Genomic DNA, 230,686 nt, shown 5'->3' on the forward strand with positions numbered 1-230,686 from the left:
TCTCACTTCTAAGCGCTCCACATGTCCTTGCGATCATGCTTCAACGCCCTTAGAACGCTCTCCTACCATTGTCCTACGGACAATCCACAGCTTCGGTAATATGTTTAGCCCCGGTACATTTTCGGCGCAGTATCACTCGACTAGTGAGCTATTACGCACTCTTTAAATGATGGCTGCTTCTAAGCCAACATACTAGTTGTCTGGGCAACGCCACATCCTTTTCCACTTAACATATATTTTGGGACCTTAGCTGGTGGTCTGGGCTGTTTCCCTTTCGAACACGGACCTTATCACCCGCGTTCTGACTCCCAAGTTAAATTGATTGGCATTCGGAGTTTGTCTGAATTCGGTAACCCGAGAAGGGCCCCTCGTCCAAACAGTGCTCTACCTCCAATAATCATCACTTGAGGCTAGCCCTAAAGCTATTTCGGAGAGAACCAGCTATCTCCAGGTTCGATTGGAATTTCTCCGCTACCCTCAACTCATCCGCTCACTTTTCAACGTAAGTCGGTTCGGTCCTCCATTCAGTGTTACCTGAACTTCAACCTGGTCAAGGGTAGATCACCTGGTTTCGGGTCTACGACCAAATACTCAACGCCCTATTCAGACTCGCTTTCGCTACGGCTCCACATTCACTGCTTAACCTTGCATCAAATCGTAACTCGCCGGTTCATTCTACAAAAGGCACGCCATCACCCATTAACGGGCTCTGACTACTTGTAAGCACACGGTTTCAAGTTCTCTTTCACTCCCCTTCCGGGGTACTTTTCACCTTTCCCTCACGGTACTGGTTCACTATCGGTCACTAGAGAGTATTTAGCCTTGGGAGATGGTCCTCCCAGATTCCGACGGAATTTCTCGTGTTCCGTCGTACTCAGGATCCACTTAAGAGAGAACAGATTTTCGACTACAGGATTATTACCTTCTTTGATGCATCTTTCCAGATGCTTCGTCTAATCTATTCCTTTGTAACTCCGTATAGAGTGTCCTACAACCCCAACAAGCAAGCTCGTTGGTTTGGGCTCTTCCCGTTTCGCTCGCCGCTACTCAGGGAATCGATTTTTCTTTCTCTTCCTGCGGGTACTAAGATGTTTCAGTTCTCCGCGTCTACCTTCGATACGCTATGTATTTACGTATCGATAATACGACATAACTCGTATTGGGTTCCCCCATTCGGAAATCTCTGGATCACAGCTTACTTACAGCTCCCCAAAGCATATCGTCGTTAGTAACGTCCTTCATCGGCTTCTAGTGCCAAGGCATCCACCGTGCGCCCTTAATAACTTAATCTATTTGCTTTCCAACTCGACAACCGTCGGTTGAAAACCCAAAATGTTATTAATCTGTGAGTGTTCTTTCGAACACTAGCGATTATTTCTTTTTGAATTCAAGCTTATTTAAAACTCTTATTCACTCGGTTTTGCTTGGTAAAATCATAAATTTTACTTACTTATCTAGTTTTCAATGTACAAATCATTAAAGAATACTCGAATGAGCATTCAAAACTGAATACAATATGTCAATGTTATTCCTTTGTCATCTTCTAAAGAAGATGTTCCGAATATATCCTTAGAAAGGAGGTGATCCAGCCGCACCTTCCGATACGGCTACCTTGTTACGACTTCACCCCAATCATTTGTCCCACCTTCGACGGCTAGCTCCATAAATGGTTACTCCACCGGCTTCGGGTGTTACAAACTCTCGTGGTGTGACGGGCGGTGTGTACAAGACCCGGGAACGTATTCACCGTAGCATGCTGATCTACGATTACTAGCGATTCCAGCTTCATGTAGTCGAGTTGCAGACTACAATCCGAACTGAGAACAACTTTATGGGATTTGCATGACCTCGCGGTTTAGCTGCCCTTTGTATTGTCCATTGTAGCACGTGTGTAGCCCAAATCATAAGGGGCATGATGATTTGACGTCATCCCCACCTTCCTCCGGTTTGTCACCGGCAGTCAACTTAGAGTGCCCAACTTAATGCTGGCAACTAAGCTTAAGGGTTGCGCTCGTTGCGGGACTTAACCCAACATCTCACGACACGAGCTGACGACAACCATGCACCACCTGTCACTTTGTCCCCCGAAGGGAAGGCTCTATCTCTAGAGTTGTCAAAGGATGTCAAGATTTGGTAAGGTTCTTCGCGTTGCTTCGAATTAAACCACATGCTCCACCGCTTGTGCGGGTCCCCGTCAATTCCTTTGAGTTTCAACCTTGCGGTCGTACTCCCCAGGCGGAGTGCTTAATGCGTTAGCTGCAGCACTAAGGGGCGGAAACCCCTAACACTTAGCACTCATCGTTTACGGCGTGGACTACCAGGGTATCTAATCCTGTTTGATCCCCACGCTTTCGCACATCAGCGTCAGTTACAGACCAGAAAGTCGCCTTCGCCACTGGTGTTCCTCCATATCTCTGCGCATTTCACCGCTACACATGGAATTCCACTTTCCTCTTCTGCACTCAAGTTTCCCAGTTTCCAATGACCCTCCACGGTTGAGCCGTGGGCTTTCACATCAGACTTAAGAAACCGCCTACGCGCGCTTTACGCCCAATAATTCCGGATAACGCTTGCCACCTACGTATTACCGCGGCTGCTGGCACGTAGTTAGCCGTGGCTTTCTGATTAGGTACCGTCAAGACGTGCACAGTTACTTACACATTTGTTCTTCCCTAATAACAGAGTTTTACGATCCGAAGACCTTCATCACTCACGCGGCGTTGCTCCGTCAGGCTTTCGCCCATTGCGGAAGATTCCCTACTGCTGCCTCCCGTAGGAGTCTGGACCGTGTCTCAGTTCCAGTGTGGCCGATCACCCTCTCAGGTCGGCTACGTATCGTTGCCTTGGTAAGCCGTTACCTTACCAACTAGCTAATACGGCGCGGGTCCATCTATAAGTGATAGCAAAACCATCTTTCACTTTAGAACCATGCGGTTCTAAATGTTATCCGGCATTAGCCCCGGTTTCCCGGAGTTATTCCAGTCTTATAGGTAGGTTACCCACGTGTTACTCACCCGTCCGCCGCTAACGTCAAAGGAGCAAGCTCCTTATCTGTTCGCTCGACTTGCATGTATTAGGCACGCCGCCAGCGTTCATCCTGAGCCAGGATCAAACTCTCCATAAAAAATTATGATGTTTGATTAGCTCATAAAATACTAATTTGTGTTATCAATAACACGTTGTTTTGATTCAACATTTAATGTTGAAATCGGAATTAACGTTGACATATTGCAATTCAGTTTTCAATGTTCATTTGTTTCAATCACAAGAATTAATTCTATAGGTTTTGACTTTGAAAGTCAAATACTTTTTAAAATTAATCTATGATAATCATTATTCCATAAAAAAACGACCCAAAGGTCAAAATGGAATTGCCTGGCAACGTCCTACTCTTGCGGAACGTAAGTCCGACTACCATCGGCGCTAAGGAGCTTAACTTCTGTGTTCGGCATGGGAACAGGTGTGACCTCCTTGCTATAGTCACCAGACAATGTCATGTATAAAATTTATACACTCAAAACTAGATTGTAAGTAAAATTTAGTTTAACCAACAAAACTTTTAAATTTGATTAAGTCTTCGATCGATTAGTATTCGTCAGCTCCACATATCGCTATGCTTCCACCTCGAACCTATTAACCTCATCATCTTTGAGGGATCTTATAACCGAAGTTGGGAAATCTCATCTTGAGGGGGGCTTCATGCTTAGATGCTTTCAGCACTTATCCCGTCCATACATAGCTACCCAGCGATGCCGTTGGCACGACAACTGGTACACCAGAGGTATGTCCATCCCGGTCCTCTCGTACTAAGGACAGCTCCTCTCAAATTTCCTACGCCCACGACGGATAGGGACCGAACTGTCTCACGACGTTCTGAACCCAGCTCGCGTACCGCTTTAATGGGCGAACAGCCCAACCCTTGGGACCGACTACAGCCCCAGGATGCGATGAGCCGACATCGAGGTGCCAAACCTCCCCGTCGATGTGAACTCTTGGGGAGATAAGCCTGTTATCCCCGGGGTAGCTTTTATCCGTTGAGCGATGGCCCTTCCATGCGGAACCACCGGATCACTAAGTCCGTCTTTCGACCCTGCTCGACTTGTAAGTCTCGCAGTCAAGCTTCCTTGTGCCTTTACACTCTATGAATGATTTCCAACCATTCTGAGGAAACCTTTGAGCGCCTCCGTTACTCTTTAGGAGGCGACCGCCCCAGTCAAACTGTCCATCTGACACTGTCTCCCACCATGATTAATGGTGCGGGTTAGAAATCCAATACAGCGAGGGTAGTATCCCACCAACGCCTCCACGTAAGCTAGCGCTCACGTATCTAAGGCTCCTACCTATCCTGTACAAGCTGTACCGAATTTCAATATCAGACTACAGTAAAGCTCCACGGGGTCTTTCCGTCCTGTCGCGGGTAACCTGCATCTTCACAGGTACTATGATTTCACCGAGTCTCTCGTTGAGACAGTGCCCAAATCGTTACGCCTTTCGTGCGGGTCGGAACTTACCCGACAAGGAATTTCGCTACCTTAGGACCGTTATAGTTACGGCCGCCGTTTACTGGGGCTTCGATTCGTAGCTTCGCAGAAGCTAACCACTCCTCTTAACCTTCCAGCACCGGGCAGGCGTCAGCCCCTATACATCACCTTACGGTTTAGCAGAGACCTGTGTTTTTGATAAACAGTCGCTTGGGCCTATTCACTGCGGCTCTCCTGGGCGTGAACCCTAAAGAGCACCCCTTCTCCCGAAGTTACGGGGTCATTTTGCCGAGTTCCTTAACGAGAGTTCGCTCGCTCACCTTAGAATTCTCATCTTGACTACCTGTGTCGGTTTGCGGTACGGGCACCATAAATCTAGCTAGAGGCTTTTCTCGGCAGTGTGAAATCAACGACTCGAGGAAACAATTTCCTCTCCCCATCACAGCTTGACCTTATGAGTGCCGGATTTGCCTAACACTCAGTCTTACTGCTTGGACGTACAATCCAATCGTACGCTTCGCCTATCCTACTGCGTCCCCCATCGCTTAAAACGATTCATGGTGGTACAGGAATATCAACCTGTTATCCATCGCCTACGCCTATCGGCCTCAGCTTAGGACCCGACTAACCCAGAGCGGACGAGCCTTCCTCTGGAAACCTTAGTCAATCGGTGGACGGGATTCTCACCCGTCTTTCGCTACTCACACCGGCATTCTCACTTCTAAGCGCTCCACATGTCCTTGCGATCATGCTTCAACGCCCTTAGAACGCTCTCCTACCATTGTCCTACGGACAATCCACAGCTTCGGTAATATGTTTAGCCCCGGTACATTTTCGGCGCAGTATCACTCGACTAGTGAGCTATTACGCACTCTTTAAATGATGGCTGCTTCTAAGCCAACATACTAGTTGTCTGGGCAACGCCACATCCTTTTCCACTTAACATATATTTTGGGACCTTAGCTGGTGGTCTGGGCTGTTTCCCTTTCGAACACGGACCTTATCACCCGCGTTCTGACTCCCAAGTTAAATTGATTGGCATTCGGAGTTTGTCTGAATTCGGTAACCCGAGAAGGGCCCCTCGTCCAAACAGTGCTCTACCTCCAATAATCATCACTTGAGGCTAGCCCTAAAGCTATTTCGGAGAGAACCAGCTATCTCCAGGTTCGATTGGAATTTCTCCGCTACCCTCAACTCATCCGCTCACTTTTCAACGTAAGTCGGTTCGGTCCTCCATTCAGTGTTACCTGAACTTCAACCTGGTCAAGGGTAGATCACCTGGTTTCGGGTCTACGACCAAATACTCAACGCCCTATTCAGACTCGCTTTCGCTACGGCTCCACATTCACTGCTTAACCTTGCATCAAATCGTAACTCGCCGGTTCATTCTACAAAAGGCACGCCATCACCCATTAACGGGCTCTGACTACTTGTAAGCACACGGTTTCAAGTTCTCTTTCACTCCCCTTCCGGGGTACTTTTCACCTTTCCCTCACGGTACTGGTTCACTATCGGTCACTAGAGAGTATTTAGCCTTGGGAGATGGTCCTCCCAGATTCCGACGGAATTTCTCGTGTTCCGTCGTACTCAGGATCCACTTAAGAGAGAACAGATTTTCGACTACAGGATTATTACCTTCTTTGATGCATCTTTCCAGATGCTTCGTCTAATCTATTCCTTTGTAACTCCGTATAGAGTGTCCTACAACCCCAACAAGCAAGCTCGTTGGTTTGGGCTCTTCCCGTTTCGCTCGCCGCTACTCAGGGAATCGATTTTTCTTTCTCTTCCTGCGGGTACTAAGATGTTTCAGTTCTCCGCGTCTACCTTCGATACGCTATGTATTTACGTATCGATAATACGACATAACTCGTATTGGGTTCCCCCATTCGGAAATCTCTGGATCACAGCTTACTTACAGCTCCCCAAAGCATATCGTCGTTAGTAACGTCCTTCATCGGCTTCTAGTGCCAAGGCATCCACCGTGCGCCCTTAATAACTTAATCTATTTGCTTTCCAACTCGACAACCGTCGGTTGAAAACCCAAAATGTTATTAATCTGTGAGTGTTCTTTCGAACACTAGCGATTATTTCTTTTTGAATTCAAGCTTATTTAAAACTCTTATTCACTCGGTTTTGCTTGGTAAAATCATAAATTTTACTTACTTATCTAGTTTTCAATGTACAAAAAATGGTGGGCCTAAGTGGACTCGAACCACCGACCTCACGCTTATCAGGCGTGCGCTCTAACCAGCTGAGCTATAGGCCCCTCATAAATAGAATACTCTGATGAGCATTCAAAACTGAATACAATATGTCAATGTTATTCCTTTGTCATCTTCTATAGAAGATGTTCCGAATATATCCTTAGAAAGGAGGTGATCCAGCCGCACCTTCCGATACGGCTACCTTGTTACGACTTCACCCCAATCATTTGTCCCACCTTCGACGGCTAGCTCCATAAATGGTTACTCCACCGGCTTCGGGTGTTACAAACTCTCGTGGTGTGACGGGCGGTGTGTACAAGACCCGGGAACGTATTCACCGTAGCATGCTGATCTACGATTACTAGCGATTCCAGCTTCATGTAGTCGAGTTGCAGACTACAATCCGAACTGAGAACAACTTTATGGGATTTGCATGACCTCGCGGTTTAGCTGCCCTTTGTATTGTCCATTGTAGCACGTGTGTAGCCCAAATCATAAGGGGCATGATGATTTGACGTCATCCCCACCTTCCTCCGGTTTGTCACCGGCAGTCAACTTAGAGTGCCCAACTTAATGCTGGCAACTAAGCTTAAGGGTTGCGCTCGTTGCGGGACTTAACCCAACATCTCACGACACGAGCTGACGACAACCATGCACCACCTGTCACTTTGTCCCCCGAAGGGAAGGCTCTATCTCTAGAGTTGTCAAAGGATGTCAAGATTTGGTAAGGTTCTTCGCGTTGCTTCGAATTAAACCACATGCTCCACCGCTTGTGCGGGTCCCCGTCAATTCCTTTGAGTTTCAACCTTGCGGTCGTACTCCCCAGGCGGAGTGCTTAATGCGTTAGCTGCAGCACTAAGGGGCGGAAACCCCTAACACTTAGCACTCATCGTTTACGGCGTGGACTACCAGGGTATCTAATCCTGTTTGATCCCCACGCTTTCGCACATCAGCGTCAGTTACAGACCAGAAAGTCGCCTTCGCCACTGGTGTTCCTCCATATCTCTGCGCATTTCACCGCTACACATGGAATTCCACTTTCCTCTTCTGCACTCAAGTTTCCCAGTTTCCAATGACCCTCCACGGTTGAGCCGTGGGCTTTCACATCAGACTTAAGAAACCGCCTACGCGCGCTTTACGCCCAATAATTCCGGATAACGCTTGCCACCTACGTATTACCGCGGCTGCTGGCACGTAGTTAGCCGTGGCTTTCTGATTAGGTACCGTCAAGACGTGCACAGTTACTTACACATTTGTTCTTCCCTAATAACAGAGTTTTACGATCCGAAGACCTTCATCACTCACGCGGCGTTGCTCCGTCAGGCTTTCGCCCATTGCGGAAGATTCCCTACTGCTGCCTCCCGTAGGAGTCTGGACCGTGTCTCAGTTCCAGTGTGGCCGATCACCCTCTCAGGTCGGCTACGTATCGTTGCCTTGGTAAGCCGTTACCTTACCAACTAGCTAATACGGCGCGGGTCCATCTATAAGTGATAGCAAAACCATCTTTCACTTTAGAACCATGCGGTTCTAAATGTTATCCGGCATTAGCCCCGGTTTCCCGGAGTTATTCCAGTCTTATAGGTAGGTTACCCACGTGTTACTCACCCGTCCGCCGCTAACGTCAAAGGAGCAAGCTCCTTATCTGTTCGCTCGACTTGCATGTATTAGGCACGCCGCCAGCGTTCATCCTGAGCCAGGATCAAACTCTCCATAAAAAATTATGATGTTTGATTAGCTCATAAAATACTAATTTGTGTTATCAATAACACGTTGTTTTGATTCAACATTTAATGTTGAAATCGGAATTAACGTTGACATATTGCAATTCAGTTTTCAATGTTCATTTAAATATATATGGTGGAGACTAGCGGGATCGAACCGCTGACCTCCTGCGTGCAAAGCAGGCGCTCTCCCATCTGAGCTAAGCCCCCATATCCTTTTAATAAGAGTCGGGAAGACAGGATTCGAACCTGCGACCCCTTGGTCCCAAACCAAGTGCTCTACCAAGCTGAGCTACTTCCCGTATTCATTATAATATTCATTCTAAAAATGGTGCGCCCAATAGGAGTCGAACCTATAACCGCTTGATTCGTAGTCAAGTACTCTATCCAATTGAGCTATGGGCGCTCTATTAAAATGATGGTGCCGAGGACCGGAATCGAACCGGTACGATGATCTCTCATCGCAGGATTTTAAGTCCTGTGCGTCTGCCAGTTCCGCCACCCCGGCAAAATAATGGAGCAGAAGACGGGATTCGAACCCGCGACCCCGACCTTGGCAAGGTCGTATTCTACCGCTGAACTACTTCTGCAAAATGAAACTGGATGAGCCATAGAGGATTCGAACCTCTGACCCTCTGATTAAAAGTCAGATGCTCTACCAACTGAGCTAATGGCTCATGAAATGGTGCCGGCCAGAGGACTTGAACCCCCAACCTACTGATTACAAGTCAGTTGCTCTACCAGTTGAGCTAGGCCGGCTATTCATTTTTTAAATGGTGGAGGATGACGGGTTCGAACCGCCGACCCCCTGCTTGTAAGGCAGATGCTCTCCCAGCTGAGCTAATCCTCCACATGATTATTATAAAGCCTGGCAACGTCCTACTCTTGCTGAACGTAAGTCCGACTACCATCGGCGCTAAGGAGCTTAACTTCTGTGTTCGGCATGGGAACAGGTGTGACCTCCTTGCTATAGCCACCAGACAAAATAACTTACTCAATGTATGATACATTGTTTGTTATTCAATTACAATAGTTAATTTTACACTATCTTAAAGAATTTCACAAGTTCTTTACTTAGTATTTAATATGTAAATGCTCGTTTTCGACGACTTTTATATAATACTATGTTTTTTTGCTGAAGTCAATAGTTTTCGTAACTTTTATTTAAACATAAATTTATTTCGTATGTATTTGCGTTTACTTAACTCGACTTGAATTATCTTACCATAAGAAATCGAGGTTTACCATACCTTTTTTAGTATATTTTTATATTTAAATAGCATAAATATGCATAATTGTATCTTATTACTTTTATTATTTTCTATTTTAATTCTAAGCCTTTTGTATTTCCTTGTTTCTTGCATAGTTTATATTTGTAAATAAAAAGGATTAAACATCCCAGCTTTTATTTGTAAGCCACAATATTTAATCCTTTATTATTAAGTTGAGCTATATTACTTTTGTCTCATATATGGGAAAAGTAATACGTCTCTAATTGAAGCTGAATCAGTAAGTAGCATGACAAGTCTATCAATACCTATACCTAGACCACCTGTTGGAGGCATACCATATTCTAATGCTTCAATGAAATCTTCATCCATTTCATGGGCTTCGTCATTGCCTTGCTCTTTTTCAACTAATTGTGCTTCAAATCTTTCTCTTTGATCTATCGGATCATTTAATTCTGTAAATGCATTACCATGTTCTCTGCCTACAATAAATAATTCAAAACGATCCGTAAATCTAGGGTCTTCTGGATTTTTCTTTGCTAATGGTGATATTTCAATTGGGTGTCCATATACAAAAGTAGGTTGTATTAATGTTTCTTCAACTTTTTGTTCAAAGAATTCGTTTAAAATATGACCGTATTTCATATTTTCAGTAATTTCAACACCATGCGCTTTAGCCAGTGTTTTTGCCTCTTCATCATTTTGAACATTAAAGAAATCAACGCCTGTAGCTTCTTTGACAGCATCTGCCATATGAACTCGTTTCCAGTTTGATTCTAAGTCAATAACTTCTTCACCATAATTAATTTTTGCAGTACCAAGTACTTTATTAGATATATGTCTAATCATATCTTCTGTTAAGTCCATAATATCGTGATAGTTTGCATATGCTTCGTAGAGTTCGATCATTGTGAACTCTGGATTATGACGTGTAGATACGCCTTCGTTTCTAAACACGCGACCAATTTCATATACTTTTTCTAAGCCACCAACAATTAATCGTTTCAAGTGTAATTCTATTGCTATTCTCATATATAATGTAGCATCCAAAGCATTGTGATGTGTTACAAACGGTCTCGCTGCAGCTCCACCAGCAATTTGGTGCATCATTGGAGTTTCTACTTCTAAGAATCCTTGATTGTTTAAGTAATTACGCATTTCTTGTAAGATTTTACTTCTATTAATAAAAGTTTGCGTACTATCTTGGTTTGTTATTAAATCTAAATAACGTTGACGATAGCGTTGTTCAATATCTTGTAAACCATGAAATTTATCTGGTAATGGTCGTAATGCTTTTGTTAGGAGCGTGAATGATTTTGCTTTGACCGACAATTCACCTGTGTTTGTTTTAAACATAACGCCTTCAATACCTACGATATCTCCTAGGTCTGCTGATTTCCATAGTTCAAATTGTTCTTCTCCAACTTGGTCTTTTCTCACATAAATTTGAATTTGGCCTGATAAATCTTGTACGTGTGCAAAACCTGCTTTACCTTTACCACGTTTCGTCATTAGACGTCCTGCAATGCTAACATGACTTTCTTCTTCTTTTTCTTGTAATTCTTCTTTGGAGAATTGATCCCAATCATCATGCAATGGTGTAGCCATTGAAGTTCGTACAAATTTTCCGCCGAATGGATCGATACCTAAATCGTATAGTTCTTGCATTTTTTGACGACGCACTTGCATTTGGTCGTTCATTTCTTCTGACATAACTTTCTCTCCTTTATACTTCTTATCCAATTTTAATTTTAGCATTAACCTTTTTGTTAGAATTCGAGGAATATCTATCATTGATGATTACCGTATTTTGATTTGTTCCAATCATTTCTAACTTTACCATGACCACCCCATCTTTTAAATACAAAGATGGTATTTGCTTATGTGCTTAGTACCAATTTTTCAACTTTTAATTTTACTAGAGGTCATGAATGTAATAAAGTAATTTAAACTTTAAAATGTTATATCAGTATTATTAATCAATTGTAGATAAAATAATGCTATTGTATTCCCTTTGACATCTACTTAAATATTTTATTAGAGTTAACGATAATACGAAAGGTATTGTTACTCATTTATTATTTGGTAAGTTACTATCCTGTCAATATGATTGAAGAAACAACATGAATTTTACAGTTTTTATATAATAAAACTGAAAGTATACGCATTCAAGTATAGCGCTTTGCTATTCCGCTTCATCATGAAATTTACACACATTTGTTTCCTTACCCCTTATATTGTTTCACTGAATTATCTAACATTACTAAATCTCTAATTTTTTTATTTGTATGAGGTTCAGTAAAATCTGGTGCAATATCATTTAATGGTATGAGCACAAAAGAACGCTCTAACATACGTGGATGCGGTATGATCAAATCATCTTCATCTATGATTTGTTCCTCAAATAATAAAATATCAACATCTAATGTTCTAGGCCCCCAGCTTATATCTCTCACTCTATGCAACTGTTGTTCTGTTCCTAAACATGCCTTTAATAAATCATGAGGTGTCAGTGATGTTTCTATTTCAATACATTGATTTAAAAATTGCGGTTGCTCAACATATCCAACAGGTTCAGTTTCATAAATTGGTGATGTTTGTGTTACATTGATACCTTCTGTTTCATTTAAAATACGAATTGATTGATCGAGCTGTGCTTTTCTATCTCCAACGTTACTTCCCAAACCTAAGTACGCATATGACATTATAAATTCTCCCTCACTATTTCTACACCTACACCTTCATAATGACCTGGTATAGGGGGATTTTCTTTAGTGATTCTAACTTGCGTTTCCATTACACGATTATAGTGTGAATTTATACGTTTTGCAATACGTTCAGCTAGATGCTCTAATAAATTCACTGGTTCACTTTCCATGATTGATTTCACATCTGCATAAACTTCACCATAGTGAACTGTATCAGTTACTTGATCTGTTTCACCTGCAAGGCTTAAATCGACTTTCATAGTCAAATCAACGATGAATATTTGACCAATTTCATTTTCGGCTGGTAATGCACCGTGATAGCCATAAAACTTCATACCGTTAAGAAATATTGTGTCTTTCATCCTCATTCTCCTTTAAATAATCCATGCTTTGAGCCAAACGGACATTGAGCGCAACGTTATGAACCCTTACACCTTTAACGCCTTTCATTATACCGTATGCAGTAGTAGCTGCAGTTGCTTCATCTCTTTCAATTGCTTGCGTGTCTCGATCTATCATTTCTTTAATAAATCTTTTTCTACTTGTCGCTAGTAGCACAGGATAATCTGTAGCTACTAATTCATCCAAGCGTGCCATTACTTCTTTTTCTTCATCTCTTGTTTTTGCAAAACCAATGCCAGGATCTATCCAAACTTTTTCTTGTGGGATACCTGCCATTTCTGCTTTATTAGCTTGTTTCAATAAATGCACAAGCATTTCATCCACAACAGGCATTGATCTATGACCATCACCATTGTGCATCAATATAATCTCACCTTCATATTTAGATACAACGTCAAAGATTTTTTCATCATATAATCCAGCCCACTGATCATTAATCATTGTAGCGCCTAATTTCATTGCTGCTTCTGCTACTTCACTTCTATATGTATCAATAGACAATTGAACATCTAATTGGCTAAGTGCTTTTACAACAGGGACCACGCGCTGTAATTCTTCAGTAACACTTATTTCCTCATAACCAGCAGGACGTGTTGATATACCACCTACGTCAATCATATCTACACCCTCTTCAATCATTTCTTGCGCTCTTTTGACAGCCTTTTCTACTGAATTATATTTACCGCCATCAGAAAATGAATCAGGTGTTACGTTTAATATGCCCATAATTTTTGTATGTGCCATCGTTACTTTCTTCCTTTCACTATGAAATGACTCATCGTTAGCTTAGTAATCACTATTCTATAATAACGCTAATTTATAAATTTTTCAGTAACCAACGTTCATATCGTCGGAAAATGTAAACTCGTTTATTTCACCCATTTCCACATTTTGTAATTAATAGCTGGTATTCAGACATTTTAATCATTTCGTATTGTACTTTTTCAATTGCTTTAGTTGTCTTTAAAAACTCTACAAACAAAGCATTCACAGAAGTCATAAAAAAATGTCGACAAAGTCAGAAACCTTGTCGACATTTGAAACTGATCACTTACACATAATCGGTTTTATAAATATATTTTTAATCTTCAAATGAATATAGAGGTGTTGAAAGGTAACGTTCACCATTACTTGGTAATACAGTAACTACTTTTTTACCTTTACCTAAAGATTTGGCTTTTTCTATAGCTGCATAAATTGCTGCACCTGAAGAAATCCCACCTAATATACCTTCTTCTTTAGCAACCTTACGAGACATATCCATCGCTGTTTCATTACCAACTTTTATAACTTCATCATAGATATTCGTATCTAAAGTATCTGGTACAAATCCTGCACCTAAACCTTGAAGTTTATGTGGTCCTGGTTCTCCACCACTTAATACTGGAGAATCTTCAGGTTCAATAGCTACAAGATTAATGTCAGGGTATTTCTCTTTCAATACTTTACCTGCACCAGTTAATGTACCACCAGTGCCAACACCAGCTAAGAATGAATCAATGGTTTTACCTTCAAATTGTTCAACGAGTTCTGGACCAGTTGTCAATTCATGCACACGTGGATTAGCCGGGTTTTCAAATTGTTGTGGTTCATAATAACCAAATTCTTCTTTTAATTCTTTGGCTTTTTTAATTGCACCTTTCATCGCTTCTGATCCTGGTGTTAAAACAACTTCTGCGCCATAAGCTTTTAATAAATTACGACGTTCTTGACTCATTGTTTCTGGCATTGTGAATACTGCTTTATAACCTTTCGCAGCACATACAAAAGCTAAACCAATACCTGTATTACCACTCGTAGGTTCTACAATTGTATCTCCTGGTTTGATTTTTCCTTCTTTCTCTGCCGCTTCAATCATTGCTAACGCGATACGGTCTTTAACAGAACCACCTGGATTTTGATATTCTAATTTCACATAAACATCTGCAGCATTTTCATCCACCACATTGTTCAACTTAACTACTGGCGTATTGCCAATCACTTCAACGACATTATTTACTGGTTTGTTTGTCATAAGTATTGCTCCTTTTCATTAAAAAGTTTAAAACCTACTTTTTCTATCGGATATACTTTATATTTTATCAGATTTTGATTTGAATACAACTAAGAAGATTAAAAATTACAATATTTTTATACTTTATAGTGACTTAAACTTCATTTTAAAGGATTTTTTACATCTTTTCTAATAATTCCTGTAATTCATTTTCTGTATATTGATATTTATTTCTACAGAAGTGGCATTCTGCTTCTGCACCATGATCTTCACTAATCATACTTTCGATTTCAGCTTGGCCTAGTCCTTTAATTGCATTTAAAAACTTTTCGTGACCGCAATTACATTCAAAACTTGCAGGCATTTCTTCTAAAATTTGAACTTCATCTTCACCAAGTATTTCATATAATATTTCTTCTGGAGTTAAACCTTGATCAATTAATTTCGAAACGGGTGTCATGTTGTTGATTGCTGTTTCTAATTTATTGATTGTTTTTTCTTCTGCACCTGGCATCACTTGTATGATAAAACCACCTGCAGCTTTTATAGAGTTATCAGGATTCACTAGTACGCCTAACCCTACAGATGAGGGTACTTGTTCACTTTTTGCAAAGTAGTAAGTAAAATCATCGCCTAATTCACCAGAGACTAGTTCACTTGAACCAGAGAAATAATCTTTCATTCCAACGTCTTTTACTACAGTTAATGCACCATTTGTTCCAACAGCTCTACTAACATCTAATTTTCCTACGTTATTTAGAGGGAAGTGCGTTTGTGGATGCGTCACGTATCCTCTGACATGACCGCTGGCATCTGCATCAGCTATAATTTTTCCGATTGGCCCTTGTCCATCAACTGTAACTGTCAGTTTTTGATCGCCTTTTAACATTGCACCCATCATCAACGTTGCAGTCATTGTTCTGCCAAGTGCTGCGGATGCTGTCGGCCAAGTATAATGTCTTGTTTGTGCTTCTTGAACACTTTCTGTAGTTAATGCACTATATGCTCTTATCTGTCCTTCATAAGCCAATGCTTTAACAATGTAATCATTTGTCATTTCTTTAATTTCTCCTTTTATTCATTGTAAGTGTTTAAATTGTTTTCTAACTTCTATATAGAATTTTATAATACTTTTTATCAATGCAATTTATTGTACGTGTTCAATCAAAAAATTGCTACATATCTGTTTGTGATTTTATTGATTGATGAATAATAAAAAAGCTTCTTTCCACATCAATATGATAGCAGAAAGAAGCTTTTTGTTCAGTTATTAATTTCTATTGCTTGGATCATTAGGATCACTTGGGTTGCTAGGTTTATCGATATTTGGTGCTTGTTCATGACCTGTCTCTTCTGAGTCGTCATTGCCATGTTCACTTTCTTTGCTTTCTTTATCCATATCTTTTTCCTCTTGTTGGTCTTCTTCTTGTTGTTTTTTACCAACTTCTAGTTGTTCTTTTCGTACATCTTCATATGATTTACCATATTTACCTTCTTTAAATTCACTTTCTTGATCACTTACAACTTCTGCTGCATCGTAATCAACTTCTGGCAATACGCCATCATAGAATAATGAACGAATTTGTTCAGCAACTAATGTCTCTTCTTTTAATAAAGATTCAGCAATTAAAAGTAATTGTGATTTATGTTCTAAAAGAATGTCTTTACAACGTTCGTATTGTTCTTTAATAATACGTTGAACTTCTTTATCAATTTCATACGCAATTTGACCAGAATATTCTGGTTCGCCTTGCATGTCTTTACCTAAGAATACTTGTCCATTGCTGCTACTTGAGAATTGAACAGTACCAAGTTTCTTACTCATACCATATTCAGTAACCATTTGACGTGCGATTTGTGTTGCACGTTCAAAGTCATTTGAAGCACCTGTTGATACTTCGTTGAAATTAATATCTTCAGAAACTCGACCACCTAACAAGCCACAGATCTTATCAAGTAATTCTGGTTCAGTCATTAAGAAGCGATCTTGTTTTGGTAACATCATTGCATAACCACCGGCTTGACCACGTGGTACGATAGTAACCTTATGGACAACCTCTGCTTCATCAAGCACCATACCAATAATAGTATGACCGGCTTCATGGTGTGCAACAATATTACGTTCTTTTTCAGAAATGACACGTGATTTTTTAGCAGGACCAGCAATCACACGGTCAGTCGCTTCTTCAATATCACGCATATCTATTTTCTTCTTGCCTTCACGTACTGCAACTAATGATGCTTCGTTCAGCAAGTTTTCTAAATCTGCACCAGAGAAACCAGGTGTTCTTTGAGAAACTGCTTTTAAGTCTACTGTTTCATCAAGTGGTTTATTTCGAGCATGAACGTGCAGAATTGCTTCACGTCCTTTTACATCTGGACGTCCAACTTGAATTTGTCTATCAAAACGACCAGGACGTAATAATGCTGGGTCTAAAATATCAGGACGGTTTGTAGCAGCAATCATAATGATACCTTCGTTTTCACCGAAACCATCCATTTCAACTAGTAATTGGTTTAGCGTTTGTTCACGTTCATCGTGACCGCCACCAACACCTGCACCACGTTGACGACCAACTGCATCGATTTCGTCAATAAAGATAATACAAGGTGCATTTTTCTTAGCATTTTCAAATAAGTCACGTACACGGCTTGCACCGACACCTACAAACATCTCAACGAAGTCTGAACCACTGATTGAGAAGAATGGTGTACCAGCTTCACCAGCTACTGCACGAGCTAATAACGTTTTACCTGTACCTGGAGGTCCTACAAGTAAAACACCTTTAGGTATTCTAGAACCCATTTGCTTAAATTGTTTATTATCTTTTAAGAAGTCAACAATTTCTATTAATTCTTGTTTTTCTTCATCTGCGCCAGCTACGTCTGAGAAGCGTACACGTTTTTTCTGACTGTCGTACATTTTCGCTTTGGATTTACCAAAGTTCATCATACGACCGCCGCCACCGCCGCCTCCTTGTGCTTGACTAAGGAAGAAAATAAATAATAAGGCTATGATTAAAACTGGTATTAACGTCGTTAAAATACTTACAAATACGCTTTGCTTTTCTTCTTCTTTAACTGTAAATTTCAATCCATCTTGACTTTGTGCTTTATCTGTTATTTTTTCAAGCTCTTTATCATTATTATATAAAATAGTTGAAGAATAATCTTCATCTTTTTTAGTTTTACCGCTTACCATATATACATTTTGTTCTGGTTGAATTTCTAAGGATTTTAATTCACCTTTATCTAATTGCTTAACAAATTGGTTATATGTAAGCTGTTTTGGCATATTTCCGTTACCATTTAGCCACGAAAACAAGCCAAATATAATAACGCCAATGATTGCGATAACTAGCACGTTACGAAAGGCTTTCTGCATGCGTCGTTTCCTCCTACTTCAATAATAAAACTAACAAAAATTGTAACACAATACACAAGTTTTGGGCTAGTAATTCTACTTTTGTATGTACGTTACAGTTCTTGTTGTTTTTATACTTTTATATTTTTGATATACAAACATTTTACATATACTTTATGATTAATCCCTTAAATGATTTACGTATATGTTCGCGTATTTTATCAATATATTATGTATATCGACTCATTTAATATGATTACGTTTTACAGTATATAACAATATTTCATACGATTAAATTGTACTGCTTACTTTGAATAAATTTCTGGTTTAAGCGTTCCAATATATGGTAAATTTCTATAATTTTCAGCATAATCTAATCCGTAGCCAACTACAAATTCATCTGGAATTTTTTTACCTACATATTTTGCTTCGATATCTGCTTTACGGCGATTCGGTTTGTCTAACAATGTCACAATTTCTAGTGAATTGACTTTTCTTGATTCCAATAATTCAGTTATTGATTTTAATGTTGTCCCAGTTTCTAAAATATCTTCAATAATCAAGATGTCTTTCCCTTCTATTGAAGCGCTTAAATCTTTAAGTATTTGCACTTCTCCTGTTGATTCAGTACCGCCATGATAACTAGAAACATCCATGAAATCGATAGCTAAATGCGTTCCAATATGTTTAATAAGGTCTGTCATAAACATTACTGAACCTTTCAAAATACCTATACAAACAAGTGGTTTACCGGCATATGCTTCAGTAATCTTTGCACCCAAGTCTTTACAAATTTGTTCTATTTCTTCTTCATCTATTAATATTTCCTTTAAATCATCTCGCATAATTTCATTCCTCTCCCGTATTTCGTATGAAAATAGTATCTTTATATTCATTATTTAAATATAACGTACCTACAGCAATAATTGCTTCATCTGCATTAACTAAAATTGGTAATTGGTTACGTTCAGTTTGTATCACTTTATGATCAATCAGTAATCGACTTACTTTTTTGTGTCCTTTTATCCCATTTAGTTTGAATTTATCACCATTATTTCTAGTTCTAATAACTAACGGATAACCATCTTCCGGAAAATCATCTGTTATACTAATACTATAATGACCATAATGATATAAACCTGGCTGCAAAATTTTAGTTGGCATAAGAAATTTATCATAATTTGCCATTATTATAAATTTATCATAAGCGATATAAATATTCCATTTATCCGTTGTATATATTGTGCATTGAGTAACTTTGCTTTCGAGTTGCTGAAACCAAGATTCATACATTTTTTCAGTCATTGGTGCTGTTATCTGTAATTTTGAAAATATTTTATCTAATATTATGATTTTAATATTATGGTTCAAATTTGAAAATGCAACCCTTGGAATGACTATTTCATCTTTATCAGCATTTTCGTGAACATGCGTTTCTATAAAATGTAACGCATGGTCATGTAATTCTTGCAGTTGTATATCATGCCAATCTTTCAATTTTAGTAGCTGTTTTGTCGATAAATGTCGGTTGTCGTCAATAGCAGGTAAAATACGATTACGAATATCGTTTCTAACATAAAGATTTTCAGCATTGGTCTCGTCTTCATAATAAGGTACTTCATAACTTTGCTGATAGTTTCGAATGTCTGCTTTTGTTGTTTCTAACAATGGTTTACACAACATATAGGCACTTCGTGAAGTCAGATATGACATACCTAAACTACTTCGAGTTGAACGACCAGTCATCAATCGATAAAAGATAGTTTCAATTTGATCGTCTTGATGGTGAGCGGTTAATAAAACGTCTGCATCCAACTCCACCATCATAGTATCAAACCACTGATATCGTTCATTTCTCGCAATATTTTCAATGCTATTCCCCTGTTCAATAACTTCTGATAAATCTAAATGATGCACGAACAACGGAATCTGATAAAACTCACAATATTTTCTTATAAATGTTTCTTCTTCTTGTGCAATATCACGAATATTATGATTCACATGTAAGCAAGTTAATTTTCTATACGATTGGGATAATGGATGAATTAAGTTGTGTAATAATACCATGCTATCAATCCCGGTTGAAACGGCTAACACAATGTGTTGTTCTTTATTCCAACCATCAGCATTAACTTCTATCATAGCTTACCTCCTATGTCACAATACGAAATTTTTTTACATGCACCTTGTAATGTCTGTGAACAACAAAAAATAGACTGTTTCCTTAAGTAAGAAAACAGTCATTTATTGTCAAAGTCACACGTCGTTAAAATGATATTAAATGTTGTATTTGAGCAATTAATTTAAGTTCTCTTGGGAACAGTCTTATTTTATATATTTTAGCGTCTAGCGCCTTTTCCACCACGTCTAGATTCCGTTTGACGCTTAATAGAAGTCAATTTATCTTCACTATCTTTTAAGAAGTTTGTTAATTTCTTTTCAAAGTCCTCACCTTTAGGTTGAGTTTGTTTATGATTTGGTTTGTTTTGAGGTCTACGTGGACGATCTTTTGCTTTTTTGATTGACAAACTAATTTTTCCATCATCAGCAATTGATAGTACTTTAACTTCAACTTCATCACCAACAGATAAGTGATCTTCTACGTTTTCAACGTAGTTATCTGCAACTTCACTTATGTGAACTAAGCCACTCTTTCCTTCTGGAAGTTCGACGAAAGCGCCAAACTTTTTGATTCCAGTGACTTTACCTTTAAGCTTGTTTCCTACTTCGATTGACATATTATAAATAAATCCTCCCGATTCGTTTCGATTTTAACCCTATTATATGCCTGTTTGCATAAATTAACAATGGTATAATGATGCAAAAAATTAAATTCACTTATTTATCATCATTTTGCGCCTTAGATTTGGTGTCAGATTTATTTTCTCCGGGCAATTTGAAAATAACTTCCCCATCATTACTTAGATAGTAATCATCACGTGCAACTTTTTCAATATAATCTTTATCATTTAGATTATTTAATTGTTCTTTTAGTGCTAATTCTTCATCTTGTTGCTTTTGATACTTTTGTTCTTTTTGTTGGCGCTCGACTGCATCGTCATTGTTACTTTGTTTTTGAGTGACAAGCATGATGGATAAAATGATAATAATCAGTAGTAAAAGACCACCGAATAAAGTGATACGTTTACGAACAACACGCTTCCTCATTTGTTTGTGTTGCTTTTTTTTGTTTTCTGCTGAAGTATACGTATTGCCTATATTTTCAACTTTTTTATTCATTTGCTTGTCACCTCCCGTTCCTATATTTCACTTACTTTTTCTTCTTTAATGAGTTCATACATGCCCTTTGCATTTTCTTTTGTTGCATGTTCACTCAATCCCGTAACTTTGATTGTTACAACTTTTTGACCAAATCGGATAACAAGCTCATCCGATTCTTTTACATCGGTACCTGCTTTAGCAACTACACCGTTTACAGTAATACGTCCTTGATCACTGATCTCTTTAGCTAAAGTGCGACGTTTTACTAATCTTGACACTTTGAGATATTTGTCTAATCTCATCATTATTTTCCTCCTTGCTCTAAAATTCGTTTTAAAGCATTTTCATCTAACGACTTATTTTTTGTTTTATCATACAATGCTAAGAAGTGGTCTGCAAATACTTTCTCAAATTTCACTCGCTGTTCTTTACCTTCTTTAGACTTAGCATCGGACCAAATATTTTTCAAATCTTCTTCAGTTTCTGCTTTTGTGTCACCAAAAACATGTGGATGTCTGCGTATCATTTTTTCTGAAAGGCTTTGTATCACTTCATTTATATCCATGTAACCTTCTTTTTTGCCAATACTTGCGTGTAATAATACTTGTAACAGGATGTCTCCTAGTTCTTCTATCATATGCCAATCGTCTTCGTTATCTATAGCTTCAAACAATTCGAATGTCTCTTCCAGTAAATAGCGTTTTAACGTATGATGTGTTTGAACCTTATCCCATGGGCAACCTTTTTCATCGTCTACAAGATGATTTATGATACCAACTGCATAGTCAAAATCACCAAAGTATGCTTCTTCGGTTTCCACTTTTGGAATAAATACACTTGTTATATTGTTAAAAACATCATCGTAATGATCTATTTCATATAACGGTGTTTTGATTACATTGGCGTGATTATTGCTCGCACCATCTACGATATAAACAAGTTGGTCATCACTATAGCGTTCCATCAATGTCACTTTTAAATCACCTGCGACCATTGCACTATAGACTTGTGTGATAAGTGTGTGCGTACGCATATTCAACTTTTCTTTTTGAAGATCTGTTGCATCTAACATCGTAAAACCATCATTAGGGTCAACTTTTACCGCTTCAAAAATATCGTCTATAAAGCTCTTGCCGCCCAATATTTCAATTTCAATATCAGAATGTTGTTGAGCATACTGCTCTAAATACACAGTTGTCGTTTCAGCTACACGTGGATGCCCTGGTACAGTATATACAATATCATTGTCTCTTGCAGCATCAATCAACTTTGTCACAATAGCTTCATATACATTTTGAAAAGCGTCATGGCGTTTATATTCTTGATCAAAACTTTCCATGTCGATACCTTCCGAAGTTAAATCTTGGATAACTGGATGGTCAAAGGTACGTGTGTAAACGAGTGTTTGTTTTTTTAAAAATTTATAAATTCCTAAGGGTAAATCTTCTATACCATAATTCCCTAATCCAACAATTGTTATTTTATTTGTCATTAATGTTTCCCTCTTTTCATATGGAATAGTTTATCTCCAAAAGGCAGGTGTTTAAGTTCTCTAAAACTTAATAAATGCATGCGTACGATAGAAAAAATCACTACAATAACGCCGATAGTTGCTGCTACAGCTAATTCGACTAAGCCTTGCATTCTACCTTCTCCCGGAATAAGAAACATAACTATTTGTACTGTAATTGATAACAGCATCATTGTAATTACTAACTTAACAATGAACTTTTTCATTGTTTGAAAATGATACAGCTTTAAGACTTGATACTGTAAAATCCACACAAAGATGAACAGTGAAATCACAGTACTTACACTGGCACCGAAAATTGAAAATTGCGGTATTAAAACCATATTCAATATCGCTTTGACCACTACCCCAATACCAAATGCACACAAAATAATTTTAACGTGATTTTTCACTTGTAATAAGGCGATATCCATCATTATAAGAGAAACGCATATGACGGTAAGCATATAAACGGATAACGTACCGTTCAAACTATCGTTTTTAAAGAATACGCTATTCATTACAGGTAGCAAATTGATTAAACCTATTGCTGCTGCAACACTAAATAAAACTGTAATCTTTATAGATGCGTTAGCATAACGATTTACCAGTATATGTTGTTTTGTTTTTAATGCATCTGTTAGTAATGGGATAAGTACAAAACAGAACGTTGTCGTTACAATTAATCCCATCTGTATAAAAGACGCACCTCGATCATAAATACCTTTAAAAATAGTTGCTTCGTCAAAATCTAAACCAGTCATTTGAAGCGCATGTATTACTGTAAAGCTATCCACGACTTGCCATACAATAACAATTAATTGGCTTACCGCGAACACAACGATACCTAACGTTAACTTTTTCCAAGCCACTTCCACATTGGCATGTGCTTTAGATAACTTAAAAGGTTTCCGCTGCATCAGAAACAAACTAGATGCGAAAAAGCCAATACCTGAACCAACAATCGCCAATGTACCTGCACGGTATATACTCCATGATTGACTCGTAAACATCACAATAGCAATCATAATAATGGCGACACGAATAAATTGTTCTATAACCTGGGAAATAGCGGGTATATTCATCTCATGATGCGCTTGATAATAGCCCCTATAAACACCAAGTATGCCAACAAATAAAAAGCTAACACTTGCCGCCCTTAACATAGGTGCTAAATTGACATCTCCCATAAGAAAGGCAACCCAGTGTGCACACATAAATAAAAGTAAGAAAAAGATAACACCAACAAATTGTAACCTTAATAACACGCGCGTATATTGACTGGGGTGCCCGTTTGCGTTGAAAGTTTGAGTGACCGCACTAGGAATAGCATTCATCGATAAAATAACGCCTAAAGCTACTATGGGGTACACTTGTTGATAGGCATATAATCCGCCATCGCCCAGTAAATTTTGATAGGGGACACGGTATAATGCACTGAGTATTTTAACGATAATAAGCGCTATTGTTAGTACAACAACACCATTAAAAACACTTTTCGTATCAGATTTAACGTTCATCTGGTATAACCATACTTTCCTCTAAACATTTCACTAAGAATTTCAAACTGTCCAACCATACTTTATCTTTATTTAGCGTCACTTTCATTTTACCTTCTTGAACACCAACTTTCATTGCGCGTCCAAGTGGTTGTGTTTGTTTAAAGAGTGCTTCGCCATTGATGTCAGTAGTACCTTTTTCGGATAAATAAACCTCTATTTTTTTACCTATATCTTTAATAAGTGTTACACCTGCATTCAATGCATGCACTTTAATTTCCATCATTTCAAGCAATCTTTCAACCTCAACAGGATAGTCATTAAAACGGTCAATGAGTTCATCTTTAACATCCATCAATTGTGATTCCGTCTCAATTTTACGTAATTTTTTATAAATTTCTATCTTAGCCTGTTCATTTGGAATATATTCAGCTGGTAAATAAGCATCAATATTTAGTTCAATTTCAACTTCAGGTGCGTCATGCTGTTCTTCTTTAATGCCTCGTTTTTCATTTACCGCTTCTTCTAACATTTGTGAGTATAAATCGAAACCTACAGAATCAATAAATCCATGTTGCTGTTTGCCTAAAAGGTTACCTGCACCTCGAATATTTAAATCTCGCATTGCAATCTTAAATCCAGAACCTAATTCAGTAAATTCTTTAATTGCTTGCAATCTTTCTTCTGCAGTCTCTGATAATACTTTGTTAGATGGATGTAAGAAATAAGCATAACCTATACGACTTGAACGTCCCACGCGCCCTCGTAATTGATATAATTGACTCAGTCCAAACTTATCAGCATCTTCGATAATTAAAGTATTGGCATTGGGAACGTCTACGCCAGTTTCAATAATCGTAGTCGTTACAAGAATATCAAATTCATGATTGATAAAGCTTAACATCGTTTCTTCCAAATCACGTTCATTCATTTGACCGTGGGCCACACCTATATTCGCTTCCGGCATTAACATTTGTAGCTGTTCTCTTTTTTCATAAATCGATTGCACTTTATTGTACAAGTAGAAAACTTGGCCCTCACGTGATAATTCTCTTTCTAACGCTTCTTTAATAAAATTCATATTTTGCTCTAATACATAGGTTTGCACAGGAAAACGATTTTCTGGTGGTGTTTCTATGACAGATAAATCACGCACGCCTAACATACTCATATGTAGCGTTCTCGGAATAGGTGTTGCAGTTAATGTTAACACATCAACATTTGTCTTAAGTGATTTAATCTTTTCTTTGTGTCTTACACCAAAACGTTGTTCCTCATCTACAATGAGTAGGCCCAAATCTTTATAATGAATATCCTTGCCTAATAATTTATGTGTACCCACAACGATATCAACATAGCCTGATTTTAGTCCTTCTTTCACTTCTTTCACTTCTTTAGTCGTTCTAAACCGACTAATAAGTTGAATTTCTATTGGAAAATCTTGCATACGTTCAATCAAAGTTTCATAGTGTTGTTGCGCTAAGATTGTGGTAGGCACGAGAAAAGCTACCTGCTTACCTTCCATTACAGCTTTAAATGCCGCTCGTACCGCTACTTCTGTTTTTCCGTAACCTACATCACCACATAATAACCTGTCCATTGGACGTTCTACTTCCATATCTTGTTTAATCTCTTCAATGGATTTGCCTTGGTCTGGCGTTAACTCATAAGGGAAATCAATTTCAAAATCATTTTGTTGTGGGGTGTCTGGACCATATTTATAACCAACTGACATTTCTCTTTCTTTATATAATTCTATTAATTCATCGGCCATATCTTCAACATTTTGTTGAACTTTGGCTTTCGTTTTCTTCCATTCTGTGCCACCAAGTTTATTTAATCTAGGTGATTTATCTTCGGAAGCAACATACTTTTGTACTTGATCCATTTGATCTACGGGTACAAATAATTGATCAGTACCTTTGTATTGTAATTTTATATAATCTTTGTGTACGCCTCCAACTTCAAGCGTTTCGACACCTAAATATTTCCCTACACCATGGTGAACATGAACAACAAAATCTCCAACTTTCAAATCTTGATAGGATTTGATTTTTTCTGCATTTGTTAATTTCTTATGTTGCTTTACCTTTTTCTTTTGTTTAGATTTAAACAGTTCACGTTCTGTTACAACAACAAGATGCATATATGGCAATTCAAAACCTTCTGACAAACTGCCTTCAGTGATAATCGCACTACCACCATCGCTTTGTGTGCTTGGTGTATCTATAAATGTTGGTATATGCATTTCATTTAACATTGATTGAATACGCTCTTTTTTCGCTTCAGTTTCTGCTAATACGACAATCGTATAGTCATTTTGAATAAATCGTTGAAATTCAGAACGCATGATATCATATTGTCCATAAAATTGTTGTACCGGCTTACATGAAAATTTAATGATTTCATTGAGTTCTACCGGCATCGTTGCCGTAAATAAAGTAAAATACGTAACTGGATATCGATTTAATAGTGACTCAAATCCGTCATATTGTAAGAAATTCTGTCCGATAAATCCTTTACCGCTTTCAATTAAACTTTGCATAAATTCTTCAGCTTCAGAAATCAGTGTTGTTTCAGTTTCTTTAATTCTATTATATTCATCCACTGCTACAATCGCATCAGACTTGAAGTAATCAATAATGGTTGCAGGTGCTTCATACATAAAAGCAGCGAGTCTGCGTAATACTTGATGATCAAATAAAGAAGATTCAAAAAGTTGAAAACTTTCATATGTTTCTTTCAAGTCATTACGTACAGATTTATCTATTTTGGGACGTGTATACTCATATGCTTCTTTTAATTTTAATTTAGTATGCTTCAATACATCATCTGTAATAATATAATCACTAGCCGTCGTAATATCTACTTGGTCTAAATTTTCTTCTGAACGTTGGGTTTCAACATCAAAGTTTCGGATTGAATCTACTTCTGTATCAAATAGTTCAATTCTTACAGGCATACCTATTAAAGGATATATGTCAATAATCCCACCACGCAATGAGAATTCACCAATATGCGATACTACACTCTCTCTACGATATCCCATGTTTACAAGTTTGTTTAAAAATTCATCAATATCAATGTCGTCACCAATGGTAAGTGTGAGTTGATGCTCCTTCCACATTTCAACGGGTGTTAACCATTTTTTAAAACCATTTAACGGTACGATAAATAACCCTCTCTTTTCTTGAGCAAGTGCCGTCAAAGTACGTACACGTTCACTCATGAATTGGGGGCTTTGTGTGGAAAATTCTTCTGTCATAATATCTTGCATTGGATACTTGTATATATCGTCAGTATCAACATATTGTTGTAAGTCGCTCTCTAGTTTGTCAGCTTGATACAAGTTGTTCGTTACTACAAGGAGTTGCTTTGAACTATGAATAAATTTTTCAGCTATAATTGTTGCCTTTGCCGAACTAGATAACCCAGTAACCAATACGTTGGCTTCACCAAATACTTCATTCAACTCTTGATAGCGTTTATCTTCTTTAATGTATTCTGTAATTATTGATTTCACTTGACCTCACCATTAAACTCATTCATCACACGGTCAAAACGAGAACTTTCAATATAAGCTTCTACTGCACGTGCTGAATGTTCTATTACGTTATTCATTGTTTCCATTTCTTGTTTTGAAAATTTTTGCAATACATAATCAACAATCGACATGCCGTTGGACGGACGATCAACACCAATACGAATACGTTTAAATTCGTCTGTACCTAAGGCTTGAATAATCGATTTCATACCATTATGACCGCCGGCACTGCCTTTTTGTCGTAATCGAATTTCCCCTTGAGGTAAATCCAAATCATCATATAGTACAAGTAAATCGTCTACATCAATATTATAATACTTCATCAGTGGACCTACAGCATCCCCAGACAAGTTCATCATCGTCATTGGTTCTATAAACATCACTTTCTCACCAGCCAAATGTTCGATTGTATAGGCACCTTTATACTTTTGTTTATCTAATTTAAATTGATTCTGTTCTAACATATAGTCAATCACTTCAAAACCAATATTATGTTTTGTCAGCTCAAAGCGTTTGCCGATATTGCCTAAACCTACAATACATTTCATTATGTTACCTCCAATTGTTGTATTCACTCAGAAACATTTATTATTTCGCAACACTCTATAGTTTCTTTTTATATTTTCATATCATTCACTATATTAACATAAAAAAACACCAGCTTAACGAATTAAGCATGGTGCTTTTTAAAATCATTTTTCTTATTGAAATCGCGTGTTTGAAAAAGGAATCGAAGAAATTACTCTTCTTCTTTTTCTTCTTCGTCGTCTTCTTTATCTTCACCAACAACTTCAGGCTCTTCAGTTTCTGATTCGCCTTCCATAGCTTCGATTTCTTCTTCAGTAGGTTCTTCAGTTGGAGGAACTACTGTTACTACAGACTCTTCAGGGTCATTTTCAATTGTGAAATCACCTGAAACTTTAATGTCTGCCACTGAATAGCTATCGTTAACATCTAATTCGCTGATGTCAATTTCGATAGATTCAGGGATATTATCCGGTGTTGCAGTTACTTCAAGGTCGAATAATGGTTGTTCAACAACGCCACCTTCTTTAGCTCCTACTGCTTCACCAGTAAGTTGAACTGGTACTTCAACTGTACGTTCTTCACTCATATTGATCGCTAAGAAGTCAATGTGAGTAATTTGGTTTTTAAGTGGATCGAATTGATAGTCTGAAACCATTACTTTAATTGTTTTAGAACCTACGCCTAATTCGATAACACCGTTACGTCCAACTTCACGAATCACTTTGATAAATTCTACTTCATCAACTTTTACTGAAGTATTTTTTGTACCATAACCATAGACGATTGCAGGTACTTTACCAATTTTTCTTAGTGTTTTAAGGTCTGAACGTGTTTGTTTACCTTGACGAATAATTGACTTTAATGAAGCCATATTATTTCCACCTTTCATTTTTTGTTCTTATTATCATAATAAGAACCCCTCACTTGCCCATCAACATAATGTTGCTTGCAAGTGTTTATTTAATCGTGAATTGAAATCACGAACGGAATAATTATACAACTATTGCATTAATTAGTCAAATAGTACACTAACAGATTCTCTTTCATATACGCGCACAATAGCTTGTGCTAATAAACCTGCAACTGACAGTTCTTTAGTATTGGCTGGTTTACGATTTTCATCTAATTGAATTGAATTTGTAACGACTAGCTCTTTAATCGCTGAATTTTCAATACGTTCTTTAGCTGGGCCTGATAAGACAGGGTGTGTACAACATGCATAAACATCTTTTGCTCCTTTATCTTTGAGCGCTTGAGCTGCTAATGTAATCGTACCGGCTGTATCGATGATATCGTCGATAATTATCGCTGTGCGACCTTCAATTTCACCAACAATATTCATTACTTCAGCCACATTAGGTTTAGGACGTCGTTTATCTATGATTGCAATTGGTGTTTTAAGAATATCTGCAAGTTTGCGTGCTCTCGTTACACCACCGTGGTCTGGAGAAACTACAACACATTCCTCTGGGTCAATGTCTGTATCATTTTGGAAGTATTCTGCTAAAATCGGAACACCCATCAAGTGATCTATTGGCATATTGAAGAACCCTTGGATTTGTGGTGCATGCAAATCTAAGGCAATCATGCGATCTGCGCCAGCAGTTTCGATTAAGTTTGCAACTAATTTTGCTGTGATTGGTTCACGGCTGCGCGCTTTTCTATCTTGACGTGCGTACCCATAGTATGGCACTACGATATTAATATTGGCTGCTGAAGCACGTTTGCAAGCATCAATCATAATTAATAATTCCATTAAATGTAAGTTTACTGGATTAGAAGTAGGTTGAATAATAAATACGTCACAACCACGAATACTTTCTTCAATATTAATTTGAATTTCTCCATCGCTAAAACGTTTTACAGAACATTTTCCTAGCTCGATTCCAACATTATCTGCTACTTCTTGGGCTAAGGGCTCATTACCTTTTAAAGAGAATATTTTCAAAGCAGAATTCTTATACTCATTGTTTAACATTTATAGTCCTCCAATTAATTCATTCAATTAGTTTCGTTCATAGACAAAGTTATATTTATTTCATTAATCTACAAAATGTCGATTGAGGTCTTACTTAGATCTACATTATATTTATGTGATTAGAATCATAATCTAATCGTGTCTATTTTTTCAAATAACCTTCTTTAGTTGTTTGTCTCGCTCTTGCTAATGCTAAACTATCATGTGGCACGTTATCAGTAATGGTAGAACCTGCAGCTATAAATGATCTATCACCTAAAGTAACTGGTGCTACTAAGTTGGTGTTACAACCTATAAATGAATCATTGCCGATGATTGTTTTTGATTTATGCTTACCATCATAGTTTACTGTGATAGAACCACAACCTACATTCGTACGTTCACCAATTTCTGCATCACCAATATAACTTAAATGCGGTAATTTAGCACCTGTTTTCACGACTGATTTCTTAACTTCTACAAAGTTTCCAACTTTAACATTTTCACCTAAGTCTGCCCCAGGACGTAATTGAGCAAACGGTCCAATTGTAGTATTGTCACCTACAACTGATTCGTTAATCACCGATTGCTTAATTGTAACGTTTGAACCTATTTTACTATTAAGAATTTCTGTGTTTTGGCCAACAATGGTATCTTCGCCAATTTCACAACTACCAGCTAATTTCACATTTGCTTCAATTGTAACATCCATGGCGATTTTTACATCTGCACCTATATATGTAGTAGCAGGATCGATAAGTGTTACACCGTTTCTCATATGGAAGTCATTGATACGTTTTCTATAAGCTGCCTCTGCCTCACTTAACATTAGACGATCGTTGACACCCATAATTTCTTCAAAATTATCTGTACGATATATTTCAACCGTTCCTTGTGCTTGTAAAATAAGAGATAAAACGTCAGGTAAATAATATTCAGCTTGGACATTATCATTTTTTACCAATTTCAATTTTTCAAAAAGTAATTTATTATCAAATGCAAAAATACCTGAGCTAATTTCATTGATTTGTTGTTCATCTGCTGTTGCATCTTTCTGCTCTACAATCTTAACTAAATGATCATTGCCATCTCTCACAATACGACCATAACCATATGGATTACTCGTCGTCGCTGATAAAACTGTTGCATCAGCTTGATTGCGCTCATGATGTTCTAATAATGATTTAAGTGTCTCTCCAGTTATTAATGGCGTATCACCACAAACCACTAATGTTGTACCTTGTTCGTCTTTCAAGTGCTCACTTGCCATTTCAACAGCATGTGCAGTACCGAGTTGTTCGTCTTGGAAACTATATAATGATGTATCTCCTAACGTTTCTTTCACGCTTTCTGCACCGTGGCCAACAATGGTCACAAGATTTTCTACTCCAGATTGTTTAACGTTATCAACGACATGTTCAATCATTGATTTGCCCGCAACCTCATGTAGTACTTTGTATTTCTTAGATTTCATACGTGTACCTTTTCCAGCTGCAAGTACTATTGCATGTCTTTGCATGTGTGTAACCCTCCATTAAATTATACACTTCTATATTATTATAATTTAACGCTAGTACCACTTTCAAGGCTCAAAACCCTAATGTTATACAATGGAAACAATTCAAGTTATTTTCTATCAACTTCACATATTCATAATTGTCATCTTTGACTGACACAAATCATCACAAAATGTTTTTCACAAACTGATTTCATACTTTGTGAAAAATTATATATTTTAGATGTCACACCGTTACTAATTTAAATGTCAGTTTTTCAATTATTAAAATAACTTGTAATTATTTAGAATAGTTTTTGATTTATTTGAAAACAAAAAAATATATTTTTGTCACCTTTTCATTATAATAATTTATTTCAATTCTTTATATTCTTATTTTTGAGTAAGACACAAAAAGACCAATCCGTTAGCATACGAATTGGTCTTTTTTATATTAAGATTGAGATCTATGTCCCAAGCCCTTTTTAATTTGATTCATCTTTTATATTAAGCTTCATCATTTGTTTCTTCTGATGATTGAGCATTCTTATCAGGGATAACTTCATCCGTTTCGTCATAAACTTTCATAACCGCATCTTGAATTTCTTGTCTCATTTCTGAATTAATTGGATGCGCGATATCACGAAATTCACCATCTGGTGTTCTTTTACTTGGCATTGCGACGAATAGACCTGAGTTGCCTTCAATCACTCTTAAATCATGTACTACAAATGATTCATCTAGAGTTATTGAAACTAAAGCTTTCATTCTTCCATCTGTTTGTATTTTTCTAAGTCTTACATCTGTCACTTTCATGTAGTGAGCCCCCCTAGTATCTCTTTGTTAGAAGCTTAACAATTTCATCAAAAATTATAAATCCCTTAAATTACTTCACTTCTGCGATTACTTCAATTTCAACTTTTACATCTTTAGGTAATCTTGCGACTTCGACACAACTTCTTGTCGGTTGATGTTTCGCAAAATATTCACCATAAACTTCATTTATATTTTGAAATTCATTCATATCAGCAATGAATATTGTTGCTTTGATTACTGAATCTATATCCGATCCAGCTTCATCTAATACAACTTTTACATTTTCTAAGACTTGTTTCGTTTGTGCTTTCACATCATCACTAACAATTTCACCATCTAAATTTAATGGGATTTGTCCTGATGTAAACACAAGTCCGTTAATGACCGTTGCATGTGAGTATGGCCCCAATGCTTCCGGTGCTTTTGATGTGTTGACTACTTTCATGATGTTGATCCGCTCCTTTAAGTAAATTTAGTTAAACTGTTGCCATTTTCCACTTTAAATTCCTGATTGTATTCATCTACATCAGACAATCTAACTAAGGAAGTATAATCTTCAATTAATCTTTGCTTAACTTCTTTTGATTCTACTAATACGGATACCCCTTTAACATGTGCTTTAAACTCATTCATTAAATTCATTACACCGTTAATAGAACCACCTGCACGCATAAAATCATCCACAACGAGGACATTAGAGTTTTCTGGTAATGTACGCTTAGATAATACCATCGTTTCTATCTTTCTAGTAGAACCTGATACATAATTTATCGAAACCGTAGAGCCTTCGGTTACTTTATTATCTTTCCTTATCACTACCACTGGTAAATTCAATACATTAGCTACTGCATTGGCTAATGAGATACCTTTTGTAGCAATAGTTACAACCGCATCTAACTCTTGATCCATATAAAGCGTTGCAATTAATTTCCCCACCTTATTCAATAAAGTTGGGTTCCCCATTAAATCTGATAAGAATAAATAACCACCTGGTAACAGTCTATCTTTTTCTTGCAGAAGTTCGATAACTTCATCTACGACTTCACTTGCTTCTGCTTTACTCATCTGTGGCTTATATGTAACGCCACCACTAGCTCCAGCGGTCGTTATTACTGTGCCCAACTTTTCTTTTTGAAAAGTAGACTTAATAATTTGTACATCTTCACTGATGGATGATTTTGCTTGCTTAAATTTTTGTACAAAAAACGTTAAAGGTATTAATTTATTGGGGTTATTCATCAAGTATTGTGTCATAAAAACAATACGTTCACTTCTTTTATAGCGCATTTTCTTCATCCCTTCTCACTAACCTAATAATCTTGCAATATAGACTTCATTACAACAACCATTGACTGCATTATATACATGCCTGGCTTGTCGTTCTTTTTGCGTTAATCCATATACGGTTGGACCACTCCCACTCATTACAGCACCATCTGCTCCATTTTCAAGCATATTTTCTTTAATTTTATAGATTTCTGAATACATTTCTCCAGAGATAGGTTCCAATCTGTTTGAAAGACTATTACATAATAATTCATAATTCCCTGTATCCAATGCTTCTTTACAAGTTTCAGTATAAACCTCATGTTCTTGAGTTAAATCTAGCTTTTTAAAAATATCTGGGGAGGAAATGCCTATATCTGGCTTGGCAACAATAACCCATGCCGACGGTGGTTTGTTCATAAACCCAATTAACTCACCTTTTCCTCTACAAAAAGCAGTTTTCCCATATATACAAAAAGGAATATCAGTGCCTATTTGTATTCCTAACTCACATAGTTCTTCTAAAGGTCTATTTAACTTATATAGTCGATTCATTCCTCTCAATGTTGCAGCGGCGTCTGTCGATCCACCTGCAAGGCCAGCTGAAACTGGGATATCTTTATCTATCGTAATCGTCACACCTTGCTGTAAATTATAAGTTTCTTTCATTAACGCTGCTGCTTTGTAGGCCAAATTTTTATTATCGGAGGGAACATAACTTTGCTCTACGTCTACAACTATTTTTTTATCTTTTCGCAGTTCAAAAGATAAACGATCATTAAGATCAATCGTTGTCATAATCATTTCAACTTCATGAAAACCATCATCTCGTTTGAAGAGTGTGTCCAACGTTAAATTTATTTTTGCTGGCGCAGTCTCATAAATCATATTCCCACCCTCTTTCAATTCGATATGGTAATAAAATGATTTTAACATATTGTTATACTTGCGTTATTCTTTTTTTAAAATTTATAAGTTATTTATCCAATTTACCTTACTTATGACTTAAATTAATCTGACATATAAAATAAGCGGTTAATTCCTTATTTTACATTAATATTTTGACGTAACAAAACTATATCTCCTTAATTCTGATGCGCTTTATATTATTTCAAAAAGAAAAAGGTATATTGATGATTATTCACCAACATACCTTTTACTAATCAATCTCATTATTAATGTCTTAAATAAAAATATGGTTGCTTTAACCAAAATTTCAATTTATATTACTGCTATTTAGTGTGCAATTGCTTCTTGATGATTATCATCTTCAAAAGAAACTTGTACGTTTTCTGTTAAAACGTCAGTGTATGTATATGATACACGCTCAAAATTATGAATATCTTGGTCTAGTTCAACAATAAAAACGGATGGGTACGTTTCTTTTAAAACACCGCTACGCTCAATTGTTTTTTTACGACCACCATTCGCTTTCAGTACAATACGGTTTCCTAATTGACAATCAAGTGAATTTTTGATGTCTCCAATAGATTTTGGCATATTGCTCCACCTCGCTACAAGTTGTATAATAACACATTTAGCGCGATTTTGTCAAACAAACATCAATTTTAGCAAGGTGAAACGCAGTTGTCAATCATTTAAAATGCTAATTCTGGGAAATTTTTCAATTCATTATATAATTTTGCAAATTCTTTTATAGAAAGTGTTTCTCCCCGTCTTTTAGGGTTAATGCCACTGGCTTCCAACCAATTCACAATGATTTCTTTATTTGCTTTTCCATCCACAAACAAACTTTGATAATTATTGTTAATGGTTTTTCTTCTTTGTCCGAATGCGGCTTTTGACATTTTGAAAAACTTATCTTCATCGTCTACATCGACAAGTGGTTGATCACGTTTCATTAATTTCACAACGATTGAATCTACGTTTGGTGGTGGTAAAAATACCGTTTTGGGCACAGTCAGCACTTTGCTCGTTTCTGTATAAAACTGTGCGACTATAGAAAGGGAGCCATAAGCTTTCGTGCCTACTTCGGCGTTTAATCGCTCACCAACTTCTTTTTGCATCATAACCACATAACCATCAATCGGTAATTTTTGTTGCATTAAGTTTAATAAAATAGGTGTAGTTATATAATATGGTAAGTTAGCAACAACTAAAATTTGGTCACAATCTGCTAGTTCATGTGTCACATAATGCGCAATATCCGCTTTCAATATATCTTCATTGATTACTGTAACATTGTTATATGGTGCCATTGTTTCATTCAATACTGGTATTAAGCGTTGATCAATTTCAAATGCAATCACTTTTTTTGCACTTTTAGCTAATTGTTCTGTCAATGATCCCATGCCCGGTCCTACTTCAATAACACCTGTTCGTTCATCTATGTGACTGGCATCAATAATATTATGAATAATGTTGACATCGATTAAAAAGTTTTGTCCTAAACTTTTTTTGAAACTAAAACCATAATGATTTAAAAGTGCCTTTGTTCGCGATGGTGTGGCAATATCTTTCATATCCAATTATTTTTCACTTCCTTTATTATCTTTCAAGGCATTTCTAACATCTTCTTCTGTATAACCAAAAGCATTTAACTTGTTAAGTAGTTGTTTGCCGTTAGAATGACCGATATGAAGTTTTCTTCCTAAAATTTCTCTTTTTCTACGCGCGTCTTTACCAATTATTAATCCAAGATCAATCAGAACTTCCTTACTGATACTTTCATGACCCTCTTCGAATGGTGTACTTACATAAATCAAAGCTTCTTTTATGTCTTCAATTTTCGCATGTTCGACACCTATTTTACCACGTTTACTTTTAGCTTTTTCTCGATCAATATAAGCGTGTTTAACCCCTGGAATATATTTTTTTATCGTATTACGAATTTTATCACCTGGGAAATCAGGGTCTGTTAGAACAATGACACCTCGAGTTTCATATGCTTGTGCAATCACATTTAAAGTTTTTTCGTCAATTGCACTTCCATTTGTTTCAATTGTGTCGCAATCCACAGCGCTTTTGACCCGCTCTGTATCATCTCTGCCCTCTACTACAATAAATTCATTTATCTTCATTTATTGTGACACCTTTCGTTTTTACTTCATTTTAGAAAAATTAAAAAGGTATCGGCATAAATTATGGTTACTCTTAGTATTCACTAGACCAACTAAGCCATATTTCAGACCGATACCTTTAAAATAATATCTTTATGCTTTTAATTTAAACAAACGTTCAGCGTTCTCAGTCGTTTGACGACAAACGTCTTCATAGCTAACTTCACGTAACTCAGCAATTTGCTCAGCTACTAAAGTTACACGTGCTGGTTCATTTCGCTTCCCTCTATAAGGATGTGGCGATAGGAACGGTGCATCTGTTTCAACTAATAATCTATCGAATGGTACATGTTTAGCAACTTCTTTAGGCTGTTTTGCATTTTTAAATGTAACAGGGCCTCCTAATGATACATAGAAATTCAATTTATTAATGACATCGTCAGCAATCTCAGGAGAAGCACTAAAACTATGCATAATACCGCCGATTTCTTCTGCATGCTCTTCTTTTAAAATATCCACACAGTCTTGTGTCGCCTCTCTATTATGAATAATAATTGGTAGATTCACACGCTTAGCTAGTGCAATTTGCTTTCTAAAAAGGGCTTGTTGGACATCTTTTGGAGACTTATCCCAATGATAATCTAAGCCAGTTTCACCAATTCCAATAACTTTAGGATGTGCTGCCAACTTTTCTATCCATGCCAATCTTTCTTCTGTGCAATCAATAGCATCTACAGGGTGCCATCCAATAATACCGTATATAAAGTCATATTGATCTATTAACTCCATCGTACGTTCAACGGTTGGTGTATCAAAGCCTACTACAAACATACGATCTACGCCATTATCTCTTGCACGCTCAATAACCGCTTCTAAATCTTCATCGTATTGTTCTGCATTTAAATGAACATGTGTATCGATTAGCATATTAAATCGCTCCCTTTATCTATGATTACTTAATTACTGCACCATTTGGAATTGCATTCGGAAGACTTACCAGTGTAAGTACACCATCTTTTTCAGCAGATAAAATCATACCTTCTGATTTTCGTCCCATTAATTTAGCTGGCTTCAAGTTGGTAACTACCGCAACTTTTTTGCCGATAATATCTTCGGGTTGATAGAACTTGGCAATACCTGAAACAATTTGACGTTGTTCATTATCTAAATCAACTTGGATTTTTAATAATTTGTCAGATTTTTTTACATTCTCAGCATCAATAATCGTTGCTGCTTTGATTTCTACTTTATCAAAATCTTTGATATCAATTTGTGATTTACTAGGTATTTCTGCTTTCGCTTCTTCCACCTTATCTGATTGCATAGATTGCTTAATATATTCTATTTCAGCATCACTTTCTAAGCGTGGGAAAATAGGTTTTGGCTTACTACTTACCATAATTGGCTCGGTTAATGCACCATATTGTTTAATACTGCTAAATTCATATAATTCAGGTGAATTGATATTTAGCTGTTCAAAAATTTGTCTTGGTGCATTTGTTAAGAATGGTCTTAATAACACTGCAATGATACGAATATTTTCTACTAAATGAGCCATAACATTGCCGAGCATTTCTTTCTGGTTCTCATCTTTCGCTAGAATCCAAGGCGTCGTTTCATCAATATATTTATTCGTTCTACTTATAAATTTCCATATTGTTGAAAGCGCTACTGAGAATTGCAAATTATCCATATTTTCATGGAATGTTTTCACAGTATCAAGCGCCAATTGTTCCATTTCTTCATCGAGTTCGTGCTTAGGACCTTCATAAGCTGGTAGTTCGCCATTAAAGTATTTATTAACCATTGAAATGGTACGGTTAACTAGGTTACCTAAATCATTCGCCAAATCATAATTTGTGCGTTCTACGAATCCTTCTGGCGTAAATACACCATCAGAACCAAATGGTAACTCACGCATTAAATAATAGCGTGTTGCATCTAAGCCATAACGATCAATCAACACATTAGGATCTACTACGTTTCCTTTTGATTTACTCATCTTGCCATCTTTCATTAAAATCCATCCATGAGCAAAGACCTTTTTAGGTAATGGAATGTCTAAAGCCATCAATAAAATCGGCCAAATGATAGAATGGAATCTAACAATTTCTTTCGCCATAATATGAATGTCTGCAGGCCAATATTTTTTAAACAAGCTATCATCATCTGATAAGTAGCCAAGTGATGAAATATAGTTTACTAGTGCATCAATCCATACATAAACCACATGTTTCGGATTCGATTGAACATGGATTCCCCAATCGAACGATGTACGAGATACTGCTAAATCTTCTAATCCTGGTTTGATGAAATTATTAATCATCTCATTTTTACGAGATGGTGGTTGAATAAAATCAGGATTTTCATCATAAAATTCTAATAAGCGATCAGTATATTTAGATAAATTAAAGAAATAGCTTTCTTCTTTTACCAATTCTACTTCGTGTCCAGAATCAGGGCTTTTACCTCCGACAATTGCACCGTTCTCATATACAGGATCAACAAGTTGTGTTTCAGTATAATACGTTTCATCCGGTACAGAATACCAACCCTCGTATTCACCAAGATATATGTCACCTTGCGCCAATAAGCGTTCAAATATTTGTTGTACAACTTCTTTGTGACGTGCTTCTGTTGTACGAATAAAGTCATCATTGGATATCTCTAATTTTTTCCATAACGCTTTGATGCCTGAAATCATTTCATCTAAATAATCCAATTCTGATTTCCCTGCTTTTTGCGCTTTTTCTTGTATTTTTTGACCATGTTCATCCGTTCCTGTTAAATATCGAACATCATAGCCTTGCATTCTTTTATAACGTGCGATGACATCACCAGCTGTAGTTGTATATGCATGACCGATATGTAAATTCCCACTCGGATAATATATAGGTGTAGTGATATAAAATGTTTCTTTCGCCATCAATGTTCCTCCTCGTTTCTCTCACTTTAAATATATCTAAATTTATTTTTATTTTCAATGAAGCAGATAAGTGTTCATTTTATATTTATTAATCATTTTAATACGTTTGATGTAGTATAAAATTAAGTATTTGTCCCTCGTCTATTTCCACTCATTTTACAACACGATAAATACTCTCTATCTTATCTACATTACCATAAATCAAGCTTGTTATGGGAATTTTTCACTTGATTTTATTGATAAAATTTCAAAAAATCTATTCTTCTATTTTCTTTTTAACGCTGAGATTTGTTAGTCTAATTTTATACATTGTGATATATATCATATACTTCACTTGTCTTCATTTGTCTTTCTTCAGCAACTTGTTTAATCGCTGCTTTAGGTTTCATATTTTTATTAATGTAGTGCTCAACGTGTTCATGTATCGACATATCTTCAAACCAAGAGGTATCTTCTATTGCAATGTCCCCTTCAATAATGATGACAAATTCACCTTTTGTAAGTATGTCGCCTTCATCTAGTTTCATTAGTAATTTTTCAACTTTGTCCGTGATAATTTCTTCGAATTTTTTTGTTAATTCCCTACCTATTGACACATTTCGTTGCGCATCTATTTTATAAATTGCCTTTAATGTATCTTTAACACGGTGCGGTGATTCATAAATAATCAATGTACTATCTTGAAACATGCGTTGTTCTAACAAATCATATTTTGCCTTTTCTTTCCTTGGTAAAAATCCAAGAAATGTGTATGTAAAAGAAGGTAATCCACTTGCCATTAATGCAGTCAAGCCAGCATTTGGTCCCGGTACAGTCTCAACTCTGATTCCATTATTTCTTGCAGCTACAACAAGTTCGTATCCAGGATCACTTATCAAAGGTAGGCCAGCATCTGACACTAACGCAATATCAATCCCTTCCTGTAATTGTTGGATTAAATATTCTGTCTGCTGCGCTTTATTATGGTCGTGATAGGATTTCAACGGTGCATGTATATCATAATGTGCACAAAGCTTTTTTGTCACTCGTGTATCTTCACATGCAATCAAGTCTACTGTACGTAATATATCAACTGCTCTATATGTAATATCAGATAAATTTCCAATCGGTGTGCCTACTAAATACAATATCGCCATACTTCTACCCCTCACTTATCAACTGTAATTTTTTCTCTCTGGTAAATGTTTTGATTTCATATTCCCGCTTCAAAGCTTCTGATTTAGTATTAAACATTTCTTGATAAACTAACTCTACCGGCCGTCTTATTTTAGTATATTTAGCACCTTGACCGCTATTATGTTTTGCTATTCTTTGTTCTATATCTTTTGCATAACCTGTATATAAACTTCCATCTTTACATCTAACGATATATATATAATGCTTATCCATAATAGATTTCTCTCATTTCTTCTGAATATGTTCCATCTTCATTATAAATATAGAATGGTTGCTGTATGTCTAACCCTTGGTTACCACCTTTTCGTCCTTCAACTACAATTGTTTGTGCTACTTTACCCGGCTTACTATAAATAAAATAAAGCTTTTTAGGTTCTATGCGATAATGTCTCATACTGCTTAAGACATCCATAAGACGGTCAGCACGATGCACAATTAAAAATCTTCCGCCTTCTTTCAATAAGTGTCGTGCTTCAAAACAACAATCATCCAATGTACACATTATCTCATGTCTAGCTATTTTATGTGCATCTTTTTGATGTTGAAATTGTTGATTGACTTTAAAATAAGGCGGATTGCATGTAACAAGACTATACTGTGCTGGTTTAAACGTATGATGTGCTTGCTTCAAATCCATATGATACATATGAATTCTATCGGTTAGATGATTATGAACAATACTTCTTTTCGCCATGTGCACTAATTGTTCTTGTATTTCGATACCTTCAATAAACTGATTACCTTTATGAGATAACAGTAAAGGAATAACGCCATTACCGGAACATAAATCCATAATAACGTCCTTTTTCTTTATTTTTGTAAAATGTGCGAGTAACAAAGCATCCGTTGAAAATGAAAAGACATCATCATTTTGTATAATTTCTAATTTCTCTTTTAGTAAAAAATCATACCTTTCATTTTGCAATAACATTTTTGTAACCTCCAAAAAAGAGGATGAGCCTACGATGCTTCGCTAATGAAGCCTATCGCTTTTCTCATCCTCAACTCCATATTTTTTATTTGTATGAAAAACATTGATACTATTCACTTAGTACTTCAAGACAAAACAAACAGTCGTCGCCTTTTCTATGTTTCCCAAATAGCTCTCCGTTGCATATATGAAAACCTTCTTTATATAACATTGCTAAATTATCTTTGCTACGTAATGGGCGTTTAGGTTGATCTTTTTTACCGTTTTCTATTTTCTTAGTTTTTTCTTCTTTATCTATTAATGTTTTTAAATTCTCATTTTCGATTTGTAAGGCGACATTTTCTTCAATTAATTCTACTGTAAGATTTTTTAAATTTAACATGTCACGATTAATTTGATTAATGTTTTCCTCTAAATGAGCTAGATTTTCAAATATGTCGCTTCGATTCAATGTTGTCACGGCCTCCTACTTTAATGTTTCTAATTCTTCCATTTTATATTCTAATGGTTGCTCAAGACCCTCTACTTTAACTTGCATAGAGATATCTAAAATATTCAAGCCCACAACTTTACCATTACCTTCTGGTGTTTCAATGACATCTCCAACATCTGGTAACTGAGCTCTCGCTTCTTCATAATAATCATTTTCATATTTTAAACAGCACATAAGACGGCCACAAGCACCAGAAATCTTTGAAGGATTTAGCGATAAATTCTGATCTTTAGCCATCTTTATCGAAACTGGTTCAAAATCCCCTAAAAAAGTAGAGCAACATAACGAGCGACCACAAGGTCCAATGCCCCCTAATAATTTCGCTTCATCTCTAACGCCAATTTGTCTTAATTCTATTCTTGTTCTCAGCTTTTGAGCTAAAACCTTCACTAACTTTCTAAAATCTACACGCTCATCTGATGTGAAATTAAAAATAACTTTCGATTTATCTAAAGTAAATTCACAATTCACTAGGCGCATATCTAAATCCTGTTGTTGAATGATATCTTTGCACAAATTCAAAGCATCTTTAGCATCATATTCATTTTGTTCATATTGCATAATATCTTTTTCAGTAGCCTTACGAACAATCTGTTTTAATGGCAACGCTACATCTTCATCAGCTACATTTAATGGTTCATACTTCACTCGTCCAACTTCTAATCCTCGCTTTGATTCGACGACAACCCAGTCGCCCAAGCCTAAGTCAAAATTTTGCGGTGCATAATATTCCATTTTGCCTGAGTGTTGAAAGTGTATGCCTACTACATTTTGCATAATTATTTCACCCCTTTTATGACGATTTGTTCAAATACTAATGTTGGATTTACATTTTGATTTAATTTTTTATGTGCTTCTGTTAACTGATCAAACATTAAAACAATCTGATTATATGATAAATCTTGTGCGTATTGTTTAATTTCAACCTGTAAATCTTGGAATATCATTGCTTCTTCTAATCCTACTTTAGCATGCATAATATCTTCAAAGAAACTGTTAACTGCTGCCAACGACAATAACTGTAAACGTCTGTTTTTAGCTTGTTTTAATAAATCGACAACTGCTATTAATGCCATTGAACGGTTTTTTAATATTAACTGACACCATTTGATGATACTTTTGCGCAAAGCCATTAAATCTGAGTCTTCGTTTAACGCAACTGCAGTCTCTATCTGTGTTGTATAGGCACTTAACAATTCCGCAACAGGTCGAGTGATTTCTCGCTCAACTAATCTATCTATAAAATTCAATTTATTAATTGGTTTAAAATAAACATGTTGGCATCTTGAGTGTATCGTATCTAAAATTTGCTCTGGTTTTGTAGTTAATAAAATGGCAATGGTATTATCTGGAGGCTCTTCAAGAAATTTTAGTATACTATTTTCACCTTGAATGGTTAATTTTTCAAAGGATTCTATAATATAGACTTTATAATTTCCTTCAATAGGTAATTGATTCATATGATGCACTAATTGCTCTATTTGATCTTTTTTAATTGTTGTTTCCTCAGAAGACACATACATAAAATCTGGATGATTAAATGTTTCTACTTTTAACTGACATTGATCCTCTCCACCACATAAAATCATTTTAGAAAAATCAATCGCAACTTGTTGCATTGTCTGTCCATCGTCACCTTCAAATAAATATGCATGCGATAATTTATTAGATTGATATGCTTTTGTCAGTCTTTCTAGTTCATCCATGTTAATGTTGCTCCTTTATATAAAAAGGCTGCTAATACATAGTGCCTTTACGAATTACATTTAGCATTAACTAATCAAATAGCAACATGTAAGTCGAAAAGTTACCATATACAGCAACCATGTTTTTAGAATTGATGGAAAGCTTCTACTGGCATAACAAATACCGTTGCTCCGCCAACTTCCACTTCAACTGGATAAGGTATATATGAATCAGCACTTCCACCCATCGGGGTAATCGGCGATACAAGTTGTTCTCTATTTCCACAAGTATCATTAATAACCTGTAGCATTTCATCGACACGATTATCTTCTACACCTGATAAGAAAGTTGTATTGCCCGCTCTTAAAAATCCACCTGTTGTTGCAAGTTTTGTCGCTCTAAAATTATGTTTAACAAGTTTGTCTGAAAGTTCCTGACTATCCTGATCTTGTACGATTGCTATAATCATTTTCATACTAAACACCTCTTTTGAATATTATATCATAATTTTTCTAAATAATTGGTGATAGATTCATACGTAGCATCCACTACTTTATCTATACTTTGATCCGCATTAATTACAATAAAGCGCTCAGACTCATTATGAATAATCTTTTTATAACCTTCAACTACTTTTTCATGAAATTTTACATCTTCTTGATCTAATCGATTTTGATTTCTTTGATTTTTTAGTATTCGCTCTCTACCAACTTCGACACTAACATCTAGATAGATTGTTAAGTCTGGATATAATCCATTAATAGCAAATTCATTAATAGATTTAACTTCTTCTATACCTATACCCCTTGCATACCCTTGATATGCTAATGAACTATCAATATAACGATCACATAGAACAATATGATCATTATCTAATGCTGGAATAACTTTACCTACGAGGTGTTCCCGTCTTGATGCAGCAAATAATAATGCTTCAGTACGGTCATCCATATCTTCTCCCTCTAACAATACTTCTCTTATTTGCTCTCCTGTCTTCACGCCTCCTGGCTCTCTTGTAAGTACGATATTATACTCATGTTTGAGTTTTTCTGCAACTTGTTGTATTACAGTTGTTTTTCCAGAACCTTCTGGCCCCTCAAAAGTTATAAAAGCTGACATCTTATTCATCCTTAATTTCTATTTTAAAATTTTTTATTCCTTCTACTCTTTGTTGCTGTTCACACCAATAATTCATTAATTTTACCATATCTTCTGTGATTTTTTCTCCTTTAAACATTATTGGAATACCAGGAGGATACGGCACAATGTGATTAGCTAATATTTTATTTTCTGCATATTTAATGTCTATTTTCCGCACATTATGTATTTCGCCACCATAATACATACTACTCCCCGTTCTATACGGTACGCTGACATTTATATCGTGCTGTCTTTCTACTAATTGAACCTTTTCAATCCTTGATAGTAATTCATCAAACGGGAATTGATCACCTTCATGCCACAACGGCAAGACCATTAACACTTGAAAGTCATCAGCCAATTCAACATAAATATGGTGTGCTTCAAAGTATGATTGTAATTCGTAACCATGATACCCTCTACATCTTACATTTAGTTTTAGTGGGTCATCAACCTCAACAATTTCGAACCCTTTGTTTTCCAATTGTTGAACCAATTGTTCTCTCTTTTGAAAAAAGTATTCGCTATGATAGTCGTCATAAAATTTTTGTGCCAGTTCTAGGCTACTCATTAATAAATATGATGGACTAGAAGATTGAAAATAGGATAAATATCTTATGACTGCTTCTCGACAAGGTGCCTTTTTATGAATAAATATCACTGAACTCATCGTTAGCGATGGCAGTGTTTTATGATATGACTGCACAACATAATCCGCGCCCATGTTCAATGCCGTTTCTGGAAAATGTTCAAATCCTAGATGTGCACCATGAGCTTCATCGATTAGCATTGGTATTTTCAAAGTTTTTAAAAGTTCTGTAACAGTTTTTATATCAAAACATTCACCATAATAATTAGGATAAGTAAACACTGCTAGTTTACTATCTTTCACTTGATCATATAATGACGTTTTGTCAGGCCCTAGATATTGATTCGTAGCGTCACTGATATCCATTTTTAATAATTGTGCCTTTGCCTTTATTAAATCTAATGCATGAAATACAGACTTATGTACATTGCGCGCTATCGCATATTCACCATTTTTTGAAGAAAACGCTTGAATCACTGACAATATTCCTGAAGTAGTACCATTCACTAAATAATAAGCATCATAATCAGGGTGTTTGTCAACATTCTTCATGCTTTCAGCTATTACTGACTCAGGAGAATGTAAGTCATCAAGTCCTGTAATTTCTGTCATATCCATTTTAAAATCCAATTGATTCAAGTACCCAATAGTCATATTTTTATGTCCAGGTACATGTAATGAAATAGGTTCTTCAGCTAATAGTCCTTTCAATTTATGTAACAACGATTTGCTCATGCTTATCCTCGCTTTTCAATTCAATATTTCTTGTTTCATTACAATTCCACTATATAAATAATAAAATTAACATTACCTTATAAAACAGTATAACGTTGTAATCTTCTACATTTTAACATAATAATATAAAAAAATGCGTGCACTTAAAAACCATAGTTTTAAAGTATCACGCCTTTATGAATTAATGATATTGATACATGAACTTAACTCATTCTGTTAAAATTCTTTTTATGCAAAAAAGACCCTTTCGGGTCTTGATTGCCTGTAAAGTCACACTTCTTAATTTTAATTTTTACCTTTCACACTTATATATCTTATGAATTTACATGTTATTAGAATAGTGTGACTTATACATGAGCTTTAGCTCATGTATTCCTCTTTACCTACTCTTGTGGAACGTAAGTCAGCTACCTTCGGCGCTAAGCAGCTTTCCTGACTTCAGACAAGCGCTCGTAAAGTACCACTCTCAATTTATTGAGATAGCGGTACTTATGCATGAGTTTTTGCTCATGCATTCCTTTTACTATTTCACGCTTTCCTCACTCACTTACCGCTTGTAAGCTCGTTTCGTCTCTCGTTTACTTCGTCAGCTTCAAACGCTTTCTTTTGTCAGTTTGCAGTTCTTCGAACTGGGAAGTTAAGCTCCTTTTATGTAAAAAAAAGAGACCTCTCGGTCTCGGCTCATCGCATCCTATTTACTTGCCTGTAAAGTCACACTTCTTAATTTTAATTTTTACCTTTGACACTTATATATCTTATGAATTTATATGTTATTGGAATAGTGTGACTTATGCATGAGCTTTAGCTCATGTATTCCTCTTTACCTACTCTTGCGGAACGTAAGTCAGCTACCATCGGCGCTAAGAAGCATCCCTGACTTCAGGCAAGCGCTCGCATCTTTCCTCAGTTTCACGCTTTCCTCACTCACTTACCGCTTGTAAGCTCATTTCGTCTCTCGTTTACTTCGTCAGCTTCAAACGCTTTCTTTTGTCAGTTTACAGTTCTTCGAACTGGAAGTTAAGCTCCTTTTATGTAAAAAAAGAGACCTCTCGGTCTCGGCTCATCGCATCCTATTTACTTGCCTGTAAAGTCACACTTCTTAATTTTAATTTTTACCTTTGACACTTATATATCTTATGAATTTATATGTTATTGGAATAGTGTGACTTATGCATGAGCTTTAGCTCATGTATTCCTCTTTACCTACTCTTGCGGAACGTAAGTCAGCTACCATCGGCGCTAAGCAGCTTTTCTGACTTCAGACAAGCGCTCGCATCTTTCCTCAGTTTCACGCTTTCCTCACTCACTTACCGCTTGTAAGCTCGTTTCGTCTCTCGTTTACTTCGTCAGCTTCAAACGCTTTCTTTTGTCAGTTTGCAGTTCTTCGAACTGGGAAGTTAAGCTCCTTTTATGTAAAAAAAAGAGACCTCTCGGTCTTGGCTCATCGCATCCTATTTACTTGCCTGGCAACGTCCTACTCTTGCGGAACGTAAGTCCGACTACCATCGGCGCTAAGGAGCTTAACTTCTGTGTTCGGCATGGGAACAGGTGTGACCTCCTTGCTATAGTCACCAGACAATGTCATGTATAAAATTTATACACTCAAAACTAGATTGTAAGTAAAATTTAGTTCAACCAACAAAACTTTTAAATTTGATTAAGTCTTCGATCGATTAGTATTCGTCAGCTCCACATATCGCTATGCTTCCACCTCGAACCTATTAACCTCATCATCTTTGAGGGATCTTATAACCGAAGTTGGGAAATCTCATCTTGAGGGGGGCTTCATGCTTAGATGCTTTCAGCACTTATCCCGTCCATACATAGCTACCCAGCGATGCCGTTGGCACGACAACTGGTACACCAGAGGTATGTCCATCCCGGTCCTCTCGTACTAAGGACAGCTCCTCTCAAATTTCCTACGCCCACGACGGATAGGGACCGAACTGTCTCACGACGTTCTGAACCCAGCTCGCGTACCGCTTTAATGGGCGAACAGCCCAACCCTTGGGACCGACTACAGCCCCAGGATGCGATGAGCCGACATCGAGGTGCCAAACCTCCCCGTCGATGTGAACTCTTGGGGAGATAAGCCTGTTATCCCCGGGGTAGCTTTTATCCGTTGAGCGATGGCCCTTCCATGCGGAACCACCGGATCACTAAGTCCGTCTTTCGACCCTGCTCGACTTGTAAGTCTCGCAGTCAAGCTTCCTTGTGCCTTTACACTCTATGAATGATTTCCAACCATTCTGAGGAAACCTTTGAGCGCCTCCGTTACTCTTTAGGAGGCGACCGCCCCAGTCAAACTGTCCATCTGACACTGTCTCCCACCATGATTAATGGTGCGGGTTAGAAATCCAATACAGCGAGGGTAGTATCCCACCAACGCCTCCACGTAAGCTAGCGCTCACGTATCTAAGGCTCCTACCTATCCTGTACAAGCTGTACCGAATTTCAATATCAGACTACAGTAAAGCTCCACGGGGTCTTTCCGTCCTGTCGCGGGTAACCTGCATCTTCACAGGTACTATGATTTCACCGAGTCTCTCGTTGAGACAGTGCCCAAATCGTTACGCCTTTCGTGCGGGTCGGAACTTACCCGACAAGGAATTTCGCTACCTTAGGACCGTTATAGTTACGGCCGCCGTTTACTGGGGCTTCGATTCGTAGCTTCGCAGAAGCTAACCACTCCTCTTAACCTTCCAGCACCGGGCAGGCGTCAGCCCCTATACATCACCTTACGGTTTAGCAGAGACCTGTGTTTTTGATAAACAGTCGCTTGGGCCTATTCACTGCGGCTCTCCTGGGCGTGAACCCTAAAGAGCACCCCTTCTCCCGAAGTTACGGGGTCATTTTGCCGAGTTCCTTAACGAGAGTTCGCTCGCTCACCTTAGAATTCTCATCTTGACTACCTGTGTCGGTTTGCGGTACGGGCACCATAAATCTAGCTAGAGGCTTTTCTCGGCAGTGTGAAATCAACGACTCGAGGAAACAATTTCCTCTCCCCATCACAGCTTGACCTTATGAGTGCCGGATTTGCCTAACACTCAGTCTTACTGCTTGGACGTACAATCCAATCGTACGCTTCGCCTATCCTACTGCGTCCCCCATCGCTTAAAACGATTCATGGTGGTACAGGAATATCAACCTGTTATCCATCGCCTACGCCTATCGGCCTCAGCTTAGGACCCGACTAACCCAGAGCGGACGAGCCTTCCTCTGGAAACCTTAGTCAATCGGTGGACGGGATTCTCACCCGTCTTTCGCTACTCACACCGGCATTCTCACTTCTAAGCGCTCCACATGTCCTTGCGATCATGCTTCAACGCCCTTAGAACGCTCTCCTACCATTGTCCTACGGACAATCCACAGCTTCGGTAATATGTTTAGCCCCGGTACATTTTCGGCGCAGTATCACTCGACTAGTGAGCTATTACGCACTCTTTAAATGATGGCTGCTTCTAAGCCAACATACTAGTTGTCTGGGCAACGCCACATCCTTTTCCACTTAACATATATTTTGGGACCTTAGCTGGTGGTCTGGGCTGTTTCCCTTTCGAACACGGACCTTATCACCCGCGTTCTGACTCCCAAGTTAAATTGATTGGCATTCGGAGTTTGTCTGAATTCGGTAACCCGAGAAGGGCCCCTCGTCCAAACAGTGCTCTACCTCCAATAATCATCACTTGAGGCTAGCCCTAAAGCTATTTCGGAGAGAACCAGCTATCTCCAGGTTCGATTGGAATTTCTCCGCTACCCTCAACTCATCCGCTCACTTTTCAACGTAAGTCGGTTCGGTCCTCCATTCAGTGTTACCTGAACTTCAACCTGGTCAAGGGTAGATCACCTGGTTTCGGGTCTACGACCAAATACTCAACGCCCTATTCAGACTCGCTTTCGCTACGGCTCCACATTCACTGCTTAACCTTGCATCAAATCGTAACTCGCCGGTTCATTCTACAAAAGGCACGCCATCACCCATTAACGGGCTCTGACTACTTGTAAGCACACGGTTTCAAGTTCTCTTTCACTCCCTTCCGGGGTACTTTTCACCTTTCCCTCACGGTACTGGTTCACTATCGGTCACTAGAGAGTATTTAGCCTTGGGAGATGGTCCTCCCAGATTCCGACGGAATTTCTCGTGTTCCGTCGTACTCAGGATCCACTTAAGAGAGAACAGATTTTCGACTACAGGATTATTACCTTCTTTGATGCATCTTTCCAGATGCTTCGTCTAATCTATTCCTTTGTAACTCCGTATAGAGTGTCCTACAACCCCAACAAGCAAGCTCGTTGGTTTGGGCTCTTCCCGTTTCGCTCGCCGCTACTCAGGGAATCGATTTTTCTTTCTCTTCCTGCGGGTACTAAGATGTTTCAGTTCTCCGCGTCTACCTTCGATACGCTATGTATTTACGTATCGATAATACGACATAACTCGTATTGGGTTCCCCCATTCGGAAATCTCTGGATCACAGCTTACTTACAGCTCCCCAAAGCATATCGTCGTTAGTAACGTCCTTCATCGGCTTCTAGTGCCAAGGCATCCACCGTGCGCCCTTAATAACTTAATCTATTTGCTTTCCAACTCGACAACCGTCGGTTGAAAACCCAAAATGTTATTAATCTGTGAGTGTTCTTTCGAACACTAGCGATTATTTCTTTTTGAATTCAAGCTTATTTAAAACTCTTATTCACTCGGTTTTGCTTGGTAAAATCATAAATTTTACTTACTTATCTAGTTTTCAATGTACAAATCATTAAAGAATACTCGAATGAGCATTCAAAACTGAATACAATATGTCAATGTTATTCCTTTGTCATCTTCTAAAGAAGATGTTCCGAATATATCCTTAGAAAGGAGGTGATCCAGCCGCACCTTCCGATACGGCTACCTTGTTACGACTTCACCCCAATCATTTGTCCCACCTTCGACGGCTAGCTCCATAAATGGTTACTCCACCGGCTTCGGGTGTTACAAACTCTCGTGGTGTGACGGGCGGTGTGTACAAGACCCGGGAACGTATTCACCGTAGCATGCTGATCTACGATTACTAGCGATTCCAGCTTCATGTAGTCGAGTTGCAGACTACAATCCGAACTGAGAACAACTTTATGGGATTTGCATGACCTCGCGGTTTAGCTGCCCTTTGTATTGTCCATTGTAGCACGTGTGTAGCCCAAATCATAAGGGGCATGATGATTTGACGTCATCCCCACCTTCCTCCGGTTTGTCACCGGCAGTCAACTTAGAGTGCCCAACTTAATGCTGGCAACTAAGCTTAAGGGTTGCGCTCGTTGCGGGACTTAACCCAACATCTCACGACACGAGCTGACGACAACCATGCACCACCTGTCACTTTGTCCCCCGAAGGGAAGGCTCTATCTCTAGAGTTGTCAAAGGATGTCAAGATTTGGTAAGGTTCTTCGCGTTGCTTCGAATTAAACCACATGCTCCACCGCTTGTGCGGGTCCCCGTCAATTCCTTTGAGTTTCAACCTTGCGGTCGTACTCCCCAGGCGGAGTGCTTAATGCGTTAGCTGCAGCACTAAGGGGCGGAAACCCCTAACACTTAGCACTCATCGTTTACGGCGTGGACTACCAGGGTATCTAATCCTGTTTGATCCCCACGCTTTCGCACATCAGCGTCAGTTACAGACCAGAAAGTCGCCTTCGCCACTGGTGTTCCTCCATATCTCTGCGCATTTCACCGCTACACATGGAATTCCACTTTCCTCTTCTGCACTCAAGTTTCCCAGTTTCCAATGACCCTCCACGGTTGAGCCGTGGGCTTTCACATCAGACTTAAGAAACCGCCTACGCGCGCTTTACGCCCAATAATTCCGGATAACGCTTGCCACCTACGTATTACCGCGGCTGCTGGCACGTAGTTAGCCGTGGCTTTCTGATTAGGTACCGTCAAGACGTGCACAGTTACTTACACATTTGTTCTTCCCTAATAACAGAGTTTTACGATCCGAAGACCTTCATCACTCACGCGGCGTTGCTCCGTCAGGCTTTCGCCCATTGCGGAAGATTCCCTACTGCTGCCTCCCGTAGGAGTCTGGACCGTGTCTCAGTTCCAGTGTGGCCGATCACCCTCTCAGGTCGGCTACGTATCGTTGCCTTGGTAAGCCGTTACCTTACCAACTAGCTAATACGGCGCGGGTCCATCTATAAGTGATAGCAAAACCATCTTTCACTTTAGAACCATGCGGTTCTAAATGTTATCCGGCATTAGCCCCGGTTTCCCGGAGTTATTCCAGTCTTATAGGTAGGTTACCCACGTGTTACTCACCCGTCCGCCGCTAACGTCAAAGGAGCAAGCTCCTTATCTGTTCGCTCGACTTGCATGTATTAGGCACGCCGCCAGCGTTCATCCTGAGCCAGGATCAAACTCTCCATAAAAAATTATGATGTTTGATTAGCTCATAAAATACTAATTGTGTTATCAATAACACGTTGTTTTGATTCAACATTTAATGTTGAAATCGGAATTAACGTTGACATATTGCAATTCAGTTTTCAATGTTCATTTGTTTCAATCACAAGAATTAATTCTACAGGTTTTGACTTTGAAAGTCAAGAACTTTTTAAAATTAATTTTAAAGCTTGTTTTGAAATATTGTTTTGTGTGTCGTTTTGTTTCGTCCGACAAGTAAATACTATACACGCTTAAAACGCTTTGAACAACAGTAAAATTTACACTTTTATGTAAAACCAAAAGCATAACTTCTTCAATTCACATACTTTAAAATATCGAAAAATACATAAAGTTCGTTTTTATTAATTCGTCACGAGGTTTGTTATCGAAAAACAGCTGATAAACCTCTATAAAACAAACTTTACTATTTATTAAAATTCTTTTCGAAAAATTAAAGCTACCTTAAAAAAGGTAGCTTCGGTTTCATTTGAATTTACAATTGAGCATTTACTACATCTCTGTTCTGCCCATAATCGCTTTTGATAGGGTTACTTCATCCGCGTATTCTAAATCTCCGCCGACAGAAAGTCCTTGCGCTAATCGAGTTACTGTTAGACCAATTGGTTTGACCAGTCTTGATATATACATTGCTGTTGACTCACCTTCCAAATTGGGGTTCATCGCTAAGATTAACTCTTTTACTTCGTCATTTTTCAAACGATTAATCAGACTTGGAATATTAATATCTTCCGGTCCTATGCCATCCATCGGAGAAATAGAACCATGTAACACATGGTACAAGCCTTTATATTCACGCATTTTTTCCATAGCGATTACATCTTTATCGTCCTCAACTACACAAATAATTGAGCGATCTCTCTGTTTATCCTGGCAAATATAACATGGATCTTGCTCAGTAATATGCCCGCATTCACTACAATAGGTAAGTTCTCGTTTAACATCGACTAAAGCTTTAGCAAATTGAACGACATCGTCTTCTTTCATATCTAATACATGAAACGCCAGACGTTGGGCTGTTTTAGGCCCAATGCCTGGCAGTTTCATGAAACTGTCGATAAGTTTGGATATTGGTTCTGGATAGTGCATACAATCACATTCCAGGAATATTTAAGCCTTGTGTATGCTTACCTAAGCGTTCTTGAGTAAGTTCATCAGCTTTATTCATCGCTTCATTAGTAGCAGCAATAACTAAATCTTGTAACATTTCAATGTCATCTGGATCAACTGCTTCTTCTTTAATTTCTACATCGAGAACTTCTTTGTGACCTGATACTGTGACAGTCACCATGCCACCGCCAGCCGTACCTTGTACTTTTTCTTCTTTTAATTTTTCTTGCTCTTCATTCATTTTCTTTTGCATTTTCTGCATTTGTTTCATCATTTGTTGCATATTTCCGCCACCGCGCATATATTTATCCTCCTTAAAAACTTCAATCTCAACTGATTGTATTTCATCTTTTGTCTCATTATACATGCCTTTTAATTCATTGTCATGTATCACTCTTCATCTATGACATTTACTGTATTTTCTCCAAATAAGTCCTTCGCCTTTTGAACGACATCAACATCTTCAGGTGACGTTGTTGTCGCTGTTCTGTTTTCCTCGGCACTTGTACCTTGTTTACGATTTTGAAGATATTCTGTCCTTACCCTCATCCACTGGTCTGCTGGGACACCGACTACTTTCACTGTTTTATCTATAATGTTACATACTACGTTCTCAATATTCTCTCTTTTTTCATCATCTTTATTTACAATCTCACAATGTATTTCTTCTTCGAATTTAATCAGTACATGGGTTTCACTTGCTGCCACTGGTTCTGAATTTTGAAGAAGACTTACTAATGACTTCATATCATTACTCTTAGCGTGATCTATAACTTCTTGCCAGTGGTCTTTAAGTTGCTTAATATCTTCTTTGTTAGCTTTGTCTAACACTTTGGCTATTTGTTGCATTGAAAATGCATTTTTCGATTGTGGACCTTTACTAGCTGTTTTTTTAGCTTGTGGTTTGGCACTGTTAGCTACGACGCCCTGTGATTTTAAAGTTTTTAATTCATTTTCTAATTGTTCCATTCGCTGTAACAATACTTCATTATTAGGCTCACTGGCTACACTCGTTGTAGCAACAGTTTGCACATTTTCAGGTTCTCCTTTAATCATTTCTGCTATTTTAACTAATAATACTTCAAAATGAACGCTTTGATTGACACTAAATCTGATTGAAACAAGCGTATCATTAATCACGTCAATCATTTTATATAAAGTATCCAAGTCAAAATGCATCAATGCATCATATTCAGAATCCATATTAGATGTCTTATCCATAATGGTATCTCTTACAAAATAAATCATATCGTTAATCAAGCGATTTACTTCTTTACCTTGTGCAATAAATTGATGGTAAGTTGAAAATGCAGTTTTTACATCTCCTTCAACTACCTCTTTCAGTAAATCATTCAACGCTTGAGCATCTACACTACCAGTTACATTCAACGCGTCTTGTAATGTAAGGTGTTCATCGCCAAAAGCGATTGCTTGGTCCATAATGCTTAGCGCGTCTCGCATACCGCCTTCAGAAGCTTTAGCGATAAAATCTAAGGCTCCATGATCATATTCTATCTCTTGATTGTCTGCTACGAATTGCAAACGTTCTACAATTTCATCATGGCTAATTGCTTTAAAATCAAATCTTTGCGCTCTTGAAATAATTGTCGGAGGTATTTTATGTGGTTCAGTAGTCGCCAAAATAAAGATTGCATGGGCTGGTGGTTCTTCTAAAGTTTTCAACAACGCATTGAAAGCGCCTGTTGTTAACATATGAACTTCATCTATAATGTATACTTTGAATTTTGATTCACTTGGTGCGTATTTAACTTTATCTCTGATATTTCTAATTTCATCCACACCATTATTACTAGCAGCATCTATTTCAATCACATCTGAATTCGTTCCGCGCGTAATACCTGTACAAATAGCGCATTCATTACAAGGTTCTCCATCAGAACGTTCTAGACAGTTGATAGCTTTCGCGAATACTTTTGCGATACTTGTTTTACCTGTTCCTCTAGGTCCACTAAAAATATACGCATGTGATTGTTTTCCTTTTGAAATTGCGTTGCGCAATGTTTTAGTTACATGTTCTTGGCCAACTACATCTTCAAAACTTTGGGGCCTGAACATTCTATATAAAGCTTGATAATTCACCTTTGCACCTCCAATAACATTCAACAACTATTATATCACTGTGCTTTATATTTTGAATATTAATTAAATGCCTCTGGATAAACTACATTACCATTTGGTTGCTCAACAAGTTGTTCCCACAAGAATTTAACCATAAAATATTTCGATGGCACATCAAATGGACTATAAATTTGATAACGGCTCGCCTCTTCATAACCTAACATACCATAATATCCAGGATCTCCAAGTACAATGATTGTCGTATAATCTTGCGCTTTTGCACGTTCCTCCACTGCTTGGACAAGGGCTTTACCTATACCTTTACCTCTGTATTTCGACAATACGGATAAAGGGGCTAACGCTAAGGCGGTAAAGCGTGTTTCATCGTTAATAATCTCTATTTCCGAAAGCATCACATGACCAACGACATCACCTTCATCTGTCTTAGCAACAACTTCCAATTCGTAATTATACTCTGTCGACGCTCTAATTTTCAAAACTAAATCTTGTTCATCATGGTTAGACTCTACGACGTTTTCAAAAGCGGTTTTTATTTCCTCTAAACTTGCGTCATAGTCATTTTCAGTTAATGTACTTAAATAAATTTGCATATGTCGTTCCTCCAAATTCACTAAATTCAATTTTCAGCAGTTACAATCAGAATGATATCGTTGCAGTTCGATCAATTAAATTAATGTATCGCTCTTATTTTAATATAAAAAAAGAGTGACTGCTATCAAAAGATAAGTCACTCATAATATATGGTTAATTGTATTTATTTAAAAATTAAAACCGTGCACCTTCGCTTCGAATACGTATCATAAACGTAACCAAAGTCGACAGCTAAATCTCGGCAACCCTACGGCACATATGATGATCCACTTAATGCTGCTTCCGTCAGGACCTGACATGGTTCATGGGTTCATATTGCATAGGACCGAAATCTTCAAACACTACGTGCTTTGGGCAGACTTCACAAAAACGTAGCCTCAGCGAAGGAATTAAGTCTCGCATAAAGCGGATTTCGAGTACAGGGAACCGCTACCTCCCCACCTAGCACGGCAAGATATATCATACTATAAGGTAATGACTGATTGCAAGTCATACAATTCATTATTTTATAACTTATTTCATTAAATTTTATGACGTCTCGAAAAATCGTTAAACTTAAATTCTGTAGCTAAATGTTTGGAAATATTATATTGAAATTTTGTCGTATCCTTTAAATGGACGATTCCTCGGACCGTAGCAGTATACGACGGCGTTACATCTCCAAATATTTCATATTCTAAATCACCAAATGATTCGAAGGTGATAGATTTATTAGAGTAACTAATTTCTAGTTTCAATGTTTGTTCTATATAATGGTACAACGAATCTTTAGCAATATGCATCGTTATATTAGGAACGATTTTTTCTACTAAATAATCTTCATCGATAATTTTCACACGATGATCAATCTTTCGCGTTCGAATAATATGCCACAATGTCTCACTCTGACGCAAGCCCAAAGCGCTTTTTACTTCTGGCGCTTCACTAGCAGGTATGCGTTCTAATAATCTAACTTCAGTCTCGTGACTCAGACCTAACCCTTGTTGAACTTCCCTGAAACTGGTTAAATTCGCAAATGGGAATTCTGTAATACCTTGATAGATGACAACTGAACCTTTACCTTTTATTTTCTGAATCATGCCATCTCTAACAAGTAGATTAAGCGCTTTGCGCACAGTTTCGCGAGAAGCATTATAGTCGAATACCAATTCATTTTCTGAGGGCAATTGAGCGCCATAGGGTAACTTTGATTCGATGATATCTGTGCGTAAATTTTCATAAATCGAAATAAATTTTTTCTGTTTCATGTGATTTCACTCACTGCCTTTTACTTTAAATTATTGTCTAACTACTATGGCACCAAATCCATCTATTAAGCCATTCTCAATCGACCCATTTTGTAACATGACTTGCCCATCAACGTTTAACGCTTTTGGTATTTCAACTTTTGCTTTTGAAAAGTTAGCAATCACCAACCATGTTTCATCTTCATGATGACGCTTATAAATAAACAATTCATCGTGATCCATGTAAAGTGGCTCAATATTTCCATAAGTTATAATATCATATTCGTGACGTAACTTTATTAATTTTCTATATGTTTGTAAAATAGATTGGTCGTCTTCTATAGCTGCTTCAACGTTAATTTCCTTATAATTATCAGGAATATCAATCCAAGGTGTACCGGAAGTAAAACCTGCATTTTCACCATTTGTCCACTGTACGGGTGTACGAGAATTATCACGAGATTTTTGTCCTAAAATCGTTAGAATCTCTGCTACTGGATAACCTTCACCTTTTAACTTATGATATGCATTTAAAGATTCTATATCTCTATACTGGTCGATATCATTAAAATGAGGATCTGTCATGCCAATTTCTTCACCTTGATAAATATACGGCGTACCTTGGAGCATGTGCAAGACGATGGCTAACATTTTAGCACTACTTTGACGTAAGGCTTCAGTCGAATCATCACCGAACCGCGTTACCACACGTGGTTGATCATGATTGCACCAAAAAATGGCATTCCATCCGCCACCGTTATAAATACCTATTTGCCATTCCATTAATATTTCTTTTAATTTATGGAAATCTAATTTAGCGTTTGTCCATTTTTCGCCATCAATATAGTCTACTTTTAAATGATGGAAATTAAACACACTACTTAGCTCTTGACGTGCAGGATCCGTATACTGGATACAATTTTCAATCGTTGTTGAAGACATCTCACCCACCGTCATCATATCTTTACTACCAAATGTCTGCTGATTCATTTCATGTAAATATTCATGCACACGTGGCCCATCAGTGTAAAATTCCTTTCCTACCTTTTCTGAATTTTTAAATTCACCTTTTGATATTAAGTTAATGACATCGAATCTAAAACCGTCTACGCCAAAGTCAATCCAATAATTAATTACTTTATAAAGTTCCCGACGTACTTCTGGATTATCCCAATTTAAATCTGCTTGTGTTACATCGAATAAATGTAGGTAATATTCATCCGTTTTTTCATCGTATTTCCAAGCATTACCACCAAACTTCGATTCCCAATTAGTTGGTGGTTGATTATCCGCTGACCGCTTAAAGAAATAGTAGTCTCTGTACGGGTTACTTTTATCTGAATATGCTTGTTTAAACCATTCATGTTCTGTAGAAGTATGGTTAATGACGATATCCATCATTATTTTTAAATCGCGTCGATGCGCTTCAGCAATCAACCTTTTTAAGTCTTCAATCGTGCCAAATTGTTCGTTCACTTTATAATAATCACTAATATCATAACCATTATCATTCATAGGTGATTCATAAATAGGCGTTAACCAAATATAATCCACACCCAGATATTGTAGATAATCTAACTTTTCAATTATGCCGTTTAAATCTCCCTCACCATTACCTGTCGTATCATTAAATGATTTGGGATAAATTTGATAAACTACCGATTTTCTCCAATCATTGACTACCATTTAATTACCACCTTATCTTTGTATTTTAAATTAAGAAACTCGCTAAACAAACTTAGCGAGTTTAGTTGTACTTATCTATTTGCATTAACTATTCTTCTACTATTTCTTTCGCTTCTTCTTTGCTAAATTTCGAGAAGATCACAGTTAATATTGCTGGTACTACCATTGCCAGAACAGTACTTATGCCATAAATGAGCCAAAAATCTTTTTTAATAGAAATGATAGCTGGTACACCACCAACGCCAACATTACCTAAGACACCGATTGCACCTATGATAGCACCTATCACACCCGAAGTTAAAATCGCTGCAACAAAAGGATATTTCAACGGTAAGTTCACACCAAACAACGCTGGTTCAGTAACACCTAAGAAACCTGATATGCCAGAAGTCATTGCCAAGCCTTGTTCTTTTGCCATTTTACGTCTTTTATAGACGAACCATGCACCGAATGCAGCCGAACCTTGACAAATATTTGAAATCGCTAAGATAGGCCACAAATATGTTCCTTTAAGACTGCTTCCCATCAGTTGGAAATCAACCGCTAAGAACATATGGTGTAAACCTGTAATCACTAGAGGTGCGTAGAAGAATCCATAAATTGCGCCACCTAACCAGCCTATATGTTCAAACACAAATGTCACACCGTTTGTAATCCCTGTTCCTAGCCATAAAGCAATTGGTCCTATAACGATAAAGGCTAAGAAACCAGTGATTAATAAGGCGACGGGACCAACAACTAACATCTTGATTGAATCATGCACATATTTACTTAAGAATTTTTCAATTTGCGCTAATACATAAGATGCTAATAAAATTGGTAAGACCTGACCTTGATAATTCAGTTGTTTAATTTCTAAACCAAAGATATGCCACGCCGGAATGTTACCTTTACCTATGTCATATTGTGAAGCGAGTTGCGGATTCATTAAAATCAGACCTAATACCAAACCGAGTATTTGACTCCCGCCAAACACACGCATACTACTCCAACCAATTAAAGCCGGTAAGAATATGAAGGCAGTATTCGCGATAACATTAATGATATCTGCAAAGTCCCCTAGCTGTGGATATTGTGCCACCAATGCCTGCTTCCCAAACAAGTCTTCCATCGTTAATACATTATAAATCCCTAATAATAAACCAGCAGTTACGATAGCTGGTAAAATCGGAATAAAGATATCTCCCAATAACTTAACCAATCTTTGTATAGGATTGCCTTTTTGAGCTGCCGCTGCTTTAGCATCATCTTTAGAGGCACTTTCTGCCCCAGTTTCTTCAATAAATTGTTTATAAACTTCATCAACAGTACCTGGTCCAATTACAATTTGATATTGATTGTCAGCTTTGAATTGTCCTTTAACCAAATCATTGTTACTCAGACTCTCTTTATCTACCTTATCATCATCTTTCAAAACAAGTCGCAAACGCGTCACACAGTGTGTTGCTGTGTCCAAGTTTTCTTTGCCCCCAATAGCCTTGACGATATCTTGAACATCTTTCTTTTTAACAGCCATGATGATTCCCTCCCTTAAACTTTAATATTATCCAGAGTATAACTTGTATAGACAAGTTTTGCAAAGGCTTTCACTCAACTCACAAAAAAGGTCTATACAGAAATTGATTTTTAATTTCCGTATAGACCTATTTCAAAAAATATATTGTTTTGCATTTGATGTAATCATTGCATTATGTTTAATAACCTGTGACACAAGCAATAGTAAGACGATATTCACTATTCGTCTATTTTTCTTCATCATTGACTTTAAAAACAAAAAAGACAAACACTTTATATTAAATAAACGTTTGCCTACTATATTTATTAGTCTTGGTATTTAATAATAATGGCGGAGGAAGAGGGATTCGAACCCCCGCAGGCCGTTAAGCCCCTGTCGGTTTTCAAGACCGATCCCTTCAGCCGGACTTGGGTATTCCTCCAAATGAACACAATAATTATAATATTATAGCCCATTAAAAAAGTCAATTATAATTAAAGTATTACACCAATGTTTTTTCATTTAGGAATTCATCCACTGCACGAGCGACTGCTCTTCCTTCTTGAATAGCCCAAACAACAAGACTTTGACCTCTTCTTGCATCACCTGCCGCGAAAATATTTGATTGATTCGTTTTAAAATCTTTATTATCTGCGACAATTTTATTTCTTTCAGTTTGTATATCAAAAGCATGTGGCACAGTAGTTTCTGTACCAATAAATCCAATGGATATCAATACCAAATCAGCTGGCCAATGACGTTCTGTACCATCGACAACCACCATACCATCCTCTGTTTCTTCAAGTATTTGTGTATAAACACCTGTTACATTACCAATACGATCCACTTCGTAACGCATCGTTTGCACACCATACGCTCGTGGTTCAAAACCAAAACGCGCTTCATATTCGTTATGCGCATAATCCATTTTAAACACAGGCATTGCCAACGGCCAATACGTATTTTCATCAAATTCAATGGCTTCTGGTTGCTTCGTGTATTTGTTAAATTGAACGATAGATTTACAATTTTCTCTCAATGCAGTTGCCACACAATCTGCACCTGTGTCACCTGCACCAATGACAATCACATTTTTTCCTTCTGCGGAAATGGACGGCGTTTCAATTTCACCATTTAAATATTCGCCTTGTTCTGTTAAGTAATCCATAGCAAAGTGAATACCCATACCCATTCGGCCTTCTAATGGTAAATCGCGAGCATTTTGTGAGCCTGTACAAATAATAATGGCATCAAATTGTTCCTCTAAACTTTCTTTGCTGATGTCTACCCCTATTTCAGTATCAGTGATAAAGGTGATACCAGATTGTTCCATTAATTTAATTCTACGTCGCACGACCGCTTTATCTAGTTTCATATTGGGGATCCCGTACATTAACAACCCGCCTGCTTCACGCGCACGTTCATATACAGTTACCCAATAACCTAATTTATTCAATTCATCTGCAGCTGTTAAGCCAGCCGGACCGCTTCCTACTATCGCTACTGATGCTGCTTTGCGCTCACTTGGTATCGTAGGTTCGACCCAACCATTTTCAAAAGCTTCATCTATAACGGTACGTTCAATCCCTTTTATCGCAACAGATGCTCTATTTATCTTCATTACGCACGATTGTTCACATGGTGCCGGACATACGCGTCCAGTAAATTCTGGGAAGTTATTTGTCTCGTTCAACCGTTCATATGCTGTCTTGAAGTCTTTTTGGTACACTAAGTCATTCCATTCAGGAATGTAATTCCCAATAGGACAACCAATTGTTTCTCTACCATGTGGCTCACCTGTCTGACAAAATGGTGTGCCACAATCCATGCATCTCGCACCTTGTTCTGATGCTTCTTCTTTGGTAAACCTCTGCTGAAAGGGTGCGTGTCCTTTCAAACGTTCTACTAAAGACAATTCAGGCAAGGGTTGTTTGTCATAACTCATAAATCCTTTAAATTCCCCCATACTCAGTCCCCCTTCAATTTAATACACAGCCGTTAATTGTTGTGCTGGTTCTAAATGTGTTCTCTTGTCATTAAAAGCATTCAATAACGCTTCATCTTGCTGGTTAGATTCGCGCTTTTGCAATTCAATTTTTTGCATCATTAATTTATAATCTTTTGGTATGACTTTTACTACTTGATCAACTACAGATTCAAAATGCTCTAATATATTTTTAGCTTTAGTACTATTTGTATAAAGTAAATGGTCTTCTAACATTTCTTTTACAACATTTTTTTCTGCTTCAACAGTGATTTCGTCGAAGTCTAAACTGTCTAATTGATGCGCTTCTTTAAATTTTTCAACATCAGATGGGAAGATATAAGCGACGCCCCCACTCATACCTTGACCAAAGTTCTTCCCGACATCTCCAAGCACAATGACACGTCCACCTGTCATATATTCAAGACCATGATCACCAATACCTTCAACAACTACTTGTACACCACTATTTCTAATACAGAATCGTTCACCAGCTTTACCATTAATAAAGGCTTTGCCATATGATGCACCATAGAAACAAACATTGCCAATTATAATTTCTGATTCTCGTTGTTGCGTCGGTGCCTTAACAATCACTTTACCGCCAGAAAGTCCTTTACCTACATAATCGTTAGCATCACCCGTGTGATGTATTGTTAATCCTTGAGGTATATAGGCACCTAAACTTTGACCAGCATGCCCTACCGTATTGACATAAATACGATCCTCAGGCAAACCGTCGGCACCGTGGATATCAGTAATCATACTGCCAGTAATGACACCCACGTCTCGTTGTTCATTTTTTACAACATAATTGCCAGTAAATGACTTATGTTGCTCAATTGCTGATTGAGCATCAGGTAATAGTTGCGTTAAATCGAAACCTTCATCAAGATGATGATTTTGCACTATATTTTTATATCTTTCACCGTCGTGCTGATATAATAATGCTTCTACATTCATAGAAGCAGCTTTAGGTCTTTGTTGAGATAAATTATCTTTTCGTTTTAATAAGTCTGTGCGACCCACCAATTCATCTACCGTGCGTAATCCAAGTTCGGCTAATATCTCCCTTAATTCCTCAGCAACAAAATGCATAAAATTAACCACGTGATCTGCTCTACCATTAAATAACGCGCGTAAATCTTGGTTTTGAGTAGCAATACCTACTGGACATGTATCTTTATGACATACACGCATCATGACACAGCCAAGTACGACTAAAGGTGCTGTTGCAAAACCAAATTCTTCAGCTCCCAACGCACACGCATATGCCACGTCTTTACCTGTAAGTAATTTGCCGTCTGTTTCTACAATCACTCTCGACCTTAAATTATTCATCATCAGAGTTTGATGTGTCTCTGCTAAGCCAATTTCCCAAGGGACACCTGCGTGTTGGATACTTGTTTTAGGAGAAGCACCCGTCCCACCATCATATCCACTAATCACAATTTTATCTGCATAAGCTTTAGCTACACCTGCTGCAATTGTTCCGACACCAGTTTTAGATACGAGCTTCACTGTGATATTTGCGTTTTTATTAGCATTTTTCAAATCATGAATTAATTGTGCTAAGTCTTCAATTGAATAAATATCATGATGAGGCGGCGGGGAAATCAAGCCAATACCCGGCGTAGACCCTCTGACTTCAGCAATCCACGGATAAACTTTAGAACCAGGCAACTGCCCGCCTTCCCCTGGTTTAGCTCCCTGAGCTACCTTGATTAGTATTTCTTTGGCATGTTGTAAGTAGTGACTCGTCACTCCAAATCTTCCGGAAGCAACTTGTTTGATTGCACTAGATCGATTTCGACCCTCATCATCCACCACAAATCGTTCTGGGTTTTCTCCGCCTTCACCACTATTACTTTTACCACCCATTTGATTCATTGCTTCAGCAAGTGTTTGATGTGCTTCTTCAGAAATAGAGCCATAACTCATCGCACCTGTATTAAAACGTTTAACGATTTCAGTCGTTGCTTCTACTTCATTGATATCAATCGGGTCTTGTTTTTTAAATTCCATTAAATGACGAATATGATCTGTACGTTGATGATTGACTTCATTTGAAAATGTTTTGAACTGTTTATAATCATTCAAACGACACGCATGTTGTAGTAAGTGAATTGTCGTCGGGTTAAATGCGTGATGTTGACCTTGTTTACGCCATTGAAACGTACTGCCAGATTCCAAGTACTCGCTCTCAGATGATTGTCTTGCTTTATTTTCTTTATCTATCAAGTTTATATCGATACCAGATAACTTGGTTTGTGTACCTGTAAAATACTGGTCAACCACATCTTGCGACAAACCTATCGCTTCAAAAATTTGTGCTCCTTGGTAACTTTGAACGGTAGAAATGCCCATTTTAGCCATTACTTTTATGACACCTTCTGACAAAGTATCTGTATATGTTTGGACATTTTCAGTAACCTCTCCGTTTAAGCGTCCTTTATCTACTAAATTTTCTATTGTACGTTGCGCTAGATATGGTACGACTGCATTCGCCCCATACCCTAATAAACACGCTACATGATGCACCTCTCTCGTTTCACCAGAAAGTGCGATGATGCTTGTGCGCATGCGTAAACCTTTTCTGATTAATAACTGATGCACATGACTGACCGCAAGCAATATTGGCATTGCATAACCTTGCTCTTCTACTAATACACGGTCATCTAAGACAATGATTTCATAGCCATCTTTTACTGATTGAATTGCTTGTTCCCCTAAATGGTCTAACGCCGATTCTAAATTTTCTTGATACAATGTTGATAAATGCTTAACTTTAAACCTACTGTCGTCAATCGTTTTTAATTGCGCCTCAGTTAGCACCGGTTTTTTCAATTGAATTCTGTTCAACACATCTTCATTAGGATTTAGTAAATTACCTTCTGAACCTAGATAAGACAATTCACTTGTCACTATTTTTTCTCTATATGCATCAATTGGCGGATTGGTAACTTGTGCAAAAAGTTGTTTAAAATAATTAAATAACGATTCATCTTTTTCATTTAAAACAGCAATTGGAACATCATACCCCATAGCACCAATTGGATCTTTCTTACTTTCAATTAATTCTGTCATATATTTGTCGATTTCTTCTTTCGTATAAACAAATTGCTTTTGTAACCTTGTTAAAGTTGTTTCATCCCAATCCGATGGTGTCACTTTTACATGATTTAAATCTAAGTCTATTTTAAATTGATTTAGCCAATTCTCATATGGCAGTTCATCAGCGATACGTGCTTTTAATTCATTATTATCAACTACTTTTTGTTGTTGAAAATCAACTAATAATAATTTACCTGGATTGAGTTGGCCTTTAAAAGCAACTTGTTCTTCCGGTACATCTACAACACCCACTTCTGACGAAAAAACAATGTAATTATCTTTAGTGATTGTATAACGTCCTGGACGCAAGCCATTTCTATCTGTTAGCGCACCAATTTTCTCCCCATTACAAAAAGAAATCATTGTCGGGCCATCCCACGGTTCCATTAGGTAACTATAATATTCATAAAAAGCACGGACATTATTGTCATTCGCCGTATTATAAAGCCAAGGCTCCGGTATCATTAACATCGCTGCTCTTTCTGGTTCCATTGCTAAAGATAAAAATTCTAATGCGTTGTCTACAATAGCAGAGTCACTACCGTCTTCATCAATGATTTCCTCTACTTTATGTTTGTTTTCACCAAAAATACTTTCAATGAGATCATTTTGTCTTGCGCGCATCCAATTTACGTTACCTTTAATGGTATTAATCTCCCCATTATGCATTAATAATCGGTTGGGGTGTGCACGTTTCCAACTCGGAAAGGTATTTGTACTAAAACGGGAATGTACAAGTCCAAGTTTTGATATATAATGCTCATCATTTAAATCTTGAAAGAGTTTCTTAATTTGATCAGAACGCAACCACCCTTTATAGACGATTGTTTTATGAGACAAACTTGTAAAATATAAATCTATTTGTTGTTTTTTAGCATATAATTCAATTTGCTTACGTGCTAAAAACAATGCTTTTTCTATATGTGTTTGATTATTTAAGGCGATGAATACCTGTTGTATATATGGCATTGTTTGAGCTACATGTTCGGCAATGGCATTGACATCAACTGGTACGTCTCTATAACCAATAACATTCAATCCTTCGCTTTCAAAGTAACGATTAAACGTTGCTTCATGCTTTGAATTTTTTATCTTCTCATTTGAAAAAAACATGCCTACTGCATAATGACCTTCTTCCGGTAATTCAAAATCTGTTTGTTCAGAAAAATACCCAAAAGGAATCTCTGTCATGATACCGGCACCATCACCAGTTATACCATCTGCACCAATTCCTCCACGATGATCTAATCTACGTAGCATTTCCAATGACTTTTCAACGATATCGTGTGACCTTTCATTATTCATATTGGCATAGAATCCAATACCACATGCATCGTGCTCTTCACGACTATCATATAATCCCAATTGCTTACCATATTCGATCATAACCCTCACCTCTTTTTCGAAAATTCTGAATATTAAATAAGTATAGTAAACTATATAGTAATACATTAATCTATTCAATATATAAAATAGATGATATTATTCTAATAATTCGAATAATATTAATATGTTGGGAATGGTTATATGGAAATTAAACAATTGAAATATTTTATAGAAGTTGCAAAAAGAGAACATTTATCAGATGCTGCATTAGAACTTAACATTGCTCAATCTGCCATAAGCAGGCAAATTACATTATTAGAAAAAGAGTTACAAGTAACATTGTTTAATAGAGAAGGACGTAACATACACATTACCGAAGAAGGACAACAATTGTTTTCTGAAGCAACCAAGATTATCGAACAACTTGATAACACAGTACGTTTATTTCATAACCAATCTGAAACAGAGCATTATATTATACGTATTGGTTACGTTGAAAGCTATATAACGCAGGTATTAACCTTATTAATGCAATCCTTTGAAAACGAAAGTACATCTATCATTCAGCCTATTTTAATGGAAGAGGACGATATATTTGCAGCTTTGCTCACAGATAAAATTGATATTGCTTTTACTGCTATGTCAGATGAACTCAAACAACACCGTTCTTTAAAAGTAAGCCCTTTATTTGAAGAAACATTTCATGTCTATGTACCTAAAGATGACCCCATCACTATGGCTACAAATCCACCTTTAGTACAATTTTCGAATAAATCTATTTACGAATTATATCCATTACCAACGAAAATCAGACAAGCATTAGTAAAAACAACCAAAACACCTATACAAACGATCACACATCCTCAACTAGCAGAATATATCCTAAGCAAATCGCGTGGTTACATCGTCACAGCTTCTTATCATTTGCTAACAAAAAATCTACAAAAATGGGAAAAAATATCTTTAGAACATACTGCATTGAAAAGAACCATTTGCCAAGTTGTTCGACTAGACAATCGAAAACACGATTTACAATTTTTATTAGAACTCATTGATAAATTATTAAGTAGAAGCACAACTTATCATTAATCGTATGCATAAAACTTTTGAATTTAAATCGTTGTGAGCGTATAATCGCATTGTCTATATAGAGAGGACTGAAACAAAACAATGCCTTTTAAAACGTTATTTAAACGGCCTTTTGATTGGGTCGTCTTGATATTCATGATCTTATTTTTAGCTGTATTTATTTTCACATTTTTCAATGACAGATTTTACGATACACCAATTGGTCAAATCACAAAAATCGAAAATAAATCCACATCACACATTACGGATGATAATCACAATAAAGATACTAAATATAACCAAACCCTAACACTTAAAATTTTAAACGGGAAGTTCAAGGGGCAAACGACGAAGATACCACACCATTACATCGCATCACAAGCTGATAGTGAAGCATTCTCCAAACACAACAAAGTTTTGTTACACATTGGCAAGCATCTAGGTGATATTTATATCATAGAAAAGAAACGAGATAGCCTCGTCGTTATGATAACTGGAATATTTTTATTAACCGTTTTACTGGTAGGTCGAAAAATCGGTTTACAATCGATACTGTCTTTAGTTTTCAATACTATTGTTGTGCTCTTGGCTATCTACTTACACAGTAAATTCCCGAATTTAAACTTATTTGCACTTATGAGTATCGGTGTCATTTTCAGCACGATATTCACTTTACTCTTAGTTACTGGTTGGCGATGGCGAACGTCAATTACGATAGCAAGCACTTTATTAGGGACTTTTATTTGTGTTGGTGCTACCCAATTAGTTATTGAATTAACAGGCGGTGCTGGCTTAAAGTTTGAAACTATGAGTTTCTTAACTTTGCCTCCTAAGGACGTTTTCCTCGCTTCTGTTATGATTGGCACACTCGGTGCTGTCATGGATGTTGCTATCACAATAGCAAGTGGCATGGCTGAAATATTACGCAGAACGCCTAACATCAACATGACTCGTTGGGCGCTCGCAGGACGTAATATTGGCCAAGATATTATGGGGACAATGACAAATATCTTATTATTTTCATATTTATCTGGTAGTCTTCCAATGTTTCTGATATATCTTAAAAATGCCAATACAGTTACTTATACAATTTCCATGAATTGGTCATTAGAAATTTCCCGGGCAATTACTGGTGGTATTGGCATTGTTTTAACTATTCCAATCACTATTTTATTAATGCAATTATGGTTTAAAATGCGAGGTGCTAATCAGTGAGCGTCATAACAATCTTAGGTTTTATACTTTTCTTATTAATGGCAATCTTTGGAGGAAAAAAAGGAATCATCTCTTATTTAACACTCTTTTTAAATTTTGTCATATTATTAATCACTGTTATTATCATTATGCTCGGTGCACCTATTTATCTTGTAACACTGATATTCTGTATCGTTATCGCAGCATGTAATTTATTCGTTTTAAATAGTTACAATACAAAAACCAAAGCAGCATTTTGCGCGACGATTATTACTACTTTATGCTTGATAATCGGCATTTATTTATCAGTATCTATCGGACATTTACAAGGATTTACGACCGAGCAACAAGATGAAACGTATATTTTTTCTATGAATATTGGCATTGATATGGTGAAATTCATGGTGTTCACAGTAGTGCTTGCCGTCATAGCTGCGGTGATTGATTTAGCAATAACAATCAGTTCACCCATGTATGAGCTATACGAAACCAACCCAACTTTATCAAGCAAAGCATTGTTTCAATCTGGTATGCGGGTAGGACGTGAAATTTTAGCTACATCTGCAAACACAATTTATCTAGCCTATTTTGGTGGGCAATTAACGTTATTCTTTTGGTTTTTTAGATTGAACTATTCTTTTGGACATATCATCAATTCTAAAATCTTCGCACAAGAATTTATATCCATTCTTCTAGGTGGTATCGCTGTTGCAATCAGCATCCCTATTACTGCTTGGATAACTGCACTTTTAATTAAATATCAAAAAAAGCGTCATCCAGAACACACACATCAATCGTCACATTAAAAAGTGAAAAGGAAGTGGGACATCTTTAAATGCTTCCCACTTCCTTCTTAAATTTGTATAATTATATAATGATAAAGTCCGTATAATTGTGTAAAAGTAAAAAGGCCATATAACAGTCCTTTTACGGTACAATGTTTTTAACGACAAAAACATACCCAGGAGGACTTTTACATGACCCAAGTACATTTTACACTGAAAAGCGAAGAGATTCAAAGCATTATTGAATATTCTGTAAAGGATGACGTTTCTAAAAATATTTTAACAACGGTATTTAATCAACTAATGGAAAATCAACGAACAGAATATATTCAAGCAAAAGAATATGAACGAACAGAAAACCGACAAAGTCAACGAAATGGCTATTATGAGCGCAGCTTTACGACACGTGTAGGCACGCTAGAATTAAAAGTACCCAGAACACGTGATGGCCATTTTTCACCCACAGTGTTTGAACGTTATCAACGAAACGAAAAAGCCCTCATGGCTTCAATGTTGGAAATGTATGTATCAGGCGTTTCAACTCGTAAAGTATCAAAAATTGTGGAAGAACTTTGTGGTAAATCCGTCTCTAAGTCCTTCGTTTCTAGCTTAACAGAACAGCTAGAACCTATGGTTAACGAGTGGCAGAATCGTTTATTATCAGAAAAAAATTATCCTTACTTAATGACCGATGTACTCTATATAAAAGTACGAGAAGAAAATCGAGTACTCTCAAAAAGCTGTCATATAGCGATTGGAATAACCAAAGATGGCGACCGTGAAATTATCGGCTTCATGATTCAAAGTGGCGAAAGCGAAGAGACCTGGACAACATTTTTTGAATACCTAAAAGAACGCGGTTTACAAGGTACGGAACTCGTTATTTCTGATGCGCACAAAGGATTAGTCTCTGCCATTAGAAAATCCTTCACCAACGTAAGTTGGCAAAGATGCCAAGTTCACTTCCTAAGAAATATCTTTACCACCATTCCTAAAAAAAATTCAAAATCTTTCAGAGAAGCTGTTAAAGGAATTTTTAAGTTCACAGATATTAACTTAGCGCGTGAGGCTAAAAATCGATTGATTCATGATTATATCGATCAACCAAAATATTCAAAAGCTTGCGCATCATTGGATGATGGATTCGAAGACGCCTTTCAATATACCGTACAAGGAAATTCCCACAATCGACTAAAGAGTACCAATCTAATTGAACGACTGAATCAAGAAGTACGCAGAAGAGAAAAGATTATTCGCATCTTCCCCAATCAAACATCAGCCAATCGCTTAATTGGAGCCGTTCTTATGGACCTACATGATGAATGGATTTATTCTTCAAGAAAATACATCAATTTTGATAAGTAGAAATGGTAAAAACATTGTATAGCATTTTACACAGGAGTCTGGACTTGACTTATATAATGCATACATACTAATTTTTATAATTAAAGCTTTTTTCCATCCTACAATGGCACAAATTTTTCAGCTTTTATTTGTGAATTTAACTTTCCAAGCGTTTTTTCAACACAATGATATCATTTAAAGTTCTTGCAATTTTTCATTTAATAACCGTATTTTACGTTCTCGTAACTTTGTGTAATATGAGATATCCTCTTCTCTTGTTTGCAGTGGGAATATATAATAAATATCTTGATAAAAATCAATATTAAATTTAGTACGTCTACCTTCCAATACAATTCTCGAACTACTAGGTTGTGCCAAGGATAATTCATATTTGGGCATCACACTATGGTACACATTGACTATCTTCCCATCTTTGATTAAATCTGAAGTATTGATAAATTTAATCTCTATATGGTTTTCATTCGCTAAACTTCTCGTTAATAATGCTAACATAATGTCACAAAACATAATTGTCATAATCCCTTTGTTTTCAAAAGGAGGTGCCACCTCTAATTTTTCAATGTATACCTTTTCAGTTTCATCAAAATGATCAAATCTAGAACTAAATGTATCGTAAGCTTCATTTTCATATCTAGTAATAACGCTTGTCGCAATATAATCAAATGAAGTACCTGTCAAATAATAGTAACATTCCCCAAAATCTACGAACCTTTGATATGTAAAAGGTTTTATTTCTTCATTAAAATTTTTACACATAATATTAAATGGACTCACATTTTGGCTCACATTGTTACGTTTTATAAGCATAAAATAACCTCCTATTACATTGTTTTTCATCATAATAGTTGGCTATCGCAATACTCGCTGTCGACACACATAGAAAAACACCCCACATCAAATGTGAAGTGTCAAAGCTCATGTTTACTTTTCAACTTAAGAACAATGATTATTAATCAATAAAATAATCTACTATTTATGTCATGCTAAACTTTTAAAAATCAAACTTCTACAAAGTATCATCTAAACTTATGACAGCAGACAACATTAATAAATGACTTTCAACCATAATATCTATTAAGCTCTACGTACAATCTCATATGCGAAGCACTTGCAAAAGCCAATCTTAACGGTTTAAAAATGATTTTTCATAAACCAAACTGCACATCAAGAAGTTCAAATAAAAATCTTCGATTCATATTGTCTATTCAATCTAATCATGCTTGAGCAATTCAGTTTAACAGCTTATACATTCAAAATAATCATATCCTTATTTTATATTATTTATATATTTAACATTTAATAACCAACCATAGCAGATTTTCATATTTAAATAAACATAATTGATTCATCTAAATTTAAATAATTATAATATATTTTTAATTCTGCGTTTAAAATCTTCAAATTTAATTATAGTTATCAATTTTTTACTCTTATTTATTTTCCATTTGTAACTCTATTACGCAACCACATTTATCAAGTTTTTCACGTAAAAAAACGTCGCAAAGTCTAACAAACTCTGTTAGCTTTTACGACGCAACTTTTAATTTCAACAACTTTGTTTCATTATGTAGACAGGTTTGTTTTCTAATAACGTTTCCCCTACGATTTCATAATGATTTTGAATATAAAGTTTTCTAGCCAAATGGTTATCTGTATTAACCGCTAAATAAATTTCATTGATCGTCGGATAATACCGCTTGATATATTGAGGCAATGCTTGCATAACCTTTTTACCGTACCCGAATCCTCGATATTGACTATCCACACTAAAAGATCTAAAAAATATTGCATTTGGGTTTGTAGAATAAGGTTTGATCCCTTCTCCTTCATGTAACGTAAAAAAGCCAACACATCGGTCTTTGTCATCATACACTAACGTAGGGTGACGTTCTTGATCTCGATTTGCTAAATCAATATTTTCCAAAGGGGTTTTAGTGAATTTACGATCTTCTTCCAACAACGTAAATTTCTCTAAATCAGAAAATAACAATGTATGATACGGTCTTAATTTCACCATTTTAGATACCGCTTCTTTAGCATATTCAATCCATGTAAGCACGGCAGGTGCAATTTTTTCTGTTTCATCTTTTTTCATCCACTTTATATCAGTAATTTCTTGTGCTGGTTTTACTGATGACCAATCAATTTCAAAAGATGTTGAAAAACAATTTAACTCCGTCTTTTTATCTTTTTGGGGATAAGCATCTCCTACAATTTTCCCCATATATGTAAAGGTTTCTTCCGAAATATCCAACTGTAATTCCTCTTGTAATTCTCTTCGTAAAGCTTGTTTTAGAGATTCTCCTGAATCTATTTTTCCACCTGGAAAATAATATTTATTTCTGTTTCTAGCTTGTACTAATAACAACTTGTCATCTGATTCAACTACTAAGCATACACATTTAATCATAACTAACGTCTCCACTCCCCCTCATGAATAAACATCATAATCAAACTATTTTTGTACTTTCAGCACTTATGTTATCATATTTTCTTCCTTGAAAACATTTGGTATCTCTCTCTCACCATAGAGTTTAATTTATTTAATGTTATAATAATAAAACGGATTTTATAAAATGGAGGATTTCATTCATGGCTAAAAAAACAAAAATTAACCGCATTTCAAATACAATTAATTTCATAGGTATTGCCGTAGAAGGCTTTAATTGGTATGCATATCAATCAAAAAATAAAAAATTACTATACACGAGCATGGCTATTACAAGTGTGGGTGCAGTCTTAGATTTCTACACTGCCTTAAAATCACCTAAGAAATTTGCTAAAATATTTTCAACATTCACTTTGGCAAGTACGTTGTTCTCAACTGCCAAGCGTATAAAATCATTACGTCAAGAACCATAAATATAAACCGCACATCAATGTGTTGTAAAATTTCATAAAAGCAAAACAAACGTCAATTTCTATATAATTAATAGAAATTGACGTTTATGCGTGAGTGTCAAAAATATTTATTTCTTCGACAGCTTTAATGAATATATTTATATGAACTTACTTGAGATGCTGGAATTGTTCTATAAGTGACGATGCCAGGCGAAGCACTGTAGTTCATTTCAGAAACCGTAATACTACCATTTGAATTTACAGATTCTACAAATGCTACATGTCCATAATATCCAAGGTCACTTTGTAAGATTGACCCTACAGTTGCTCTATGATCTACTGTGTAGCCATCTCCTGGTGCAGCGTTGTCCCAATTATTAGCATTCCACCAATAAGTACTAATCCCTTTACCGATTTGAGCACGTTTATTAAATACATGCCATGTACACTGACCCCAGTCATATAAATTTGAATGATTGAATACCGGCGTTTTATAGCCAGTTGAGCCAGTTGAGCCTGTTGAGCCACTAGATGACGATGCAGTACCAGATACTTTTAATTTTTGTCCTGGATAGATATTAAAGTTTTTAAGACCATTCAAACTCATGATTTTTTGATAAGTCGTACCGTATTTAGCTGCAATCGCCGATAATGAATCGCCTGATTTCACTGTGTATGTCGTTGTGCTACCTGATGCAGTTGAACCACTTGTTGACGTAGATGTTGATCCAGATACTTTTAATTTCTGGCCTGGATAGATTGTAAAATTCGAGAGCCCATTTAAACTCATGATTTTTTGGTATGTCGTCCCATGTTTTGCAGCAATCGATGACAATGAATCACCTGATTTCACTGTATATGTTGTCGCACTTGAGCTACTTGTTGAAGTGCTTGAAGTTGTAGTCCCTGACACTTTCAATGTTTGATTTGGAAAAATCACATTCGATGTCAAATTATTCAATGATTTCAATTTTGCTATTGAAATATTATATTTATTCGCTATTGACCAAAGAGAATCGCCACTTTTGACTTTGTATGTTGTAGCTGCATCTGCATTTGCAGAGTTAATAGCTGCAAGCGCACTTGTCCCAATTACAGTTGCTATTATTTTTTTATGCACTTATGTTAACCTCCCAAATATAAATCCGATACTTTTCGTTTCCATCACGCTTACTATTATACAATTTAATTTAACACTTTTGTATATAATTTATATGACATTATTATTACAAAGTAAACCTTTTGTTATTTCTAATGAAACATGGCTTTGAAAACTGTATATTTCAGTCAAATGTTTTTATATCTATATCTTTAATATTAAAATAACGATGTAAAAAGTATTTATAATTTTCAGATGTTATATTTTTCTTTTCCTTTTGACCATGATGTGTAATTGTTATATGATCATTCGACATTGTCACCCTACCATATGGCATTGCTTTACTAATTAACAGTTTCTGTACAAAAATAGATGATTCATTATTTTGATTAAACGCTATACCTGGTTCAAAATCTGCCAGTTCTCTAGGTTCATCTTTAAATTGATATTGCGTCTGCCATTTATAATCAACTTCTTTCTTCATTTCAAATGTATGGTCACTTACTTTACTTACCTTAAACTCACCGTTCACATCATAAACAGGTTGCTCATCATGTGCAATAGGTATGGCTGCTTTAGGTATATCCGCGTAACCGACATCAACTAAATATTTTTTCTGATTCAATATAACGATTAATGCCATATGTGAACCTTCCATGGCCCAGTCTGAACCATTATAAATTGTCGCAGAAACCATATAAACGTTATAGCCTTTACTTGTTAAATATTCACAAAACAATCTGTTTTGTTCATAACAATAACCACCTCTATGTTGGTTCACAATTTTATCTATCATTGATGCATTATCTAAAGCAATAGGTTGTCCATTCTGCACATTAATATTTTCAAATGGCACATTCAATACATATCTTTCAATATAATAGTTCAATGTTTCTAAGTGATTGCCATGATCTGTATGTGTGTCTATCTCTAAATAATTTTCTAATACGTTAAAATTAGTCATACAACTCCTCCATTTCTTAATAGCTTAAAAATAAGCTCGATACTCACGATGCATGAATTCAATTAGAAGTAACAAGCAAACCAGGAATTTTAAGTACATCAAAAAGCATCTTCAACTTAAACTCGATCAACCCCACTCATTCACTCGAAACAACAAAAATATAGTTATTCTAAGTTATGTATAATTTTCTTCAATATATTCTATAATTTTATATGATAAGGGGTAATAATGATTATAGGCAATCTTTTGATATTGACATCAATTAAATAAATAGATATTGTGTATGTCTATACATTTGTATAGCTAATCTAATAATTTTTACACATTTTGGCACCTCACGGTTTAGTGATATGTATGAACGTTTAAGCGTCACACTGCTTGGTGTTTATTATTAATTTTCAGACTATTCTTAATATATTATGTTTTTTATTTTGGAGGGGATTATTTGAGCAAGGAACAATCGCAAAATCAACAACCAAACGATTTACGAATTCGCAGCAAAGTGATTAGTGAAGGTGTAAGTCGCACACCAAATCGATCTTATTTACGTGCACTTGGTTTTGAAGATGAAGATTTTGAAAAGCCTATGATAGGTGTCGCTAGTACATGGAGTGAAGTCACACCATGTAATATGCACATCGACGGTCTCGCTCGTGCAACTAAACGCGGTATAAGCGAATCCGGAGGTTCACCATTGATTTTTAATACGATAACAGTTTCAGATGGTATCTCCATGGGCACAGATGGTATGCGTTTCTCATTGCCAAGTCGTGAAATCATTGCTGATTCAATTGAGTCTGTAGTCAACGCAGAAAATTTAGATGGCGTAGTAGCAATCGGTGGCTGTGATAAAAACATGCCAGGATGTATGATTGGTATCGCTCGTCTTAATTTACCCGCTGTCTTTGTATATGGCGGTACTATATTACCCGGAAAATTAAATGGTAAAGATTTGGATGCCGTATCTGCTTTTGAAGGTGTGGGACAATACAATAATGGAGAAATAGATAAGGCAGCATTACATAAAGTAGAGTGCGCTGCTTGCCCTGGTGCTGGTGCTTGTGGCGGGATGTTTACTGCGAATACAATGTCCTCTGCCATTGAAGCTATGGGAATGAGCTTACCTGGAAGTGCGTCTCACCCAGCTGTATCAACTAATAAATCTAAAGATAGTCGTGCAGCAGGCAAAGCTGTTTATCATTTATTGGAACAAGGTATATATCCTAAAGATATCATGACCAAAGAAGCATTTGAAAATGCAATTACTGTTGTCATGGCATTAGGTGGGTCTACAAATGCGATTTTACATTTACTAGCTATTGCACATACTATTGACGTAGATTTGACACTTGATGATTTTGAAAAAATACGTAAACGCGTACCGCATATTGCTGATTTAAGACCTAGCGGCAAATACGTCATGGCACATCTTGATGAAGTAGGTGGCGTGCCAGGTGTAATGAAATTATTACATGAAAAAGGGTTAATTCATGGAGATTGTTTAACAGTTACTGGGAAAACCGTTGCTGAAAACTTAGCTCAACAACCTAGCCTTTCTGACGATAAAGCAATCATTAATTTTGATCAGCCTAAACATCCTACGGGTCCACTTGTTATTTTAAAAGGTAATCTAGCACCTGAGGGCGCAGTAGCCAAAATTTCAGGTTTAAGTGTGACTTATATTAAAGGACCTGCTAAGGTTTTTGATTCAGAACCTGCAGCAACAAAAGCCATACTCAATGACGATATACAACCTGGAGATGTTGTGGTGATTCGCTATGCTGGACCAAAAGGGGCGCCTGGTATGCCAGAAATGCTATCAGCTTCTTCTATTTTAGTAGGAAAAGGATTAGGTGAATCTGTAGCATTGCTAACAGATGGACGTTTTTCAGGCGGTTCACATGGTCTAGTAGTTGGTCACGCTGCTCCAGAATCCCAAGCAGGGGGCCCAATGGCATTACTTCAAGAAGACGACATCATTACCATTGACGCTAAAAATTTAGAAATTAGTTTTGATATTTCAGATGAAGAGCTAGAACGTCGCCGCAATGCATGGCAAGCACCACCACTAAAAGAAACACGTGGTACTTTAGCAAAATATGCCAAACTCGTATCATCTGCTTCAAAAGGTGCAATTACTGACTAATGCATCACATTTGTTTAATTTGTTTAATACCATTCTATAATTAATGTTAAAAGTATAATTTGAACTCTTAAATAAAAACCAATGTACATCAAAAATGTACGTTGGTTTTTTATGTTAATGTCATTAATTTATTTAGCTATGCAACGCAAATCCTTTAAATAATTTATCTACATGATTTTTCTTACCGCGTATACCAATGCCAACAAGGTTTAAGTCCTCTGTTTTATATTTAGCAATTACCGCGCGATTATCTGCATCGTTATATGTGGAGAATAACTCTTCAGTATATACTGTGATAACAACATCTTTACTCAAAGATTTTTGTAACAACTCTACCATGGATTCTTGTGTCGATGAATGTATCATCACAGGTTGCTGAGACATCGGTAAATATTGTACGTTATCCTTATCTATATAGTATTCCCCAATAATATTTTGGGTTCCAGCAATTCCGCTCATTAAGAAGGCAGTTACATTTAATTTTTGCCATACTTCTAAGTCTTCTCTCAAAACAATTTTAATTTTAGTATCAAAAACCATATATAATTTACTCCTTTAGGGTGATAACAAATATTTTTCTATATCTTATATAGAATCAAGTGTTATATATAGGATAAAATTGCAGTATTTATATTTTTGGAAAATTATCAATGCAATAATATCCTATATAAAATATTCATTTACGTATACTCTATTAAAACGATTAAATTTTAAGGAGTATATTATGAATATGATTACTTTGATTGTTTATTGTTTTATTGTTACTGCAACACCTGGCCCCACCAACATCATAATTTTATCTAATGTTCAGAACTATGGAATAAAATCTGGTATGCGATTCATATATGGCTCAATCATTGGGTTTGTAGTATTGCTTGTAATTTCTGCTATATTGAACTCTTTTTTAAATAAAGTCCTTCCAAATATCATCATTTATTTACAAATTTTAGGTACCATTTATATGATTCACTTGGCTTATCAAATATTCAATATGGATGTTTCAAAAAAAGATGAGTCAAAAGTGAAAGGTTCATTTTTTTCTGGTTTATTGTTGCAATTTATAAACCCTAAAGTAATTTTATTCACTTTAACCGTTTTTCCTAGCTTTATATCACCCTATTCAAGTGAAAATTATATATTACTGACAAATATATTTATCATAGGTACCATTGGGTTTATTGCTTTTATGATTTGGGTGGGTTTTGGCGCTATATTTAATAAAATATTTCAAAAATATAATAAAATTTTAAACATTGTATTAGGTATACTTTTGATTTATGCTGCAATTATGTTATGGGTTTAAAGAACTTAAAAGAAGGTGAAAAGATGGAAGAATTCATATATAAAAAAAATGGAGGAATTACTGCTTTATCTGCAAGTATTAATGACTTCTCATATAAAAATCATACACATAGCGAATATGCTATTGGCGTTACTAAAAGAGGAATACAACATTATCATTTGGATGGTAAGCTTCAACTTTCATACCAAGATGGCATCATGTTATTTAATCCAGAACAAGTCCATGATGGAATGGCTCACGATCGTTCAGGCCTTGAATATTTTATGTTATATATTGAACCATCTGTATTATTAGATGCAGCTGAACGTAAAGAACCTATTCAATTTACAACACCAATAATTTATAATAGTAAAATTGAATCTGATGTATATCATCTAGCGAATGCTATATTTCATGAATACGAGGGAGAAATTATAGATGAGCAATTAATCAAACTTGTAGATGATTTAGTAAATCAATCTACAATTAAGAAACATGTTGAAAGTAACGCCTATATAAGTAAGATTAAGGGAAGAATACTTTATGGATTAAAAGAAAATTTGAAAATTACAGATTTAGCACATGAATTCGGCATGTCAAAATTCCAATTTATACGATATTTTAAAGAGCAAACTGGGATAACACCTTATCAATTTTTATTAAACAGCAAAATTAAAGAAGCAAAAAATATCATAGAAATAGATAAAGATATACATTTAGCAGTTAGTGAATTAGGATTTTCTGATTTAACACACTTAAATAGACAATTCAAAAAAATATACGGTATCACTGCAAACAATTACGCTCAGTCTTTTTAAACTTTATTACATATAGTTAATTTCACAAAATTTGATAATAGTATGATGTTAAGACATCAATGTTTTTGATTTACGAATTGACATTTACTTTGTTTCTATGGAAATTTTATATTTAAAAAATGTTGCTTTTTGAAAATAAGCTTCTATTAAGTATAAATGATAATGTAATCATCTTTCATACACTTTTGAATACTTTATTGTTATATTTTTTTATTAAATTCCATTTTGGAATAATTTATTACTATTTAGGGAATTTCAAACAAAATTTAGCACAAGTCTTTTATAGTGAAGTTAACAAATAAAAGTGAGGTGAAAGACATGGACTTTATCATTGATATCATCAAAAAAATCGTTGGTTTATTCACAGGTAAATAATTTCTAACCTCTATAAAGAGACTGGTACGGTATGTATCAGTCTTTTTTTTGATACATACTATAACCAATAGTTGCACTGAAACCATTCACTGATGTTGTTCTTTTTTTTATTTCTCTCCTCCTTCTTTAACGTCTTGTTTCACTTCTTTTACCCGTTCAATAAGCTTATTCACCTATCATACTTCATTATTATACAAAAATTGTATTCAAGAAAATATGACTCAAATCATAGTACGCTTAATAAAAAATAAACGAGGATAAAATCAAAACCATAAATTTTGATTATTTATCCTCGCTCAATTTTTCATATCAAATCGTCTTAAACCATTCTCTTTATATAATAATATTTAATTTCCTTCATTATATTTATTTCTACTTTCTTACGAAAATAAAGTTTTCAATATATTGAATAATGAACCTACTAAATCAAAAAAGTCTCCACTCATCATTTACCCTCACCTTCATAAAATGTATTTGCATCGCTTGATCTATGCTTCAGCGTTTTCAGTTTTTACTAAGTCTGAAGCAATACCTTCATAAAATTGTCTTAATTCTGCTTGTGAACGCTTTGTATCATTACTATCTTGTCCAACAAAGTCCGCATGATCCCAATCATGCATAATTGGTGTCACCTGCCAAACACCTTTTTGAACCTGGTTCGATGCTTCTACATGTGCTTGATTAAATGGATGTAATGCTGAAATTGTTGAAACCAGGCCATCATTGACACGCCATTCTTTTTCAGGTGCTTTTCCAATCACATTACCTGTTAATCCCATAGGTAAATACATGTTAATATCTGATTTTTGTTTACCAAATAATCCATCTCTTGTAGATTCTCCAGTATATGTCTTATAAACGATGTTCGGATTTAGTGAAGTTTTTTTATTTAATTCAGTCGCTCCTGCTCTGGTTAAATCATAAAAGCCATTATCGTTTGTCGTCCATAATTTACTGTCTTTCAATCGTTTAACATATTGATTATATGTCTCATCATCTTTTTGTTTTAAACCCCATTGCTCAAGACCAAAGCTAACTTTAGAATTTTTATTACCTTTTAGTTTCGCGTAATCAAACGCAACTTGTCTGATAAGCGTTTCATTACCTAATTGATCAGCTGCGTGTGTACCATTATGGGGTGTTGCTAAGGTAGTAATTGAACTAATCATGTTATCGTTATTACCTTGAAATACTGGTGCTATATCGCCACCATGTTGTTTTTGATATTCTATTTCTTCTGGATCACCATTACGTAAATATTCTTCTAGTTGTCTAATCGTTTGTCCACCCATGCTATGACCAACTAAATGAACTTTTTGACCTGGTTGCCAGTCTTTATATACACCTTCATATGTCTTGCCATAACGGTCGTGACCATATTTTTCAGCATGTGCAGCCCCATAATCTACTGTACCGCCTTTAATGTAATAGTATAATTCAACTGCTCTGTCATGGTTACTACTTAACGCACCAATACTTGCTTCATATGCATTGTAACCCTTTTGTTCTAAGTCTTGTTGAATATTTAATTTGTCGCCTCCCCAATAATGAGGTAAAACAGATGGTTTAATATCGTCTGTAAAACCATTAAAACCGTGTACTAATATAATGGGATCTTGGTTTTTATATTGGCCTTGTTTCGCTTTTTTTGTTGGTTGTTCTTGCGTTTTTTCAGCGTTCTGTTGGTTCACTTGATTATTTGTTGTAGCAACCGCATTTTTCTTAAGTAAAGCTAAATTTTTATCTGGATCGTTTTTCTGTTGATTGCTTTGGCTATCTTCGTTAGCTAAATTGTCATTTTTTAATTGCCCAAATTTAATATCATTTTGAGATTTTGATTGGGATGCACTTTCATTTACTTTCATCTCTTTTACTTTATCTTGTTCATTGTAGTCTGGATCTACTTCTTCTGTTGTCTGTGCTTCGGTTTTATCTTGCTTGTTGTAGTCCGGGTCTACTTCTTCTGTTGTCTCTGTTTTAGTTTTATCTTGCTTGTTGTAGTCCGGGTCTACTTCTTCTGTTGCCTCTGTTTTAGTTTTATCTTGTTTGTTGTAGTCCGGGTCTACTTCTTCTGTTGCCTCTGCTTTGGCTTTATCTTGCTTGTTGTAGTCTGGATCTACTTCTTCTGTTGTCTCTACTTTGCCTTTATCTTGTTTATTGTAGTCCGGGTCTACTTCTTCTGTTGCCTCTGCTTTGGCTTTATCTTGCTTGTTGTAGTCTGGATCTACTTCTTCTGTTGTCTTTACTTTGGCTTTATCTTGCTTATTGTAGTCTGGATCTACTTCTTCTGTTGTCTCTACTTTGGCTTTATCTTGCTTATTGTAGTCTGGATCTACTTCTTCTGTTGTCTCTACTTTGGCTTTATCTTGCTTATTGTAGTCTGGATCTACTTCTTCTGTTGCCTCTGCTTTGCCTTTATCTTGTTTATTGTAGTCTGGATCTACTTCTTCTGTTGTGTTATTTTTATTATTTTCTAAGTCTACCTTTTCATTATTTACGTTTTCTGCATCAGTCGTTAATTTATCATTATGTAAGCTTTGATTTTCTGAAGTTTGTTTATCATACTCTAAATTATTATTCTTATTAACCGGTACACTACTTTCCCCAGTAGTGTTATCACTATTTGTTTCCCCAACATGTTCCCCAATGTCCTGATAACTCATTTCGCTTGCTTGTTTTTCTGTTTCAGCAGCTTGCGCATTGTCTACGCCTATAAAGAGTAAAGCTCCAATTAATATAGATGATGCGCCAAAAGTGAATTTGCGAATACTATATTTGTTTTTTTTCTGTTCCATACTAGACACCTCTTGGTTAATAGAATTTAATAAATAACAAACTTCCTTTTGCTAAATGAATAGATTTAAAATAAAACGCGGTACTAATTCGAAAATTTTACCAATAATCTCTTTCATAAATTACTCCTTTCAGAAAACGTTTTCAAATAATAGTAAAAATTAAATTATCTATTTAAAACAATTAATGCACTACAACAAATTTTTTAAATAAATAATTTAATTTGACCTTACTAAACAAATAAAAAATAGTCAACAATATAAATAAAAATATAATAACTTAATTCATACTTTACAAATTATTCAAAAAAGCCCTTTATCAATACTCAATTTTCACATTGATATGATAAAGGGCTAATAATTAATGTTATTTAATTGCTATAAAAATTGTACGACAAATATTAATATAATAACGACTGGTAAAATAAATTTAATGAGATAATACCAAGGCATAAATAACCTAAATTTATCTTTTCCAAAGTGTTCTTTTAAAGCGTGTTTATCAAGTAATTGTCCTACAACAAGTGTTGTTCCCAACGCACCTATAGGCATTAAAATGTTGGAAACTAAGAAATCCATGTTGTCAAAAATAGTACCTGCTGCAAATTTTACATGACTCAGACTTCCAAAAGATAATGTTGCAGGAATACTTATCATAAAAACAAGTACACTTATATAAAACGATACAGATTTACGTTTCGAATTATCATTTTTAGTAAAGTTTGACACATTGAGTTCTAGTAACGAAATTGAAGAAGTAAGTGCTGCAAATAAAAATAATATCAAAAAAATAAAATAAAAACCTGAACCATATGCCATCTGATCAAATACTTTTGGTAACACTTTAAATAGTAATCCAGGTCCTTCAGTTGGACTATAACCGAAAGCTGAAATCGCAGGGAAAATTGCTAAACCTGCTAACACAGATACTAGAATGTTCATCGCTACAATAGAAACAGCCGAAGTTTTAATAGTCATTTCTTTAGATGCATAACTAGCATATGTAATCATGCCTGTTGTTCCTAATGACAGTGTAAAAAACGATTGGCCTAGCGCAAATAAAATCCCCTCTATTGAAATATCTTCTAATCGTGGTTGCAACATATATTTCAATCCTTCGAACGAGCCATCGAGAGTTAGCGATTTAACAACAATAATAATAAGGAAGATAAATAATAATGGCATCATAAATTTAGATGCTTTTTCTAATCCTTTTTCAACTCCCATCATTACAATGAACATCGTCAACAAAATAAATATCCCTTGGCCTGTAACCGTCAACCATGGATTACTTATAATAGATTCAAATTCTATTTGGCTTAATTTACCACCATTAAACGAGCATATTTGAAGTAATACATTAAATATATAAATGATAATCCAACCACCGATGACACTATAAAAACCAAATAAGATAAATACAGCTAAATTACCATTCCATCCTATAATATTTAACCATTTTCTATTTGTTAATTTTTCATATATTTTAGTAGTATATGTTTTGCCCATTTTTCCCACTGTAAATTCCATCATTAATAATGGCAGTCCTACAAACAGTGTAAATATTAAAAACATTAATAAGAAAGCCCCACCACCATAAATACCTGCCATATATGGAAATTTCCACATTGCGCCTAGCCCTATCGCAGACCCCGCACTTGCCAATATGAAACCGAGCGATGACTTCCATTGAGATTCATTATGCATCTTTCATACATCCTTTACACCCTATTATTCTTTACTGCGTTAAAGCGTTTATGTAACATAGGAAACTACTATAACATTTTTTTGAATTGAGCTCAATAGTTAATTACTTAAAACACTCGATATCATCACATTTACAAACATGACATTAAAAACTACTTCATTTAACATTTTAGACATTCTAATTTTCTGAAATTTCATTGAATTCATATAACTTTTATGTTATATTAATGTATGTTTTGCAACAAATAATTTTAAAAAAATAGAGGTATTAAAATGAATAGACTCATACTGATTTCTGGTCTAATGTTATTCTCATTTTTCTTTGGAGCCGGAAATCTAATATTTCCACCTATGTTAGGATATACAGCTCAAGAAAATATGTGGGTTTCAATGATAGGATTTTCAATCACTGGTATTTTATTACCATATTTAACAGTCATCGTCGTAGCTTATATGAACGGTGGCGTTGAAAGTATTGGTAACAAAGTCCATCCGTTATTTGGTACGATTTTTGCAATCTGTATTTATGCATCTATTGGTGCATTATATGGTATACCACGTGCTGCAAATGTCGCTTACGAAATTGGCACGAAAAACGTATTACCTGTACATAATCAATTAACTTTAATTATATTTTCAGCAGTCTTCTTCTTAGTTGTTTACTTGATTGCACTTTATCCAAATCGAATCATAGATAATTTAGGTAAATACCTAACACCTATTTTAATATGCATTATCGCTATTTTATGTATTTTAGTTATTATTAAACCAGAAGGTTCAATTGGTAAAGCTGGTGGCGACTTTGCGCAAACACCACTTGTGTCTGGTGTCTTAGAAGGTTATTTCACAATGGACCTCGTTGCTGCACTCGCTTTTTCAGTAGTCATTGTTCAAAGTTTTAAATTAAATGGTATTAATGAACCAAAGTTATTAGTTAAAAATGTTGTGAAAGCAGGTTTTATTTCTGCCGTGCTGTTATTTATCATTTATTTTGCTTTAGCTTATGTTGGCGCGACAACTGATCAAACAGGCTTAAAAGATGGCACAGATATTTTAACTTTTAACTCATTACGTGTATTTGGGTCTTTAGGAAACTTAATTTTTGGGATAATTGTGATACTAGCTTGTTTAACAACTTGTATTGGACTTGTAAATGCTTGTTCAGCGTTTGCAATGAAAAAATTACCAAAGATTTCTTATAAATTATTTGTACTTATCTTTTCAATATTAGGTTTTACTGTTTCTACTTTAGGATTAGAACTTATTTTGGAAATTGCTGTACCATTACTTACATTTATTTATCCAACATCTATCGTATTAGTGCTTATTTCGTTATTGAGTATCTTCATCTCATTTGAAATGAAATATAGCTTTATCATACCAACAATTGCAACATTGATTATTTCTTTATTACAAATATTAAATGACTTTAATTTAATTAAAATACTTAATGTTGTATATGCGCATTTCCCATTAGCAAATATCCAATTAGCATGGTTGATACCATTTATAGTGTGTCTGCTAATCGGTATTATTATCGATTTCTGCTATGCTAAATCGCAAGCTAAAATGACTTAAGTTAGTGCGCACTATTAACCAGACGGTATGTCAACACATATCCATTCTCATCAATACATCCCTTCAACTATGGGATGTATTTTTTATGTAAAATAGTAAAATTTCAAAAAGGTTTTCGGATTTTTAAAGTTGTTTATACGCATAATTTAGAATTTTCCATTATATTCACTCACCTATAAAATGATATATTTGTATGTAATTGGTATAATACATGTTAGCTATATAATAAAATTTGCTATTTAAGGATTGTGATTGGGTATGACTGAATTTAATGAATTTTTGGAGTCATTAGAAAATGACAAACAAACAGCCACAATGGAAGCTATCTTTAATTGGATTTCTGAGACTTTTCCTGAACTCGAAACAACAGTAAAATGGAATCAACCGATGTTTACGCATCACGGTACGTTTATTATTGCTTTTAGTAAATCTAAACAGCATTTCTCAGTAGCACCTGAAGCAAAAGGAATGGCTGAATTTACTGAACAGATTGCAGAATCTGGATATTCACAAACCAATAATTTATTTCGTATTAAATGGACACAAGACGTTAACTATGAACTATTGCAGTCCATGATTCAATTCAATATCGAAGACAAAGCGAATTGTACTACATTTTGGAGAACTTAATTTTAAACATATTGAAACATAAAAGGATGGCTCTACTCATATTGGGTAGAAACCATCCTTTTTAGTATTTAAATTGTTTATGTATAATCTTCAAAAAACGCTATCACATCTTGCTCTACATCCAAATGACCTTCACCATACGTCATTAAATGTTTACACGTAGGATAACCTTGAATTTCTTTATCCTCATGCTCAATTTGATTATAAATATAATTTGCACTAGCTTCATAAGCCTTTTCATCTTGTTCGCCAAACTTTATAGCAATAGGGACAGAAATTTGATTTAAGTGTGCCATCGCATCATCAACAAGTTTTTTAAATTTATCAAAACCAACGGCATAGTTTTCAATTTGATTCATCTGTTGTTGTATTGCTTCTTGTGACAAACCTACTAAGTTTCCCATGCGTTCTCCATAAAATTCCAGCCTTTTTGCAAGTCCAGCATCGTCTTTACTAAACGGTGTCGACATCACTGCAACAGAAGCAACCTGCTTTTCTTCCGCCAATTTTAAAGACAAAATACCGCCTAATGAGATGCCGCATACACTTATATTTGAATAACCTTGATCTTGCAAATATTGATATCCTTCTAGCGCATCTTGCCACCAATCCTCTGCGTCATAAGCCATCAATGATTCGAGCAATAAGCCATGCCCTTTATAGGAAGGCGCATAACATGTAAAACCAGCTTTATTTAATTTTGTAGCTAATAATTTTACATCTCTAATCGTACCTGTAAATGAATGTAATAACAATATAGCACGTTCAGAAGATTTATTTTCCAAAAATATCGGATTAGGTTCTTTTACATTTATCATCTATTGTCACTCCAACTTTTAACATCCATACACATTGTAATAGAAAATCGTTTACGATACAACGCGTTATGATTAATGAAAATCAAGATTGCTCAAACGACTATCTCTCAAAAAAATACAAGCCACTTCCTTAATGGAAGTAGCTTGCTTCTATGAGGAAGTCTGGAAACATGCCTAAGGCATGCTCACAGCGACCCATAGTGTGTGCATGCCCTTGGCATGCTTATATAGTGTACAATTTTATGTAAGTTCTTTCAAACATTTATAAATACTGAAACTATTGAAATTCATTTTATCTACATGCAAGTATATAGGATAATTTCTATTTATCTTCTTTATTTTTGTAATATTCAGATAAATGATTGTTAAATAATTATCGATTTTGACGAATATAACTCAGCTTTAATAAAGTATAATATATAATGACGGAATTTAAAGGAAAACGAGGTAATAAATATGGATGATTTAAAAATCAACAAAAGATTAATTATGACACCTGGCCCTGTTAGCGTAGACCCCCGCGTTTCACAAGCAATGTCAAACTCTATTTTAGGTCAATTTGACTATGAATTTGTAGACATTATGAATCAAACAATGGAACTAATTCGTAAATCTTTTTTAACAAAAAATCAATGGTCATTTCCTATTGATGGCACAAGTCGTGCTGGCTTAGAAGCTGTGATTTCCAGTATTGTTAAACCTGGTGATGATGTCCTAGTTCCAGTCATCGGACGTTTTGGCTATTTATTCGCTGAACTGGTTACGCGTGCTGGTGGTATCGTTCACAGCATTTATAAACCAATGGGAGAGGTGTTTGAACAATCAGAAATCATTGAAGCATTAGATCAATATCAACCAAAAGTACTTGCTATTGTACACGGTGAAACATCGACTGGTAGATTGCAACCAATTGATCAACTTGGTCGAGCATGTAAAGAAAGAGGGATATTTTCTGTTGTTGATGCTGTGGCTACATACCAAGGTATGGTTATTCCAGTAGATGAGTGGGAATTAGATGCAGTCATCGGTGGCGCTCAAAAATGTTTATCTATTCCTTCAGGTATTACCCCAATTACTTTCAACGATAGATTTAGTGATGCCATCAATGCGCGCAAACGTGTAGAACTTGGCATTCGCTCTACTGAAACCACAGAACCAGATCATTTTATCAGAAGTAATTATTTAGATTTAGCACAATTACAAGATTATTGGAGCCCAAAACGTTTAAATCACCATACTGAAGCAACGACTGCAATATATGCACTTCATACTGGTCTAAGATTAGCACTATCTGAAGGACTGGAAGCACGTGCGCAACGGCATGCCTTTCACCAAGAAGGTTTAAAAGCAGCCTTGAAGGCATTAGGACTCGAAATATACGGCAATGAATCGAACGAAATGAAAATGGTTATATGCGTTAATATTCCTGATGGTATAGATGATATAGCATTCAGAGACAGTTTATTAAAAAATTATGGCATAGAAATTGCAGGATCCTTTGGAGAGTTAAAAGGTAAAATATGGAGAATCGGTATCATGGGTTATGCTATCCAAAAACAGAATATCTTAACATTTTTAGCTGCATTTGCAACTCACCTTCTTGCTCAAGGTCATATCAAAAATCTTGATATAGAAAACGCAATTAAAACACTTATCAATCACTATGATAATAATGCGATATCATAAGATTTCAACACATCATTTGACTATATAAATCAAAAAAGGTACAACTCCAATCCTAAAATGATGCACATCTCAGAAGTTAGATTTTTAGTCCAACTTTAGAGGTGCCCATCAAAAACCATTGGTGTCGTACCTTTTTAATTTTTTCATTATAAATTTAAGTCTTTGCTATTATTCATCTTCTACAACTCTATTTTTAGCTGCAGGATAACCAAAAATAAAAAATAGTAATGACATGAGTAATAATGCAACAATGCCTGATATCCAATTTCCTGTGAAATCATGCAAGTATCCAATTAAAAATGGTCCAATCGCTGCAATTAAGTATCCTACAGATTGACCAAAACCGGATAATGAAATACTACCATCACTCGTCCGTGCACGGATTGAGAAGAATGTCATACATAAACTGAAACATGCTCCCATTGCTAAACCAGCAATAACCATACCAATAACAAGTAACACTAATGATTGTGTAAAGAATAAGCCAAAACCAGTTAAGAATAAAATTGTGATAATAACGACCAATATACGTTGGTCTTTCAATTTAGATGCTATAATTGGAAATGAAAATGTCATAGGTACTTGAGAAAATTGATTGAGCATTAATAAATAACCTGCTGTGGATGGATCTACCCCTCTATCAACTAATATAGATGGCACCCATGCGACAACGGTATAGAATACCATAGATTGGAAGCCCATCGTCAAAGCAACCATCCAAGCTAATTTAGATTTGACAATATTGACTTTCTTACGATGTTTGACTTGTGTTTGATCAATTGTATGTTGTTCTAATTGCGCACCTTGACGTGCTTTAGGAATCCACAAAATAATCGCGATAATACCTAGAATAATCCAAAATGACAGTGACAACCTAAAACCGAGTGATGTTTGTGATAATGGGAAGCTTAACCCGCCACCTAAGCCTGCTGTAAAGTTCATAGTTCCACTATAAATGCCCGTAGCAATGCCGATTTGCATTGGGAAATACCATTTTACATAGCTAGGTAGTACAACGTTACCAAATGCAATTGCTATCCCTAATACTAATGTACCAATAATAAATAAAGTAAAATCACCAGCTACACGTAAATACAATCCAATTATTAGTAATATAGTAGAGTACAGAATTGTACGAGACATTGTGATACGCGACGTTACTCTCGATACTAATGGAGAAACAATCGCAAAAATAATGAGCGGTATAGTAGTTAAGATGCCAGCAACACTGTTATTAATTTCCATTACATGCTTGATCTCATCAACTACAGGCCCTACTGATGTGAGTGGCGCACGTAAAGTAGAAGCAATAAACACAATTGCCAAAATTACGCCCCAATTTTCTTTAATTCTATGTATACGATAGGGTTCAGTCATCTTATACCACCTTTCTTCCAAACCTTTTAATATAATAATACAACGAATCGATCAAATGAAAACCATTTGAACGATTCGCAAGTAATTGTTTCTAAAGAACTCATCCATTATTGTTCAACATTTAATATAATACGTGTACCTGCTTTACCTTCTAATGCTTCAACTGCATCATCTAATGAACAGATAATCGCTTCTTTACCCATTTCAGCAAATTGAATCGCAGCTTCAATCTTAGGTAACATACTTCCTTCAGGGAATTGCCCTTCGGCAACATAAGTTTTTGCTTGTTCAACTGAAATTGTTGCTAATTTCTTTTCGTTCGGTTTACCAAAGTTCACACAAACATTTGATACATCTGTTAACATCATAAATGTGTCTGCTTCAACTTGCTGCGCAAGTTTTAAACCAGAGCGGTCTTTATCGATAACCGCTTCCACACCTTGAATATTCCCGTTTTCATCACGGTAAACTGGTATACCACCGCCACCAGATGAAATAACGATCGCTTGGTCAATCAATGCTTTGATTTGATTGACACCGTGAATCACGAGTGGCTCTGGTGAAGGAACAACACGACGGTAACCTCTACCAGCATCTTCTACCATCACAAAACCATGCGTTTCTTCTAGGCGTTTTGCTTCAATTTCGTCAAAAAATACGCCAATTGGTTTTGTTGGATTATCAAATGCCTTATCATCTTTATCCACTTCTACCATTGTTAATAATGTTACCACATCGCTTTGAATATTTAATGCATGTAAATGATTTTTTAAAGATTCTTCCATCATATAACCAATAAATCCTTGTGATTCAGCGTTACATGCATTGATTGGAAGTGGATCTACAACGTCTTTTGCCGCTTCATTTTGTGCAATAATATTACCGACTTGTGGTCCATTACCATGTGTAATGACAACGTTATGTCCAATTTTTTTCAACTCTGCCATTTTTCGTGTAGCAGCAAACACGTTTTTATATTGATTGTCGTATGACGCTTCTTGTTTAGGTTGTAAAATAGCGTTACCGCCTAAAGCAAGTACAACACGCTTACTCATACGTTTCACTCCTTCAAGTTAATGCTACAAACATGCCATATACTGTGTCTCTTCCTGATGACGAACCTACTTTAAGCAGTCGCTCAATATTTGCCAGTGACGGCTCATGTTGTAACTCTGATATTTTCGAACTAAACAACCCTTGCTGTGCGCATTTTAAAAATGTTTCTCCTACTAGTGTTGTTAATGGTTCATCAAGTAGTTGTTTTAACTTTTCTAAATTTGGTTTTCTAATATAAGGATCAGTAAAATGAATGAACAACATACCAGTTAGAATGTCATCACCAGAGGGCGTGAGCCCTTTTCCTCTACCAATTAAGTAGCGATAATAATGTTCTACGGTTTCAACATCTTCATCTTTAAGCGCATGTATGATTCGGCTCATTGTTTGGCGGTCAAAGTCACCTTCTTCATACATCGTAAAATCATATGTCGATATATTCTGCTTGAGTTCATCATTATTTACCTTTTCAGCGAAGTCTTTAAATGGCAATGATGGGACATGCCACACAAGTTGGCACGTTTTACTAATATATATCGTGTTAGGACCTATAGAGATTTGTTGGTTTAAAGCAATCTCTTTTAACAAACTTTGTTTCGTTTGTTGATCTATTAATATGCCGAACGGAAACATGCCATTTTCATCTGTACCTATAAATACCAGTTCTTGCGCATCATTGACAATATTGAATCCTTTGTTAAATATACTATGCACATAAAAGGTTTGATGATTTGCCAATATTTCCTGGGCAATATTGCCTATAGCTGTTGCGCGGAAAATCACGCTTTAAAACCTAATTTCTCAGCATATGCCGTAATTGCTTTTTCGAAACATTCAATCGGTGGGTGAACGGTACCTGCTCCGATTTGACCATAACCTGCAATTTTATGAGCAATACCTGTATTAATAACTGGCGTAATACCAGTTTCAACGACTTTACGTGCATCAATACCTAAGCAAGCACCTTTAAAGTTCCATGTAGGGATGGCAAAGTTTGGATTCTCACCGATACAAATTTCAGTCATTTCATTACTGATATCTAATGCGTCATCAAAGCCCCCAGTACCAACGAATCTAGTTACAGCTGGTGCAGCGATCATTGCCATACCACCAACACCAATCGTTTCAGTAATCGCTGAGTCACCAATATCAGTATTAGCATCTTCAGCAGAGTAACCTGTGAAGAATAGCCCATGTGGTGTATTGACTGGTGCAGTAAACCATTCATCGCCCATACCAGCGATACGAATACCAAAGTTTTCACCGTTACGACACATCGCTGTTACAACTGTACCGTGCTCAATTGTACGTGCTGCATCCATCATAGCTTTACCTGTAGCCATCGCTATGTTCAAGAAGAATTGGTCTGTATCAGCTAAGAATTGTAATACCTCAGTACGTTTTTCTGCTTCAACATCATCTAATGATGAGATGATAGGCGTAACTTCTTTTAAGAAAGCTAATGAAGCTGCAATGTTACGTTGGTGGAATTCATCACCCATTGCAATTGCTTTAGCGATTAATACGTTCACATTTAAACCATCGTTCATTTTGTGTAATGCCTTACTTAATACCGGTCCTAAAACATCTTTCATCCAGTGAAGACGATTGACTACTGTATCATTATAAGCACCGAAACGTAATACTGCGCCGATACCTTCGTTCATTTGGCAATATGCTTCGTTACCTGTTTCTCTGTTTTCCACAACAAGTACAGGCATATTAGCTGATGTAATACCACCCATTGGACCCACTGCATTGACGTGGTGACAAGGGATGAAAGTGATTTGACCTTCTTCTAACAATTTACGTGCGTCTTGTTCATTGTCTGCCCATCCTTCAAAAAGAATTGCACCGACACAAGAACCTTGCATAGGATCAGTCATATTTTCATATTTAATTGGTGGGCCAGCATGTAATAATACGTTTTCTTTGAGTTCAGGAATTTTAGATTTAGCTGGCACGACATCCACTAAAAATGGTGCTGCTGCAATCATCTTATCAATGACTGCTTGGTTAGCTTCATCTATTGTTTTATATGCCATTTTATACCGTCTCTCCTTCATAATTGTTTAAGAATTGCAGTACTTTCATTAATTTTTCGTCTCCTCCTGCAATTGGACGCCAGTTGAATTGAACGACTGGTGCATCGCTTGCTTGGATTGCTTCAGTAAAGCTCTTCAATCCAATGTTAATCACGCTTGGTTTCATGTTTATTAAATTCATCACTTTTTCATCGACAGTTAAATCTACAGGTTCTGAATCAAATGATTTCGTTGATAATTTTGGTTGTGCTACGCTGCTGCCAACTAAGTTAAGCGCAGTACGAACCATTTGGTCGTTTGTTTCACAAACAATCGCACCAGCTTCTTTTAAAGTTTTAACTTGATTATCATACCCTTGATGATCATGTTGCGTACCAACAACTGTAGCAAGCACTGCTAATGAACGACCATTAGCTTTAACTTTGTCTAAAATCGTTTTGATTGTCGGTGCAAGTTCGCTAGCCATATCATCATGACTACCATAACCAATAACATTATCTAACATAATTACAGCAGTTGATGGATCATCAGATGATGTTTCTAACATTTCAATGCGTTTCGATGGATCAATCATTGGATGTGGTCTACCTTGTGTATAAATGTCATCGCCTAAGTCGATAATTTCATGGTTTCCACCTTTATATGAGAATCCTTCTGGTGTTACTTCACCTGAAGCGTCGCCTAAAGTATCCTTCACTAACATTGCTGCTTCTGAAGCTAAAGTACCACCTGAATAATATCCTTTGATGCCGTCTTGATTGTCAGCAAATTTAATACCAAGATTTTCCTTAAAAGTTGGGTTAAATTGCGGCGTTTCATCATTAGATAGTTGGACAGATACGCGTGCCGCTTCTTCTAAAGTATATGCATGATAGATATTTTCTTCTGTGTAAGTTGGTTTAGAACCTAAGAATAAGGTAACCACAGGTTTTTCAATATTACGTAGAAGATTTAATACTTTTTCTTCGACTTCTTTAGCTGGTGGTTTAGATATAACAGTAATGACTTTAACTTTAGGATCGGCATTTAATGCTTTTATACTATCTAACATCGTAATCGCACCAACCTCAGTTGATAAGTCACGACCGCCAGTACCGATTGCATTTGTCACACCTTTGCCTTCACGGTCAATGATAGTAGTCACTTCTTGGATACCTGTACCAGAAGCACCGATAACGCCAATGTCACCTTCGTTCACTGTGTTAGTAAATGCAAGTGGTAGGCTATGGATTATCCCTGTACCACAGTCAGGCCCCATCACTAATAATCCTTTTTCATGCGCCATTTGTTTTAAGCGCACTTCGTCAGCTTTTGCAACGTTATCACTAAACATAAATACATTTAAATTGTTTTTCAAAGCAGTTTCAGCTTCCATCGCTGCATATTGACCAGGAATTGAAATTAATGCCAAGTTTGGATTGTTTGCTAATTCTAAAGCACGGTTCCAGTTTGAAGCTTCGTCTTGCTTTTTAGACTTGTCATCCTCTTCACCTTTACCTTTGAGTTCTGCATCAACTTGTTCATTAACTTCATCAACTTTAGATTCATCATCAGTATCTACGATAACAACGATGTCATTAGGTTTCGCATTATCTAATGCTTCAGTGTCAAATCCTGATGATTTGAAAATATCCTTATTGGCAGGCGTGCCCATCATAATTGAAACTTGGTTCACACCATCAATAGCAGACAATTTATTCGATAACAACATTAATACAATCGAATCTTGGTACGTGTTTTCTTTAATTATTGTGTATAACATACTATTCCTCCGTTATTATTCTGCAAATCTATTTTTTCCATGATAACGATCAAAGTGTACATCCTCTGACACTAAGTAATCGTAAATTTCATCAACTATTTCAATGCCTTTTTCATCGTATTTTTCACTACGTAAGCGTCCACGTTCACCTGGATAGAATATTTCTCCATATCCTTCAGCAGCTGGTTGCGCTTTTAGTTCATCTAACATCGTTGAAATACGTGATTTAAATTGATCTAAGTCAGTAAAAAATGCAGGGTTAATGACGATGTGTAATTGTCCTAGGTCACGACCTTTAGTTAAGTCTTTGTACATAGATGAAACATGAACACCATGTGGCACACCTAACAGGCTTCCAGACAAGATATCTACCATCATCATCAAACCGTAACCTTTTGGACCTGCCACTGGAACTAGTGCATGAACATCTCTTGCATTTGTTGTTGGCTCGCCGTTAGCATCTACTGCCCAAGTATCTGGAATAGATTGATGTTTGGCTCTAGCATCGAGCACTTTGCCCCATGCTTGTACTGTTGTCGCCATATCAAATGTAATAATTCTCTCATCATTAGACGGCGCACTAAATGCAATTGGATTTGTACCAAAATAAGGTTCTGTACCACCAAACGGTACGACCATTGGATCAGATTGACACATACTTAAACCAACCATGTTTGCTTTAGATGCCATTTCCACAAAGTAACCTAAGGCACCACTATGAGAGATATGTTTCACCCCAACAACTGCGACACCATTTTCTTTTGCCATTGCAATTGCTTTTTCCATCGCTTGTTTCGCAGCTTGATGTCCAGGGCCATTATCCCCTTCAAAAACACCTGTCGAAGGACCTGTTTGCTCAAATTGATACTCAGGGTTAGCAGTAATACCTCCCTTAGCAATACGTTCCGCATAATATTCCACTCTGACTGCACCATGAGAATGAATACCTCTATGGTCTGCAAAAGTCAAAACATCAGCGACATCCTTTGCAGCATCTTCATTTAATCCTGCTTTAACTAGTTTATTTTTCATTAAATCAAATAAATCATTTTTAGAAACACGCATATTACAACCTCCTTATTACTATTATTGTGTTATATTTCATTAAAATTTGTGTTTTCAAGCAGTAAAAAAAGAAGTTACTAAAGACGCACCATGCTAAATGTCATAAGTCACCATTTATTACATTAAATTATCTCGTTCACTTCTTTTTATTACTTCCTAATATATGTCATCAGATATTAAATAATCATAAATTTCTTGCGGAACTGGAATACCTCGCTCTGCATATTGTTTTTTAACTTCTTCTTGAATCTCACCTGGATAATACACTTGATCAAAACCTTTAGCAGGTTTAACGTCATGCAACTCATCTACCATGTCAGAAACCTGTGTTAAAAACTGTGTTTCATCACCAAAATATGCTGGATTAATTACGATATGAAATTGTCCTAATCTACGATATTGACTTAAATCTTCATACATTGAAGTGACATGCTTACCAAACGGTAAACCTAACAAGCTACCTGCTAATATGTCTACCATCATCATCAAACCGTAACCTTTTGGTCCGGCAACAGGTAATAACGCAGCTACTTCAAAAGGATCTGCAGTAGGTTCACCATGTTTGTCCACTGCCCATGTATTAGGTATTGATTTGTTTTTTGAGCGTGCATCTAATATTTTCCCCCACGCTTGTACCGTTGTTGCCATATCAAACAATATAGGATTACCACTTTTTCGTGGTGACGCAAAAGCGATTGGATTCGTACCAAAATAAGATTCTGTACCACCAAATGGTACGACCATTGGGTCAGATTGGCATACGGTTAATGCAACCATACCTTGTTTTGCAGCTTGTTCTGCAAAATAGCCAATGGCACCACTATGCCCCATCTCTTGAATACCTACCATGCCGATACCACTGGATTTTGCTAAATTGATCGCTTCTTCCATCGCTTGATATGCAACATAATGGCCAACAGCATTATCGCCGAAGTATGTGCCTGCTGAAGGACCCGTCTTCGTAAATTTCAAATCTGGTTCCAAATTAAAACCTTTTTTAGCAATTCGTTCTGCATAATACTGCATTCGAACTGAGCCATGTGAATGAATGCCTCGTTCGTCAGCAAATATCATCAGATCTGCTGTTTTTTCAGCTTGCGCGTCAGGTAAACCTGCGTGTGTTAATTTCTCTTTAAATAATTGGCGTAGTTTACCACGTTCGACGTATATTAATGCTCCCTCTTCCATGACTAACAACCTTCCTTAAATTTCTATATCTCTATTTGCATCCTTGGAATAGATGTAAGCGAATGGTTCGTCTAAACCAACAGCATAAGTTGCTTGTGGTGCATAAGCACCCATAAAGATATAATCACCTTTATCAACTGGTTGCCATTCGTTGTCTAAGTTGTACATACCACGCCCACTTAATACATAAGCCCCATGTTCTTGAACGTGTGTTTCAATATAACCGTGTGAAGCACCTGGTTTAAATGACAAGATGTGAATATTCATATCATATGCTAATTCTTTTGGTAGCAAATCAAGAATTTTAACTTCTTCCATGCCTTCATATGGCTCTTGAACCATATCATTAACGTTTCCAGTTACAACTTCTGGCGTATAACCTTCTAAAGGTTGATAACGTTTTTTATATAAGAATACTCGGCTGTCATTATTTTGATTGCTATTTTCAAATGTCATTACTTGATGAGATGGTACATATAAATAACCACCTGCACTCAATTCATATTTTTTATCATCTGCATACGCGTTGATGTTTCCATATTCAACATAGATGAATGTTTGAACACCATTTCCACCAAATCCTTGTCTATTTCCACCTTGATTTTTCAATGTTACGAGGTAGTCTACGAAACGCGCACCAAGTCTTGGTGAACCTAAAATCGTTACGTCACAATCTTCAAAACCAGGTACAACATTATTTACTAAACCATCTGGTGTGATGACTGCATAGTTATCTTTTTTAATTACTGAACGTGTTTCTAATAAACCTTCTCTATATCCTTGATTATGATTAATATAACCCATAAATAAAATGCTCCTTTTCTTTATCTGTATTTAAAATCTTTTTTGCTTTTCTCTATAAAAAGTTTGTTGAACCATGTTTATTTATATAGCCCAATGATGTTGTTCTAGTTGTCTATGACTAAGTATTATTCTTTATAAGCAAGTTTATATAATACTTGTTTTAACACTTCGATACCTTTAACTAAATCTTCTACATTTGTCTCTTCTTCAACGTTGTGACTCACACCATTAATAGATGGTACAAACAACATTGATGTCGGCACATATTTAGCAAAAATTTGAGAATCGTGACCTGCACCAGAAGGCATTAATTTCCACTTTGATTCACCCACTACTGTTTCAGCAGCATTTTGAACTTCTTTAACCAAGCGTTCATCCATCAAAGTCGGTGCTTCATCCATCCATAAATCGATGTCGCATTGCACGCCTTCTTCTTCAGATACACGTTTAATACATGCATCAATTTCTTCTGCAAATTGATTTAACTCATCTTGATTAATATGACGACAATCAATAGAGAACGTAACTTCTCCTGGAACCACATTAACTGTATTTGGCACTGGGTCTACACGACCAAATGTAATGACTAATGGATCACCTATTTCTCGCGCACGATCTGTTAATTGATTAGCAATTTTGCTGAAAGCTACAACTGCGTCATTTCTCAAGCCCATCGGTGTCGTACCTGCATGGTTTGCTTCACCTTTTAAGTTAATCGTATAACGTTTTTGACCAACGATGCCGTTAACGACACCAATTGATTTATTTTCCGTCTCTAATACTTTACCTTGTTCAATATGCACTTCGATAAATGATTTTATGTAACTATAATCATTATCTGCTGTTCGATAATCAAAGCCACATTCACGCATCGCTTCTTTAAAAGCAACACCTTCACCATCAGCAATTGAATCTACATCAGCTTTATCAGCTAAGTTGAAGAAGTTTTTACTTCCCCAGAAAGCAAATGGGAAACGACTACCTTCCTCTTCCGCTAAAGCTAAAATTTCTAATGAACGTAATGGTTGGCCATATTCGGCTTTAAGTGACTGCATCGCAACAACAGCAGCTAACACACCAAATTGACCATCTAAATGGCCACCTTCAACAACTGTGTCAATGTGAGAGCCGGACATAATTGTTTGTTCAGGGTATTTACTACCTTCAATACGTCCTTTTAAGTTGCCGATGCTATCGAATTCTGTTTCAAATCCATCTTTTTCTAGTGTTTCTTTCAATGCTTGTACAGCATTTGACCATTCTTTAGAATAAAGTAGACGCGTGATGCCTCCACCAGTCAAACCGCCAAACGCAGTGAATTTTTTGTCTAGAGCCTCAAAAGAAGATCGGATGTCCATGTAATTCAACTCCTTTTTCATTTCACATACAATTATAAGCGTTTACATATGACTTATCATTCACAATTCTAACAATAATGTTCTTTACTTTTATTCGATTTATACAAATACGTCGTGTTTTTTATTTGAGATAATATATTTAGCAAAATATATCTAATAGGAGGCTAGGTCAATTTGACTCAACAAAAAGCTACTTGTCTATCAAAGGATGGTTTTCCATTACCTTATTCCATCATAGCAGCTAAAAACCAAAGCCCTAAAGGCGTCATTATGTACTTTCATGGTGGCGGACTCATTTTTGGACAACCAAACGATTTACCGCAAGCGTATATAGATATTTTATCCGAATCCTATCACTTAATAATGGTTTCCTATCGACTTGCCCCAGAAAGTCATATTGATACGATTATTGAAGATGCACTGAGTAACTACGATCATTTAAAATCACTTTATCCTTCGTTACCACTGATTACCTTCGGACGTTCAGCCGGTGCATTTTTAGCTATGCTTGTCGCACGTCATCGTAAAGTTGATAGTATCATTGATTTCTATGGTTACTCACGTGTACATGTGCCTGCCTTTTTGAAGCCAAATAAACAATATCAAGCGCTATCTACACAAATTACACCGAAAATATTAAATCAATTGATTCAATCTAAACCATTAACATCTGCGCCGTTGCAAACAAGATATCCAATTTACTTATATGTTCGTGGTCAAGCACGTTGGATGTCCTATTTAGGGATTCAATCATCTACACAAAGCACTTATAATATCACACCACAAGAAATGAAAAACTTCCCTCCTATGTTCATTGTACACTGTACAGGAGATCCTGATGTACCTTATAGTGAAAGTGAATATATAGCTAGATTAATTGAAACGAGTCACTTTGAACGTTTAGACCTAGACAGCCATGATTTTGATCGTGAAGTTAACTCAACGAGTAAAGCAGTATATGAACGAGTTATTCAATTTTTGAATCAAATTAAACTGAATATCGAAGGGGATTAATGATGAACTTACAAAATGTAATAGAAAATTTTCAAACATTTAATAATTTTGCTCGCAACCCCAAAAACGGGGGGATTAACCGCATTGCTTTTAGTCATCCAGAACGTGTCGCAGCCTTAAAATTTTCAATGTTATGTCAAAAGGCAGGTTTAGATGTTTACTTTGATTTCTTTGGTAATGTTATTGCACGTAGAGAAGGAAAGCATCCTTCTTTAAAACCAATTGTACTAGGCTCACATATCGACACTGTAAAGGATGGCGGCCAATATGACGGTCTATTAGGTGTGCTTGGTGCACTGGAAGTAGTCGAACATTTAAACGCGCATCATATAGAAACGGATCATCCAATTATAATTATTGCATTTGCTTGCGAAGAATCTACACGTTTCAACGAAGCAACTTTAGGAAGTAAATACCTTACTGGTAAAATGACAAAAGATGATATGAAATTTATCAAAGATAACGATGGCAACGTACTTTACGATATTGTTGCACCTTTAGCACAAGATATGAACGGTAAAGCAGCATTATTTGAAAGAAACAAAATCAAAGCATTTTTAGAATTACATATTGAACAAGGTCCAATTCTTGAAAATAATCAAAAAGATATTGGCATCGTCACACACATTGCTGCACCACACCGCTTCAAGTTACAAATAGCTGGTATTACTAGCCACTCAGGATCAACACCTATGCCGATGCGTACAGACGCATTGACTACTGCTGCTGAAGTCATTTTAAAAATCGAAGCCTTAGGTCAGGCTTATCATGATAAGGGGATAGTAACGACTGTGGGGTATGCCAACGTTTATCCTAATACAATGAATGCAATTCCTGGTGAAGTCACACTACTCATCGATATTCGAGGAAAAGATGAAGATATTCGAGAAAAAGTTGTCGAAGAGATGAAAACGCACATCGAAACCATTACCACAAAACGTCAAGCAGATTATGAATTAGAAGATTTAGGTCAGGATCAACCTCGACAATTTAATCAAGCGATTGCTAAGATTTCTGAAGACGGTTGTAAGGCACTAGCATATCAATATCGCTATATGTATAGTGGTGCCGGTCATGATGCGATGAATTTCGCACCCATTTGTCCTACAAGTATGATTTTTATTCCATGTAAAAATGGCATTAGTCATTCGCCAAAAGAGTCTGTAACCGATAGCCAAATCGAAAAAGGTATTAATGTGATGATTGCAACAACGATCGAATTAGCAAAAGTTGACACAGTACTGGAAACTTAATGCATATTAGTCTTTTGACCTATCAATCGCAATATGATATACAATCTTTCAGCATAATCACACCAATCATGATCATGCATCATTTCATAAACACAGGGTTCTTGAAACCAACGCCTGTTGATATGTGTTTCACCATCTAACACAAGCAAACGTGTTATGATTATTTATAATATGTGGAAATTTAATTCGTGTTATACCATAATAAATAGAAAAATCGTTAATAATATCAAAGAGATACTGCTTAAAACACATCAAGGTAAAGGTTGATTTATAATGACAAAAATATGTTTTATTAGACATGGAGAAACAGATTGGAATATTGCTGGTAAATTACAGGGCAGAACAGACATCCCATTGAATGAATCAGGCATAAAACAAGCGCAAGCTTGTGGCACTTCCTTACTTCAAAATGAATGGGACCTCATGATTACGAGCCCATTACTAAGAGCTAAAGAAACTGGACAAATTATTCAACAAAAGTTAAACATACCGCTTTATGAAAAGGAATCATTTATTGAAGTTGCATTTGGAGATGCAGAAGGCCTTACTTATTACGAACGAGATGCGCGTTTTCCGAATCGTGAATATCCAAACAAAGAAACTGAAGCAATGATTACCGAACGTTTTTTAAAGGGGATTCAGACCGTACATCAAGATCACACAAATAAAAATATTTTAATTATCTCTCACGGCGCCTTTATTAATGCTATATTCTATTATTTTTCTAATGGAGCAATCGGCACTGGTATTACTAGACTTGCTAATGGTAGTTTCAGTACATTAGAAATTAACGACAATAACACGCACATCCTAGACTATAATACGACACATCATTTACCAGTTCAGAGCCCGAAATCATAAATATCATCAACAATTAAAAGTACCATAACACTCATTCATGATGCATCGTACTAAAAGTTAAAGCCAATATTTCCTTTTAGTAATGACAAGTATGAGGTTTGGTACTTTTTATATTAATAAGGTTTATTTATAATTTTTAAAGAAATCTGTGGTTAACGATTTCACTTTTGGCGATAACATTATCACTGCGATAACGTTTGGAATCAATACGGCTGCAAGTGCCAAATCAAGCAAGTCCCACAATTGTTGTGCAGCACCTAACGCACCTACGATCATCGAAAGCACATATATTGTTTTCATCACCCAACCTGCCGTAAGTCCAAATAAAAATTCTGCCATTCTTGATCCATAAAAAATAACTACTACAACGGTTGAAAATACGAAGAACATCATCGAAATAGATACCATCATACTTCCAAATTGACCAAAAGTATTTTCAAATGCTCTGGCAGTTAACGCTGCAGACTGTGCTTTCGCATCACTCGCTTTCCAAACACCTGAAACTAAAACAACAAAACCAGTGGTACTACAAATGATTAACGTGTCTACCACAATTTCACTGATACCCCAGAAAGCTTGTCGAACTGGGTGGTCCGTTTTTGCAGCTGCATGCGCAATTGACGATGTACCAAGACCAGCTTCATTAGAATAAATCCCTCTCGCAAAGCCCCAACGAATTGTAGTAGCTAATGCTGCACCAAATGTACCTCCTATAGCTGCCGTAGGATTAAATGCCTGTTCTATCACTAACCAAATAACATTAGGGACATGACTAATATTCATTAAAATGATTAAAAAGCCAAAAAAACAGTAAAGCCCAACCATGATTGGTACAATTTTTTCAGCAAACGAAGCAATACGTTTCACACCGCCAAAAACGACAAGTGCAGCAAGAACTGCTAATATAACACCAGAAACCGCCATAGGCACATTAAATGTATCCTTCATCGTGCTCGCTGCAGAATGACCTTGAACCATAATACTTGGAACAATTTCAATCATCAGCGCAAAGGCAAATATCAACGAAAAAATTGTGCCTAACTTCTTGTTTTTAAAGCCTTTTTTCATGTAATAAGTCGGACCGCCCACAAACTCACCTTTTTTATTTTGCTCACGATAGTGGACACCTAAGACATTCTCACTAAATTTTAAAGCCATGCCTAAAAAAGCGATAACCATCATCCAAAATACCGCACCAGGCCCACCCATCATTATCGCAGTAGGTACACCCACAATATTAGCTGCACCTACAGTTGAAGATAAGGCGGAAGTTAAAGCCTGACGTGGTGTAATTGTTCCTTCCCCTCTAGGTTTTTTATTAACACTCCCAAATGTTTGTTTGAGCATATAGAAAAAATGCCTAAATTGAATAAAATTTAAATAGACTGTCAAAAATACACTTGCAAACAAAAGCAGGAGTACAAGTGGATAACCCCATAACCAATCCGAAAAAGAAATTAATTTTTCCAAATATTACAACCCCTTTGCTTTAAAGCATCTCACCATATGTTTTGATCAAAGTAATATGACTTTAAGCTCCAATCACTTTAAAAGCGATATATGTAGATACTTAAAAATGTAATATGTAATATTATTCCCTAGAGTCGTTCACTCAAACCGAGTTCAGAGCTTGTGAAAACAAAAAATAGTCCCGTTAATAAATGGATCAGTTTTTGTTTCTTTACAGTATTAATAAATTTCAAATCTTCAGCTCTATCCTAAATATCAATGGTCTGCTACATTTACTTCTATTTCTTTGAATCACTTGTCTCACTGATTTGATTGATATATTGTAATCATTTTGAGTGATGTTGGCAGTGGTTTATACCTACTCCTGTGGTAAGCACACTAGCGAAAGACTACAGCTAAGGCAATGGCCCTAGAAAGCGCGCATAAAAAAACTGCCAACAAAGTCAGAGACTTTGTAGACAGTATGGACCAATCCATTTAGTAAACGGATTAATCCTTGTTGCGCTTGTTTTTAATATTCCAACATCCTTAACTTCAAGCTTTTCAAGAAACTTTTAGATAAAACGTCCAATACGTTTGTCTGAAATACCTGCTTCATCACTATAAATTTCTTGTCCTCTTAAAATTGTACGTGTGACTTGAGCACCAATTTCACGACCGATATATGGACTCATTTTGTTACGATAAGCTAAATCTTCAGCTTGTAATGTATAAGGTGCGTCTGGTTTAATAAATACGAAGTCAGCATCTTTACCGATTGCAATACTACCTTTTGTATCTAAACCAAAGCGTTTTGCTGGTGCTGTCGCAATAATATCAGCAAATTTTGTTAATGGCATTTGACGTTTTTGAACACCTTCGTCGAATAAAATGTCTACGTTGTTTTGTAATCCAGCAATACCACCCCATGCTTCAAATGCATTGTCAGTATCTTTTAAGTCTGGCGTACAAGGTGAATGGTCAGATGTTACAAAACTAATATCACCGTTTAATACGCGGTTCCACATTCCCTCTAAACGAGATTGCTCACGGATTGGTGGAGAACACTTAACAACTGGTCCAATGTCATCTAATTCTTCTTTATAGAAGTACAAGTAGTGTGTACATGTCTCACAAGTAATGTCTACACCTTCTTGCTGTGCTTTGATGACTTCATCAACGCCTTCTTCACAAGCAACGTGTACAATGTGCACACGACAGCCCGTTTCCTTAGCAAATAAAATAATTTTACGAATTGGTTCAACTTCTGTAAATACCGGACGACTATCCACGTAAGCACTTAATGTCGTTTCACCATTTTCTTTTGCGATCTCACCTAATCGATCAGTGATTGCCGCATTTTCAGAATGAATTGATAAAATTTTGCCAGTCTTAGCAATTTGCTTCATACCTTCATATAATGAATAATCATCAACATTTTCAAAGTCACCCTCAATAGAACGGTCACCACATGTTGCTAAGAAAGCTTTATAAGCCACAACACCTGCTTCATCTAATTCTTGAATACCACCGTTTAAGTTATATGGTACTAAACCACCATAACTTGCAACATCCACTGATAATTCATCTTTTCCAGCATCAAATTTTGCTTGGATAGACGTTTTGTCAGTTGTAGCTGGAACTTGGTTTAATGGCATTTCCACAAATGAAGTCACGCCACCTTTAGCAGCAGCATTTGTCCCTGTAACATATCCTTCCCAACCATCACGATAGCCACCGCCTGGCTCAGTTATATGCACATGCGCATCCACCATACCAGGTGAAACAATTTGATTTTGTGCGTCAATAACTTGTTCAGCTTCTCCCAATGCTTGACCAATAGCGACAATTTTACCGTCTTTAACACCGACTTCAACTTGTTGCTCTCCGTCTTCTAAAATGACTAAACCATTCTTAATAATCAAATCATACTTCATTATAATCTGCTCCTCCTTTTTTTCTACTTTCTGCATGGAATACATAATGTAAAATTAAGTAAACACCACCGGCAATGACAAAGCCTATAAACCAAGAAAAGTCTGATATCACTGTAAATGCTGGTAAAAATCCTAATAGTGAAATGATGACACCAGCAACCGTTCCGACGTATGCAGAAATATTAATACGTGGTATTTTGTGCTCTTTTTCTTTCAAATCAAAATACAACTTATCTATATCAATGTGACATTTAGACACAATATAGAAATGAACAATCATAACACCTGCTACCGGACCAAGAATAGCACCTATCGCGTTTAGGAATAAGAAAATACTATCTTCCTCTTCCATCATCTTCCACGGCATAATGACTATACTCAGTACCGAGGCAATAATTACACCACGACGATAGTTAATCCATTTTGGTAAAAGTGCAGTGAGTTGATATGCTGCTGGGATGATATTACTCGTCGCATTTGTTGAAATCGTCGTCATCAATAGCACACCAGTAGATATCAGAATCGCCCAGAAGTTGCTCCATTCATTAATAATTGTTAGGATATTCCATTCTTGATGTCCAAGATAAATCGAGCCACCAATAATGATGAACACACTAGCAATCGCGAATAAAATGTGGGCAACTACAATACCTGAAATTTGACCAACCACTTGTGTTTTAGTAGATTTTGCATTTTGCGTAAAATCAGAAACACTTGCACCAGGTCCTGCCCACACACCTAATAGCGAGTTGATAATTAAAATAAAGGATAAAATCGCTGGGTAAATGATACCGCTAGATTTTGTAGAAATTTCATAATCTAAAATATTTCCAACGCCACCAGCAGCCATAACGCCCCAGATAGCCATACCACCAAAGACAATATAAATAAGTGGATTTAATATAGCTGTGAATTTATTTAAAATATCTCCTCCACCAAATCCAATTGCAAAACTAATAGCCCAAAATATTAAAAATGCAATGAGACCTGGAACAGAAATACCAAGTATCGATATGCCTTGTCCAATATCCGCAAAACCAGGGAATATTTTATTTAATAGTATTAATAGTGCTTGTGACCCCGCAAACGTTTGTAGACCAAACCAAGCGATACCTGCGACAACGCCACGTAGGATACCGGGTAACTTCGCGCCTACATCACCATATGTATGACGTAAATGCATAGCAAATGGAATACCGTATTTAGAACCAGCATAACCATTACTAACTAATAATAAAGCGATTACAAAAGAACTTAATATTAATGCAAATATGACTTGTAATGGCGATAGTCCTAATAATAAGAATCCCCCAACTGCAGTATAGTTAGGTATATTATGGACAGCACCCATCCATAGTGTGAAAAAGTTAAATGCGGAGTTATTTCTTTGTGTCGGTGTCTTAGGCATTATATCTTTATTATAACCGCGCTTCTCGAAAACCGCTTGTGATAATGCCGCATTGTTCTCCTGTCTTCCCATTCTATTTTTATCTCCTTTACTTTAACAAGCTAATAACTAGTTGTATAATCTTCAGTTATAAGTGTAGTACGAGTGTAAGCGTTTTTCTTTGTTATTAATGACATTTCTAAACAATAAAATTATAGGAATCGAACAAAATAAGTGTATAATTAATGATATACATTAAATTTTTTGAACATTTTGAACAATCGTTATCACAAATTGACAAAAACCCTGTTTTTTTAAGATAAATACAGACAAATAGAATTTATCATTATATATATTTTCATGCATTTTCATTACTAGTGATTGTGTAAATCAGAAGCGGAGGACATAATTATGACTACTCTAAACGAAATTTTATCCGTTCCCCAATTTAAAGGCTTAAAATTGTTAAATAGCAACGGAGATTTATCAGCAGAAGTGACAAATTTAGACATTACTGAAAATAATGATATTAAGCATTTTACTTCAAATAATTCTTTTATTTTAACAACCGGTGTCTTGTTTCAAGATAATCAAGATAACTTAAAAAAGTTAATTAAAGATTTAAATGATATACACACTGCTGGACTTGGAATCAAAGTTTCAAGATTTTTACACGAAATCGAGCAAGATGTCATTGATTTTGCGGATGCTATCGAATTCCCATTAATTGAAATACCAGAAAGTTGGAACTTAGGTGAAATTACACACGAGATTTCTTCATTTATTTCTGACTCTGAAACTGGAAAGTTAAATTATGCATTACAAGTACAACAAGAATTAAACCAATTATTAATCAAAGGCTTCAGTATTGATACTATGATTGAGCGCATGAGCAAACTCTTAGGTGTACCTATCATTCTATTCGATCCTTTCAAAGCACCTGAAGCATACAGTCGTCATTATAGACAAGGTAACGCTTTAATGGCTGAACATACCAAGTATTTCATGAACCATTATCAAGATGCGCTAACATATGATAAAAATAACCTCGTCTTTGAAAATAAAGACCATGTAATTTTCAAAGTATTAGGTTACACATACTTTCCATACTATTTAATGGTTTCTCAAGTTAATAAGCTTTCCTACCCCTTTAGTTTATTAACACTCGAACAAGTAGTCAGCGTGTTAAGTTTCGCCTTATACAAAAACACCAAAATACAAGAAGCCGAGGAAAATGATATTAATCGATTTTTCGAATCGTTAGTCAATAATCAAAACGATCAAACCCTTTCGATCAAAAAGCATGCTGATTTATTAAGACAATATTATATTTATCCCTCTGACTATTATCAAATTATCATTTGCGGCATTGACACCAAAAATAATCTAGAAAATAGTTACTACTTAAATGAGCGGCACCATCTCACATTCCTTTGGTTAAAGCATAAATTAACTGATATTGATTCTTATATCAGCGTTTATAAATTACCGAGTAACGATCGTTTTGCGATATTAATCCAAAATCGACATGAATATTACTTTGAATACCTAAAAAAAATACAACAAAGTTATAGTGAGTACTTTGATGATACGATTTCATTTGGTATCGGAAATGAAGTAACAGAATTCACACAGTTACCTTCTTCATTTTTTGAAGCAAATGAAGCCTTTGAAAATGAACTGCTAAATCATGCAAAAACTTTTATCTCACAATATCATTCCAAAGATATTCAGGAGCTATTACAACTTATCCCTCAAGAAAAGCTATTACCTTTCGTAAAACATACTTTGGGCCCACTGAGTTATCCAAAACAAAAAAAAGATTTAGAATTAAAACAAACTTTAAAAGTGTACATGGATAATCAATGCGATATAACAAAAACGGCAGATAAAATATTTATACACAGAAATACTGTAAAATATAGAATCAATAAATGCAGTAATATGATTGGCACAAATATAGAAGACCCTGTTCATTCCTTAAACATACGTATCGCTTTATATGTATCTGAAATGATTCGTTTCGATTAATCGCTCCATCTATTTAAAAAAGCTACGCTGTTTGCGCAATCATGCAAACAACGTAGCTTTTTCCATTAATAAAACAACAGTGATCTATGTTACCTCTAAAACAAGCGATTCCAACCTATATTATCTATGCATTCATTTTCTCTAAAAATTCTTTGCAAAAAATATTAATTTTTTAAACCGAATGGTTTGCTTTGCTAACTTAAAATAATTAAAATTTATCGATGGGATGTTATAAAAAGGAGATGCATTTATAATGTCGGAGAATGTTATATCTAATAAAAAAAGAAATACGATTATATTAGTTATGCTAAGTAGTGCTTTTGTAGCGATGCTAAATCAAACATTGCTCAATACCGCACTACCAGCAATTATTACGGGATTAGAAATAACTGACACAACTGCTCAATGGTTGATTACAGGCTTTATGTTAGTGAATGGTATCATGATTCCACTAACAGCCTTTCTTATGGATCGATTTCACACAAGACCGCTCTATATTTTTTCTATGAGCGCGTTCTTAATTGGTTCAATCATTGCAGCACTTTCACCTACATTTGGCTTACTCATGTTTGCACGTGTGATTCAAGCGATTGGTGCAGGGATACTTTTACCGCTTATGCAATTCACTGTATTTACACTGTTCCCTTCTGAGAAACGTGGATTTGCAATGGGACTTACCGGTATAGTAGCACAATCAGCCCCAGCAATCGGACCAACCTTAACCGGATTTTTAATTGATACATTTAGCTGGAGAGCACCATTTATTGTGGTAGCTTTTATTGCGATTATCGCATTTATTGTAGGTGCGATATTTGTAGAAAGTAATAACGAAACCAAACATACACAATTAGACAAAACTTCTGTTATATATTCAACATTAGGTTTTGGTTTAATGCTTTACGGCTTTAGCAGCGCAGGCAACTTAGGTTTCACATCACCAATCGTTATTATTTCACTTATTGTGGGAATCTTAATTGTTACCATTTTCGTAACAAGACAAATTAGAATCGATAATCCACTATTAAATATGCGCGTATTTACAAATCGTACATTTTCACTATCTGCATTTGCGTCTATGGTATTATTTATCGGAATTGTAGGCCCAGCATTATTGATTCCAATTTATGTCCAATCAGGCTTAGGTCTATCTGCAATTCTGTCAGGTCTTGTTATCTTACCAGGTGCAGTAGTCAACGCATTCATGTCCGTCTATACAGGGAAAATATATGACAAATATGGCTTGAAAGTATTGGCGATTCCTGGATTTGTCCTTTTAATTTTTATGACAATACTACATTGTTTCTTAACTTCAGACACACCTTATTGGTATATTGTCGTCATTTACGCTATAAGAATGTTTGCTGTAGCATTGATTATAATGCCACTGAATACAATTGGTATTAACGCATTAGAAAGTAAAAATATTTCACACGGTACTGCGATTATTAATTCTTTAAGAATTATTGCAGGTGCGATTGGTACTGCCATTATGATTACAATTATGGCAATTGTTCGTACAAACTATGTTCCAAGTAAGCATCAGTCCAAAGCAGATATTGCACAACAAGCGACTGTACAAGGTGTCGACGCAGCATTTGCATTCACTACGCTATTATTAATTATTGGTTTTATATTAACACTACTGATAAAAACAAAAAATAAAGCGGATAATACGCGTGAAGTATAATATTAAATCTATTTAAGTGAAAGTAGCAACGCTTCAACAACTTGAACGGTGTAAAAAACATACTAAGATTAGCTATGAAGAAATCTATGACAATAGATTTTTTCATAGCTATTTTATTATTCAATATTTCGTATTGTTGGCTCACTTTCTTAGGGGACAACTTCAGCTTGTAGTCTTCAACTTGTCCTGTTCCCTCAAGCGTCTCGTCAAAATACAACGTATTTATATGTAGTTTCTCATTGAAGTACTTAAAAAAGGCTCTATTTCAACCCAAAATGATGTTAAAAATTATTCTACATGCATACACCCAAAAATTAATTTTTATGCTGCTGTTTGTGGCTATTACCATTCTTTTATAAAATTGGCTTCAAATGATGTATTAATGCTAAGCAATCTTGCAAGAGTCATTAATATTTTATTGGTAGTAAAAAATAGGTGCAAATCCGAGTCATAACTAACAAGTTGACTTTGAATTAACACCTTTTAAAGTAAATACATGTATATAACTTCAGAGATCGATTTTAAGACAAATAAAAAAAGACGAGCGTTACTCGTCTTTTTTTATGCGTTATTATAATTTAATAACGTTAGCTGCTTGAGGTCCACGGTCGCCTTCAACGATTTCGAATTCAACAGCTTGTCCTTCTTCTAATGATTTGTAGCCGTCTTGGTTAATTGCTGAGAAGTGTACGAATACATCGTTTCCGCCTTCTACTTCGATAAAACCAAAACCTTTTTCTGAGTTAAACCATTTAACTGTACCGTTATTCATAATAAAAATCCTCCAAGTGCTTTTGCACAAAAATTTGTAATCTGTCTAAAAAATCAAAAGGAGTAAATTCAAAAGAATAAAACTACAAATCAATTTCACGAACTAAATTACTTAATACCTAGTATAACGAATAATCAGACCTTTGTATACCCCTATTTTCAAATAAATATATTTTGCACTTTATTTTTAGTAATATAATCCATTTGAAATATATAATTTAATTGAATATGAAAAATGACAAAATCGTTATATTAAAATGCATTTTTGTAACTTAAAAATATAGCGAACAAATCAAATAACTTTTACATTATAGATAGTTACTTTAAGGAGGTAATAAGTATGAACAGGTTTGTAAAAGTACTTCTAAATATCTTTGTTATCATTATCATTGTTTTTATCGGTCTTTTTGGCTGGAAAGTTTATGCAGAAAAACATTCGGACAATCCTGATGTTGTTAGTTTTGCCAAATTAAATCCGCTCATTACTAATGAAGCATATTATGTAAAAACTCAAAAGCCAACAAAAGTTGAGCACAACAAAAGTGATGATGGAGAAACTCTTGTCACATATAATTATAAGCAAAATGGATATAACAAAAAAGGTGAAAAAAGACATTTAGATTTTAATGGTTTTGGTGAAAAACCCTTAAAAACAAATCATTACTTAAAATTAGACACCGAACTTGGGCATGTCCAAAGTTATAAAGAAGTGCCTAAAAATAAAGTACCTAAAAAAGCATTCAATCACCTTTAAACATCACATTATGAATCAAAACAATACACTTAATAAAAATATTATTTTGATGAGCTAATAATATAATAATGCGCACAAGCTAGAATTATTTATTTGCAAAATATGTTTTCTAACTTGTGCGCTTTGATTGTAATTTTTTAGTGACTACACCCTAGTTATTCATTCTTTTGACTATTTCATGCTTAATAATCATTAATGCTTGGCTATACTTAGAACTTGTATTTTCTTGAGTGTTAATAATCAAAATGTCTACTAAATCATCATTATCCATTTGAACTAATTCTTGCCGAAATTGATCGATATTTTCTACTAATCTCTTATGGTTAGGCTGATACTTATCTATAACATAATATTGATCAGCACCAAGTCCACCCTCTTCAATCATTTTAGAAATTTCATCCGTGCGCATCTCATTAGTTCTATCAATTTTGATATCTTTATTGTAATAATTAACCATACATATCCCCCACTTCATTCACAAAATCCATCTCATATTAAGGTTACATGCTATCTTTTTGACACTAAACGTAAAACAATAAATCATGCCGTACCACTTACAATAAAATAAAATTACTCCAAAAGTTATATATTACAACTATACCCTGAAATGATATTTTAAACTTTAATTTAGACCATTCTTTTTTATACTTATAATTCAAGGAAGTAATTTAATAAATTTATAAAATATTATCGATTCTCTATATCGTTTCTAAAAACACCGAAACCATATACATCATCTCCTTATAATGAACCTATTTTATATCTATCCTTTTTAAAAATTTTTAAAACATTTCATTATTTTATACTATCAAAATACATTATATTCTATGAGTATAAGATGATATCGTCTAACAGTTCATTATTCCTTATTGGATTGATGATGCATAAAACAGATTCCTAAGTTTTGATAGTAATACCACCATAATAACATTCATAAATACAAAAATTGCTGAATGATAAAATAAAGACTGAGACAACATTTGCCTCAGTCTTTAATACTTCTAATATTTTCTACCATTTTAATGCTCATAATCGCTTTTTTGCTTCGATGCCAATCCATATATTTGTTACTAAACCGACAATCCCCATAACTAATGATGGTATAACAGAATGATTGCTAGTATAAAACGTCACTAAAAACATAAGTAAACCAGTTATCATACTGATTAATATAGATGAAAATTTCATTGGATTACTCCCTTTTTTCGCTATGTTAATTTACATTATTCCTATACTGAAATTCATTTAAAATGAAATAAAGACAGTCTGTTGTATAGTTTTAAAAAATTGGGCATCACAAATACAATAACTTTTTATTTATAAAATATAGAAAATCCCACTAAACCACATCTTTGCGTTTTTCAACTCAATATGTATGCAATCACAAATAATATAATCGAAATAATGAGTGACATTAACCAAAACGGAGAACTCACTAAATCTTTATACGCTTGATCTGGTGCATTACGCATTTTCAACCGAATAAATTTGATTCCTAAATACAACGCTTCAACAAAATTAACGATTAAAACAATGCTTAACAGTATCATTGACATGACTGAACCCCCAAGATATCGTCTCATTTAATCCACATAGTACCATAAGATTTTTAATAATTAAATATATATAAAAATATTAATTCAAATTTTTATTACAACCTAAAAACATATGTGTTATTTTATAATTAACATTGTACGTAGTTATTTTTAAAATTATATGGGCTAAATATCATAAAGTTGGAGGGGTATTGTGCAACTATTTTTACTTACACTTTTAGGTATTATTTTCGTTTTTGTATATGCTTCAAATTCAACAATACTTTTACATATCAAACTTATTAGACGAGCTAAAAAAGAAGGTACGGCAGCAATGAATGGTAAACAATGTCGCTTTATGTGGTGTTTGTTTGCAGTTATGGCAACAGGATTTTACCTATTATTACTCACTTCAAATTTGTTTTAATAAATTTGAAGTGAGTAATAATCAAAATAATACGAAAGATTTAATTATTATGTAAATAAAACAGTAAGTAGCCTAACCATCCTGATTCTTTTGATACCACTTCAATGCTTGATGCTCTATGTATTTGATAAAAGGTGATTTGCCATTTGAATATGCACTTCTATTATTTGAATACTTGTTAGCGAGTGTGATTTTTAAATTTTCATATTCTTTCGCAATAGCTTTATTAGCATTTAAATAATCTCTAAACGCTAAATGTCTATCAATTTTTCATAGTTATCAAATTGAAACATATGGACATGATAAGTTCTAGTATCCGCGCCTTTTATATAAAACCTTCTACCACTGATACCATTTTCTCCTTGATGTTCATAGCCTAATTGTCGCATTGCATTATTGTAACTATCTATATGCATTATATTTTTTACTATTACCATGATATCAATAACAGGCTTAGCATAAATATCTTTTATAGCTGTACTGCCAATGTGATGCATTTCTATGATTTCTTTACCAACTACTTTTAACAGTAGATCTTTTTCTTTAACAAATTGCGCTTTCCATTTTTCATAATCTTTTTTTAATATAATTTCCATCGTTCAATTTCCTACTTTCTTTTATCCTCATTACTATTAAAAAATGTCATAAAATTCATCTTAACTAAAACATTTTAAAATAAGGTAACTGTCTACCATAAATGAGAAATGATATAATTGAATTAAAACTCGAACTGTAAAAAGTATGTTTCTAAAATACTGTATAATATAATAAAAACAAAAATAGTAAAGGAGTCAGCGTATGAAATTTGTAAATTTAACAGCTATGACAGAAAAAGGCCTAAACAAGAAAGTTAATGAATTCTTAGAGGAAAATCCCTATATCGAAATCATTAAATTCGATTACCAATTAGGATACAGCAGCTGTGGCGTAGGTATTCTTTATAATAAAGTTAAGTCTCAGTCTTAAGTTTAAAATCAAATAAAATATGTTGAGGCTACTATATAACATTACTTATTTGTTCATTTACAAACTTAATTCACGAATGACTAATAAAATAATTGTAAAACGGTCATAATTATAGTTAACAAACAAGCTAATAACATAACATTTTGAGCTCTATGAGTGCCCTGATTTCCATTTTTGTATTCTTTCATTACAAATAGCCAAGAAAGAATAACTAAGATCCCTAAAATAATGCTAATCGTTTTCATTTTACCTCTCCTAAAATGTACTGTATAACTTACTATTATTCGCTCAAGTTCAAAAAGATACTTCGAATTATATTTTTATAATATCATACATTTTAAAACGTGAATTGTTTGTAAATAATCTAACTTATTGTAATTGAAAATATCCCAATTTAAACTATACTTGTAATAAAAACAAAAGCTGAAACATAATAATGTTTCAGCTATGAATATCTTATGGAAAGTAGACGATTGTGTATACATCCACATCATAATATTTAAATTTTTGTTAATGCTATTCAAAATGATATCACTGTAAGATTATCACAATAGTAATACCTAAATTGTCTTATTTTTGAAAAACTTTAAAATTAACACGTTTACATAATAATAAACTACCCGCAATCAATGAGATACTCGCTAAAAAAATGGTTAATATTCTATTATCTGAAATCATGCCTGTATCAGGTAATTCTTTTATTGCATTGTGCTTCACGCTATTTTTTGAATTTTTTACTTCAGAGTTAACTTTTGAGAAATCATTATTTTTTGAAGCGTCTAACTGCTGATTTTTATTAAATCGATCACTTTCTATTCCTGGATTTTTAGGGTTTAAACCACCTTCATCTTTTAATTTTTCATTTACTGCATTATTGTGCAAGGATGTCTCACTATTAGATTTATGATTAAATTCATTCGTAGCATCTTCTAATTCTTTTGGCTCTTCAACCTCTGCTATATCTTTATGCGGAAATACATTTGGTTCTGTAAAACTTCCATCCTTATGCAAGATACCATGAGGTATTTTCTTCGTACCATCCTTTAATTCTATCGGTTTTTCAACCTCTGCTATATCTTTATGCGGAAACACATTTGGTTCTGTAAAACTTCCATCCTTATGCAAGATACCATGAGGTATTTTCTTCGTACCATCCTTTAATTCTATCGGTTTTTCAACCTCTGCTATATCTTTATGCGGAAACACATTTGGTTCTGTAAAGCTTCCATCCTTATGCAAAATACCATGAGGAATCTCTTCACCATTTGCCCCTTGACTGCTAAATTGTACAACTGTCATTAATAAAGCTGTAGATAATAGTACCTTTTTCATTTTAAAACTTCCTTTCTAATAGAGTTATTTAGAGTTATTGTAATATGAATATCTCACTCATTTTTACTGTTAAAGTGAATATTCGTAATATAAAATTTTCCTTAACTACCAAGAAGTTATCTGTTGTATGTATACAATATATTTTATACATTAATAACAAATATTTATGGAATTATTACTAATTACCATAATATTGCAAGGAGTCGTTTATTAGGGTAATATTTTTATTTAAGTAAAAATATAGATAGAAAATAGTAATAATATGTAAGTTTTAAATTTAAATATTGGTAATATCAAGTCTGTCAAAATGTTTAAGTCAAAATAAAAAGAGCTGGAAACTGTACCTTAGTAATGTTCCCAACTCTTTTTATATGATTAAATATGATTCAATCTTATTTTAAAATGGTATTTTAGGTGTTTATAATTTCCCATAACACTGATCTTCAAATTTTATTAGTCTATTCTGATTGTACTTTTATATAAAAGATACACTCTTCGTTTTATCAATAGTAGGTAAACCTATAATTAAGCGTATTATTCACTTGATTTTGCTTTATGAACTTTCAAAATTATAAATATAATAACAATTGTTATGGTAATGAAATCAAAAGAATGTGTAAAAGCTTGCCCAAATTCTTTATCTTGCCAGAAATAACGAATGACGAATAAAAGCGTTGAATGCACAAACAATGCAATAAACATGTATATCACTGGTTTATCAAGTAATAGACCAAAAACAAATACAAATAACAGCATTATTATAGTAAGTATCAGCATGACTATGTTTGGCATAGACATATTAAAACTCCAATCATATAGTATTTTAGTCTTACTCTTCTAGAAACCTTTACGTTTAATTTGTCTATATGTAAAAATACCAAAAATAATGACAAAGGCGAATTGTACAGTTTTAATTAGAGGTGAGCTAAATTCTAATATTTTAATATGCAGCATTGTTCCAATAATAGGGGCTATAAAATTAAAACTAAATAATATTAGACATATACCAACTAATACTTGTTGTGATTTAGGCATATTTACCACTCCAAATTATAAAATTATTGTTAAGAATGTTGATGCTTCCACTGAGGGTGACCCATTATTTAATGATGTAACAATATCATCATCACTAAAAATACAGTGCTAAATTCCAAAAAATATTTTCTGATTTATTCTAATATGCTTATGACCCAATTGATACTTTTTCTTAATAAAAGTACATAAACATTTAGTTGGATTATATTATTTCATAAAAAATAACCGCACCAATTAAGATACGGTTATATAAATATATGACTGCTTGATAAAATTCCAAAAAAATCTTATCTAGCTTTTTGCATCACTTTACTTAATTAACGCTTACAGTAATTTCAATATCAATCGTGTGTTTTAGTGCTTTCGAATACGGACAATAATTATGCGCTTTTTCAACGAACATCTCCGCTTCTTCTTGGCTGAGATCTTTAAGTAATACATCTAATTCAGCTGCCAATTTCACACCGCCATCAGATTTATCTGGCAATAAATAAGCAGTCGCACGTACTTCTGGCTCAATTGTACCTTTGCCTGCACCTTTCAAAATATGCATTAGCGCATTGTTAAAACAAGAGCTGTAACCTGCTGCAAATAACTGTTCAGGGTTTGACTCTGTAACGCCGTTGCCACCCATTTCTTTTGGAACAGCTAAGTCTTGATAAAATGTATTATCTTCACTAAAAACTTTTCCATCTCTTCCTCCATTACTTATGACAGTTGTTTCAAATAATGGTTTTGCCATGAAAATCACTCCAATAATTTTTGAAATTCAATAATAATGATTAATTAATCGTTTTACATATCGAATTAAGCTTAATCTAATTGTATTCTATCATTAATTTTTAGATATTTAAAATCATAAGTGTTAAATTGTCATTTGTCTCTACTCATTAAAAAATAGGACAAGTACATAAGTAAAAGTCCTATTGGGCTAAAACACTTTCAATTGTTCGCTATGTATTACAAAACTCGCCAACACTTCTGCTAATAGGTAGTTATATTATGTATAAAGACAAGAAGAACTCGTTTCTAAAACCTAAAACACTAAGTTCAAAACTATAGCTATTAAAGCTAAAATAATCGCTATATAACCTAGTTTAAATTTAGCTAATACTCCATAAACACCAACAAATAAAATTCCTAAAGTTGTACATAAAGAAGCCACATCTGAATTTATTTGAAAGGCAAAAACAACAAGACTAATGAAGAAAAATATAGAAGAAATAATCAAAGAAATCATAGAAAAAATACCACGATTTTTTTCATTCATAATAAAAAGCTCCTTTCACTTTTTAAAATATAAAACAATATTGCATTATTGACGTTGAGCTGCTGAACTCTTAACTTTTATAATAATGTTTAGAATACCAAGCCACAAAAATTGCAAACAATATAAAATAAACTCCAAACCATGTGTCTAAATGGTCTTGATTCATTTGTTTATATGCAAAAAATACTAAAAACATCCCTAAAATCACTTGTACAATAAGTAAAAACCATTTCAAATAACCCACTCCTTTACATTTTTCATTATTTCACAATATAATTAATCAAAATATTTTTATTTATAAAATAAAATAGGGCAAGCACATTATGGTACTGATCTTAGTATCAATACAAGAGAAAACTCCTTTCTAAAAGAACAAAATCTCTATTAAACCTAAAATAAACAAAACTGCACCTACTGATAAGTAAAGAACTTCAGTTTTTCCTTCTTTTTAGTTTCAATCCAATAATTTAAGATAAGTATTAAACCTACAACGGATAAAGAAAAAGGAAAATTTATAAGACCTGTTAAATCCAATATTGTTAATATGGAAGTTACTATAATTAATAAAATCAATATATTAGATATAACATTTAAACTCTTCATTACAACACCTCATTTTTCAAACATTTACATTGTTATTTTTTCCAATTCCTTTATTAACGTTGATCTTCAGAACTGTTTACAATTAATAATTTTTTCGTATAAACATATATTCTATTTTTTATCTTTAAACTTTTTAAGCACAAAGGAAAATGGTGTCATAACGAATGCAAAAAATGATGAAGAAATTAGATTTGCATACATATCAAATTCAATTGGTAATACTAAATCCAATAGGGATTTCAAAACAAAAAATGAAACCAAAAAATATATAAAGGACAAAAATATCTTCAAAATACAACCCCTTTTTAGCAAACTTTATTTCAGTCTAATTAATCTAAATTCTAATATAAATATAACAAAAATAGGTGAGCAGATAAGTGTTTGCCCATTGCATGTCCACTCCTCAAATCAAAGGTAACGGGTTAAATATTAAAATAATGATAATAAAAAACCATACCAAAGAGGTGAAACATAAGTTTCCATTATTGCTGCTAGTAATACAATTGGTAAATAATAAAGAATATAGCTTTTAATACTGTCAATTAATATTATGTAAATTGGTTTCATTTTAATAGGTTTTTTTCTGAATAAATTCATTAACTTACTAATAATAACTTTGTTAATAACATAAAGTATTGAAAGCATTAAGCTTGAACTATAAATTTCAATTAATAGATGCGGCAAAAATCCAAGAAACAGCCTTATTCCATCCGTGAAATTATATGCAAAGTGTATGCCAATTAACATACCTAATGAAAAAACAGTTGATAGCATATTCAAATAATATAAAAATGGTATTGGTATAATAGCAAGTATCAGCATTATGAAAGGTAAAATGAACCCATTATTAAAAAAATATGTAAATAAACCTACTAGTTTAAATTTGTGCTCGTCATTTATACTAGCTTTTGAAAAATCGCTAAAATCATCTATCTTCAAGCCAAGAATGTAAAATATGAAAATAATTGCTACAGTTATACCTACAGTAAATATGAAAAATTTATTAGCCCTTTTCATAAAACTTTTTTCAATGGATAACATAATCTTCTCCTTATATTTTATGTAGTTCATAACAAACCGTATACTAACATACTATTAATAAAACAAACCTTTTATAATCTTCGGTCATTTCTAAATTTCATAGACTTAACAACTAAATAAACTACATTTACTCCCATTACAAGAACATAAGGTATTAATATAAATAAATTTTCTAATTGTGAGATGAAAATAAGTCCAAGTAAGAAAATACATTTAACATAGTTGGCATAATAAATCCTTGATCTAGTTCACCCTTCCTTTTCAAATCAATAACACTCCTTTGTGATATTAAAATCAATTTATTACTGATTGTATAATATTTGATATTAACACATAAAAATAGGGCGAGCACATAAGTGCCTGCCCGAGCAGTTTTGAATTAACTATAAAAATAGTTAGAGTGATTTCATAAAATAACACAATTATAAATAAGAAGGTGATATTTTAATTTGTGAAGCGTCCCAGAAGGAACCCTAAGGGATAAAGTTCTGGAGGAACTTCATGCACAATTATATTATACGCAATTAAATAGTACAATGAGATTTACAGTATCTTAACACTACTCACTTGATTTAGTCTTATTGAATTTCAAAATAGTAAAGATAACTACGATAGCTATCGTAACGAGGTCAAATGATCTTGTAAAAGCTTCTCCAAATTCTTTATTTTGCCAGAAATAGCGAATGATGAATAAAAGTGTTGAGTGAATGAAAAGTATTATAAACATATATATCATGGATTTATCCAAAACCATACATATAATAATCATCATTGTAACTGCAATTATAGTGAGTAGTAACATTACTACATAAGGTGCAGACATATTTATTTCTCCTTATTTAAATAAATAGCTAAGAATGCCGTTCCTATACAAAACCACATACTAAATATTGCTATCCACATAACTAATCCACCTTTTCTATATATTCCAATAATACATTCCCAATTAAAACAACTATAGCAATATCTGCTAGTATAACTGGTATGTTAAATGGTACTGAGAAATTTAATAATAAAGTCCCTATGTAAAAAATAGCTATAGCAATAAAAAACTGTATTACAACATGAAAGAATTTATGACCTCTCATTTTCATGAAAAATAGTCCTACAAACAATACAAAAAGTAATGATAAATATAATGTAATACCAGTTAAACCCATTAACTCTTCTGATTGGGAGTTAATATGAAAGAATGGTATAAAAGTTAACATCCTATTTATGAATAACAGAATACCGCAAAAGACTATAATACCAACGAAATGAATACCTAAACTCTTAATGAATAATAATAATTTATTTTCTGATTTCTTAGAACCAATCGATATAAACAAATCTATTATAGCAGCTAACACAATTATTAATATAAATACTATTAAATAAAATTGGGAATACTTTCCCATAAAAAGGTCAATAAAAAAGCCTAGAACATCGTACAATCCACTTAACATAGCTTCCTCCTTATACTTTTCTTTTTTAATAATATTGAGTGTAACTCACAGGTATATTAACATAATCAAAAAACAACTTATATTGTCCATACATATAAATTGAGTTAATAAATGTAACAATAACAAAACCACCTAACAGAACTGATACTGATGGGTGGAAGTTATAGCACTTCATTTAAACAACCTATAAATTTCAATAAATATTTGATAGTGTGATATTAGTTATATAAACAATCTTTATTAATGGAGGAAACATGCTTAAAATTTATGATGCTACTTATATCAAAAGAACATTAAGCTTTTTAGCTATAACATTATTGATTTTTATCATCACTTTTATTCTGGCTATTATATTTAGTCCTTCTACTGAAACCATTAAAAACATATTTAATGGTATACCTAAAAATGTGGCCAATGCAGAAGGTTTACAAAAAGTTTGGGAATATATATTAAACAATGGCTTTAGAGTTCCTTTTCAAATGCTGATACTAGCTATCATTCCAATTCCTTTTTTATATTATTTAAATATAATCAGTACAACAATTTCTCCTGCTATAGCTTTAGGATTTGCAGTTAACTTTGATAATTATAAAGGAATTATGCTAACCATATCTACAATCCCTCACTTCTTGATAGAAATATTAGCATTTTGCTTTGTTGCTAGTAGCCTATTTAAATTAAATCAATCTATTATCAGAAAGATTTGCAATCTTTTAAGAAAAAACAAGAAACAGAATTTTTCTATCAAACTAGCAATAACTAATTTAATAAAAATTTACATTTTTATTGCTTTACCTTTATTTATAGTAGCAGCATTCGTCGAAAACTATTTATCAAAATTAATACTTGATTTACTCACTTAAAATAACAAGCCCACTATCATTGATAATGGGCTTATTTCTAATCTTCCAAAGGAATATCATCTATAATTTTAGTTCTATTGGGGTACTTCTTATCCATTTTCTCTTCTACTTCAGTCATCCTACTCACCAATATTAATGATTACTGGTGTACCTCCTATTAGTTCATGCTTATCTGTAAAAAGTGTATTGTATTTGCCAAGTAGATCACGCGCTTTTAATCGGTCACTTATCTTAATAGGTACTTCAACCATCTCAACACTTTCGTTGTAAATGATATTGTACTTGCCTGTATCTGGGTTCTTAACGTATTCGCCACGTTTAGTGACTACCTCTTTCATTTCTGTTTCTTCCCCAACGGCTGCATTAGATAGTAGATGTAGTATCTCATTCGCAGAAAGCACTTTATCATCAATAACCTTATTTTTATCTTCATAGATATAGTTTCTTAAATAGGTTATAACGTTGTTTATGAGCACTTTGCTACCTGAATCATTCCTTTGATGATAATTGTATTACAGTTTTTAGATAAGTATACATAAACTACGCTTCTATTCACTCCCCACAATTCCTAAATCACAAAAAACCCCTCAAGCCTATGCTTAAGGGGGTTCATCATTCTATTCTGTTATTCCCACTCGATGGTACTTGGGGGCTTAGATGTAATATCATAGACAACACGGTTCACGTGGTCTACTTCATTAACGATTCTGCTTGAAATTTTTTGTAAGACTTCCCAATCAATACGCGCAAAGTCACTTGTCATTCCATCAATGGATGTCACTGCGCGAATACCAACAGTATGATCATACGTCCGGTAGTCTCCCATGACACCTACAGATTGAATACCAGGTAACACTGTGAAGTATTGCCATATATCGCGTTCAAGACCTTCTTCACGAATGACTTGTCTTAAAATCGCATCTGATTCGCGTACGATTTCAAGTTTATCTTCTGTAATTTCACCCAGCACACGAATACCTAAACCTGGACCTGGGAAAGGCTGTCTCCATACTAAGTGTTCTGGAATACCTAATTCGATACCTAATTCACGTACCTCATCTTTGAATAATGTATTAATAGGCTCAATTAATTGGAATTCCATATCTTCAGGTAATCCGCCTACATTATGATGTGATTTAATCGTTTGTGCTGTTTTTGTACCTGATTCAATAACGTCTGTATACAATGTACCTTGCGCTAAGAAATCAACACCTTTTAGCTTAGATGCTTCATCATCAAAGACATAAACGAATTCATTACCAATGATTTTACGTTTTTGTTCCGGATCTGACACACCTTGCAATTTGTTCATAAAACGTTCTTGAGCATCGACACGAATGATGTTCATGTTGAAGCCCTCACCAAATTGTTCCATGACCATGTCGCCTTCACCTTTACGTAATAAACCATGGTCTACGAAAATACATGTTAATTGGTCACCAATCGCTTTGTGTAATAATACAGCAACAACAGATGAGTCTACACCACCACTCATTGCACATAGCACCTTGCGATCACCAACAAGTTCGCGGATTTTTTCAACTTCAATATCAATAAAGTTTTCCATTGACCATTCACCAGTACATTCACACACACGACGTACGAAGTTACGTAATAAATCGTTACCAAATTCAGTATGACGTACTTCAGGATGGAATTGAACACCATAAATACGGCGTGATTTATCTTCAATTGCTGCATAGTTTGTGCTTGGACTATCTGCAATCACTTCAAAACCTTCTGGGATTTCGATCACTTTATCTGAATGACTCATCCAAACATTTTGTTCTTCAGGAAGTCCGAAGAATAATTCATCCGTTTTCGCATTAATCACTGCTTTACCGTATTCTCTTTCATTGGCACGTTCAACTTTGCCACCTAACAATTTAGTTGTTAATTGCATGCCATAACAAATACCTAGAATAGGAATACCTAAATTGTAAATTTCTGGGTCAATCGTAAAAGAGTTCTCTTCATATACTGAATTTGGTCCTCCTGAAAGGATAATCCCTTTCGGATTCATGCGTTTAATTTCTTCAATGCTGATTTCATGGTCGTGCAGTTCACTATACACACCCATTTCACGTATACGACGTGTAATTAATTGGTTATATTGGCTACCAAAATCTAAAACAAGTATGAGCTCTTGCTCTTTCGCCATTTCCATAACTTTAAATCTCCTTTTAACTTAGAATGAATAATTTGGTGATTCTTTAGTAATTTGCACATCATGTGGGTGACTTTCTGCTAATCCAGCAGGTCCCATACGTGTGAATTGTGCTTCTTCTCTTAATGCTTCTAAGTTTCTTGAACCAGTGTAACCCATACCTGATCTCACACCGCCCATAAGTTGGTAAATCGTATCTTGTAATGGACCTTTATAAGCAATACGACCTTCAATACCTTCAGGCACGAATTTTTTAGGGGCTTTATCTTCTTGGAAGTAACGATCGTTAGAACCACTTTCCATTGCGCCTAATGAACCCATACCTCTATATACTTTATATTGTCTACCTTGGAATACTTCTGTTGCGCCAGGGCTTTCTTCAGTACCTGCAAGTAAGCTTCCTAACATCACAGCGTGTCCACCAGCTGCCAATGCTTTGATGATGTCTCCTGAGAATTTAATACCACCATCAGCAATAATAGCTTTTCCATGTTTACGTGCTTCTGTTGCACAGTCATACACGGCTGTAATTTGTGGCACACCTACACCAGCAACAACACGAGTCGTACAAATTGAGCCAGGTCCAATACCTACTTTGACAACATCTGCACCAGCTTCGTATAAAGCTTTAGTACCTGCAGCAGTCGCAACGTTTCCGGCAACTAATGTCACTTGTGGGAATTTTTCTTTAATGTGTTTAACCTGTTCTAAAACACCTTTAGAATGTCCATGAGCTGTATCAATAACTAAGGCATCTACACCCGCTTCAACTAATTTTTCAGCGCGAATATCTGTATCTTTTGCAATACCAATCGCTGCACCAACTAGCAATCTGCCAAGTTTGTCTTTAGCAGAATTTGGGAATTCAAGTACTTTTTCAATGTCTTTGATTGTGATTAAACCTTCTAATTTACCATCTTTAACTAACGGTAATTTTTCTATTTTATGTTGCTGTAATAGTTCTTCAGCTTCATCCAAAGTAGTGCCTACAGGTGCTGTAATTAAGTTTTCTTTAGTCATAACATCTGAAATCTTAATAGAGAAATCTTCAATAAAACGTAAATCACGGTTTGTTAAAATACCGACTAATGTTCTGTCTTCTTCATTGTTAACAATAGGTACACCTGAAATACGATATTTGCCCATTAATGCCTCTGCTTCATACACACTTTCTTCTGGCGTTAAGAAGAATGGATTTGAAATAACACCATTTTCTGAGCGTTTAACTTTTTGAACTTCATCTGCTTGATCTTCAATATTCATATTTTTATGAATGACACCTAGGCCACCTTGTCTAGCCATTGAGATTGCCATTTTAGATTCAGTTACAGTATCCATACCTGCTGAAATAACAGGGATATTTAATTTAATACCTTCTGATAATTGAACGCTCAAGTCTACTTCTTTCGGCAATACATCTGATTCTGCTGGTAACAATAACACATCATCAAAAGTTAAAGATTCTTTTTCAAACTTATTTTCCCACATATGAATACAGCCTCCTAATATTTGTTTTATAGCTCCATTATTCCATAGTTTCTATGTTTTGTTGATTCTTAATGCCGTTAAAAAAGAAATTCAAAACAATTGCTGAAATCGCACCGAGTACAATACCATTTTGAGTTAACCATGCGAATTGGTCTCCTAAAGCTTGAAACGCTTGTGGTACTGCACTTATACCCGTTCCTAGTCCAACTGATACCGCGATTATCAATAAATTATTTTGATTTTTGAAATTAATATTACCTAATATACTAACACCATATGCCATTACCATGCCAAACATTGCTATCATTGCGCCACCTAATACTGGTAGTGGAATCATATTGGCTAAAGCACCTAATTTAGGAATACAACCACAAATAATGAGCAAGATAACCATGCCATAGATAACTTTGTTCTTTTTAGCACCAGATAATGATACTAAGCCTACATTTTGAGAATAAGCAGTATACGGGAATGCATTAAAAATAGATCCTAAGATAATCGCAAGACCTTCAGCTGTATAACCTTTACGAAAATCTTTTCTTTCCAATTTCTTACCTGTAATTTCACTTAATGCATGGTAAACACCTGTTGATTCTATCAGACTGACTAACGCAACAATAAAGAATACTAAAGTTGCGCCAAAATCAAAGCTGAATGTTGAAAATCTAAATGGTTGTGGTAACGAAAACCAATGTGCTTCACCAACTTGTTTCACATCAACAATGCCAAATATTGACGCTAATACTGTACCTACAATTAAGCCAATCAATATGGCAATAGATTTTAAGAAACCTGTTGTAAAACGTTGCACAATTAATATGACTATTAATGTAATTACACCAAGTAAGATGTTTTTGGCATCACCAAAATTTTTAGCACCTTCTCCACCTGCTAAATAATTCATCGCTACTGGCATCAAATTGATACCTATAATTGTAACGACACTACCTGTTACAACTGGTGGAAAGAATTTAACTAAATATGAAAAGAATGGAGCAATGATGACAACCAATATACCTGATAAGAAAAGGGAACCATATAAATCACCTATGCCTTTGGTTTGCCCGATTAAAATCATCGGCGCAACGGCAGTAAATGTACAACCTAAGACGATAGGCAATCCGGTGCCTGTGCCTTTCCAAACTTGTAAAAATGTGGCTACACCACACATAAAAATATCAACAGTGACTAAGAAGGCAATTTGTTCTGGAGTAAAATCTAAGCTTGTCCCTACAATAATTGGTACGAGTATGGCGCCTGCATACATCGCCAATAGATGTTGTAAACTTAAGATAAATGTCTTCATGATTGTTCCTCAACAAATGTCACTTTATTTCCACTTAGAGAAGCAACTTTACATAAAGACGATACTTTCAACCCTGCGGTTTCTAAACGTTCTCTGCCTGGTTGGAAGCTCTTTTCAACTACAATGCCTACGCCAACAGTTTCAGCATTGGCTTGTTGAACAATTTCATTTAAGCCTAATGATGCATCACCATTAGCTAAAAAATCATCAACAATTAATACGCGATCATTTTCATCTAAAAATTCATCTGAAACCACTACAGTACTCGTCGTATTTTTAGTGAATGAATGGATATCAGCTTGATATGTATTTTTCGTTAACGTGCTAGGCTTTGCCTTTTTAGCAAATAAGCATGGTACATCAAAATGCATTGCTGCCATGATTGCTGGTGCAATACCAGATGCTTCAATCGTTAATACTTTAGTAATCCCTTCATTTTTAAATTGATTATAAAACGTTAGTCCTACATCGTGCATCAGCTTTGCGTCTATTTGATGATTTAAAAACCCATCTACCTTCAAAATCTTCTCATCAATGACGACACCGTCTGCCTCAACTTTCCGTTTTAACAAATCCACTCAAAAAACCTCCTCATTTTTTATACAAAAAAAATCCTAAACTAACTTAGTTTCAGGATCTATGAGTGAACGTGCAATACTATAAAGAACTGATAGCCTTCAACATTCATTTCCCTAATTATGTAGAAATTGAAAACACGACAATTGTTTTAGAAGAATATATTAATCACTTCATTTCCCAAATCAAACTTTAAAACGATTGAAGTTGAATGCTTTGTATTGTATTGGTTACCCATAGTCATGTCGTTAATGGCAACATGGTAGAAACTTCTAGAGCCATATTCTCTAGATTATATGAGTTAGATAAATTATTAACTGATGATAGCAAATTTCGGCATGATTTTCAACACGAATATTATAAGTAAGCGCTTTAAAGAAGGAGATTTATTAATAATCAATTATGTTAGTAACCGCTTTCTTTACTTTTAAATCAAGATTGTCAGATACGCCACTTCATTATATAATAAATATATATTCGTTTTACCTAGTAGTTAATAGGGAAAGTATTAGATAAACAATAGAAAAGTGGACGGAGGGACAGTTAATGGCTGATTTTACAATCGTACAAAGTAAAGACGAAATACTACCAACTATCCAGCAAAAATTGTCAGAAGGATATGTTGAATCTGAAATTTCAGTAATTAGTAAGACAAAACTTCATTTTGACGAATTACATGATTCTGAAGTAAACCTAACAGCAACGAGTGGCTCATTCAGTGATAAAATGGCTAAAATTTTAACTGGCGAAGACGGTGAAGAAACTGTTTTAGCTTATTATGATATTAGCGATGATGATAAAGAGCGTTATAAAAAAGAGATCCTTGATAATAACTATCTCGTGATTGCAACTAAAGATAACTCTTCTCATGAAGAAGTACAAGAAGCAAATGCTGCATATACAAATAGTGCTATTAAAGATAAGCATTACGCAGAAGAAACAGAAGGACCAAAATCCTAATCTACGCTCAAGTAAAGTGTGATTTATACTATTATTTTAATAAGATCACAAAATACTTTCATATAGCTACTTAACATTATAGACTACCTTTATAAGGAGCGAACGCAGGAAATCACTTTGTATTTTGTGGTTTCTGTCTCGCTCCTATTTTATTCCTTTTATAAATGACCCATAGAATATTTTTATAAATTATTTCCACTGATTTCCATTTATTTACTATGTTATAATAAACGCATTATTATTGGGGGGCATCTATTCATGGATTTTAAGACTATCAAATCAATTGATGATCCATTATTTAAAGCAGCATTAAAACTTTATGATGGACAATTCGACATTGATTTATCTGAAGATGAACAAATATTTAAACAATCTTTAAAAAATGAACATACCAAAGATGACTATATCTTTTTAGTAGGCATACAGTCAGATAAAGTTGTTAGCTTAGCAACTGCACATTATGAAGCGACAACAAATTCTGCCTTTTTAATCTATTTAATTGCAAATGACCAACCGGACCACGATGAATTAATTACAAATACTTTGGCACGTATAGAAAAGGAAATTAATTATTTATCCAATCAATTACATGAACACGATGTAAACTTTATTATGCTAGAAGTACCTAAAGAACCAGAACTTGTTTCAGAAGATGAGCAACAAGTGCTCAGTAACAGACGCGAGTTTTTATTTAGCCATGGTTTTGAAAGACAATATGATTTAGATTATCTAGCCCCAAATTTAGACGGATATTCAGAAGGATTGCCTAAAGATTTGTTTATCAAATCTAATATAGAACTGACAAAAGACATATATGGGCCAAGTATTAAATCAAACTATATATTAAAGTATGTATTTGCGAACAGAATTTCTAGAAGTATTATTTACCCATTATTAGAAGAAATGGATTTACGTAAATCATAGTGTACACCACTTGAAATCACTGTTAAAACAGTTTAGACTAACATAGAGGTAAGACTGACGTTTCACTAACCGAAGACAAACGTCCGTATACATAAAATCACTTATGAAAGGACTCATTTCTATGTTAACTAAAGAATTTGCACAACGTGTTGAACTAAGTGAAAAGCAAGTCCGTAAAATCGTTCAACATTTAGAAGAACGCGGTTATCAACTTAGTAAAACCGAATACCGTGGCCGCGAAGCCACAGATTTCCAAGAAGAGGATATTGAACTCTTCCAAGATATTGCTGAAAAAGTGAAGCAGACAAATAGCTATGATTTAGCCTTCGAAGAACTTGAAAAGGAAAAAGATTTTCTACAGGTATTAGTCAAAGAGGATGACAACAACCTACCTTCAGATCAAAATGTGTCTTTACTCGTAGAAGATTTACGTACCGAAATTCAAAATATGCGTGACGAACGCCAAATGCTCGGACAAATGATTAATCAAGTGCACCAACAACAGCAAGAATTGCATAAAATGCAAGATCAAATTACATCTAAACTAGAAGAAAATACAGAATCACTGAAAGCAATTCAATCATCTACAGATGAAATTAAATCTACACAAAGTGTCATTCAGGATTCCCAAAAAGAACAAACAGAACTTGTGAAGTCTAATGTCGAATCTGAACGCGTGCATACAAATCAAAGTTCAATTAATAATGAAGCGAATGCATTCACTGAAAATACAACTGAGCAAGCAAATACGAAAGCAACACCTGAAAAAGCGACTGACACAGCAGATGCTCATACAAATACAGTTTCTGAAAATGTATCAACACAAACTGCCGATGAAGAAATCACACAAATTAGCGAACAACCTTCGACACAATCAGCAAATTCAGAAACTAAAAAGCAAGCTGCCGAAGTAAATTCAGCCGATAAAACAGATGACCAAATTGAACAAGATACACATAAAGAAACGTCTGAAGCTGAACAACAAACAGATCATAACAAAGAAACCGCATCAGCTTCGTCTACTACAAATGAGTCAGACGCACAACAAGCAAACACGTCTCAAGAAACAACGTCATACGCTTCACCACTTGCTAAAGAAGAGCGCAAAGAAGAACGTAAAGGATTTTTCGCACGCCTCTTTAATTTATAAGTTAAAGATGATACCAAAGCCAAAAAGTCTTTGGTTAAAAAAACGTCAATTTCTATTGAAATCGTATAGAAATTGACGTTTTTTGTTTTGCATAAAATTTCACAGTTTGTGATATAGCTATTATTCAAAAATTACAGCGCTATTTTGACTTTACTAAGGTCACTTTAAACTATAATATTACTCGAATCGAAATTCGTATTAAAATATCTACCAGCTTTTCTAAATCAAAAATTTTCCTTAATTTCATCCTAATTGAATTTCTATCTGATTTAGCCACAAACGCCTTGACACCATATTCTACCTAGATTTATAGCCCTTCCGATTCTGCTTCAAAAATAAAGTCATATAAATTTTATAATTTTTTTGAGTAATTGACTTGAATATTATTCGTTTTGCTACTATCCTTAGTATGCGTATCGGATTTAACAAAATAAATTAAATAAAAGAAAGTGTAGGTCTTGTTTTTATGTTATTAACAATTTTAAACATCATTATTTTTGCGGCCTTCCTTATCGGATTATATGTAATGGCAAGAAGACATGTTTCGTTTCCTAAACGTGTCTTTACAGCTTTAGGCATCGGGATTGTCTTTGGGATTGCTATTCATTTAATTTACGGTGTGGATTCAAAGGTCACTAAACAAACCACAGATTGGTTTAGTATAGTTGGAGATGGCTATATTTCATTCTTACAAATGATTGTTATACCTTTAATATTTATTTCAATCGTTTCCGCATTTACTAAAATTAATATTGGAGAAAAATTTGCTAAAATTGGCATCTATATCTTCATTTTCTTAATTGGGACTGTAGCAATTGCGGCAATTATCGGTATTATCTCAGCACTTGTCTTTGGCTTAGACGCATCTACGATTGATTTAGGTAGTGCCGAAAGCTCAAGAGGCAGTGAAATCGCAAGTCAAGCTAAGGATATGACAGCTAACACGCTACCACAACAAATCTTAGAATTATTACCAAGTAACCCATTCTTAGATTTCACTGGTCAGCGTACAACATCAACGATCGCTGTAGTGATCTTCGCTGCATTTGTTGGCTTTGCCTTCTTACGTGTAATGCGTAAACAACCTGAAAGTGGTCACTTACTTAAACGTGGTATCGATGCCGTTTATAATATCGTAATGGCAATTGTAACGTTTGTATTACGTCTAACTCCATACGGTATTTTAGCTATCATGGCGAATACAATCGCTACAAGTGATTTTGGTGCAATATGGACATTAGGAAAATTTGTAATCGCATCTTACGCGGCATTAATTGTAATGTATATCATTCACTTACTCATTGTAACTGGTATGGGACTGAACCCTGTTACATTTGTTAAGAAAACGTCTGAAGTATTGCTATTTGCATTTACTTCTCGTTCAAGTGCTGGTGCTTTACCACTCAATGTTCAAACTCAAAAAAATCGTTTAGGAGTGCCAGATGGTATTGCAAACTTCTCAGCTTCATTTGGTCTTTCTATTGGTCAAAACGGCTGTGCCGGCATTTATCCAGCAATGTTAGCAATCATGGTAGCACCGGCAGCTGGTGTCGAAGTTAATTTACAATTTATCTTATCTGTCATAGGCATTGTTGTGATTAGTTCATTTGGTGTAGCAGGTGTCGGTGGTGGCGCAACATTCGCATCTATCATTGTATTATCTACATTAAATTTACCTGTTGCATTGGCGGGTGTACTGATTTCAGTAGAACCACTTATCGATATGGGTCGTACTGCATTAAACGTTAACGACTCTATGCTTGCTGGTACAGGTACAGCTAAATTGACAAACAACTTAGATACTGACACTTATCATTCGAAAGAATACGGGGAAATCACAAGTTCATAATAAAAGACATCACTCACTATGAACTTCAGATATTTTTATAAATATAATTAAAGGTTGGAACGCTAGTCGTTCCAACCTTTTTCATTTCTATACTTTTACTATATTATCAATTCAATTTTAATCATATTACTATTTTTGTCGTTTTATTGTTATCATCAGTTTTACGTAATTATAAATAAAGACAATAATCAAACTTAGCGATAATGATTTCAACAATAGGTTGACCCATGTACCGTTCGTAGTTAAATAATACGTCACGATACTATTTATAACAAACACAATAAAAATAATCCCTAACTTCAGTAACATGTCTCCCACCTCTTTTAATTTAGTTTAGTGGGAAACATGCATTTTTTCAATTTAATTTTTCAATACCTTCAATAGATATATCTTTACTTTTTAAGATTCAACACTTGTTTGTCCAAATATTTTTTTCTTTATTGCTTCTCCAGTTGGCGTTCCAGCTAGACCTCCCAGTCCAGTTTCTCTCAACGATGCCGGCAAGTTGCGTCCTACTCTATCCATCGCCTCTATCACTTCGTCTACTGGAATTCTACTTTTTATTCCAGCTAATGCTAAATCAGCTGAGATTAAACCATTGCCTGAACCAATAGCATTACGCATAACACAAGGTATTTCAACTAACCCTGCCACAGGGTCACAAACTAACCCTAATAAATTACTGATAGCTAATGCCATCGCATGACCACTTTCTTCAGGTGTTCCACCAAATATCTCAACTGCTGCAGCTGCTGCAATTGCTGAGGCTGATCCCACCTCTGCCTGACATCCACCAATAGCACCTGCCACACTTGCATTGTTTGCGATAATTTTGCCACATAGTGCTGCAGCAAATAAAAAATCAATCATCTGCGCTTCTGTTAAACCGTGTGTTTTTTCTAACTTGAATAATATGCCTGGTATTGTACCTGATGACCCAGCAGTTGGTGTTGCACAAATGATACCCATCGCAGCATTCACTTCATTTGTCGATATTGCACCTTTTAAAGCTTCTACCATATCATGTCCAGATAAAGCATGGTAATCTTCATTATATCGATCTAGTTTCACTGCATCATGTCCAGTATAACCTGTTACACTTTTCACACCATCTCCAGAAAGTCCCTTTTCTAACGCTTCTCTCATAACATCAAGATTTTGTTTCATTAATGCACGAACTTCATCCCTTGAAATCCCTTTTAATTCCATCTCCTCATGAATCATCATTTCAGCAAATGTTGTGTTCTGTGCCACTGCATAATCTATAATTTCTCGCATTGAATGATACATATTGCCACTCCTCTAACAAATATATGAAAAATTTAATTCTTTATATTTCTCACGTAATTTACTTAAACTATCTACATCTAAAGCTTTATTTAGATGTAATGCCAATAAACATTTGTCATTATTAATTGTTTTAATTTCTTCATTAATATCTACTTCATACTCAATCAAGTCATTAATCAAATGGTTAATTAAAGAAATATTAGCTTCTCCATCTACAACCAAAATAGGCAATGCATGATGCATGAGGATACAAAGCCCATCCACGTGGATACTTTTAATTTTAATTGTACCTCCACCAATTGAAATACCATTAATTTCTACATGTCTTCCATTACCATCTAATTTAATTAATGCGCAGTTCGGATGTTCACCCAAGCTAGCACTTGTTTCTTCTATAATTTCTATATCAATATTTTGTGCTTCCGCAAATGTGATAGCGTCTTTAATTCGCTCATCAAATGTGCTGAAACCCATTGACCCACCAATAATTGCTAAATCTGTTCCGTGACCCTTGTGCGTGGAGGCAAATGATTCATAATAATGAATCACAATCTTTTGAGGTTCAGACTGTAATACTGTTCGCGCAGCATTGCCTATTTTCACTGCACCTGCAGTGTGAGAACTAGATGGGCCCATCATAATAGGACCAATAACATCAAAAGCACTTTGATAATCTTGTTTTCTTGCCATTCTTCTCTCTCCTTAATTGGTCTGTTTTTTCATTCTAGGTAGATTGAAATTCAAGCTAGTCATATTAAATTTATTAATCATTTTTCCTATAACTAGACTTAATAAAATACTAGTAATTGATACCGTAATAATCGTAATCACAGATTTAATCGGGTCATTAAATCCAAACAATACAATAGCACCGGCAATTGGCGTCGCCATACCTGTCACATTGATTACTAATCCACTAAATGTGACGATACATGCGTTTACAACACCAATAAGTGCATTAGTACCATAGAGTTGCAAAGGATACTTCGCAATAATATCTATTTGGGTTAATGGTTCAACTGCAACAGCGAAAGCTTTGGAAGCGTTACCTATTTTTAATTGTTTAAACATAATGAAATTGACAAATGAGCTACCTGTACATGTCAGTGCACCAATCGCCATAGGCAAACCAGTTAGTCCTAATAAGCTTGTTAATACCATGGAACTAAGTGGTGTCATACCTGTAACAGGAATAATAAGACCTAAAATAATTGCTAATACATAAGGATTGTTGTCACCAACAGCTGTCACGGCACTACCAATTTGTTTTAATAAAGCGATAACACCTGGGCTCATAATACTTGCAAGAAGGAAAGAAACAGCAGGAGCAAATAAAATTACAGTTATTAAATCTAAGCCCTCTGGGACTTTTTTTTCTAAAAATTTAATAGCAAATGAAACCAAATAAGCAGCTAAAAAAGCGGGTAATAATTTAAAATCGTGAAGTACTAAACCAACGATTACAGCAAAAACTGGCGAGACACCTAATTTTAAACAAGTAAGAAAACCGACTGCTACACCACTTAAACTACCGGCTAAGTCACCAATTTCCTGCAAAAACTTAATGTCAAAGACGCCACCAATGGCATAACTTAAAAATGCTTGTGGTAAGAATGTTGCACAGGCAGCACCCGACAATGCTTGTAGCCCTTTCTTACCATAAGGTGCAAAATTTAAAAATAACGTCATAGCTAACAATACAATGAGTAGCGTTCCTACACCTAAAATAATATCCATTTCCTCAAACCTCTTTCTATTTTTCATTGATATCTATCATTTTTTATTTCCAACCACATCATAAAACTTTGTGAAAACACTTACAATGGCAAAAAACAGACTTTTATGAAATATTTGTGAATAAATTCACAAAATAATGAATTTTATATAATATAATAATCCATTTGTTATATTGTTTGTTATATTAAGTTAATGAATTTGAGAAAGATAATAAGTTTTCACTAAAATAACCGTTCAATAGCTGCAATAATTTGAACAAATGACTGAATTGGTACTAATATCGTAACTAAGCACTATCATTGTGTAACGAACTCCTAAATGACATAAAACAAAAACCGTCAATTTCTATTATTATTGCAATAGAAATTGACGGTTCTTTTTTAGACCAAAGTATTTATTTTACAAGTACTTAACATATGGACAGTTAAATTTAATGAAACAGTCGATTTAATTTTAAACTTTTCATTTTGATTGTTTTCCTTAACACTGACTGTCTTTGCTTCTATTTTGTTAACAGAAAATTGATCCTCACTTTTAAATATTTATTATCTTGGTTTAAATGGACCCCAAGTAATTTTTTGTTTACTATCTAACGGAATGTTATCAATTGTATTCGAAACATCATCAAACCATTTTAAAAATGCAGGATTTTTGTCTAAATGCGCTTCAGCACTATCTTCGCTAATATCATGTAAATACCACGCCTTACTTTCAAATTCATATTGAATCTGTGAATATGCGAGCCGAGTTAAATTAACACTATCATATAAGCAGTTCACATGCTTCACGAGATTAGGTGCTTGTGAAATTAAACTATTTGATATGGTTCTTTTATGGGTTTGATTATCTAAATCATTCCACATTCTTAACTGGCCATCCATTTGAAAGAATATATCTATCGTAGAATCGTTTTCGTTAAATGAAATAAGAATAAATATACGTTCTGCTGTGTGATCAACGGAATTAATAGCTCCAACAACTAACTTTTGGGCCAATTTCACCCAATAGGCTTGGGCTTCTTGAGGGGTTAGTTTACTGCTAGAAGAATAAATATATTGCTCTTTAGCTTTATGATTTCCATGCGTTTTCTTACCAAAAAATTTGTCAAACATGCTCAACATAACCAACCCCTTTCTATGATATGACCTTTTCATCATAAGTGACACGCAACAGAAGTTGTCAGTGAATTATTTTTTAATAAAACCTGATTTATTCAATTGTTCTAACATATCTAGTCTCTGCTTAGCACTCATAAAATTAGAAATTTGTTCTGACCACGTTTCAGTACGTTCACCATTTGTACGGGATTCATAATATTTACTTACAGTTTCATCGTAATCTGCTAATGTTTTACGTTGCGTTTCTTTATCACTGTCATATTTATTGTGATGGAAGATATTTTCAAGTGGTAAACGTGGTTTAGGATCTCCATTTTCGTCATCTGCTGGTAAGCCTAATGCCATACCAAATAATGGGAAAGTATGCTTAGGTAAGTCTAAAATTTCACGCACACGTTCAACATCGTTTCTCAATGACCCTAAATAAACCATGCCATAACCCATGACCTCAGCTGCAGCAGCAATATTTTGTGCAACTAATGTCGCATCTATCGTACCGACCAACAAACCTTCTGCTGATTCAAATGATGTTGCCATATCTTTTTTAGTATTTTCATTAACGATTGCATGTCTGTAATAATCCATAACAAAGACAAATAAATAACCGTTTTCTACTACATAAGGTTGACCTGACACTTCTTTCAAGTCTTCTTTAACTTCAGGATCATCTATACCAATAATTGAATAAGCCTGTAAATAGCTTGACGTTGAAGCGCTTTGACCCGCTTCAATTAATTTTTTAATATGCTCCTCTGGAATAGGCTCTTGCTTAAAGTTTCTGACTGAATGGTGTTTTTTCAATAAGTTGTATACATAATCAGACATGTATTATCCGCTCCTCTTTTGTGTATGTGTTTATAGTATTTAGATGTTAACAAAGCTCACAGTGAATTGCTTGTTATTTGTTTACCCTTTTTTCACTCTTATTAAATGTTATCATCCTATTTAAATGTTGAATATTCCTAAAATATATAAACAAAATAAAACACGAATGTGATGCTTGTGTGCTTCAATTAAATAAATCATCTTGGCACATTATATATGTCAGAAATGGACACAAAAATACTTCTTAAATTTTTTCATATATTGCTATATAACCACAAGTATATTTTCCTTTTGTAATATCTCCTGTTTTAAAAATAATAATATTCAAAATTGAAATGTTTTCCAAAACATAAATGTGAAACAATAATAACAAGGGGGTAATTCATTTGAGTAACAAAAAACAGGAACAATTAAAAAAAGTAGAAAAAAACAATGACGATAAAGCAATGACGACGAATAATGGCGTTAAAGTAAGTGAAGATGAAAACACATTAACCGTTGGTGAACGTGGTCCTAGTTTATTAGAAGATTTCCATTTTAGAGAGAAAATTATGCACTTTGACCACGAGCGAATTCCTGAAAGAATCGTACATGCTCGCGGTTTTGGCGCTCACGGTGAATTTCAAGTTTACAAAGATTTATCTGAATACACTTCTGCAGACTTTTTAACACATCCTGAAAAGACTACCCCAGTGTTTGTCAGATTTTCAACTGTCCAGGGATCAAAAGGTTCTCCAGATACAGTAAGAGACGTGCGTGGTTTTGCTACAAAATTCTATACAGATGAAGGTATTTTTGATTTAGTAGGTAACGATATACCTGTTTTCTTTATACAGGACGCTATTAAATTTCCAGATTTAATTCACGCTGTTAAACCTGAACCACACAATGAAATGCCTCAAGGTGGGACTGCTCACGATACATTCTGGGACTTTTTCGCACAAAACCCAGAATCAACGCACACAACGGTTTGGGCTATGAGTGACAGAGGTATCCCTAAAAACTTTAGACAGATTGAAGGATTCGGCATCCATACCTTCCGCTTGGTTAATCGTGATGGTCAATCCTATTTCGTAAAATTTCATTGGAAGCCAGTTCACGGTTTAGAATCATTGGTATGGGATGAGGCACAAATCTTATCCGGTAAAGATATTGACTTCCATCGCAAAGATTTATATGAAGCAATTGAAAAAGGAGACTACCCTGAGTGGGAATTAGGCCTTCAAGTGATTCGACCAGAACAAGAATTTGATTTTGATTTTGATATTTTAGATCCAACAAAAATATGGCCAGAAGATGAAGTTCCAGTTGAAATTGTTGGTAAAATGACGTTAAATCAAAACGTATCTAATGTTTTTGATGAAACGGAACAAGCAGCGTTCCATCCTGGTCATATCGTGCCTGGCATTGATTTCTCTAACGATCCTCTATTACAAGGACGTTTATTCTCATATACGGATACTCAAATATCAAGATTAGGTGGACCAAACTTTAATCAAATACCAATTAATCGACCAGTTAATGAAGTACACAATAACCAAAGAGATGCTATGCATCAAATGAATGTCCATAAAGGACAAACGGCATATCACAACAATGCATTAAACAACAACGATCCCCACACAACACCTAAAGAAGAAGGCGGCTACGAACATTATCAAGAAAAAGTTGAAGGACGTAAAATACAAAAACGTAGTGAAAGCTTTAAAGATTATTACAGCCAAGCTAAACTTTATTTGAATAGTTTAACAAAGCCTGAGTTCGACCATACCGTAGATGGATTTTCATTTGAAATTGGTAAATGTAAATCAGCTATGGTTAAACAAAATGCAGTGAATCAACTAAACAAAGTTGATCGCGCATTGGCAGAGCGCGTCGCAGCAAACGTAGGTGTTGAAGTGCCAGAAGAAAATGAAGAAGTACAAACTGATGCCAAAGATAGTAAGTTAACAATGGAAAAATTCGATATACCATTACCTGGACATTCTGTAGCAGTACTTGTGAACGGTGAGATAAATGAGAAAACATTAAAAGCATATGCCAAAACATTTGCCGACAACAAACTCAACTATGCTTTTGTAGGCAAACAACCTAAAGATATCACTAAAGATTTCGGCATAACTGAAACGTATGATACTGCACACCCTACATTATTTGATAGTGTGTTTGTAATTTCAGATGGTGCAGAATTATCACCGGATGCAGAGGCATTTGCAGAACTCACATACAAACACAACAAACCGCTAGTTGTTAATCAAGCCGCATCAGAAAAATTATCAAATGCAAAACTAGACTTGAACGCACCCGGTGTATATATTTCAGATGATGCTCAAACGATTATTCAAGCATTTGAACGCGCAAGATATTGGGACAGATAAGCATATAAAATTAAAATAATATATCCCTACAACGATATATTTAATGATACAAGCAGACGAGATAGAAATTTTTCATTGTAATTTAATTTCTATCTCGTCTTTTTTATGTGAATATGGGTAAATACTTACTAAACATTTAAAGATTCAATTTACATCAAATTGATCTGATTTCATGCTATATTTATTTCAAAAACACCTTCAAATAGGTGTTTGCAACCTCGAGTTGCACACGAGTAAACGATTAAGTGCGTGACATTACATGGTGATACCGTTAATTTCAAATAAAAGGAGTGATAACTATGGAAATTGGACCACGTATCAAAGAACAACGCGAACTCAAAAATTGGTCGCAAGACGAACTTGCTGAAATATTAAATATTTCACGTCAAAGTATTTCAAAATGGGAACTGAACAAAGTCTATCCTAGTATTGATATGTTAATAAAAATGAGCGACCTATTCGACGTCTCATTAGATGAACTCATTAAAGGAGATAAAGCATTAAAAAAGACAATTATTGAAACCTATCAACAACCAGTTTCTAATCAGAAAGATCGTCCTATGAATGTTTGGGAATTTCTATCTAACTTTTGGTGGTTATTCTTCCCTGTAGCGTTTATTATTTGGTGGATGGTACAGTCGTTTGTTTGACTGTAAAATTGTTTATTAATATGATTATTTCACTTTTTTCAATGAACAACTCATAAGCTATTTTAAAAACTTAGGAATAGAAATGTAGCTAATAAATTATTTGTTATGCTTCTATTCTTAAGTTTTGAGTAGCATAAACAATTCACTTTTTAAATTCTCCTAAATTCCACAACCTAAAATAATCTCTTTATGTGATTCAATCATTTTATATACACCTATTGTTAACATGGAACAATTTAGCAAATATCAAAATGCGGCGCTAATGTTTTCCAATAAATCAATTTACTTTCTTTAATATTTACTTATCATTACAAGTTCCAAAAGCGGTAAATAAGTTCACAAATTTGTGATAATTTTTCATAAGCCTATCATATCAAACTTTCAATGCCTTCCTTCTCAATTCTTATGTTTAGTTGAGAATAGGAAGGCTATTTATATAGTGTGAAAGAAAATACAAATAATGTATATGCTTTCATTTTCTTATGTAGCTTAACTAGTTTTATTGTCTTCTAACACAAATAGCGAGCACGATTTAAATCTATTGTGCTTTAAAGGTACTAATGTTGACGAAACAATAGCTACATGCAATAATAGTAATTGAAAGATTAGAATTATTATAATTAAGAAATTATGATAATCTGATTAATAATATTTAAATTAACACTAAGTTATTAAATAGGAGGATGTTTTACATGTCTTTAATCAACAAGGAAATTTTACCATTTACAGCTAATGCTTATGATCCAAAGAAAGATGAGTTTTTCGAAGTTTCTGATGAAAACTTAAAAGGTTCTTGGAGTGTAGTTTGCTTCTACCCAGCAGACTTCTCATTCGTATGTCCTACTGAATTAGAAGATTTACAAAATCAGTATGATAAATTACAAGAATTAGGTGTAAACGTATATTCAGTTTCAACGGATACACACTTTGTACACAAAGCTTGGCATGATCATTCTGAAGCAATTAATAAAATTCAATATACAATGATTGGCGATCCTTCACAAACAATCACTCGTAATTTTGATGTATTAGATGAAGAGGTGGGCCTAGCTCAACGTGGTACATTTATCGTTGATCCTGATGGTGTTGTTCAAGCAGCTGAAATTAATGCGGACGGTATTGGCCGTGATGCAAGTACATTAGTACACAAAATTAAAGCAGCACAATATGTACGTCAACACCCAGGTGAAGTTTGCCCAGCTAAATGGGAAGAAGGTTCAGAAACATTACAACCTGGTCTTGACTTAGTAGGTAAAATCTAAGGAGGCATTGATTTGAATGCTTAATGATCAGCTAAAATCACAATTACAACAATTACTTCAATTAATGGAAGGTGATGTTGTACTACGCGCAAGTCTTGGTTCAGATGATAAATCGAAAGAACTAAAAGAGTTGCTAGACGAAGTTGCAGCAGCATCATCTCATATCACAATTGAAGAGAAAGACCTAAAACGTACACCAAGCTTTACAGTAGATAAACCTGACGCAGACACAGGGATTACATTTGCTGGTTTACCTATGGGTCACGAATTTAATTCACTTGTATTAGCTTTATTACAAGTCAGTGGTCGCGCACCTAAAGAAGAGCAATCTGTCATAGATCAAATTAAAGCTTTAGATCGCCCACTCAATTTTGAAACTTATATCAGTTTAACGTGTCAAAAATGCCCGGATGTCGTTCAAGCATTGAACTTAATGAGTTTATTAAATCCAAATATCACTCATACAATGATTGACGGTGCTATTTTCAGAGAGGAATCTGAAGATATTATGGCAGTGCCAGCTATCTATTTAGATGGTGAAGAATTTGGCAATGGACGCATGACTGTACAAGATATATTATCTGAACTAGGTAGTAAAGCAGACCCTTCGGAATTCAATGATAAAGATCCTTACGACGTGTTAATCGTTGGTGGTGGACCCGCAAGTGGTAGTGCCGCTATCTATACTGCACGTAAAGGATTACGCACTGGTATTGTTGCAGATCGCATTGGTGGTCAAGTCAACGATACTGCAACAATTGAAAACTTTATTACAGTTAAAGAAACGGATGGTCCTAAGTTCTCCTCTGCACTTGAAGATCATGTAAAGCAATATAATGTAGATACCATGACAGGTGTCAGAGCAAGTGATATTGAAAAAACAGACAATGGTATTATTGTCACTTTAGATAATGACGCTAAATTACAAAGTAAAACCGTGATTATTGCTACAGGTGCACGTTGGCGTAAGCTAGAAGTACCTGGTGAAGAAGCCCTTATCAATAAAGGGGTGGCATTCTGCCCGCACTGTGACGGACCTCTATTTGAAAATAAAAACGTTGCTGTTGTTGGTGGCGGTAACTCAGGTGTAGAAGCTGCAATAGACTTAGCAGGTATTGTAGAACATGTTACACTACTTGAGCGTAACGCTACCCTTAAAGCAGACGACGTATTACAAGAACGTTTAAGCTCTTTACCAAACGTTACAATTATCAAGAACGCACAAACAACTGAAGTTTTAGGTGAAGCTTCAGTGACGGGTCTTAAATATCAAGACAAATCAACTGGTGAAGACCACACTATAGAATTGGAAGGTATATTCGTACAAATCGGATTACTTCCAAATACAGAATGGTTAGATAACTATGTTGAGTTAAACCAAGCAAATGAAATAATCATTGATCGTACAAACGCTACAAGCATCCCAGGTATATTTGCTGCAGGCGATGTTACAGACGATCGTAATAAACAAATCATTATTTCAATGGGCGCTGGTGCAAATGCTGCATTAAATGCATTTGATTATATCATTCGACACTAATCACTTCCCTATTCAAATAGATGATAAAGGAGAACCAAATTTGGTTCTCCTTTTTTTGTTGTTTTCATTTCTAAGGAAAAGCAGTCGAATCTTGTTACACAAATATGAAACGTTTTCGCTCAAAGTTTCAAACTTTGTTCAAAAGATTGTGCGTTTAAGTTTACGACATCTATATCAATCAATAGCTTGAAATGATAGTCTTAGGTTATAATTTCAAAAGCACATCAATTAATATAAATTGGACTATTTTTAAAGGAGCAATACGTTTTATGAAAAAAAGTATACTTATAACATTCGTTCTCATGCTAACTGTCATACTCACAGCATGTGCTAATGAAAATTCAAATGATGATAAACAACACAGTGAAAGACATGCCCCTTCAAATGTCAAAAAAGTTACAGAAAGTAATATCTTTGCTTCTCATAAAAAAGGCGAAAATATAAGCGAAGATGAAATGAACAAAGCGATAAAAAAATATCTAGATGTTAATGCAGATATTCTCGACAATAAATATCTAATACAGTATAAATTAGATAAGCAAACCGGTACGGATACTAAAATCACAGACGCACAAGCCAAAAGATTATCTGATTTATCACACAATGCGATTAAAAACGATGTGCGATTTAAAAACTTTGTCAAGGACAATCATCTGCCTAAAGGTTATAAAGATGACGTGGATCGAATCATTAACTATTTCACTGCGTTAAACACCACGATTAAAGATGCTGATAAACAAATCGAAGAAGTAAATTATCAACCGCAAAACACGCTAAACGTTGTAGACGTATCAGCAGAACATGCAGGAAATGTAAACGGTAAACAACAAGAAAAAATCAAAAAGTTCCTTAAAGATAAAGGTATTAAAAGTGATGCAATAGATAAATAATGTATCATTCATGGTTATTCAACTACTTGAATTTGTGAACATTCTTTGAATAACTATCAAATTCATTTTTATTGATATCAAATAAAGTGCTATGCATTACAAAATGATGACAATACCAATTCCCAGCATTATAAAGCCTTTTAAGCGCTTACTTAAAGTTAAATGATTCATCTTGACTTATATTTGTAAAAAACCTTACATGATTGTAAGGTTTTTTAATATAAAATGACTTTTTTTCTCGGAGATGTATTTGTTATCCTATGTTATAAGATTGAACACAGTAAACGTAGGAGCACAGCCGAAAACTTTATAGGGAGGTTGCACTATGGTAATTACGATTTTACTAGGTGCCATGGCTGCTGTCTTCATAGCTTTTAATCTCTTTGAGAAAAAAGAAACTTATGGCGTAATTTCATATAAATCTATTGCTTTAAGCATTACTTACGTCATACTCGCAGTTATTGTTGGTAGTTTCTTAGACAATATCAACACTATATTCCAAGGATTTCACGATAGCTTAACAGCAGCAAAAAGATATTAACCTGAACTGAGCAAATAAACAGTTCAGGTTTTTTAATACGTCATTTTATCAAAGCTAAAGCTCAATTTCATAAGGTACACAATTATCAATTTGCTTATCTATCACAGATGCTTTATTTTCATAACCTAAGTATACGAAACAACATCTAATTACAACTTGATGAGCAATGATTACAACTGTATCTAAAGATGTATCTAGCTCTTGTTTAAAGAAAGTTTCTACACGTTTTAAAACATCTTCATAACTTTCTCCTTCTGGTGCTTTTTGAGTAAAGCTGTGCCTAAATGAACTGTTTGGACCGCCATTAAAATAAGTTTCAAATTGAGCATTTTGTTCAATTTCACTCACTTTTTCACCCTCAAACTGACCTAAAGAACGTTCTCTCAGTAATGTCGTTACACTAGCTGGAATATCTTTATCAAAAATTGCATTATATGTTTGTCTCGTTCTTGTTAAATCAGACAAATAAATATGATCAATTTTGACTTGATTAAAATGATGTTGTAATAATTGCGCGTCTCGAGCGCCTTTTTCAGTTAATGGAACGTCTAATTGGCCACAAAAATAGTGATTTCCTTCTTTTTTATCGTAATTGGATTTTGATTCACCATGGCGAATTAAGTATAGTTTCATATGTTTGTACTCCTTTGTATTTTTAAATAAGGTAACATTTTTGTTAGATGAAGTATAACTTCTATAATAAAATATTTATTTTTGTTACTTTAAATGTGAGGTGATAAAAATGAATGAACAACCTTTAAATTCAGATACGCAAGGTGGACGTGTCTTAGCTTCTGTAAGTTATTTCAGCATATTTTTTGCTCCAATCATATTACCTATCATCATTTGGATTTTTGCTGATAAACCAGCATCCACGCATGCTGCTAAATCGCTATTCTATCATGTCATCACATATTTAGGACCGATATTTATTATTATCGTTGCAAGTTTAGGTGGCATGATCGTCAATCAACAACATCATACAATTATGGTCATAATGATAATTTTAGGAATTATTTTAATCTTATTCACGATTTGGTATACAATTAAAAATATTTATCGTGGCGTCAAAGTAATAATTTCTGAAAGTGCTTATTTTAACCCCTAAGATAAATCATTTACTTTTGAATATTCGATAGACACAAAAACACACTAAAAAAACAGCTTGGGAAAATATTGTTTCCTCAAGCTGCTTTTTTTGTTAAATCTAGATTAACTACTTTTGCTAAATAATAAATTAAGCGACAGACCAATTAACACTGCACCTACCGTATAGTCAAAAATAGCTTTAATCTTTCTGTTTGCAAAAAGTAATTTAATGTATTGAAAAATATATACACAGAAAATAAACCATAATAAAATAACTGTCGTTACAATCGCGGATAACACCGCTATTTGTGTGGTAACGCCTTCGCCCGCACTTAAAAATTGCGGTAAGATACTTATGTAATAGAGTAATGCTTTTGGATTTAAAATGGTACTAAAGAAACCTTGCCTATATGAACTTAAATAGCTGATTTGTTGTGCTTTCATTTGTGTGATTGAAAAATTCATACTTTGACGTGCACTAATAATACTTTTGATACCTAAATATATAAGGTAACAAGCACCCAGTATTTTAATCACTAAAAACACGTAATACATATTTGCCAAAATAAAAATAATACCAAAGACCGCTAGTAGAGAATAAACAACATGGCCTGTCGTTATACCCAATGCTGCCATTGCACCATTACCTTTACCAGAAGTGATTGAATTTTTCATCACGACGAAAAAATCAGGTCCTGGGACGATAATAATCATTAAAGTAATTGTTATAAATGCGGCTAATCCTTCCATTTTCTGCACCTCCACCTTAATTATGTTATCAAGATGCACACGGTATCGCAACACGCGAAACAAATCTTTTATGATTCTGTTATGGTGATGTTCAAATAATATATGAACGAAATCCAAAATTTGGTCAATGGTCAATCATTGAAAGCCGTGAAATGGAAAAATAATTTATGTGATATAACTCAGTTAATTTTAACTTAATAATTTCAAACCAATGGTGCTACCCAATATAACTAGAATACAAATAATTCGTTTAATATCCGTTGACTCTTTGTAAAAAAGCATACCTAAAACTGCTCCGCCAACAGCACCAATGCCAGTCCATACAGCATATGCAGTGCTCATAGGCAACTGTTTCATAGCAATAGATAATGTTAAAAAACTAATTGCAAAGAAAGTTATCATCCAACCAAGCGATTTATATTTGCGACTATGCACATAAGCATTCAAAAATGTAATACCAAGCATTTCAAATATACCTGCACAAATCAGTAAAATCCAAGCCATTATGAATGCCCCCCTTCATTTGTCGTCACTAATTTCAAACAAATTACACCAAGCAACAATGTCATTATTAAAATGATTTTTCCTGGTTTAAATGGTTGATCAAAGAATATAAAATCAGCTAGTGTAACGCCAGTTGTACCAAGTCCTACAAAGACTGCATAAGATGTCCCTACCGGTAATACTTTTGAAGCATCTATAAGTAAGTAAAAACTTAAAAATATAGCAATGACTGTCAATATCCACTCAAATACTGATGAAGCATGAGTTAAGCCAATAACCCATCCCACTTCAAAGAGTGCTGCAATCACAATTTTTAACCAATTCATAACAAAATCCTCCTTTAAGATTAAAAAAGCCTGAGAGATAGTCATCTATACTATCTCCCAGGCTTTTATCCTTCCGTGTCACATATTAATATGTGCCTTTCTCTCGGACCGAACCAACACCATCGTTGTGGAACCCTAGAAAGGTTTATTCAATTAGTGAAATCGTATCAAATTACACTTCGAACTTCAAGTTAAGATGATTCAGTTTATAATAAATTATATTAATTCTTATAAAGAAAGCGTTTTAAATTAATTTTTAAGTCAAAACTCTCTACATTTTATGTATTTTAATGTATAATAAGGATTACATTATAATAATTATAATGTAATGGTGTCGTCAATGAAACTTATTCTCAATTGAGTATTTTGATAAACGGACTAAAACGATTGATAAAAGTGAGGGATTATTATGAAATTATTAAATTACAAAATGCAAAATAATGAACTCGTTGCAACTGTATTATCTGACAAGAAGCAAGTATTCAAATATACGTTTGATGTAAATACACCAGAGTATGAAATTTTAGATGTACTAGAAGAAATCAACCATTATGTTGACAATGGTCATCATCCACTGGGTTGTTCTCTATTGAAAAATTATTCACATGAGGATGTGAGTCACAATATTTTATAATCTAGATTCTCGACCAAAAAGGTGAGTATAGCTGATAGACATTAATCAGTATACTCATCTTTTAATTTTTGATTTGCATAAATGGCCATACCTGTTTTTAATTTTCGAAAACCTAATTTTTGATATAATCCTTCGACGCCATGCGTTGAAATTAAATGCACGCAAGACACCTGCCCCAATTGGTTAATCATTCTACATACAATGTCATAACCTATACCCTTATTTTGATAGGACTGATCCACGATAACATCATAAATAGCTGCGTTAAATACACCATCTGATAAGGCTCTCGCTAATCCTATAGCACTACCATTATGCTTTGCCACCACGATATGTGTGCTAGCATTAAAAATGGTCTTAATTTTTTCCTTATTATGCCCCATCCAACCATTCGAGTGATATATTTTTATAAAATCTTCTAAATCATGTGAGTCAAATACATAAGTATAATCTATTTTCATCTCTATCACACCCTCATCATTTGTGTATATCAATCTATTTTATAGCTTTCTATACCCTTACATTACATAATCATTTATAATATATTTAAATCATCTTTTAATGTCACGTCATACATCACATATGATGTACAAAGAAGGCGTTAATATAAACAGTTAACAGGGTAAAGAGATAGTAAAGACGTTATTATTTTATCGATACAAGTAAGGAGGGACGCAAAATGTGGATTGTTTCAATATTACTCATTATCGTTGGTATTGTGTTGCTCATCATAAATAACCGTACACCTAAAAAAGAAGGTGTCGGCAAAAAACAAAGTTTAGTCAGCTTTGGTGTGGTCTGTTTAATCATCGGTATTTTCGGACTCATAGGTCAAATTATTAAATCAATTATATAAATCATCATATTAAAAAAGAGCGGGGTCGTAATCCAGTTACACTAGATTACTTAACCCTGCTCTTTTTGATTAGAGACTTTTAATATTTATTAAAAATATTTGCTTTACATATTGAATAAATCATTAAATGATTCAACCATTGTAGGATGTGTATAAATATTTTCTTTTAATACTTCATAAGATAAATGTTGGTCAATTGCTAATTTTACTAAATTAATAATTTCCTCAGATTGTAAGCCATATAAAGTAGCACCTAATATTTCACTTGTTTCTTTATTAACGACTGCTTTAAACAAACCTCTTGTATCATTGTTTATTTTATGACGCGGAATTGTGTTTACAGGTACTGCATTTTCTAAAATTTGATAACCTTGTGCTTTTGCTTCTTCTGCTGTTAAACCTACACGTGATAATGGTGGATCAATAAATACAGTGTATGGCACAGCACCGCGATTTTCGGTCGTACGTTTGCCATCACCAAACAATTGATCTTTTACAATTCTGAAGTCATCTAATGAAATATACGTGAATTGCATGCCACCTTTAACATCACCTAATGCATAAATATTTGGCACGTTTGTTTGTAAGTTTTGGTTTACTTTGATTTCTCCACGTTCACCAATTTCAACATCTGTATTTTCTAAACCTAAGTCTGTATTTGGTTTACGACCAGTAGCTAACAATACCGCATCCGCTTCATAGCTTCCTTGTGTCGTGTGTACTGTTGTGCCAGATGCATTATCTTCAAAACGCTCTGTATCTGCATTTAATACAAGATTAACACCTTTATTTTCAAGATCTTTTTTAACTTCTGCAACAATATCTTTATCTTCTTTAGGCATGATATCATCATGTTTCTCTAAAACAGTTACTTGTGTATCAAAATTCGCAAACATAGAAGCAAATTCTAATGCAATATAGCCTCCACCCACAATAACTAAACGTTGAGGTTGTGTTGCCAATTCCATAATGCCAGTAGAATCATATAAATGCTTTGATGTTTCTACACCTTCGATGGATGGAATGATTGGTTGTGCACCTGTATTAATCACGATATCTTCTGCAGTAAGTGTTTCTTGTACTTCACCATTTTCATCTAATAATTCTACTTCATTATTAGACTTAAATGCTGCAGTAAAATCTAATACGTTGATATTATTATCATCTGCTAAATTATGATAATTCTTACTGTTTAGTGCATTTACTACATCGGATTTTCTAGAAAAAGCTTGTTCAAATGAACCGTGTGCTAAACCTTCATGCACAAGTGTTTTTGAAGGAATACAACCTATATTAATACATGTACCACCATACATCTTTTGCGATTTTTCAACTACAGCTACACTTTTTCCTTGGCCAGACGCAAATTTTGCTAAAGTTTTACCACCTTTACCAAATCCAATTATTAATAAATCATACTTTTTCATAATAATCCTCCTTAATCGTTTCATTTAAAACGTCTTTAATCGTTACATTTTGATAATAATTAATTAATAGCTCTTCTTCTTTTTGATGAAACTTAAACATCGTGTTGCCAATTTCTCTTGAAACTTCACAGTCACTACCAGCATCTCCAGTAAATAAACGTCCTTCTGAGCGATCTTCTTTAAACATCACAAATAGTTCAGACAAGTTAACATTTGCTGTCATATCATTAGCCTGATACCCTCCAAATTTACCTCTAGAAGTAGCTAAATAATGATGTTGATTTAACTTACGAGTTACCCTGCGTAATTGAGCCGGATTAATACAGATACGTTCCGCTAATTCATTGCTGCTAAAACGCTCATCATCATGTTTTAGCAAAAAAGTCAGTAAATGTACTGCTATATTGAATTCTAAATTCAAAGAAATCACCTTTTATCTTTAATTGAAACTTTTATAGTTACATTTAAACATATTAAACCATATCGTGCAAAATTTTTGTTTTGGTATTTGAAAAATATATAAAAAGGATTGGAAGCGTGAACAAAGTTAAACATTGCCATGCTTTCAATCCTAGTTGGATAGTTACAATAATGCACCTCTTATTTTATTGCCATATTCTAAATATGATTTCAGACAACTAAGCATATATACCCAGCCTTCTTTTTGGCCTAATAAGCGTGCTACATCATTTTCTTCTATATCTTTTTCTGTAGTAGTTACAATTGTATGATTATCATCACCATCGAATTGTATTGTTACATGATTATCGCCCCACTTAAATTGAATCATTTCATTTTCAACCATATCTTCTATTAAAATATCGATTTCAGCATGATACTCTTCATATCGTAAGGTAATTGTTTTACCCTCTTCCCAACGTTCAGAACTTGAAGAAAACCAAAATCCTCCTATATAATCTGGATTGACAAAAGCTTCAAACACTTGATCACTAGATACATTGACTTGCATTTTAGTTACTATATCCAAAAAATTCACAACCTTTCTTCTAAAATTAAATATTTTGTAATCATTCAATCATAAAAACACATCACTATGTCTTATTAAGGCATTCAGCGTGATTGACCGAACAGGAAAGACTAACCGCACATGTTAGCGTTGATCATAAATTCATAAACATGGTTATCATAATGCTCGGTCAGTACATGTTTTATTCTCCATGCCGTCGTTATTACTTTTTCTAAAATATCCAAGCTATTTCATTTTCAATTTAATAATTCACTCTATACCTTTCATACCCTAATATGTAAATTTCATTACAATGTTATTAACATAATTGTAAATAACATATAATCTATGCAGCATTAATAAATTTGTTATACTTTACTAGTCAGTAAATACTTTTGATCAGGAGTTAACGATGAAAAATATTCTAAGCACTTACGTATATTATTTAGTTATGCTTGTTATTGTTGGCATCATACTAGTTAGTCTATACTTTACATACATATGGAACAATAACCAGTCACCCAATCAAGATAAATATCAAAATTTCGCTCAATTAAAATCAGATACAGTGAAACAGCGTGATTGGCAAAGAAATGTTAAAAAAACAAATAATAAAGATATACTTATTACTGCGATACATGGTGGCGGTATAGAACCGGGCACCTCCGAATTAGCTAAAATCATTTCTAAAAAAGGAGACTTTAATTTATATAGCTTTGAAGGCTTACTAAAATCAAGTAACAAACAATTGCATATTACATCTACCAATTTTGACGATCCTAAATTGAAAGAAATGACAAATCGTTCTCAAGAATCTATCTCAATACACGGATTTCAAGGTGATAAAGATATCGTTTATATCGGCGGCCAGGATAAAAAAATGGCGCAATCCATAAAAAAAGAATTAGAAAAAGAAGGGTTTAATGTAGAAAAAAGTCCAAATAATATTAATGGCCGTTCTTCTAAAAATTTCATCAATGAAAATGACTCAGGTTCCGGAGTTCAACTGGAGATATCTACATCTATTAGAAAATCATTTTTCAAAAAGGACAATTTAAACAGAAAGACGAGAGAAAACACGAATAAATACCGAAATTCAATTTATGATTTCGCTGAAGCCGTCACTAAAGGCATTCGTTCACAAACTTAAAAATTAATTTTTTCAGTTTACTTCTATCAATTAACTTGCTTTTTTTAATAATGAGTATAAAATACTCATTATTAAAATGCGAGGGACTTTAAAAATGAGACTATTAAACAAACCATTATATATGTATTTAATGTTGTTTTTATTCACCACAATCGTTGGCACCTTATTATTATATCTACCGGTCACAGGTGTAAAACCTTTAGATTTTGTAGACGCATTTTTTATCTCTGCTAGTGCATTTACAGTTACTGGCCTAGCGACTATAGATATATCTAGTCAATTTAATTGGTTAGGCGATACTATTATTTTATTACTTATTCAAATTGGTGGGTTAGGAATAGTCACGGTAACACTTTTAACGCTGATACTGATGCATCGAAAAATCAGTTTAAGAAACCGTTATTTGATTATGACAACCTGGAACATTGAAACACCTGGTGGCGTCATCAAATTGATTCTTCAATTCGTCGTTTATAGTATCCTTACAGAATTCATTGGAGCAATATGTATCGCACTATCATTTATTCCAAAATATGGCTTTGGTAAAGGGCTATTTTTAAGTGTGTTTACTTCAATTTCTGCTTTTAATAATGCTGGTTTTTCATTATTTAGTGATAATATGATGCGCACTGTTAATGACCCTATAATAACTATAATCGTTCCAATTCTTATCATCATGGGCGGTATTGGACCGCTTGTCTTTTTAGACGTCGCTACAACAAGAAAGTTAAGTAAATTAACCGTACACTCAAAAATAGTATTAACGACATATGTCATACTCATATTTATTGGTTCGGTTGTGTTTTACTTTTTAGAATATAACCATTCTATGATGCATTTATCATTTTTAGAAAAACTTGGCGCTTCATTCTTTCAGTCTGTTACGACACGAACTGCTGGTTTTAACAGTGTCGATATCGGACAAATCACACCACCTACTTCAATATTATTAATGCTTTTAATGTTTATTGGTGGCGCCCCTATCAGTGCTGCAGGTGGTATTAAAGTAACAAGTTTAGTCTTAACGTTATTATTTATAAAAAGTACATTAAAAAACGAACAACACCCTTCTATTTTCAAAAAATCTATACATGACCATACATTAAAAACTGCTGTGGCCATTACATTTTCTGCCGGGACATTCGTTATATTTATCTCATTTATTGTAAGTTATTTGAATTCGGCAATACCTTATTCTAAAGTATTATTTGAAGTGATTTCCGCTTTCGGCACTGTTGGGCTATCGATGAATTTCACGACATTATATGATAGCCCAACGAAAATAGTCATTGTACTCACAATGTTAATAGGTAAAATTGGTATACTTACATTTCTCCAATTATTTATTACTGAAAAAAAGCAAAAATTTTATTATGCTAAAGAAAATGTGCATCTATAAAAAATGAAAACAGACCAGAAATTAGTTTTTAATTTCTGGTCTGTTTCTACTTCACATAAATATTCGTTTCAGTACAATCTAATCAAACCCTCATCACACTATTTTACTCTTCTTAAAATTGTTGATGTTATTGCACAAATCATTGTCACCAATACCAAAATATTCATCATTATCATATGTGTACCAGTTATTTCGAATCCTAAACTAAAGTTACCAGATTGACTGTTGGTAAAACCATTAACAAATATGATCGCTAATACGCTTATCGCACATAAAATACCAATCACATCAAAAAAGAATTTAACATATGGATATTTAATACCTTTAGTTAACATGCGTCTCACCTCAACTAAATTTAAAGTTACGAACTATATATCGTATGCTAACAATTTCCTAATTACGATTACATATAATGTATCACACTATACAAAATCATAAAATAGTTAGAATTGTTGATGCCATGATCAAATCACTTCAAAATTGTTCTTTACTTTATACCACAAAGCATCATTCATTAACCAATTGTATTCTTTGGGCTAACTTTTTGATTTGTGCATTGTCTGTTGCATTAACTTCAACTGTTTCTACATCTTGCTCAACTGCATTTTTAGTGTCTTGATAAACATCCTCAGGGTTCGAAGATGTGCTTGTCTCCCATCTGTAAGGAATTTTTTTATAAATATTAATAGTTCCATCCCCATTACTACTATATGTTATTGAGCCACCCACTTTCATTGGTGCTTCTAATTTAACAACATCCTCAGGATATTTTGCGCTTTTTTCCGCATTTTCATTTACTGGCGACCCTTTTGGATATTTTTTGACATAAATATTTTTGACATCTTTAATCATGCCTAGTTGATGCCAAACACGTGCGTATTCGATCTCTGAAGCACTTAAACCTGTTAAATAACTTGTACTATTATCGTCATTTTTCTTTTTTGAAACATTATCGTTTTTCTTTTTAGCTTTTGAATCTGTATTCTTGTCATTTTCAGCCGTTGAATCTTGAGGTAACGACTGATCCTTTTTTGCTTCACTTTGTTCTGTAGATTGTCGTTCCTCACGCTGATCATTGTCTTCATCTTGTTTGTTTGTATTACTGCTTTGCTCAACATCATCACTATTTTTTTCGTTGTTACCACATGCTGTCAAAATCACTGATAAAAATAACAATGACAGTATTAAACTGATTTTTTTCATTATCTATACCCACCTATGATTTTATATTATTAAAGTAACACGAAACTATGACGTTCACAATTATATTAAAAAATCATTTTTCAATGTATTAAAAAACGAGCATAGTCCATTAAGACTTGCTCGTTTATATGCAATACTTCTATTTTATTTTTAAAATTTGCCCTACTTTCAAACTATTAGAACTCAACTTGTTATCCTTTTTAATTTTATCTACAGTAGTACCTTGATTTTTAGCAACACTGTATAAAGTATCACCTTTTTTAACCGTATATGTCTTAACTAAATATAAAATTTGTCCTTTACTAATATTATCAGACTTTAAATGGTTCCATTTTTTTATGTTTGCTACACTCACTTTACTTCGTTTTGAAATATTATAAAGTGTGTCTCCCTCAACCACTTTATGTGAATCTCCAGTAATAGAATCACTTGGTGTGTTAGGATTTTTTAACTTTAGTACTTGTCCTACAGAAAGTATGTTACTCGTTAATTTATTCCATTTCTTAATATTATCTATTGAAACGCCACTTCTTCTCGAAATACTATACAGCGTATCACCTTTTGATACTTTATAAGTGCTACCAGTAATTGCTCCATCACTACTACCACCTGATAGAGATTTATAGTGTTTTTGTACTAAGCTGTAAAACTGGTTCATATTATATCCCCATTGTCCGAAATAGCCAATCGGATCTGAATGGTCTGAACCACCCCAATATTGACTTACCGCATTGTGACTTATAATTGTGCCTGTCCCTTGATTATTGTCAGCAAGCGAAGGTTGTAGCCCATTGGCTTTCAACATTTTTGCGGTTAAATATGCTTGGTTATTAACTGATCTTGCAAAACCATCAAATGTGTTTGATCTTGTTAATTCAATTTGATAAAAATATGGATTAGCGTTAGCACCTGCACCCCAAGCTAAATATTGACTTGGCGCAGTCTGCACAATTTTATCGCTACCCGCATACGCATGTACAAATGCACTATTATAATTGTTGTACATGTAATTTACCTCACCATCAATTGTACTGTTTGGATTGGCCGTTTCATGAATTACTACACCGATATATTTGCCAGATTTATAATTATACTTTGGTAAGTTATTCATTCTAGAATCTTGTACAATTTTAGCTGGCTTTATATTATTATTTGCTATGTATGTATTTACATCTTGATATGCTCGATTTGCTGAAAAACTTCTCATTTCAGCATTTTGACGTTCACCATCTTTATTATGTAACTTTAAATCTCCTGGTGTTAATGCATTTTTCAATTGTTGCGGACTCATTTTTTGAGCTTTTTCATAATCAATGGCTTTACTCGTATTTTCTTTATTTTGTGTATCATTTTTCTTTGTATCCTGAGTGCTTTTATTTTCTTGTGCTGCCATTGCAGTTTGTGACAATAATAAACTTGAAACCAACAACAATGAAACACTAAATCTAAACTTCATAACGACATCTCCTTGAATAAAATATTAATCCGTTTACTATTAAGTAGCAAAAAATTTCATTTACAAAACTTCTTTAATTCATTCTATATTAATATTGAATTAATTACAAAATGAAATATTATTTTATACTTCATATTAACGACATTTACCGTTTCTAAAACAAAATTAAAAGCCGTCGCTCACTTGAGCAACGACATTTTATTAAATATCTGTAAAAACACTAGACAGTATCGCAATCAAAGCCACCACTAACACAAGTACTAAAATGGAATCAATTTTTCTTTGATTACGTTGGTTCATAGGTTTTCTGAACTCTTTTAATGCTTTAAAACCTGCGATTAAAACAATAATTAAACAGACTAAATGAAATAACAAGGCAAACACAGCCATCACAATCACCCCAAGTCATATGAATAAGATCTTCAAACCGTATCACTACAAAAACCTAAAAATCTCTTATGAAAAGGTCATATTATTTATTTATCCATACCCTTTCTACTTATTAAACTAACGAGCACTTTTATTTTCTATTTAAAAATGTCAAAAACATTTGACATTTAAGCACATATTTTTTTATGTTGAAAATGAAAAATTTTCTACTCATGGAGGCATCATTATGAAATTATTCATCATTTTTATTGTTGTTTTATTATTTACAGTCAGCTGGACGATACTGTCACATAAATTTTTACCTTCAGAGATATCTGACCAAGCTAATAATCAATATGACGAAAGGCAAAGTAAAATATTCACAGAAGTACTTGCTAGAACTTGCGTTTGGACAATACACGCCCTACTCTTAACATTTATATTGCGTATAATTAATGTATGGGACTTTAATCACAGCTTTTTTTCAACTTATCCAGAGCTATCCGTCATTATCATTATTTTCATATTAACGATTATGAACTATTTTTACGTAAAACGTAAATATACATAAAAGGGAAGATAAAATGAAAAACAAAATCAAATATTATCGCAAGCAGAAGGCCATTTCCCAATTAAAACTTAGTCAAGCACTTGGCGTTTCTAGACAAACCATTAATGCGATTGAAAATAATAAATATGATCCATCATTATCTTTAGCATTTAAACTGGCATCAATGCTCGATACTACCGTTGATGATTTGTTTAGCTAATTAGCATTGATGCTAATACGTATCGCAAAATGTTTCCACTGACTTACCAAACGATTAAAATAACTTATCTAACATCATGTCCGGCACAATTTCTATAATACTTTATTTACTTGCTCTAAAATAGCATCGTTGGCTTTAAACATAATTATTTCAATATCAATTGATAAAAAGCTAAATCTAACCATCTGTCAAATTTATAACCGACACTTTTTATAGTTCCACATAATTCAAAACCATATTTTTCATGCAATTTAATGCTAGCAGTATTTGATGCGTCAATACCTGCAACAATTGTCTTATAATTTCTGTTTTTAATTTCTTCAATTAATTTAACTAAAAGTTGTGAAGCTACACCTTCATTTCTAGTTTCTGGGTCAACATAAATCGAATGTTCTACAGTATATTGATACGCTGGCCAATTTCTAAACGCACCATATGTTGCAAATCCAACAACTTGGCCATCTTTTAAATATACAAAAATGGGTTCAGCTTGCTCTAATTTTGTATGAAACCAAGTTTCTCTTTCTTCAATGGTTACTGGCTCATATGTATAAACTGCAGTCGTATTTAATATTGCATGATTATATATACTTAAAATCGATTGTAAATCTGATTGACGTGCTTGTCGTATCATATCGTTTCACCTCTATTTCATTGTATATTCAAAGTATATCTACAGCAAATCTATGTCATAAAACATAACAAAAACACTCACCATAACCCTAAAGTTATCTAATGAGTGTTTTTCATAAAAATATTTATATATGCACAAAGCACAAATAGTATTATTTATTAATAAATTGTAATTCATAAAGTTCTTTTTCATCATACGTATTAAATCTATCTAATTTACCATTTAACATGATTGTTTTTACTTTTCTACTAACGTTATGATAATAATTAATTCTAATATTTAAATTAGATTCATAACCATTATTTTGAATGGTACTTTGCAATTCATCAAAAACATCTTTATTAATTGGTAATAAATAACCTTCTTTACTTGGTAATATACTTACATATTTCTTTTGAATTACGTTATCTTCATTAAGAATAATTTCAATCTTAATATCTTTTGCTGCTCCGCCACCTAGATTAAAAATTTTCAAATAATCTTGGTGTTCAACAGAATCAGAACTTGTATTAATCATTTGTAATTGATTATCTTTATCTAAAGAAAGTAAAATTTGATTAAATCCAAGCGCAGGAATAAAACTTATTTTCATTTGGTACAGTTGTATTGAAACTGAAACAAAATAAAATAGTGCCATTATAAAAGTTCCAATAGAACCAATAGCTGAAATAATATTTATCATACTAAACCACCTTTATATTATCATTGAGAGATGGTCGTTGATTATCGTAATATTTTCACAAAAAAGATCATAATTTCTACCCGTTATAATAAAAATTTTTTCTAACTTTTTGTAAGTCGATTTATCTTAATTATTTTTTTCTTAGCGCACTAATAATAAGTGAAGCGATAAATATAAATACAATTGAGCCAATCAATGCAGGGAAAATTGGTACGCCGCCCCATACTGGGCCCCAAGTACCAAGCAATCTACTACCAATCGCAGAACCAATTAGACCAGCAACAATATTACCAATGATACCTCCTGGAATATCTTTACCTACGATAGCACCTGCAATCCAGCCGATAAGGCCACCTACAATGATCATTATTATAAAACTCATATGCATAAACTCCTTTTTATTTGTATATTTTTAAACACATGAATATTACGATAATCAACATGAAAATACAATACCACAATTACTTTATTTACGTAAATGGTAATCAATGTTTTTAAATACAAAAAGACCCCTAATAAAAGGGGCCTTATAACGGGAGTTATGAATCTTCTGCATGCCCAAGGGCACACAGAAAACCCATCTCCTCATTTTCGCACACCCGTGGGCATGCAAAACTAATTATAAAACTACGTGACAGTAATGTAAATCTTAAATTTGTAACATGTGCTTGATTTCATCTTATAATTTTATTTTTTCATTTAATGCAATAAGGGATTATAACTATAATGATAGACAGCTATAGTATAAACTTATCTATATGTATCATTGAATTTGATAGCTTTCAAAACATTGATTTGATGCAGTTTTTTATTTCAAAGCCCTATACTTTTTACCTAAATATAGCGCTAGAAAGAGATCGATTTATAAAAAGATGGCCAATATCTTCAAAATCATTTCAAGTCTTCTTTTCAAATAACACATAAATATGATGTATGACTTTATTCATTATTATGTTTTTCTTTGATCATTTCAGAAGGTACTGCAAATACAAATAGTAAAATAAATAATATCAATGCTAAATGAGGAATATCTTCAAGAAAATACCATCTTAAATTCCAATCAAACATCATATTCGCATATTTAACAATATACTTACTAAACAATAAAATAACGCATATCCATACTAAAACATCTAAAATTTTAGTGATAAGTTTCATGTATAGCCCCCTTATAAGTTATAAAAAATAAACGCTATAATTACAATAAAGAGAAAATCAAAAATGATTTTCTTGATATTTTTTTCCATAACGTGTGGTATCGCACCTATGATTAAACTTAGTATAATAAGTATACCAGACCCGTTAACAACATAGTCCAGAAATTTCCATTCAAAGATCAAAGCTAGAATCAATGAGGCAAATACTAAGATCAAAGCTACTATGCCAAAAGTGTTTGCTATCACTTCTATTGTCTTATATTTTTTCTTATTATTTTCATGATTCATAAAATGCCTCCCAAATGCAATATGAACATTCATTTTAAAATACTTAAGATTAGTATTTATGTTTTTTAAATTTCTGTGAGTGGACTATAAAGGTAGAAAACACTTTAGTTAAGCCTTTTAACGGTTACTTTTCTTTGAAATTTCAATACTTTTATAAAGCAAAAAGCCTGCATTTAAAACAGTTATTATTGCAAAAATCACGGTAAGAAAAACATTAAGATGATTGAATGTACCAAAAGCAAATAATAATACTAAAATTATATTCATAAAATTAGCAATAATAAAACTCATATCCATATTATTCCTCAAATTTCTCACTCCTGTTGAACTAATACTTTTAGAAAAATATTTCACCCGTATTTACATAAATTTATATCTTGAGTTAATTTATTAATAATGTGCTGAATTATCCAAATGTCTCTATATTTCTTTAATACACTATCTGCACTTAGTAATTATCTTCTCTTTTAGCTCTTAATGCCTTAATCATGTAATAGATATTTACTGTAGCCGCAATTAAAGCACCAACGCCAACTGTAATAGAATTATTGTAAAATGAATAAACAGCAAATATAAGCGCACCTACAAATATAATAAATGAAACAATTATCTCAATATTATTCCACATATAAATACCCCTTTTTGTTATAATATTATTTCAATGCTAACATACTTTTTATAAAGTATATGTTGCATCCATCAAAAAAGTAAAAATTTTAAATTCATATATATATGATTTAAGCAATATGACACTTAAATACATCAAAGTTATACGAATAAACGGCAACACACCCAAAGCATTCTAGGAGTTGACATAATTTGAATAGATTAATTGATGATATGGGTTTTTGGTATGAAGGACATACACTATCTTATCCTTTAATATTTGCAGATTGCACAGTTACATATAGCATTATGGAATTAAAAGTACTTTTAGAATATTATCAAAAAGATTCATGGTGGAAAAATTATACTATTGCACTCATGGATTTCGAGTCAAAATACAATAATGCTGGGTAGTTCATTACAAATTTTTGAATCTAAATTTTAAAAATAGAGAATCAATATCTAAGGGGCGAAGAAAGTGAATAAGAGAATAGCTATACACCATACAATTAATATCATTTTAATGATAACACTCATAATTTTTAATTATACAAACATTAGTGGATTTACCACTTCATTAATATTAGCAGTACTCTTTATGGGTAATGCAATTTTATTAATACGGGCTAGTACGAAAAAAATAGAAAAAGATGGCGTTACGATAGATGATTATAACAAGAAGTAATATAACTTTACGAGGAGTGTTATGATGCAATTTGGCAAATATAAAATTGATGAATTTTACCTAATTGTGATTGGCGGATTTTTAATAACATCTATTTTTGTACCATTCATGCTCATTTCAGTGGTGTTAATGGTTATTTTAGGATTAGAAAAAGAAACATAGTATATAAAAGGAGATTGGTATAATGGAATTCAATAATTGGACAGTTACAATTAATGGCAAAGGATCATATAATATAGTCAGAGACGAAGATACACTAGTTATTTTAGAAAACTATCAACACGTTGCCCTATATTTAAAATTGGAAAATGATGCTATAAAAGTTAAATCACTAAGTTATGGAAATGATGTATCGTTTAATGTTGATACAAGAGAAATCATTGTAAATGTTATAAATTTATTAGATGATGACAATTAATCTAAATCATCACTACGCAAACTTCAACAATAATGAAATTATAGAAAGTTCACTTAAAAAACTTAAAACACTGTTAAATAGCTTTTATAAGCAATTTAATATGATTTATTATGCATATCCTTACCTTTATTATCAAAGTTATGCCTTTTTCCTTAATATTACGTATGTTTTATATCAAACTTTATTAAATAAATTTATTTATACCTTTTTATTATTAATCAAGGAATCAAAGTGTAAACAATAGTAACTAGAACCACCACAACAAGAATTATAACATTTGTTATTCCTACCTTTTAAGTTTTTCTTGATATTCATTATCAGACATTTCATTTTTCTTTTTACTCAAAATATAATAAAAAGTAAAAATAGAATAACCAATAAAAATCACGAGTGAAATCACAACTAAAATTAAAAATATAATTTTTAGTATATCCATTTTATTCATCTCCTAATAATAATTTATCCATCTTTCAAATTGATTATCTGTTTTTTTAGTTCAATCATAGTATTGTACTTTTCATTAGGTTCCACTTCAGACAATAATACATCTAGTGACCTATCATATATGCTCTTAGCTTTAGTTTCGTCTTCTTGAGCCATCGTACTATATAAATATCCAATTTCTTCAACTAAATTTGCACTTTTATTTAAATAGATAAGTTTTTCTTTATTAGCATCATGATCAATTAAACCATCTCTAATACCGTATTTAATTGCATAATAAAGTAAAATAGCAGATAGAATTATGTATACAAAAACCAAATAAACACAGCCTTTCAATTTTCAAATTTATGTGTTTCATTACTCATTAATTTTTATTGTTTTTCTTATTTAAATAAATGGCTAAAAATGCAATTCCGATGCAAAACCACATTCCCAATATTGAAAACCAAATTGTCATCGTAAATTCAGTCCTTCTTCTTAGTTTTATTATCTTTCTTGTAATAAATCTTATTCAAAAAAAGTGATATCTGCTAAATAGCTACCTCCAATAACATCTACAATAAATGATGCGTTAGTTGCAAACACCTTTCTAAGAAATTTCATATAAAAGTCCTAATAAATATTGTTTTAAATATGATTTCATACTAACATACCCTAGATTAAATTTATATTGTGTAAAAATAGTCTGTATTTCAATTGTAAAGTTATGAGATCTTCCTAAAAGTCACATTATAATTCCTTTATAAAACGAATCATATCTCTACACAATATTCCATTTTCATAAATTTTTTCATTATAATTTCTATCATAAAACCCTACATCTATATTACGCATTCTAAAACCCATTTTTTGATAAAATATAATTTGCTCAATACTAGAATTACCTGTTCCAACCTCGATATTTTTGTAACCATTCTTCTTGGCATATTCAAAAGCATTTGCTAACAACTTTTTACCAATCCCCATTTTCTGTTTAGATTCTAGTACTGCTATGTTAACTAATTCAATTTTATCTTTATTAATTTTTTGTAATACATAGCACCCTAAAACTTCATTATTTTCTTTATATACAAAGCATTCTCCTTTTTTAAATAATTTAAAATTAAATTTTTTGATGGGTCTGCCAGCAAAAGAAGTTCAATCGGTGCTTCACCTACAGATTTCAACTTTTCAATCATAATGATCACTCTTTCAAAACGTTATTTTTTGTGCTTTTTAAATATAATACGAAAACACCCATCAGAAATTATACTGATGGGTGGAAATAGCTAATTTTCTTTTTTTGAATTTTCTTTAAATCTTTTTTTAATATCCTCAATCAAGGAGCCACTACCTGCAAAGTTAGAAAATGTATTCATTACAAATGTTAATATTTTTCCAATTATGTCCATACAGCATTCCCCTTTACTATATAGATACCTTATTTCCCCATAAAATAATCACACATTTAGTATGAATATTACTTTATTTTTTAAGTGAACATTATCTTCTATTTTGTTGCTTCTAAGATATTGCTAATTAATTTCATGTATCTCTGTTCTATTGCTTTTATATACAAAATTTATTAACTCTCAAACTCTACGAATTTTTAGATACAACCCCTTATCAATATTTCTGCTAAAGGTGAGTTATTTATATAACTGAAAGAAGAGAATATAAAATTTTTCTTAAATATTCTTCACAAATTGCTGCTAATACTATTACTGGTATCACTACAAATATATAGATTTTAACTGTATTATAAAGTGATTTTATTATTGATGTTCTTTCACCATTCTTTTTAAATAGCTCTCTGATTTTACTTCGAATTGATTTATTTAGTTGAAACAATACACTTGCAAATATACAGAAACCTAAAATTTCTAGTGTAGTATGAGGAAATACAGATATGATATTGGCTATAGCTTTATAAAAATCAATTTTTAATAAAATACCAATCACAATACCTGGCAATACAGAACTATATATCAAATTAAAGAAATATAAAAATTGAATAGGTATTAGTGAAAGCAGGAACATTTGTAGTGGAACTATAAAACCATTATTTACGATATATATAATAACTGCACCTAGTCCTGAAGATTGTTTAACAGAACGAGATATATCGTTATCTATACCTTTAATCATTGCTTCCACATTCATATCGATACTATATGTAATTACAATTGTTAAGATCATTATACTCAGACTAAATAAAAATATTTTTAAAGTTCTAATAATAAAACCTTTATCAATAACAAACATAGACTTCTCCTTGCATTTTGTGTAGTTCACAACCAAACACAAACTAACATATTAGAAATATGAACAACCTACAGCAGCACGTATTGATGTTTAGAATTGTATTATACATATAACTCATTTCTTTTTTTCATCCATAAAATACAATGACAGTAAAGCAAAGAAAGCACTAACAATCCATAATCCAGAAATATAAAATAAAATAGCTGTTAACCCAGAGAAAGTAATCTTTAAAATTTTCAAATCTTTTTTCTTCATAATTTTCCACCTTTTTTTAAACCTTCTCCTACAAAAACAGATCCTACAAACCCTATTAACCCATTAATCAAAGATGGCCAAAAATTCATATCTCCCATATAAAAGGAAACTAAAAAAATTAATCCTCCAGTCACTATACAAATTATCCATTGACTTAATTTCATAGACTAAAATACTCCCTTCTAGAAACCTTTATTTCAGTTTATTTAATCTTATTCAGAATATAAATATAAAAAATAGGTCAAGTACATAGATGTTTATCCTACATACCACTCCTCATATCAAAAGTATTGGGTTACATACTTCTATTCATAAACCTTTACGTTTAATTTGTCTGTATACAAAGATGATTGCAACCATTAAAGTTATGCTATCAAGTACCTTTATAAAAATTGAGCCAAACTCTAAAATTTCAATTTTAAAAATTGCACCTATTATAGGTAAGAAAATATTAAAACCTATTAATACTAATAAAATTGCTAATATTACTTGTTGTGATTTAGGCAATACAAACACCTTCATTTCTTATTATATAAAAGCTAAATATTAATATTAGAGAAACCCACTCCACAAATCTATGGAGTAGGCTAAATATTTATTTAAATTGCCTTAGTGTAAAGAAATATTAAACAGAAGTATTTTCATTACTTTTTATTATTAGAGTTAGAAGAAAATAAAAATGCACCAAAAAATAATAATGGGAATATGGCAAATAAACGTATGTTAAAAGAATTATCATCAAAAATAATTGGCAAAGAAATATAAATTATAAATGTTATTACTAAAAATATTAGATAAATTTTTTTATTATTACTCATATGTAAAACCTACAAAACAATTGCTATAAATGCTCTAGCAACAACATATGCAAATTGTTTATTAAAACCAAAGTTATTAGTTAACCCATTCGCTATGCCATCTGCTAAGTTGCCTTCAAAACCTGTTAAAATATCACAAAATTTATTGATACTTTGATAATGGAACATAACGAGTTTAGTACCAGTTGTATTTTCTATTTTCTTTACCAATTTATTCCATGCCTTTTCACCGACTTTATTTACAGTAGCTCTAATTGCTTGAGCTCCTGCTTTTGCAGTCATTGTAGCTTTTCCTCTTTCAGCTACACCATCTCTATAATTTTTCACTTGGCCTTTTATCCTGTCAGCAACTGCCGGATCTTTAAAATCACTTTTACTATTATCAATCTCTTTTAATAGTGCATCACCAATCGCTTTTCTTTGATTCATTTCTTTATCTATTTCACTTCTAGTTTCAGCATTCGCCTTACCAGAATCAATAGTAAAATATACAGGACCAGATAAAATCGCAGTAGCTACACTAGCAGTTAATATTTTTTTAATTTGCTTATTCAATGTTAAATCTCCTTTTATATAATAATTCTCCCAAATTACTATATAAATAACATCCCCAAAATAAGTTTAACAAAATTAAAGTTCATTTCAATTAAGGTAGTGTAAAAATTAATTTTTTGTTGTGTATGAACGATAGCTCCTCAACATCTATAAACCTCTAACACTACATCCATTAAACGGTAATAATACAATATCATCCCAAGAACTAACGTTCATTTTTTACATTGTTAACAATTAGTTGTTTCCATGCTATTCTTATACAAAAAGGTGATTAATAATGAGCTTACCTGTTGCGATAATATTAGGAATCATCATTATACCTATTTACGCTTATTTTTGGGCATCCATATATCGTTGGGAAAATAATAGAAGAGTAAGACGTAACAATTTTAAACCTATGACTAAAAAGTTATTCTATTGGAATTTATTAGTACATGGTATTTTTGCTGCAATTTTCGTTATTATTGCAATCTACTTAAGTTATTTTAATTAAGTTACTTTAAAACCATATTATTAATTAAACAAGATGTTTCTATAAATACTAACTTTTTGGAATGATCTTTTGATAAACTTGAGCTATTACATTTTTTGATATTGGCAATTATTATTTTTTTTACTAATGCAATCGGACTTTTTGTATTTTGGTTATCTAGTCTTATTCTAATAATAGACAGATGCTCCATTTTAGTGCATTAACTCGTAAATTAACAAAATGCTAGAAAAGTTTTGTTGACCTCTTCAATTTTATGGATTGTAAAATTAAAAGATCAAACAAAAATTCAATAAATCGTACTCATTACTTACTTACATAAAGGAGCATCATTGTGGATATACTTATAGGAATCATAATCAAAATAATAGATATAATTGTAGCTATAGTAAGCTTATTTGAACAGGAAACATCAAAGTTATTGAGTAAGATGTTTAGACGTAAAAATAAAAAAGAAGATGAGATAAAAGAATAGGAACAATAACTGTGTCCTTTCATACGTTCATAAAGTATATTAATACCTATTACGTTTACAAAGGGGTATCGCTGTGGAGTATATTATAGGTATAGTAATTAAAGTAATAAATTTCATATTAAGTACAATGCTCGATGGTTACTTGTGTTTTAAAGAGTTCATTAAAGAGAGAAAAAAAAATAAGGATTAACCATTTACTACGTGTCTTTTCACACTAACGTCCTATTTTATGGTTGCGAGATACATAATGAAATTTTAATTAAATAGCGTTGAAAGGGGAGTAGGTAATGAACAAACCATTGTATATACATCACATAATTAATCTTGTCCTATTGATACTCCTGTTAATATTAGATTATTTCAATACTATTAATTTGACTGTGGCAATATTACTTATCCTTTTAATTTTAATAAATTCTACTTTATTACTAATTGTTTCCAGAAAAAAGAAGATAAGATGATACACAAAAATTCTAAAACGTTCAAATCAGAAGACTTATCATCTTTACCTATAATTATATTTTTTATCATTTTATCAATTCATAATATATTAACTAAAGATAGTATAATCTTTTTGAGCTTTTCAATACTCAGTTTAATTGTTTTTATACTTATTCTAATATTAGAAATCAAATCATATTTAAAACGCAGAAGAAATGATAAGGAAAGTAAATAAAGGGAGGGATATTATGAAAATAGGTAAATGCAAATACGATTACAACTATTTAATTATGTCCATACCACTTTTATTAGTATCTATATTTGTACCAGCAGTTTTTGTAGTATTTGTAATTTGCTTAATATACGGATTTGAGAAGCGTAAATAGGAGGAATATTATTAGATTCGGTAAATATAAAGTAGATGAAACGTACTTTGTTTTCGCAATGACATTTCTAGTATTATCTATTACCATAATGCCTTTATTTTGGGTTATTAGTATATCTTTTTTAGCATTTAGCTTTAAGAAAGAGAAGTAGTAAATAACAAGGAGGAATTAAAGGATGCAGTTTAATAATTGGAATGTCACTATAAATGGAAAAGGTTCACATGATGTCGTTGTTAATGACGATACATTACTAATTTTACAAGGATTTCAACGCGTTGAAATAGCGTTGAAATAGCGTTGAAAATAAAAAATGATTTCATGCAAATAAAATCTTTAGGCTACAGCGAAGATGTAAGTATCAACCCTGTTACAAAAGAGATAACTGTTAATGTCGCTAATTTATTGGAAGATGACGAATAGTTCTGAAAAAATGAACAAGTCAAAGTTTGATTTATTAAATGACAAATGATTTTCTTCATGGGTAAATCGTCTCCCTTTATTATTTTTATATGTAGAGATAACAAATGAATCTACTACAAGAATTATATTATTAATTGGTTTGTTTTTAATTATGTATTTTGGAAGTTAGAATTTTCACATCCTGCCTTTTTCGATCCAAACGCACAAAAAAATAACCCCGTAGGTATATGCCTACGGGGTTTGCAGATACAATATCTATTATTGTTCTTCTTTAACATATGGTAATAATGCCATATGACGTGCACGTTTAATAGCTAAAGTCAACATACGTTGATATTTAGCTGAAGTACCTGTTACACGACGTGGTAAAATTTTACCGCGTTCTGAGATAAAACGTTTTAATAATTCTGTATCTTTATAGTCGATGTGTGTAATTCCGTTTGCTGTGAAATAACAAACTTTTTTACGACGACGTCCGCCTCTTCTTGGTCCACCTGCCATGGTAACTGCCTCCTTTTAAAATTTTTTTAGTTTTATACGTTCATTATAATTAGAATGGTAAATCATCATCACTAATATCAATAGGGCCGTTTGCATTTGCAAATGGGTTATCTGATTGATTATTGTTTGATGGATTATTGTTGTTATTGTTTTGATAAGAAGACGTATTTTGTCCGGATTGTTGTCCACCAAAATTTTGGAAATTATTATTTCCTTCTTGAGCATGACGCTGATTTTGGTTTTTAGGTTCAAGGAATTGAACGCTATCACAGACAACTTCAGTTACAAATATACGACGACCTTCTTGGTTTTCGTAGCTACGTGATTGAATGCGACCGTCAACGCCAGCTAGACTACCTTTGAATAAGTAGTTATTTACATTTTCTGCTTGTTTTCTAAAAACAACGCAGTTAATAAAATCAGCTTCGCGTTCCCCTTGCGCATTTGTAAACGTACGATTTACTGCTAGAGTAAAAGTCGCAACACTCACGCCTGAGGGTGTTGTTCTATATTCTGGATCTTTCGTTAAACGACCGACTAAAACAACTCTATTTATCATTTAAACGACCCCCATTTATTATTTTCTTGTCTTATCTTCGTCTTCACGAATTACGATATAACGGATGATATCGTCTGTGATTTTAGCTAAACGTTGGAATTCGTCAGTCGCTTCATTGTCTTCAGTTTGGATACGTACGATGTTGTAGTAACCTTCACTGAAATCATTAATTTCATAAGCTAAACGACGTTTGCCCCAATCTTTAGTTTCTAAAACCTCTGATCCGTGAGAAGCTAAGATACCGTTGAAACGTTCAACAACAGCTTTTTTAGCATCTTCTTCAATGTTCGGACGAACGATGTACATAACTTCATATGTTCTCATTTTATAATTGCACCTCCTTGTGGTCTATGCGGCTCACCATCTTTGTGGTAAGCAAGGAATAATTTTCATTACTCACAATCAAGAATTATAGCACAGAGCTTTACATTTTACAATGATTATCAGACGTTCAAAATGACATTTTTATCTCATGTTTCATATGAAACATTTCATTACCTCAGCATCCTACAACTTGCAAATTCACTCGACATTCAATCTAACTCATAAAATATTATATTCCTTTTTAAATGATTATAAATAAATTTAAAAGTTATTTCAGATAAACTTGATAAATCATTTTAATTCTAATAGCATATCATATACGTTCTTGATTTATATCATTAAAATCAAAGGACATGTTTACATAATTCAAAATTAATCAAAGGAGATTTATATGACTTCAGTTATTAAAAAAGGATTGCTGTCCATGAGTGTCCTATTTGCAACTACAATAACATTTAATACTGTACATGCAACTGAAAATACAGCAAGCGAAAAAGGAACCATGGGATATGGCTATCAAAAGTATATTGAAAAACACCCTGAAGAAAAAAATAATGAAACTCAAGAAAGTGCCTTTCGTTCAAACCCCAATACAACCGCTACTGGTGAAAGGGTCTTAGACATTTCCGAATGGCAAGGTAAGCTTTCAGCACAACAAGTCAAAGATTTAAAAGCAAATTATGATTTCATTATTATTCGTGCACAATATGGTTCTGAAAAAGTCGATGCAACATTAGAACATAACTCAAATTTATTAGATAAGTATAACTTGGACTTTGGCGTTTATTCTTATAGTATGTACGAAAATCCCGATGATGCCAGATATGAAGCGCAAACTTTATACAATCGTGCACCTAAAGCCAGTTTTTATATCAATGATTTTGAAGAAAATACTGTGACATCGGGTACCGCTGATGAAAGTACAACTGCCTGGTATGACAAAATGCGTAGCCTTGCTGGAGATAAAAAAATCTTATTTTATTCATATGAAAACTTTATGAAAGAACATGCTTCAGAATCAGTGGGACAATATGATGGTTATTGGCTCGCTAACTATAACCAAGAGCAACCAACACAAGAACATGTGTTATGGCAATATACAGATAGCTATGCTTCACCTGAATTAAACCAAAATGTCGACGCAAATTATACGGGACCTGGTGTAGACACATCATGGTTTACATCTTAAGTTTTTCATCGCAGCATTCATAATGCTATTTTGATAAGTAAAACTTAGTACAACTAATGTCATGTCACTTTTACCTTTAACCAATATTCGTATCAACGTTTGTATTTATTCATACATCAAGGATTAAGAAGTATATATAGTTAAAATTTTAACCTACTACTAGTTAAGTTGAATGAAAGTGTGTCTATGAACAAAAAGAACATTCAAGACTCCCGGCATACTTACTTTCCAAATTTATGAAAAAAGCTTACGTGTTACCATATTAAGTAACACGTAAGCTTTTATTTTATACATTAAATCTAAAGTGAACGATGTCTCCATCTTTCATAATGTATTCTTTACCTTCTAATCTTTGTTTTCCAGCTTCTTTAGCACCATTTTCACCATTAAATTCTACATAATCATCGTAGCTCGTTACTTCTGCACGTATGAAACCACGTTCAAAGTCAGTATGAATAATCCCTGCACATTGCGGTGCTGTCATACCTTTTATGAATGTCCAAGCACGTACTTCTTGTACACCTGCTGTAAAGTATGTTGCCAAACCTAATAAGTCATAAGTTGTGCGAATTAAACGATCTAAACCGGGCTCTTCAATGCCTAAATCTTCTAAGAACATTGCTCTATCATCATCATCCAATGTAGCAATTTCTTCTTCAATCTTAGCACTGATAACAATGACTTCTGAGCTTTCTTTTTCAGCATATTCACGAATAGCTTGAACTTTTTCATTATCTTCATCGCCAATTTCGTCTTCTCCGACATTAGCAATATATAACATTTCTTTAGATGTTAATAATTGTGCTTGGTTTACATATTTTTGGTCTTCTTCCGTAAAATCTAAACTTCTTACTGGATTACCTTCTTCTAAAGCTTCTTTAATTCTTGATAAAATGCGAACTTCGTTAACAGCATCCTTATCTTTTTGTCTTGCCATTTTTTCTAATTTTGGTAGACGTTTCTCAACTGATTCCAAATCTGCCAATACAAGTTCCATATTGATAACTTCAATATCATCAATAGGATTAACGCGACCAGAAACATGTGTCACATTATCATCATCAAACGCACGTACGACTTGGCAAATTGCATCAACTTCACGAATGTGAGATAGGAATTTATTTCCTAACCCTTCACCTTTTGAAGCTCCTTTAACAATCCCTGCAATATCAGTGAATTCAAAAGTTGTTGGGATTGTTTTCTTTGGTTGTACCATATCTGTCAATACATCTAATCTACTATCTGGAACTTCGACAATCCCCACGTTAGGATCAATCGTTGCGAATGGGTAATTCGCTGCGAGCGCACCCGCTTTAGTAATTGCATTGAAAAGTGTTGACTTCCCTACGTTTGGAAGCCCAACGATACCTGCTGTTAGAGCCATTTATTCATTCTCCTTATTTTTCAGTATCTTGATGAGATACTAATATTTTTTTCATTTTTTTATTAAACGTTTGTCGTGGAATCATAATGCTTCTTTGACAATTTTCACATTTTATTCGGATATCTGCGCCTACACGAATGATTTTAAAGCGATTCGTACCACAGGCGTGTTGCTTTTTCATCTCTACAATGTCATTTAAACCGTAATTTGATGTCATTCTGTCACTCCTCCGAATATTTAAGCGTTATTTTGTTGATTAGGGTCATATTGTAACATCATCGGCTTAGGTGTTTTAATCTCTTTTTGCTTAAACAATTTCAATATCTCTTTTCTTAAAATACGTGCTCCGGAAGCACCCTCACCTGGTATTGTTTCAGCAGACACACTCAATACAATTTCATCTCGACTGATTGAATTGATACCAACGACTTGTGGTGTAGAGATAAACAAATAATAATTTGTTTGTATAGATTGAAAATAGTCTGTGAGTACATTTTCTACTTGATCAATATCTTCCTCTACCGAAACTGGTATTTCGACAATTGCTTCACCATTGGTCACTGAATAATTTGTAATCTCACCCATACTGCCGTTTGGTAATGTCGTTAATTCACCTGTAATTGTATTTATTTTTGTCGATCTTAAACCTATGACTTTAACTGTACCTTCTGCAACAGTTGTACCACCGTTATTTATTTTAACATAATCTCCTACATCAAATTGATTTTCGAATATAATGAAGAAACCAGTGATAATATCTTTAACAACGGTTTGTGCACCAAAACCAACTGCTAAACCAACAACCCCAGCACTTGCGATAATACCTTCAACACTGATACCAAACTTGCTTAAAATGGTTGTTAACACTATAAACCATACCACATACGATACGATGTTTTGAACTAATGATATTAATGTTGCTGAACGTTTTTTATTCGCTTTTTTGCCTTTATTTTGTATTTTGAAAAATTGCTCTATTCCTTTATTAATAAAACGCAATACTATCCACGCTACAATGATATATATCACAATCATAATGAGATTTGAAAGTAGCGTTTGATATGTTTCCGGTTTAGTTAAAGGTTCTATTAAGGAATACATAATACTTTTTATTTGATCCAATCATATTTCCTCCCTTAGTCAAAGACTCTTCTCATTTTATTATAATTATTTAAACTGTTAAACACATCCAACTTCCGACTAAATTTTAAATTTGTAAAACAATTACACAGATCATTTGAAGTATATATTTGATTTCATTTACATAGAAAGCATACTACAACTTATAGGATAATAATCAGAAACCATCATACTATCATTACTCTCTTTATACTATCAATTTTTAAATATAGTTTATATAATTTTCATGTTTAATTAAATTTAAATTATGTAATTTAAAAAAGACAAAAGAAAAAGAACCATAATTTAAAATTATGATTCTCTATTTCTCAGTAAGTCATATTACTATAAATACACCTTGAAATAAAGGATTTTTCAGTTTTTAGTCATCACTTTCATCAATCATTTTCTTTATTCGGCTATTTTTTTCTCAAGATTATCGTATAGTTTAAATATCATAACACGTTCACCTGTTTTAGAACTCAAATCAGTATGAAAGCCTTTGACTGCTTCACCAGTAACTGAAAAAACAATTTCATCAAGTGCCTCTATACCAGATTCTACAAGCTTAGATCTGGTGCGTTTAATTGTTAATAATCCTTCATGTGTCTCACAAACTTTATATTCAGCTTGTGTTAACACACCCTGCAAACTAACAATAATCATATCACGCAAAATATCAGTTTTCACAGACAGTGAACCACGACCAAGGAAGTCTTTTTCCCATTGTGTAATTGCTTTGCTGATTTCAGACTCATAGGTACCTTTAGTTGTTTTCATGTCGAATGCATCTCCCATAGAATCAAAATTAATTGTCGTATTATTTAATAATGCTAACATTATCATTTTTATATACTTTTCTCCATAGTTATGTGCAATTACCCAGAAAATAATATAACTATCGCTTACTTCTTCTGTCCTTTAAGAAATCAGAAAAACGTTTTTTAAGTTAATCAACTGACCAATGTTGCCAATCACCAAATTCATCAATACTTGCCAATTTAAGCCAACCATTGTGCACCTTTTGATAAAAATCGTGTTGCTCATTTAATAGCTGTTTAATATAAGCATTGGGCGCATGCACGACGATGAGTAGTCTAATCGGAGAATGATACATTTTATTGTCTGCCGACATTACAGATTGCCAAGGTAGACCCGTCAACAAATCGCTCGCATTACCTTGCATAACGCCTATACCTGCCGTAATAGTCTGCGTTGTTTTACTACCGCTACCATAATAATGAGGTGCAACAGTTGAGGCATAATACTGTAGATTAATCCATTGTGCCACGGTGGCTGGACCACTAATGATATTCGCTAAAAGGCTCCCATCATCATCTTGTTTCCAATCATAATTGTGTAAAAAGGCACGCCCTTTTAAGTCGCTATTTTTTGTTAAATCACGTGAACCTATAATAAATGAAGCGTTTCTCGCTAAGCCCCATTCTGGTCTAATCTCGCTCCAATCATTTGTTAAGCGATGCACTTCTTTGATTGGGTCTTGTTTTAAGATGTGATTGTCTGGTAATGCTTTCAATCGTTGTTCATTTGCGCGATAAGTAATGTCAGGCATTGCGGCTTGAATTTGATTTAAAGCATTTTGTCCAGCTTTTGACATTGTTGGTACGTATATCCATTTTAATTCATCTGTAGATGTTTGGTGCTCCGCTGCCGCAAAGATAGTGTCTTCTGGAATGACAATACCTCGCTCATTTAATGCCGTTCTAACTTCAGTCGAGTTACAAAGCTGTGCTAATACCTTCGCGTTAAAACCACTGGCTGCACCACCACATGCACCACAATCAAGTGAAGAAGCATAAGGATTATTCGCACTTTGACTGCCGTGTCCACACAATACGATTAATGGGGCAAACTCTAATTCCAAACCCATTAAACGCAACGCTTGTTGGACATAGTCCACTTTTTCTTCATTTGTAAAACCAACTGGTATACCTTCTTCATTAATATTGCAATGATCTAATGATAACGTTGTATCATTCGGTTTTTGTAACCAACCATCATAAAATTTTCGTATCAATTTACCGATAGGTCTCGGTGCGAAACTTCTTGAAAACATTTGAAGCGTTAACCAAGGTCCACTTAGTTCTGGTAAAAGTAAGCTCGGTAAAGCATTTTGTTTCATCTTTTTAAATGTATACGTTATCGATTTGAGTATGTGTTGATGCTGGCGAAAAGATGTAGGTTCTTGCTCATGCGTGTATTCTTTAATTTTATGTTGCGGTTGATTCATCACAGGTAAAGATGGGTGACTGTAGGATTGTCCCAGCTCTTCTTTGACAATGGGAAGTCCAAAAAACCCAGCAACACCGATTGTCTCAAATGCACCAGCCGCTTCTATTTGTCGACGAAAAGGTTCCGAGCGTACATCTATACAAAATGCCATTTGTACTTGTGGCTTTTGGCTTTCTTGCTCATTATCTTGGTTTGTGGTCACGGTCGCTTCTAATTGATGCTCATATGTTGCTTCCCAAGCCGTTAATAAAATTTGTCTGCGACCATGTTTTTCAAATTGTAATGCAAAATTTATATAAGCATTTTTTTCGGATTCAGATAATTGTTGCCATTGTTCACTGGTAAATATTCCAATATCAAGCCAATGCTCTGCTAATTCATCGTATTCATATGTTATTGAATTTTCTGGTAAATTCACGGGTAAATATGGCTCAACAATTGCCCATTCTATACCAAGACGAATAGCTAAATATGACAATAACATTTGATCATCATTAGACGTTTGTTCATCTTGCCATAGCATCATACCAGCCCATCCAGGTAACGATAGCAAATGATTTTCCAAATATGTTTGATACTGTGCTTCAGCAATGTCTAACTTTTGTAGGACCATATGAATGAGCGCTTCAGCTTGACTTGGCAGTGTTTTCAACCGTGCGCGTTGTTGCTTGGTCAATGCTGGATCATGTTGTGCCAAACGTTGCCATGCAAAGAATAGACCTTTTTCTCTGTTAGGCATCGTCCATCCGGATTGTGCATCATCTAAATATAATTTGCACCATTTAATAACGTGATAATCTACAATATCTATCAATCGTCTACCATCTTTATCCATAAGATAGGTGCTCACTAATGGCACTGTATGAGTTTCATCATCTAAATTTATTGTTTCATTGTGTTGATTCACTTGTTTTTTGTTTTCAGAATAACGCGTTACGTCTACAATATTAGACAAATCTAACATTGCTCTAGCATATCTTTCAGCAAATTGTCTATCTATCGAGAACATCGATTGATTTAGCCATGTTTGTAACTTAAATTCAATCATATCTTTATCAATTTCATCACGTTGATATGCTTGTTCAAACATATGCATTGTAGGATAGATATCTACGTCACGGACATTTGTTAACCATTGCGCCACATCTTGAAATTCATTCTGTTCTAAATTTGACCAAGGGTTTCTTGCGGCAAACACAGAAATAGGTGATAAAGGAACGATAACTCGGCTCGCTTTAGCAATTATTTGATCGATATTATCTTTATGTTGACTTTGGTTTGTCACTGCTTTATGTTTCCCCATTTTAGTGTCCTCCTTTTGACAAATAAGATTTTAAATAATTAGGATGACGTTCAACCGTTTCAATTTTTGCATCTCCTAAACGAACTATCCACATATACAAAATTGAAAATACGACAGAAGATCGGTGACGTGCTACCCACGTACTAATTAAGCTACCGAGCAATAAAATGAATGCTACGGCAATAACGATAAAAGCGGGTGGCTGCACGCTATGAATTGTCAAAGTATGTAATGCATCTGAAAAATAATGATGTACCACAAAATAAACTGCACCAACAACAATGAGTATCGACATACCCATGACACGCCCGAAATTACCTTCACCAAAAGCTACCAACTGTGTCCACGAGACAGATAAGGACCATGCTAAGATGAGACCACTTACCAGACGATAACTTTCTTCTGGTGCACTCAACCAAAAACCTAATCCAATTAGAAACGCTAAAATACGACCACTGACTATCCATACATAAGACATTCTTTCATTTGCACGACTCGGGACACTAAAATGACGCACTGCCGACCCAGAACGTAGAAACAAAGTCGCTTTAAATAAGCCATGTAAAATCAAGTGAATGATCGCAGGAATATATGCACCTAATGCACATTGAATTTGCATGAAGCCCATTTGGCCTATTGTAGAACCGACCAATAATCTTTTATAATCCACATGGACTAAACTAATACCTGCACCGAGTAATACTGAAATACTTGCGAAAATTAATAAAACAATAGATGCGATATCGCCGCTAAAGATACCTGAAAATCTGGTTAACATAATACCACCAGCATTAACGATACCAGCATGCATAATCGCAGAAACCGGTGTAGGTGCTGCTACAGATTCAATTAACCAACGTTGAAACGGCCATTGTGCCGCTGGAATCATAACAGCTAGTACAATGAGTAAATTAATGCCAAATTGTGCCAAACCACTAATCATGGATAGATGTGCTTCATTTAAGGCTACAGAATAATGCCATTCACCTGTCGATAATCCAATCCACAAAACAGCACTGATTAACGCAACCCAACTTAACAAGAATAATTTTCCTGTAACTTTTGCTGCCTCACGTGTAACTTTCCAGGCACTTGTTAAACTGATTAAAATCGTAAGTCCTAATAGTGTACATCCCCAACTGATTACCATCATTCTCATATCCGCAGTTAACCAAGCAAATGATGCAAAGGTAGTCGTGAAAGTAAATAAAGTGAAGTATTTTTTATAGCTCTTATCACCAGCTAGATAACGAATACAGTAACGTTGGATAATCACACCAATAACGAGGACAAAACCAACCATGAGCCAAGATAATACGTCAGAACGCCATATACCTACCTCTATATTTTTCTGTGACAATATAAGACCTAAGCTAGCTACAATTGCTGGCAATGCTACAATATAAATATGTATTCGAGCATATTTAGGCGGTACTTTTTTTATTAAGAAAAAGAGACTACTTAAAATTGAAATAGTTAAAGTTAGAAATAATAATGTTAGAAAAATATGCGCGTCAATCATGATCAATCACCTTACCTTCTGTAATACGACATTTAAATTTATAATAGTAATACAACACTTGATTTAAAATTACATTTTCCACGAAAAAAAGCCGACAATTAATAATAAATCCATACTGACTTATTATCATTGTCGGCTTCATTACAACGCACTTATGACGAGTGTTTTGCTTTGCTACCTATTATATATATTCATTTATTTGAGAATTTGCTTATTCTACATTTTATGCAGTAAGACGTACAATTCCTTATATTCACCACTATTTATTCACTTTTTCAATTTGCCAATACTTTTATTAACAACTTGCTAAAGCTTTAATTATGTAGAAAAACATAGAAAAGTATGCCTAAATTTTTAACTTTTAATATTAATAAGATATAACGATTATTCGTGTTTGTCAAGATAGACAATAGGTTAAGCCGTGTTGTTTATAACTCTTTATACTTAAATGCTTGTTTCGAAGCAATAAATGAAAGCGCCATAACAATTAAGCCAATCACTGCAAAAATACCACCGTACCACAAGTTTTTACTTATTTCTTCTATAAGATTACCTGTCCCAGATAATATGGCCATACCTACAAAATAGTAAATAAAGAATAAAATGACTACGATAATGGATACAATCATAAATATGACATTTGATTTTTCTGCCCCCATTTTAAAAGTAAATGGGAAAATAAGCGAATACAACGCGATAAATCCTGTACCAAGTAACGCTGAATTCACACCACTTACTATACTCCCCGCAACAATTGCATTAATCACAAGTGATACCACCATACCTGTTAATGCTAATAAGCTATAAAATGCAAAATGACTACTCACATAAGTGTTTCTGCTATAGGGTAATGTAGAAACAAAATACATCCACTTTGAGTCTTTTTCATTTTTTAAATTATCTGTTGCTGGTGATACTAAAAATATCATAGGCATGAAACTAGCCATTATTGGATTTGTAAAAGAGAAAAACAAACAAATTGGAATACTTAACAATAAATATATGTAAATTGATTTTTGATTTGTAAAATAATAACTCATTAAGTAACCTTTCATGCTAATTCTCCTCTCATTAATATTTTTGTGGCATCATCAATATTTTTTAATGGCTGTGCTAAATCTATATCTTTGTTTTGATTTACAAGTGCTTTTCCTGTACCTTTATGTATGCGATACGCAACAACATTACTGTGATTAACATCGAATTCTCCTTCTTCAAATGAAACAATGCCATAATCATTTAATAATGTATCTTTGTGCTCTTGTAATAAAACACGCCCATTTTTCATAAATACTAATTTATCTGCAAGCGTCTCAATATCTTCCGAAATATGAGATGAAATTAAAATACCATTACCTTTATCAACAAAATCTTCAAGTATTTCTAACACTTCCTCACGTCCAGAAACATCCATTCCTGCCGTAGCCTCGTCTAAAATTAAAAGTTTACTATCATGAGATAGTGCAATAGATATTGAGATTTTCATGCTCATACCACGGGAAAAAGTTTTAATCTGACGTTCTTTCGGTAATTCAAAATTCTCCAGCATTTCAAAAAAATGCTGTTCATCCCATGTGCGATAAATATTAGAAAATACTTTACTAATTTGTTTTGCATTAAGTTTATTAGGCAGTCGAAGATCATCAAATACAACGCCTAGATGTTCTTTATACGCATAATCATCACGAGAAATTGGCGTATCAAAAAATTGAATGTCTCCAGCATCTGCAAATCTATTTCCCACCAATGTATTAATCAACGTAGATTTACCAGAACCGTTTTTCCCAACAAGCCCTACCACTGTATTGGGTTCAATCGATAGATTAATCTGATTTAAATTAAAATCTGAATCAACGTAAGTCTTGTTTAAATTTTGTACATTGAGCAAATACTCCATAATAATCCCCCTTTTTTGATAAAAGCTTAACCTTTTACATGAAATCACTTTCTAAATTAACATAATACACCTAGTCAATTCACACAATACATTTCCTTAAAATATTTATTTTTATTATTTTTAATTAAATATATATCTAAATGCACAATCACTGGAAACATTAACTGATAATTACATTTATATGGCAAAGCATCTCAAAAGTCGACACTAGCAGATCTCGTAAATTTCATGTTTCCATCTGATAGACATAAATTTTGTTCCTGTATGAACATATTTTTAAAACAAGTAGTGAATCAAGATTGAAATCTGATGTATTTAAATTGACTGTAGTCCCTACTGCATCGAGAAAAACTAGGGATGAATGGATAAAAGGCTGAGACTATTCTTTTGTCCCAGCCTTTTGCATGTCATATTTATACTTGAGCTATAAATGTTTATGTTTTTTGTATCCAACTTGTATCGCATAAAATGACGAAACCTTTTTATAAAAGCGAATGGCTCTTTTTATATCTTTTTTAAATACTACTTAATTATATCGATCAATTCTTTCTTCGCAGCTGAACGCGCTGGAATCCAACCAAATACGATACCGATCAATGTAGAAACACCTACAGCAATGAGCACTGAGCTTAGACTAACCGCACTCTTAATATAGTCTGGTGTTACTGCATCTACTAGACTTGCGACAAGTATGCCTATGATTAGACCTATGATACCGCCAATCACACAAAGTACAACACTTTCTACCAAGAATTGGACTTCAATGTCTCGCGCTTTTGCACCAAATGCACGACGTATCGCAATTTCTTCTGTACGCTCAGTAACTGAAATGTACATCACATTCATAACTCCAATACCAGCGATAAATAGTGAAATACCTGCAACAGCAGCTACAAAGTAAGTAATACCATCAAATACTTTGTTGATATTTTTCATGAATTCTTCCATATCTGTATAACTATAGTTTCCATCGCCTGCGCCTGAACCTTTTTTATTCAATTCTTTAGCGACTTTGTCAGCGACTTCTTTCTTATCAGCGCCATCTACTAATGATAATTGAAGTGATGGAAAATCTTGCGTTAACTGCCCCATATACCTATTAAATGTATTGGAAGGCATATGAACAGCTGATGGGTTCATCGCATCGTTTACAATGCCTACAACTTCGAAACCTTGATTATCAATGTATAATGTTTTACCTATAGCTTCATTATTGAATACATCTTTGGCAATTTTGTCATCAACGGTAACAACTTTTTTATTTAGTTCATTATCATCTTCATTAAAACCTTTGCCTTTTTCTGGGCTAGTCATTTCTTTTTTCTTTAAAATACTAACGTCGCCTTTTTTCTGGGCATTTGTCATTTTTGCAGAATAACCTTGATCGTCACTTTCTTTGATTTTTGCATCTGTAACACCATTCACTTGTTTAGCAATATCCAAATCTGACTGGCTAAAAGGATTATCTTTCGCACCTTCACCACTACTCGTCATATAGTTTACTGTAGCAGAATCTTTGCCTGCTCCTGTATCTTCAAATTGCTCTGACGCTGTTTGTTTAAACCCATTACCTAACGACATAATCGTAATAACAGCAGCAATACCAATGATGATACCAATCATAGTAAAAATATTACGTCGCTTATTCTTTAAAATGGATTTGAATGAAATGGCGATGATGTTCGATAAATTCTTCATTCAACCACCTCTTCTCTTTGTACACGACCATCTAGTATATGAATAATACGATCTGCCTTATCCGCTACTTTGCGATCATGTGTTACGAGAATCATCGTTGTGCGATGTTCTTTATTTAATTTCATAAACAAATCAATAATATCTTCAGACGTTTTTGAATCAAGTGCCCCTGTAGGTTCGTCAGCAATGATAAATTTCGGGTTATTGATGATTGCACGAGCAATGGCTACACGTTGTTGTTGCCCTCCTGATAATTTGTTAGGTACTAAATTTTCTTTATCATATAGTCCCACATCGTGTAATGTATTGATCACTTTTTCTTTACGTGCTTGAGACCCCAGTCCTGCATAAACTAAAGGAATACTTACATTTTCCAATATCGTATTGTTTTGAATTAATTTAAAGTTTTGGAAAACAAACCCTACTGTTTTATTTCTAATTTCTGCCAATTCGTTATCTGAACTTTTTTTATAATTCTCGCTATTAAACAAATAATCGCCTTCATAACCTCGGTCAATAAAACCTAATATGTTGATGAGTGTACTTTTACCAGAACCTGAAGGCCCCATAATTGCTATGAATTCTCCTTCTTTAATGTTGATATTGATGTCTTTCAAAATGTGATTTTCTTCATCACCGTTTTTGAAATGTCTATTGATATCTACAAGTTCTATCATGATGACACCTCAACTTTGTCTCCATCATTCATAGATTTTTTAGGGTTTTTAATTAGTTTGTCACCTTTTTTCAGACCCTCTTTTACAAATATTTCACCGTTGACTTTATCAATTTTAATATCACGTTTTTCAACTTTATTGTTTTTACCTAGTACAAAAACATGATTGTCTTTAGTTAACACTGATTTTGGTAACTTGATTGCATCTAATGGCACTTCAACTTCCATAGAATAACCTGCACGTACAGGAATATCTATATCGCTAATGACGATTGTATATTTAGATGAATCTGAGTCACTGCCACCGCTCGGGTCCGAAACTGGATTAGAAGCTTGAGCACCACCATCTTCTTCACTACCTGAACTAGCTGCTGCTCCGCCTCCAGATTTACTTAAACTTTCTTCATAACTTTTTGGCAACTCTGAAATTTTCTTGATTTCACCTTTACCTTTTTTACCAGTACTTGTTACTTTAACGTCTACTTTGTCGCCTTCTTTAATCTTTCCTAGATCAAATTCAGTCACTGTTGCTTTAATTTGTGGTTCATCTGCAACAAGTTGTAGAATAGGCTCTCCATCAGAGACATTTTCTCTATTTTGAATATCAATTTTACCGTCAAAAGCAGCATAAATACTGTCGTTCACTTGACGATCATACTGGTTAAGTTGTTGTTGTGCTTCCGCTCTTTCATTTTCATCTTTGGCGTTGTCCACTTTATCAACTAACTGCTGGCGTTTATTATTATTAATTTCATAATTGATGAGTGGATCACCTTGTTTAACTGATTGACCATCATCAACTTGTGTACTTACGTACGTTCCCAATTGACTGTTATTATTATATGTTTTAACTGATTTAGGTGAAGCTTTACCTTCTAAATTGAGTGGACTTTCTTTCTCCACTTTATATGTATCATAACCATCCTTTTTATCTGAGCTACTATTTGCTTGCCTTAAAATTAATGCAATTGCAATTAATACGATAACGACAATAACACCGATAATCCACATCCACTTTTTCTTCAATGCTAAAACACTCCTTTAAATTATTATTCATTTTAGATACTATCATAATCACACAACAAAAAATATAATGCATAACATTATTTTATATACAATATTTTTTGATAAATATATACCTAACAATATTGTAATATCAGCAATAGTAATCGAAAAGATTTTATTTTTTTAATTTTATTTAAAGTTTTTCTTAAAAGTGTTTTAAAATATTGTAGGTAATGTTATGCTTTGGAAAATAATATATATAGGGGGCAAGGGATTCATGGAAAATTCTAACTTACCATTCGCACAACATTTTTCAAAATTACGCGAACAACCTAAATGGGGACTCAAATTAATCATTGCAATAGTCGTCATTGCACTCTCAACAACTGTTGGTGCATTATCTATTGATTACAATGAAATTTATCAAGATGCAGGTGCAAGTGCTCAAGATATGGGCAATATGCAAACGATTGGCTTAATTACTGGCATCATCACTGGTTTAATTGGTGGCATTTTTGGTATTGGTATTACATTTTTAATCTTTTTAGTTATTTCTAAAATAATGAAATCTGATGCAACCGCAAAACCTATCTTTTCTGCAACATTAAGTTTTACTATAATTACTGGCATCGTAGGTTTAATTGTTGCATTAATCCAATGGATTGCTGGTTTATCTCCTACTGATTATAATATTGCAAGCTTAAATGTCTTTGATAAAGGCAACCAAATGTTAGGCGCATTTAACTTACAAACACTAATCAGCGCATATGTATTTGGCATTATGCTCTTTGCGACGAATCGTTTGTCTAAAAAAGCTTCAATTATTTGGGCAATTGCATACATCATTGTATCAATTGGATTTGCCTTAATAGGAGCAAGTTTCCAATAATACATATATTTGCTAAAAAACATGGAACATTCCGTTCCATGTTTTTATTTTGATATAACACTACTCACACACAAAACAAGCGCCCATCATTATTATTGTCAGTATGATAGGCGCTTGCTTTCAAATGAATCAACATTGATTTATAAATATTTTTCTTTTTCCGCTTCTCTTAATTCAATTCGTCTAATTTTACCTGAGTTAGTCTTAGGTAAATCATCTACAAATTCAATTGCTCTCGGATATTTATAAGGTGCTACGTCTTGTTTAACGAAATTTTGTAATTCCTTAACAACTGCTTCATCACCTGTAACGTTATCTTGTAAGATGACAAAAGCTTTGACGATATTCCCTCTGATTTCATGTGGACTCGCTACGACTGCACATTCTTTTACGTATGGATGTTTTGTCAATGAATCTTCTACTTCAAATGGTCCGATAGTATAGCCAGAACTAATGATAATATCATCTCTTCTACCTTCAAACCAGAAATAACCGTCCGCGTCTATTTTTGCTAAATCACCAGTAATAAAGTACTCGCCAATTTGTGGATTTGCAGTACGTGCTTCATCTTTATAATAGCCTTTAAATAAAGCAGGTAAGTCTAACGGCACTGCAATATTGCCTATTTCATTGGGTTGTGCAGGATTACCATCCTCATCGATAACCGTAACATAACTGCCTGGGATAGCTTTACCCATTGATCCAGGACGTCCTTCTGTATCCTTTAAGAAACCGATTAACAATGTACTTTCTGTCTGGCCATAGCCGTCTCTAACAGTTAAGTTAAAGTTTTGTTGAAATTTATCAACAACTTCTCTATTTAATGGTTCCCCAGCAGATACAGCACTATGTAAATGTGACAAATTATAATTTGTTAAATCAGGGGATTTTGCCATTAAACGATATTCAGTTGGAGTACAGCAAAGCACATTGATTTGATACGTTTCTAGTAATTCGAGGTATTTCTCAGCATTAAATTTACCATTATAAACAAATGCCGTTGCGCCTGAACCCATGATTGATAAAAATGGACTCCATACCCATTTTTGCCAGCCCGGTGCTGCTGTCGCCCATACGATATCATCTTCAGTTATGCTTAACCAATGCTTCGGAGCCATCTGTAAATGTGCATAGCCCCAACCATGAGAATGTACCACTGCTTTCGGATTACCTGTTGTGCCTGATGTATATGATAATAAAGCAATATCTTCTCTTGAAGTTGCTTCTATATCAAGTGTATCTGAAGCATCAGTTTGCGCTTCTTCAACGTTAATCCAATGATCAACCTTACTGCCAACGATAAATTTAAGTAATGAGTCATATTCTTGAACGCCTTTGAACTCTTCGATACTATCGCCTGTGGCTACAACTGCCTTAATTTCACCATGCGTTATACGATATTGTAAATCTTTAGTACGCAACATTTCAGAACTAGGTACAATGATAATACCTAATTTCCACGCGGCTAAATATACTTCATATGTCTCAATCGCACGAGGCATCATGATTAATAATTTATCACCTTTTTTCAGACCATATTTTAAAAATACATGGCCAATCTTGTTTGCATTTTTTATCAGTTGGTTATACGTTATATCTCGTTCTTTACCAGTTTGATCATTAAAAATAATCGCTTTTTTTGACGAATCATTTGCATATTTTTCAATTTCGCTAACTATATTATATGTTTCTGGAGCAATTAAATCTGCTTTATTCATTGGTTACTCTCCTTATTTCGGTGATTAATTTTACAATATACATGACAATATCAAGTTGTATTTTGATTATTCAGAAAATAGCATTGCGTTCACATTCATTTTGTAATGAACTACAACTTAGCACATACTTGATTAGTTCACATATCTTTATCATTGTATCATTATAACAAATGATACTTTAATATACTTGATACAAGCATTTTTATATTGTGTTTCAACTTTAGTTTCTGTGGTATAAAATTTATAGCAAATAATATATGAGGTGGTATTCGTATTATGAATTTTAAAGATTGGGAAAATGAAAAAGACACACTACATTTATTATCACAGATATTAGGTAAATATAAATTAGAAGCAAGTTATCAAGAGCCCCAGTGGTCACACGTGACGCTAAATATAGATGTCCAAGGCTTTTCAACTGGTATGTTAAGTTATGAAACACATACATTTTCGCTAAGCGTTAACCTGATACAACACCACATTGAAGTCGTCGTTGATCAAAACGTGCATGACATTACCTTAAAAAATGGAAGAACTATACAATATTATTATAACGAAATTGAAAAACTGTTAAACCAGTCAGATATTCATTTAAAAATCAATACTTTACCACAAGAAGTAGCAAACCCGATACCATTTGAAAATGACACAGAACATCATCATTATGATGATAAAATTGCCAAAAAAGCATTAGCATTAATGAAATTCGCCTATCATGCTGAAGCAAACTTCGTTAATGGGCTAAGAGTAAGAAAATCTAAACCAGGTTTATTTTGGGGGACTTTTGATATTTCTTGTATGATCGTCAAAGACCAACCAGCACCATTTGAAGATGATAGCAAGGTTATTGAACGTGCAGCTTTTGATGAAGAAATGATTGAATTTGGCTTTTGGTTTGGTGATGATCAGTTTGAAGGACCAACCTTCTTTGTCTTGCCATATCCTTTTGCAGATCAGCCATTTGATACTGACGATCGATTTCCTAAAGATAGTTATTTCGATAAACAATTAATGGAATATCTGATTGAATACCAACAACATCATGACATTGATACAATCACTCAATTTTTCAAAGCATCTTATCTTAAATTCGCAGATTTTTTAAATTGGAATAATGTCGATTATGTTTTTTCTCCTTTAAAAATGAAACCAAACCATTTAAATAATAGATAATCATTTTTAACTAAATACAGTTACTTTTAATAAAATCGAGGGTATGAGACGTCAATCATGTCTCACCCTCATTTATATTTTTATACAACTTTTGATGTATAACAGAGTGGAATTAATATATACTCAACTTAAGAAATCCCTTTCATGACAATATTTCAAACTTATCACAGATAAATTTGAAAAAATAAGTTCAACTTTTAGATTTACGACGATTCGAGTGCTATAATAATTAGATGTGTAATTTGTTAAGAAAGAAGTGAGTATATTGACAGAAACTGGAAACTTCCATGTTGAAAAAAGAATACCTCTGTTTATCGTACTATTATCAGGGGCTTTTATAACAATTTTAAACCAAACTTTACTTGGAACGGCATTACCACCAATAATGAAAGATCTCCAGGTCTCAGAAAGTACAGTACAATGGTTACAATCTATATTTATGTTAGTAAACGGAATTATGATTCCTGTAACTGCATTTTTAATTGAACGCTTTACATCGAGGCAGTTATTCTTAACTGCAATGAGTATTTTTGCAGTCGGTACGTTGTTATGTGCAGTTGGTATTGACTTTTCAATGCTATTAATCGGACGTGTCCTACAAGCAGCAGGCGCAGGTATCATGATGCCACTAATGCAAACAATACTATTTTTAACTTTCCCTAAAGAAAAACGCGGTACAGCAATGGGTCTATTTGGACTTGTTATCGCATTTGCTCCAGCTATTGGACCTACTTTATCAGGTATCTTAGTCGAACACCTCACATGGAGAAGTGTCTTCTATGTTGTATTCCCTATCGCGATTATTATTATTATTGCTTCTATATTCCTATTGAAGAACGTTACAGAAACAACACATCCAAAACTAGATATTGCTTCAGTTATCTTATCTACACTCGGATTTGGTGGCTTACTATATAGTTTCAGTTCTGTTGGTGAAGCAGGTTGGACTAGTGTTCAATTTATTGCACCACTCATCGTTGGTATCGTTTCACTCGTTGTATTTATTCGCCGTCAATTAAATTTAAAAGAACCTATGCTTGAGTTTAGAGTATTTAATTACGGAATTTATGCGTTAGGTACGATACTAAGTATGTTTGTATTTGGTGTGCTGATTGCAACAAATATCATCTTGCCACTTTATATGCAAAATATGCTACAATACTCAGCCTTAAAATCTGGTTTAGTATTACTACCAGGTGCAATTATTATGGGTATGATGAACCCAATAACTGGTTACTTATTCGATAAATTTGGAGGTAAATGGCTCGCTCGAATCGGTTTATTCGTACTAGTTGTTTCAACATTACCATTTACAATGTTAACAGAGCATACAACATTTACGTATCTCGCTACTTCAAATGCATTGAGAATGGTTTCAATTGCTATGGTTATGATGCCGATGACGACATTAGCAATAAACCAACTGCCAAATGAGCTAATCGCACATGGTACTGCCATGAATAACACTTTCAGACAAATGGCTGGTGCTATTGGTACTGCAGTCTTTATTACTTTAATGTCAGTTTCAGCAATACCTCAAGATGGTATTACCGGTATTATTCACGGTGTTAACGTAACATTTATCGTTGCTACAGTTATATCAGCTATTGGATTACTACTATCATTTAAACTTACGGACGATAGCAAACCAAAACGTCGTACCTTATAAACATGCGTAAATAACAATACAATGTTTAGACTATCGATATTATTGATAAAAAACGTCAATTTCTACCTTTATAGAAATTGACGTTTTTGTTTATGATAAATCTCAGCATTTAAGTTTTTCAAAACATGAGCTGCATTGCATTTTTGTTTGCTTACAACCTTAAAGCAATGTTTTTCTCCTTCAAAATTTTACAATAGTCCTCTAACTCTTGAATCAGTAACAATTAAATACACTTTGCCGTCATCCATATCACTTTTAAAAGATGCGATTTCACCTTCATCTACGCCTAGCCCAATCAATTTTCTTTTCAATGCATCTCTTTCAGAATCATTTTCATTTTTTATATCTATTCCTAAAATACTCGTATCTTCTACAATTTTATCAGTTCGAGATTTATCCAATGATAATACATAAATGTCCTGATTACCGATACCTTTATCCTGTAATGCTGCAACATCTACTTCTAATTCACTATCATTCTTATAAGCTTTAACTACTGGTTTCATAAGAAAGACCTCCTCTTAAAATGTCCTTCATCATCATTCACAAGTTCATATTAATTATTACGCTTTAGACTGAATCATTAACTGATCGAAACGTTCTTTTGTCATATAAAAATAGGTGTTCTCTAAAATTTTATCAAATAAGTCTTCTCTTTCATCCTCTTCTTTTAGGGTGAAGTTCGTCTCGACATCTTCCTGATTTGCTTCGTCGACAAAAATAACTTGTTCATTTTTTACATCTAACGTTTTACGATGATAAATGAGCTCTAAATGATCATTTTTCCGGTGAATTGCTTCAATATTTTCAATTTTATACGCACTATGAATAAAATCAATCACTCGTTTCTCTCTATAACGTTTATGCTTTTGATCTTTAAAATCTTTAGCAAAACGTTGTTTCACTAGTAAATAAATTATAATGATTACAGCTATAATTAATAGAAAAATTAACGTGCTCATCAGAATGTCCCCCTTATCACTAACCCCTTAGTTGTGTTATTACGATATTATGCATAATTTTCCCATTTTGCATATTCTTAAACATGCCAAAAGCTTTTATCACAGTCATTAAAGCTATTTTATTTTATAGACATTTAACGAAAAAGCAATGATAAAAATTACATACCATACAACGCAAACCAACACTTTACATCCATCTATAATTTTAAATGCCTTAGTGATAATTATAATGGAAAAGAAAAACATTTATTTATGCAAAAAAATATGAACCCCCTTCAGCTATTAACTGCCAGAGAGGATTCATATTTTCATTTATTGTTGATGATACCGAAGATGTAGTGATTCAATTTTAGGCGACAAGGCTTCGAAAGGTCCTTCAACATTCGCATCTCTAATTACGCTTTCAATAGGTAAATTTTTAAAAGGTGCCGGCGCAACATTGATAGTTTCCAACCATTGACTCAATTGTTTTGAGGAACTCACATATACAATTTTATCTAAACCAACGAGTGCATGTGCAGTCGCACACATCGGGCAATGCTCTCCTGATGTAAAAACAATTGTATGCTTTCTTTCTTCAGGCGTAAGATGAGTTGCTGCCCATTTTGCAATCGCAATTTCAGGGTGTTCAGTCGCATCTCCGCTACTGATTCTATTATAATCTTCAAATAAAACATTACCTTCAACATCCACTAATAGTGAGCCAAAAGGTTCATTACCATAGTTTAACGCTTCCTCGGCAAGCTCGATTGACCTATTTAAATATTTTTCATAATTCAATTAAATGCCCCCTCCTCCATCATCATATGTATTAATCAAAAATTAATTTATAGATTAGCATTTAGCTTAACAAATTATTCGATTTTATCTAGTTTTCCGCTTACATGACTATTGTAATTAAGTGATTGAATCATAACTGAAATGACTAATAAACTCCCCATAGTATCAGTAAAATAATGGGCGCCCACGTAAATACGGGAAATTATAATTGAAGCTACTAAAATAATTGCTATACAATATAATATTTTATTCCTTTTTATTAATAATATTAGACTTACCAATATGCACACACTTAAAACATGCATACTGGGAAAACTATAACCTTCAAAATATGCGGTTGGTCTCGGTCGTTGAATGACATATTTCATAAACGTACCTATTAAAAATACTGAAAAGCACCAAAAGCCATACCACAAAAATTTAAATTTATGATAGAAAAACAAACCAGCTAAAACACATATTGTTAAAATCAAACAAATTTTAGGGTCAAAAATAACTGAAACAAAATAGAGATATCGTTTTATAATATCTGTGTTTAAATATGTATGTAACATATTATATACAGTTTGGTCTACGGGTTTTGCTATACCTATTGCAATACTAATCAATATAGCAATAAGCAAAATAACTGGCAATGTAATTTTTAAAATATGCTTCATTTTACAGTATCCTTTCTTTCGTTGTTAATTCTTCTAGCCACTGCTAAGAGTGCACCAAACGCTATGCTGATACTCAACATGGAAGAACCACCATAACTCAATAACGGCAAAGTCACACCAGTTAATGGAATAATACCAGACACACCAGCTAAATTAATAAAAACTTGCATAAATATGTAACTAACCACGCCAACACATATCAATTTATAAAACTGATTATTTGTTTTATTCGCATAAATAAGCCCTTTTACTAAGAGATAACCATAAATTGTAAGTGTGAATAGTACGCCAAGTAGTCCTAACTCTTCTGAAATAACAGTAAATATGAAATCAGTGTGCGGTTCTGGTAAATACCCTAACTTGGCTATCCCATTGCCTAAACCTTTACCCGTCAGTCCACCATTGCCAATCGAGGTTAAGGCACTCGTTAATTGATAACCATCATTATCTTCATATTTAAACGGATCTAACATCACTTTTATCCTTTTTAGTCTATATAAATTTTTAGAATCAAAAATCAGTGTATAAATTCCATAAATAACTAATGGCACGAGTGTAATTCCCATAATTTGAAATTTAATTTTATTTTTTATATCTGAGTATATTAATATACAACCAATAATAGCTACTGTTAGTAAAGTTCCGCCTAGATCTCCTTGCATCAACACAAGCAATAAACCAATACCTAATATGGCAAGTGGTGGTAACATATGCTTTAATTGGTAATCTTTGTGACTCCTCACACGTTGATTAATAATGTAAGAAAGATAAAAAATCGAAGCTAATTTCAAAAATTCCGAGGATTGTAAACTAAATATTCCTAAATTAATCCAGTTTCTTGAACCATTAATCTCTTTCCCTATCAAAATTGTAATTAATAGCAAGCATAAGGTGCCAATAACCATCAATTTTTGTATATGAGCACTTTTAAAGAAATTTATATTTATGCACAATGCAATAAATATAACGACTACAATACCCATAATCAAAAAGATAAATTGTCTTTTCATAAAATAATTACTTTCAATTGAAACGCCACCAGTTAAAGCGCCTTTAGATGCCGATACCATGCTCGCACTATATATCATGACGACACCTAAAATGCCTAGTATAATAAAACTAATTAGCATCCCATAATCTAGACCTTTTAACCGTTGCTTAATCATTCTTAAAATATTCTTCATTTCTGCACCTCATTATAAACGTCCACCACCTAGTAAACCAGATATAACAAGCATGCTCAATCAGACTTTAGGCTTACCTAATTTAATATGTTATTCGTATATTATGTATTTCTATTTAAATATTTTATCTATACATAAAATGAACAAATTTACTTTTTAAAAAGTATCAATTAATTATCTATAATTTTAAATTACACGAGATAACTGTAAACGTATTGATTTGAAAAGATTATGTCCATTATGCTAAACTATATTATAGATTTTAAAAGTCTGTAATAACTTTAAAATCTATAATATGGAAATCTACATTAAAGGATGACAAATTTGAATCAATCTCAATTTAATCAAATAGCCCGAAATTATGACAATAACGAAAGAATAAAGCTCGCTAAAACGATCTCTTCCGAATTAAATTTATTATTTAACAAAGGTACGTATGATTCATTATTAGATTATGGTGGCGGCACTGGCCTTGTCACATTCGATATCGAACATCATTTCAATCACATCACTGTTTTAGATGCTTCACCGAAAATGGTTGGAATATGTAATACCAAAATTAAAACATTAAATAAAACTAACATTGCAGCCATTGAAGGTGACTTGCTCGCTTCGAACAATATACTGCTTCATCAAACTTATGATGTGATATTGCTTTCTCTTGTATTACTTCATAGTGGGAATTACATGGCATTACTACAACAGTTAGTCACGCAATTAAATAGTAATGGCTTACTTATCATAGTAGACTTCGATAAAAACGAAAATGTTAATCATCCGAATATCTATAATGGGTTCGAACAAAAAGATATCCAAAAATCACTACACACAATAGGACTTTCGAATATAGACAGCCATACTTTTTATCAAGGCAAAAATATATTTATGAACAAAGATGCCAGTCTCTTTTTAGCTTCTGGACAGTTAACGTAATCTCCTCAAAATGTATAATCATACAAATTTAAATGTATAGTTTTTATATAGTTATTCATTGCAAACACGAATTTCCTTCCCAATGAATTGAACAACAAAAAACTACTGTTTTCTAACACTTTATGTGTGAAACAGTAGTTTTTCTTAAGTATATATTTAATTGAAAATATGTCTATTAACCAAAGAATCCAGCGATGAAGTCTGCACCTTTAGCTACTACATCTGCGATGCTAGTTCCCATATTTACCCAGTCGTGATCTAAACCTGATTTTACTGCATTTGAAATTGCTTCTACGATACCTGACATAATGTAAGCACTCCTTTAAATTGATTTAATTTGTTATTTAAAAATTACGCGAAAGTGTCAACTAAAGTTTTGATTAATTTAATGATACCACCGATAATATCTGCAATCATCATGTCAATACACCCCTTTACTTGTTTGTGTAATTACATTGTATGATAATTAATAATTAAAATGTTAAATTTTTCTCAATTAGTTTAATTAAGTTCCTAACTGTCTTAATTTAATAATAAAAGTACAGTTAGGCAAAATACTTATGTGTATTGATATCACTTTTAGAGATATCAACCATCTCTTTTTGTAATTTTACACCTAGAACTATTGCTATTAGACTTGAAAGAAATACTTGCCAAATGATTAAATTTGTTTCAACTAAGGAGAGATGGAAATGGGAAAACATTACGATGTCATCGTTGTCGGAGCTGGCTCTATGGGTATGTCAGCTGGATACTATTTAGCAAAAAATGGGTGGAATACACTAATGATAGATGCTTTTGATCCACCACATGAAAATGGAAGTCATAGTGGTGATACAAGATTAATAAGACATGCTTGTGGAGAAGGTTTATCGTATGTCCCCATTGCTTTGAGAGCACAAGAACTTTGGAATGAACTTCAAAAACAAACAAATGAACGTATATTTTTAAATACAGGTGTTATTACTTTTGGTCCTAGTGATTCATTATTTGTACAAACTGCAATCAATGGTGCTCGGCAATATAATCTAAATACTGAAACTTTATCTGCTAAACAAATTAACGAAACTTGGCCAGGTATTACAATACCTGATGGCCAAATTGGTTGCTATGAACCTGAAGCAGGTGTGCTATTTTCTCAAAATTGTATTCGCGCTTTTAAGCGACTCGCTCTAAATCATGGTGCCGAATTAAAAATCAATTCGCCAGTGATGCATATTGATATTCTTAATGACTCAGTAGAAGTTCAGACCCCCTCTGAAACAGTTACAGCAAATAAATTAATTATTACTGGTGGTGCTTGGAATAAAAAAATTCTAGATGATTTAGATTTAAAACTACAACTTCAACCTTCTAGACAAACGATAGCATGGTTTGATTCCAATGATATTTTATACAAGTCAGATGGATTTCCAGGCTTTTTTGCCGACGTTCCGAGTGGTGTATATTATGGATTCCCTTCTATTGATGGTACTGGTTTAAAAATAGGACGTTATGATAACGGAGATCCTATCGATCCAACTTATTACAATAAATCATTCGGGTCTTATGTAAAAGATGAAAAAGATATTAGTGGTTTTTTGAACGCATATATGCAACAAGCTAATGGAAATATCAATGTAGGTAAAACTTGCATGTTCACCAATACATTAGATGAGCATTTTGTGATAGACAAACATCCCAAATATGAACATATTGTCATTGCTGCTGGTTTTTCAGGACATGGCTATAAATTTTCAAGTGCCGTCGGAGAAATATTATATGAATTAGCCACTAAAGGTAAGTCCAAACAAGATATATCACTATTTAAAATAACACGTCCAAGTTTACAGCCTGAAAATAAAGAAAAAGTTTTTAATAAAGCAAGGGGGGTTTAAACATGACACAATCAAATTTAAAATTCTTACAATCGCTCATCAATGTCGATAGCACCAACCCACCTGCTAACGAAAATAACGTTGTACAAATTTTTAAACAACGATGTGCATCTCGTAATATTCCTTTTGACATTACACATTTAAGTGACAAAAGAAGTAATTTTTCAGTAACTTTAAAATCTGAGCATCCAAACGCTAGCAAACTCTTATTATCTGGCCATACCGACACTGTAAAGATAGGCGCACAAAAATGGGATTATGATCCTTTTAAAGGCGATATTGCTCATGGAAAATTATATGGAAGAGGAACAACAGATATGAAAAGTGGTTTAGCTGCTTTATATCTTGCTTTAGAATCTTTGATTGAGGAAAACTATGAATTCAAAAAAGATATTGAATTTTTAGCCACCGCAGGAGAGGAAGTAGATTCAATCGGTGCGGAACATTATGTCAAAAACGCAAATATGGATAATGTATCTGCTATCATCATAGCAGAACCCACGACTGAGAAAGTTGCAATTGGACATAAAGGAGCATTATGGATAGAAGTCACTTTGACTGGAAAAACTGCACACGGCGCAATGCCAGAACAAGGTATTAATGCAGTTGAGGGCATAAACAAAGTCATTCAATTGGTAAATGATTTAAAAGACGAATGGTCAGAAGAAACAGTAGCTTTAGGCAAGAGTAGCATCTCAGCAAATATGGTTAACGGTGGTATTCAAACGAACGTGATACCCGACAAATGTACATTAAATGTTGATATACGAACAGTTACACCTAATATTCATGACAAACTGTACAAGCAATTTAATCAACGCTTAACTCAGATATTTGCTGATAGTAACTCTCCAAAAGTAAACACAAAAATATTGCTTGACCGGGCGACTGTTTTAACGGATGTCGATGCTGAAATTATTCAAAAAGCCTTAGATATTTCGGAAGAAAATGATATTACTGGAATGGCTTATTATACCGATGGATCCGTGCTAAATCCTAACAGTGACATTCCCACATTAATTTATGGGCCAGGAATAGAAACATTAGCACATCAACCCAACGAATATGTAGAAATAGCAGCTTTCGAACGATCTATAGACTTTTTCAAAGCATTAATTAAAAAATATGCAACATAATTAGACTGCCGTCATAGTGACGGCAGTACTTTTTTCTGCATAAAAGAAATTGTTTCATGTATAATAGCCTCAAACGAAAACTCAGGTGATATTATGGAAATCAAAGACTTTAAAATTTTTCAAAGCGTTAGTCAACATCAAAGTATCAGTAAGGCTGCTAAATCACTAAATTATGTTCAATCTCATGTTACCTTTCGCATAAAACAACTAGAACAAGAACTCAACACACAACTTTTTTTACGTCATAATAAAGGTACAACTTTGACGAAAGATGGTGAAAAATTCCAAATATATGTTGAAAAAATTTTAGCCACATTAAATGAAATAGAACATGATTTTGATAAACAAGAAACATCTAGTGGCAAAATTGATATTGGGATTGTCGAAACTATTACTAAATTACCGATGTTATTATCTATGTTTCGGAAAAATTCGCCACACGTTTCTCTTTCACTACATACCGATGTTACTGCCAATATTTCTAAAAAAATAGTCAATCAAAACTTAGATTGTGGATTTGTCACTGGTTTCAAACATCATCATCATATAAATAAAGTGGAGTTATTTAAGGAAAAACTTGTATTAATCTCCGGTACAGAGATGACCCAATTAGAAGACATAACATCCGCAGTATTTTTGGTATTTAAAAATGGCTGCAATTATAGAAGAAATCTTGAAGCCTGGTTAAAATCCGAAAATACTAAAAAACCAACACTTATAGAATTCGGCACTATGGAAACAATTATCGGTAGTGTAAAATCAGGTATCGGCATTAGTTTAGTTCCGAAATCATCGGTACAAAATGATTTGGAAAACGGCTCATTATATAGCTATGAATTGCCAGACAAATATAGTAATATCTCGACAGACTTTATTTGGAATAGAAATTATCATTTAAGTCTTGCTATGACTCATTTTATTCAAACTATCAAATCTTTTGCATATCAATACTAAAATAAACAGTAGTGTATACGCGTTATGACATTGACTGAAGCACTTGCCTTTTTTCTGCTTCAGTTAAAAAGGCATATTGAACGGCACGCTTATTAATATATTTAATCTGCTTTTTATTGATTAACTGATGTTTTAATAGCAACGTATATTCTTCATTTAATGAAGTTTGTGTCACCATACGATTGTCTGTATTGATAATAAAAGGTATATCATTTTTTAATAAGTAGGGAATATTGATTTGTGACAACGTCTCTATAGCTTTAGTTTGCAAATTACTTTTAGGACATATTTCTAATAATACATCCTTCGCTTTAACTTCATTTAATATTGCTTCATCTAAATTAGCAGCAACACCATGACCGATACGTTTAGCACCTATTTTGATTGACTCTAAAACATTATGTATACATCCACACTCACCTGCATGGAGTGTTAAATTCATACCTTTTTCTAACCCATATTGAATGGTATCTTGTATTTCATGTGGTGGAAATCCTACTTCAGGACCCGCAAAATCAATACCACATATTTTTTCACTGTTATATACAGACACATCATCAAATAATTGTTTATTCACAGACGCTGCATGTTGCCTCATTGCGCAAATCAGTAAATTCACTTTCATATGTAATGTATCTTGTACAATATTAACGCCCGCTTCTACTGCTTTTAGTACATCTAAAAGGGTCATCCCCTGTTCCATATGCAACAATGGTGCAAAGCGAATTTCTATATATTTAACATTATCCTCATAAGCTTGTTGCGCAACATCTACAATTGCACGCTTAAGACTATCTGCTGTTTGCAATACTTTTAATACTTCATCAAAACACTTCAAATACGACGCTAAACTTTCACAATCCTCTTGCACCGTGAGACGATCCTCGTTTAGATGTACGCCTTGTTCTTGAGCCAATTGTCGAATTAAATGTTTGCTGACTGAACCATCTAAATGACAATGTAATTCTATTTTAGGAATCTCCTTTATACTTTGATTCATTTTAGTAAACTTCCCTACCTTTATATTGTGTTCATTACTTTTAAAATGCTAATCAGATAAATTTGATTTATTTAATATAACACTTTAATTTTCACATTTCTATAAAATATATGAGTATGATTCAATACTGTTTACTTACCTACAAAACACCTTATAGTAAGCCTTTTTAAAAGTTGATACGCGCATTAACATTTAAAAACAGGGTGAAACCAAACTCGTGATTTGATTTCATAACCCTGTTTATCAATGCATTCATAATTTATAATTGGTTATAATGACCTAGTATTATCATTGATATACCTATGCCAATAAAGGATACTACCATAATTGAGATCATTATTTTTAATTCTATAAGAAAGTGTTTTCTATTTTGACCTAAACGCACAAGTAACAATCCACTCAACATTACTAAAATAAATATAATAAATAATATTATGGCAATGATATTTAATATCTCCATTCGATTGCCCCTTCAGTTTTTTATTATTAAAGTTAAATGCTATCGATATACTGATGTTGTTGTAAATAATCCATAATTTTAGATACTGATGCTTCAACAGAGAGGGTTTCTGTATCTAATACAATCTCTGGTTGTGTAGGCGCTTCATATGGCGCATTTACGCCAGTAAATTCTGCAATTTCACCATTTCTTACTTTTTTATATAAACCTTTAGGGTCTCTATTTTCACATTCTGATAGACTACATTGCGTATAAATTTCTATAAAATCATCTGTATCTAATAATTGGCGCACCGCTTCTCTATCTGATTTATAAGGAGAAATAAAAGCAGTAACTGTTATCAAACCTGCATCTACCATCAATTTACTAACTTCCCCTATACGCCGTATGTTTTCCTTACGATCTTCAGGTGAAAATCCTAGATTCCGATTCAATCCATGTCTAACATTATCTCCATCCAAACGATATGTATGGATTTGATGGTTAAATAGTGCTTTTTCGAGTTCTACGGATATCGTTGATTTTCCTGAGCCTGAAAGTCCTGTAAACCAAATGACTGCACTCTTATGTTGATTACGCTGTAACCTTTCATCTTTGGTAACCTCTGATGCGTGCCATGTTATATTTTTAGATTCTCCCATTACTACATCTACACTCCTTTTATTTCTGTTCTTTCAATCCATTTATAAGAACTTGAGCCACTTCAGGTCTTGAAAATTCTTTCGGTAACGTTTCTCCATTTTTCAATTTTTCACGAACTTTCGTACCACTTAAATGTAAATGTGCTGAAGCATCATGTGGGCACGTTTTTGCTGTAGCCATGTTTTCACATGTTTTACAATAAAAGGCATGTTCAAATTTTAATATTTGTATACCCAATTCTGCTTCGTATTTAGCAATCAGTTCTTGCGCTTCATACGTGCCATAATAATCACCTACGCCTGCATGGTCACGCCCTACAATAAAGTGTGTACATCCATAGTTTTTACGTACTGTAGCATGTAATATCGCTTCTCTAGGCCCTGCATATCTCATTGCGGCAGGATAAATAACTAAACGCGTTTTATTTTCCGGGTAATAATTTTCCAATATAACCTGATAGCTTTCCATACGTACTGATGCTGGAATATCATCAGATTTTGTTTCACCTACTAAAGGATTCAACAACAAGCCATCTACTGCTTCTAGAGCAGCCTTTTGAATATACTCATGTGCGCGATGTACTGGGTTTCTAGTTTGAAAACCTACTACTGTTTGCCATCCTAAGTCTGTAAAGAGTTGTCTTGTTTCTTTAGGATCCAAATGATAATCTACAAATTCGTCGTGTTTAGGTCTATTTAATAAATAAATTGGGCCTGCGAGATAGACGTCCCCTTTTTCATAGACCTTTTTGACACCAGGATGATCAACATCCGTCGTTCCATATACAAGTTGCGCTTCTTTTTGTTTGTCATACGTGTACTTTTCTTCTAAGTCAATCACACCATATAAAACACCATCTTCCCCATACAAAGCCACACGAGAGCCAATATTCAAATTTTGAGATTGCGCTGTTGTCACAGGTAGTGTAATCGGAATGCTCCAAACCAAACCATTATCTAAATGTAAGTGTTCTACCACGTTGGTATAATCGTTTTGATTCATAAAGCCTGTCAGTGGACTGAAGCCACCTATTGCAATTAATTCCAAATCTGATAAACTCCACGGATTTAAAGTGATAGATGCGAGTGTTTCAGCTTCTTTAAGCAATTGTTCTCGCTCTGCGCCGTAGACCTCCCTATTGATAAGTGCACCACCATGAGGTTGGATGGTAGATTGTTCTTTTTCGTTTATTAATGACATGTTGTCACACTCCTTAATGAATTAATCTAATTTATTTACATTGGTTTCATCTTTAAAAGTAGCAAACGGTAATTTATTATTTTGGTATAAAGCATATAAAATTAATCCGAACCAAATCACAATCAATGCAATTTTTATTGCGATTGATAAAGCGTGATTGATTTCAACAACACTAATCAGTGAATTTGTATTTGTGAAAATAATCAATCCACTCACACACACAGCTAATATATTCATCGGTAACAGTCTGACTAACCATGCTGCAAACGGTGCAGCAATCATACCACCGACACTTAATGACACGACAAGCCACCAATTAATTTGACTCCAACCAAGAAAAATAATAAAGCTTAGCGACGCAGATACTGTCACGAAAAACTCACTTGCCGATACCGTACCAATCGCATACCTAGGTTCCAATTTCTTTTGAGCAAGTATTAATGGCGTATTAACCGGTCCCCAGCCTCCACCACCAATTGAATCTAAAAATCCTGCCACGGCGCCTTGTGGTATTAATACAAAGCGGGATGTTTGTTCATTCGTTTTTGATAATGGTTTTTCTTTAGTAAATAAAAATTGGTATAAAATATAGAGTCCCATTGATAATAGAAATACAGCGATAAATGGTTTAATAAAGTCACTATGTATATGACTTAATATAGCAGCACCAATAAAAGCTGTTATCGCTCCAGGAATCGCTAATTTAATCATGGTAGGTTTATGTACGTTTTCAAATTTCCAATGCGACGTTCCTGACGCTGCTGTAGTAGCAATTTCTGAAAAATGTATTGTAGCTGAGACTATTGCCGGTGCTACACCAAATGTCAATAATATTGAAGAAGATGATGCGCCAAATCCCATGCCTAATGAACCGTCAATTAATTGAGCGAGAAAACCAGCCAGTGCAAAAACAAATAACTTATACATATGATGTCCCCTTTCCTTTCAATTTACTTCAGCGCTGATAACCACTTTCTAACTTCATTTTGCTTACTTATTTTTAAATATTTATCATTTAAAATTTGCTTCAAAAACCGTTCTTTTTCCTCCGATGAAAGTGAGCTACGTTTAACTTGCTGTCTACATTCATATAGGAAATCTACATAATCACCATATGCGCTATTAAAATGTTGTTGTAACTCAGCTAAAATTTGACTGGCCAGCTTAGGACTGGCACCTTGTGTTGAAACGCTGATCGTTAACTTACCACGTCGCAATATACTTGGTATCAATACATCACCTGCTAACGCTTGACCTGCCATATTAATTAATGCCTTGTCTGGCTTTGCTTGTAATATAGACTGGTTTACATTTGTATCATTCGTCGCAACAATAATTAAATCTGCATCTTGCACATCACTGCTTTCAAATATTTTATTCCGCCACTGAATCTCTTGTTTATCAACTAATTGTTTTAAGTTATTAGTGAGCGTGGGGCTAATAATTTGAATTAGTTTTGTATATGTTTTTAAAAGATTGATACGTCTTTCTGCTATTTTTCCGCCACCTATAACAACGATTTGTTTTTGCGAAATATCAACCATTAAAGGGATGTAAGACATAATGTCACTCCTCAGATAAGGTACTTTCAACTTTGATAAAATGACTAAACTGTATCAAATGTCTCTTCCACACGTTCTTTTAATGCAATTTGTAATGTCTCATGATGACTCAGATGCGCTGCTAAAATAATGTCACTTTTAAATTGATAAGCACTCACAACATTAGCGATGTGTTGGTCTAAAATACCTGTAAACCAGATATACGGTAAAATAAATATTTGCGAATGACCTTCATTTACTAATCGGTCCAGTGCATCTTCAAATAACGGTTCACAAGCTGCTAAATAGCACACTTCTATACTTTTAGAGGGGAACATTTCTGATAATTGTGACTTTATTACCGAAAAATCTTGCTTTGTTTGCGGATTATAACTTCCTCTACCAATAACTAATAATTTAGCGTCAGCATTAGGTGTGATTTTACGTTCTTCTAAACGTTGTTTAAGCACTTCCGTTAATCGTTTTTGTACGCCTAAAGGTTTACCATAATTAATTTTCACATTGGGAAATTGTGCTTTCATACGTTCAATTTCTTCAGGTATATCTTTGTAGTAATGTCCTGCGCTAAGTAGCAATACAGGTACCACTGAAATTTCTGTTGCACCTTGGTGCACTAATTTCCTAAAACCTTCAGATATATCCGGGTCTACAAGTTCTAAAAAACATGTTTCTTGTAAAGGAATATTAATTTTTGTTTGTACACGCGCAATCAATGACGTTGCTTCTTCGACTGCTTCTGCTACACGACTACCATGACTGACATATAAAACGCCTTGCATATCATAACCCCTCCAACAACTATGATGTGAGTTGTGTTAATAATTCATTTTTATATGTTTCTTCAAACCAACTGATTCGGTTACGTAATTTCACGACTTCACCCACAATAATCATAGCTGGATTTTCAATCTCTTTTGCACCGTGGACAATGGTTTCTAATGTGCCTACAACGGTTTTTTGTAATTGAGATGTACCCATATGTACAAGTGCTACTGGCGTATTTTTATTACGTCCATTTTTAGTTAATAACTCAACAATTTCTGGCAGCTTTTTAACTCCCATATAGATACATAACGTTTCCGGCCCTAAAGCTAGATGTCTCCAGTATTCATCCTTGTCAATTTCTTTATTGATAACACCCGTAACAAATGCAACTGAAGAGCTATAGTCTCGATGCGTTACAGGGATACCTGCGTATGCAGGTGCTGCGATACCTGCAGTAATACCTGGTACGATTTCAAATGATATATCATTTGTGGCTAATACTTCTGCTTCCTCGCCACCTCTGCCATACACGAATGGGTCTCCACCTTTCAAACGTGTAATCGTGTGTCCTTCTAGTGCTAAATCGACAAGTAATTGGTTAGTATCTACTTGCGACACTGATTTATGGTTAGGATTTTTACCACAATATATTAACTTAGCAGTTATAGATGCATAATCTAATAACTCAGGGTTAACTAAACGGTCGTATAAAATAATGTCAGCCGTTTCAATCGCTTTTTTACCTTTAACTGTAATTAAATCCGGATCACCAGGGCCCGCACCTACTAAAAATACTTTTCCCATCCTAACACCACTTTCTTAATTGATTAACTGTGGAATAATTGACCGTCTGTAACTGCTTCAACAATACCTGCCCTGACGACAAAATCACCAAAACGTTCACCAACAGTTCTTTCTTGTGCATATTGCAATAAAATAGGCCTTAAACTTTCTAATATTTCCGCTTCATCAATATTTTCTTTATACAACTTATTTAAACGATCACCAGCGAAACCACCACCTAGGTACATATTGTACTTACCTGGTGCTTTTCCAATAAATGCAATTTCAGCTAATGCTGGACGTGCACAACCGTTAGGACATCCCGTCATTCTAATGGTTATTTCTTCTTCGTTTAAGCCTGCTTCATCTAACAGACTTTCTATTTTCGTTATTAGCGAAGGTAGGTACCGTTCAGATTCTGCCATTGCTAAACCACAAGTAGGAAAAGCGACACAAGCCATGGAATTTTTCCGCAATCCCGTATAATATTCGCCATCTGTTAAACCATATCGCTTTATCAGCGCTTCAATTTCTGGCTTTTTCTGTGTTTCAACATTCGCAATTACTAAATTTTGGTTAGGCGAAAGTCTAAAATCTCCAGTATGCACTTCAGCAATCGCTCTTAACGCTGTTTTCAATTGATATTCTTCTGTATCTTTAACACGGCCATTTTGAATAAATAATGTGAAATGATGTTTGCCACTGCCTTCAGTCCAACCATATCGATCACCATTATCTTCAAAGTGAAATGCACGCTTAGGCTCTAGTTCCCAACCTAACCGACGATTGAGCTCATCCGTAATCCATGTTACGCCTTTACGATCCACCGTATATTTAAAACGTGCATTTGTTCTCTCTTCACGATTTCCATGGTCTCTCTGAATTGTCAGGATTTTTTCACAAACATCGATGACCTGTGATTTTGGAAAATAGCCAATCAAACGTCCAACTTGTGGATATGTCGCAGTATTTCCATGTTTCATTCCCATGCCACCACCAACTGTAAGATTAAATCCAACTAATTCACCATCTTCAATAATCGAAATTAACCCAATATCTTGAGAAAATACATCGATATCATTAGAAGGTGGGACTGCGATACCAATTTTAAATTTACGTGGTAAATAGGTTTTACCATACAGTGGCTCTGGTTCTTGATCACTTGTATCTAACACTTTTTCTCCGTCTAACCAAATTTCGTGATAAGCTTGTGTTTTAGGTGAAAGATGACGGCTAATATCACTTGCAATCTGATTAATTTCCGCATGCACATCAGATTGATAGGGGTTAGGGTTACACATTACATTTCTATTAACATCGCCACATGCTGCTAACGTGTCTAATAAAGATTGATTGATATCAAACATTGTTTGCTTTAAGTTTCTTTTCAAAACCCCATGGAATTGAAACGCTTGCCTTGTTGTTAATTTAATCGTTTGATTTGCATATTGGTTCGCAATATCATCCATCGCAATCCATTGTTCTGGAGTCGAAGCACCACCTGGCGCACGCACTCTTATCATGAAACTGTATGCAGGCTCTAATTTTTGTCTACGGCGTTCGTCGCGAAGATCTCTATCATCTTGCATATAACTTCCATGAAACTTTAATAATTTAGTATCTTCTTCTGAAATCGCACCTGTAATTCTATCTGCTAACCCTTCGACAATTGTGCCGCGAAGGTAATTACTATTAGCTTTGATACGTTCCATCTCATCAAGTTTTTGAGAAAAATTTAAATTTGATTCTGTCACGTGATCAACTCCTTTTTTAATAAACGTCTCTTTGATATCGTTTGTCTTGTTTCATCTGTGTCAAATAAGTCTCAGCTTCTTCATCTGACATATTACCTTCTTTAACTAAAACCTGATGTATCGCTTTGTGTACATCTTTAGCCATATTTTGTTCGTCACCACATACATATAATGCTGCACCGTTTTTCAACCATTCATAAAAAGTTTTACTTTGTTCTTCAATTTTGTGTTGAACATAAATTTTTTCTTCTGTATCCCTTGAAAATGCCAAGTCCAACTTACTAAGAACGCCTTCTTTAAGCCAATCTTGCCACTCTGTTTGATATAAAAAGTCTGTTGTAAAATGCTGTTCACCAAAGAATAACCATGTTTGTCCTGATAAATCTAATTCTTCACGTGCTTGTAAATAAGATCTAAAAGGCGCGACACCTGTGCCGGGTCCAATCATAATGACAGGTGTAGCTTCATCGAATGGAAATTTAAAATTTGGATTTTTCTTTAGATAGACAGATATAGATGTACCAGGTTCCATACGTTCAGCTAATTGAATTGAACAAACACCTTGACGTTCACGTTGATGCGCTTGATACCTTACAGCGCCCACGGTGATATGAACTTCATCAGGATTTGCTTCATAACTGCTTGCTATAGAATATTCTCTAGGAGGCAGTTTTCTTAAAAATTGGTACAACACTTCAGGCTCGAGTTTTTCAGGTCTAAAGTCTTGAATTAAGTCAATTAAATCTCGACCATATACATAAGATTTAATCCAATCTTGATCTATAACATTTTCTGCCAATGTTTTATTTCCAAACAGCTCAGCTGCTTTTTGTAATAACGGCTTTGTTAATTTAGTGATTTCAAAATGGTGCTGTAATGCCTCTTTTACTGTAAGTACATCACCTTTGTCATTGATTGGTACTTCTGTTTGAGCATCCCAATCTAATTGATTCAGTAACGTTTCTACCAGTTTTTCATCATTTTCTGGAATCACTACCAAGCAATCACCTGGCTCGTAGTCTTCACCATAATCTTCAAATTGTAATTCAATATGTCTAACCTCTTTATTAGAACCTCTACCATTCAAGTTAATATTTTCTAATATTTCAGCTTCATATGGTTGTGTTTTTGAATACCTTTTGTCATTTGTCAATGGTACAGTGTTCGTTGTTGTCACTTTTTCCTCGCTCAATGAAGCATCACTTAACTGTTCGATAATGTGATCCATCCAGGATTCAGCCGTATCATCAAAATCCAAGTCACAATCTTGTCTATCCACCAAGCGGGAAGCACCTAAATCTTCTAGACGTGCATCAAAGTCTTTACCTGTTTGACAGAAGAACTCATACGACGCGTCCCCGAGTGATAAAACTGAATAGCGTACACCTTCCAACTGAGGCGCTTTTCTTCCATGTAAAAATTCATGAAAGCTAATGGCATTATCGGGTGGGTTTCCTTCCCCATGAGTAGAAGAAATAATAAATAAATCTTCTACTTTTTTTAAATCCTTAGTTTTGTAATCACCCATTGCACTCAATTTCACATTGAAATTAAGTTCGACAAGACGATCAGCTAATTTTTCAGCTAAACCTTGTGCATTACCAGTTTCTGAACCATATAAAACAGTGATATGTCTCTCACTATTTGAAGTAGATTCTTTATTCAATACAAACTGAGCTACTTCCGATGGTGTTTCTTGTTTTGTAGTAACACTCTGTAAATTTGCAGTTAAATAACCGCTTAACCAAACTTGCTGCTCAATCGTAAGATTTTGAATAATTTGGTTTAGTTGTGTAGCTTGATTTTCATCAAATGGACTATTTATTACAGATAAGTTCACAACCATTTCACCTCATTTTAATTTTTTATTTAACAATCATTTATCTAAAATCACTCAACAGTTGATTCCATAACTTTTCACGGGTAAATGTAACTATCACTATAAGATTGATTTGATGACCAATCTTTAGTTATATCTATCCGATTGGAATACTAAGGATTAATAGCAAAAAAATTTTTAACTATAAAGATGTTTAATCTGTAGTATGAAGACCGCATTCTGTTTTATTTGAATTTGTCCATCTGCCTGCTCTTGAATCTCCTGAGCCTTCAACAGCTGTAGTACATGGTATACACCCTATACTTGGATAGTTAAAATCGTGTAATTCGTTATAATGCAATTCATATTTTTTAATATATTGCCAAACATCTTCCCATGTCCAATGTATCAACGGACATATTTTTACTGACTGAAAGCGTTCGTCTTTATTTATAAACTGAGTATTTTCACGACTGGGCGATTGTGCTCTACGTAATCCAGAAATCCAAGCAGTAGCACCAGACAAAACATCTTCCAATGGTTTGATTTTTCTAATATAACAACATTGGTTTGGATTATTTTTCCAAAGTGCAGGATTATATTGTGATGCTTGTTCTTCCAAAGTTAATTCAGGTTTCTTAAGTTTAATTCGTAGTTCTGGATAACGTTTTTGAACACGATCAATTAGATCGTATGTTTCTTGAAAGTGAAGACCTGTGTCTAAAAATACAATTTGGGCATCTTTCTTAACACTATAAATCAAATCAATTAATATCATGCCTTCCGCACCAAAACTGCAAGCATAAATAACTGAATCACCATAGGTTTGATAAGCCCAAGCGACGATTTCACGCGCACCTTTTGTTTCATCATCAATATCAATTGACTCAAAGACGTTTGCGTTAAAATGCGCATATGTAACTTTTGGTTCAAACATTAATTTATTCGCCCCCTCATAACATTCATAAATATATTATAATTAGAGTTATTTTTAATTTAGAATAATTTGAAAATAATTATGATTTACACTTTACTCATTGTAAATTTTTATGTCAAGTGTATATTTGAACACACGAATTAGGTATATTTTTTATTAAATTTGTAAACAAAGTGCATAGCTATAGTGTTTTTAGCACTTCTGATTTTTAATTTAATTTATTTTTATAACAACCTTGTTATATTGGATTATCGCCTTTGCTATAACCTTTTCAAATTTTTCTGAAATTTTTTGCTTTTTTTATTCTTGATTGTATTTTAAAACAGTCCGAAACATAAATCCTAGAAAAATAGCACACAGATGATTTAATTTATACATCTGCGTGCCTCTTTGTTATTCAATACTTGTGGCATATTGTTGGTTCGTTTGCTTAGGGCACAGATTTAATCTGTAGTCTTCAGCCTGTTCTGATACCTCCAGCGTCTCACCAAAAATACAATATATTTATGTGTAATTTTACATTAAATTATTTTTAAAAATAAGCCCTATATCAACTCAAGTAGTGAATCAATGAGATAACCATAATTAAAAAAATATAGAAAAAGGCAATTTCTATATTGTTTCAATAGAAATTGCCCTTTTTTCACTTGTCCAAGAACTTTATGTCCCAGCGTCTCACTCATTTCTTTTTGTAAATATAAATAAAACTAAACGCGGGCAAACAAAACATACTCTATTTGATTAAGTCATATATTTTATAAAGCAAAGGTCTGATTGGTTTAATAAAATCTCCAATGTACTCTTCTACACGTGCATTAAAACCTGCTTTGAACTTTTGTACACCAGCATCTTCAGCATTTTCACTGAAATCTCCAGTTATGCCATAAAAGTTATAACGCTGGATATTATGCGCCTTCGCAAACTTGATCATTTCCCATTGCAATCTATAGGCACCCATATATGTATTGTATTTAGGGTTAGAGCCGCTTGAAAGATAATAAACTTCATAGTCGTTGTAAATATAAAGCGCTGCTGCTAAATCCAATATAGTGCCATCAGTTTTGATTAATGCTTCTGTTTCAGTTATTTTTCTTTTTTGTGCTTTTATTTGTTGTAAGCCTTGATCATATTTATTTTTACTTTTTTTCGAGTTAGGATTGTTTTCTAAGCTTTCTTTCGTATTTTCTAAGTCCTTATTCAACTTTTCTAATTGCTTATTTTGCTTTACTAATAATTCTGACAAATCGATATATGCTAATTTTAACATGCTATTATCATGATAAATATTTTGCATTTCTTCAAAATATTGCTGATCTCTAAACTTAAATCCATGTTTTTCTTCAGCCATTTTAAACAATTTAAAAAATCTACTTGTCTCCTCAATAGCCAGTGTACGTACGCGCACGTCCATTTCGTATGTTTTCTTAATATTTCTACGCGTTTGGTAATCCATTTCTTTAAGTAAGTCATCTTCTGTTTTATCTTTTAAATCCAAAACTGATAACCAACGAATTTGACTTATTTGAGAATATCCTACCGTATATCCTTGATGTTTATAACCTATATCTTCCATAGTCTTGATAAGTGGTTTATTGTTATAGCTTTCTAATATTTCGCCTTGCGCATTTCTTATATTTTCTAATATGTATGGATCGGTTAAAACATATAAGCACCGATGCTTTTTCAAATACTTCGTTAAACTTTTATAGAAAAATCTTACTAACTGATAATCAGAAAAGTCTAAAACAGGACCACGATGTGTATAAAAATATTTAAAAAATTTGAAGGAACGTGCTTCTGTTAAAAGACATGCTGCTATGACGTTATCTTCATTATCTTTAACACCTACAATATGCACATCATTTTTATGTTGGTTTCTGTAACGAAAATGGTTAGCACTTTGGGTATAATGTGCCGCATGGTTATGAATAAAGTTTTCAAATTCATCAATGTTTAAGTGAGTGAAATACATTGTAAACCTACTTTCTATTTGAATTTATAATGCATTGAACAATATATATCATAAAAAAAGCCAAGCTCTTGAAAGGCTTGGTAAATGATTTAACGGAGGGAGAAGGATTCGAACCAACGCAAGCAAGATGCTTCTAATTAATATTAACTATTAATTTCCCTTAAGCCAGACTTGGGTATCCCTCCAAAATTTTATTTCTTTAATTATATTGTACTACTTCTTTATAATAATTAAAAGTATTGTCCGAAACATATTAAACATTTTTTCTCATTGTAGATATATATATAAAGTACAATCTTTTCAAAACAACGTAAAAAAGAACAAGTAACGCTTCTTACGTTACTTGTTCCATCTTTAATATCATACATTATCATTTTCAATAAGTGTTATCAGTTTTTCTAAAAAATGAATTGTATTATTTGTTTTAGTGTTAAAATGATCCGACATAAAATTTAATAACCCTTCATTTTCAGTAGTTACCTGAATCTTATACTTTATCTCTTTTGATTGTATCAACATTTGTTTATAATCTTGAACTTTGCTTTCTAAGATATTAATTACTTTTTGCTTATCTACAAATTTGAGATAAGCAATACCAACATACATTTCATTAATTTCTTTAGCGTTCTCGAATAACTTATATATCAATTTAGGCAAAGTTTGTTTACCTTTTTCAGTAATTTGAAATACTTGTTTATCTGGACGATTTTCTTCTTTAATTGTCTCCACTATTTCTACAAGGCCTTTTTTGGATAATGCTTCAAAATTATAATAAAGCTTACTTTCTGTTAGTCCGCTCATTTTATCAAAAGGTATAGGTTCTGATAGCTGTTTTTTTAATAAATAAGGGTAACTGTTTTTTTCCATTAATTTCCCTAATATAAATATTTGGATAGACATTATTAAAGGCTCCTTTTTTCTTAATACCTTTATTTTAACAGAACTAAAGAAGGTGTTAATAGTTTGCAAGCGTTTCGTTAGTATTTTTATAATTTTCAAAAACGATATCAGATTCTTTTTTATAAAGAAACGTAACGATAACAATATTAACGAACATAGCAACGACACCTACAGCTGCCATAGATAAAATATAAGGTGTTTGTGGTATGCTTCCAAAAATGTTTGCAAAGTGACCCTGAACTGAATAATACATTGGGGAAATATGACTCATCCAGTTATAAACTGTAGGCATCATATCACGACTCATTGTTGCCCCATTAGCAATTGTTTGTATGAGTAAAATAGGAATATTTAAAATCATACCTGCCTGTCCTATTAAGAATACGACGATTGCTGTAAAGTTAAAGGAAACCCAATAATTCAATACTAATTGACCAAAAATACTTAAGAATTTATCAGCTTCTAAGTCATTGACTAAATAAGCAATACCTAAAGAAATGACAGAAGAAGCTAATCCAATGATTAGAGCTGTTAGTTGCACATAGATAAACAACTTGGTTTTACTAGCTCTGTGTCTGTTTTCTTTAAATGCACTAACTAATTGCATCGCTCCAATCATTGCGCCTACATATCCAGCTAAAGTTAAAAACATAGGTAACATTTTAAAATTCATGCTTGATGGCATTTTATTTATATGATTAATGTTACCAGAATAAGAAGCGTTGATTTGCTTAATTAAACCGTCCATTTGTTCATCAGGTATTTTTGCTTGTTTTAATACACCTTCAGTTGTTTGATTAGAAAATTGCTTGCTAAGCTGACTATTAATTTCACTTCCAATTGAATCCATAGATTGACTAATCATTGTTGGAGAAGCATCATTTACTTTAAAATCTAGCCCTGGTGTACCCTTTTCAGATTTTAAATTACTTGAAAAATCTCGAGGTATATGAATTACAAGATTCAATTCATTATGCTCCAACTGATTATTTGCTTTCGAATTAGAAATATCTTTTTTTATATGGTCGAACGGTAAACTGTTGTTCAATTGTTTTGATATTTGGTTACCATAATCTCCGTTGTCATCGTTAACGATTGCAATAGGTAATTTATCAATATTACCTGGCATCGCTTTGTAACCAGGTAAAAAGATGGCCAACATCACTAATCCATAAAAAATCCCCATAAATATTGCGCCAATTGCCCCTTTTGATTTTAAAAAATCACTAAATTTCATCTTATTTATCCTTTCTAACACGCATATATAGTTTTATAAAAGTACTTTTAACAAAGTACTTTGTTTATACTACTCTCTTGAATTAAATAGGTCAATAATATAAACCTAAAATTTTCATTATTTTTACAAAGCGTTATAAGGCGGCAACTTAATGACTGTTTTTATACATACAATTTATGCTCATATGGTTTTATGAATTGGGAAATTTTACTTAATTGGCAGCATGTCTTTGTATTTTTAATATATTTGAATAATATTTGCGCAACATAAAATAAAAAACCCCCGACTAAACTATTAGTCGAGGTTATTATTTAAAAAATATGAAAAGTCTCCAGATAAATAAAATGAGCTATCTATTTTATGATTTATTTTTTAATTTATATAAAATGTGTAAAACGCGTTACACTATACTGAAAAACTCAATCTTGGAATGAATGTTTCGTAGTGAATTTGGTCCATTGGCACTTCTAATTTTTGTAATTCTTGAATCATAGCTTTTAAGAATGAATTACCACCACATACATAAACTTCTGTTTCACCATCAAGGTATTGTTTTAATTGTTCAGCGTCTATAAATCCGTCTTGATTACGGAAATGTTTATCAAATTGTGCTACTGAAGATTGTGCTGTGATTGCTTCTAAATTTTCTTCGAATGCTACGTTTTGAGCATCTGATGTTGATTGAAGGAATGTTGAAGTTAAATCAGCATCAACCGCTTCTTTATACATTGAAACAAGAGGTGTCACGCCTACACCAGAGCCTATGAATAATTGTTTATGATCTTTGTTTGCCAATCCAAATCCACCAACTGGCGCAGATAAAAATAGAGTATCTCCCACTTTGACTTCATCATGTAGTACTGTAGATACTTCACCTTCATGTTCTTCCGTAACGTCTCTACGTACACCGAATGTTAAGAAATCTTTGTCACCATCTACAATGGAATAATGTCTTTTAGCTCTGTAAGGCAACTTATCACTAGATATATCTACTGTAATATATTGTCCAGGTACAAATTGACTTAAATCAATGTCGTCTGATGTTACTGTGAAAGATTTAATGATTTCGGTTTCATCAGTGATATTGGTTACAGTAAATGGTTTAAAGCCATCCCAAGCCATTTTACTGTAAACTTCTTTTTCTAAACCAATAAATGCATCAGCAATTTCTCCATATGCTTTAATCCAAGTTTGGATAATAGGATCTTCTTCTTTTAAGCCAGTCACTTGTTGAATTGCCCAAATCAAATTTTCACCAACGATTGGATAATGCTCAGCTTTTACTTGTAAAGCACAATGTTTGTAAACCACAGGCATAATTGCGGGAACAATTGGTGATAAGTCATCTATATTTTCTGCCGCCGCTAATACTGCCATCGCTAATGCAGAAGATTGTAATCCTCTTTTTTGATTGGTCTGGTTAAACATATGCTTCAATTCAGGATGTTGTTCGAATAATCTTTTATAGAAAGTTGATGTTATTGTCTGTCCTTTATCTTTCAATAATGGTACCGTTTCTCTTATTGTTTTTATTTCTTCTTGATTTAACATAAAACCCCTCCTAGTCATTCCTTCACTTCCATTATTGAACTACATTATTTTGCTTACAAGCAAATGTGTTTAATTTCACATAAATTTCACATTCGATATTCATTAATTTGTAACTATTTTTTGATTAATGATTTTTAAAAAAGATAATATATTGAAAAATATCGCTCATTTTTATTCACTATATAATCTAAAATAAAATATATTATATTGATAATTCATTTTTGCAAACTTAAAAACCACATACACCTGGTGGTATATCAGTTCGCATGTGGTTTTAGGTTTGTTATTTATTATTATTACTTAATTCAAACGATGGGTAAAATTTCTTGTTTTAATTATATTTCTCGTTCAATTGGTGTATTAATCTTCTGAACTCAGTTTCAGATTTAAATTCAAAAGTGATGTAACCTTTTTTATTTTTGTTAGATATCGTTACAGCTGAACCATATTGTTCTTTTAGCTGTCGCTCTTGTTGTTGTATAAACTTAGGTTTTTTAGTTGTATGCGACTTATCTTTAATAGATTTTTTATTTTCAGTGTTTTCATTTACATATTGTTCTAATGTACGTACACTCCAAGACTCCCGGTAGGCTTGCTTAGCTATGCTTTTCATCTTTTGCTTATCTTTTATCGCTAATAGCGTGCGTCCATGTGCGCCTGATAGTTTGTTATCTTTGACCATTTGAGTAATGTCCTTAGGCAATTGTAGTAAACGCAACATGTTGGCAATATATGGTCTAGATTTACTTAATCGCTGTGCCACTTCTTGCTGTGTTAGCGCTAACTCATCCATTAATTTACGATAACTTTCTGCTTCCTCAATCGCATTTAAATCTTCGCGTTGTAGATTTTCAATCACAGCGAGTTCCATCATATCTTCATCAGATAGCACTTTAACGATGGCGGGTATTGTCGTTGATCCTGCTAGTTTTGATGCTCGAAAACGTCGCTCACCTACTACAATGTTATAACCAGATATTGTTTTTCGTAACACGATAGGCTGTAAAATACCATGTAGTTTTATCGACTCAGCCAAATCTTCCAAACGTTCTTGATCAAATGATTTCCTAGGTTGATAAGGATTAGGTTTAATGCTATTGAGTGCTATTTCTTTTACGTGCGCATTGTGATCTACTTTGAGTCGTTCATCTATAGCATCATTCATTGTTTACACCTACTTTCTTAAATAAAAATGACCTTTTTAGTTAAACATAGTATATCATCACTACAGCAATGAAAAATATCATTTTAAATTATCGGTTAAATCAAAATTTTCAGATAAGTTATTGACAAAAGTTATTTTAATGTGTAATCTAAGTGATAACAAATTTGAAATAGCAACACACAGTAATAAGGAAAGTAGAACTTACACTGCTGACACAGAGAGTCTTCACTTGCTGAAAGGAGACACAGAAAGAAAGTTTGAAAATGGCCTTTGAGTGTTGATGCCAATATGAGGTGTCAACGGGATCGCCCGTTATAGCGATACAGTATTAACATTTTGCTTAATGGCGTACTGGATTATTCCAAGCGTTGTATATGTCGTTAATACTCATTTCACTTTCAGTGGCAGTGAGTTTTTTTATTTGATCATATTACGGTAGCGCACGTTCAGTACAAGTAATGAATGCAATTTGGCGTACTGGATAAGGTTACTTTAGTGATAAAGTAACAAACAAAGGTGGTACCGCGAGCTAAGCTTTCGTCCTTTACATCCGATTGATTCGGGTTTAAAGGACGGAAGCTTTTTTTATTTTTAAAGGAGGTTATCTGTATTATGAAAAATACTGAGTTATCACAAATCGCACTGACACAAGATGCAACAGGAGCGATTGCAAATCCAATTTATTTATCAACAGCATATCAGCACCCTCATTTAGGAACATCGACGGGTTTTGATTATACAAGAACTAAAAACCCAACACGTTCAGCTTTTGAAGAATCATTTGCCAAGTTAGAACGTGGTACTGCTTCATTTGCTACTGCAAGTGGCATGGCAGCCATACAATTAATATGTAATTTATTTAAAGCTGGCGATGAAATACTCGTTTCATTCGACCTTTATGGTGGCACATTTAGATTATTTGATTTTTATGAGCAACAATACGGTGTACATTTCAAATATGTTGATTTCTTAAACTATGAAACTGTTAAAGAAAGCATTACAGAAAATACTAAAGCGCTATTTATAGAAACGATTTCAAATCCACAAATGCAAGAAGTAGACGTTGATCCATATTATATTTTAAGCAATAAGCATCGCTTACTAACGATTATAGACAACACTTTTTTAACACCATATCTCTCAACACCACTTGAAGATGGTGCAGATATTGTACTACATTCTGCTACGAAATACATAGGTGGGCATAATGATGTACTTGCTGGTGTCGTGACGGTTAAAGATGAAAATTTAGCTGAAAAATTAGGTGAATTTCATAACATGATTGGTGCAACTTTATCACCTTTTGATAGCTACTTACTACAACGTGGTTTAAAAACATTACATTTAAGAATGGACCGTTCAGAATATAATGCTCAATTATTAGCCAAAAGATGTTGTAACTTAACCGGCATTGACCAGGTCTTATATTGCGGTCGAACGGGAATGATGAGTCTACGCTTAAATAAAAATTATAAAGCCGATAAATTTTTAGAAAACTTAAAAGTATGTATTTTTGCAGAAAGCTTAGGGGGAACAGAAACTTTTATCACATTTCCTTATACACAAACACACGTTGACATGCCAGATGAAGAAAAAGAAAAGCGAGGCATTGATGAACATTTACTGAGATTATCCATCGGCGTTGAAGATTACGCAGACATTGAACAAGACATTATACAAGCATTAGAAAAATCTAAAGAAAGTGTGATTATATGAGTTTATCTAAAGAAACAGAAGTAATATTTGATGCACAAAGAGGTGTTGATTACGATTCAGCTAATCCACCATTATATGCATCTTCGACATTTCATCAAAAAGTTTTAGGTGGTGACGCTAAATATGATTATGCGCGAAGTGGCAACCCTAATCGTGCTTTGTTAGAAGAAAAATTAGCAGCACTTGAAGGGGGCGATTACGCATTTGCTTATGCATCAGGTATTGCAGCCATTTCAGCTGTACTACTCACATTAAATGCAGGTGATCATGTCATTCTCCCAGATGATGTCTATGGTGGTACTTTTAGATTAACAGAACAAATTTTGACACGCTTTAATATTCAATTTACTACGGTAGACACAACACAGTTACAAGAAATTGAAGAAGCGATTCAATCAAATACAAAACTGGTTTATATTGAAACACCATCTAATCCATTATTTAAAATCACTGATATTAAAGGCGTCTCTCGTATCACACAACAACACGAACTATTACTCGCTGTTGACAATACATTTATGACACCACTTGGTCAGTCACCTTTAGCTTTAGGTGCAGATATCGTCGTACATAGTGCTACAAAATTCTTGGGTGGTCATAGTGATATCATTGCTGGCGCTGCTATCACAAATAATAAAGCAGTAGCAGACGCACTTTATCTATTGCAAAACGGTACAGGAACTGCATTGTCTGCACATGATTGCTGGACGTTAGCACAGCATTTAAAAACGTTGTCTGTACGTTTCAATCAATCTGTTGAGAATGCACAAAAAGTTTATGATTTCTTAACGCAGCGCGAAGAAATTGCAGAAGTCTATTACCCAGGAAATGACAAGTTACATTTATCTCAAGCAAAACATGGTGGTGCTGTTTTAGGCTTAAGACTTAAAGATGAATCAAAAGCGCAAGCTTTTGTAGATGCGCTCACGCTACCACTTGTATCTGTCAGTTTAGGTGGCGTTGAGACGATTTTATCCCACCCTGCTACTATGTCTCATGCTGCTGTACCAAAAGAAGTTCGTGAAGCACGCAATATTACATTTGGATTATTTAGATTAAGTGTAGGCTTAGAAAATGCTGACGAATTAATTGCTGATTTAAACTACGCACTGAAGGAGGCCTTCAATGAGTCAACTCATCAACAAACTGAAACAGAACATTTTAGTCGCTGATGGTGCAATGGGAACCATTCTATATTCTGATGGTTTAGATACTTGTCCAGAAGCATATAATTTAACCCATCCTGACAAAATAGAACGGATTCATCGCTCCTACATTGAATCTGGTGCAGATATTATTCAGACCAATACTTATGGTGCAAATTTTGAAAAATTAAAAGTATTTGGTTTAGAACACAAGGTTAAAGAAATACACAAAGCCGCAGTACAAATTGCCAAAAGAGCAGCTAATGATGAAACATTTATATTAGGTACCGTAGGTGGATTCAGAGGTGTAAAACAGGAAGATTTAGGTTTAGAAGCCATTCAATATCATACCGAGATCCAAGTAGATACTTTAGTTGAAGAAGGCGTCGACGGTTTACTTTTCGAAACCTATTATGATTTAGAAGAGCTGACCAACATTATTACAGCTACAAAACGCAAACATCATATTCCTATTATTGCTCAATTAACAGCATTAAACACAAATTACTTGAGAGATGGTACGGAAATTAATACAGCTTTACAACGCGTTGTCGACAGTGGTGCTGATATCGTTGGACTCAATTGTCACCATGGTCCTCACCACATGCAACAATCATTTTCACATATTGAATTACCTGACAATGCCTATTTATCTTGCTATCCCAATGCAAGTTTATTAGATATTGAAAATAGTCGATTTAAATATAGTGACAATGCCGAATACTTCGGTAAAGTGGCAGAGCAGTTGATCAAAGAAGGCGTTAGGATTATCGGGGGTTGTTGCGGGACTACACCAGAACATATTCAATACATTAAGTCCTCTGTAGCCAATCTCAAACCGGTATCCAGTAAAAATGTAATACCTATTAAAAAATATAATAGTCCTTCACATAACAATGTACAACAACAAAACTTAACAACGAAAGTCAAAGCACGTCCCACTATTATAGTAGAATTGGATACGCCAAAACACTTAGATACAGAAACATTTTTCAGAAATATCAAAAAACTTGATGATGCTCATATTGATGCGGTGACCTTAGCAGATAACTCTTTAGCTACTGTGCGTATCAGTAATGTCGCAGCAGCAAGTATCATCAAACAACAATATAATATTGAACCGCTCGTTCACATCACGTGTCGCGATCGTAACCTCATTGGACTACAATCACATTTATTAGGCCTATCCTTACTGAATGTAAATGAAATACTAGCCATTACAGGGGATCCATCAAAAATTGGTCATTTACCCGGCGCAACTAATGTTTACGATGTGAACTCCAAAGGTTTAACAGAAATTGCATTACGCTTTAACGAAGGTATTAACACAGATGGTGATGCGCTGAAGACGAAAACGAACTTCAACATCGCAGGTGCTTTTGATCCAAATGTTCGAAAACTCGAAGGGTCAGTCAAACGTGCTGAGAAAAAGATAGAGAGTGGCACACACTACTTTATCACACAGCCAGTCTATAGCACCGAAAAAATCGAAGAAATATATGAAGCAACCAAACATTTAGACGTACCATTCTTTATTGGCATTATGCCAGTCACTAGCTATAATAACGCACTATTTTTACACAACGAAGTGCCTGGAATCAAACTATCCGAAGACATTTTAGAACAATTTGAAGCTGTTAAAGACGATAAAGAAAAAACGAAAGCATTAAGCCTTAAACTTTCTAAAGAACTTATAGATACCGTCCATAAATATTTTAACGGCTTATATTTAATTACACCGTTCCAGAAAGTCGATTACACTTTAGCACTCGCATCATATTCACAATCAATTACTTCAAGTAAACAGGAGGCAATATTATGACAATTCAAACATCAAATTTAGGTTTCCCAAGATTAGGCAGAAAAAGAGAGTGGAAAAAAGCAATAGAAAGTTACTGGGCTAATAAAATAGATGCCCCTACATTAAATCAACAATTAACAGACTTGCATAAAGAGAATTTATTACTACAAAAGAACTATAATCTAACGAGTATCCCTGTCGGAGATTTCTCTCTTTATGACCATATTCTTGATACATCATTATTATTCAATATTATTCCAGAACGTTTCCAAGGCAGAGCATTAGACAACGATTTATTGTTCGACATTGCCAGAGGTAATAAAGAACATGTTGCAAGTGCATTGATCAAATGGTTCAACACAAATTATCATTATATTGTACCTGAATGGGACAACGTAGAGCCAAAATTAAATGACAATGTATTATTAGAGCGCTTCAAATATGCACAATCTATTAATGTGAATGCGCACCCAGTAATCGTGGGTCCCATAACATTCGTAAAACTTTCTAAAGGCGGTTCGCAATCATTTGAAGAAAAAGTAAATACATTATTGCCTTTATATAAAGAAGTTTTACAGTCTTTAGTAGATGCAGGCGCGGAATACATTCAAATCGATGAACCTGTACTTGTGGAAGATGATAGTGCATCATTTGAAGATATTACACGTACTGCTTATAACTATTTTGACGAAGCAGGGTTAAGTAATCACCTTGTGATTCAAACTTATTTTGAACGTGTCAACTTAAAATTCCTCAACAGCTTACCTGTAAAAGGATTAGGTTTAGATTTTGTACATGATAACGGCTATAACTTAAAACAAATTAAAAATGGCGAACTAGACAAAAACAAAACACTTTATGCAGGTATTATAGATGGTCGTAATGTGTGGGCAGCAGACATTGAAGCTAAAAAATCATTAATCGACACACTACAAAGTGCTACAAATAACCTTGTCATTCAACCATCTTCTTCATTGTTACATGTACCAGTATCATTAGATGATGAAACATTAGACGAATCCATCGCAGAAGGTTTGAGTTTTGCCACTGAAAAATTAGATGAATTGGATGCTTTAAGACGATTATTTAATGACAATGACAGTCAGAAATTTGATGAATTGAAAGCACGTTATGAGCGCTTCCAAAATCAATCATTTAAAAATCTAGAGTATGATTTCGACAGTGTGCGTACTACGCGTCAGTCACCTTTTAAAGTGCGTAAAAAAGCACAAGATGCACGTCTCAACTTACCTGATTTACCAACGACAACGATTGGATCATTCCCACAATCGCAAGAAGTAAGAAAATTCCGTGCAGATTGGAAAAATAATCGAATTACAGATGAAGATTATAAAACATTCTTAAAAAATGAAATTGCGCGCTGGATTAAAATCCAAGAAGATATCGGATTAGATGTCTTAGTCCATGGTGAATTTGAACGAAATGATATGGTAGAGTTCTTCGGCGAAAAATTACAAGGCTTCTTAGTGACGAAGTATGGGTGGGTGCAATCATACGGTTCACGTGCGGTAAAACCACCTATCATTTATGGTGATGTAAAATGGACAGAGCCTTTAACAGTTAAAGAGACACTTTATGCACAAAGTTTAACGGATAAACCAGTAAAAGGTATGCTTACAGGTCCAGTGACTATCTTGAATTGGTCATTTGAACGTGTAGACTTGCCACGCGAAACCGTACAAGACCAAATTGCATTAGCGATTAATGAAGAAGTTTTAGCTTTAGAAAAAGCTGGTATCCAAATTATTCAAGTTGATGAACCTGCATTGAGAGAAGGTTTACCATTACGTTCAGAATATCATGAAGATTACCTTAATAAAGCTGTGCACTCATTTAAATTAGCTACATCATCTGTTGCCGATGAGACGCAAATTCATACACATATGTGCTATTCTCAATTTGGCCAAATCATTCATGCTATTTATGATTTAGATGCAGATGTTATTTCAATAGAAACATCTCGTAGCCATGGCGACTTAATTAAAGATTTTGAAGATATTACTTATGACTTAGGTATTGGATTAGGGGTATATGATATCCACAGTCCACGTATCCCTACTGAAGCAGAAATCACAGAAGCAATTAACCGAGCGCTACAAGAAATTGATCGTTCTTTATTCTGGGTTAATCCAGATTGTGGTTTAAAAACACGTAAAGAAGATGAAGTGAGAGAATCATTGACTGTGCTTGTAAATTCAGTAGACAAATTACGTAAATCGACAAACCCTGCAACAGTTTAATCATTAATGACGAAGGTGATACCAATGACATATCCACTATGGGAACAGTTAGAACAATTAAAAACTGCAACATGGGTAGACTTAACCCATACTTTTGATGAAACAATTCCGTGTTTTAGTGAATTTGAACGCGCAAAAGTTTCTACACTATTTAATGTTGCCGACGATGGTTTCTATGTCCAAAACTGGAATATTGTGACTCAGTATGGGACGCACATAGATGCCCCGATACATTTTGTCGAAAAAACGCGCTATCTTCATGAAATTGATCTAAAAGAACTCGTATTACCATTAGTTGTTTTAGACTTTTCACAAGAAGTGGCAGCTGATGCTGATTTTATTTTAACGCGTGATCATATTAAACAATGGGAAACTGAACATGGTTCAATCGAACCTGGCACATTTGTTGCGTTTCGCAGTGATTGGTCCAAACGTTGGCCAGATATTGAACATTTTGAAAATAAAGATGCAGAAGGACAACTACACTTACCTGGTTGGGGCTTGGATGCCTTACAATATTTACTTGAAGATAGACAAGTCCAATCTATCGGTCATGAAACGTTTGATACAGATGCTTCAGTAGATGTTGTCAAAAATGGTGATATTGTCGGTGAACGTTACGTATTAGGTCAAGATACCTACCAACTTGAGTTACTAACAAATTTAGATCAACTGCCTACACGAGGCGCCATTATTTATGCTATCAGTCCAAAACCAAACAAAGCACCTGGATTTCCAGTACGTGCCTTTGCTATCAAACCTTAAAACCATAAGCGAAACGGTCCATTTCGCTTCAATAATATGAAACTTATAAAACCTAGCCATTATCATATATAAGAAATTGAGCACTTCTTATATTCATATATCTCTTTTATAAATAGACAATAAATTCTAAAATATGATTATGTTGATACGTAACTATTTGAAATAACGCTACACAAACAATTATCATTAACTGTTTATAGACACCAACATATTACCAACTTAACTGGGGCGGGAATTTGATATCAAATACAATTTTTGATTTCTATCCCGTCCCACTTTTATGGAATAAATACATAGGTCATAAGTTGGATTTTTAATAGATGATAATCTCTATCATTTAAAAAATTAAAATCAATGTTATACTTCAATTAAATTCTATTATATAAATAGCGTGTTATTGTGCATGCTTTACTATAAATTTTTAATACAATACGAGGTGACCTTTTTGGAATTAAATAAATCAAATTCCCCTTTTGATGAAAATCAATTGGAACTTATACAACAACTTATGCCAACACTGTCATCAAATCAACAGTCTTGGTTAAGTGGCTATTTGCTTAATGCTTCTACAGATGAAGGTGACCCATCGCAATATACCGATCATCCTGAAACATCTGAACACGCAAACGCAACAGCTGAATTAACATCGTCCATTAACACAACTAATTCAGAAGTACCAACAGAAGATACGACGCATTCGACAATATCTACGGATGAGCCTATAGAAGTAAACATTTTATTTGGAACAGAAACAGGCAATGCTGAAGAAATTGCTGATGAATTTGAAACAAAATTAAAAGAACATGATTTTACAGTTCATACTTGGGAAATGGATGATTTTCCTCAAGAGGACTTATCAAAAGTTAACCATGTGTTTATCATTACTTCAACGCATGGTGTAGGAGAACCTCCGATTAATGCGTTGGATTTTTATGACTACCTGCATAGTGACGAGGCACCTGATTTAAGTCATTTAAACTTCTCAGTGCTCGCATTAGGTGACCAAGACTATCCTGATTTCTGTCAAGCGGGCAAAGATTTCGATAAAATCTTAGGCGATTTAGGTGGTCATAGATTAGCTGATCGCGTTGAATGTGATTTTGATTTTGAAGAAGTATCTGAGCAATGGATTATTGACATGCTTGAACTGTTGTCTCAAATGTCTCCTGGTAGTTCAAATAATGAACCTAAAGATGAAGATGTCGTTGTCGAAGAACCGCAAACAACTTATTCAAAAACACATCCATTTTATGCTGAAATCATCAAAAATAGTGTGTTAACTGAACCAACTGCTACCCGTGAAGTCAGACATCTTGAATTATCTATAGAAGGGTATGGCGAAGCCTACGAACCTGGAGACAGCTTAGTAATTATCCCTCAAAACAACCCAGAACTTGTAGAAGAAGTAATCCAAACATTGGATTGGGATGGCACAACAACAATAGACATAGACAATAGCGGTAATAGTACCACTATACAGGATGCACTTACGAATGAATTTGAAATTGCTAAATTAACACCATCTATATTAAATAATGCAGCTGCATTATTTGGAAATCCTATGCTAAATGCAAATGTTCAAAACAACGAATGGGTACAAGATTATATTTATGGCAGAGATTTCATTGATTTAATTAAAGATTTTACACCTGTCGCGCTGTCACCTGATATGTTAAAAGACTTATTGAGAAAATTGCCGCCAAGAGAATACTCTATTGCTAGCAGTAATCAAGTAAATCCACATACCGTCCATATCACTGTACGCGTAGTTAAATATGACGCACATCATCGTGAACGTCATGGCGTATGTTCTGTACAACTCGCAGATCGTACACAATTAGGTGATAAATTACCTGTTTACCTTAAAAAGAATCCTAATTTTAAATTCCCTTACGATGAACAAACACCAGTCATTATGATTGGTGCAGGTACTGGCATTGCGCCTTACAGAGCTTATCTCCAACAAAGAGCGCATTTAGGACTGAAAGGTAACCAATGGCTCATATTTGGAAATCAAAATATTGATGCAGATTTCCTATATCGCAATGATTTAGAGTCATGGCTTGACCAAGGTGTGCTTAGTAAACTAGATTTAGCATTTTCAAGAGATACAGAAAACAAAATCTATGTTCAACACCGAATTGAAGAAAATGGGGAAGATTTTTATCAATGGTTAACAAATGGTGCAACCATTTATCTTTGCGGTGACAAAGAAGAGATGGCAAAAGGAGTACACCAATCTTTTGTCAATGTACTCATTCAGCATGGTAACTTTAATCAAGCACAAGCAGAAGATTATTTAACAGAACTAATTAAAAATCAAAGATATCAACGTGATGTTTATTAATAGTTGAGCCAATCACTGCATCATCATTACATTGATATGAATCCTACAACCACCTCAGCGATTATTTTTCAGATAATCGCACGGAGGTGGTTTTTTTATACTAAATTGCTGTTAAAAATGCCGTTTAGAATAATATTACAACCACTTACCTATTTTGTATGGTAATCAAATCATTTATTTGTTTTACTTATCAATAAGAAGGAGGCGAACTGAGCATGGATGTGAAGGTAATATATAATCAGCATTTAGACAACAATCAAGTAATCATTGAAGTCAATGAACACACTGAGCACGTGAATGACATTGTAAACTATATTAACAAATTAGCCAAAACGAAGTTATTTCCCGGAAAATATAAAGGGGAAACACACTTTATAAAACAAGAAGATATTATTTCCTTTCGCATAGAAAATAAAATTCTTACTATGATTACCGCAGACAAACAATTTACAATGAATCAGCGACTATACGAAATCAAATCTCAAATCAACACCTATTTTCTACAAATCTCTAAATCTGAAATAATAAATATTAATTATATTGATTATTTGAAACTCAATAAAAATGGCACAATTGAAATTCGTTTTACTAATAATGATTTCACTTATTCATCAAGAAGGTATTTACCATTAATCAAGGAGGCTTTAAAATTATGAAACGCTTATTACACGGCGCAATCACAGGTATTGCTATTGGAGTTATCATTTCTTTATTTTTTTCAGTTGTTTTTTCACATACTTCATTTCATCCAGTCTCCCCTGTCTCAACAATGGGTCATTTATACTTTCAATATTTAAGCGAATTACAAACAATGTTTATCGCAGTTATCATCTGGGCATTAATTGGTATTACATTTAGTTTTGGAGCACTCATATTTTCAAGTTCTAGAAAATCATTATTATTTAAAACATCTGTGCACTTCACCCTAATGTTCGTTATCATGCTCCCTTTAGCAATACTAGCGGGATGGTTTCCACTTAAAGTTTCAGCTTTAGTATCTTTTATCATTATCTATACAATTGTCTATTTTATCATTTGGTCAATAGAAGCGAAACGTAATCAAAACGATATCAATGAAATTAACGCTATGCTTTCAAAAAGAAAGGGGGAAAAACATGAATAAAGGGAGATACACTGTAATACCCAATGCCTCAGTCACAGTTTTTCTAATAGGACTTCGTATAAATAAATGGTATAAAATTCATAAATGGTTACCTGTACTCTTAGCTATGCCACCTATGCTCAGAGAATTATCAAAAGATAAAACGCTGGGATGTTTATCTTTTGAAATGCTATTTAAATATCGTGGTGTGATGATTGTTCAATATTGGGAATCCAATGAAAAATTACTTTCTTATTCAAAAATGCCGGTACATTTAAAAGCATGGCGACGTTTTATGAAAGAACTTAAGCAAAATGATGCTGTAGGTTTTTATCATGAGACTTATAATGTCGATGCGAATCAATATGAAAATATTTATATTAACATGCCCGATTTTGGTCTAGGAAAAGCACGTAATAACGAAAAAGTAACCAAAGCTACACACACAGCAAAGCAACGCTTACGCTCATAAACCTGACCTATCAATGCTCATCCTGCCTTATCAATTTATATGCGATGAACATATACTAAAATAGTTTTCAGCATAGAAAAGCTCCCTTCAAGTTTCATTTTTTAAATGTCACTTTGAAGGGAGCATATGCATTGTCTATACTCATTCCTAACAGAATATAGTTATTTCAGTGTTTTATTACTTTACTAGCTAATTACTAAACTATTATCTTACATATTCAAAGATACCGGCAGCACCCATACCT

General features: G+C 34.1%; 215 protein-coding genes, 11 tRNA genes, 9 rRNA genes, 1 other RNA gene, 2 pseudogenes, 2 riboswitches and 1 other annotated feature (2 of these 241 only partly in view). Of the genes and pseudogenes, 59 read left to right on the forward strand and 179 right to left on the reverse strand.

Annotation, left to right across the window (positions count from 1 at the left end; genetic code table 11):
* The 67 genes from JG554_RS11800 to gltB all read right to left on the reverse strand — a co-directional run.
* Positions 1-1,290 (reverse strand): 23S ribosomal RNA (locus JG554_RS11800); it reaches 1,630 nt to the left of the window's first position.
* 283 nt (positions 1,291-1,573) lie between these two features.
* Positions 1,574-3,124 (reverse strand): 16S ribosomal RNA (locus JG554_RS11805).
* Between the two features lie 249 nt (positions 3,125-3,373).
* Positions 3,374-3,488 (reverse strand): 5S ribosomal RNA (gene rrf / locus JG554_RS11810).
* 77 nt (positions 3,489-3,565) lie between these two features.
* A 23S ribosomal RNA gene (locus JG554_RS11815) occupies positions 3,566-6,484 on the reverse strand.
* Positions 6,485-6,670: 186 nt separating this feature from the next.
* Positions 6,671-6,747: transfer RNA gene (locus tag JG554_RS11820), tRNA-Ile, on the reverse strand.
* A 102-nt stretch (positions 6,748-6,849) separates the two neighbouring features.
* Positions 6,850-8,400 (reverse strand): 16S ribosomal RNA (locus tag JG554_RS11825).
* A gap of 140 nt (positions 8,401-8,540) precedes the next feature.
* Positions 8,541-8,616 (reverse strand) — tRNA-Ala (locus tag JG554_RS11830).
* Between the two features lie 18 nt (positions 8,617-8,634).
* A tRNA-Pro gene (locus JG554_RS11835) sits at positions 8,635-8,708 on the reverse strand.
* Positions 8,709-8,735: 27 nt separating this feature from the next.
* Positions 8,736-8,812, reverse strand: a tRNA-Arg gene (locus tag JG554_RS11840).
* A 13-nt stretch (positions 8,813-8,825) separates the two neighbouring features.
* Positions 8,826-8,914, reverse strand: a tRNA-Leu gene (locus JG554_RS11845).
* Positions 8,915-8,921: 7 nt separating this feature from the next.
* Positions 8,922-8,996 (reverse strand) — tRNA-Gly (locus JG554_RS11850).
* 14 nt (positions 8,997-9,010) lie between these two features.
* A tRNA-Lys gene (locus JG554_RS11855) sits at positions 9,011-9,083 on the reverse strand.
* A 6-nt stretch (positions 9,084-9,089) separates the two neighbouring features.
* Positions 9,090-9,165, reverse strand: a tRNA-Thr gene (locus JG554_RS11860).
* Positions 9,166-9,180: 15 nt separating this feature from the next.
* Positions 9,181-9,256: transfer RNA gene (locus JG554_RS11865), tRNA-Val, on the reverse strand.
* A gap of 16 nt (positions 9,257-9,272) precedes the next feature.
* Positions 9,273-9,387, reverse strand: a 5S ribosomal RNA gene (gene rrf / locus JG554_RS11870).
* The 16S, 23S and 5S rRNA genes sit together here with 9 tRNA genes alongside, the layout of an rRNA operon.
* Positions 9,388-9,860: 473 nt before the next feature.
* On the reverse strand, positions 9,861-11,348 hold the full coding sequence (lysS, locus tag JG554_RS11875) for a lysine--tRNA ligase (RefSeq protein WP_070657450.1): 1,488 nt from the start codon (positions 11,346-11,348) through the stop codon (positions 9,861-9,863).
* Between the two features lie 512 nt (positions 11,349-11,860).
* Positions 11,861-12,340: a 2-amino-4-hydroxy-6-hydroxymethyldihydropteridine diphosphokinase gene (folK, locus tag JG554_RS11880; RefSeq protein ID WP_107360202.1), complete on the reverse strand. Its 480-nt coding sequence runs from the start codon at positions 12,338-12,340 to the stop codon at positions 11,861-11,863.
* On the reverse strand, positions 12,340-12,705 hold the full coding sequence (folB, locus tag JG554_RS11885; RefSeq protein ID WP_046206543.1) for a dihydroneopterin aldolase: 366 nt from the start codon (positions 12,703-12,705) through the stop codon (positions 12,340-12,342). Before folB ends, folK begins: the two co-directional genes overlap by 1 nt.
* Complete coding sequence (gene folP, locus JG554_RS11890) at positions 12,683-13,489, reverse strand: dihydropteroate synthase (RefSeq protein WP_070039634.1); 807 nt, start codon at positions 13,487-13,489, stop codon at positions 12,683-12,685. The genes folB and folP overlap by 23 nt, the downstream gene beginning before the upstream one ends.
* Positions 13,490-13,619: 130 nt before the next feature.
* On the reverse strand, positions 13,620-13,745 hold the full coding sequence (locus tag JG554_RS13300; protein WP_274380045.1) for a hypothetical protein: 126 nt from the start codon (positions 13,743-13,745) through the stop codon (positions 13,620-13,622).
* A gap of 81 nt (positions 13,746-13,826) precedes the next feature.
* Positions 13,827-14,759 carry a cysteine synthase A gene (gene cysK, locus JG554_RS11895; protein ID WP_203265311.1) on the reverse strand — a complete coding sequence of 311 codons (933 nt, stop codon included), beginning with the start codon at positions 14,757-14,759 and terminating at the stop codon, positions 13,827-13,829.
* 157 nt (positions 14,760-14,916) lie between these two features.
* Positions 14,917-15,795 carry an Hsp33 family molecular chaperone HslO gene (hslO, locus tag JG554_RS11900; protein WP_064209954.1) on the reverse strand — a complete coding sequence of 293 codons (879 nt, stop codon included), beginning with the start codon at positions 15,793-15,795 and terminating at the stop codon, positions 14,917-14,919.
* A 213-nt stretch (positions 15,796-16,008) separates the two neighbouring features.
* Positions 16,009-18,123 (reverse strand): ATP-dependent zinc metalloprotease FtsH, encoded by a 2,115-nt coding sequence (gene ftsH, locus JG554_RS11905; RefSeq protein WP_107360201.1) that lies wholly within the window; start codon positions 18,121-18,123, stop codon positions 16,009-16,011.
* 284 nt (positions 18,124-18,407) lie between these two features.
* A complete protein-coding gene (gene hpt / locus JG554_RS11910; RefSeq protein WP_046206548.1) occupies positions 18,408-18,947 on the reverse strand; it encodes a hypoxanthine phosphoribosyltransferase in 540 nt (179 codons plus the stop codon).
* 4 nt (positions 18,948-18,951) lie between these two features.
* Positions 18,952-20,244, reverse strand: coding sequence for a tRNA lysidine(34) synthetase TilS (gene tilS / locus JG554_RS11915; RefSeq protein WP_182478088.1), 1,293 nt, complete (start codon positions 20,242-20,244; stop codon positions 18,952-18,954).
* Between the two features lie 197 nt (positions 20,245-20,441).
* Positions 20,442-20,840 (reverse strand): S1 domain-containing RNA-binding protein, encoded by a 399-nt coding sequence (locus JG554_RS11920; RefSeq protein WP_046206549.1) that lies wholly within the window; start codon positions 20,838-20,840, stop codon positions 20,442-20,444.
* Positions 20,841-20,940: 100 nt separating this feature from the next.
* A complete protein-coding gene (locus JG554_RS11925; RefSeq protein WP_046206550.1) occupies positions 20,941-21,342 on the reverse strand; it encodes an FtsB family cell division protein in 402 nt (133 codons plus the stop codon).
* Between the two features lie 20 nt (positions 21,343-21,362).
* Positions 21,363-21,626 carry an RNA-binding S4 domain-containing protein gene (locus JG554_RS11930; RefSeq protein WP_046206575.1) on the reverse strand — a complete coding sequence of 88 codons (264 nt, stop codon included), beginning with the start codon at positions 21,624-21,626 and terminating at the stop codon, positions 21,363-21,365.
* Positions 21,627-21,628: 2 nt separating this feature from the next.
* The gene (locus tag JG554_RS11935; protein WP_064209952.1) at positions 21,629-22,816 is read right to left on the reverse strand and encodes a MazG nucleotide pyrophosphohydrolase domain-containing protein; all 1,188 of its coding nucleotides are present in this window, start codon (positions 22,814-22,816) and stop codon (positions 21,629-21,631) included.
* Entirely contained in the window at positions 22,816-24,354 is a 1,539-nt protein-coding gene (locus JG554_RS11940) for a polysaccharide biosynthesis protein (RefSeq protein WP_064209951.1), read from the reverse strand. The genes JG554_RS11935 and JG554_RS11940 overlap by 1 nt, the downstream gene beginning before the upstream one ends.
* Positions 24,344-27,856 (reverse strand): transcription-repair coupling factor, encoded by a 3,513-nt coding sequence (gene mfd / locus JG554_RS11945; RefSeq protein WP_064209950.1) that lies wholly within the window; start codon positions 27,854-27,856, stop codon positions 24,344-24,346. The genes JG554_RS11940 and mfd overlap by 11 nt, the downstream gene beginning before the upstream one ends.
* Positions 27,853-28,425, reverse strand: a complete 573-nt coding sequence (pth, locus tag JG554_RS11950) for an aminoacyl-tRNA hydrolase (protein ID WP_064209949.1) — start codon at positions 28,423-28,425, stop codon at positions 27,853-27,855. The genes mfd and pth overlap by 4 nt, the downstream gene beginning before the upstream one ends.
* A 191-nt stretch (positions 28,426-28,616) precedes the next feature.
* Positions 28,617-29,276, reverse strand: a complete 660-nt coding sequence (locus tag JG554_RS11955) for a 50S ribosomal protein L25/general stress protein Ctc (RefSeq protein ID WP_046206555.1) — start codon at positions 29,274-29,276, stop codon at positions 28,617-28,619.
* A gap of 141 nt (positions 29,277-29,417) precedes the next feature.
* Positions 29,418-30,383 (reverse strand): ribose-phosphate diphosphokinase, encoded by a 966-nt coding sequence (locus JG554_RS11960; RefSeq protein ID WP_046206556.1) that lies wholly within the window; start codon positions 30,381-30,383, stop codon positions 29,418-29,420.
* Between the two features lie 142 nt (positions 30,384-30,525).
* Complete coding sequence (gene glmU / locus JG554_RS11965) at positions 30,526-31,881, reverse strand: bifunctional UDP-N-acetylglucosamine diphosphorylase/glucosamine-1-phosphate N-acetyltransferase GlmU (protein WP_064209948.1); 1,356 nt, start codon at positions 31,879-31,881, stop codon at positions 30,526-30,528.
* Positions 31,882-32,364: 483 nt separating this feature from the next.
* Positions 32,365-32,673 (reverse strand): septation regulator SpoVG, encoded by a 309-nt coding sequence (gene spoVG, locus JG554_RS11970; RefSeq protein WP_019467718.1) that lies wholly within the window; start codon positions 32,671-32,673, stop codon positions 32,365-32,367.
* A 70-nt stretch (positions 32,674-32,743) separates the two neighbouring features.
* Complete coding sequence (locus JG554_RS11975) at positions 32,744-33,118, reverse strand: RidA family protein (RefSeq protein ID WP_119505717.1); 375 nt, start codon at positions 33,116-33,118, stop codon at positions 32,744-32,746.
* Between the two features lie 17 nt (positions 33,119-33,135).
* A complete protein-coding gene (gene purR / locus JG554_RS11980; RefSeq protein ID WP_046206559.1) occupies positions 33,136-33,960 on the reverse strand; it encodes a pur operon repressor in 825 nt (274 codons plus the stop codon).
* Positions 33,961-33,978: 18 nt separating this feature from the next.
* The gene (gene ispE, locus JG554_RS11985; RefSeq protein ID WP_046206560.1) at positions 33,979-34,827 is read right to left on the reverse strand and encodes a 4-(cytidine 5'-diphospho)-2-C-methyl-D-erythritol kinase; all 849 of its coding nucleotides are present in this window, start codon (positions 34,825-34,827) and stop codon (positions 33,979-33,981) included.
* Between the two features lie 348 nt (positions 34,828-35,175).
* The gene (gene veg / locus JG554_RS11990; RefSeq protein WP_019467722.1) at positions 35,176-35,439 is read right to left on the reverse strand and encodes a biofilm formation stimulator Veg; all 264 of its coding nucleotides are present in this window, start codon (positions 35,437-35,439) and stop codon (positions 35,176-35,178) included.
* Positions 35,440-35,537: 98 nt separating this feature from the next.
* Positions 35,538-36,422 carry a 16S rRNA (adenine(1518)-N(6)/adenine(1519)-N(6))-dimethyltransferase RsmA gene (gene rsmA / locus JG554_RS11995; RefSeq protein WP_169926878.1) on the reverse strand — a complete coding sequence of 295 codons (885 nt, stop codon included), beginning with the start codon at positions 36,420-36,422 and terminating at the stop codon, positions 35,538-35,540.
* A 6-nt stretch (positions 36,423-36,428) separates the two neighbouring features.
* Entirely contained in the window at positions 36,429-36,980 is a 552-nt protein-coding gene (gene rnmV, locus JG554_RS12000) for a ribonuclease M5 (RefSeq protein ID WP_046206562.1), read from the reverse strand.
* 132 nt (positions 36,981-37,112) lie between these two features.
* Positions 37,113-37,886: a TatD family hydrolase gene (locus JG554_RS12005; RefSeq protein WP_046206563.1), complete on the reverse strand. Its 774-nt coding sequence runs from the start codon at positions 37,884-37,886 to the stop codon at positions 37,113-37,115.
* Between the two features lie 25 nt (positions 37,887-37,911).
* The gene (gene metG, locus JG554_RS12010; protein WP_203265312.1) at positions 37,912-39,885 is read right to left on the reverse strand and encodes a methionine--tRNA ligase; all 1,974 of its coding nucleotides are present in this window, start codon (positions 39,883-39,885) and stop codon (positions 37,912-37,914) included.
* Positions 39,886-40,187: 302 nt separating this feature from the next.
* A complete protein-coding gene (gene rsmI / locus JG554_RS12015; protein ID WP_107360197.1) occupies positions 40,188-41,021 on the reverse strand; it encodes a 16S rRNA (cytidine(1402)-2'-O)-methyltransferase in 834 nt (277 codons plus the stop codon).
* 4 nt (positions 41,022-41,025) lie between these two features.
* On the reverse strand, positions 41,026-41,274 hold the full coding sequence (locus tag JG554_RS12020) for a GIY-YIG nuclease family protein (protein ID WP_046206566.1): 249 nt from the start codon (positions 41,272-41,274) through the stop codon (positions 41,026-41,028).
* Positions 41,267-41,992, reverse strand: a complete 726-nt coding sequence (locus tag JG554_RS12025) for a tRNA1(Val) (adenine(37)-N6)-methyltransferase (protein ID WP_046206567.1) — start codon at positions 41,990-41,992, stop codon at positions 41,267-41,269. Before JG554_RS12025 ends, JG554_RS12020 begins: the two co-directional genes overlap by 8 nt.
* A gap of 109 nt (positions 41,993-42,101) precedes the next feature.
* Positions 42,102-42,443: a DNA replication initiation control protein YabA gene (yabA, locus tag JG554_RS12030; protein ID WP_046206568.1), complete on the reverse strand. Its 342-nt coding sequence runs from the start codon at positions 42,441-42,443 to the stop codon at positions 42,102-42,104.
* Positions 42,444-42,458: 15 nt separating this feature from the next.
* Positions 42,459-43,262, reverse strand: a complete 804-nt coding sequence (locus tag JG554_RS12035; protein WP_046206569.1) for a PSP1 domain-containing protein — start codon at positions 43,260-43,262, stop codon at positions 42,459-42,461.
* A gap of 2 nt (positions 43,263-43,264) precedes the next feature.
* The gene (locus tag JG554_RS12040; protein WP_064209943.1) at positions 43,265-44,191 is read right to left on the reverse strand and encodes a DNA polymerase III subunit delta' C-terminal domain-containing protein; all 927 of its coding nucleotides are present in this window, start codon (positions 44,189-44,191) and stop codon (positions 43,265-43,267) included.
* A gap of 125 nt (positions 44,192-44,316) precedes the next feature.
* On the reverse strand, positions 44,317-44,646 hold the full coding sequence (locus JG554_RS12045) for a cyclic-di-AMP receptor (RefSeq protein WP_046206571.1): 330 nt from the start codon (positions 44,644-44,646) through the stop codon (positions 44,317-44,319).
* 26 nt (positions 44,647-44,672) lie between these two features.
* Positions 44,673-45,290, reverse strand: coding sequence for a dTMP kinase (gene tmk / locus JG554_RS12050; protein WP_107360196.1), 618 nt, complete (start codon positions 45,288-45,290; stop codon positions 44,673-44,675).
* A 1-nt stretch (position 45,291) separates the two neighbouring features.
* Positions 45,292-46,635, reverse strand: coding sequence for an aminotransferase class I/II-fold pyridoxal phosphate-dependent enzyme (locus tag JG554_RS12055; RefSeq protein ID WP_070039618.1), 1,344 nt, complete (start codon positions 46,633-46,635; stop codon positions 45,292-45,294).
* A 1,461-nt stretch (positions 46,636-48,096) separates the two neighbouring features.
* Positions 48,097-48,211: ribosomal RNA gene (gene rrf / locus JG554_RS12060) — 5S ribosomal RNA — on the reverse strand.
* Between the two features lie 77 nt (positions 48,212-48,288).
* A 23S ribosomal RNA gene (locus JG554_RS12065) occupies positions 48,289-51,206 on the reverse strand.
* A gap of 283 nt (positions 51,207-51,489) precedes the next feature.
* Positions 51,490-53,040: ribosomal RNA gene (locus JG554_RS12070) — 16S ribosomal RNA — on the reverse strand.
* A gap of 526 nt (positions 53,041-53,566) precedes the next feature.
* Entirely contained in the window at positions 53,567-54,163 is a 597-nt protein-coding gene (gene recR / locus JG554_RS12075) for a recombination mediator RecR (RefSeq protein ID WP_046206986.1), read from the reverse strand.
* Between the two features lie 4 nt (positions 54,164-54,167).
* Positions 54,168-54,485 carry a YbaB/EbfC family nucleoid-associated protein gene (locus JG554_RS12080; RefSeq protein WP_026034724.1) on the reverse strand — a complete coding sequence of 106 codons (318 nt, stop codon included), beginning with the start codon at positions 54,483-54,485 and terminating at the stop codon, positions 54,168-54,170.
* Between the two features lie 89 nt (positions 54,486-54,574).
* A complete protein-coding gene (gene dnaX, locus JG554_RS12085) occupies positions 54,575-56,284 on the reverse strand; it encodes a DNA polymerase III subunit gamma/tau (protein WP_107359872.1) in 1,710 nt (569 codons plus the stop codon).
* 59 nt (positions 56,285-56,343) lie between these two features.
* Entirely contained in the window at positions 56,344-56,874 is a 531-nt protein-coding gene (locus tag JG554_RS12090; RefSeq protein WP_107359873.1) for a GNAT family N-acetyltransferase, read from the reverse strand.
* Positions 56,875-57,055: 181 nt separating this feature from the next.
* Positions 57,056-57,325: signal recognition particle sRNA large type (gene ffs / locus JG554_RS12095), an RNA gene on the reverse strand.
* A gap of 71 nt (positions 57,326-57,396) precedes the next feature.
* Positions 57,397-58,122, reverse strand: coding sequence for a trehalose operon repressor (treR, locus tag JG554_RS12100; RefSeq protein WP_064209971.1), 726 nt, complete (start codon positions 58,120-58,122; stop codon positions 57,397-57,399).
* Positions 58,123-58,152: 30 nt separating this feature from the next.
* Complete coding sequence (treC, locus tag JG554_RS12105; RefSeq protein ID WP_107359874.1) at positions 58,153-59,787, reverse strand: alpha,alpha-phosphotrehalase; 1,635 nt, start codon at positions 59,785-59,787, stop codon at positions 58,153-58,155.
* Positions 59,788-59,875: 88 nt separating this feature from the next.
* Positions 59,876-61,303 (reverse strand): PTS system trehalose-specific EIIBC component, encoded by a 1,428-nt coding sequence (gene treP, locus JG554_RS12110; protein WP_107359875.1) that lies wholly within the window; start codon positions 61,301-61,303, stop codon positions 59,876-59,878.
* A gap of 328 nt (positions 61,304-61,631) precedes the next feature.
* Positions 61,632-61,724 (reverse strand) — tRNA-Ser (locus JG554_RS12115).
* Positions 61,725-61,784: 60 nt separating this feature from the next.
* On the reverse strand, positions 61,785-63,248 hold the full coding sequence (locus JG554_RS12120) for a glutamate synthase subunit beta (protein WP_107359876.1): 1,464 nt from the start codon (positions 63,246-63,248) through the stop codon (positions 61,785-61,787).
* Positions 63,249-63,266: 18 nt separating this feature from the next.
* Positions 63,267-67,766, reverse strand: coding sequence for a glutamate synthase large subunit (gene gltB / locus JG554_RS12125; RefSeq protein WP_203265313.1), 4,500 nt, complete (start codon positions 67,764-67,766; stop codon positions 63,267-63,269).
* 141 nt (positions 67,767-67,907) lie between these two features.
* On the opposite strand from gltB, the gene gltC reads away from it, so the two are divergent.
* From gltC to JG554_RS12145, 4 genes are all read left to right on the forward strand, one after another.
* Positions 67,908-68,795, forward strand: coding sequence for a glutamate biosynthesis transcriptional regulator GltC (gene gltC, locus JG554_RS12130; protein WP_107359878.1), 888 nt, complete (start codon positions 67,908-67,910; stop codon positions 68,793-68,795).
* 81 nt (positions 68,796-68,876) lie between these two features.
* Positions 68,877-69,989 carry a YibE/F family protein gene (locus JG554_RS12135; RefSeq protein ID WP_107359879.1) on the forward strand — a complete coding sequence of 371 codons (1,113 nt, stop codon included), beginning with the start codon at positions 68,877-68,879 and terminating at the stop codon, positions 69,987-69,989.
* The gene (locus JG554_RS12140; protein ID WP_070657469.1) at positions 69,986-70,774 is read left to right on the forward strand and encodes a YibE/F family protein; all 789 of its coding nucleotides are present in this window, start codon (positions 69,986-69,988) and stop codon (positions 70,772-70,774) included. Before JG554_RS12135 ends, JG554_RS12140 begins: the two co-directional genes overlap by 4 nt.
* A 171-nt stretch (positions 70,775-70,945) precedes the next feature.
* On the forward strand, positions 70,946-72,118 hold the full coding sequence (locus JG554_RS12145; RefSeq protein ID WP_000195429.1) for an IS256-like element IS256 family transposase: 1,173 nt from the start codon (positions 70,946-70,948) through the stop codon (positions 72,116-72,118).
* Positions 72,119-72,292: 174 nt separating this feature from the next.
* On the opposite strand, the gene JG554_RS12150 is transcribed toward JG554_RS12145, so the two are convergent.
* Complete coding sequence (locus tag JG554_RS12150) at positions 72,293-72,925, reverse strand: hypothetical protein (protein ID WP_107359880.1); 633 nt, start codon at positions 72,923-72,925, stop codon at positions 72,293-72,295.
* 739 nt (positions 72,926-73,664) lie between these two features.
* Positions 73,665-74,528, reverse strand: a complete 864-nt coding sequence (locus JG554_RS12155; protein WP_107359881.1) for a GNAT family N-acetyltransferase — start codon at positions 74,526-74,528, stop codon at positions 73,665-73,667.
* Between the two features lie 182 nt (positions 74,529-74,710).
* On the opposite strand from JG554_RS12155, the gene JG554_RS12160 reads away from it, so the two are divergent.
* On the forward strand, positions 74,711-74,980 hold the full coding sequence (locus JG554_RS12160) for a hypothetical protein (RefSeq protein WP_019467864.1): 270 nt from the start codon (positions 74,711-74,713) through the stop codon (positions 74,978-74,980).
* 124 nt (positions 74,981-75,104) lie between these two features.
* On the opposite strand, the gene JG554_RS12165 is transcribed toward JG554_RS12160, so the two are convergent.
* Both JG554_RS12165 and JG554_RS12170 read right to left on the reverse strand, forming a co-directional pair.
* On the reverse strand, positions 75,105-76,079 hold the full coding sequence (locus tag JG554_RS12165; RefSeq protein WP_203265314.1) for a LysM peptidoglycan-binding domain-containing protein: 975 nt from the start codon (positions 76,077-76,079) through the stop codon (positions 75,105-75,107).
* 163 nt (positions 76,080-76,242) lie between these two features.
* On the reverse strand, positions 76,243-77,022 hold the full coding sequence (locus JG554_RS12170; protein ID WP_046207002.1) for an arylamine N-acetyltransferase family protein: 780 nt from the start codon (positions 77,020-77,022) through the stop codon (positions 76,243-76,245).
* A 445-nt stretch (positions 77,023-77,467) separates the two neighbouring features.
* Here JG554_RS12170 and ilvD point away from each other — a divergent pair, with 445 nt between their 5' ends.
* Positions 77,468-79,168: a dihydroxy-acid dehydratase gene (gene ilvD, locus JG554_RS12175; protein ID WP_107359884.1), complete on the forward strand. Its 1,701-nt coding sequence runs from the start codon at positions 77,468-77,470 to the stop codon at positions 79,166-79,168.
* A gap of 132 nt (positions 79,169-79,300) precedes the next feature.
* Here ilvD and JG554_RS12180 read toward each other — a convergent pair whose 3' ends face one another.
* Complete coding sequence (locus tag JG554_RS12180; protein ID WP_107359885.1) at positions 79,301-79,708, reverse strand: DUF2000 domain-containing protein; 408 nt, start codon at positions 79,706-79,708, stop codon at positions 79,301-79,303.
* A gap of 184 nt (positions 79,709-79,892) precedes the next feature.
* On the opposite strand from JG554_RS12180, the gene JG554_RS12185 reads away from it, so the two are divergent.
* Both JG554_RS12185 and JG554_RS12190 read left to right on the forward strand, forming a co-directional pair.
* Positions 79,893-80,471, forward strand: coding sequence for a LysE family translocator (locus tag JG554_RS12185; RefSeq protein ID WP_107359886.1), 579 nt, complete (start codon positions 79,893-79,895; stop codon positions 80,469-80,471).
* 23 nt (positions 80,472-80,494) lie between these two features.
* Entirely contained in the window at positions 80,495-81,268 is a 774-nt protein-coding gene (locus JG554_RS12190) for an AraC family transcriptional regulator (RefSeq protein ID WP_107359887.1), read from the forward strand.
* Between the two features lie 863 nt (positions 81,269-82,131).
* Here JG554_RS12190 and lip read toward each other — a convergent pair.
* A complete protein-coding gene (gene lip, locus JG554_RS12195) occupies positions 82,132-84,438 on the reverse strand; it encodes a YSIRK-targeted triacylglycerol lipase (RefSeq protein ID WP_203265315.1) in 2,307 nt (768 codons plus the stop codon).
* A 375-nt stretch (positions 84,439-84,813) separates the two neighbouring features.
* On the reverse strand, positions 84,814-86,142 hold the full coding sequence (locus tag JG554_RS12200) for a sodium-dependent transporter (RefSeq protein WP_203265316.1): 1,329 nt from the start codon (positions 86,140-86,142) through the stop codon (positions 84,814-84,816).
* A gap of 273 nt (positions 86,143-86,415) precedes the next feature.
* Between JG554_RS12200 and brnQ the strand changes: the two genes are divergently transcribed.
* Both brnQ and JG554_RS12210 read left to right on the forward strand, forming a co-directional pair.
* Positions 86,416-87,720: a branched-chain amino acid transport system II carrier protein gene (brnQ, locus tag JG554_RS12205; protein WP_046207009.1), complete on the forward strand. Its 1,305-nt coding sequence runs from the start codon at positions 86,416-86,418 to the stop codon at positions 87,718-87,720.
* A gap of 258 nt (positions 87,721-87,978) precedes the next feature.
* On the forward strand, positions 87,979-88,350 hold the full coding sequence (locus tag JG554_RS12210; RefSeq protein WP_046207010.1) for an iron chaperone: 372 nt from the start codon (positions 87,979-87,981) through the stop codon (positions 88,348-88,350).
* A gap of 77 nt (positions 88,351-88,427) precedes the next feature.
* Here the strand turns inward: JG554_RS12210 and JG554_RS12215 are convergent, their stop codons facing one another.
* Entirely contained in the window at positions 88,428-89,168 is a 741-nt protein-coding gene (locus JG554_RS12215) for an alpha/beta hydrolase (protein WP_046207011.1), read from the reverse strand.
* Between the two features lie 456 nt (positions 89,169-89,624).
* Between JG554_RS12215 and JG554_RS12220 the strand changes: the two genes are divergently transcribed.
* Complete coding sequence (locus JG554_RS12220; protein WP_064209609.1) at positions 89,625-90,854, forward strand: pyridoxal-phosphate-dependent aminotransferase family protein; 1,230 nt, start codon at positions 89,625-89,627, stop codon at positions 90,852-90,854.
* Between the two features lie 168 nt (positions 90,855-91,022).
* Here JG554_RS12220 and JG554_RS12225 read toward each other — a convergent pair whose 3' ends face one another.
* The 9 genes from JG554_RS12225 to allC all read right to left on the reverse strand — a co-directional run bounded on the left by JG554_RS12225 (position 91,023) and on the right by allC (position 101,509).
* Positions 91,023-92,231: a CynX/NimT family MFS transporter gene (locus JG554_RS12225; RefSeq protein ID WP_046207013.1), complete on the reverse strand. Its 1,209-nt coding sequence runs from the start codon at positions 92,229-92,231 to the stop codon at positions 91,023-91,025.
* Between the two features lie 107 nt (positions 92,232-92,338).
* On the reverse strand, positions 92,339-93,286 hold the full coding sequence (arcC, locus tag JG554_RS12230; RefSeq protein WP_107359890.1) for a carbamate kinase: 948 nt from the start codon (positions 93,284-93,286) through the stop codon (positions 92,339-92,341).
* Positions 93,287-93,299: 13 nt separating this feature from the next.
* On the reverse strand, positions 93,300-94,070 hold the full coding sequence (locus tag JG554_RS12235; RefSeq protein WP_107359891.1) for an oxamate carbamoyltransferase subunit AllH family protein: 771 nt from the start codon (positions 94,068-94,070) through the stop codon (positions 93,300-93,302).
* Positions 94,067-95,332 carry a YlbE family protein gene (locus JG554_RS12240; RefSeq protein WP_064209611.1) on the reverse strand — a complete coding sequence of 422 codons (1,266 nt, stop codon included), beginning with the start codon at positions 95,330-95,332 and terminating at the stop codon, positions 94,067-94,069. The genes JG554_RS12235 and JG554_RS12240 overlap by 4 nt, the downstream gene beginning before the upstream one ends.
* Position 95,333: 1 nt before the next feature.
* Entirely contained in the window at positions 95,334-97,094 is a 1,761-nt protein-coding gene (locus JG554_RS12245) for an acyl-CoA synthetase FdrA (protein ID WP_064209612.1), read from the reverse strand.
* Between the two features lie 15 nt (positions 97,095-97,109).
* The gene (gene allD / locus JG554_RS12250; RefSeq protein WP_046207018.1) at positions 97,110-98,159 is read right to left on the reverse strand and encodes an ureidoglycolate dehydrogenase; all 1,050 of its coding nucleotides are present in this window, start codon (positions 98,157-98,159) and stop codon (positions 97,110-97,112) included.
* A 156-nt stretch (positions 98,160-98,315) separates the two neighbouring features.
* Positions 98,316-99,347, reverse strand: a complete 1,032-nt coding sequence (allD, locus tag JG554_RS12255; RefSeq protein ID WP_046207019.1) for an ureidoglycolate dehydrogenase — start codon at positions 99,345-99,347, stop codon at positions 98,316-98,318.
* A 15-nt stretch (positions 99,348-99,362) separates the two neighbouring features.
* A complete protein-coding gene (allE, locus tag JG554_RS12260) occupies positions 99,363-100,151 on the reverse strand; it encodes a (S)-ureidoglycine aminohydrolase (protein ID WP_046207020.1) in 789 nt (262 codons plus the stop codon).
* A gap of 125 nt (positions 100,152-100,276) precedes the next feature.
* Complete coding sequence (allC, locus tag JG554_RS12265) at positions 100,277-101,509, reverse strand: allantoate deiminase (protein ID WP_107359892.1); 1,233 nt, start codon at positions 101,507-101,509, stop codon at positions 100,277-100,279.
* A 174-nt stretch (positions 101,510-101,683) separates the two neighbouring features.
* Between allC and JG554_RS12270 the strand changes: the two genes are divergently transcribed.
* The 3 genes from JG554_RS12270 (at position 101,684) to JG554_RS12280 (ending at position 104,637) form a co-directional block, all read left to right on the forward strand.
* Complete coding sequence (locus JG554_RS12270) at positions 101,684-102,523, forward strand: alpha/beta hydrolase (RefSeq protein WP_107359893.1); 840 nt, start codon at positions 101,684-101,686, stop codon at positions 102,521-102,523.
* Positions 102,524-102,525: 2 nt separating this feature from the next.
* The gene (locus tag JG554_RS12275) at positions 102,526-103,776 is read left to right on the forward strand and encodes a M20 family metallo-hydrolase (RefSeq protein WP_070038335.1); all 1,251 of its coding nucleotides are present in this window, start codon (positions 102,526-102,528) and stop codon (positions 103,774-103,776) included.
* Between the two features lie 273 nt (positions 103,777-104,049).
* Entirely contained in the window at positions 104,050-104,637 is a 588-nt protein-coding gene (locus JG554_RS12280; protein WP_046207024.1) for a histidine phosphatase family protein, read from the forward strand.
* 123 nt (positions 104,638-104,760) lie between these two features.
* Here JG554_RS12280 and JG554_RS12285 read toward each other — a convergent pair whose 3' ends face one another.
* From JG554_RS12285 to allW, 3 genes are all read right to left on the reverse strand, one after another.
* Positions 104,761-106,107, reverse strand: a complete 1,347-nt coding sequence (locus JG554_RS12285; RefSeq protein WP_107359894.1) for an alanine/glycine:cation symporter family protein — start codon at positions 106,105-106,107, stop codon at positions 104,761-104,763.
* Between the two features lie 554 nt (positions 106,108-106,661).
* Entirely contained in the window at positions 106,662-108,023 is a 1,362-nt protein-coding gene (allB, locus tag JG554_RS12290) for an allantoinase AllB (protein ID WP_238394771.1), read from the reverse strand.
* Positions 108,013-109,503 (reverse strand): allantoin permease, encoded by a 1,491-nt coding sequence (gene allW, locus JG554_RS12295; RefSeq protein WP_070658223.1) that lies wholly within the window; start codon positions 109,501-109,503, stop codon positions 108,013-108,015. Before allW ends, allB begins: the two co-directional genes overlap by 11 nt.
* 318 nt (positions 109,504-109,821) lie before the next feature.
* Between allW and JG554_RS12300 the strand changes: the two genes are divergently transcribed.
* Together JG554_RS12300 and JG554_RS12305 are read left to right on the forward strand one after the other, a co-directional pair.
* On the forward strand, positions 109,822-111,441 hold the full coding sequence (locus JG554_RS12300) for a PucR family transcriptional regulator (protein ID WP_046207028.1): 1,620 nt from the start codon (positions 109,822-109,824) through the stop codon (positions 111,439-111,441).
* 253 nt (positions 111,442-111,694) lie between these two features.
* Positions 111,695-113,128: an MDR family MFS transporter gene (locus tag JG554_RS12305; protein ID WP_046207029.1), complete on the forward strand. Its 1,434-nt coding sequence runs from the start codon at positions 111,695-111,697 to the stop codon at positions 113,126-113,128.
* A 571-nt stretch (positions 113,129-113,699) separates the two neighbouring features.
* On the opposite strand, the gene cspD is transcribed toward JG554_RS12305, so the two are convergent.
* Positions 113,700-113,900 (reverse strand): cold-shock protein CspD, encoded by a 201-nt coding sequence (gene cspD, locus JG554_RS12310; RefSeq protein WP_019469926.1) that lies wholly within the window; start codon positions 113,898-113,900, stop codon positions 113,700-113,702.
* Between the two features lie 339 nt (positions 113,901-114,239).
* On the opposite strand from cspD, the gene JG554_RS12315 reads away from it, so the two are divergent.
* Entirely contained in the window at positions 114,240-114,653 is a 414-nt protein-coding gene (locus JG554_RS12315) for a YxeA family protein (protein ID WP_046207030.1), read from the forward strand.
* Between the two features lie 151 nt (positions 114,654-114,804).
* Here JG554_RS12315 and JG554_RS12320 read toward each other — a convergent pair whose 3' ends face one another.
* From JG554_RS12320 to JG554_RS12330, 3 genes are all read right to left on the reverse strand, one after another.
* The gene (locus JG554_RS12320; protein ID WP_046207031.1) at positions 114,805-115,110 is read right to left on the reverse strand and encodes a hypothetical protein; all 306 of its coding nucleotides are present in this window, start codon (positions 115,108-115,110) and stop codon (positions 114,805-114,807) included.
* Between the two features lie 569 nt (positions 115,111-115,679).
* A complete protein-coding gene (locus JG554_RS12325) occupies positions 115,680-115,841 on the reverse strand; it encodes a hypothetical protein (RefSeq protein WP_157948037.1) in 162 nt (53 codons plus the stop codon).
* Positions 115,842-116,014: 173 nt separating this feature from the next.
* Positions 116,015-116,209 carry a hypothetical protein gene (locus JG554_RS12330; protein ID WP_046207032.1) on the reverse strand — a complete coding sequence of 65 codons (195 nt, stop codon included), beginning with the start codon at positions 116,207-116,209 and terminating at the stop codon, positions 116,015-116,017.
* A gap of 193 nt (positions 116,210-116,402) precedes the next feature.
* Here JG554_RS12330 and JG554_RS12335 point away from each other — a divergent pair, with 193 nt between their 5' ends.
* Positions 116,403-116,615 carry a hypothetical protein gene (locus tag JG554_RS12335; protein WP_107359898.1) on the forward strand — a complete coding sequence of 71 codons (213 nt, stop codon included), beginning with the start codon at positions 116,403-116,405 and terminating at the stop codon, positions 116,613-116,615.
* A gap of 72 nt (positions 116,616-116,687) precedes the next feature.
* Here the strand turns inward: JG554_RS12335 and JG554_RS13305 are convergent, their stop codons facing one another.
* On the reverse strand, positions 116,688-116,882 hold the full coding sequence (locus JG554_RS13305) for a GrpB family protein (protein ID WP_107359945.1): 195 nt from the start codon (positions 116,880-116,882) through the stop codon (positions 116,688-116,690).
* Positions 116,867-117,211, reverse strand: coding sequence for a GrpB family protein (locus JG554_RS12340; protein ID WP_107359899.1), 345 nt, complete (start codon positions 117,209-117,211; stop codon positions 116,867-116,869). The genes JG554_RS13305 and JG554_RS12340 overlap by 16 nt, the downstream gene beginning before the upstream one ends.
* A gap of 202 nt (positions 117,212-117,413) precedes the next feature.
* On the opposite strand from JG554_RS12340, the gene JG554_RS12345 reads away from it, so the two are divergent.
* Entirely contained in the window at positions 117,414-117,581 is a 168-nt protein-coding gene (locus JG554_RS12345; RefSeq protein WP_164987248.1) for a hypothetical protein, read from the forward strand.
* Positions 117,582-118,151: 570 nt separating this feature from the next.
* Here JG554_RS12345 and JG554_RS12350 read toward each other — a convergent pair.
* The 10 genes and pseudogenes from JG554_RS12350 to JG554_RS12390 form a co-directional block, all read right to left on the reverse strand.
* Positions 118,152-118,913 carry a hypothetical protein gene (locus tag JG554_RS12350; RefSeq protein ID WP_107359900.1) on the reverse strand — a complete coding sequence of 254 codons (762 nt, stop codon included), beginning with the start codon at positions 118,911-118,913 and terminating at the stop codon, positions 118,152-118,154.
* A gap of 534 nt (positions 118,914-119,447) precedes the next feature.
* Entirely contained in the window at positions 119,448-119,711 is a 264-nt protein-coding gene (locus JG554_RS12355; protein ID WP_238394772.1) for a hypothetical protein, read from the reverse strand.
* A 39-nt stretch (positions 119,712-119,750) separates the two neighbouring features.
* Positions 119,751-119,948, reverse strand: a complete 198-nt coding sequence (locus tag JG554_RS12360) for a hypothetical protein (protein WP_046207035.1) — start codon at positions 119,946-119,948, stop codon at positions 119,751-119,753.
* 313 nt (positions 119,949-120,261) lie between these two features.
* Positions 120,262-120,690, reverse strand: a complete 429-nt coding sequence (locus JG554_RS12365) for an Ohr family peroxiredoxin (RefSeq protein ID WP_046207036.1) — start codon at positions 120,688-120,690, stop codon at positions 120,262-120,264.
* Between the two features lie 294 nt (positions 120,691-120,984).
* Positions 120,985-121,218: a hypothetical protein gene (locus tag JG554_RS12370; protein WP_046207037.1), complete on the reverse strand. Its 234-nt coding sequence runs from the start codon at positions 121,216-121,218 to the stop codon at positions 120,985-120,987.
* A gap of 70 nt (positions 121,219-121,288) precedes the next feature.
* Complete coding sequence (locus JG554_RS12375) at positions 121,289-121,453, reverse strand: hypothetical protein (RefSeq protein WP_182478106.1); 165 nt, start codon at positions 121,451-121,453, stop codon at positions 121,289-121,291.
* 797 nt (positions 121,454-122,250) lie between these two features.
* Positions 122,251-122,862 (reverse strand): stage II sporulation protein M, encoded by a 612-nt coding sequence (locus JG554_RS12380; RefSeq protein ID WP_157948042.1) that lies wholly within the window; start codon positions 122,860-122,862, stop codon positions 122,251-122,253.
* 71 nt (positions 122,863-122,933) lie between these two features.
* Positions 122,934-123,127 (reverse strand): annotated as a pseudogene (locus JG554_RS13390) (hypothetical protein).
* A 294-nt stretch (positions 123,128-123,421) separates the two neighbouring features.
* A complete protein-coding gene (locus JG554_RS12385; RefSeq protein WP_073345073.1) occupies positions 123,422-123,685 on the reverse strand; it encodes a hypothetical protein in 264 nt (87 codons plus the stop codon).
* A gap of 82 nt (positions 123,686-123,767) precedes the next feature.
* Complete coding sequence (locus tag JG554_RS12390; RefSeq protein WP_107359902.1) at positions 123,768-124,310, reverse strand: hypothetical protein; 543 nt, start codon at positions 124,308-124,310, stop codon at positions 123,768-123,770.
* Positions 124,311-124,564: 254 nt separating this feature from the next.
* Here JG554_RS12390 and JG554_RS12395 point away from each other — a divergent pair, with 254 nt between their 5' ends.
* Complete coding sequence (locus JG554_RS12395; protein WP_046207043.1) at positions 124,565-125,173, forward strand: stage II sporulation protein M; 609 nt, start codon at positions 124,565-124,567, stop codon at positions 125,171-125,173.
* 119 nt (positions 125,174-125,292) lie between these two features.
* Here the strand turns inward: JG554_RS12395 and JG554_RS12400 are convergent, their stop codons facing one another.
* The 5 genes from JG554_RS12400 to xpt form a co-directional block, all read right to left on the reverse strand.
* Positions 125,293-125,649, reverse strand: a complete 357-nt coding sequence (locus JG554_RS12400; RefSeq protein ID WP_238394773.1) for a terminase small subunit — start codon at positions 125,647-125,649, stop codon at positions 125,293-125,295.
* A gap of 149 nt (positions 125,650-125,798) precedes the next feature.
* Positions 125,799-127,340 carry a glutamine-hydrolyzing GMP synthase gene (guaA, locus tag JG554_RS12405; RefSeq protein WP_019469906.1) on the reverse strand — a complete coding sequence of 514 codons (1,542 nt, stop codon included), beginning with the start codon at positions 127,338-127,340 and terminating at the stop codon, positions 125,799-125,801.
* Between the two features lie 21 nt (positions 127,341-127,361).
* Positions 127,362-128,828 (reverse strand): IMP dehydrogenase, encoded by a 1,467-nt coding sequence (guaB, locus tag JG554_RS12410; RefSeq protein WP_046207044.1) that lies wholly within the window; start codon positions 128,826-128,828, stop codon positions 127,362-127,364.
* Positions 128,829-128,865: 37 nt separating this feature from the next.
* Positions 128,866-130,134, reverse strand: a complete 1,269-nt coding sequence (pbuX, locus tag JG554_RS12415; protein WP_107359903.1) for a xanthine permease PbuX — start codon at positions 130,132-130,134, stop codon at positions 128,866-128,868.
* Positions 130,131-130,712: a xanthine phosphoribosyltransferase gene (gene xpt, locus JG554_RS12420; RefSeq protein WP_046207046.1), complete on the reverse strand. Its 582-nt coding sequence runs from the start codon at positions 130,710-130,712 to the stop codon at positions 130,131-130,133. The genes pbuX and xpt overlap by 4 nt, the downstream gene beginning before the upstream one ends.
* Before the next feature lie 215 nt (positions 130,713-130,927).
* Positions 130,928-131,030, reverse strand: a riboswitch (purine riboswitch).
* A gap of 226 nt (positions 131,031-131,256) precedes the next feature.
* Here xpt and JG554_RS12425 point away from each other — a divergent pair.
* From JG554_RS12425 to JG554_RS12440, 4 genes are all read left to right on the forward strand, one after another.
* Positions 131,257-131,670, forward strand: coding sequence for a general stress protein (locus tag JG554_RS12425; protein WP_064209625.1), 414 nt, complete (start codon positions 131,257-131,259; stop codon positions 131,668-131,670).
* A gap of 258 nt (positions 131,671-131,928) precedes the next feature.
* Complete coding sequence (locus tag JG554_RS12430; protein WP_107359904.1) at positions 131,929-132,594, forward strand: hypothetical protein; 666 nt, start codon at positions 131,929-131,931, stop codon at positions 132,592-132,594.
* A 121-nt stretch (positions 132,595-132,715) separates the two neighbouring features.
* Positions 132,716-133,744: a hypothetical protein gene (locus JG554_RS12435; protein ID WP_046207049.1), complete on the forward strand. Its 1,029-nt coding sequence runs from the start codon at positions 132,716-132,718 to the stop codon at positions 133,742-133,744.
* Between the two features lie 466 nt (positions 133,745-134,210).
* Positions 134,211-135,593 carry an L-cystine transporter gene (locus JG554_RS12440; protein WP_046207050.1) on the forward strand — a complete coding sequence of 461 codons (1,383 nt, stop codon included), beginning with the start codon at positions 134,211-134,213 and terminating at the stop codon, positions 135,591-135,593.
* 129 nt (positions 135,594-135,722) lie between these two features.
* On the opposite strand, the gene JG554_RS13265 is transcribed toward JG554_RS12440, so the two are convergent.
* The 6 genes from JG554_RS13265 to nfsA all read right to left on the reverse strand — a co-directional run bounded on the left by JG554_RS13265 (position 135,723) and on the right by nfsA (position 140,563).
* A complete protein-coding gene (locus JG554_RS13265; protein ID WP_071562246.1) occupies positions 135,723-135,902 on the reverse strand; it encodes a hypothetical protein in 180 nt (59 codons plus the stop codon).
* Positions 135,903-135,992: 90 nt separating this feature from the next.
* Positions 135,993-136,883 carry an L-serine ammonia-lyase, iron-sulfur-dependent, subunit alpha gene (gene sdaAA / locus JG554_RS12445; protein ID WP_046207051.1) on the reverse strand — a complete coding sequence of 297 codons (891 nt, stop codon included), beginning with the start codon at positions 136,881-136,883 and terminating at the stop codon, positions 135,993-135,995.
* A 12-nt stretch (positions 136,884-136,895) separates the two neighbouring features.
* Positions 136,896-137,573, reverse strand: a complete 678-nt coding sequence (gene sdaAB / locus JG554_RS12450) for an L-serine ammonia-lyase, iron-sulfur-dependent subunit beta (protein WP_064209629.1) — start codon at positions 137,571-137,573, stop codon at positions 136,896-136,898.
* A gap of 12 nt (positions 137,574-137,585) precedes the next feature.
* The gene (locus tag JG554_RS12455) at positions 137,586-138,620 is read right to left on the reverse strand and encodes a PTS sugar transporter subunit IIC (protein ID WP_046207053.1); all 1,035 of its coding nucleotides are present in this window, start codon (positions 138,618-138,620) and stop codon (positions 137,586-137,588) included.
* A 545-nt stretch (positions 138,621-139,165) separates the two neighbouring features.
* Positions 139,166-139,732 (reverse strand): hypothetical protein, encoded by a 567-nt coding sequence (locus JG554_RS12460; RefSeq protein WP_046207545.1) that lies wholly within the window; start codon positions 139,730-139,732, stop codon positions 139,166-139,168.
* 75 nt (positions 139,733-139,807) lie between these two features.
* The gene (gene nfsA / locus JG554_RS12465) at positions 139,808-140,563 is read right to left on the reverse strand and encodes an oxygen-insensitive NADPH nitroreductase (protein WP_203265317.1); all 756 of its coding nucleotides are present in this window, start codon (positions 140,561-140,563) and stop codon (positions 139,808-139,810) included.
* A 386-nt stretch (positions 140,564-140,949) separates the two neighbouring features.
* Between nfsA and JG554_RS12470 the strand changes: the two genes are divergently transcribed.
* The 6 genes from JG554_RS12470 (at position 140,950) to JG554_RS12495 (ending at position 147,824) form a co-directional block, all read left to right on the forward strand.
* A complete protein-coding gene (locus JG554_RS12470; RefSeq protein ID WP_203265318.1) occupies positions 140,950-142,941 on the forward strand; it encodes a catalase in 1,992 nt (663 codons plus the stop codon).
* Positions 142,942-143,240: 299 nt separating this feature from the next.
* Entirely contained in the window at positions 143,241-143,591 is a 351-nt protein-coding gene (locus tag JG554_RS12475; RefSeq protein WP_046207056.1) for a helix-turn-helix domain-containing protein, read from the forward strand.
* Between the two features lie 692 nt (positions 143,592-144,283).
* Positions 144,284-144,853, forward strand: coding sequence for an alkyl hydroperoxide reductase subunit C (ahpC, locus tag JG554_RS12480; RefSeq protein ID WP_046207057.1), 570 nt, complete (start codon positions 144,284-144,286; stop codon positions 144,851-144,853).
* Positions 144,854-144,869: 16 nt separating this feature from the next.
* Positions 144,870-146,393, forward strand: a complete 1,524-nt coding sequence (ahpF, locus tag JG554_RS12485; RefSeq protein ID WP_046207058.1) for an alkyl hydroperoxide reductase subunit F — start codon at positions 144,870-144,872, stop codon at positions 146,391-146,393.
* Between the two features lie 269 nt (positions 146,394-146,662).
* Entirely contained in the window at positions 146,663-147,283 is a 621-nt protein-coding gene (locus JG554_RS12490) for an NDxxF motif lipoprotein (RefSeq protein ID WP_070038372.1), read from the forward strand.
* Between the two features lie 325 nt (positions 147,284-147,608).
* Positions 147,609-147,824, forward strand: coding sequence for a hypothetical protein (locus tag JG554_RS12495; protein WP_046207060.1), 216 nt, complete (start codon positions 147,609-147,611; stop codon positions 147,822-147,824).
* Positions 147,825-147,878: 54 nt separating this feature from the next.
* Here the strand turns inward: JG554_RS12495 and JG554_RS12500 are convergent, their stop codons facing one another.
* Positions 147,879-148,457: a histidine phosphatase family protein gene (locus JG554_RS12500; RefSeq protein WP_046207061.1), complete on the reverse strand. Its 579-nt coding sequence runs from the start codon at positions 148,455-148,457 to the stop codon at positions 147,879-147,881.
* Between the two features lie 109 nt (positions 148,458-148,566).
* Between JG554_RS12500 and JG554_RS12505 the strand changes: the two genes are divergently transcribed.
* A complete protein-coding gene (locus JG554_RS12505) occupies positions 148,567-148,932 on the forward strand; it encodes a DUF4870 domain-containing protein (protein WP_107359906.1) in 366 nt (121 codons plus the stop codon).
* A gap of 104 nt (positions 148,933-149,036) precedes the next feature.
* On the opposite strand, the gene JG554_RS12510 is transcribed toward JG554_RS12505, so the two are convergent.
* From JG554_RS12510 to JG554_RS12520, 3 genes are all read right to left on the reverse strand, one after another.
* Complete coding sequence (locus tag JG554_RS12510; RefSeq protein ID WP_046207063.1) at positions 149,037-149,663, reverse strand: LysE family translocator; 627 nt, start codon at positions 149,661-149,663, stop codon at positions 149,037-149,039.
* Positions 149,664-149,852: 189 nt separating this feature from the next.
* Complete coding sequence (locus tag JG554_RS12515) at positions 149,853-150,167, reverse strand: DMT family transporter (RefSeq protein WP_064209633.1); 315 nt, start codon at positions 150,165-150,167, stop codon at positions 149,853-149,855.
* A complete protein-coding gene (locus JG554_RS12520) occupies positions 150,167-150,493 on the reverse strand; it encodes a DMT family transporter (RefSeq protein WP_107359907.1) in 327 nt (108 codons plus the stop codon). The genes JG554_RS12515 and JG554_RS12520 overlap by 1 nt, the downstream gene beginning before the upstream one ends.
* A gap of 52 nt (positions 150,494-150,545) precedes the next feature.
* Positions 150,546-150,643: riboswitch (guanidine-I (ykkC/yxkD leader) on the reverse strand.
* Positions 150,644-150,902: 259 nt separating this feature from the next.
* On the opposite strand from JG554_RS12520, the gene JG554_RS12525 reads away from it, so the two are divergent.
* Entirely contained in the window at positions 150,903-151,127 is a 225-nt protein-coding gene (locus JG554_RS12525; protein WP_019469882.1) for a hypothetical protein, read from the forward strand.
* A 41-nt stretch (positions 151,128-151,168) separates the two neighbouring features.
* Here JG554_RS12525 and JG554_RS12530 read toward each other — a convergent pair whose 3' ends face one another.
* On the reverse strand, positions 151,169-151,588 hold the full coding sequence (locus tag JG554_RS12530) for a GNAT family N-acetyltransferase (protein ID WP_064209635.1): 420 nt from the start codon (positions 151,586-151,588) through the stop codon (positions 151,169-151,171).
* A gap of 218 nt (positions 151,589-151,806) precedes the next feature.
* Here JG554_RS12530 and JG554_RS12535 point away from each other — a divergent pair, with 218 nt between their 5' ends.
* A complete protein-coding gene (locus tag JG554_RS12535; protein WP_164987250.1) occupies positions 151,807-151,983 on the forward strand; it encodes a hypothetical protein in 177 nt (58 codons plus the stop codon).
* A 104-nt stretch (positions 151,984-152,087) separates the two neighbouring features.
* On the opposite strand, the gene merA is transcribed toward JG554_RS12535, so the two are convergent.
* From merA to JG554_RS12550, 3 genes are all read right to left on the reverse strand, one after another.
* Complete coding sequence (gene merA / locus JG554_RS12540) at positions 152,088-153,410, reverse strand: hypothiocyanous acid reductase MerA (RefSeq protein ID WP_107359908.1); 1,323 nt, start codon at positions 153,408-153,410, stop codon at positions 152,088-152,090.
* Positions 153,397-153,831 carry a redox-sensitive transcriptional regulator HypR gene (hypR, locus tag JG554_RS12545; RefSeq protein ID WP_046207067.1) on the reverse strand — a complete coding sequence of 145 codons (435 nt, stop codon included), beginning with the start codon at positions 153,829-153,831 and terminating at the stop codon, positions 153,397-153,399. Before hypR ends, merA begins: the two co-directional genes overlap by 14 nt.
* Positions 153,832-153,993: 162 nt before the next feature.
* Complete coding sequence (locus JG554_RS12550; protein WP_064209637.1) at positions 153,994-154,398, reverse strand: SRPBCC domain-containing protein; 405 nt, start codon at positions 154,396-154,398, stop codon at positions 153,994-153,996.
* Between the two features lie 391 nt (positions 154,399-154,789).
* Here JG554_RS12550 and JG554_RS12555 point away from each other — a divergent pair, with 391 nt between their 5' ends.
* Entirely contained in the window at positions 154,790-155,527 is a 738-nt protein-coding gene (locus tag JG554_RS12555; RefSeq protein ID WP_046207069.1) for a poly-gamma-glutamate hydrolase family protein, read from the forward strand.
* 94 nt (positions 155,528-155,621) lie between these two features.
* Positions 155,622-156,926 (forward strand): TrkH family potassium uptake protein, encoded by a 1,305-nt coding sequence (locus JG554_RS12560; protein ID WP_046207070.1) that lies wholly within the window; start codon positions 155,622-155,624, stop codon positions 156,924-156,926.
* 98 nt (positions 156,927-157,024) lie between these two features.
* On the opposite strand, the gene JG554_RS12565 is transcribed toward JG554_RS12560, so the two are convergent.
* The 4 genes from JG554_RS12565 to JG554_RS12580 form a co-directional block, all read right to left on the reverse strand.
* Positions 157,025-157,261, reverse strand: a complete 237-nt coding sequence (locus JG554_RS12565) for a hypothetical protein (RefSeq protein ID WP_046207071.1) — start codon at positions 157,259-157,261, stop codon at positions 157,025-157,027.
* 172 nt (positions 157,262-157,433) lie between these two features.
* Entirely contained in the window at positions 157,434-158,129 is a 696-nt protein-coding gene (locus JG554_RS12570; RefSeq protein WP_107359909.1) for a hypothetical protein, read from the reverse strand.
* 139 nt (positions 158,130-158,268) lie between these two features.
* Positions 158,269-159,585 carry a LysM peptidoglycan-binding domain-containing protein gene (locus JG554_RS12575; RefSeq protein WP_107359910.1) on the reverse strand — a complete coding sequence of 439 codons (1,317 nt, stop codon included), beginning with the start codon at positions 159,583-159,585 and terminating at the stop codon, positions 158,269-158,271.
* Positions 159,586-159,786: 201 nt separating this feature from the next.
* Positions 159,787-159,975 carry a hypothetical protein gene (locus tag JG554_RS12580; RefSeq protein ID WP_046207074.1) on the reverse strand — a complete coding sequence of 63 codons (189 nt, stop codon included), beginning with the start codon at positions 159,973-159,975 and terminating at the stop codon, positions 159,787-159,789.
* A 226-nt stretch (positions 159,976-160,201) separates the two neighbouring features.
* Between JG554_RS12580 and JG554_RS12585 the strand changes: the two genes are divergently transcribed.
* Together JG554_RS12585 and JG554_RS12590 are read left to right on the forward strand one after the other, a co-directional pair.
* Positions 160,202-160,525 carry a hypothetical protein gene (locus JG554_RS12585; protein WP_107359911.1) on the forward strand — a complete coding sequence of 108 codons (324 nt, stop codon included), beginning with the start codon at positions 160,202-160,204 and terminating at the stop codon, positions 160,523-160,525.
* A gap of 13 nt (positions 160,526-160,538) precedes the next feature.
* Entirely contained in the window at positions 160,539-160,724 is a 186-nt protein-coding gene (locus JG554_RS12590; RefSeq protein WP_107359912.1) for a helix-turn-helix transcriptional regulator, read from the forward strand.
* A 145-nt stretch (positions 160,725-160,869) separates the two neighbouring features.
* Here the strand turns inward: JG554_RS12590 and JG554_RS12595 are convergent, their stop codons facing one another.
* The 6 genes from JG554_RS12595 to JG554_RS12620 all read right to left on the reverse strand — a co-directional run bounded on the left by JG554_RS12595 (position 160,870) and on the right by JG554_RS12620 (position 164,113).
* A complete protein-coding gene (locus JG554_RS12595; RefSeq protein ID WP_064209641.1) occupies positions 160,870-161,358 on the reverse strand; it encodes a GNAT family N-acetyltransferase in 489 nt (162 codons plus the stop codon).
* A 151-nt stretch (positions 161,359-161,509) separates the two neighbouring features.
* Positions 161,510-162,040 carry a hypothetical protein gene (locus JG554_RS12600; protein WP_046207078.1) on the reverse strand — a complete coding sequence of 177 codons (531 nt, stop codon included), beginning with the start codon at positions 162,038-162,040 and terminating at the stop codon, positions 161,510-161,512.
* Between the two features lie 130 nt (positions 162,041-162,170).
* A complete protein-coding gene (locus tag JG554_RS12605; RefSeq protein WP_064209642.1) occupies positions 162,171-162,422 on the reverse strand; it encodes a GlsB/YeaQ/YmgE family stress response membrane protein in 252 nt (83 codons plus the stop codon).
* Positions 162,423-162,979: 557 nt separating this feature from the next.
* Complete coding sequence (elxI1, locus tag JG554_RS12610) at positions 162,980-163,198, reverse strand: epilancin biosynthesis-related protein ElxI1 (RefSeq protein ID WP_046207080.1); 219 nt, start codon at positions 163,196-163,198, stop codon at positions 162,980-162,982.
* Between the two features lie 11 nt (positions 163,199-163,209).
* Positions 163,210-163,485, reverse strand: a complete 276-nt coding sequence (locus JG554_RS12615) for a hypothetical protein (RefSeq protein ID WP_064209643.1) — start codon at positions 163,483-163,485, stop codon at positions 163,210-163,212.
* A gap of 448 nt (positions 163,486-163,933) precedes the next feature.
* The gene (locus JG554_RS12620) at positions 163,934-164,113 is read right to left on the reverse strand and encodes a hypothetical protein (RefSeq protein ID WP_070658181.1); all 180 of its coding nucleotides are present in this window, start codon (positions 164,111-164,113) and stop codon (positions 163,934-163,936) included.
* Positions 164,114-164,304: 191 nt separating this feature from the next.
* Here JG554_RS12620 and JG554_RS12625 point away from each other — a divergent pair, with 191 nt between their 5' ends.
* The 4 genes from JG554_RS12625 to JG554_RS12640 all read left to right on the forward strand — a co-directional run bounded on the left by JG554_RS12625 (position 164,305) and on the right by JG554_RS12640 (position 165,194).
* Positions 164,305-164,505 (forward strand): hypothetical protein, encoded by a 201-nt coding sequence (locus JG554_RS12625; protein ID WP_046207083.1) that lies wholly within the window; start codon positions 164,305-164,307, stop codon positions 164,503-164,505.
* Positions 164,506-164,569: 64 nt separating this feature from the next.
* Positions 164,570-164,776, forward strand: coding sequence for a hypothetical protein (locus tag JG554_RS12630; protein ID WP_107359915.1), 207 nt, complete (start codon positions 164,570-164,572; stop codon positions 164,774-164,776).
* A gap of 21 nt (positions 164,777-164,797) precedes the next feature.
* Positions 164,798-164,938: a hypothetical protein gene (locus JG554_RS12635; RefSeq protein ID WP_157948043.1), complete on the forward strand. Its 141-nt coding sequence runs from the start codon at positions 164,798-164,800 to the stop codon at positions 164,936-164,938.
* A 22-nt stretch (positions 164,939-164,960) separates the two neighbouring features.
* Positions 164,961-165,194, forward strand: a complete 234-nt coding sequence (locus JG554_RS12640; RefSeq protein ID WP_107359916.1) for a hypothetical protein — start codon at positions 164,961-164,963, stop codon at positions 165,192-165,194.
* A 286-nt stretch (positions 165,195-165,480) separates the two neighbouring features.
* On the opposite strand, the gene JG554_RS12645 is transcribed toward JG554_RS12640, so the two are convergent.
* The 9 genes and pseudogenes from JG554_RS12645 to JG554_RS12680 form a co-directional block, all read right to left on the reverse strand.
* Entirely contained in the window at positions 165,481-165,630 is a 150-nt protein-coding gene (locus JG554_RS12645; RefSeq protein ID WP_203265319.1) for a hypothetical protein, read from the reverse strand.
* A gap of 23 nt (positions 165,631-165,653) precedes the next feature.
* Positions 165,654-165,956, reverse strand: coding sequence for a hypothetical protein (locus JG554_RS12650; protein WP_064209649.1), 303 nt, complete (start codon positions 165,954-165,956; stop codon positions 165,654-165,656).
* A gap of 411 nt (positions 165,957-166,367) precedes the next feature.
* A pseudogene (locus tag JG554_RS12655) lies at positions 166,368-166,816 on the reverse strand (GNAT family N-acetyltransferase).
* 90 nt (positions 166,817-166,906) lie between these two features.
* Positions 166,907-167,029, reverse strand: a complete 123-nt coding sequence (locus tag JG554_RS13310; RefSeq protein ID WP_259336415.1) for a hypothetical protein — start codon at positions 167,027-167,029, stop codon at positions 166,907-166,909.
* 241 nt (positions 167,030-167,270) lie between these two features.
* Positions 167,271-167,882 carry a stage II sporulation protein M gene (locus tag JG554_RS12660; protein ID WP_107359919.1) on the reverse strand — a complete coding sequence of 204 codons (612 nt, stop codon included), beginning with the start codon at positions 167,880-167,882 and terminating at the stop codon, positions 167,271-167,273.
* A 114-nt stretch (positions 167,883-167,996) separates the two neighbouring features.
* A complete protein-coding gene (locus JG554_RS12665) occupies positions 167,997-168,137 on the reverse strand; it encodes a hypothetical protein (RefSeq protein ID WP_019469856.1) in 141 nt (46 codons plus the stop codon).
* Positions 168,134-168,301, reverse strand: coding sequence for a hypothetical protein (locus tag JG554_RS12670; protein WP_019469855.1), 168 nt, complete (start codon positions 168,299-168,301; stop codon positions 168,134-168,136). Before JG554_RS12670 ends, JG554_RS12665 begins: the two co-directional genes overlap by 4 nt.
* 145 nt (positions 168,302-168,446) lie before the next feature.
* Entirely contained in the window at positions 168,447-168,659 is a 213-nt protein-coding gene (locus tag JG554_RS12675; RefSeq protein WP_238394775.1) for a hypothetical protein, read from the reverse strand.
* A gap of 305 nt (positions 168,660-168,964) precedes the next feature.
* Entirely contained in the window at positions 168,965-169,510 is a 546-nt protein-coding gene (locus JG554_RS12680) for a hypothetical protein (protein ID WP_107359921.1), read from the reverse strand.
* 277 nt (positions 169,511-169,787) lie between these two features.
* Here JG554_RS12680 and JG554_RS12685 point away from each other — a divergent pair, with 277 nt between their 5' ends.
* The gene (locus tag JG554_RS12685) at positions 169,788-170,003 is read left to right on the forward strand and encodes a hypothetical protein (RefSeq protein WP_107359922.1); all 216 of its coding nucleotides are present in this window, start codon (positions 169,788-169,790) and stop codon (positions 170,001-170,003) included.
* A gap of 1,977 nt (positions 170,004-171,980) precedes the next feature.
* On the opposite strand, the gene rpsR is transcribed toward JG554_RS12685, so the two are convergent.
* The 3 genes from rpsR to rpsF are packed head-to-tail and all read right to left on the reverse strand — an operon-like array spanning position 171,981 to position 173,106.
* On the reverse strand, positions 171,981-172,223 hold the full coding sequence (gene rpsR / locus JG554_RS12695; RefSeq protein ID WP_042737618.1) for a 30S ribosomal protein S18: 243 nt from the start codon (positions 172,221-172,223) through the stop codon (positions 171,981-171,983).
* A gap of 49 nt (positions 172,224-172,272) precedes the next feature.
* The gene (gene ssb, locus JG554_RS12700) at positions 172,273-172,782 is read right to left on the reverse strand and encodes a single-stranded DNA-binding protein (RefSeq protein WP_046207091.1); all 510 of its coding nucleotides are present in this window, start codon (positions 172,780-172,782) and stop codon (positions 172,273-172,275) included.
* An 18-nt stretch (positions 172,783-172,800) separates the two neighbouring features.
* Positions 172,801-173,106, reverse strand: a complete 306-nt coding sequence (gene rpsF, locus JG554_RS12705) for a 30S ribosomal protein S6 (RefSeq protein WP_019469843.1) — start codon at positions 173,104-173,106, stop codon at positions 172,801-172,803.
* 391 nt (positions 173,107-173,497) lie between these two features.
* On the opposite strand from rpsF, the gene JG554_RS12710 reads away from it, so the two are divergent.
* Positions 173,498-174,295 (forward strand): GH25 family lysozyme, encoded by a 798-nt coding sequence (locus tag JG554_RS12710; protein WP_064209658.1) that lies wholly within the window; start codon positions 173,498-173,500, stop codon positions 174,293-174,295.
* A 286-nt stretch (positions 174,296-174,581) separates the two neighbouring features.
* On the opposite strand, the gene ychF is transcribed toward JG554_RS12710, so the two are convergent.
* From ychF to JG554_RS12765, 11 genes are all read right to left on the reverse strand, one after another.
* Positions 174,582-175,679, reverse strand: coding sequence for a redox-regulated ATPase YchF (ychF, locus tag JG554_RS12715; RefSeq protein WP_046207093.1), 1,098 nt, complete (start codon positions 175,677-175,679; stop codon positions 174,582-174,584).
* 13 nt (positions 175,680-175,692) lie between these two features.
* The gene (locus JG554_RS12720) at positions 175,693-175,896 is read right to left on the reverse strand and encodes a DUF951 domain-containing protein (RefSeq protein ID WP_046207094.1); all 204 of its coding nucleotides are present in this window, start codon (positions 175,894-175,896) and stop codon (positions 175,693-175,695) included.
* A gap of 20 nt (positions 175,897-175,916) precedes the next feature.
* Positions 175,917-176,801, reverse strand: coding sequence for a mechanosensitive ion channel family protein (locus JG554_RS12725; protein ID WP_046207095.1), 885 nt, complete (start codon positions 176,799-176,801; stop codon positions 175,917-175,919).
* 408 nt (positions 176,802-177,209) lie between these two features.
* The gene (locus tag JG554_RS12730) at positions 177,210-177,578 is read right to left on the reverse strand and encodes a Na-translocating system protein MpsC family protein (RefSeq protein WP_046207547.1); all 369 of its coding nucleotides are present in this window, start codon (positions 177,576-177,578) and stop codon (positions 177,210-177,212) included.
* Positions 177,579-177,747: 169 nt separating this feature from the next.
* Positions 177,748-180,354, reverse strand: a complete 2,607-nt coding sequence (locus tag JG554_RS12735) for a DUF2309 domain-containing protein (RefSeq protein ID WP_070657293.1) — start codon at positions 180,352-180,354, stop codon at positions 177,748-177,750.
* 1 nt (position 180,355) lies between these two features.
* Entirely contained in the window at positions 180,356-181,876 is a 1,521-nt protein-coding gene (locus JG554_RS12740) for an NADH dehydrogenase subunit 5 (RefSeq protein WP_203265320.1), read from the reverse strand.
* Between the two features lie 428 nt (positions 181,877-182,304).
* The gene (locus JG554_RS12745) at positions 182,305-182,931 is read right to left on the reverse strand and encodes an ABC-2 transporter permease (protein WP_046207098.1); all 627 of its coding nucleotides are present in this window, start codon (positions 182,929-182,931) and stop codon (positions 182,305-182,307) included.
* Positions 182,928-183,773 (reverse strand): ABC transporter ATP-binding protein, encoded by an 846-nt coding sequence (locus tag JG554_RS12750; protein WP_203265321.1) that lies wholly within the window; start codon positions 183,771-183,773, stop codon positions 182,928-182,930. The genes JG554_RS12745 and JG554_RS12750 overlap by 4 nt, the downstream gene beginning before the upstream one ends.
* A 522-nt stretch (positions 183,774-184,295) precedes the next feature.
* Positions 184,296-185,471, reverse strand: coding sequence for an ABC transporter permease (locus JG554_RS12755; protein WP_046207100.1), 1,176 nt, complete (start codon positions 185,469-185,471; stop codon positions 184,296-184,298).
* Positions 185,468-186,148 (reverse strand): ABC transporter ATP-binding protein, encoded by a 681-nt coding sequence (locus tag JG554_RS12760; RefSeq protein WP_046207101.1) that lies wholly within the window; start codon positions 186,146-186,148, stop codon positions 185,468-185,470. Before JG554_RS12760 ends, JG554_RS12755 begins: the two co-directional genes overlap by 4 nt.
* Complete coding sequence (locus JG554_RS12765) at positions 186,145-187,173, reverse strand: efflux RND transporter periplasmic adaptor subunit (RefSeq protein ID WP_064209665.1); 1,029 nt, start codon at positions 187,171-187,173, stop codon at positions 186,145-186,147. Before JG554_RS12765 ends, JG554_RS12760 begins: the two co-directional genes overlap by 4 nt.
* 256 nt (positions 187,174-187,429) lie before the next feature.
* Here JG554_RS12765 and JG554_RS12770 point away from each other — a divergent pair, with 256 nt between their 5' ends.
* A complete protein-coding gene (locus tag JG554_RS12770; RefSeq protein WP_070038423.1) occupies positions 187,430-188,041 on the forward strand; it encodes a YIP1 family protein in 612 nt (203 codons plus the stop codon).
* 140 nt (positions 188,042-188,181) lie between these two features.
* Here the strand turns inward: JG554_RS12770 and mbcS are convergent, their stop codons facing one another.
* Positions 188,182-189,759, reverse strand: coding sequence for an acyl-CoA synthetase MbcS (gene mbcS / locus JG554_RS12775; protein ID WP_107359924.1), 1,578 nt, complete (start codon positions 189,757-189,759; stop codon positions 188,182-188,184).
* Positions 189,760-190,035: 276 nt separating this feature from the next.
* Here mbcS and JG554_RS12780 point away from each other — a divergent pair, with 276 nt between their 5' ends.
* Together JG554_RS12780 and JG554_RS12785 are read left to right on the forward strand one after the other, a co-directional pair.
* Entirely contained in the window at positions 190,036-190,932 is an 897-nt protein-coding gene (locus JG554_RS12780) for a DUF5996 family protein (protein WP_107359925.1), read from the forward strand.
* A 265-nt stretch (positions 190,933-191,197) separates the two neighbouring features.
* The gene (locus JG554_RS12785) at positions 191,198-192,601 is read left to right on the forward strand and encodes an MDR family MFS transporter (protein WP_203265322.1); all 1,404 of its coding nucleotides are present in this window, start codon (positions 191,198-191,200) and stop codon (positions 192,599-192,601) included.
* A 188-nt stretch (positions 192,602-192,789) separates the two neighbouring features.
* Here the strand turns inward: JG554_RS12785 and JG554_RS12790 are convergent, their stop codons facing one another.
* The 5 genes from JG554_RS12790 to JG554_RS12810 all read right to left on the reverse strand — a co-directional run bounded on the left by JG554_RS12790 (position 192,790) and on the right by JG554_RS12810 (position 196,186).
* Positions 192,790-193,107, reverse strand: a complete 318-nt coding sequence (locus tag JG554_RS12790) for a YflT domain-containing protein (protein ID WP_046207107.1) — start codon at positions 193,105-193,107, stop codon at positions 192,790-192,792.
* Between the two features lie 57 nt (positions 193,108-193,164).
* Positions 193,165-193,563: a hypothetical protein gene (locus JG554_RS12795; protein ID WP_046207108.1), complete on the reverse strand. Its 399-nt coding sequence runs from the start codon at positions 193,561-193,563 to the stop codon at positions 193,165-193,167.
* 312 nt (positions 193,564-193,875) lie between these two features.
* Positions 193,876-194,343: a nucleoside deaminase gene (locus tag JG554_RS12800; RefSeq protein ID WP_070038432.1), complete on the reverse strand. Its 468-nt coding sequence runs from the start codon at positions 194,341-194,343 to the stop codon at positions 193,876-193,878.
* A 74-nt stretch (positions 194,344-194,417) separates the two neighbouring features.
* Entirely contained in the window at positions 194,418-195,002 is a 585-nt protein-coding gene (locus tag JG554_RS12805; RefSeq protein WP_107359927.1) for a phosphatase PAP2 family protein, read from the reverse strand.
* Entirely contained in the window at positions 194,999-196,186 is a 1,188-nt protein-coding gene (locus JG554_RS12810; RefSeq protein WP_064209670.1) for an FtsW/RodA/SpoVE family cell cycle protein, read from the reverse strand. The genes JG554_RS12805 and JG554_RS12810 overlap by 4 nt, the downstream gene beginning before the upstream one ends.
* A gap of 324 nt (positions 196,187-196,510) precedes the next feature.
* On the opposite strand from JG554_RS12810, the gene JG554_RS12815 reads away from it, so the two are divergent.
* Entirely contained in the window at positions 196,511-197,119 is a 609-nt protein-coding gene (locus JG554_RS12815; RefSeq protein WP_046207112.1) for a class I SAM-dependent methyltransferase, read from the forward strand.
* A gap of 175 nt (positions 197,120-197,294) precedes the next feature.
* Here JG554_RS12815 and JG554_RS12820 read toward each other — a convergent pair whose 3' ends face one another.
* The gene (locus JG554_RS12820) at positions 197,295-197,426 is read right to left on the reverse strand and encodes a beta-class phenol-soluble modulin (protein WP_046207113.1); all 132 of its coding nucleotides are present in this window, start codon (positions 197,424-197,426) and stop codon (positions 197,295-197,297) included.
* Between the two features lie 385 nt (positions 197,427-197,811).
* On the opposite strand from JG554_RS12820, the gene solA reads away from it, so the two are divergent.
* The 3 genes from solA (at position 197,812) to JG554_RS12835 (ending at position 201,086) form a co-directional block, all read left to right on the forward strand.
* Entirely contained in the window at positions 197,812-198,996 is a 1,185-nt protein-coding gene (gene solA, locus JG554_RS12825; RefSeq protein WP_107359928.1) for an N-methyl-L-tryptophan oxidase, read from the forward strand.
* A 2-nt stretch (positions 198,997-198,998) separates the two neighbouring features.
* Positions 198,999-200,132: a M20 family metallopeptidase gene (locus tag JG554_RS12830; protein ID WP_107359929.1), complete on the forward strand. Its 1,134-nt coding sequence runs from the start codon at positions 198,999-199,001 to the stop codon at positions 200,130-200,132.
* 93 nt (positions 200,133-200,225) lie between these two features.
* Positions 200,226-201,086: a LysR family transcriptional regulator gene (locus JG554_RS12835; RefSeq protein ID WP_073345302.1), complete on the forward strand. Its 861-nt coding sequence runs from the start codon at positions 200,226-200,228 to the stop codon at positions 201,084-201,086.
* A 22-nt stretch (positions 201,087-201,108) separates the two neighbouring features.
* Here JG554_RS12835 and add read toward each other — a convergent pair whose 3' ends face one another.
* The 16 genes from add to JG554_RS12915 all read right to left on the reverse strand — a co-directional run bounded on the left by add (position 201,109) and on the right by JG554_RS12915 (position 218,833).
* Complete coding sequence (gene add / locus JG554_RS12840; RefSeq protein WP_107359930.1) at positions 201,109-202,086, reverse strand: adenosine deaminase; 978 nt, start codon at positions 202,084-202,086, stop codon at positions 201,109-201,111.
* Positions 202,087-202,578: 492 nt separating this feature from the next.
* Complete coding sequence (gene cysC, locus JG554_RS12845) at positions 202,579-203,187, reverse strand: adenylyl-sulfate kinase (protein WP_070038448.1); 609 nt, start codon at positions 203,185-203,187, stop codon at positions 202,579-202,581.
* A gap of 19 nt (positions 203,188-203,206) precedes the next feature.
* Complete coding sequence (gene sat / locus JG554_RS12850; RefSeq protein ID WP_107359931.1) at positions 203,207-204,388, reverse strand: sulfate adenylyltransferase; 1,182 nt, start codon at positions 204,386-204,388, stop codon at positions 203,207-203,209.
* Positions 204,389-204,409: 21 nt separating this feature from the next.
* On the reverse strand, positions 204,410-205,315 hold the full coding sequence (locus tag JG554_RS12855; RefSeq protein ID WP_046207121.1) for a sulfite exporter TauE/SafE family protein: 906 nt from the start codon (positions 205,313-205,315) through the stop codon (positions 204,410-204,412).
* Positions 205,316-205,338: 23 nt separating this feature from the next.
* Positions 205,339-205,950, reverse strand: a complete 612-nt coding sequence (locus tag JG554_RS12860) for an NAD(P)-binding protein (RefSeq protein WP_107391320.1) — start codon at positions 205,948-205,950, stop codon at positions 205,339-205,341.
* Between the two features lie 44 nt (positions 205,951-205,994).
* Complete coding sequence (locus JG554_RS12865; protein WP_046207123.1) at positions 205,995-206,729, reverse strand: sirohydrochlorin chelatase; 735 nt, start codon at positions 206,727-206,729, stop codon at positions 205,995-205,997.
* 19 nt (positions 206,730-206,748) lie between these two features.
* The gene (cobA, locus tag JG554_RS12870) at positions 206,749-207,519 is read right to left on the reverse strand and encodes a uroporphyrinogen-III C-methyltransferase (RefSeq protein ID WP_107359933.1); all 771 of its coding nucleotides are present in this window, start codon (positions 207,517-207,519) and stop codon (positions 206,749-206,751) included.
* Between the two features lie 23 nt (positions 207,520-207,542).
* Positions 207,543-209,210, reverse strand: a complete 1,668-nt coding sequence (locus tag JG554_RS12875; protein ID WP_238394797.1) for an NADPH-dependent assimilatory sulfite reductase hemoprotein subunit — start codon at positions 209,208-209,210, stop codon at positions 207,543-207,545.
* Between the two features lie 58 nt (positions 209,211-209,268).
* Positions 209,269-211,092 (reverse strand): assimilatory sulfite reductase (NADPH) flavoprotein subunit, encoded by a 1,824-nt coding sequence (locus JG554_RS12880; RefSeq protein WP_046207548.1) that lies wholly within the window; start codon positions 211,090-211,092, stop codon positions 209,269-209,271.
* 193 nt (positions 211,093-211,285) lie between these two features.
* On the reverse strand, positions 211,286-212,008 hold the full coding sequence (locus tag JG554_RS12885) for a phosphoadenylyl-sulfate reductase (RefSeq protein WP_046207126.1): 723 nt from the start codon (positions 212,006-212,008) through the stop codon (positions 211,286-211,288).
* 733 nt (positions 212,009-212,741) lie between these two features.
* Entirely contained in the window at positions 212,742-213,980 is a 1,239-nt protein-coding gene (locus JG554_RS12890; RefSeq protein WP_107359936.1) for an aminoacyltransferase, read from the reverse strand.
* A 93-nt stretch (positions 213,981-214,073) separates the two neighbouring features.
* Positions 214,074-214,165 (reverse strand) — tRNA-OTHER (locus JG554_RS12895).
* A 175-nt stretch (positions 214,166-214,340) separates the two neighbouring features.
* Complete coding sequence (locus JG554_RS12900; protein WP_046207128.1) at positions 214,341-214,880, reverse strand: PadR family transcriptional regulator; 540 nt, start codon at positions 214,878-214,880, stop codon at positions 214,341-214,343.
* 55 nt (positions 214,881-214,935) lie between these two features.
* Positions 214,936-216,117, reverse strand: a complete 1,182-nt coding sequence (locus tag JG554_RS12905; RefSeq protein ID WP_107359937.1) for a YhgE/Pip domain-containing protein — start codon at positions 216,115-216,117, stop codon at positions 214,936-214,938.
* A gap of 405 nt (positions 216,118-216,522) precedes the next feature.
* A complete protein-coding gene (locus JG554_RS12910; RefSeq protein WP_107359938.1) occupies positions 216,523-217,668 on the reverse strand; it encodes a globin domain-containing protein in 1,146 nt (381 codons plus the stop codon).
* A gap of 331 nt (positions 217,669-217,999) precedes the next feature.
* Positions 218,000-218,833, reverse strand: a complete 834-nt coding sequence (locus JG554_RS12915; protein WP_064209683.1) for a ParB/RepB/Spo0J family partition protein — start codon at positions 218,831-218,833, stop codon at positions 218,000-218,002.
* Positions 218,834-219,006: 173 nt separating this feature from the next.
* Positions 219,007-219,381, forward strand: a binding site (T-box leader).
* A 64-nt stretch (positions 219,382-219,445) separates the two neighbouring features.
* On the opposite strand from JG554_RS12915, the gene JG554_RS12920 reads away from it, so the two are divergent.
* The 9 genes from JG554_RS12920 (at position 219,446) to JG554_RS12960 (ending at position 230,442) form a co-directional block, all read left to right on the forward strand.
* The gene (locus JG554_RS12920) at positions 219,446-220,549 is read left to right on the forward strand and encodes a PLP-dependent transferase (RefSeq protein WP_107359940.1); all 1,104 of its coding nucleotides are present in this window, start codon (positions 219,446-219,448) and stop codon (positions 220,547-220,549) included.
* Entirely contained in the window at positions 220,546-221,721 is a 1,176-nt protein-coding gene (metC, locus tag JG554_RS12925; RefSeq protein WP_064209685.1) for a cystathionine beta-lyase MetC, read from the forward strand. Before JG554_RS12920 ends, metC begins: the two co-directional genes overlap by 4 nt.
* Complete coding sequence (locus tag JG554_RS12930) at positions 221,675-223,516, forward strand: bifunctional homocysteine S-methyltransferase/methylenetetrahydrofolate reductase (protein ID WP_046207134.1); 1,842 nt, start codon at positions 221,675-221,677, stop codon at positions 223,514-223,516. The genes metC and JG554_RS12930 overlap by 47 nt, the downstream gene beginning before the upstream one ends.
* Positions 223,510-225,756, forward strand: a complete 2,247-nt coding sequence (gene metE / locus JG554_RS12935) for a 5-methyltetrahydropteroyltriglutamate--homocysteine S-methyltransferase (RefSeq protein ID WP_107359941.1) — start codon at positions 223,510-223,512, stop codon at positions 225,754-225,756. The genes JG554_RS12930 and metE overlap by 7 nt, the downstream gene beginning before the upstream one ends.
* A gap of 24 nt (positions 225,757-225,780) precedes the next feature.
* Complete coding sequence (locus JG554_RS12940) at positions 225,781-226,521, forward strand: cyclase family protein (RefSeq protein ID WP_064209688.1); 741 nt, start codon at positions 225,781-225,783, stop codon at positions 226,519-226,521.
* A 445-nt stretch (positions 226,522-226,966) separates the two neighbouring features.
* On the forward strand, positions 226,967-228,868 hold the full coding sequence (locus JG554_RS12945; RefSeq protein WP_064209689.1) for a diflavin oxidoreductase: 1,902 nt from the start codon (positions 226,967-226,969) through the stop codon (positions 228,866-228,868).
* 215 nt (positions 228,869-229,083) lie between these two features.
* A complete protein-coding gene (locus tag JG554_RS12950) occupies positions 229,084-229,524 on the forward strand; it encodes a LytTR family DNA-binding domain-containing protein (protein WP_052722064.1) in 441 nt (146 codons plus the stop codon).
* Complete coding sequence (locus JG554_RS12955; RefSeq protein ID WP_046207138.1) at positions 229,521-229,991, forward strand: DUF3021 domain-containing protein; 471 nt, start codon at positions 229,521-229,523, stop codon at positions 229,989-229,991. The genes JG554_RS12950 and JG554_RS12955 overlap by 4 nt, the downstream gene beginning before the upstream one ends.
* A complete protein-coding gene (locus JG554_RS12960; protein ID WP_046207139.1) occupies positions 229,984-230,442 on the forward strand; it encodes a DUF4188 domain-containing protein in 459 nt (152 codons plus the stop codon). The genes JG554_RS12955 and JG554_RS12960 overlap by 8 nt, the downstream gene beginning before the upstream one ends.
* Positions 230,443-230,646: 204 nt before the next feature.
* Here JG554_RS12960 and JG554_RS12965 read toward each other — a convergent pair whose 3' ends face one another.
* On the reverse strand, positions 230,647-230,686 hold the 3' portion of the coding sequence (locus tag JG554_RS12965) for a thiolase family protein (protein WP_107359942.1). 1,145 nt of this gene lie beyond the right edge of the window; only the last 40 of its 1,185 coding nucleotides appear in the window; its start codon lies beyond the right edge, outside the window; it ends in the stop codon at positions 230,647-230,649.

It is taken from the genome of Staphylococcus sp. 11-B-312, from assembly GCF_016743055.1.
Taxonomy (GTDB): domain Bacteria; phylum Bacillota; class Bacilli; order Staphylococcales; family Staphylococcaceae; genus Staphylococcus; species Staphylococcus ureilyticus.

What these genes read in the sequence shown, in the direction of transcription:
- lysS (WP_070657450.1), bottom strand. Translation starts at nt 11,348, where the DNA reads ATGTCAGAAGAAATGAACGACCAAATGCAAGTGCGTCGTCAAAAAATG.
- folK (WP_107360202.1), bottom strand. Translation starts at nt 12,340, where the DNA reads ATGTCATATGCGTACTTAGGTTTGGGAAGTAACGTTGGAGATAGAAAA.
- folB (WP_046206543.1), bottom strand. Translation starts at nt 12,705, where the DNA reads ATGAAAGACACAATATTTCTTAACGGTATGAAGTTTTATGGCTATCAC.
- folP (WP_070039634.1), bottom strand. Translation starts at nt 13,489, where the DNA reads ATGGCACATACAAAAATTATGGGCATATTAAACGTAACACCTGATTCA.
- JG554_RS13300 (WP_274380045.1), bottom strand. Translation starts at nt 13,745, where the DNA reads ATGACTTCTGTGAATGCTTTGTTTGTAGAGTTTTTAAAGACAACTAAA.
- cysK (WP_203265311.1), bottom strand. Translation starts at nt 14,759, where the DNA reads ATGACAAACAAACCAGTAAATAATGTCGTTGAAGTGATTGGCAATACG.
- hslO (WP_064209954.1), bottom strand. Translation starts at nt 15,795, where the DNA reads ATGACAAATGATTACATTGTTAAAGCATTGGCTTATGAAGGACAGATA.
- ftsH (WP_107360201.1), bottom strand. Translation starts at nt 18,123, where the DNA reads ATGCAGAAAGCCTTTCGTAACGTGCTAGTTATCGCAATCATTGGCGTT.
- hpt (WP_046206548.1), bottom strand. Translation starts at nt 18,947, where the DNA reads ATGCGAGATGATTTAAAGGAAATATTAATAGATGAAGAAGAAATAGAA.
- tilS (WP_182478088.1), bottom strand. Translation starts at nt 20,244, where the DNA reads ATGATAGAAGTTAATGCTGATGGTTGGAATAAAGAACAACACATTGTG.
- JG554_RS11920 (WP_046206549.1), bottom strand. Translation starts at nt 20,840, where the DNA reads ATGTCAATCGAAGTAGGAAACAAGCTTAAAGGTAAAGTCACTGGAATC.
- JG554_RS11925 (WP_046206550.1), bottom strand. Translation starts at nt 21,342, where the DNA reads ATGAATAAAAAAGTTGAAAATATAGGCAATACGTATACTTCAGCAGAA.
- JG554_RS11930 (WP_046206575.1), bottom strand. Translation starts at nt 21,626, where the DNA reads ATGAGATTAGACAAATATCTCAAAGTGTCAAGATTAGTAAAACGTCGC.
- JG554_RS11935 (WP_064209952.1), bottom strand. Translation starts at nt 22,816, where the DNA reads ATGACAAATAAAATAACAATTGTTGGATTAGGGAATTATGGTATAGAA.
- JG554_RS11940 (WP_064209951.1), bottom strand. Translation starts at nt 24,354, where the DNA reads ATGAACGTTAAATCTGATACGAAAAGTGTTTTTAATGGTGTTGTTGTA.
- pth (WP_064209949.1), bottom strand. Translation starts at nt 28,425, where the DNA reads ATGAAATGTATTGTAGGTTTAGGCAATATCGGCAAACGCTTTGAGCTG.
- JG554_RS11955 (WP_046206555.1), bottom strand. Translation starts at nt 29,276, where the DNA reads ATGGCTTCATTAAAGTCAATTATTCGTCAAGGTAAACAAACACGTTCA.
- JG554_RS11960 (WP_046206556.1), bottom strand. Translation starts at nt 30,383, where the DNA reads ATGTTAAACAATGAGTATAAGAATTCTGCTTTGAAAATATTCTCTTTA.
- glmU (WP_064209948.1), bottom strand. Translation starts at nt 31,881, where the DNA reads ATGCAAAGACATGCAATAGTACTTGCAGCTGGAAAAGGTACACGTATG.
- spoVG (WP_019467718.1), bottom strand. Translation starts at nt 32,673, where the DNA reads ATGAAAGTGACAGATGTAAGACTTAGAAAAATACAAACAGATGGAAGA.
- JG554_RS11975 (WP_119505717.1), bottom strand. Translation starts at nt 33,118, where the DNA reads ATGAAAGTAGTCAACACATCAAAAGCACCGGAAGCATTGGGGCCATAC.
- purR (WP_046206559.1), bottom strand. Translation starts at nt 33,960, where the DNA reads ATGCGCTATAAAAGAAGTGAACGTATTGTTTTTATGACACAATACTTG.
- ispE (WP_046206560.1), bottom strand. Translation starts at nt 34,827, where the DNA reads ATGATTTATGAGACTGCGCCAGCAAAAATAAATTTAACGTTGGACACA.
- veg (WP_019467722.1), bottom strand. Translation starts at nt 35,439, where the DNA reads ATGCCAAAATCTATTGGAGACATCAAAAATTCACTTGATTGTCAATTA.
- rsmA (WP_169926878.1), bottom strand. Translation starts at nt 36,422, where the DNA reads ATGAAAGATATTGCCACACCATCGCGAACAAAGGCACTTTTAAATCAT.
- rnmV (WP_046206562.1), bottom strand. Translation starts at nt 36,980, where the DNA reads ATGAAGATAAATGAATTTATTGTAGTAGAGGGCAGAGATGATACAGAG.
- JG554_RS12005 (WP_046206563.1), bottom strand. Translation starts at nt 37,886, where the DNA reads ATGCTAATCGATACACATGTTCATTTAAATGCAGAACAATACGATGAA.
- metG (WP_203265312.1), bottom strand. Translation starts at nt 39,885, where the DNA reads ATGGCGAAAGAAACATTTTATATCACTACACCTATATATTATCCGAGT.
- rsmI (WP_107360197.1), bottom strand. Translation starts at nt 41,021, where the DNA reads ATGGCGATATTGTATTTAGTAGGCACACCGATTGGAAATTTATCTGAT.
- JG554_RS12020 (WP_046206566.1), bottom strand. Translation starts at nt 41,274, where the DNA reads ATGGATAAGCATTATATATATATCGTTAGATGTAAAGATGGAAGTTTA.
- JG554_RS12025 (WP_046206567.1), bottom strand. Translation starts at nt 41,992, where the DNA reads ATGTTATTGCAAAATGAAAGGTATGATTTTTTACTAAAAGAGAAATTA.
- JG554_RS12035 (WP_046206569.1), bottom strand. Translation starts at nt 43,262, where the DNA reads ATGCAAAATGTAGTAGGCATACACTTTCAACACTCAGGCAAAATGGAA.
- JG554_RS12040 (WP_064209943.1), bottom strand. Translation starts at nt 44,191, where the DNA reads ATGGATGAACTAGAAAGACTGACAAAAGCATATCAATCTAATAAATTA.
- JG554_RS12045 (WP_046206571.1), bottom strand. Translation starts at nt 44,646, where the DNA reads ATGAAAATGATTATAGCAATCGTACAAGATCAGGATAGTCAGGAACTT.
- tmk (WP_107360196.1), bottom strand. Translation starts at nt 45,290, where the DNA reads ATGTCAGCTTTTATAACTTTTGAGGGGCCAGAAGGTTCTGGAAAAACA.
- JG554_RS12055 (WP_070039618.1), bottom strand. Translation starts at nt 46,635, where the DNA reads ATGAGCAAATCGTTGTTACATAAATTGAAAGGACTATTAGCTGAAGAA.
- recR (WP_046206986.1), bottom strand. Translation starts at nt 54,163, where the DNA reads ATGCACTATCCAGAACCAATATCCAAACTTATCGACAGTTTCATGAAA.
- JG554_RS12080 (WP_026034724.1), bottom strand. Translation starts at nt 54,485, where the DNA reads ATGCGCGGTGGCGGAAATATGCAACAAATGATGAAACAAATGCAGAAA.
- JG554_RS12090 (WP_107359873.1), bottom strand. Translation starts at nt 56,874, where the DNA reads ATGCAAATTTATTTAAGTACATTAACTGAAAATGACTATGACGCAAGT.
- treR (WP_064209971.1), bottom strand. Translation starts at nt 58,122, where the DNA reads ATGAAACAGAAAAAATTTATTTCGATTTATGAAAATTTACGCACAGAT.
- treC (WP_107359874.1), bottom strand. Translation starts at nt 59,787, where the DNA reads ATGGTAGTCAATGATTGGAGAAAATCGGTAGTTTATCAAATTTATCCC.
- treP (WP_107359875.1), bottom strand. Translation starts at nt 61,303, where the DNA reads ATGGCTGTTAAAAAGAAAGATGTTCAAGATATCGTCAAGGCTATTGGG.
- JG554_RS12120 (WP_107359876.1), bottom strand. Translation starts at nt 63,248, where the DNA reads ATGGGGGAATTTAAAGGATTTATGAGTTATGACAAACAACCCTTGCCT.
- gltB (WP_203265313.1), bottom strand. Translation starts at nt 67,766, where the DNA reads ATGATCGAATATGGTAAGCAATTGGGATTATATGATAGTCGTGAAGAG.
- gltC (WP_107359878.1), top strand. Translation starts at nt 67,908, where the DNA reads ATGGAAATTAAACAATTGAAATATTTTATAGAAGTTGCAAAAAGAGAA.
- JG554_RS12135 (WP_107359879.1), top strand. Translation starts at nt 68,877, where the DNA reads ATGCCTTTTAAAACGTTATTTAAACGGCCTTTTGATTGGGTCGTCTTG.
- JG554_RS12145 (WP_000195429.1), top strand. Translation starts at nt 70,946, where the DNA reads ATGACCCAAGTACATTTTACACTGAAAAGCGAAGAGATTCAAAGCATT.
- JG554_RS12150 (WP_107359880.1), bottom strand. Translation starts at nt 72,925, where the DNA reads ATGCTTATAAAACGTAACAATGTGAGCCAAAATGTGAGTCCATTTAAT.
- JG554_RS12155 (WP_107359881.1), bottom strand. Translation starts at nt 74,528, where the DNA reads ATGATTAAATGTGTATGCTTAGTAGTTGAATCAGATGACAAGTTGTTA.
- JG554_RS12160 (WP_019467864.1), top strand. Translation starts at nt 74,711, where the DNA reads ATGGCTAAAAAAACAAAAATTAACCGCATTTCAAATACAATTAATTTC.
- JG554_RS12170 (WP_046207002.1), bottom strand. Translation starts at nt 77,022, where the DNA reads ATGACTAATTTTAACGTATTAGAAAATTATTTAGAGATAGACACACAT.
- JG554_RS12180 (WP_107359885.1), bottom strand. Translation starts at nt 79,708, where the DNA reads ATGGTTTTTGATACTAAAATTAAAATTGTTTTGAGAGAAGACTTAGAA.
- JG554_RS12185 (WP_107359886.1), top strand. Translation starts at nt 79,893, where the DNA reads ATGAATATGATTACTTTGATTGTTTATTGTTTTATTGTTACTGCAACA.
- JG554_RS12190 (WP_107359887.1), top strand. Translation starts at nt 80,495, where the DNA reads ATGGAAGAATTCATATATAAAAAAAATGGAGGAATTACTGCTTTATCT.
- lip (WP_203265315.1), bottom strand. Translation starts at nt 84,438, where the DNA reads ATGGAACAGAAAAAAAACAAATATAGTATTCGCAAATTCACTTTTGGC.
- JG554_RS12200 (WP_203265316.1), bottom strand. Translation starts at nt 86,142, where the DNA reads ATGCATAATGAATCTCAATGGAAGTCATCGCTCGGTTTCATATTGGCA.
- brnQ (WP_046207009.1), top strand. Translation starts at nt 86,416, where the DNA reads ATGAATAGACTCATACTGATTTCTGGTCTAATGTTATTCTCATTTTTC.
- JG554_RS12210 (WP_046207010.1), top strand. Translation starts at nt 87,979, where the DNA reads ATGACTGAATTTAATGAATTTTTGGAGTCATTAGAAAATGACAAACAA.
- JG554_RS12215 (WP_046207011.1), bottom strand. Translation starts at nt 89,168, where the DNA reads ATGATAAATGTAAAAGAACCTAATCCGATATTTTTGGAAAATAAATCT.
- JG554_RS12220 (WP_064209609.1), top strand. Translation starts at nt 89,625, where the DNA reads ATGGATGATTTAAAAATCAACAAAAGATTAATTATGACACCTGGCCCT.
- JG554_RS12225 (WP_046207013.1), bottom strand. Translation starts at nt 92,231, where the DNA reads ATGACTGAACCCTATCGTATACATAGAATTAAAGAAAATTGGGGCGTA.
- arcC (WP_107359890.1), bottom strand. Translation starts at nt 93,286, where the DNA reads ATGAGTAAGCGTGTTGTACTTGCTTTAGGCGGTAACGCTATTTTACAA.
- JG554_RS12240 (WP_064209611.1), bottom strand. Translation starts at nt 95,332, where the DNA reads ATGGCATATAAAACAATAGATGAAGCTAACCAAGCAGTCATTGATAAG.
- JG554_RS12245 (WP_064209612.1), bottom strand. Translation starts at nt 97,094, where the DNA reads ATGTTATACACAATAATTAAAGAAAACACGTACCAAGATTCGATTGTA.
- allD (WP_046207018.1), bottom strand. Translation starts at nt 98,159, where the DNA reads ATGCGTGTTTCTAAAAATGATTTATTTGATTTAATGAAAAATAAACTA.
- allD (WP_046207019.1), bottom strand. Translation starts at nt 99,347, where the DNA reads ATGGAAGAGGGAGCATTAATATACGTCGAACGTGGTAAACTACGCCAA.
- allE (WP_046207020.1), bottom strand. Translation starts at nt 100,151, where the DNA reads ATGGGTTATATTAATCATAATCAAGGATATAGAGAAGGTTTATTAGAA.
- allC (WP_107359892.1), bottom strand. Translation starts at nt 101,509, where the DNA reads ATGGACATCCGATCTTCTTTTGAGGCTCTAGACAAAAAATTCACTGCG.
- JG554_RS12275 (WP_070038335.1), top strand. Translation starts at nt 102,526, where the DNA reads ATGAACTTACAAAATGTAATAGAAAATTTTCAAACATTTAATAATTTT.
- JG554_RS12280 (WP_046207024.1), top strand. Translation starts at nt 104,050, where the DNA reads ATGACAAAAATATGTTTTATTAGACATGGAGAAACAGATTGGAATATT.
- allB (WP_238394771.1), bottom strand. Translation starts at nt 108,023, where the DNA reads ATGAAGTATGATTTGATTATTAAGAATGGTTTAGTCATTTTAGAAGAC.
- allW (WP_070658223.1), bottom strand. Translation starts at nt 109,503, where the DNA reads ATGGGAAGACAGGAGAACAATGCGGCATTATCACAAGCGGTTTTCGAG.
- JG554_RS12300 (WP_046207028.1), top strand. Translation starts at nt 109,822, where the DNA reads ATGACTACTCTAAACGAAATTTTATCCGTTCCCCAATTTAAAGGCTTA.
- JG554_RS12305 (WP_046207029.1), top strand. Translation starts at nt 111,695, where the DNA reads ATGTCGGAGAATGTTATATCTAATAAAAAAAGAAATACGATTATATTA.
- cspD (WP_019469926.1), bottom strand. Translation starts at nt 113,900, where the DNA reads ATGAATAACGGTACAGTTAAATGGTTTAACTCAGAAAAAGGTTTTGGT.
- JG554_RS12315 (WP_046207030.1), top strand. Translation starts at nt 114,240, where the DNA reads ATGAACAGGTTTGTAAAAGTACTTCTAAATATCTTTGTTATCATTATC.
- JG554_RS12320 (WP_046207031.1), bottom strand. Translation starts at nt 115,110, where the DNA reads ATGGTTAATTATTACAATAAAGATATCAAAATTGATAGAACTAATGAG.
- JG554_RS12325 (WP_157948037.1), bottom strand. Translation starts at nt 115,841, where the DNA reads ATGAAATTTTCATCTATATTAATCAGTATGATAACTGGTTTACTTATG.
- JG554_RS12330 (WP_046207032.1), bottom strand. Translation starts at nt 116,209, where the DNA reads ATGTCAATGATACTGTTAAGCATTGTTTTAATCGTTAATTTTGTTGAA.
- JG554_RS12340 (WP_107359899.1), bottom strand. Translation starts at nt 117,211, where the DNA reads ATGGAAATTATATTAAAAAAAGATTATGAAAAATGGAAAGCGCAATTT.
- JG554_RS12345 (WP_164987248.1), top strand. Translation starts at nt 117,414, where the DNA reads ATGAAATTTGTAAATTTAACAGCTATGACAGAAAAAGGCCTAAACAAG.
- JG554_RS12350 (WP_107359900.1), bottom strand. Translation starts at nt 118,913, where the DNA reads ATGAAAAAGGTACTATTATCTACAGCTTTATTAATGACAGTTGTACAA.
- JG554_RS12355 (WP_238394772.1), bottom strand. Translation starts at nt 119,711, where the DNA reads ATGTCTATGCCAAACATAGTCATGCTGATACTTACTATAATAATGCTG.
- JG554_RS12360 (WP_046207035.1), bottom strand. Translation starts at nt 119,948, where the DNA reads ATGCCTAAATCACAACAAGTATTAGTTGGTATATGTCTAATATTATTT.
- JG554_RS12365 (WP_046207036.1), bottom strand. Translation starts at nt 120,690, where the DNA reads ATGGCAAAACCATTATTTGAAACAACTGTCATAAGTAATGGAGGAAGA.
- JG554_RS12370 (WP_046207037.1), bottom strand. Translation starts at nt 121,218, where the DNA reads ATGAATGAAAAAAATCGTGGTATTTTTTCTATGATTTCTTTGATTATT.
- JG554_RS12380 (WP_157948042.1), bottom strand. Translation starts at nt 122,862, where the DNA reads ATGTTATCCATTGAAAAAAGTTTTATGAAAAGGGCTAATAAATTTTTC.
- JG554_RS12385 (WP_073345073.1), bottom strand. Translation starts at nt 123,685, where the DNA reads ATGTCTGCACCTTATGTAGTAATGTTACTACTCACTATAATTGCAGTT.
- JG554_RS12390 (WP_107359902.1), bottom strand. Translation starts at nt 124,310, where the DNA reads ATGTTAAGTGGATTGTACGATGTTCTAGGCTTTTTTATTGACCTTTTT.
- JG554_RS12395 (WP_046207043.1), top strand. Translation starts at nt 124,565, where the DNA reads ATGCTTAAAATTTATGATGCTACTTATATCAAAAGAACATTAAGCTTT.
- guaA (WP_019469906.1), bottom strand. Translation starts at nt 127,340, where the DNA reads ATGGAAATGGCGAAAGAGCAAGAGCTCATACTTGTTTTAGATTTTGGT.
- guaB (WP_046207044.1), bottom strand. Translation starts at nt 128,828, where the DNA reads ATGTGGGAAAATAAGTTTGAAAAAGAATCTTTAACTTTTGATGATGTG.
- pbuX (WP_107359903.1), bottom strand. Translation starts at nt 130,134, where the DNA reads ATGAAGACATTTATCTTAAGTTTACAACATCTATTGGCGATGTATGCA.
- JG554_RS12425 (WP_064209625.1), top strand. Translation starts at nt 131,257, where the DNA reads ATGGCTGATTTTACAATCGTACAAAGTAAAGACGAAATACTACCAACT.
- JG554_RS12430 (WP_107359904.1), top strand. Translation starts at nt 131,929, where the DNA reads ATGGATTTTAAGACTATCAAATCAATTGATGATCCATTATTTAAAGCA.
- JG554_RS12435 (WP_046207049.1), top strand. Translation starts at nt 132,716, where the DNA reads ATGTTAACTAAAGAATTTGCACAACGTGTTGAACTAAGTGAAAAGCAA.
- JG554_RS12440 (WP_046207050.1), top strand. Translation starts at nt 134,211, where the DNA reads ATGTTATTAACAATTTTAAACATCATTATTTTTGCGGCCTTCCTTATC.
- JG554_RS13265 (WP_071562246.1), bottom strand. Translation starts at nt 135,902, where the DNA reads ATGTTACTGAAGTTAGGGATTATTTTTATTGTGTTTGTTATAAATAGT.
- sdaAA (WP_046207051.1), bottom strand. Translation starts at nt 136,883, where the DNA reads ATGTATCATTCAATGCGAGAAATTATAGATTATGCAGTGGCACAGAAC.
- sdaAB (WP_064209629.1), bottom strand. Translation starts at nt 137,573, where the DNA reads ATGGCAAGAAAACAAGATTATCAAAGTGCTTTTGATGTTATTGGTCCT.
- JG554_RS12455 (WP_046207053.1), bottom strand. Translation starts at nt 138,620, where the DNA reads ATGGATATTATTTTAGGTGTAGGAACGCTACTCATTGTATTGTTAGCT.
- JG554_RS12460 (WP_046207545.1), bottom strand. Translation starts at nt 139,732, where the DNA reads ATGTTTGACAAATTTTTTGGTAAGAAAACGCATGGAAATCATAAAGCT.
- nfsA (WP_203265317.1), bottom strand. Translation starts at nt 140,563, where the DNA reads ATGTCTGATTATGTATACAACTTATTGAAAAAACACCATTCAGTCAGA.
- JG554_RS12475 (WP_046207056.1), top strand. Translation starts at nt 143,241, where the DNA reads ATGGAAATTGGACCACGTATCAAAGAACAACGCGAACTCAAAAATTGG.
- ahpC (WP_046207057.1), top strand. Translation starts at nt 144,284, where the DNA reads ATGTCTTTAATCAACAAGGAAATTTTACCATTTACAGCTAATGCTTAT.
- ahpF (WP_046207058.1), top strand. Translation starts at nt 144,870, where the DNA reads ATGCTTAATGATCAGCTAAAATCACAATTACAACAATTACTTCAATTA.
- JG554_RS12490 (WP_070038372.1), top strand. Translation starts at nt 146,663, where the DNA reads ATGAAAAAAAGTATACTTATAACATTCGTTCTCATGCTAACTGTCATA.
- JG554_RS12495 (WP_046207060.1), top strand. Translation starts at nt 147,609, where the DNA reads ATGGTAATTACGATTTTACTAGGTGCCATGGCTGCTGTCTTCATAGCT.
- JG554_RS12500 (WP_046207061.1), bottom strand. Translation starts at nt 148,457, where the DNA reads ATGAAACTATACTTAATTCGCCATGGTGAATCAAAATCCAATTACGAT.
- JG554_RS12505 (WP_107359906.1), top strand. Translation starts at nt 148,567, where the DNA reads ATGAATGAACAACCTTTAAATTCAGATACGCAAGGTGGACGTGTCTTA.
- JG554_RS12510 (WP_046207063.1), bottom strand. Translation starts at nt 149,663, where the DNA reads ATGGAAGGATTAGCCGCATTTATAACAATTACTTTAATGATTATTATC.
- JG554_RS12515 (WP_064209633.1), bottom strand. Translation starts at nt 150,167, where the DNA reads ATGGCTTGGATTTTACTGATTTGTGCAGGTATATTTGAAATGCTTGGT.
- JG554_RS12520 (WP_107359907.1), bottom strand. Translation starts at nt 150,493, where the DNA reads ATGAATTGGTTAAAAATTGTGATTGCAGCACTCTTTGAAGTGGGATGG.
- JG554_RS12525 (WP_019469882.1), top strand. Translation starts at nt 150,903, where the DNA reads ATGAAATTATTAAATTACAAAATGCAAAATAATGAACTCGTTGCAACT.
- JG554_RS12530 (WP_064209635.1), bottom strand. Translation starts at nt 151,588, where the DNA reads ATGAAAATAGATTATACTTATGTATTTGACTCACATGATTTAGAAGAT.
- JG554_RS12535 (WP_164987250.1), top strand. Translation starts at nt 151,807, where the DNA reads ATGTGGATTGTTTCAATATTACTCATTATCGTTGGTATTGTGTTGCTC.
- merA (WP_107359908.1), bottom strand. Translation starts at nt 153,410, where the DNA reads ATGAAAAAGTATGATTTATTAATAATTGGATTTGGTAAAGGTGGTAAA.
- JG554_RS12555 (WP_046207069.1), top strand. Translation starts at nt 154,790, where the DNA reads ATGAAAAATATTCTAAGCACTTACGTATATTATTTAGTTATGCTTGTT.
- JG554_RS12560 (WP_046207070.1), top strand. Translation starts at nt 155,622, where the DNA reads ATGAGACTATTAAACAAACCATTATATATGTATTTAATGTTGTTTTTA.
- JG554_RS12565 (WP_046207071.1), bottom strand. Translation starts at nt 157,261, where the DNA reads ATGTTAACTAAAGGTATTAAATATCCATATGTTAAATTCTTTTTTGAT.
- JG554_RS12570 (WP_107359909.1), bottom strand. Translation starts at nt 158,129, where the DNA reads ATGAAAAAAATCAGTTTAATACTGTCATTGTTATTTTTATCAGTGATT.
- JG554_RS12575 (WP_107359910.1), bottom strand. Translation starts at nt 159,585, where the DNA reads ATGAAGTTTAGATTTAGTGTTTCATTGTTGTTGGTTTCAAGTTTATTA.
- JG554_RS12580 (WP_046207074.1), bottom strand. Translation starts at nt 159,975, where the DNA reads ATGGCTGTGTTTGCCTTGTTATTTCATTTAGTCTGTTTAATTATTGTT.
- JG554_RS12585 (WP_107359911.1), top strand. Translation starts at nt 160,202, where the DNA reads ATGAAATTATTCATCATTTTTATTGTTGTTTTATTATTTACAGTCAGC.
- JG554_RS12590 (WP_107359912.1), top strand. Translation starts at nt 160,539, where the DNA reads ATGAAAAACAAAATCAAATATTATCGCAAGCAGAAGGCCATTTCCCAA.
- JG554_RS12595 (WP_064209641.1), bottom strand. Translation starts at nt 161,358, where the DNA reads ATGATACGACAAGCACGTCAATCAGATTTACAATCGATTTTAAGTATA.
- JG554_RS12600 (WP_046207078.1), bottom strand. Translation starts at nt 162,040, where the DNA reads ATGATAAATATTATTTCAGCTATTGGTTCTATTGGAACTTTTATAATG.
- JG554_RS12605 (WP_064209642.1), bottom strand. Translation starts at nt 162,422, where the DNA reads ATGAGTTTTATAATAATGATCATTGTAGGTGGCCTTATCGGCTGGATT.
- elxI1 (WP_046207080.1), bottom strand. Translation starts at nt 163,198, where the DNA reads ATGAAACTTATCACTAAAATTTTAGATGTTTTAGTATGGATATGCGTT.
- JG554_RS12615 (WP_064209643.1), bottom strand. Translation starts at nt 163,485, where the DNA reads ATGAATCATGAAAATAATAAGAAAAAATATAAGACAATAGAAGTGATA.
- JG554_RS12620 (WP_070658181.1), bottom strand. Translation starts at nt 164,113, where the DNA reads ATGTGGAATAATATTGAGATAATTGTTTCATTTATTATATTTGTAGGT.
- JG554_RS12635 (WP_157948043.1), top strand. Translation starts at nt 164,798, where the DNA reads ATGATGCAATTTGGCAAATATAAAATTGATGAATTTTACCTAATTGTG.
- JG554_RS12640 (WP_107359916.1), top strand. Translation starts at nt 164,961, where the DNA reads ATGGAATTCAATAATTGGACAGTTACAATTAATGGCAAAGGATCATAT.
- JG554_RS12645 (WP_203265319.1), bottom strand. Translation starts at nt 165,630, where the DNA reads ATGGATATACTAAAAATTATATTTTTAATTTTAGTTGTGATTTCACTC.
- JG554_RS13310 (WP_259336415.1), bottom strand. Translation starts at nt 167,029, where the DNA reads ATGGACATAATTGGAAAAATATTAACATTTGTAATGAATACATTTTCT.
- JG554_RS12660 (WP_107359919.1), bottom strand. Translation starts at nt 167,882, where the DNA reads ATGTTTGTTATTGATAAAGGTTTTATTATTAGAACTTTAAAAATATTT.
- JG554_RS12665 (WP_019469856.1), bottom strand. Translation starts at nt 168,137, where the DNA reads ATGAAGAAAAAAGATTTGAAAATTTTAAAGATTACTTTCTCTGGGTTA.
- JG554_RS12670 (WP_019469855.1), bottom strand. Translation starts at nt 168,301, where the DNA reads ATGAAATTAAGTCAATGGATAATTTGTATAGTGACTGGAGGATTAATT.
- JG554_RS12675 (WP_238394775.1), bottom strand. Translation starts at nt 168,659, where the DNA reads ATGAAGGTGTTTGTATTGCCTAAATCACAACAAGTAATATTAGCAATT.
- JG554_RS12685 (WP_107359922.1), top strand. Translation starts at nt 169,788, where the DNA reads ATGAGCTTACCTGTTGCGATAATATTAGGAATCATCATTATACCTATT.
- rpsR (WP_042737618.1), bottom strand. Translation starts at nt 172,223, where the DNA reads ATGGCAGGTGGACCAAGAAGAGGCGGACGTCGTCGTAAAAAAGTTTGT.
- ssb (WP_046207091.1), bottom strand. Translation starts at nt 172,782, where the DNA reads ATGATAAATAGAGTTGTTTTAGTCGGTCGTTTAACGAAAGATCCAGAA.
- rpsF (WP_019469843.1), bottom strand. Translation starts at nt 173,106, where the DNA reads ATGAGAACATATGAAGTTATGTACATCGTTCGTCCGAACATTGAAGAA.
- JG554_RS12710 (WP_064209658.1), top strand. Translation starts at nt 173,498, where the DNA reads ATGACTTCAGTTATTAAAAAAGGATTGCTGTCCATGAGTGTCCTATTT.
- ychF (WP_046207093.1), bottom strand. Translation starts at nt 175,679, where the DNA reads ATGGCTCTAACAGCAGGTATCGTTGGGCTTCCAAACGTAGGGAAGTCA.
- JG554_RS12720 (WP_046207094.1), bottom strand. Translation starts at nt 175,896, where the DNA reads ATGACATCAAATTACGGTTTAAATGACATTGTAGAGATGAAAAAGCAA.
- JG554_RS12730 (WP_046207547.1), bottom strand. Translation starts at nt 177,578, where the DNA reads ATGAAAACAACTAAAGGTACCTATGAGTCTGAAATCAGCAAAGCAATT.
- JG554_RS12735 (WP_070657293.1), bottom strand. Translation starts at nt 180,354, where the DNA reads ATGGGGAAACATAAAGCAGTGACAAACCAAAGTCAACATAAAGATAAT.
- JG554_RS12740 (WP_203265320.1), bottom strand. Translation starts at nt 181,876, where the DNA reads ATGATTGACGCGCATATTTTTCTAACATTATTATTTCTAACTTTAACT.
- JG554_RS12745 (WP_046207098.1), bottom strand. Translation starts at nt 182,931, where the DNA reads ATGAAAGGTTACTTAATGAGTTATTATTTTACAAATCAAAAATCAATT.
- JG554_RS12750 (WP_203265321.1), bottom strand. Translation starts at nt 183,773, where the DNA reads ATGGAGTATTTGCTCAATGTACAAAATTTAAACAAGACTTACGTTGAT.
- JG554_RS12755 (WP_046207100.1), bottom strand. Translation starts at nt 185,471, where the DNA reads ATGAAGAATTTATCGAACATCATCGCCATTTCATTCAAATCCATTTTA.
- JG554_RS12760 (WP_046207101.1), bottom strand. Translation starts at nt 186,148, where the DNA reads ATGATAGAACTTGTAGATATCAATAGACATTTCAAAAACGGTGATGAA.
- JG554_RS12770 (WP_070038423.1), top strand. Translation starts at nt 187,430, where the DNA reads ATGGAAAATTCTAACTTACCATTCGCACAACATTTTTCAAAATTACGC.
- mbcS (WP_107359924.1), bottom strand. Translation starts at nt 189,759, where the DNA reads ATGAATAAAGCAGATTTAATTGCTCCAGAAACATATAATATAGTTAGC.
- JG554_RS12780 (WP_107359925.1), top strand. Translation starts at nt 190,036, where the DNA reads ATGAATTTTAAAGATTGGGAAAATGAAAAAGACACACTACATTTATTA.
- JG554_RS12790 (WP_046207107.1), bottom strand. Translation starts at nt 193,107, where the DNA reads ATGAAACCAGTAGTTAAAGCTTATAAGAATGATAGTGAATTAGAAGTA.
- JG554_RS12795 (WP_046207108.1), bottom strand. Translation starts at nt 193,563, where the DNA reads ATGAGCACGTTAATTTTTCTATTAATTATAGCTGTAATCATTATAATT.
- JG554_RS12805 (WP_107359927.1), bottom strand. Translation starts at nt 195,002, where the DNA reads ATGAAGCATATTTTAAAAATTACATTGCCAGTTATTTTGCTTATTGCT.
- JG554_RS12810 (WP_064209670.1), bottom strand. Translation starts at nt 196,186, where the DNA reads ATGAAGAATATTTTAAGAATGATTAAGCAACGGTTAAAAGGTCTAGAT.
- JG554_RS12820 (WP_046207113.1), bottom strand. Translation starts at nt 197,426, where the DNA reads ATGTCAGGTATCGTAGAAGCAATTTCAAATGCAGTAAAATCAGGTTTA.
- solA (WP_107359928.1), top strand. Translation starts at nt 197,812, where the DNA reads ATGGGAAAACATTACGATGTCATCGTTGTCGGAGCTGGCTCTATGGGT.
- JG554_RS12830 (WP_107359929.1), top strand. Translation starts at nt 198,999, where the DNA reads ATGACACAATCAAATTTAAAATTCTTACAATCGCTCATCAATGTCGAT.
- JG554_RS12835 (WP_073345302.1), top strand. Translation starts at nt 200,226, where the DNA reads ATGGAAATCAAAGACTTTAAAATTTTTCAAAGCGTTAGTCAACATCAA.
- add (WP_107359930.1), bottom strand. Translation starts at nt 202,086, where the DNA reads ATGAATCAAAGTATAAAGGAGATTCCTAAAATAGAATTACATTGTCAT.
- cysC (WP_070038448.1), bottom strand. Translation starts at nt 203,187, where the DNA reads ATGGGAGAATCTAAAAATATAACATGGCACGCATCAGAGGTTACCAAA.
- sat (WP_107359931.1), bottom strand. Translation starts at nt 204,388, where the DNA reads ATGTCATTAATAAACGAAAAAGAACAATCTACCATCCAACCTCATGGT.
- JG554_RS12855 (WP_046207121.1), bottom strand. Translation starts at nt 205,315, where the DNA reads ATGTATAAGTTATTTGTTTTTGCACTGGCTGGTTTTCTCGCTCAATTA.
- JG554_RS12860 (WP_107391320.1), bottom strand. Translation starts at nt 205,950, where the DNA reads ATGTCTTACATCCCTTTAATGGTTGATATTTCGCAAAAACAAATCGTT.
- JG554_RS12865 (WP_046207123.1), bottom strand. Translation starts at nt 206,729, where the DNA reads ATGCAAGGCGTTTTATATGTCAGTCATGGTAGTCGTGTAGCAGAAGCA.
- cobA (WP_107359933.1), bottom strand. Translation starts at nt 207,519, where the DNA reads ATGGGAAAAGTATTTTTAGTAGGTGCGGGCCCTGGTGATCCGGATTTA.
- JG554_RS12875 (WP_238394797.1), bottom strand. Translation starts at nt 209,210, where the DNA reads ATGGAACGTATCAAAGCTAATAGTAATTACCTTCGCGGCACAATTGTC.
- JG554_RS12885 (WP_046207126.1), bottom strand. Translation starts at nt 212,008, where the DNA reads ATGTTTGAACCAAAAGTTACATATGCGCATTTTAACGCAAACGTCTTT.
- JG554_RS12890 (WP_107359936.1), bottom strand. Translation starts at nt 213,980, where the DNA reads ATGTATTTCACTCACTTAAACATTGATGAATTTGAAAACTTTATTCAT.
- JG554_RS12900 (WP_046207128.1), bottom strand. Translation starts at nt 214,880, where the DNA reads ATGTCTATCCAAATATTTATATTAGGGAAATTAATGGAAAAAAACAGT.
- JG554_RS12905 (WP_107359937.1), bottom strand. Translation starts at nt 216,117, where the DNA reads ATGAAATTTAGTGATTTTTTAAAATCAAAAGGGGCAATTGGCGCAATA.
- JG554_RS12910 (WP_107359938.1), bottom strand. Translation starts at nt 217,668, where the DNA reads ATGTTAAATCAAGAAGAAATAAAAACAATAAGAGAAACGGTACCATTA.
- JG554_RS12915 (WP_064209683.1), bottom strand. Translation starts at nt 218,833, where the DNA reads ATGAATGATGCTATAGATGAACGACTCAAAGTAGATCACAATGCGCAC.
- JG554_RS12920 (WP_107359940.1), top strand. Translation starts at nt 219,446, where the DNA reads ATGAAAAATACTGAGTTATCACAAATCGCACTGACACAAGATGCAACA.
- metC (WP_064209685.1), top strand. Translation starts at nt 220,546, where the DNA reads ATGAGTTTATCTAAAGAAACAGAAGTAATATTTGATGCACAAAGAGGT.
- JG554_RS12930 (WP_046207134.1), top strand. Translation starts at nt 221,675, where the DNA reads ATGAGTCAACTCATCAACAAACTGAAACAGAACATTTTAGTCGCTGAT.
- JG554_RS12940 (WP_064209688.1), top strand. Translation starts at nt 225,781, where the DNA reads ATGACATATCCACTATGGGAACAGTTAGAACAATTAAAAACTGCAACA.
- JG554_RS12950 (WP_052722064.1), top strand. Translation starts at nt 229,084, where the DNA reads ATGGATGTGAAGGTAATATATAATCAGCATTTAGACAACAATCAAGTA.
- JG554_RS12955 (WP_046207138.1), top strand. Translation starts at nt 229,521, where the DNA reads ATGAAACGCTTATTACACGGCGCAATCACAGGTATTGCTATTGGAGTT.
- JG554_RS12960 (WP_046207139.1), top strand. Translation starts at nt 229,984, where the DNA reads ATGAATAAAGGGAGATACACTGTAATACCCAATGCCTCAGTCACAGTT.